Below are 230,686 nucleotides of genomic sequence, written 5' to 3' on the forward strand. Positions count from 1 at the left end.
GTATCGCCCTCCCGATTTGGCGAGGGCGACCACGCATAGGGCCCCAAGCGTCACCTAGGGGGACGCCCCACCGTGAATCTTGCGCCCTGAACGACGACTGATGCTTGGCGGCTCTCTCAGCTTCTGCCTTTGGAGAGGAAAGAGCCTGTGAGGAAGCTAGCCACGCGTTCATGGGCAGCGCGCGAGGCGCTGTCGTGCCATGAACCGTTCGACACCTACGGCGCGTTCCGTGCGGTGGACGGCTACTGCCTTCCGTTCGGCACCCGGCTTCCGCCGAGTTGGCGCGAGCGGTACAGCGCCGAAAGGGACGAGATCACGTACACCGTCCTGAGCTACCAGACGCCGATCGCGTGGGTGTTGCGATCCGGGGAGACCGTCATCCCGGACGTCTACTACTCACCGACCACTACGGGGCATCAGGGACTTCTGTACGCGCTCCCCCGGCCTGCCGGGGTGTCGTTGTGCTCTGCGCCAGTCAGCGGGGACGGCGTGATCTGCACCGCCGAGTCGGAGCACGAGGACGGCTGTTGCGGCCGAATGGGGGCGGCGTGACCATGAGCTACACGATCGAGATCACCCGCACGGTCGTGAGCTACCGCACCGCGGTGGGGCCAGGCGGCGAGTGGATGGACGGGGAGTTCCGTGTCATTGAGCCGCCCTTCACCACGTGCGAGACGTACGACGAGAGTGACGTCGGGATGTGGCCGTGCGACGTGATCGCCTGGGCCGTCGACAAGGCCGACGAGACAGGCGTGACCGAACCGTCCGCGTACCCGATCGCCGACGCTGTCCCCGAGCACGGCTGGCTCAGTGGCCGGTATGAGGATCCGCACGAAGGTGACAGCAAGGTCACCGAGACGTCCGTCCGGCTCACTGGCGACTGGTCCCCACAGCAGCGGGCTGAGGTCTTCCGCGCAGTGAGCCGCTTGTGACAGCCCAGACTCCCGCACTCCCTCGACTTCCCCCCCCAGGAGGGAGTGCGGGGCCATGTCAGAGGCGTCCGGAGTCGTGGGGCCCCTCTGCTGATTCGCGCTATTCGAGAGGAGAGGACGAGACGTGACTACCCAAGAGGCAAGCAAGGCTGAGGAATTGATCGAGACGGCGGTCGTGCTGACGGTGACTGAGGTGTTGACCCGCCGGTTCCCGGTCACAGCCGAGGTCCCCGCGGCTGTCGCGGAGAGTGGGCCGGAAGCCGTGGTCGAGTACATCGCTCTGCATCAGGGGCTACGGCTCGGTGAGCTGCCGGTTGAGGAAAGCACCAAGGTCTTCGTGAGCGTGACTGATGTGGACGGCATGATGCGTCCGTCGCAAGGTGAGGAAGCCTGACCTGGCATTTCCCGTATGCCCTGCCGCGTCCTCCGGCAGCCGCTTCCGTAGCCAGCAGTGGCCGGTACCGAGACCTGGTACCGGCCGCGCCGTCAGTGGCTGCGATCCGTAACGCCATTCGCTAGGACGCAGGAGAGAGGGGTACGGCCGTGCAGCACACCGGTCCTCTTCCGAAGCGCTCATTCATAGCTCACGTGCTCAAGTCGACGTCCGCGGAGCGAGGCCTGTTTCACCTCCTCACTGTGCTCGACTGGATAGGCGAGACCTCTTGTTTCCAGGGGGAGGACGACTGGCGCCGTTTCGACCGTTTGGTCAGTGATCTCGCCGGGGAGGCCATCGCGGATCTCTTGTCCTACGCCTATGAGGCCGGAGGTTTCTCTGCGATGCGCCGCGCCGTCGAGCAGGCGGTCGAGCAACTCACGGTCGCTCTTGACGTTCCCGATGGCCAGGGCCCGTACCGCTCAGGAGACCAGGAGCGAGACTAGGTCGTTGCCTACCTCGAACCGCTCTACGACGGTGGGCCGTTCTACCTGCTCGCCCCGTGCGCTGACCGCGGGGGCATGGTGTCGGTAGCTGAAAGTCGCGCAGTCTCGCAGACGTTGGGACTTTCTCGGTCGATGGTGCAGTGCCGCCCCTATCAAGCAACGGAGCGGTGGCGCCCGAGCTTCTGACAGTGCGGAAATCGAGCATTCAGATAGGTATTTGGCGGGTTCCTCAGTCCGTATCCAGGCGAGCGGTGCGCACACACGTCAACGTGGATCTGGGGCCGCAGGACGACTCCAAACCACTCTGGAGGGAGGTACACCGTGATTTCCGTCGACGCGTCAGAGGAGACCCGCGAACGGTACATCGCCAACATCCTCGCCGTATGGCGGTCCGCCACCGAGGAGCAACTGCTGCGCGGGCGCGGCTGGTACCGCACTGCCCACGAGGTCGCCTCAGCAATCGCCGAGGGCGATGTGCGCGCCGGAGCCGGTGTGATCGCCGCGCTGTCCGCGAACACATCATGGCCGGAGACCCTTCGGCTGGCCCGCCGGGCTTACGAGGCCGGCGAACCGTCCGGCCACCTCCCGGACGCCGTGGCCAAAGCGACAAGGATCATGGCGGGGATGGACCCCAGGGAAGTGCTGCCCTGGGAGCGAAAGACGGGCCAGTTCTTCCGCTGCATTCTCGATCCGGACGACTCGAGCGCGGTGGTGATCGACCGGCACGCTCACGACATCGCGGTAGGCGAGCCCTACGGTAGGCGTGACCGCGGGTTGGGGAGCGCCCGGCGCTACGCACTGCTGGCGCGCTGCTATCGCGAGGCTGCCTTGAGGCTCGGCGAGCTTCCGAGCACGGTGCAGGCCGTGACGTGGGTCGTTCATACCGAGCGTGCTAGGAGCACGCGAACACTTGGCCGGCGTGCAGGAGCATCCCGGCCTTTCAACCCCATCCTGGGGTCAGCGGTGAATGACGCCTCAATTTCACGGGCCGCCGCCTAACCCTGCACAGGTGCCCTGCGAATGGCGCGGTCTCAAGAAGAGGTGGGTAGTGGGGCGCTCTTTCGCGCCGTATCCCCGCTCTTTCCCGGAGCATGCGCCGCAAGTCGTAGTTCCGTTCAAGCGCCCGGGCTTCTTCGGGCCCCTCTTTGCTCTGCTCCGAAGGCGTCCGGGTTCGTTCTTCGAGGATGAGCACAGTTTGAAACGCTGCTTCGTCGCCCTTTAAATCAGCAGCTGGGCCCAGCCCCTCTGTCCGGCTGTGTCCCAGGCCGCGCTTCGCTCAGTTGGCGGATCGCGGCCCACTCATCCGGTTGTGTAGCTCAGTTGGTAGAGCGCCGGTCTTATAAGCCGTGAGGTCGCGGGTTCGAGCCCCGCCGCAACCACGCACCAGCCTGCGGCTCCTGATGAGGGGAGTTTGGTTACCACCGGGCGGCGCACGGCCCCGACGGTAACGAGGGAAATGAGAGACGCACCTGCTCCTCCAGGAAATTGAGGCTGGCTCAGGGTGTTGGGCGTGCAAGCCGCGCAAGCCATGGGGGCCATCGCCGAGGTGGGGGTTGTCCAGTTGAGGGCGGTGAGGGCTGCGGTGACGGCGGCGGCGAGGGTGATGACCGTGGTGAAGGTGGTGGCGCGGGTGAGGGCGGCGGGGTAGCTGGCTCCGCCCATGCGGGCGAGCTTGCCAGCAATCCGCTCATAGCTCCGCCCAAGATCCGCCGAACAGTCCCACTCGCACCGAGTCAGTTGCCAGTCGCCTTACGGGCATCGATAGCCCGCCCCGCAATGATCGCGCCGACCACGACGGCCAGTACGTACACGGTGATGCTCGCGGCGAAGCCTCCTGGCAGCCAGCCCAGCAGGCCGGCGTTGTCGTGGTCGACGAGCTGGCGTATTGCACCCTGGGCACCGATGACGAGCAGTGCCATGCCGAGTGCCTGGTAGAGGCCGTGCTTCATGGGGTCCCCTCGGTCTGATTGCGGTTTACCATGCACTTGCACTGTAAACCGATGGTGCCCGCCTTTACAATGCGATCGCATGGTGAAGGTGGCGAGGAAGGCGGCGATACCGTGCCGAAGATCGTGGATCACGAAGCGCGTAGGTCGCGCCTCGTCGAGGCCGTCTGGTCATTGGCCGTGCGCGGCGGCATCGAGCAGGTGTCGCTACGCAAGGTGGCCGAGGAGGCGGGCGTCTCCATGGGCCAGGTCCAGCACTACTACTCCTCGATGCAGGCCCTGATCCGCGACGCCCTCGACCGGGCCGTACAGGCCGTGAACGCCACCATCGAGAACGCGGTCACCGCCGCCGACACGACCAGCCCGGAGGGCGTCCTCCGCGCCTGCCTGTACGCCCTGATCAGCCCGGCCGAGGAGAGCACGCGGCTGATGCGCTTCGCGCTGGCGGCCGCGGGCCGGGCGGTCTCCGATCCGACGATGGCCAAGGTCTTGGCGCCGGCTGACGACGAGCTGCTCACCCTCACCGCCAGTCTCATTGCGGCAGCCCGGGAGGAGCGGGACATCGAGCCGCGAGGCGAGGAACGTACCGACGCCGACATCTGCTGGTCACTCGCCACCAGCCTCGGCGTGGACATCGCCCTCGGCTACCGCACCCCAGAAGCCGCCGAACGGATCCTCGACCACCACATCGAGCAGGTCCTTCGCTAAGCCGCTGTCCAGCGGACCTTGGCGGCCCCCTGCACCCCTGCGCTCATGGCACCGCCTTGTGCTCGCCGACAAGATCCGCCGGACAGAACCTAGACGGCCCTGGACTCCTAGCCCAGACACAGGGGAGCAAGTAACTCGCCTCGACATGCCAGGCAAGCGAGGGCAGTGGGGGCGCGGCGGCGGACCACGAGCGTGGCCCTGGTCCAGGGGGGTGGGCTTCTCTGTGGGAGATGAGATGTCCTGACCGTGGCTCTGTGAGCCTGTCTCAGGGTGTCTGTGGCGGCTGCGGAGGGCGCTGTCGGTGCAGCAGGAGGTACGCGCAGATCACGGCTGTCGCCGCGAGGGCGGCGCAGGCGGTGAAGGCAGCGCGGTGGCCCGAGGCGGGATCGCTCGCGGTCGCGTAGGAGGCGGCGACCGAGGAGGCCACGGCCACGCCGAAGGCGCCGCCGATCTGGAAGGAGGCGGTGCTCATGCCGGATGCCACACCGGAGTCCCGTTCCCCCACACCACTGAGTGCGGCGGCGGTCCCGGCCACCGCGCACGCACCGAGGCCGGGGCCGAACAGGAGAAGGCCGGGGAGCAGGTCGCGTACGAACGAACCGTTGGCCGGCACCGAACTGAGCAGGGCGCAGGCGCATTCGATGAGGGTGAGGCCGCCCATGGCCACTGCTCGTGTGCCGAGGCGGGAGACGAGGGCCTGGCCCGCGTACGCTCCGGCGGCGGCCAGGGCGGGCAGGGGCACGGTGGTCAGGCCAGAGCGCAGCGCGGACCGGCCCACAGGACCCTGCCCGTACTGGGCGATGGTGTAGGGCGCGCCGAAGGCGCAGGAGCCGAGGAGGAACATGACGGTGTTGCCTCCGGTGACCGTGCCGGTGCGGAGCAGGCGAGGCGGGACGAGGGGTGCTGTCACCCGGTGCTCGACGTAGCCGAACAGGGTGGCGAGCAGTGCGGCGGTGATGAGCAGCCCGATGGTCTGCGGGCTGAGCCAGCCGGTGCTGGGGGCCCGTTCCACGGCGTATACGCAGGCCACCATGGCCGCGGTCGCGGTGACCGCGCCGACCGTGTCGAGGGCGCGGGGCCGGCGGGACGCGTGGCTTTCCCGCAGGAGCAGCGGGCCGAGGGCCACCATCACGGCGGCGACGGGCACGTTGAGGAAGAAGACCCATGGCCAGCCGAGGAAGTCGGTCACCGGTCCGCCGACGAGCAGCGCGGCCGTGCCGCCGAAGCCGCCGCTTCCCGACCAGAAGGCGAGCGCTCTGTTGCGCTCCGGCCCCTCTGGGAAGGTGTTCATCAGGATGGAGAGCGCGGTCGGTGCGAGCACGGCTGCCGACACGCCCTGCGCGACGCGTGCCGCCACCAGGACACCGAGCGACCAGGAGAGCCCGCACAGCAGCGAGGACAGAAGGAACAGCAGGCTTCCGGCCACGAAGACGCGCCGCCGTCCCAGCAGGTCTGCGGTACGGCCGCCGAGCAGCATCAGGCCGCCGAAGCTCAGCAGGTATGCGGCCATGACCCATTCCTCACGCCCGTCCGTCACACCGAGGTCCTCGGCGATGGTCGGCAGGGCGAGGATGACGATCTGCGCGTCGAGGATCACCATGAACCCCGCGAGGCAGAGCAGGCCCAGGGCCTGCCAGCGTCTCGGATCGGGGGTAGGGGCCGGGTTGCTCTTGAGCGCGTCTGACATGGGAGTTCCTCAGGTACATGGCCTTGCCGACCGCGGTCTGCCAGGTCGTGGGTGACGGGAGATCTCGCGTAGGAGCGCGGCCGCGACGAGCTGTGCGAGCCGGTCGCCATGGAGTACACCGGCCGCAGGCGCTGGCGTGCACGGCGACACCCGCGGCAGGTATGAGCGATCACCGTCCAGCGGAATGGGCCGCCACTCTTGGAGAGGCACGGCGGATGCCATCACAGGTCACTCCTTGTGGCGGAACGTGACGGGGTTCGCGAAGTCGTGCGGCAGCCGCCTCTTTGGCGGGTGTCCAGGGTGTCCCTCACCCAGATCGTCAGTCCCGCGGCCGTGAACGCGGCGCCGACCGCCGCGACCGCGTGCCAGCCGCCTGCGCGGTAGGCGGCCGTCCCCGCGGCGGAACCCACCACGCCGCCCAGGGTGTAGCCGGTCATGTAGGCCGACGCGATCCGCGCGCGGGCGCCGTCGACAAGTCTGTAGACCACACTCAGGTTCAACAGGTGGGTTCCGTGGACGGCGATGTCCATCGCCAGGACGCCGATGACGAGCCAGGCCAGATACCGGTCGCCCGCGGCGACGGCCGCGAACGAGGCGGTGCCGAGCAGGAGCAGCGCCCCGGTCGCTCCCCGCTGACGGCCGCGGTCGGCGAACCGGCCCGCCCCGCGCGCCGCGAGCGCGCCCGCGGCACCGAGCAGGGCGAACCCTCCGATCTCCGCCTCTGTGTAGTGGTAGGGCGGTCCCGCCAGCAAGAACGCCGCCGTCGCCCAGAAGAGGCCGAAGCTCGCGAAGACACAGGCGCCGATCAGCGAGCGCCGCCGCAGCACGGGTTCGTCCGCCACCAGGCGGACGGTCGCCCGCAACTGCGCCCCGTAACCGAGCGCCGCCTCGGGCGGTGCGGGCGGCAGAGCGCGGGCGAGCGCGCCCGCCAGCACCAAGGTGACCAGGGCCGCGATCCAGAACAGGCCCCGCCAGCCCACGGCTTGAGCCGCGAGACCGGCGACCGTCCGGGACAGCAGCACGCCCGCCATGCCGCCGCTCAGTACGGTCGCGATCACCCGGCCACGCTCGTGGTCGGGCGCGAGCGTGGCCGCGTAGGGCACCAGGACATTGACCACGCCCGCGCTCGCCAGGCCGATCAGCGCGCCCGCGGCGAGCAGCACCCCCATCGTCGGCGCCACAGCGGTGGCCACCAGGGCAGCGGCCTCAGTGAGCAGCAGCACGCACACCAGGGGGCGGCGGCGGACGATGTCGCCGAGCGGCACGACCAGGAGCAGGGCCAGCAGGTAGCCGACCTGCCCGGCCGTGACCAGCTGTCCCACGGAAGAGCCCGCGCCGAGGGAGTGCCCGATGCGGGGCAACAGCGGCTGGCAGTAGTAGAGGTTGGCGATGGTCAGGCCGTACGCCGCGGCGAGCAGCCAGACCAGCCGTCGCCCAGGACCCAGTGGCGCGCCGGGAAGGCGCTGCCCGTTCGTTTCTCGGGTGCTCACGTTCATGACGCTACTTCGCCATTGGGCCACTGCTAAGGTCCACTTTCATGAAGGAATCCTGGCCCATTCCTGGTGTCGATCTTCATCTGGAGATCGACCCGGCGCTCGGCCGCCAGTCCGGTCTGGAGCAGGCCCTGCGGGCGGCCGTCCGCTCCGGCCGTCTGGCCCCGGGGACCCGGCTGCCCGCCACCCGCAGGCTCGCATCCGACCTCGGCCTGTCCCGGGGAACCGTCCGGGGGGCGTACGACCAGCTCGTCGCCGAGGGCTACCTCACCGCCAGCCAGGGCTCCGGGACGGTGGTGGCCCAATTGCCCCACCTGCCGGCCGACGCTCCCGGCGCGCCGCCCGCCCCGGCACGGGAGGAAGACCGGCACGACCTGCGGCCGGGCCGCCCGGACGTCTCCGCCTTCCCGGTATCGGCGTGGCTGCGCTCCGCCCGGCGCGCGCTCGCCGCCGCACCGGCTCGGACCTACGCCTACGGCGACCCGCGCGGCCAGTTCGAGCTGCGCACCGCCGTCGCCGCCTACCTGGGCCGCGCCCGCGGAGTGCTCGCGCATCCCGACCGAATCGTGATCACCAACGGCTACGTACAGGCCCTCGCCCTGATCACCCGCGTGTTCGCGCAGCACGGGCCGGCGGCCATCGCGATGGAGGACCCGGGCGTCGCATTCCACCGGGAAGTGGTCCGCCGGGCCGGAGCGGGCGTCGTCCCCCTGCCGGTCGACGACCACGGCGCGCGCACCGACCTCCTGGCCACCCTCCCGTCCGTCGGCGCGGTGGAAGTCACCCCGGCGCATCAGTACCCCACCGGACACACCCTGCACCCGGCACGACGGCGCGAACTGGTGGCCTGGGCCCGCTCGACGGGCGGCCTGGTCATCGAGAACGACTACGACGGCGAGTTCCGCTACGACCGCCAACCGGTCGGAGCCATCCAGGGCACCGCCCCCGAACAGGTCGCCTACGTCGGCACCGTCTCCAAGACCCTCAGCCCGGCCCTGCGCCTGGGCTGGGTGGTCCCGCCCCGCCGCCTGCTGACACCGCTCATCGAAGCCAAGCAGTACGACGACCACCACACCGAAACCCTCGGACAGCTCACCCTGGCCGACTTCATCACCAGCCACGCCTACGACCGGCACATCCGCACCAGCCGACTGCGCTACCAGCGCCGCCGCGACCAGCTCCTGGACCGGCTACGGACCCTGCCCGGCCCTTCGGCCACCCGCCCCGCCGTCCACGGCATCGCCGCCGGACTGCACATTCTGCTCAGCCTCCCGGCCCAAGGCCCCACCGAGGAGGACGTCCTGGCCGCCGCCACAGCCCACGCCCTGCGCGTAGGACAGCTCAGCGAACGCTGGCACGCACCCGGAAACCACCCCCAGGGCGTCATCATCGGCTACGGGACACCGAGCGAACACGCCTACCCAGCCGCGCTCGACGCCCTCACCAACACCATCTGCTCCGCGTACCAGGCCGGGTGAACCCCGCGCGTCGGCGGGTTCGGCCGTGCCCCCGCGGAACAGACTCCGGGCGCCTGCCGGCCCCTGAACACGAGGAGTTGCCCCATGAGCGATGTGTCCACCAACGAGGGCCTGGCCGCCACCTGCGGCCGGTCGGCGGCCAACGTCCCGTCGTGGATCTCGACAAGCGGCGCGTGACCCTCGCCCGCCGCGCCGAAGGCCAGTTCACCCGCGAGATCGTTACCGCCGTCAAGGTGTCCGTCGGCGTCGTGCGCAACACCCTCAACCCCACCCCGTAGAGCCCACTTCCTACCGGCGGGTTACTTGTTCCCCGGTGTCTGCGCTATGACTTCGAGCATGTTGGCGTCGGCGTAGGCCGCGCCGGGCATCGCCAGCAGGCCCGCCGCCGCGAGCAGGAACGCGGCGAGCAGGGCGGCCAGGCGGCTGCGCAGGCCGTGCCGGGACGGGCGTCGCCCGGCAGGGGTGAATGGGGACATGGCTGGTGCCTCCTTCACGGACGGGCGCCGTGCCGCAGCCGGTGTCGGCAGGGGGCGGGGCGCAGCGCCACGGCGGCCCGCCGTGTCCGGCGGGCTCAGCTGCTCTCCCCTGTGACGGGTCCGGTCACCGCACCACGACGGGGTCCAGGCCGCGGGGTGGCTTCGGAACGTGGTCCGCCGGTTGAGAACGGGGCCTACCGTCCCACCCTCCTCGCGGGCGGGGCTATCACCCACACGGGGCAGCGGCATAGGACACCTGCGCCTGCCGCAGGCCACTGCCCGGCCACACGGACACGGGCGCATACGCCCCGCAGTCGCGGCCACCGCCCCGTGAACGGCGTAGCGCACTTGCCGGAACACCGGCGCCTCCGCCAGAAGAGGCGCTGTGCTGACACCACTGGGGGTGTGTCCCGGCGTCTCAACATCAACTCCCCCCATGCTCGTTGAGCGCCACAGATCAAGGGGAGCAAGCACAGCAGGTCAGAGATACGCAAGACATGCCTTAACCGCCTACTTGAGCAGTTGTCGAACTGTGTAAAGGCCAGGACAATCCCGGGCTGAGGCAGCTGGACCCGTCTCGAAGATGCTCTGGGCTCTCCGATGCGGGAGACGGCCCGTCCTGGAGGTGCAAGTGGTGGAGATCGACCTGAGCAGGGCACGCGAGACCGTGCGGGAACTCGCCGAGCGGCTCGAGGCGCTCGACGGAGCGGTCCCGGACGGCGCGCCCACCCGCGCCGGGCAGCGTGAGCGTAGCGAGGTGAGCCGGAGCCTGCAGTACATGGCTCACCTCGGCAACAGGGCCTCCGTGGAGATCATGGACGTCTTCTGCGCGTACCGGGAATGGGACCAGCCAGGCCGGCGGGGCGATGAGCCGACGGGGGAGTGAGTCGGCCGGTGCGCCAGGACACCGAGGCTGATCTGCGCCGTGTGGCGGACCGACTGGAGCACGCCATTCGTGAGCGGGAGTGCCCGGCGATCGTGGCGTTGCGAGGCGATCGTTCCGTGGTGATGTCCGACTACGACTACCTGCGTGACGAGGCGACGGCCGCGGAGTTCGAACACCGCGCTGCCCAGAAGGCACTGGAGATCCGCGCAGGCCGCTTCGCCTTCGTGGTCCCGCAGGTGTGGCTCTTCGGCCCGGACGTCGTGTTCGGGCGTGCGGTTTCCAATCTGCCGTTGAGGGAGGGGGAGCAGGAGGTCGTCGCCTGGATCACCTATGACGCGGACGACGGGGTGGACTACGGCTACCTCCCTTACACCCGCCGCCCGAACGGTGAGCCCGTCTTCGGCGACCACGAGCTGATCACGGTCCCAGTGCAGCCGTACGACGCGTACCCGGGCCGGGGCCTGCTGCGCGCCCTGACTCAGGACTCTGGCGGGCCGACACCCTGACCAGGGTTCAGCCGGGCCGTGTGGCTCCGGCGTAGTGGTCGCCCGCGTAGCGGTAGGGCGAGATCTGGATGAGCGCGCCTCTACGCGGGGCATGGATCATTTGGCCCTTCCCGATGTACAGGCCGACGTGTCCGATGGCGTCGGCGCGACCGTAGAACACCAGGTCCCCGGGCTCGAGTCGTTGCTTCGTGGGTACGCGCGGCCCCGTCGTGAACTGGCGCTCGGCGGTGCGCGGCAGGGGTACGCCCGCCGCGGCGTACGCGGCCTTCGTGAGGCCCGAGCAGTCGAAGCCGGGGTCTCCGGCGGCGGGGCCATCGCCGCCCCAGGCGTAGGGGAGGCCGAGCTGCTGCCGGGCGTAGTTGATCGCCCTTGAAGCCGCGGTGCCGGGAGGAGCGGTAGGAGCAGCCCTGGACGGCCGGGTGCTGCGGTAGACCTGCGCCTGGTTCAGGACCTGCGAGACGTACCAGTCCGCGTGGTTGTAGGTGAACACCGCTCGGTGGAGGTCTCGGCCGCGCCTGGCGCCGGAGTCACAGAGGTAGGCCGCGGCCGAGTGGATCGCGTCGTGCGGGTTGTACGGCGAGGGCGGCCGTGCGCCACCTGGTGGTGGCGGGTGTCGGGCGGTGACCTGGTTGAAGGTGGGGGTGAGGAACTGCATGGGGCCGCGCGCTCCCGCGTAGTTGGAGCCGCTGCGGACGCCGGGCAGCGGGCTGCGGCCGTGATCGGTCTCGATCTTGCCGATGGCGGCCAGCACGGACCAGTCGAGACCGGGGCAGGTCGTCGCAGCCCTGCGGTAGAGCACGAGGTAGTCGGCGGGGATGTTGGAGAGCGCGATGCTGCTGGGACGACTCGCGCCTCCAGCGAGCGAGGAGAACAGGCTGCTGGCCCCCGCTGCGGCTGCCGCGAGCAGGAGGAGCAGAGCTGCGGCGGCCGCGCCGACGGCCTTGAGCATGGCGGGGTCACCTTCCTTGTGAGGCGCGGCGGGGGAGCGGTGCCTGTGGTGGTGGGGCGGCCGCCAGGGACCCGGCCGTCCGGTCGGCGGAAGCGGTGCTCACCACGGTCTCCGTGAGCGGAGGCAGATGCGGCCACGCGGCGGTCAACTCGATCAGCCGGAGCCGCCGTTGAGAATGACCGGCCCCTTCAAGGGGAAGCCAGCGCGCTTGCGCCGGATCGCTCCCGACCGATTCGGTGATGAAGTTCGCGCTGCTGGTGGCCACAGGTACGCGGAGCGGATCGTCGAGCGCGGCGCGTGCCTCGGTGAGGGCTCGGCGCACCTGGGCCTCGCGATGGGCGTTCGGCGTCCACAGGAGCACAGGCGTCGTGAGCCCCGTGGCCTCAGCGAGCTTGGCGTAGTCGGCGAGCTTGGCACCGACGCGGTCGGCTGGGCGTTCCGTGCCGCAGTCGTACTCCAGGAACCATTCGAGCTGCCCGCTCGGCTCGCGCCAGCGACCGTACGCGTCGGGGCGTACGAGGTCGCCGAAGTGACGGTGGCAGCGCGTCTCTGACCACCAGGTGGAAAGGCGGCCCTGGGTGTCGGCCCGGCGTGAGTGGGCGACGAGCGCGGTGAAGACGCCGTTGGTGCCGACCGTGTGGGCCAGGCGCAGGGAGTAGGCGATGCCCATCGCCCGTTCGTGCCGATAGCCCAAGTCGCGCGTCTCCAAGCCCTCTTCACGTGCGACGACGGCGGCGCCGGCGACATCGAGGACGTAGTGCATGGGGGCGGAGCCGTAGGTGATGAAGGGCTGGAAGCGGTCAAGTACGCGCCACCTGTACAGCTGGAGCAGACGTATGTTCGCCGCGCGCGTCGACGGCCAGGCGAGCTCGGCGAGCTGGTTCGTGGTGAGGACCTTGTGCTCGTACAGCATCCGGGCTATCCAGCGGTCGCGTGGGGTGAGGCGGTACGCGAGGCGGGCGAGGTATTCGCCCGAGGCGACGGTGCGGCCGCTCAGCCGCTTGGGGCGGTGGCCGCGCAGGGCCCGTTGTGAGGTGGGATTGGTGATCACGGGATTTTGCCTCCGTTGAGGTCGGGCGGTGCGGACGCAGGTGTCATGGCGTGCGGCGCGGGTCGACCGCTGTCGGTCCCGGCTTGTGGAGAGAAGGCCGTGCCGCTGCTGGCCGCGCGTTGTGGCGTGCGGCGCCGCGGATCCGTCGGGCGCGGCCGGGGACCGGGGGCGGGAGCTTCTCGGTGGCCACGGTGAAGGCCGGGGCTTCGGCGCCGTGCAGGACCGGGCGGACCGCCGCATGGAAGGCGCCCAGGTTGGAGAGGTCGTGTGCGGTCAGGCGCGGCTCGGTGTGCCGCGCGAGGTGGCGGGCGTCCTCCGGGGAAGCGTTGAAGAAGATCTTGGTACGGGCGTTGGCGCTGACCCCTTCTTCGAGTTCCTTGGGGAGTTGGCGCAGGTACTGGTGGGCCAGTGTCATCGACAGCCGGTAGCCGCGGGCCTCGGCGAGCATGTCCTCCAAGGCGTAGGGCAGGTTGAGGAAGTGGTGTGCCTCGTCCACGTAGAGCGAGGCGTCGTGCCGGCTGCCCTGAGGGACGCGGGCCCGGTGTGTGGTGGCCTGCCAGGTGCGCGCGACGACGACCGAGCCGACGAGGTGGGCGGTCTCGGCTCCCAGCCGGTCCCGGGCGATACGGACCAGGCAGATCCCGCCGTCGTCGAGGACCTGGTCCATGTCGACGCTCGACGCCCCACCTGCCAGCGCCTCACGCACGAACGGGCGCAGCAGGAGGCCGCGCAGCTTGTTCATCAGCGGAGCCGTCACGTGGGCGCGCGCGGTCACGGACAGGTCCTCGTACCAGGACCAGAAGCCGCGGAGCACGGGGTCGTTGATCTGGCGCACCGCGCGCTGCCGGTATGCCGGGACGGACAGCAGGGTGGGCAGGTCGGCCAGGGAGGGTGCGCTGGACAGGACGCGGAGGGTGAGCAGCCCGGCACGGAGGATGTCGTCGGTTCGCGGGCCCCAGGACGAGGCGTAGACCCGGGAGAAGATCGAGACCAGGTTGTCCACGGCCCGCGTAGCGTCCTCACCCTCCAGCGGGTTGAGGACCGGCGGGCGGTGCCTGCTGTTCGCGTCGAAGAGCACGACCTTCTCGCCCAGGTGCTCCGGCAGCCGCATGAGGACGTCCGTGACCAGGTCGCCCTTCGGGTCGATCACCACCTGCCCGCGCCCCGCCTCGGCGTCGGCGAGCACCATGCGTGCCAGCAGTTCGGACTTTCCCGAGCCGGTGGCGCCGAGAACGTGGAGGTGCTGGCGAGCGTCGGCGACTCCCAGGCCGACCGGCCGCACGCCTCCGGCCGTGGTGAGGCCGATGGGTTTGGCCTTCGGGCCAGGCGAGGCGACTCCAGGCGGCGGGGGCACCGCGCGGGCCCCGGCGCGTCGCAGGCCGGGCACGGCGTCGTCCCAGGGGAGATGAGCGAGTGCGGACAGCTCCGGCACGGAGAGGAGATCGCCCTTGCCGAGGCGTCGCTCGGCGAGCCGGGCCAAGGCGCGGCATGGCCGGGTCCGACGGAAGTAGTTGTGCTCGGTGTACGGGGCGTACGCACTCGCGACGGCATGAGCGTGGCCACGCAGCCGGTCGCGGACACGGCCGCGGTCCTTGGCGCTCGCAGATGCGGACACGTGGGCCACGACGGCGTAACGCAGACGGCTCTCGTACGAGGCACCGCGTTGCTTGGCCACGATCGCCCGGCTCTCGGCGGACGCTTCGAGTGCCGCCTGTCGGTCCGGCGACGTCGCCCGGGGACGAGGGCCGGGGAGCACCGCGTCCAGCATGCGGCTGACCGGGCGAGCCGATCCTCCGCGGTGCAGGTGCCGGGCCGCTCGGCGGGCCTTCTGCACGCGGTGTCCCGTGACGGGGCGGGCCAGGATCTGCACCACGGCCTGCTCGCCTTCGCCCAGCCCGGCCGGGGCACCCAGCAGGGCGCGCAGCGGGTCAGCTGGAAAGTCGGAGCGCACGGGCAGTGCCTCGTGGCGGGCAAGCCGCAGTTCGCCCCAGGCCGCTTCGCTGCTCGTGCCGAGCCGCAGCGGGGAACTGGTCGGGCGGGTGCGGGTGAGGGCTCCGGGCCATGCTGCCTCGACCGCCCGTTCCACCATCCCGGGCGGTATCGCCCCCGGTACCCACAGCTGGATACGGACAGCTTCCCGGTGCAGGACGTACTCCCAGGCCAGGTGCGGTTGCCCGGCGAGCAGCCTGCGCCACCTCGGCCGGAGCAGCCCGACGAGGTGGGACCACAAGGCGGCCGCCCCCGTCGGATCGACTGACGGTGGCGGCAGCAGCTCGATGACGCGCGCGCCGTCGACCAGCCTCCGGTGACGCCAGCGGCCCCACTCCCAGCGGACCGCGAGCAGTGCGGTCAGCACGGCGAAGGCCGATGGGACGGCGATCGGGCCCCACGCGATGAGCTTCTCCGAGAGCTGCGCGAGGACGGAGTGCAGGGCGCCGCCCGGGTCACGCAGGTACTCCTGCAGTGGGGCGCCGCGCGCGATCGACACCGGCGCGGTGAGGGATGGGCACATGGCTTCTGCCTCTACAACGAGTCGAGAGTGATCTGGCCGTCGGCGGTCACCTCAAGTTCGGGCGAGGCCACCGCCGGACCGAAGTCGGTATAGGGGGCCGTGGGAGAGTCCGCCGTCTCGTTCGCGGCGTACGCAGCGAGCTCGGCCGGGTCCGAGGTCACCAGATAGTGCTCCGTGGGCGAAGCGATGCTCTGGAAGGCCACTCGCTGCGGGCCCGCGCAGAGCAGCCCCTGGCCCCGGTCGGCCGTCAGGAGGAACTGCCGCTCGCCGTCGGAGAGGTCGAAGGCGTGGGCGATCTCGTCGATGGCCTGAGGCGCCTGGCGCAGCAGGACCTGGGACGCGGCGTTTGCCACCACGGCCTTGCCCAGGTCCGTGGCGAGGACATCGGCGGTGTCCTGGGTGGCCACGGTCAGCCCGGCCCAGTGCTTGCGGCTGGCCTTGGCCATCCGGAACAGGAAGTCGGCACCGGACCGCTCTCGCATCAGCAGCCACGCCTCGTCCACGGCCACCAGGCGAGGGCGGCGTAGCGCAGGGTTGGACACGTGCCGCCATACGGCGTCCAGGGTGAGCAGGGTGCCGATGGCCTTGAGCTCGTCGGCCAGGTCCCGCAGCGAGAAGACCACGAGGTGGCCTTCTGGACGGCTGGTCGACGGACCGTCGAACAGACCGGAGAAGGCGCCGCGGACGAAGGGGTCCAGCCGTACCGCTAATTGAGCCGCCCCGGTGTCCGCGGAGTGTTCGAGTACGTCGACCAAGTCGCCTAGCAAGGGGGCCGGGCAGGTCCACGTCCGAGGGTCCGCCGTGATTCCGGCTTGCTGGTACGTGGTCACGATCGCGCGGTCCAGGACTGCCCGCTCATCGGGTCCGAGCTGCCCGCCGAGCAGCACGCCGATGACGGTGTGCAGGAACAGCGAGCGTCGTACGAGCGTGTCCTTGGGTGCGGTGCGGCGGCCGTCGGGGCGGGTGTGCAGGGGCAGGTCGAAGGGGTTGAGGCGTACGTTCTCGGCACCGAGGTGGACGTAGGAGCCGCCGACGGTATCGGCAAGGCGGGCGTACTCGTCCTCGGGGTCGACCACATGGACCTCGGTGCCGCGGTACAGCGAGCGCAGCAGCTCCAGCTTGACCAGGTAGGACTTGCCCGCGCCGGAGCGGCCGAGGATGACCGAGTTGTGGTTGTCCTGGGCGAAGCGGTCCCAGTGCACGAGCCCCTGGGACCCGATGTTGTACCCGTACAGCACCCCGGACGGCGCGGCGACGGACGTCGGGTCGGCCGGCGGCAGGTCGGGGCTGGTGAAGGGGAAGGCGGCGGCGAGCGCGCTCGTGTCGAACGTGCGACGCAGTTTCAGCAGGTCCAGGCCCATCGGCAGGCAGGTGATCCAGCCCTGGAGGCTGCGGTAGCTGGCGGGCTTGGCGTCCAGCAGGAGACTGGCTGCCAGCGAGCGGACCGACGCCACTTCGTCGGCCAGTTCCTCCTGGGTGCGGGCGTGGACGGTGAGGTAGAGGCCGAGCCGGTAGAGCTTGCCCTCGCCGCGGGCGACGCGGGCGGAGAGGTCGTAGGCGTCCTCGGTGGCCGCTTCGACCTGCGGATCGAGCAGCCGTCCCTTGTCCTGGGTGTAGCGGCGGCCGGACTCCAGGCGGGCCAGCTGCCGCTTGAGCCGGTTGGCCGCGGTCACCGGGTCGATCGGCTCGACGTGCAAGGAGACGTCCACCCGTCCCGGACACGTCAGTAGCGGCTGGAGCCATCCGGGATGGACCTCCCGGGGGTAGCCGGACACGGCGAAGGAAGCTATCCATTCGCTGCCGACTTCGAGGTGCCGAGGGGCCACCACCAGTGCGTCGGGAGCGAAGGAGCCCCCGACCACTCGCGTCGCGTCGAGTCGCTCGTCGGTGGCGGCGGGCGCGGTCAGGCGGCGGTCACGGCGCTTCATACGGCTCGACTCCCTGCGCACGGGTGCCGTCTTCGGCCCAGGTGGCGTCAGCGGTCGTGGCGCTGGAGATGACCTCGTCGGCCCCGGCCAGGGCGGACGACGGCGGGACCAGGCAGTCCGGATTGCAGGCCGCGGTGAGGACGGCGGTGGACTGCCCGGCGTCCAATGCGGTCACGGTGATTCCCATGGGACCGAGTAGTTCGGCGGCCTCGCTCAGGCGACGGAGCAGACGAGCCTCGGCCATACGACGGGCGACCGGCCTCACTGCGGAGGAGCCCCGCTTGACCTTCCAGGGAAGGAGTGGCAAGGCTCTGCCCGGCCCTCCGGAACGATCCGTGGCGTGGACCGGCTCTCGCAGAACCAGCAGTACCTGGCGGCGAAGGAGATCGCTGTCCTGCCCCAACGTCTCGACGAAATCTGCGTGCTCGCGGGCGGCGCTCCCCAGGGCGGGATGCGGCAGGCCCGCGGCGTACTCACGCAACTCGCGGACCTGCGCGGACAGATCGAGGCGTTCGGCCCTGGCGAGGATCTGCACCGGCGCGGTGAGCGAGTGCAGGTAGCGGCCGAAGGCGCTGACGAGGGACTCCTGCTCGGCGGGAGTACGCAGCGCGAAGTTGATCGTGCTGCACACGGCGATCGCCGCGACACCATCCGAGCCGAGGTCGACCACCCCTGTCTCGGATACGGCTTCGGCAGGGAGGCGAAGGAGCGCCGGCGGGGCGGCCGTACGCCCCACACTCTTGCCGGACTCGTCGGTCGCGCGATCGAGGAGCCATGCTGGCGGCGCGTGGACGCCTTCAGGAGCGGAGATCAGGCGACGAGCCTCCAGCCGTTGGCGTAGGGCGGCCAGCGCGAGGCGGTCCAGGGACAGCCCGTCCCGGGTGCCGAGGGCGAGCAGCAGAGCTGTGCCGCTGACAGGAAGGGCCACGAGGAAGAAGACCGGCAGCGGCAGCAGATCCTTGGTGAGCGACCAGAAGCCGTAGAGAGCGGTGCCGGTGATGGCGAGGATGAGCAGCTGGTGGGCGTTGAGGTTCGCAAGGACGGTGTCCTCGCGCTCGACGTCCGCGGGGATGCGTACCGGTCGGGTCATCGGTGATCACCTCGTGGACGGGGTGGGGCGGTTCGCGGAGGTGTTCTGCCGCCGGGCGGGGGCGCGCGGAACGTGGTGGGTGCGGGCGGGCGAGCAGCCGGGCGAGGGCGGGAGGGCGGCGGCTGAGGCCACGGTTCCTGGAACAGCGGCACAGTCGGGGCCTGCGCGGGGCGGGACAGCGGTCGCGTGGCTGCCGTCGAGGGGGGAGCCGGAGGTCGGAATGCCGGAACCGTGGGCGCGGGAGGGGGCGGCGCAGGCGCGGGAGGCATTCCCGGCTGCCCACCTGGTGCTAGGAAGACGGGCATGGGCGGAGGGCCAGGGGCACGCCCCACGGCGGGCCCGTGCCCGGGCGCGGCCTGGCCAGGTGAAGGCTGGTTGGGTGTGAGGAACAACGGCGGTCCTGGCGGCCGCAGCGGCCCCGCTGGGACTCGACCGCCTCGCTGGGGAGCCCCCGCAGCGCCCTGTCGCGGACGTACAGCCGGTGCTGCTGGCGCTACGGCCCGCCGGTTCCGAGCGGCGCCGCCAGGCCCTCCCCGGCCACCCCGACCGGCATGGCCAGCGGCTGCCCGTCCGGGCCTGCCGCGCAGCAGCCCGAACGTCTTGTACATGACCACGGCGCGGACAACCCGCCCGGCGAACGACCTCCCGTGGCCGACCCGCACCGAACTCAGGATCCAGAAGGGGATCTTGAAAAGGATGTACATCAGCGCCAGCGAGACGAGGACACTGACCAGGTCGCTCTGCTCGCGGCCGAACGGACTGAAGTTCCCCGGCGTCAGGAACACCCGTATCCCCACCACCAGAGCCATCGACTGGGCGACCTGAATCGCCAGGAGCCCGGCGAAGGCCCGCCACCACCAGCGGGCGACGCCGTCCGTCTGCGGAAGGGCGTGGCACATCAGCGCCAGCGGGGCACCGGCGATCAGGAGAATCGTCAGGGCGACCCGCACGATGTACGACACCAGCAGCGCCACTAGGACGACGGCGATCACGCCGAGCATCAGGATGATGAAGATGCTGCTGTCGGACGCGAAGCTGCTGAGGACGAAGTCCTGCAGCGCCGTGCCCGCGGCGTCCTCGTCGAGACCGGGCCCCAGCACGGCCATGGACAGGGCGTTGGCCAGCTCCACGGCCTTGGTGGCCAGGGAGAGGGACAGCGCGGCGGCGAGGAATCCCAGCGGGATCCGAGGCCCCAACTCGCGGAGCGAATAGCGGGTCTGAACGGTTTGGTGCCCCATCAGCAGGACTCCGGCCACCATGACCAGCAGCCCGTACGAGGCGAGCGTGATCTGCCAGGAGTCTGCCCACAGATCACCGACTCGGGGCACGGAGTCTGGCGTGGGGGTGGTGAGCAGCGTGTCGCCGATGAGCTTCAAGAGAGGGTTGAGGGCGGCGCTCACGAGCCCCTTGAAGAAGGCGTTGATGGCCGCGGTGACGCCTTTCGCGACCCAGTCGACGATGCCCGTGGGCGCCTGATCCGCCACCGCCGCCGTCACCTCCTCCGGCACGGCAGCGGGCGTGAGCGGAGCGGTATCGGCCTGCGGAGCGCAGGCGTCGGGCGCACACGGCGATGGCTCGGCGACCGGCGCTGCCACGGACACCGAGGAGCTGATGGCGCTGGCCCGCTCTGACGAAGAATCGGCTCCCTGCGCGTGTAGAACCACCAGCGCGACCAGCAGGACGCAGGCGACCGCAGCCCGCCTTCGCCACGGGCGGCGCGACCGATGGGCTGTGACACTGAAGACCATGGGTCTCACGCCCCGACGATCCCTTTGAGGATTTCCACGACGAGGGGCGCGAGCGCGGCGAGCCCGTAGCCCCAACCCGCGCTCTTGAACGCGGTCTTCGCCCTTTGCACTTCACCCGGGTCGCCGCCGGCCATGAGGTAGACGACGCCCCCGATGGTCAGGAAGACGGTGGCGAGACCGGCGAGCACCCCCATGATCCAGTTGCGGATGTTGTCGAGCACCTCGTTGACGGACTTGGCCAGGGCCAGGACGCCCCCACCATCCACCGCGTGCGCCGAGGAGGCACTGAGCACGGACACTGCAGTGCACAGCGCGAGGAGCAGCGCCCACCGGGGAACGCGGCGTCCGTCCCGCCTGATGCACGGGCGGGACTGGGGAAGGTGGGTCGATGGACGGTGCCGGCGCCACTTCCGTGCTGGGCTGGAAGGCTTCTCGTGCATCTCAGGCATCTCCAACGGTGCGGGCAGGCATGGAGGTTTGTGTGGGAGTTCCTGCACCCGAAGAGACCGGCTCAGGTGGCACCTTTGGACAACCGGCCGAGGGTGGTACGGAGAGTGACGATCGAGGCGCCCGGCGACGACGCCGACTTGGAGTCGCCGAGCGAGGGAGATTCACCGGCGCTGTACGCGCTACGGGGCCCTCCGAGTCGGCAGTCCGGAATCCGTCCTGCAGGAACGCGACCAGTCGGTGTTCCGCCCGACGCCGGGTCTTGTAGACGGACGCCAGGGTGAGGCTGTGCTCCCCGGCCCAGTCGCTGACGGACTGCTCGTCCAGCCGCGTACTGCCGATCAGGTCCGCCTCGGTCCGGCTCAGGACTCCCGCGTGGACCGCGCTCGCCAGCACGAGGTCGGGATGGCCCCAGGGCGCCTGCGGCGGAGCGGACTCGTACCCATTGGGGCCCACCGGAGTGGGCGCGTCAAGTGCCTCCGCCAGCGCGGCGAACCCCCGCCGGTACGCCGCCCACTTGAGCCTGACGACGATGCGCGGCCGGCCCAAGTCGATCGTGCCCAGCGCCCCCAGAAATCCCGCGAGCACCTCGGCGTGCACGTCGGACGGATCCCCCGAGTACCGCGTCGTCAGCCGCGTGGCGACCCCTGCGAGGGCGGGCAGGGCCATCCCGACACAGGCCAAGGTCCAGGTTGCTCCGAAGGCGCGGGATCGCTCCACGAGCATGGACCAGACGACGTCCTTCACGCGCTGCGGGCAGCGGCCGTGAAGCAACCGGTCCAGCAGTTCGTCCAGGGGCACACAGCGGCAAGGCAGACCGTCGAGCCCACGACAGTCGAGGGACAGTGGATTCGGCCCGTTCACCAGCAGGACGAAACTGCTCCGGGCGACATCTAAGGGCAGCGTTCCCCCACTGGCGGGCGCGTCGGCATGGCGGTCGCGGCGCCTGGCGCATGGCATGGCGGCGCCTCCTTCGGGAGCTAGGGCTTGTCACGACGGCCCCAGGAGGCACGATCGCCGCCAAGAAGCGGCCAGCTAGCGCCTAAAGGTCTACGTCGACGCTCTGCGTAGCCCCCTCACGTCACATTGGCCGCGCCAGGCCGCGTGTGACCGGTGCGCGTGACACCGGTACCTAGGTGTGCTTTAGCGATGCCGTAGTAGCACCTGACCAGCGCTTTAGTGGTGAGTTAAGGGCTGGCCCACTGATCGCGGGCGCGGTGACGCCACAGAGCCCTGCATCACGGCCGCACCGACCGATGTCGAAAATCTCTCGGAATTCCGGCCTCTTGAAGCGACCGAGCACCTCGCACCAAAGGACAAGAGGAACCGGAAATGCCGCATCCCCACCACCCCGGAGCCGACCGGGACGACGTCGACTGGCTGACCCACGCCGTCCTCAACGTCATCGCGTACTACTGCCAGCCCCGCGAGCGTGTGCTCGTGCTCGCGGCTGAGGGAAGTGAAGCCTGCCATGCAGCAGGCGCCGCCTTGGCGGCGGCCGAGTCCGTGTCAGGACTGGTACGGACGATCACCGTACGAGTGCTTCGCTCCGTCGGTCAGCTCGAACCGCTCGGCGAGGGGCAAGGAGCGGCCGCGGAGTCCGCATCCGGACCGGAGCCGCCGCACCCTGAACAGCGATCAGTCCACTACCGGACTTCGCAGGGCGGGACGAAGCTCAGCGAGACTGTCCCTCCCTTCGACACAGTGATCGCGTGCGTTGACGTTCGGTCGGCCGACTGGGTAGGGGATGTCCCCTGGGCCGTGCTTCTCGGCCCCGTCGGCCTGCTCGCCTTCATCACCCACGGTGACAGCCTGGACGGCTGCGCGGCGACGATCCGCAGCCCCCTTGCACCGGTCGCTCGCCGCGCGGGCCTGCTCCGGCTCGACGAGCTCACCCTGTGCCAGGTCCCGGTGCAGAAGCACGCCGTCGTGACCTTGTTCATCCGCCCGCTCTCAGCGGTGGGGGCCACGGCGCAGGAGGCCCGCTGATGCCGAGAAAGCCTTCCACGCATGAGCGCTGGCTGACGGCTCAAGAGGCGGCCGACCGCCTCCGCGTCTCGCGCAAGACGCTCTACAACTGGGCGAGCACGTGGGAGGTGGAGCGGCGCGGACCCGAGCCGCTCCGCCTGGGTGGCCGGGCGTTGCGCTACCGCGAATCGGATGTCAACCGATGCGTCGCAGCGAGGCAGCGCGAGTGCTGAGAGACACCGACTTCTGAGACACCACGAGCGAGCATGAGGAGATCGCCATGTCGACAGAGGAACCGTACGACCGCTGGCACAAGGCGCGACCGCGACGAGGCGAGCCGGAGTGCCTCGAGCACCCCGGCTTGGTACCGAGGGCCGAGCACGGCTGCGCTAACCGGTGGCAGGCACGCTGGCGGGACAAGGACGGCCGACAGCGGTCCAGAAACTTCCCCGCCAACAGGAAGCAGGCCGCCCGCTCGTACCAGCGCAGCCAACGCGCTGCCGTCGAGGAGGGGAGGGACCCCTTCCCCTACCGCGGCCGTGGCTCGCCACGGAGCACGACGCCTGCCATCAGCGACTACGTGGAGACGTTTCTGTCCCGGCACGAAGGGCGCCCAGGCACGATCGACACGTACAAGCGTCGGCTGCGGGGTCGGGTCGTTCCCGCGTTGGGCAATCGGCCGGTAGGCGACGTGAAGCGCGGCGAGTACCGGGATTTCCTGGCCTCGCTAAAGAAGAATGGGATGCCGGACACGACACGTGGGGCAGTGAAGAAGGCGCTGTCCGTGATGTTGTCAATGGCTGTGGAGGACGGCTACCTCGAAGGGAACCCGGTAGCAGGGCTTCGCCTTCCCCAGGGAGTCGGCCGGGAGACGCGCCTGACATGGAAGTACGTAGTCGCTCTGTCCGAGGCAATCATCCCCCACTACGAGCTGATGACGTGGTTCGGATCGCTTCAGGCGTTGCGTTCCATGGAGGCCGCCGGCGTTCGCCGCTCGGATATGGAGGCTGTCCCTGGGAGGCAGGCAGTGGAGGAACAGCGGCAGCAGAGAAAGGCGGCGCCTTTGAAGACGGCCGCCAGTAAGGCCTCGCTCCCTGTCGGTTCGTTCCTGATGGAGAAGTATTGGGAGCACATCGCACGGTGGCGGGAACCAATGTCTGCTGCCGTGTTACGAAAGCGGGAGAGGGCGGGATCACCGCCCTTACCGCCGGATTACGACGAATTGGTGACTATCACCAAGTTCGGGAACCCTGTCCAGCAGAGTTCGCTCAATTATGCCTTCGCCGTGGCGAAAGAAAGGGCCCATGCGCGGGGCGTGGCGGTTCCGGCCGAGGCCACGTTTCGCGATCTACGGCACTTCGTCGACGCCGTGCTCATTTCCTCAGGTATGGAGCCGCGCAAGGTTCAAGCCCGCATGCGGCATGCGCACTTAGGGGAGACGCTGGACACTTACGGATATCTGGTGTGGGAGGTGGACTGGGAGAACGCGCCGGCTTCGTTCGAGGAGCTGTACGGTGTGCCTCCTCCTCCCGGGCTTCCGGAGGCCGCGCTGGTGCCTCGGGCCGAGAGGAGGAGGTGGAACCGCCATGGGTAAGCGCGCTGACGCCGTTCGACGTACCTGTGGGCAGGCGCGCCAGGAGCCCGTACCACATCAGCTAGCTGGAGGTGGGTGGCGCACACGCGTGGACGTAAGAGGTGGTGGAACACCTGGAGTCGTGCACGCCGCACCACGTCCTCCCATTGTTGTGTCCTCATGCATCAGGAGCTGCTGCCATCGGGTTCATGTGCACGCGATGTGCACCCACATGGAACGAGTCACACGTACCCGCAGCTCAAGAAGCATGTGGACGTTAACCCGCCGTGTCCCTGCGGTACTGCGCGGGTGATGCCTTCGTGGCGTCGTCCTCGTACGACCCCGCCTTGCCCCGGTCCACGTGGAACGTGGTCAGCGTGGTGACGGGGGAGCGCGGGTCGCGGCGGTCGCCGATCACCCGCATGTGGGTGCTGAAGCGCTCCGGAGTCACCTCGTACACGTCGTAGCCGTACCGGTTGCCCTCGAAGTACTTCAGGTGCGGGTTGGCCTTGCCCATCACGGGGCCGTTGGCGGCGTTCCACTCCGGGGAGTACGCGCCCGACGTCACCGAGTGCGCGGTGAACTCCGTGCCGACCAAGGGGGAGTCGGGCGCGTCGAAGTCGGTGCGGATGTCGTCGACGAACGCCGAGTGCCAGTCGCCGGTGATGACCACCAGGTCCTCGAGGCCGCTGCCGTGCACGTGCTGGAGGACCTCCTTGCGCTCGGCGAGGAAGCCGTCCCACTGGTCGGTGAACATGTACGAGCCGCCGGGCCTGCCGCGCAGCTGGCTCAGCATGATCGAGTTGGCCCACACGTGCCAGGAGTCCGGAGCCCTGTCCACGGTCTTCTTCAGCCACGCCTTCTGCTCGGCGCCGAGGATCGTGCCGTCCGGCAGGTTCTGCGCCGAGCGGTACGACCGCAAATCGAGGACGGTGAGTTCGAGCAGGTCGCCCCAGCGGCGCACCCGGTGGATCTCCGGGTCCGGCAGGGCGGACCCGCCGAAGGAGTCGCGGTGCGGCATGTGCTCGAACCACGCCTGGTACGCGGCCGCGCGGCGCCGCATGAACGCCGCGCCGCCCCCGGTGCCGCTGTAGTCGTTGACGACCTCGTGGTCGTCCCACGTCAGGAACCACGGGTGCGCGGCGTGCGCCTCGCGCAGCGACTTGTCGCCCTTGTACAGGGCGTGCCGCTTGCGGTAGTCGGCGAGCGTGAGGACCTCCGGCCCGTCGTGGTCGCGCACGTGCTTCTCCGGTACGCCGCCGACCTGGCCGTGCTCGTAGATGTAGTCGCCGAGGTGGACCACGAAGTCGACGTTCTCGCGGGCGATGCCGCGGTGCGCGGCGTAGAAGCCGTCGTGGAACGCCTGGCAGTTGGCGGCGGCGAAGGTCACCTTCTTGACCCGGCCGCGCGGCGCGGTCCGCGTCCGGCCTACCCGGCTGGTCCTGCCGAGCGCCTTGAACGCGTACCAGTAGGGGCGGCCCGGGGCGAGCCCGCTCACCGGCACGTGCACGCTGTGCCCGAGCGTCGCCGACGCCGGAGCCGTTCCCCGCGCGACGACGTGGCGCAGGCGGGCGTCCTTGGCGACGACCCACTCGACCTCGACGACCTCGGGGAGCTGCTGCTCGGCGGCCAGCGGCTCGGGCGCGAGTCTGGTCCACAGGAGCACCGAGTGCGGCTGCGGATCACCGGAGGCGACGCCGAGGGTGAACGGCGCGCGGTCGTACTCGGCGCCGAGCCGCTCGGCGGCCTCGCGGGCCTGTGCGGGGGTGAGGCCAGGGGCGAGCGGCCAGGCGAGGTTGAGCGCGCCGGCGGCCGCGGCGGCCTTGAGGAGGTCACGGCGGTTCACGGTCATCAGCGGCCTCCGGTGGGCTCGAGGGTGAGGGAGACGGCGTCGGCGTAGCCGTCGTTGGAGGTGCCGCCGCCACTGCGCGTGAACACCAGCAGGACCCGCGCGGTGCGCGCGCCGGGCGGCACCTGGGCCGCCGCCGCGCGTTCGAGCAGCGCCGTACGGCCGTCGCGTTCGGCGGCGCCCACAGGACCGAGCACGCTGAGGGCCACCGGGGTGCCCTGGGCGTCGCGGAACTCCACGGAGAGGCGGGCACCGTCCTCCTGGCCCGCGTAGCCGCCGAGCCAGGCGGTCACGGCGTAGCGCACCTCGCCCGCGTCGACGGCCCTGCGTCCGGTCGGCCCGCTCCTGGGCAGGGTGACGTCCTGCACCAGGGCGGTGCGCGGGCTGTTGCCGCCCGAGAAGAAGCGGCTGCCGCGCCGCGCGGGGCCGGGGTCCGACGGCGTCGGATAGCCGCCGCCCAGGCTGTACGGGACGAGTGCCGGGGCTCCTTGGACGACCTTCCAGCCGCGGACGGTGGTGACGGGGTCGGCGCTGCCGCCCGCCCCGCTCTCCGCGTCGCCGTTGACGACGAGATTCACGCGCGCCTCCTGTGATGGGTGATGTGGGCGCGGTCAGCCCACCAGCCCCGTGTGAACCAGGAGAAGCATCGTGGCGAATTCTGTTACCGCCGGGGACGCCGGTACGGCGGGTGCGCGGCGGTTACCGCCCCGGCTCGCGGTACGTCCGGCCGCCCCGGCGCGGCAGCGCCGCCGGTACGTCGTCGGTGGTCGCGGCCGTCTCCACGGCCAGGTGCAGCTCCGCCCGGACGGTCGCGGACGACAGGTCCAGGTCCAGGAGGCGGCCGCACTCGCTCAGCCAGGTGCTGAGGGTGGTCCGGTGCAGGGCCAGTTCGGTGGCGGCGGGCGCGGTGCGGCCGCGGTGCGCGAGCCAGCAGCGCAGCGCGATGCGCAGCCGCGGGTCGAGCGGCTGGAGCAGCCCGGACGCCCAGCGCCCCGCCCGCTCGGCGCTGAGCAGGGCGGCGGGCAACGGCGGGCTCGGCAGCAGGGGCTGCGCCGCCGCGGCCGGGACGGGGGAGGCCGGGGCGCGCAGCGCGAGCAGCGACTGCGCCTGCACGGTGGGGTGGTCGAGGTCGACCGCGAGCAGGACGCCGATGCCGCGCAGCCGCGAGCGGACCGTGCCCTCGGACACGTCGAGCGCGGGGGCTGCGGCCTGCGCGGAGCCCGAGCGCAGCCAGGCCTCCAGGGTGCGCCGCTCCCTGCCGTCGAGCGGCTGGAGCACGGCCGCGGACCAGGTGACGAGGCGGTCCGTCGGTATCACGTGGAGCAGCCCGTGCGCCCCCAGGCCGGTCACCGAGGTGAGGCGGCCGATGGAGGTGCTGTTGCGGGTGCTCCCCGCCTCGGCCCACGCGGTGACGAACATGTCCAGGGGCGCGGGGGCCGCCGCACCCCCGGTCAGCTGGTGCCGGTCGGCGACGCGCGCGACGAGGGAGAGCGTCGGGTGGCCGGCGTCGGCCCGGGGCAGGTCGCGGGCGCCGTGCAGGGCGACGACGGTCAGCTCCGCCCCGTCCAGACTGACCAGCGTGCGGGTGCCGTTCGACAGGTCGGGCTGCGTCGCCCGCCACAGCGCGTGGTGGGCGGTGTGCAGGGCCCGCCCGGTGAGGCGGTACACGGTGGCGTGCGTGGCGGTCTCCCCGCCGAGGACCTCGGCGGCGAGCCGGTGCTGGCCGCGCAGCAGCAGCCGCAGCACCGCGGTGTGCACGCGCTGCTCGGCGCCGCGCGTCTCCTCCGCGTGCCGGGCCCGCAGACGCAGCAGGTCGACGGCGCACTGCGTGACGAGCGCCGTCAGGGGCGGGGCCGCCGCCACGCCGGGGCAGACCACAAGGACGGTGCCCTGCGCCCCCGGCACCTGATGGACGGTCACGTGCGGGTGCGCCTGGGGGTGACCGGCGGCCCGCAGCGCCGTGGGCCCCGCCGAGTCCGGCGTGGCGTGCACGATGCCGGCCGCCGGGTCCACGAGCGCCGCCCAGCCCTCGGCCAGGGCGGCGACCTCGGCGACGAGGAGCGCGCCGGAACGGGCCGCCGCGCGCGTCAGCCGCCGCACCACCTGCGCGTGCTCCACGGCGGACGGGGCCGGGGACCGTGCGGGGTGCGGCTCACGGCCCGTGCCGCGCGTCGTCACGGTATCCGCGCGACGCCACCCCAGCCCGCTCGCGCGGTGAGGGTGCCGGTGGTCGCATCGGGCCGCCAGTGGGGCCAGGACACATAGCCGGGCTCGACCATCTCCAGGCCCTCGAAGAACGCGACGGTCACCTCCGGCTCACGGAAGACGTACGGAATCGCGCCCGAGTTGTTGTACTCCTCCTGCACCTCGCGGTGCCTGTCGTCCGACGCCGTGGAGTGGCTCAGGGACACATAGCTCCCCGAGGGCAGCCGGGCCACCAGGCGCCGCACCAGGCCCAGGGCCTCCTCCCAGTCCACGATGTGCCCGAGGACGTCGTTGATCACCAGGGCGACGGGCCGGGTCATGTCCAGCGTCTTGGCCGTGCCCGTGAGCACCGCATCCGTGTCGCGCATGTCCGCGAGCACGTAGTCCATGGCCCCCTCGGGGGTGCTCTTGCCCATCGCCTGGACGTGCAGGAGCACGAGCGGGTCGTGGTCGACGTACACCACCCGGCTCTCCGGGGCGATGCGCTGGGCCACCTCGTGGGTGTTGTTGGCCGTGGGCAGGCCCGCGCCCACGTCCAGGAACTGGCGGATCCCGGCCTCCTTGGCCAGCCAGGTGACGGTGCGCACCAAGAAGCCCCGTGACTCCTGGGCGAACGGCTCGATCAGGGGGTACTTGTCGCGGTAGGCGTCACCGGCGGCCCTGTCGGCCTCGTACCAGTCCTTGCCGCCCAGCCAGTAGTTCCACACGCGCGCGCTGTGGGCGACGGACTTGTCGATCTCGTCCAACCGCGGGGGGAGCCTCATCGGTTCGGTCATGACAGGTCCAGTACCTCTTTCGACTTGTCGGGGTGGAGTGCGGTCGCGCAGGAGTAGTCGAGGAGCAGACGGTAGGCCGTCACCGTGTCGGGCGCGTCCCAGACGTCGGCGGTGCCGGCCAGGCCGCCCTCCCTGACCACGTGGTCGGAGATCTCCGGCACCTCGACGCGGAACAGGGTCAGCGGCGGTTTGCCGGTCAGCGCGTGCGGGGGCCCGTCCAGCGGGTGGATCTGCAGCGTGACGTCCGGCCGCTCGGCCGTGGCGCGCAACACCTCCAGCTGCTCGGCCATCACCCCCGGCACGCCGACGCGGGTGTGCAGGGCCGCGGCCGACATCACGGCCCAGATGCGGGTCTGCTGGGTGCGCAGCCGCTCCTGGCGCTGGACCAGCAGATCGGTTCTGCGGTCCTTGGCCGCGGGGGACAGGTCCGGGCGCAGCACGTCGTCGACGGCGCGTGCGTAGGACGGCGTGCGCAGCAGAGCCGGAACGAGTGCGGGCTCCCACGTGCGCACGATTCCGGCCGCGGACTCCACGCTCATCAGGTCGAGCTGCCACGGGTCCATCACGGCGCGCCAGGGGTGCCACCACCCCGGGGCGTTGGCACTCGCCAACTTGCCCAGGAACTCCTCGGTCTCCGCCCGCGCCGCCCCGTACGCCGCGAGGAGCACGGACACCTGACCCACGTCCAGGGACGTCTGGGCCTGCTCGATCCGGCGGACCGTGGCGGGGTGCGCGCCGAGGGCCGACGCGGCTTGCTTGAGCGAAAGCCCGGCGGCCTCGCGGAGGACCTTGAGCCGGGTGGCGAGCACGAGGTGCGCGACGGTCCGACCGGATCGTTCGCGAGCCACGCGCCCCTCCTTCCGACAGTTTCCGCAACTTGTGAGTAGTGCACACCTTGTCGCTTGCAATCCCTGGACGCAACCCGTTGAGTAGGCGCTGTGGTGAAGCGGCCGGGACAACCGGGGCGGACAACACGTCGTACGCACGGGGGAATACGGGGGAGATGACGTGCTGACGCTGGGCGCACTGGTCGGCAGGGTCGAACTCGAGCTTGCCTTCGCCGGAGGCGTCGCCGCCACACCGCACGAGGCGGTCAGGGTCGCCCGACTGGCGACCCTGACCCTGCCTCAGCTCCTGGAGGGCGAGCCGCAGCGCCGCCTCGAACCCGGCTCCCTCGTCCTGCTCACCGAGGTGCCGTTCCGGCTGCGGGGGCGCGCGGAAGTCGCCCTGGAGACGCTCCTGGAACAGCTGGCCCTCGACGGGTGCGCGGGCCTCGCGGTGAGCGTCCTGTCCGGCGCCCACCAGCCGTTCTCCCTGGCGGTGCGGGAGGTGTCCGCCGCGCTCGGCGTCCCCCTGCTCACCACCACCGCGCCGCTGCGCCAGTGGGTCGGGGCGGCCCGCGACCTCACCGAGCGACGGCTCGCCGAAGCCGAGGCCCACGCCGGTCAGCTCACCACCCTCGTCCAGCAGCTGCCCACCCGGGCCGCCGACCCCGAGGCCATGCAGCGCATCGCGGACTGGCTTGCGCGGGCCCTGCGGGCACAGGTCCTCGTCAGCGAGCCGGGCGGCGTCCTCGCCGCCTCGCCCGAGACCGCGGCCGAAGCCCTGGCGGAGGCGTTCCTGCGCGGCCACCGCGAAGGCCTCGCGCACGACCGGTCACAGGGTCCGCACACCCGGCTCATCCCCCTCTCGTCGGCGGGCGACGCACAGCCCCCCGCCCCCGCCGACGACGCCTGGGGCGCCCCGGCCGGCGACCTCGCCGCGGTCGGCGCCGTCTCCGCGGCGGACGCCGGGAACACGGTACTGGCCGTCGCCCGTCGCTCGCCCCCCTTCGACGACGCCGACCTCCGGCTCATGCGGCACGCCGCGCGTCTGCTCGGCCTGCTCGACCAGGCGCGCCGCGAGCACCGCGCCGCCGCCGACGCCGCGCGGGCGGCCCGGATGGCGGCGGTGGAACTGCTCCTGGACGCCGAGGTCGACAAGGCGCGCCGGGTCCTGGCCGCCCAGGCACCGGGCCTGCTCACCCCGGACGCCGTCCGCGTCTTCGTCGTCGAGACCCCCCAGGACCGGCGCGACGCCGTCCTGCTCCGCTGCGAGGCGGGGACGGCGGGCCGGGCCCTGGTCGTCGCCGATCCGCGCGAGGACCGCCGGATCCTGGTCGTCGAGCCGATCCGGCCGCGCCGCACCGGCGACGCGGTGGCCACCGCGCTCACCCGGCTCGTCGCCGAGCTGGGCGCCGACGCCTCGCTGGGCGGCAGCGGCACGTACCCGATGGTGCTGCTCGCCGACGCCCTCCAGGAGGCCATCACCGCACAGCGGTTCGCGCTGCGCCGCCCCGACGCGGTGGCGCTGAACGCGCAGAGCACCGACCTGGTCAGCGTGTTGCCGCGGGACGCGGCGCGGCGCTGGGCCCGCGGGCTCCTCGAACCGCTCCTTCGGCCGGACGCGCAGGGGGAGCAGATGCGGGACACCCTGCCCACCGCCCTCGCCTACCCCTATGCGGTGGCCGCCCGGCGGCTGCGTGTGCACCGCAACACCGTCAGGCGCCGCGTGGCCAAGGCGGCCGAGCTCCTGGACATGGACTTCGCGACCGTGCGGGACCGGGCCACCGTCGGGCTCGCCCTGGACCTGCTCGCCGACCGGCACCGGCCCGAGCGCTCCCTCACCCTGGTCGGCGGCGCGACGCCCACCCTGGAGTCGCTCCTCGCCTCGCCCGAGGCCACAGCCTGGGCGGACAACCTGCTGTGCGGCGCGCGCGGCGACCGCAGGAACCTGCTCACCACCGCGGCGGTCTGGCTCGCGCACGACGCCCACATCGAGCCCACCGCCCGCGCCCTCGGCTTCTCCGAGTTCACCGTCCGCTCCCATCTGCGCGCCCTGGAGGGGCACATGGCCCGGGACCTCGGCTCCCTGGGCGGCCTGCGCGACCTCCAGTTCTCCCTGCACATCCTGACCGGCGAGGTCGGCGTCACGGACCCCTGCGGCGACCTGTGCTCGACACCGTGAGGCGCCGGAGCCCCGGCGTCACCACCACGCCGTCGAGAGCCCGGCGGTGACGGCCGCGGCGAGCAGCAGCGCGACGTTGAGGGCGACCGCGCGGTCGCCGCGGCGCAGATGCACCCTGATCGCGCCGAGCTGGAGGGCCACGAACCCGACGGCCGCGGCCGCGCCGAGCCGGGGCGCGACCCCGGTCAGCGGCGGGAGGACCAGCCCCAGCGCGCCCAGCACCTCGACGGCCCCGATGCCCCTGACCACCGGCATCGGAGTGTCGTCCACCCAGGCCATCATCGGCAGGAGTCGCTCACGGCTGCGGACCACCTTCAACCCGCCCCCGTAGAGGTGGAAGAGAGCGAGCAGAGCGGCGACGACTCCGTAGGCGACGGTCACGAGGCGACGTCGGTGGCCGGTTCGGTGGCGTAGCGGCTCATCGTCCGCAGGTGCTCCTGCGGGGTCAGGCCGCGGCCCTCGGAGGCCGCTTCCTGGAGGTCCCGGAAGTACTGCACGTACAGGGACGGCGTGAACGTACTGAGCATGACGGCCGGTTCGTCGGTCACGTTGGCGAAGGTGTGCGGGGCTCCGGGCGGGACCGTCACGAACGCGCCCGCGGGCACGTCGTGGTCCTGCCTGCCGACCGTGAAGCGCACCGTGCCGGAGACGACGTAGAAGCCCTCGTCGTGCAGGGCGTGGCGGTGCTGCGGCGGTCCGGGCGTGTGCGGCGCGAGGACGGACTCGGTGCAGCCGAGGCGGTTCCCGGTGGCGGTGCCGTCCTCCAGGACGCGCATGCGCGTGGTGCCCAGGACGATGACCTCGCCCTCGCCCGGACCGACCACGGTCACGGCGGGGCCGGCGTCCGGCGTACCGGTGTCGGGTGTGTCAGTGGTCTTCGGTGTGTCAGCGGTTTTCGGTGTCTCTGTCATGCGTCGATTCCACCGCCGGTGCGCCCGGGGTGTCCAAGACCCCTTCCGTGCCCTCGATACCCCACGGGTATCGTGCCACCATGGAGCTGCGCACGCTGCGCTATTTCGTGGCGGTCGCCGAGGAGTTGCACTTCGGCCGGGCCGCCGCGCGGCTGCACATGAGCCAGCCGCCGCTGAGCCGGGCGATCAAACAGCTGGAGGCCGGGTTCGGCGCCGCCCTGTTCGTCCGGTCGTCCGCCGGTGTCCGGCTCACCGGCGCGGGCTCGGTGCTCCTGGACGAGGCGCGCGCCCTGCTGGAGCGGGCCGAGCAGGTGCACGCCCGGGTGGCCGCGGCGGCCGGTGCCGCGACCCTCACCGTCGGCATCCTGGGCGACAGCGCCGACCCGGACGCGGCCCGCCTGGCCGAGGCCTTCCGCGGGCGGCACCCGCACGTCGAGGTCCGCGTCCGCGAGACCGACCTGACCGATCCCACCTGCGGGCTGCACGCCGGGCTCGTCGACGTCGCCCTGACCCGCGGGCCGTTCGACGGGACCGGCCTGAGCACCCGGGAGCTGCGGGCCGACCCGGTGGGCGCGCTGCTGCGCGCCGACGACCCGCTGGCCCGCGGCGACCGCCTGCGCCTGGCCGACCTGGCCGGGCGCCGCTGGTTCCTCTTCCCGCAGGGCACCGACCGTGTCTGGCAGACGTACTGGAACGGCGGCGAACCCCGCGAGGGCCCGGTGGTGCGCGCCGTCCAGGAGTGCCGGCAGGCCGTCCTGTGGAACGGCACGGTCGGCATGACCCCTCTGGGCCACGAGCCGGGCCGGGGTCTCACCGTGGTGCCGCTGGTCGACATGGAGCCCAGCCGCGTCCTGGTGGCCTGGAACGAGCGTGACACCAACCCGCTCATCCGCTCGTTCGTCCGGATTGCAATGGATTCGTACCGGTATTGACGCCCCTGGTGGCGGCGGTACGGACGGGGCTGCCCGGCCGGAATCGTCTCCTGAGAACCACCCGTGCCAAGATCGCGTCTCACGGGGGGGCGCATCGGTACGTTCAAGGGACAGGCAATTCGGGTGACAGGCATATCGAGGGTGGGGGCGGCGGCGATGGCCGCCGTGCTGTCCGGAGCACTGCTCACGGGGGCGGCGGCAGCCGACACCGGGACACCGCAGGACGGCACCGCGGCCGCGGCCGCCAAGAGCGGTCGGGGGGACCGGGCCGGCAAGACGGCGACGGTCACGCTGATCACCGGCGACCGCGTGGTCGTCGCGGCGGGCAGCGGCGAGGTCGTCCGCCTCATCCGCGGCAAGGGCCGCGACGAGGTCACGATCTCGGTGCGGCGCGAGGCGGGGCACGTGTTCGCCGTGCCGCAGGACGCCCAGGAGCTGATCGCCGCTGGCCGGCTCGACCGGCGGCTCTTCGACGTCACGCAGCTCGTCAAGGACCGGTACGACGACGCGCACAGCCCGTCGCTGCCGCTGATCGTCGGCTACCGGCCGGGCAGGACCAACAGCTTCCGGGCCGCCGACACGTTCAAGGGCCGCGCCCATGACCGCCGCGAGCTCTCCGCGCTCGGCGGCGAGGCGTTCAGCACGCCCAAGTCCGACACGGCGGACCTGTGGTCGGCGCTCACCCGCGGCACGGGCGGCCGTGCGAACGTCCGCGCCACCGCCGTTCCGGCCGTCGCCCACGTCTGGCTGGACGCCAAGGTCCGCCCCGCGCTCGACAAGAGCGTGCCGCTGATCGGCGCCCCCACCATGTGGCAGGCCGGCTACACCGGCAAGGGCGTCAAGGTCGCCGTCCTGGACACCGGGGTCGACCAGACGCACCCGGACCTCAAGGGCGTCGAGGTCATCGAGAAGAACTTCACCGCGGCACCCGACGCCAAGGACCGCATGGGCCACGGCACGCACGTCGCCTCGACCGTCGCGGGCTCCGGCGCCAAGTCGGGCGGCAAGTACAAGGGCGTGGCCCCCGGCGTGCGGATCCTGGACGGCAAAGTCATCTCCGAGGAGGTGGGCGCGGGCTACGACTCCGACATCATCGCGGGCATGCAGTGGGCCGTGGACAACGGCGCCAAGATCGTCAACATGAGCCTCGGCAGCCTCGACACCCAGGGCACCGACCCGATGGAGGAGGCCGTCGCCCGGCTCTCCGGCAAGGCCCTGTTCGTCGCGTCGGCGGGCAACGAGGGCCCCGGCGCGGGCACGTTGACCACCCCCGGCAGCGCCCCCGCGGCCCTCACGGTCGGCTCCGTCGACAAGCAGGGCCGGATCGCGGAGGACTCCAGCCACGGCCCCTCGGCCGACGGCGTCGCCAAGCCGGACCTCAGCGCCCCGGGCGTCGAGATCACCGCCGCCGCCTCCACCGACGGTCCCGCCGGGAGCGAGGGCAACGGCTACGTCGCCATGTCCGGCACCTCGATGGCGGCCCCGCACGTCGCCGGGTCCGCCGCCCTGCTCCTCCAGCAGCACCCCACGTGGACGGGACCGCAGCTCAAGGCCGCGCTCACCGGCTCCGCCAAGCCCAGCCCCAAGCTCAACCCGTACCAGCAGGGCGCGGGCCGGGTGGACCTGACGCGCGCCGTCACCGCCTCCGTGGTCTCCCAGCCCGGCACGCTCGCCTTCGGCACGCAGGCGTGGCCGCACACCGACGACAAGCCGGTCGCCAAGACCGTCACCTACCGCAACTACGGCACCAAGCCCGTCACCCTCAAGCTGTCCACCACCAGTGTGGACCCGGCAGGCCGCCCGGGACCGGCCGCCCTGTTCACCGCGGCGGACACCAAGCTCACCGTCCCGGCGGGCGGCACCGCGAAGACCACGGTCACCGTCAACACGAAGCTCGGCACCGCCGACGGCACCTACGGCGGCAGCCTGCTGGCCGCCGGTGACGGCCAGGCCGTGCGCACCGGTCTGGTCGTCGAGCGCGAAGTCGAGTCGTACGACGTCACGTTCCGGCACCTCGACGCCGACGGCGCGAGCGCGTCCACCTACGTCACCACGCTCACCGACCCCGCCACGCAGAAGAAGCTCCAGGTCCCCTACCGCCGCGGCGAGGCCACGCTGCGGGTGCCCAAGGGCACCTACGCGCTGGAGAGCTCCGCCTACGACCCGAGCGGGCGGCTCACGGTCTTCGTCCAGCCGAAGCTGACGGTGGGCGGCAAGAAGTCGATCACGCTGGACGCCCGCAAGGCCAAGCCGTTCGCCGTCACCACCCCGGACAGGACCGCGCGCCTGGCGGAGGCGCACATCAGCTACGAGGACCAGGCGACCGGCATCTCCGGCAGCTGGAGCCTCACCGACGCCACCGCCATCCGCACCGCCGGGCTCGGCCCGGAGTCGCCCACCTTCGAGGCCCAGTACAGCGGCCTCTGGAAGGTCCCGGGCACGACGAAGAAGGTCGACTACCGGCTCGCCTTCGGCCGCACCGGCACCTGGTTCACCGGCCTGAAGCACGCCACCGCCAAGGCCGAGCTCGCCGAGATGAAGATCGGCGCCGGCTCCTCCGCCGCCCGGCGCAAGGGCACCCTCTCCGCCCTGCCGATCGGCACGAGCGGCTACGGCCCGAACCTGCAGTCGCCGACCAAGCTGAACCTCCCGTCCTCCGGCACGAGCTACGTCACCACCAAGGGCATGCGCTGGAGCTGGTCCATGGAACAGCTCGACGACACGGGTGAGCCGAGCATCAGCTACGGCACGGACCCGGTCGCGTACAAGGCGGGCAAGCGCTACACGCTGAACTTCAACACCGGCGTGGTCGGCCCCGACCTGAAGGCCGACCCCAGTCAGGGCGCGCGCCGGGCGGGCAACTCCATGGACGCCTACGTCCAGCTGTTCAGCGACGGCGCGGGCCACTCGGGCACCTCCCCCATGAGCGGCGGCTCCACCCGCCTGGAGTCCGGCGGCCGCCTGATCGCGAAGGGCGAACCCGGAGCGGTGAACGCCGAACTCCCCGCCGCCTCCGCCCCGTACCGCCTCACCATGGAGGCGAGCCGCCCGGCCAAGGACGCCACGACGAGCACGAAGGTGGCCGTCGCCTGGACGTTCACCTCGGCGAAGACGCCCGACGAGCCGCCCACCGACCTGCCGCTGTCCACCGTCCGCCTCGCACCGAAGCTGGCGCTGAACGGCACGGCCCCCGCGGGCGGCGCGCTGACCGTGCCGCTGAAGGTGGCCGGGGCCGCCGCGGGCCGGGGCAAGATCGCCGAGCTGACCGTCAAGGTCTCCTACGACGGCGGCAGGACCTGGAAGTCCGCCCCCGTCACGACCGACGCCGCGGGCGCGCGCACGGCGAGCGTGCGGCACCCGGCGACGGCCAAGGCCGTGTCGTACCGGGTGTACCTCAAGGACACCTCGGGCAACACCATGACCGAGACGATCAGCAACGCCTACCGGCTCGCTCCCTAGGGCGAGCCCGCACCGCACGAAGGCGCCGCGCGCCGGGGGTCACCCCGGCGCGCGGGCCGGATAGCGGTGGAAACCCCGGCCGCTCTTGCGGCCCAGACGACCGTCGGCGACCAGCGCACGCAGCCCCTCGCAGGGCTGGAAGCGCTGGTCGCCGGTGCATTCGAGCAGGACGTACAGCGTGTCCACGATGGTGTCGAGGCCGATCAGGTCGCCGGTGGCCAGCGGCCCCATGGTGTGCCCGAAGCACTCCTCGAAGATCCGGTCGACGGTGGCCGGGTCCGCGGTGCCCTGCCGCACCACGGTGGCGGCTTCGTTGATCGTGAGCATGAGGACCCGGTTGGAGACGAACCCGGGGCCGTCGGCGACCACGATGCCCTTCTTGCCGATCCCCGCGAGCAGGGCGAGGGCCGTGTCCAGGGTTTCGTCGGACGTCCGCGGGCCGCGGACGACCTCCACGGCCTCCTTCATCGGCGCCGGGTTCATGAAGTGCAGGCCGAGCACCCGCTCGGGCCGCCCCGTGCGCGCGGCGAGCCGCTCGACCGGGATGGCCGAGGTCCCCGTCGCGAGGACCGCCCCGGGCGGGCACACCGCGTCGAGGTCGCCGAACAGCTTCTCCTTCAGCGGTATGCGCTCCGGCGCGCAGTCGAGCACGAACCGCGCCTCGGCCAGGTCCTCCAGGCGCGCGGTCCAGGTGACCGCCGCGAGCGCCTGGTCGGGTGGGACCGCCGCGGGCGCTCCGCGGACCATCCTGGCCAGCCGGACGCCGTCGCGGAGCCGGGCCGGGGCCGCGGCGAGGGCGGCCTCCTCGGGGTCGACGGCCACCACGCGGTGCCCGGCCTCGGCGAGGCACTGCGCGATGCCGACGCCCATCGTCCCGGCGCCGACCACGCCGATGACACCGCTGCCGACGCTGCCTTGAAGCATGGGATCCTCCTCGTTCCGGCCGGTGTCGCGGCGGGCGCCGCTCATGCGGTGACCACCCGTACCGGGTGCTTGCGGGCGGGCGGCGGGTCGTCCGGGTCGATGGCCAGGATGAGGCGGTCACCGGCGTCCGCCACCACTGCGAAGCCGCTGAAGCGCAGCGTGACCAGCATCTGCCGGTTGACGTCGGTGGGCACGAACTCCGCGACCGGGCGGCGGCCCGCGGCCAGGGACGTCGCGACGATGTGGTCGATGAGCACCGCGCCGACGCCCCGGGACATCACCCGGCAGGACATCAGGAGCAGTTCGAGCACGGTCGCGCCGTCCCGGAGCGCGGTGACCGCGAGCCCGATGGTGCCGTAGGAGCCGAACCGGTCGGTGAGCCCGGCCACCAGCACCTCGTGCCCGGGGTCCGCGCACAGTCCGCGCAGCTCGTCCAGGCCGAAGGTGCGCCCGGTGGTGTTGAGCTGGTGCGTGCGCACGGTCAGCTCGTGCGCGCGGGCGAGGTCGGCTTCGGTGGCCCGCCGGACCGTCAGGACCAGGCCGAGCGAGGCCAGGAACCGCGCGGGCGGCCCGGTGTGCTCGGCCTCGGCGGCCTTGCGCCGCCTCTCGGTGCGGTAGAGGTCGCGCCGCAGCGCCGACTCGTCCGTGAGGAACCGCGGCGTGAACTCCGGGTAGGAGGTGAGGAGTTCCGCCTCGTGCGCGGCGTAGCAGCGCACGTCCGGCAGCGCGGCGGCCACCTCGGCCCGCTCCACCGCGTCGTTGTCGATGAACGCGACCGTGTCGAGGCCGATGTTCAGCTCGGCCGCGATCCGCTCGACGGCCCGGGACTTGGCGCCCCAGCCCACCTCCAGGACGGTGAACAGGGGGTCGAGCCCGTGCGCGGCCAGATGCGCCGCGGCCACGTCGTGCTCGCCGCGGCTCGCCACCGCGTGCAGGACGCCCCGCCGGTCGAGGGCGCGTACCGTCCCTACGGCGGCCGCGAACGGCACGGGCGCGTCGCCTTCCAGGACGACGCCGTCCCACAGGGTGTCGTCGAGGTCCCACACCAGGCACTTCACCGCCGGTTCCGGGGGCCGCGCGGGCTCCGTCCCGGACCCGGCCTCCGTCGTGTCGTCCGGTCCGCGGGGCGGTGCGCTCATCGGCCCTCTCCCTCGTCCTCGGGCCGCCGCCGGGCCGGCCCGTGTCCGTGGGCGCGCAGCAGGTGGTCGGCGATGGTCAGCTCGGACACCTGCGCCGAACCCTCGATGATCTCCATGACCTTGGCGTCCCGGTAGCAGCGGCCCACCAGGCTGTCGGGGGCGCAGCCGGACGCGCCCAGGATCTGCACCGCGCTCCCCGCCACCGAGGTGGCCGCGCGCGCCGCCGCGTACTTGGCGGCGACGGTCTCCGCGACGGCGTCCGGGGCGCGGGCCGCCCGCAGCCGGGCGGCCCGCAGGCACAGCTCCCGGGCGGCGCGGCCGTCCACCACCGCGCGCCCCAACAGCGCGCGCACCTGCTGGTGCTCGGCCAGGACCACCCCGCCCTGCGCGCGCCGCACCGCGTGCGCGGCGGCCGCGTCCAGACACGCCTCGGCCATCCCGACACAGCCCCAGGCCACCGTGAACCGCCCGTGGTCAAGGGCGGTGCCCACCACGTGCGACAGGCCGAACCCGGGCGGGGCGACCACGTTCTCGGGCGGTACGCGCACGTCGTCGAACCGCACGTGGGCGAGCTGGGCGGCGCGCAGACCGAGCTGGCCGCGCACCGGCTCCCGCCGCACGCCGCGCCGGTCGGCCTCGACGAGGACCGCGGCGGGGCGCCCGCCCGTACGGCCCAGGACCAGATACACGTCCGCGATCTCGCCGAAGGTGATCCAGCGCTTCTCGCCGCTCACCGCGTACGCGTCGCCGTGCCGCTCGACCGTGGTGGCGACGGCGGCCAGGTCGCTGCCCGCCTCCGTCTCCGTCGCGGCGAAGGCCGCGATCAGCTCGCCCCGGGCGAGCGCGGGCAGCCACCGCTCGCGCTGCCCGGCGGTGCCCCAGCGCAGCAGGGCCGCGCCCACCATGCCCTGCACGGTGACCAGGCCGCGCAGCGAGCCGCACACCCCGCCGAGCCGGGCACACACCTCGCCGAGCTCGGCGGGCGTGGCGCCGAGCCCGCCGTGGCGGCGCGGCAGATCGGCGCCGAGCAGCCCGCCCTGCGCGAGGGCGCGGCGCACCTCGGCGGGCAGTTCACCGCGCGCGTCCCAGGCGGCGGCGTCCTGGCGCACCGCGTCGGCGAACCGCGCCCCCACGGCCGCGGGGTCGGCCACGGCGGTGCCGCTCACGCCGCCGCGCCCCGGCCCGCGGCCTTCGCGAGGACGAACTCCCGCAGCCGTCCGAGGGTGCGGAAGTGGTCCAGATCGAGGTCGTCGACGGTGACCTCGATGCCGTACCGCTGCTCGACGAAGTTCACCAGCTCGATCGCGAACAGGGAGGTCACCAGGCCGAGGGCGAAGTAGTCCTCGTCCGGGCCCGGTTCCCGCCCCAGGGCGCCGGACAGATACGCGCGCAGCTCCTCGGTCACCGACGCCGCGTCGGCGGCGTCCGTCCCGTTCGGTGTGTCCATGGGTGGCCCTCTTTCTCACAGGTAGTGGGTCGTGGCGCCGTCGCCGATCTCCACGAGCAGCAGGCTCCACGCGGCGACCGGGCTCGCGCTGAGCAGCACCGCGCGCTGCCCCTCCGCCAGGCCGCCGCGGTCGAGCTCGGTGCGCAGGTTCAGCAGGACGTCGTTCGGGCCGAGGTGCCCGTACCGGCGGAGGTTGTCGAAGCACGTCGTACTGATCTTGATGCCGAGGGCCTCCTCGGTGAACCGGAAGGTGCCTTCGGAGAGGTTGTGGCTCAGGTAGCGGGAGATGTCCCCGGGCACCAGGTTGTTGCGGTCGAGGAGGCGCTGGTGCAGCGCGCGCAGCCGGATGCGGGACTCCACGGCGAGCCGGAACGAGTACTGCGGGATGTCGCGGCACTCCTCGCGCCACCGCGCGGTGGGGCGGTCCCGGTAGTCGACGCGGAACAGGTCCCAGTGGGCGCCGTTGGTCTCCTGGACGACGTCGAGGACGCGCACCGGGCCGCGGCGCGAGATCACCGCGGCGGCGCCGCCGTCGCCGCTGACCGTCACCGGGTGGCGGTAGCGCAGGGGCGTGGGCGGCTTGCTGCCGTGCACGACCAGGACGTGGTCCAGGTCCCCGTCGGCGGCGAGCAGGCCCCGGGCCGTGAGCAGCGCCGGGGTGAGGGAGACGCAGCCGAGGCCGCCCACCGAGAAGGTCAGGGCGCGCTCCGCCCCGAGCAGCGCCTGGAGCCGGGTGGCCGCCGAACTCATCAGCGTGTCGGGGACGCGCGCGTCGATGAGGACGAGCGCGCCCAGTTCCGCCGCGTCGAGCCGCGCCTCCGACAGGGTCTGCCGGGCCGCGCGCACGGCCAGGTCGAACGCGCTGAGCGTCTCGTCCGCGCGGACCTCGTCGATGCCGAGGCGCGCACAGGTCTCGCGCTCGCCGTCGCCGAGTTCCGCGAGCCCCGGCAGCTCCGCGACCGGGACGACCCGGTCGGGGTGGTAGCAGGCGGCCGCCTTGATGGCCGTCACCGGGGGCACTCAGCGGCCCTCGTCGGCGGCGAGCTCGGCGAACGCCTCGACCAGGTGGTCGGCGAAGTCCTCCATGTCGGCGGCGGCGACGGACCCCCGGTGGATCACGCCGAGTTCGAGCGCACCGGCCAGGACGTGGGTCTCCACGACGATCGGCACCTGGGTGAGCAGCGCGTGGGGCACGGTGACCAGGGTCATCGGCCGGGGCCGCACATGGGGCCCGCCCAGTTTGGTCAGGCCGTCGTTGGCGTTGGCCACGTGCTCGACCAGGACCTGCGGTTCGGGCAGCGCGCGGACGCCCGCCACCGCCGGGGTCGCCGGGCTGAGGTGGCGCAGGACGCCGTAGCCGATGCCGTCGTTGGGCACGGAGCGCAGGGCCGTGGCGACGCCCGGCAGGGCATCGGCGACCCGGGCGCCGGCCGCGACGCGCAGATGGGCCGGGAACAGATGCGTGAACCAGCCGACCGAATCGCTCCGGTCGCCGTTCCACAGCGCGTTCGGCGAGCTGCCCATGCCGACGGTGCTCAGGAACGCGTCGGGCTCCCCGCGCCACCGGGACCAGGCCGTGGCGACCGCGGCGAGCGCGGCGCCCTGGCCGGTGGGCCCGCTCTCGGTGAGCCGCGCCGCGACCCGGTCCGGCGCGACCCGGCGGCGCACCAGGCCGGAGGGCGCCCCGTCGGCGCCCTTCTCGGGCACGGGCCGCGCCGCGGCGCCCGCGCTCAAAATGCCCTTCCAGTAAGGGAGTTCACCGGCGACCTCGTCGGAGGCGGCCATGGCGCGCAGCAGATGCGTCCACGCGCGCCAGGCGGCCCGGCGCGGCGCCGCCGGGACGTCGTCCGCGAAGGCGGCGTTGAGGTCCTCGATGAGCGGCACGAACGACGTGGAGTCGAAGACGAAGTGGTGGACCGCGAGGACGATCACGCCGGGCCGGTCGGCGCCCCGGTCGTAGAACCTGGCCCGGAGCACCGGTCCGCGCCCCGGGTCGACGTCCGCGAGCAGCTCGTCCAGGTCGGCCTCCAGATACGCCTGGAGCTGCTCCTCGTCCAGCGGCGGCAGCACCCGGCGGTCGACGATCCGGGCGTCCTCGCGCTCGGCGCACTCGATGCGCCAGCCCAGGCTGTTGTGGAGGAAGCGGTAGCGCAGCGGCTCCTGGACCTCGACGAGGCGGTCGAAGGCCGCGCGCACCGCGTCCGCGCCGATGCCCGCGGCCGTCTCCAGGAGGACGGGCGTGATGAAGTCCCTGGCCCCGTCGGGCGCCGCGGTGAGCAGGGCCTGCACCAGGGGCGCGGGCGGTACCGGCTCGCGCGGTGCGGGCACGGCGGCGGCAGGGCGGGGCGTGGCGCCGGGACCCGCGCCCTTCGCGGCGACCGCGGCGAGGTCGCGCAGCGTCGGATGGCTCAGCACGTCGTGCGGGGTCAGGGGCAGCCCGGCCCGGGTGGCCCGCGCGGCGATGCCCACGCTGAGCAGCGAGTCGCCGCCGATGCGGAAGAAGTTGTCGTCCGGCGCCACCCGCGCGACGCCGAGCAGCTCGGTCCAGATCGTGGCGAGGATCCGCTCGGCCTCGCGTCCGGCGTCGTCGAGGACCGCACCCGGGGTCACCGCCGTGACCACCGCCGTCAGTTCGTTCGTCGTGTCGCGCTCGGACATGTCCCTCTTCCTCATCGTCTGGCGGTCGAGTTTCCCGTTGCCCGTCCTGGGCAGCGCGGCATGGCGCAGGACCCGGCCGGGGACCATGTACTCCGGCAGCGCGCGGGCCGCCCACCGCGTCAGCTCGGCCTCGTCCGGTACGTCGTCGCCCGCGACGTGCGCCACCAGGAGCGGGGCGCCGGAGGGCTGTTCGGCGGCGTGGACGAGCGCTTCGCGCACCCGCGGGTGGGCGAGCAGCGCGCGCTCGACCTCGGCCGGTTCCACGCGGTGGCCGCGCAGTTCGAGCTGGTCGTCGGCGCGGCCGTGGAACTCCAGGGTGCCGTCGGCGCGGACCCGGGCCAGGTCGCCGGTGCGGTACATCCGGGCGCCCGGCTCGTCCGCGTAGGGGTCGGCGACGAACCGGGCCGCGGTCGCGCCCGGCCTGCCGTGGTAGCCGCGGCCGACGTGCGCGCCCCCGGCGTAGACCTCGCCGAGCCCGCCCCGCGGCACGGGCTTGAGCCGGGGGTCCAGGACGTGGACGCGGACGTTGGGCAGGGGCCTGCCGATGTCCGGGACGACGTCCGGGGCGGCCTCGGCGTCGGCCACCCGGCTCGCGGTCACGCAGACGGTACACTCGGTCGGCCCGTAGACGTTGACCAGGCCGAACGGCGCCCGCCGCGGGGGGCGCACCCGCAGCCGGTCGCCGCCCGCGAGCACCAGGCGCAGCGCCGGATCCGGCGCGTCGGGCAGCTCGGCGAGGACCGTCTCGGCGAGCGGCGTCGGCATGCAGGCCATCGTGACGCCGTGCTCGGCCAGTTCCCCCAGGAGCTTGTCCGGGGTCTGGAGCGGGTCCGTGACGAAGTACAGGGACGCGCCGTGGTGCAGGGCCGCCATGACCTCGAACACCGCCAGGTCGAAGCCGGTGGCGGCCAGTTGCGCGAGCCGGTCGCCGGGCCGGGGGCGGGCCTCGTCGGCGTACCACGCCAGGGCGTTGAGCAGCCCGCCGTGCTCGACCTCGCAGCCCTGCGGCAGTCCGGTGGAGCCCGAGGTGTGGACGACGTAGGCCAGATTGCGGACGCCTGCTCGCTGCGGGGGCGCGGCGGCCTCGTCCGGGGCCGGGTCCCCGGCGGCGTCCGTGATCCTGACGAGCGGGACGCCCTCGGTGGCCGGGACGGTCATGCCCTCGCCCAGGACCACGGCGGCGGCGTCCACCCCGGCGAGGACGGACCGCACGCGCCGCGCGGGAACGGCCGGGTCGAGGGAGGCGAAGGCCGCCCCCGCCTTGTGGACGCCGAGCCAGCCGACGACCAGGGCCGCCCCGCGCGCGGCGAGCACCGGGACGGTGCTCTCGGGGCCGACGCCGTGGGCGATGAGCTGCCGGGCCAGGCGGTTCGCGCGCCGGTCGATCTCCTTGAAGGTGTGCTCACCGGCGGCGTCGATCACCGCGACCTCGTCCGGGCGCCGCGCGGCGTGCTCCTGGAAGGCCTCGCTGACCAGGCGTACGTCCGGTAGTGCGCGGCGCTCGCCGACCAGCAGGGAGGGCTCGGCGCGGTCGGAGCCTCCGGGCGCGCCGAGGAGCCGGGAGAGGTCCGCGAGCGGCCGGTCCGGCTCGCTCACCACGGCCTCCGCGATGCCCTGGAAGAGGCCGACCAGACGGTGCGCGGTGGCCGCGTCGAACAGGTCGACCGCGTACTCCAGGTACCCGTCCATGGGGCTGTCGTCCTGGTCGTACAGGCCGAAGGTGAGGTCGAACTTCGAGGTGCCCGGGGCGACTCCGGAGACCCCGGCGAGGTCGCCCCGCAGGGCCACGGGGCGCAGGCCCTCCAGGCCGAGGGTGGCGGCGACGGTGTTCTGGTGGGTGTAGCAGACCGTGAACACCGGGTGCCGTGACGGGTCGCGGTGGTCGGCGTCGGCGACGATCTTCGCGAACGGGATCTCCTCGTGGTCGAGGACCCCGGTGGCGGTGGCCGCGCACCGGCCGACCAGCTCGCGGAAGCCGATCCCCGGGTCGACCTTCGTGCGGAACGGCAGCAGGTTGTTGAAGTAGCCGATCAGGTCGTGCGTCAGGGGGTTGAACCGGCCGGTCGTCGCGGCGCCCACGACCACGTCCCGGTGGCCCGCCCAGACGTGCAGGAGCGCGTCGACCACGGCCAGCATGGTGACGAAGCTCGTCGTGCTCTCACCGACGCTGAACGCCCGCAGCCGCCGGGCGAGGTCCTCGTCGAGCGTGAACGTCACGGAGCCGCCGCGGTACGACTGCCGGGGCGGGCGCGGGCGGTCCAGCGGCAGCTCGGGGGAGTCCAGGTCGCGCAGCTGCCTGCGCCAGTACGTCAGGCCGCGCTCGACGCGCTCCGCGTCGAGCCAGCGCCGCTGCCACGCCGCGAAGTCCGCGTACTGGACGGGCAGTTCGGGCAGGTCGGCCCTGCGTCCGGTGAGCCGGGCGGTGTAGCAGGCCGACAGCTCGCGGAAGAACACCGCGGGGGCCCAGCCGTCGAAGGCGATGTGGTGCACGGTGTGCAGGACCACGTGGTCCCGCTCGGCGGCCTTGACCACCACGGTCCGAAGGAGCGGGCCCCGCCCGAGGTCGAAGGGCGCCGTCGCCTCCGCCGTGATCGCGCGGGCCAGCTCCTCGGTGCGCTCGCCCTCCGGCAGCGCGGTGAGGTCGACGAACTCCACCTGCGGCTCGGGCAGGTCGGCCACGGCGTACGGCTTGCCGTCCTCGTCCGGGAGGCGGGTGCGCAGCACCTCGTGCCGGCCCACGACGTCGCGCAGGGCGCCGCGGAACGCGCCGAGGTCGAAGTCGCCGACGTAGCGCGTGTTGGCGGGGATGTTGTACAGCGGGCTGCCCGGGTTGAGCCGGTCCAGGTACCACAGCTGTTCCTGGTTGAAGGAGAGCGGGAGGCGGCCGGGGCGCGGCAGCGGGGTGATCGTCCAGTCGTCGCTGCCGGAACCCGCCGCGCGCACGGCGTCGATGCGTGCGGCGAGGGCGCGCAGGGTGGGGTTGCGGTGCAGGTCGGCGAAGGTCAGCCGGGCGCCGAAGCGCTCCTCGGCGGTCCGCAGCACGGTGATGCCCGCGATGGACGTGCCGCCGAGCTCGAAGTAGTTGGAGTCGGGGCCGACCCCGTCGGCCTTGAGGACGTGCGTCCACAGGGCGGCCAACGCGGCCTCGGTGTCGCCCGGTTCGGCCTGCCGCCCGGGCGCCGGTGCCGGGGCGTGGGCGGGCGCCGGCGCGCGATCCTGCGGCGGACCGCCCGGCGGCAGGCACCAGCAGGACACCGCGTCGGCGTCGAACGGGTAGGTCGGCGCCTCGATGCGGCGGATCCGGGTCCCGGCGTAGTACGCGTTCCAGTCGATGTCCGCGCCGAGTGCGTAGAGCCTGCCGAGCGCGGCGAGCACGCCCTCCCGCGTGGGGTCGGCGTAGAGGCGGACGACGGGCAGCTCGGGGGCGACCCGGGCGAGTTCCCGCGCCAGGGTGCCGTCCGCGGCCAGCTCGACCACCACGGCGCCCTCGTCGGCGAGGCCGCGGGCCGCGCGCCGCAGCCCGGCCTCGTCGACCTGGCTCGTGATCGGCGTGTCCGTCGCCTTCTGCCGGGCCTCGTCCGCCGTCGCCGGGCTCTGCACGCACCGTACGGCGAGATTGCCGACGCCGGAGCCGACCAGGCGCGCCCCGGCCAGGCCGAGGGCGCCCGCGAGGCGGTGGGCCGCGAGCTGCCGGGCGAACAGGCGGGCCCCGGGGGAGCCGTCGTCCGCGCCGGTGCCGGTGTCGGCGAGCCGGGGGAAGGCCGCGCCCAGGGCCGCCCAGGTGGCGTCGCCGAGTTCCGCGTCGCCGGAGAAGAGCAGGACCAGGGGGGCCGCCGGGGACGGCTCCCGCTCGGCGTGGCGGGCCGAGCGCAGCGCGGCGGCCAGTTCGCGGCGGTCGCGTGCGGTGCCCGCCCAGCGGTACGGGTGGTCGTCGCGGCCCCGGTTCAGGGCGTGGGCGATGTCGGGCAGCCGGTGCCCGGTGCCGTCGAGGAAGTCGGCGACGCGCCGCGCGTAGGCGGCGAGCGCCCGGGGGGACTTCGCGGAGAGGGTGACCAGCTCGGTGCCCGGCTCCGGCGCGGCGGGCGCCCCGGGCACGGGCGGCGGCTCCTCGACGACGGCGTGCACGTTGGTGCCCGTCAGGCCGAAGGAGCTGACGCCCGCCCGGCGCGGCGAGCCCGGCGCGGGCTCCCAGGCCTTCACCCCGGTGTCGACGCGGACCGGGCCGCTGAAGTCGATCAGCGGGTTGGGCGTGCTGAAGTTCGGGTTCGGGTACCGCGTGCCGTGCCGGAGCCCCGCGAGGACCTTGAGGAGCCCGGCGACTCCCGCGGCGTGGTTGATGTGGCCGATGTTGCCCTTGATGCTGCTGATCCCACAGGGCTCGCCGCCCCCGGGCCCGCTTCCGTGCCCGCCCCCGGTTCCGCCACCGGCTCCGGCGCCGCCGTCGACTCCGGCCTCGGCGAAGGCCTGTCGCAGCCCCTCGGCCTCGATGACGTCGCCGAGCCGGGTGCCCGAGCCGTGGCACTCCACGTAGTCGGGCGGCGCCCCGCCCGCCTGCCGCCAGGCCTCGACGATCGCGTCGGACTGGCCGCGGGCGCTGGGCGCGCTCATGCTCGTGGCGCGGAAGCCGTTCTGGTTGACGGCGACGCCGCGCACCACGGCGTGGACGTGGTCGCCGTCGGCGAGCGCGTCGGAGAGGCGCTTGAGCACGACGAGCCCGCCGCCCTCGCCCGCGGTGGAGCCGTCCGCGGCGGCGTCGAAGGGACGGCACACCCCGTCGGCGGACACGATGCCGAGCATCGGCACGTAGTCGCGCTCGCGGATCAGCACCGGGTACAGGCTGACCCCGCCCGCGACCGCCAGGTCCGCCCGCCCCTCGCGCAGCTGGTCCACGGCGAGGGCGAGCGCGGTCAGGCTGCTGCTGCACGCGGTGTCCACGACGAGCGCGGGCCCGGCGAAGTCGAAGAGGTAGGAGATCCGCGCGGCTGTGGCCGACGGGTGCGAGCCGAGGAGCTGCTGCGGGTCGTCGTCCGGGTACAGGCCCGCGTAGTGCGGCTCCGGCGCGCTGAGGACGACCGCGGTCCGCGAGCCCTTCAGATCGCCGGGCGCGTAGCAGGCGTTCTCGATCGCCTGGTGGGCGAGCTGGGCGGTCACGCGCTGGTGCGGGTCCATCAACTCGGCCTCGCGCAGCGACAGATCGAAGAACCGGTGGTCGAAGAGGTCGATCCGGTCCAGATAGGCCAGCGGGAGGTAGGAGTCGTCTGCGGCCGCGCCCGCGTAGTGGACCCGGTCCCGGCCCGGCGCCCGGACGCTGACCCGGCCCTCGACGAGGTTGTGGTGCAGGGCGTCCAGGCCGTCGGCGTCGGGCAGGGCGAGGGCCACGCCGATGACCGCCACGGCCTCCGGGCCGGGCGGGCTCGGATGCGTCATAGCTCGTACCTCGTTTCGTCGGAGGGTTCGCCGAGGGGGCGGCCGTCGACCAGGCGGGCCATCGCCTCGACCGTGGTGTGCTCGAACAGCGCGCTCAACGGCACCGCGCGCGGGCCGAGTCCGGCCAGGCGGCGGCTCAGCGCGAGGAGGGACAGGGAGGTCCCGCCCGCCTCGAAGAACTTCTCGTGCACGCCGACCTCGTCCCGGTCGAGCAGCTGCGCCCAGATCGCGGCGACCGCCCGCTCGGTGGCCGTGCGCGGCCGCACCGGGGCGGCCCCGGGGTCCGGCGGTTCGGGCAGGGCACGGCGGTCCACCTTGCCGTGCGGGGTGAGCGGGAGGGCGTCGAGCGTGCCGAACACGGCAGGCACCAGGTACGGCGGCAGCCGCCGGGCCAGGTGGTCCCGCAGCCCCTCGACGCCGAGCGCCGCGCCAGCCGTACCACCCGCGCCAGCCGTGTCACCCGCGCCCAGGGCCGCCGGAACCACGTGCGCCACCAGCCGCTTCCCGCCGCCCCCGGGGCTCTCCCGGGCGACCACGACGGCCGCGCCCACCCCCGGATGCGTCATGAGGGCCGCCTCCACCTCGGCGGGCTCGACGCGGTGGCCGCGGATCTGGACCTGGTCGTCGGCGCGGCCGCGGAAGAGGAGTTCGCCGTCCCGCGTGCACACCACCACGTCCCCGGTCCGGTACATGCGCTCGCCGGGCCCGCCGAACGGGCAGGCCACGAACCGCTCCGCGGTGAGGGCGGGGCGGTGCACATAGCCGCGTGCCAGGCCGGAGCCCGCGAGGTACAGCTCGCCCTCGACGCCTCTCGGCACGGGGCGCAGCAGGTCGTCGAGGACGTACACGCGCGTGTTGTCCATGGGCCGTCCGATGGGGACCGCGGGGCCGAGCCGGTCGGCGGCGGTGACGCGGCGGCGGGTGGCGAACACCGTGGCCTCCGTCGGCCCGTACGCGTTGACGACGACGGTCTGCGGACACGCGCGCAGCAGCCGCGCCACCGTCTCCGGGGGCACCGCCTCGCCGCCGGCCCACACCTCGCGCAGTCCGGCGAGGGCGTCCGGGCGGGCGTCGGTGAGCAGGGGCAGGAGCCCCGGGGTGATCAGGAGCGCGGTCACCCGCCGCTCGGTGAGCAGCGTCGCGTACGCGTCGACGTCCAGCCTGCCGGGCGGGGCGAGGACGACGGTGCCGCCGCCCAGGAGCGGCACCCACAGCTCGTAGACGGACATGTCGAACGTCGGCGTGTTGTGCAGCAGCACCCGCTCGTGGGCGCCGCCCGGCCAGATCCGGTCCGCCGCCATGTCCACCACGCCGCGGTGGCTGATCCCGGAGCCCTTGGGCGCGCCCGTGGACCCGGAGGTGTAGATGACGTAGGCGAGCCGGTCCGGCAGCCCGCGGTCAGGCAGTTCGTCGTCCCGTTCGTCCGCCAGGGCCGCGAGCGTGTCGGGAGCGTCGACGACGAGGCGCGGCCACGGCCCGTCGGGCAGGCCGGCCGCCACGTCGCGCGTGCTCACGAGGAGCGCCGGGCGGGCGTCGCGCAGCAGCCACTCCAGACGCTCCGGCGGATGGTCGTGCGCGAGCGGTACGTACGCGCCCCCGGCCTTCAGGACGGCCAGCACCGTCACCACGTACTCCGGCGACCTCGGCACGGCGACGGCCACGGCCGCGTCCGGGCGCACGCCGCGCCGCACCAGGACACGGGCGAGGCGGTTGGCGCGCGCGTTCAGTTCCCGATAGGTCAGGGAGCCGTCGTCGTGCACCACCGCGACGGCGTCCGGCGCGGCGGCGACCCGCTGCTCGAAGAGCGCGGGCACCGTCACCGGCGGGGTCGCCGCGGCGGTGTCGTTCAGGTCGCGCAGCAGCTCCCGCTCGGCGGACGTCAGCGCGTCCAGGGCGTCGAGGCGCACCCGGGGGTCCGCCGCCAGCCGGCCCACGAGGCGGGTGAACCGGTCGGCCAGCTCCTCGGCGGTGCTCCGGTCGAACAGATCGGTGGCGTACTCGACCAGCCCGCAGAGGCCATGCCCGGCCTGCCGGTCGCCCGGCGACGGCTCGTCCACCTGGAAGAGCAGGTCGAACTTGGCGGTCCCCGTCACGACCGGCTCGGGGGTGGTCTTCAGCTCGGCGAGTTCGAGGTCGCCCATGCCCCGCTGCCAGGAGAACATCACCTGGAACAGCGGGTGGTGGGCGGTGGAGCGCTCGGGGTTGAGGGCCTCGACGAGCCGCTCGAAGGGCACGTCCTGGTGGTCGTACGCGGACACGGCCTTGTCCCGCACCTGCCGCACGACGTCGGCGAACGTCGGGTCGCCGGACAGATCGGCCCGCAGCACCCAGGTGTTGACGAAGAACCCCACCAGCTCCGCCAGGCCTTCGTCCGTGCGCCCGGCGATGGAGGAGCCCACGGCCAGATCGTCGCCGCCGCCCAGCAGGTGCAGCAGGACGGCCAGGCCGGACTGGAGCACCATCGGCACGGTCGCCCCGTGCGTCCGGGCCACGTCCTCCAGCGCGGAGCGCACCTCGGGAGCGAGCCGGAAGGCGACGGTGTCGCCCCGGTGACCGGCCACCGGCGGCCGCGGCCGGTCGACGGGAAGCCGCAGCGGCTGCCTCATGCCGTGCAACGCGTGGCGCCAGTAGGCGAGTTGGTTCGACATGAGGCTGTCGGGGTCGTCCTCGTCGCCGAGGAGGTGGCGCTGCCACAGGGTGTAGTCCGCGTACTGCACGGGGAGTTCGGGCCACCCGGGTGCGTCGCCGCGGCGGCGGGCGGCGTAGGCGGTGGCCAGGTCGCGGGTGAGGGGGCGCATGGACTCGCCGTCGGCGGCGATGTGGTGCAGGAGCAGGACCAGCACGTGCTCGTCCGGGGCGCAGCGCAGCACGCTGGCCCGTACCGGGAGCTCCGCCGACAGGTCGAAGGCGCGGCCCACTTCCGCGGACACCGTCGCGGTCACGTCCTCCGGCACGACCTCCCGTACGGGTACGTCGAGTGCGACGTCGGCGCCTGGCACGACGACCTGTTCCGCGAGGCCCCGGTCGTCGGTGACGTACAGCGTGCGCAGGCTCTCGTGCCGCACGACCACGTCCCGCACCGCTGCCGCCAGGGCGGGCACGTCCAGGTCCCCGCGGAGCCGGACCACGAGCGGCAGATGGTACGTCGGCAGGGGCTCAAGGGCGTCGAGGAACCGCAGGCGGTGCTGGGCGAACGACAGGGGCACGCGGGCGGGGCGCGGGTCGGCCCGGCGTAGCGCGGGGCGGGACGAGCGCGCCGCCGCGCCCACGCGCTCCGCGAGGCCCGCCACGGTCGCCGACTCGAACACCGCCCGGATCGGCACGTCCACGCCGAGGGACGCGCGCATCCGGTTGGCCAGGCGGGTGGCGAGCAGGGAGTGCCCGCCGAGGTCGAAGAAGCTGTCGTCGATGCCCACGGGCGCGGCCCCGACGTTCTCCGGCCCGAGCACCTCGGCGAACAGCGCGCACAGCACCTGCTCCCGGGGCGTGCGCGGCGCGCGGTAGGCCGTGCCGCGGGCGGACTCGGGGCGGGGCAGCGCCGTGCGGTCCAGCTTGCCGTGCGGGGACAGGGGGAGCCGGTCGAGGACGACGAAGGCGGCGGGGACCATGAAGTCGGGCAGCAGCCCGGCGAGGAACGCGCGCAGCCCGGCGGGCGGCGGCCCCTCGCCCCCGTCGGCGGGGACGACGTAGGCGACCAGGCGGCGTGCCGCGGCGGCGCCCTGGTCGACCACGGCCGCCCGGCCCACCCGGGGGTGGGTGGCGAGGGCGGCCTCGATCTCGCCCGGTTCGACGCGGTGGCCGCGGATCTTGACCTGGTCGTCGGCGCGCCCCGCGTACTCCAGCTCGTCCCGGTCGTTGAAGCGGGCCAGGTCGCCCGTGCGGTACATGCGGGTGCCCGGAGCGCCGAACGGGTCGGCGACGAACCGCTCGGCGGTGCGGGCGGGGCGCCGGTGGTAGCCCCGGCCGACGCCCGCGCCCGCCAGGTACAGCTCGCCGGTGGCGCCGGGGGCGACCGGTGTCAGGCCGGGGCCCAGGACGTAGGCGCGCACGTTGGCCAGCGGGCGGCCGACCGGCACCGCCCGGGCGTAGTCGCGGCCGGGTTCCAGGACGTGGGAGGTGGCGTAGAACGCCTCGCTGGGGCCGTAGCCGTTGACGATCCGGATCCGGGGCCAGCGGGCGCGGACGCGGGCGACCAGGGCGGGGGGCAGCGCCTCGCCGCCGAGCGCGAGCGTCGCGGGGCGGACGCGGTCGCCGATCCGGTCGACGAGCTCCGCGAAGGCCGACGGCACGGAGCTGATGACGTCGACGTCCCAGCTGTCGCGCTCGGCGAGGGCGAGCACGTCGCGGACGATCTCGACGCAGCCGCCGTGGGTGAGGGTGCAGAAGATCTCGAAGGCGGCCATGTCGAAGCCGATGGAGGTGCCGGTCAGCATCCGCCCGCCGGCCACGCCGACCTGCTCGGCCAGGCGGGCGAAGGGGTTGACGAGGTGGGCGTGGGCGAGGGCCACGCCCTTGGGCCGCCCCGTCGAGCCGGACGTGGCGATGACGTACGCCAGGTGCTCGGGGCGCGGGCGGCGCGGCATCCCGGGCCCGCCGCCGGGCGGTGCGGGGCTGTCGACGCCGGTGTCGTGGAGGAGGACGGTACGGGTGTCGGTCGCGGGCAGCCCGCCGGCCGTGGCGGCGTCGGTGAGGATCAGCTCCGGGCCCACGTCGGTGAGGATGTGGCCGAGGCGGGTGCCGGGGTGCCCGGGGTCGAGCGGCAGATACGCGCCGCCCGCCTTGAGGATGCCCAGCATGCCGGTGACCAGGTCCGCGCCGCGCGGCAGCGCGAGCGCCACGACTGTCTCCGGGCCCACGCCGAGTCCGGCGAGGGCCCGCGCGAGCCGGTCGGCGCGGGCGTCGAGCTCGGCGTACGTGCGGGACACCGCGCCGCAGACCACCGCGCACGCGTCGGGCCGCAGCCGCGCCTGCTCCTCGAAGAGGTCGACGACGGTCCGCTCCGGCACCCCGACGGCCGTGTCGTTGAGCGTGTGCAGCAGCCGCTCCCGCTCCGCCGCCGTCAGCACCTCCAGGCGGCCGACCAACGCGTCGGGTCGTGCGGCCAGTTGGGCCAGCACGTGCCGGAAGCGGTCCGCGAGGTCTCGGGCCGCGTCGTGGCCGACCACGTTCCGCTGGTGCTGGAGCGTCAGCCGCAGCTGCGGGTCGGCGGCGGCCAGCACGGTCAGCGGGTAGTGCGAGCCGGACAGCGGGCGGATGCCGGTGACCTCGATGCCCGCCGCCGCGTTCGCCTCGCCGAAGCCGACCCGGTCCACGGGGTACGACTCGAAGGCGAGGAGGGTGTCGAAGAGGACGCTCGTGCCGGTGGCCCGGTGGATCTCGGTGAGGCCGCAGTGGTGGTGGTCGAGCAGCGCCGCCTGCCGGTCCTGGAGGCCCGTGAGGACCTCGGCGACGCTGTCGGCGGGCCCGCACCGCACCCGTACCGGCAGCGTGTTGATGAACATCCCGGCCATCGCGTCGGCGCCGGGCACCGCGCCGGGGCGGCCGGACACCGTCGCGCCGAACACGACGTCGTCCCGGCCCGTCAGACCGCCGACCAGCAGCGCCCAGGCGCCCTGCACCACGGTGTTCAGGGTGACGCCCAGGTCGGCCGCGCGGGCCGCGAGGTCCCGCGCGAGGTCCACGGGGACGGGCACTTCGACCTGCCCGAACCCTGCGGGCCGCGCCGGGTGCGGCGGGGCCCCGGCCCCGTGTGCGGCGACCGGCGCGAGCAGCGTCGGCTCCGTCACTCCCGCGAGCTCCTCGGCCCACGCCCGGGTTGCCGCCTCCCGGTCCTGCCCGGCCAGCCACGTCAGGAAGTCCTGGTACCGGGGCGCGGGCGGCAGCGCGGAGGTGTCGCCCCCCGCACCGTAGAGCCGCAGCAGGTCCTGGGTGAGGATCGGCAACGACCAGCCGTCGAACAGCAGGTGGTGCGCGGTCAGCACCAGCTCGAACCGCTCCGGGGCGAGCCGGACCAACGCCATCCGCAGCAGCGGGGGCACCGCCACGTCGAAGGGCTCCCGCACGTCGTCGGCCAGCAGCGCGTCGAGGACCGCGCCCTGCCCGGCCCGCGCCGCGTCGCCGTCCCCCGCCAGGTCCAGCTCGCGCCACGGCAGCTCCACCGCGTCCACCACGACCTGTACGGCGTCCCCGTCGGCCCCCGCGACGAAGGCGGTCCGCAGGGGCGCGTGCCGGTCGAGGAGCGCCTGCCCGGCGGCCCGCATCCGGGCGGCATCGACGGGCCCGCGCAGATGCAGGACGAACTGCACGTGGTACGCGTCCGGCTCGCCGTCGGCGTACAGCGTGTGGAACAGCAGGCCCGACTGGAGCGGGGTGAGCGGCCACACCTCTGCGAGCCCCGGATACCGGCGCTCCCAGGCCTCGATGTCGCGCTGGCGCACCCGCACCAGCGGCACGTCCGAGGGCGTGAGCCCGCCCGCGTCGGGCCCTGCGGCGTGCCGGGCGAGACCGTCGAGGGCGGCGGCCCACAGCTCGGCGAGCTCCCGCACCCGGGCGCGGGACACCGCGCCCGTGGCGTACTCGAACTCCGCGTCGAGGCACGGGCCGTGCGGGGTCTCGACGACCATCGAGTTGATCTGCACCGCGGCGAGCGCGGGCATGTCGCCGCCCGTCTCGGCGGTCGGCTCGCCCAGGCCCGCGACCTGGGTGAAGCCGCGGCCGCGCAGCCGCTCCGGCATGTCGGCGGGGGAGAACCGGCCCAGGTAGTTGAAGCCGATCTGCCCGGTGCCGTGCGGGGCGAGCACGGCGGCGGTGCGGGGGTTCAGCTCGCGCAGGAGCCCGTAGCCGATGCCGCCGTCGGGCACGGCGAGGAGCTGCTCCTTGACGGCCTTGACCGCACCGCCCGCCGCGGCCCCGCCCGCGAAGGCCTCGTCGACGTCGCAGCCGGACACGTCGAGGCGGACGGGGAACAGGCTGGTGAACCAGCCGACCGTGCGCGACAGATCGGCGCCGGGGACCGCCGCCTCCTCGCGCCCGTGGCCCTCAAGGGCCAGCAGGAGCGACCGCTCGTCGACGCCTCGTGCCCGGCGAAGGCGGGCGACCGCGAGGGCGAGGCCCGCGAGCAGCCCGTCGTTGATCCCGCAGCGGAAGGCCGCGGGCAACGTGGTCAGGAGTGCTCCGGTGACCCCGGCGGGCAGCCGCAGGCGCACCGTGTCCACCGTGGACCGCACGTCCACGGCGGGGTCGAACCGCCGGGTGCCGAGGGCCGGATCGGGGCCCTCCACCACGGCCAGCCAGCGGGGCAGTTCGGCCGCCCGGCGGTCGCTGCCCGCCTCCGCGACGAGGGCGTGCGCCCACCGCCGGAACGACGTGCCCACCCCGGGCAGCGCGGGCGTCCGGCCCGCGCGCACGTCCGCCCAGGCCGCCGCGAGGTCCGGCAGCAGGACGCGCCACGACACGCCGTCCATCACCAGGTGGTGCAGCACGACGAGGAGCCGCCCCGCGCCCGCCGCCGGGCCCGGGTCGAACCACACGAACCGCGCCATCGCCCCGGCCGCCGGATCGAGGAGGTCCGCCGCCGCGGCCCGCTCCGCCGCGACCGCGCGCCGCCACCGGGCGTCGTCCGCCGCGCCCCCGGGCCCGGCACGGTCCACGCGGCGCAGCAGCGCGCCGGTGTCCACCGAGCCCGGCGGTCCGACCAGCAGGCCCGCGCCCGCGTCGCCGTCGGCCACCAGGCGCGAGCGCAGCACGTCGTGACGGTCGACGACCGCGTTCAGGGTGGCGACGAGCCCGGCCCGGTCGATGCCCTCGGGCAGGTCGAGGAGGACCGCCATGGCGAACCGTTCGATGCCGCCGCCGCGCCTGCGGACGTACCGCGCGATGGGCGGCAGCGGCAGGAACCCCGTGCCGCCGCCGTCGAGTTCGGCGAGCCCCGCGCGGGGCCGTGGCCCCGCGTCGGCGTGGGGGCCGACGGGCGCGAGCCGGGCGAGAGCGGCCACCGTCCGGTGCTGGAAGATCTGGCGCGGGGTGACCTCCACGCCGTGCGCCCGGGCGCGGGAGACCACCTGGATCGAGCGGATGCTGTCCCCGCCAACGGCGAAGAAGTCGTCGTCGACGCCGACCCGGCCCAGGCCGAGCACGTCGGCGTACACGTCCGCGAGCACCTGCTCGCGCCGGGAGCGGGGCGCCCGGTACGCGCCGGTGGTGAACTCCGGCTCGGGCAGCGCCGCCCGGTCCAGCTTGCCGTGCGGCGTCAGCGGCAGCCGGTCGAGGAGGACGTACGCCGCCGGGGCCATGAACTCCGGCAGCAGGTCCGCCACGAACCGGCGCAGTTCCGCCGTGGTCACGCCGACGTGGAAGTCGATGTCCCCGACGCCCGCGATGCCGCCCTCGCCGACCCGGACGACGTACGCCGTGAGCCGTGCGCCGCCGCCCGTCCCGGCCCGGGCGACCACGACGGCCTGCGCCACGCCGGGGTGCGCGGTCAGCGCGGCCTCGACCTCGCCCGGCTCGATCCGGAACCCGCGCACCTTCACCTGGGCGTCGGTGCGGCCCTGGTAGACGAGACGGCCCTCGGGAGTCCACGCCACGCGGTCCCCGGTGCGGTACATGCGTGCGCCGGGCCCGTCGAACGGGCAGGCCACGAAGCGCTCCGCGGTCAGGGCGGGACGGCCCGGATAGCCGCGGGCGAGGCGGTCGCCCGCGATGTACAGCTCGCCCGGCACACCCGCGGGGACCGGGCGGAGAGCCGCGTCCAGGACGTACAGACGGGTGTGGTCGAGCGGCCGTCCGATGGGGACGACGGCCCCGATGCCGGCGGCCTCGCGCATCGGGTGCGCCGACGCGGCCATGGTGGCCTCCGTCGGCCCGTAGGCGTCGACGACCGTGGTGCCCGGGCAGGCGGCCAGGACCCGCCGGACGGCGTCCGGGGGCACCACGTCACCGCCCGCCCACACCTCGCGCACGCCCGCGAACGCCTCGGGCTGCTCCTCGGCCACCAGCCGGAAGAGACCCGCCGTCACCAGGAGCCCGGTCACCCGGTGCTCGGCGATCACCGCGGCGAGGGCCGCCGGGTCGAGGGACCCGTCGGGGGCCACCACGATCGTGCCGCCGTTCAGGAGCGGCACCCACAGCTCGTACGTGGCGGCGTCGAAGGCCTGCGTCGAGTGCATCAGGACGCGCTCGTGACCGGTGCCCGCGTACGCGCGGTCGAGGGCGAGGCGCACCACGCCCCGATGGGTGATGCCGACGCCCTTCGGGGTGCCGGTGGAGCCGGAGGTGTGCATCACATAGACGAGGTGTTGCGGCGACAGCGCGACCCTGCCGGGGCCGGCGTGCCCGTCCGGATACGTCAACTCCTCCAGGAACAGCACCCCTTCGGCTTCGGGGGGCAGGGCGTGCCGGGTCGCCGCGTCGGTGAGGACGAGCCGCGGGTCCGCGTCCGCGAGGACCTGGCCGAGGCGGGCGCTCGCGTGCCCGGGGTCGACGGGCACGTAGCCCGCCCCGGCCTGCACGACCCCCAGGAGCGCCACGACGAGCTCCGCCGAGCGCGGCAGCGCGACCGCCACCAGGGCGTCGGGGCCGACCCCGCGCCGCACCAGCTCGCGGGCGATCCGGCCGGCCCGCGCGTCCAGCTCCCGGTACGTCAGCGAGGTCGCGCCGCACACCACCGCGACGGCATCCGGCGCGGCGGCGACCCGCTGCGCGAAGAGCGCGGGGACCGTGAGGTCGGGCGTGCTCACGTCCGTGTCGTTGAACGCGCGCAGCAGCCGCTCCCGCTCCCCGGGGACCAGCGCGTCCACGGAGCCGAGCCGCGCCCCCGGATCGACCGCCAACCGCCGTACGACCTGCGTGAAGCGCGCCGCCAGCGCCTCGGCGGTGCTCCGGTCGAACAGGTCGGTGGCGTACTCCAGACCGCCCACGACCCCGCGCCCAGGGGTGTCGGCGAGCGCGAACACGAGGTCGAACTTCGCGGTCCGGGTGGGAACCAGCTCGAAGGCCGACCGCAGCCCCGGCACCTCGAAGGCCTCGTGGTCCGTCGTGCGCCAGCCGAACATCACCTGGAACAGCGGGTGGTGGGCGGTGGAGCGCTCGGGGTTGAGGGCCTCGACGAGCCGCTCGAAGGGCACGTCCTGGTGGTCGTACGCGGCCACGGCCTTGTCCCGCACCTGCCGCACCACCTCGGCGAACGTCGGGTCGCCCGACAGGTCCGCCCGCAGCACCCAGGTGTTGACGAGGAACCCGACCAGCTCCCCGAGCCCCTCGTCGGTCCGCCCCGCGATCGGCACTCCGAGGGTCAGGTCGTCGCCGCCGCCCATCAGGTGCAGCAGCACGACGAGGGCGGACTGGAGCACCATCGGCACGGTGGCGCCCTGCGCCCGCGCCACGTCCTCGACGGCGGCCAGGACGTCGGGGGCCAGGGCGAACGCGACGGTGTCGCCCCGGTGACCGGCCACCGGCGGCCGCGGCCGGTCGACGGGAAGCCGCAGCGGCTGCGGGACGCCCGCCAACTCCGCCCGCCAGTAGGCGAGCTGGGTCGAGAGCAGGCTTTCGGGGTCGTCCTCGTCGCCGAGGAGGTGGCGCTGCCACAGGGTGTAGTCCGCGTACTGCACGGGGAGTTCGGGCCACCCGGGTGCGTCGCCCCGGCGCCGGGCGGCGTAGGCGGTGGCCAGGTCGCGGGAGAGCGGCCCCATGGACTCGCCGTCGGCGGCGATGTGGTGCAGCAGCAGGACCAGCACGTGCGCGTCCGGGGCGCGGCGCAGCAGGCTCGCCCGCACCGGGAGCTCCGCCGCCAGGTCGAAGCGGTACGCGACCTCCTCCGCCACGGCCGCGTCCACCGCCTCCGGCGCGACGTCCCGTACGGGTACGTCGAGTGCGACCTCGGCCCCGGGCACGACGACCTGCGCCGCGACGCCCCGGTCGTCCGTGACGAACAGCGTGCGCAGGCTCTCGTGCCGCACCACCACGTCCCGCACCGCCGCCGCCAGGGCGGGCACGTCCAGGTCCCCGTTCAGGGGCAGGACGTACGACAGGTTGTACGTCGCCGACGGGCCTTCGTAGCGGTGCAGGAACCACAGGCGGTGCTGGGCGAACGACAGCGGAACCCGGGCGGGGCGCGCGTCGGCCCGGCGCAGGGCCGGGCGGGACGAGCGCGCCGCCGCGCCCACGCGCTCCGCGAGGCCCGCCACGGTCGCCGACTCGAACACCGCCCGGATCGGCAGGTCCACGCCCAGGGCGGCCCGCACCCGGTTGACCAGGCGGGTGGCGAGCAGGGAGTGCCCGCCGAGGTCGAAGAAGCTGTCGTCGACGCCCACGTGCCCGACGCCGAGGACCTCGCAGAACAGCGCGCACAGGGCCCGCTCCCGCGTGGTGCGCGGCGCCCGCCCCCGCGCCGCGCCGCCGCCGGGCTCCGGCGCGGGCAGCGCGCGCCGGTCCAGCTTCCCGTTGGGGCTCAGCGGCACGGCGGCCAGGGGCACGACCACCGACGGCACCATGTACGCGGGCAGCCGCTCGGCCACGAAGGCCCGCAGCTCCCCGGAGGCAGGACCGGCGGTGCCCACCGCCGGCACCACATAGGCCACGAGGCGCCGGTCGCCGTCCCGCTCGTCGGCGACGACCACCGCCCGCGCCACGCCCGGGTGCTCGCTCAACGCGGCCTGCACCTCGCCGGGTTCGACGCGGAAGCCACGGATCTGGACCTGGTCGTCGGCCCGCCCGTGGAAGACGAGCTGGCCGTCGTGGCGCCGGGTGACCACGTCCCCGGTGCGGTACATGCGGCGGCCGGGCACGCCGTACGGACAGGCGACGAAGCGTCCCGACGTCAGTCCCGGGCGGCCGAGATAGCCGCGGGCCAGGGAGTCGCCCGCCACGTACAGCTCGCCCGCCACGCCCGGGGGCACGGGGCGCAGCGCGTCGTCCAGGACGTACAGCTCGGTGCGGGCGACGGGGCGGCCGATGGGCGGGGTGCGGCCGTCGGGGACGAGCGGGTCGCTGAAGGTCACGATGGCCGTGGTCTCGGTCGGACCGTAGGCGTTGACCAGGTCCCGGCCCTCGGCCCACGCGGTCACCAGCTCGGGCGTCGCCGCGTCGCCGCCGACCGCCAGGGAGGTGACGGTGGGCAGCGATCCCGCCGGGAGCGCGCCGAGCACGGCGGGCGGCAGGAAGACGTGCGTGACGCGCCGCGCGGCGATCGTCCCGGCCAGCGGGGTGCCGGGCGCCAGCCCGTCCTGCGGGGCGAGGACCAGCGTGGCGTCCGTGAGCAGCGCCATGCACACCTCGTACACCGAGACGTCGAAGCTCGGCGACGCGAACTGCAGCACCCGCGCGGCGGCCGAGAGCCCGAGCCGCCGCCGCTGCGACGCGACGAGCGCGGCCACGCCGGAGTGCGTGACGACCACGCCCTTCGGCCGCCCCGTCGAGCCCGACGTGTAGATGACATACGCGGTGCGGGCGACGGACAGCGGCCCGCCGCGCTCGTCGTCGGTGACCGGCCGGTCGTCGAGCCGCGCCACGGATGCGACGGCCTCCGGATCGTCCAGGCGCAGGACGGGCGCGGCCCCTTCGGGAAGGCGTCGCGCGGTCGCGCCGTCCGCCACGACGAGCAGCGCGCCGGAGTCCGCCAGCAGATAGGCGATCCGGTCCGGGGGGTACGCGGCGTCCACGGGCAGATAGGTCCCGCCCGCCGTGAGCACGGCGAGCAGCGTCACCACCAGGTCGGGTGAGCGCGGCAGCGCCACCGCCACCACCGTCTCCGCCGTCACACCGCGCCGGAGCAGCTCGCGCGCGAGGCGGTTGGCGCGCGCTGCCAGCTCCGCGTACGTCAGCGACTCGGTGCCGTACTCCAGCGTCACCGCGTCGGGGGTGGCGGCGGCGCGCCGCGCGAAGAGCCCGGGGACCGTGTCCGCCGCGACCGGGGGAGCGGTGTCGTCGGGCCCGGCCAGCAGGTCCGCGCGCTCGGCGGGCGTGAGCAGGTCGAGTCGGGCGACGGCGGTGGCGGGGTCGGCGGCGATCTGCCGGAGCACGCGCGCGAGACGGTCGGCGACGGCCCGCGCGGTGCCGCCGCCGACGAGGGGGCGCCGGTACTGGAGCGCCAGGCGCAGGCGCGGCTCGGTGGCGACGGTCACCGTCAGCGGATAGTGGGTCCCGGCGCACGCGCGGACACCGGTGACCGCGAAACCGCCGCCGTCGTTGCCGTCGTTGCCGTCCTTGATGTCCCGGCCGCCGCGCTCCACGGTGTACGGCTCGGACGTCACCAGGGTGTCGAACAGCAGGCTCGTGCCGGTGGCCCGGTGGATGTCGGCGAGGCCGCAGGTGTGGCCGGGGAGCGTCTCCTGTCGCTCTTCGAGGCCGCGCAGCACGTCCGCCACGGTGTCCGTGGGCGCGAGGCGCACCCGCACCGGCAGGGTGTTGACGAACAGCCCGGCCATCGCGGTCGCTCCGGGCACCGCGTCGGGCCGCCCGGGGACGGTCGTGCCGAAGACGACGTCCCGCCGCCCGGTCAGGCCGCTCAGGAGCAGCGCCCAGGCGCCCCGCACGAGGGTGTCCACGGTGACGCCCAGCTCGTCGGCGCGCAGGGCCAGGGCCCGCACGGTCGTGCCGGTGAGGGCGACTTCGGCCTCGGCGGTGCCTTCGGCGCCCGGGGTTTCCGGGGGACGCGCGGCTTCTGGGGCGCTCACGGCTCCTTCGACCGCGAGCTCGCCCGCCCGGGCTTCCCCCGCCACGCCTCCCGCACCGCCCGGCCCGGGAGCACCCGTACCGCCAGTTCCGGGAGCACTCGCCCCCACGACCGGCGCCAGCAGCGTCGGCTCCGTCACCCCGGCGAGCTCCTCGGCCCACACCCGCGCGGCGGCGTCCCGGTCCTGCTCGGACAACCACAGCAGGAAATCCCGGTATTCGGGCCCTCGCGGCACCGCGGAGCCGTCCCCGCCCGCCTCGTAAAGCCGTTGGACGTCCCTGACCAGATGCGGCAGGGAAAGCCCGTCGAAAAGGACATGATGAGCCGTCAGAACCAGCTCGTACCGCTCTTCTCCGGTCCGCGCCAACGCCATGCGCAGCAAAGGCGGAACGCGCACGTCGAAAGGTGCCTGCGATTCCTCGGCCAATAACGCGGCAAAGGGCCTGCCAGCAGGCGAACCCGTGCTGCTTTCGCGTAAGTCCACGGCACGCCAGGGCAGTCGCACTCCCTCCACCACGACTTGTACGGGGTCCCCGTCGGAACCTGCCACGAAAGCCACGCGCAGATTCGCGTGCCGGTCGAGCAGGGCCTGTCCGGCCGCCCGCATCCGCTCGCTTTCCACCCGTCCCCGCAGCCCGATGACGAACTGCATCCGATAGGCGTCCTGGGAGGAGTCGCCGAGCTGCGCGTGGAAGAGGAGCCCCGACTGCACGGGGGTGAGCGGCCACACCTCCGCGAGCCCCGGATACCGCCGCTCCCACGGGTCGAGGTCCCCCGGATCCACCGGCGCCAGGCACACGCCCACCGCCGTGACGCGCCGCCGGGGCCCGGCCGCGACCTGGCGCACGACCCGCACGAACTGCCGCGCGAGCGCCACCGCCGCCTCCCGGTCGCTCCGGGCGGTGTCGTACGGGAGCACGCCGACCAGCCCGCTCCCGCCGGGGCCGTGGAGGGGGTGGTGCAGCGCGAGCGGAAGGGCCGCACCGCCGTCGGCCGCCGCCTCCCGGTCGCGCAGCCGCCGTGCCAGGACGGCGAACGGCGGGTCGTCCTGCCACAGGTCCGCGGGGAGCGCCGGGGCCTCGGTGACGCGCCATACGAGCTCCGCCGGGCCCTCCCCTGGAAGCGCGGATTCCGAAGGGTCCCCAGATCCAGCGGGTTCCCCGGCCCCGGCGGGTTCCCCGGACTCGTCGGGCTCCGCGGACCCGGCGGGCTCCCCGGGCCCGCTGTGGCACCCCGCGACCGGCAGGCCCAGGCCCAGCACCGGGCCCGAGCCGTCGCCGAGCCGCCGCAGCAGCACCGCGAACGCCGCCCGCAGCAGCACGGGAGCCGTGACGTCGCACGCGCGGGCCGCGGCCTCGGCCGCGCGCAGCAGGTCGTGGTCGAGGCGGAACTCCACCGTGGCGACGGCGGTGCGCGACGGCCCCTCCGGCTCGGCCGCGACAGGCCGCCCGGACGCCGTGCCGCCCCGCCGCCGGGCGGCGTACGCGGCCTCCAGATCCCGTACGAGCGGGGCGAGCCGCCCGTCGCCGCGCGGCGGCACGGCAAGGGTGACCACGTGGCCGTCGGCCACGCGCCGGACCGTGCCGGTACCCCCGGCGGCCGTGACGTCCCGGACCGCCGACGCCAGTGCCTCCGCGTCCGGTTCGCCGTGCAGGCGCAGCTCAAGGGTCCGCCCGTGGCGGGCCCGGCCGTCGCCGCGCCGCTCCGTGAACCACGTCCCGCCCCGCACCGAAAACAAAGGGATCACTTGCGTCCGCTCCTGTTCGTCGCATGCCGGACCGGCCCCGCTGGATCCGATCCGCCCCGCTGCTGATGCGCGAATTCCTGCAACGTGCCGTGATTTCCACCTGCTCCAGGAGTGAAGGAGCGGCAACTCACCTATACCGGCAATGGTTTTGCTTACCCCGGCGGTTCTCGGTCGATTCCGGAGAGGCGCCCCGCAAGGCCTTGGCGCACGCTCGGGGAGATGAAGAAGAGGCAGTGCAATCGCTGTGACCCCTGTGCTGCGTGAGGCACCGCACTCGGCCGGTATTCCGGACGGCCGCTGCGATGTGGCGTCCAGAGTGGCGTAAGTCCCGTCGACATGACAACGGCACCTCAGCCGCATCATTGGCCGGATTTCCCTTTGCCAGCGGGAGGTTTAGCGCCTTCGGCTGCGCCTCGGGCTGCTCGTGCGCCCGCAAGGCGGGCCACAGCGCGGCGACGGCCCGGTCGGCGAGATCGGCCGGGGTGCTCCGCCCCGTGCGCAGGTTGTCGCCGAAGTAGCTGCCGAAGCAGGGTCACCGCGGTGTCGAGATCGGCGTCCGCGCGTACGGCCCACGTCCTGAAGATGGCGCGGCATGCGCGTCAGCTCCGCGCAGCGTGGCTCGTTCCCGCGCTCGCGCAGCTGCGTGAACAGCTCCGGCTCGCGCTCGGCCTCGCCCATGAAGTTGCCGTGCAGGGCCATGGCCCGCTCGTTGTGGTAGCGCAGGTCGAGGCGCCGTACGGCCTCGGTGGACGCCTCCAGCGGAGTCATCCGCTCCACGTCCGTGGGCGGATGGGCCTCGTGCTGATTGCGCAGGCCGTAGTGGAGGGCGTCCGCGACGAGTTCGCGCTTGTTCGCCCAGCACCGGTACAGCGTCGGACGCGTGACTCCGGCGTCGGCGACGACGTAGCCGATCGTCAGGCGCGAGTAGCCGTCGGTCGTCAGGCGCGAGCAGCCGTCGGTGGCGATCCGCGCCCGGGCGACCTTGAGGATCGCCTCCTCGATCGCCGGATCCCGGGGTCTGCCGCCGGGGCGCGGTGCGGGCGCTCCCGCGTCCTTGCTGCTCATGACGTGCTCCTCCTGTCCGGAATCACCCTGACCGGAGCCCCTCGCACACCCCATGGGGAAGTTTCAGTCATTGACCGTAACGAAACCTGTACGGCAGGGTGGCCCGCGTCAGACAGCGCGCCACTGCGGCCCGAAGCCTCCGAGTCCGGGGGCCGTCGGTCCGAAGTCCCTTCGTGAGCGGCGACTTGAGCCCCGGGGCGCACCGCACCTGGTCAGGGAGGAACGCCCCCATGAGCACCAGCGTCCCGCGCCTCACGGTCGTACAGCCGGGGGAGGGCCACCACGCGCCCATCCCCGGCTTCGGCGCCGACTTCAAGCTGAGCAGTGCCGCCTCCGGAGGTCCGCTGTCCATCGTCGAACACCCCTTCGGCGTGGGCGTGATCACCCCGGCCCACCTGCACACCAGGGAGGACGAGTACTCCATCGTCCTGGAGGGCGAGATCGGCTTCCGCTCCGACGACGCCGAGACCGTGATCGGCCCGGGCGGCTACATCATCAAACCCCGGGGCCAGATGCACGCCATGTGGAACGCGGGCGACACCCCCGGCCGCATCATCGAGATCATCACCCCGGGTGGCTTCGAGCGCTACTTTCAGGAACTCGCCGACCTGGTGGCCGCCAGCACGAGCGACCGCGGCGCCTTCGACGAACTCGCCGAGAAGTACGGGCTGACCTACGGCCACCCCGACTGGTTCGACGACGTCGTACGGCGCTACGGCCTCACCCCGCCCCAGCGCTGACGGCCGCGCCCCGCCGCTCCTTCCTCGCGAAGACCGGCCGGAGGGGGAATCAAACGGGCTTTCGGCGGGGTAGGGATGTCGCGGCACGCCCGAGGCCCCGCCGTCCGGGGCGCCGGCCGCACGGTCCTGACGTACGTACGAAGGAGACACAGATGGCCCTCACACCCGAGGAGCGCGAGGAGTTCCTGGCGCAGGCGCACATCGCGGCGCTGTCCGTGGACGCGGGAGAGGAGGGGCGGGCGCCGGTCGCCGTCCCGATCTGGTACCAGTACGAGCCCGGCGGCGAGATCTGGATCATGACGGGCAAGGAGTCGCGCAAGGCGCAACTGATCGCCGCGGCGGGGCGGTTCACGCTCATGGTCGAGCGCGTGGAGCCGTCCGTCCGGTACGTGTCGGTGGAGGGCCCCGTCGTGGCCACGGAGCCCGCGACCCGCGAGCAGCTGCACGAGATCTCCGCCCGCTACCTCCCGGCCGACAAGGTCGACGGCTATGTGGAGGAGGCCTGGAAGGGGCACGGCGAGCAGATCGTCGTCCGGCTGCGCCCGCAGCGGTGGATCTCCTCGGACCTCGGGTCCATCTGACGGCCGCCGCGGGGGATGTCCGGTTGGCCGCTGTCGGGGACGCCCGACGGCCACCCGGGGATTCCCGGTGCCTGATATCAGCCTTTTGGTCCGGCTGTCGGCCGAAGTAAGTGCACGTGTGACCCCCGATGTCCTCCGGTTCCGGGCAACCGGCCGCCCCCGCGCGGACTCTTCTCCAGCAGTGGCCCTCGCCCACCGACCAACCGACCAGAGGGCCCTGACAAGGAGAGGGGAACTGTGCACACGCACAGCTGGAGAAAGATGGCCCTGGCGGCCGGCGCGGCCGGGGTCCTCGTGGCGACGGGGGCCACGGCCATGGCCGACGCCGCGACCCCGGCCCCGGCGAACAAGCCCGACCTGCGCGCGGACGTCAACCGCGACGGGCGCGTGGACGTCGAGGGCGACAGCGACAGCCGCGGCGAGAACACCTGGACGCGGGAGCGCGGCGCGATCGTCCTGCCGAACATAGACGACGACGCCAAGCGCTGCCCCGTCAAGGACAGCAACGGACGGCCGCTGTCGAGCGCCAAGCTCGCCCGGTGCAACGACGCGTCCGACACCAAGGTCAACGGCGCCAAGGACGCCCTCGACCTGGCCCGGCTGCGGACGGTGCCGCTGCCCGACGCCGCCGCGGGCAGCCACGGCACCGTGAAGGTGGTGGGCACGGGCGCGAAGAAGGCCCGTCTGTTCATCCACCGCGACGGCCGCTGGTCCCTGCTGAAGCCCACCGACAAGCTCACCGCTGCGGAGCTGCGCTCCGGCGTCGAGCTGGGCATCGAGGCGACCGACGTGGTGCGCGACGCCGCGCAGTGGAACGGCGACATCACCGTCCGGTTCACCGTCGGCGGCGACGGCCCGTCCCGCTCCGACGACGTCGTGCTGCGCACCGCGCCGGTGCTCACCCAGCACCACCTGCAGAAGGCCCAGGAAGTCCTGGTCACCAAGGTGCCGGGCCGCGACGCGTACAGCAAGGCCCAGCAGAAGTTCGTCAAGGCCCTGGCGAAGCAGGTCAAGGACGCCGGGATCAGCAAGCCGCTGACCACCTTCACCAAGTACGGCGACATCTGGGCGCAGGACTTCGTGGAGCCCGGCTACGCCAGCATGCCGGGCCCGGACGGCAAGCCGCGCACGATGCGCGTGCTGATCCGCTCCGCGCAGCTCGACCGCCCGGCGGGCCGCGAGCTGTTCGAGAAGCTGCGCGGCCCCGACGTCGGCGTGGTGCAGGTCGCCAAGGCCGGAGCCAACGAGGAGTGGACGCTCAACTCCATGGGCAACCTGGAGACCATTCCGCCGTACAAGCTCGGGAACAAGGACTACCCCGCCGGACGCATCATCCAGGGCTACCGCAAGGACAACGGCTCCAAGCCCGCCAAGTCCATGCGCACCTTCCTGAAGTCGCAGGGCGCCCAGGACCCGCTGCTGCTCGACACCTCCTGGCTGTCGGTCGGGCACGTGGACGAGTTCGTCCAGTTCCTGCCCGCCGACACCGAGCGCGGCTGGCGCATCGGCGTGGCCGACCCGAAGGCCGGTGTGGAGATCCTGCGCAAGGCCCAGCGCGAGGGCCACGGCGCGAAGAAGATGTTCTCGGTGCCGCGCGGCTCCGACGTCCCCGCGCCCAAGGAGACCATCGACAAGGTCCTCGGCTCCGCCAAGTTCAAGGCGGACAACAAGCTGGCCGCCGAGCGCATCGAGGCCAACCTGGCGACCCTCAAGCGCGAGACCGGCGTCACCGACGCCGAGATCGTGCGGGTGCCGGGCCTGTACGTGCGCGACGGCCAGGGAGGCGGCGGCCTGAGCAACAGCCGCAAGCTGCGCCGCCTCGGCCCGGACTCGCTGCGCAAGTTCAACCAGCTGCGCGGCGACGACAGCCGCGCCGACGCGGGCGCCAAGGGCCGCACCCGGGCCGCCGCGGCCTGGCAGAACAGCGCCTACATCCCCGGCGCGGTCAACGGCGTCCTGCTCAGCCCGACCCGCTACCTCGCGCCGCAGCAGTGGGGCCCGGTCATCGGCGGCAAGGACATCTTCACCGAGGCCGTGAACTCCGTGTACGCCAAGGCCGGATTCACCACGACCTACATCGATGACTGGTACACGTACCACATCGGCATGGGCGAGGTGCACTGCGGCACCAACACGCTGCGGGACACCACCGCCCCGTGGTGGCCCAAGGCGTAACCCTTCACCGGGCCCGTGGGGGCCCGCGTCCCGACGACGGACGCGGGCCCCCACGGGCCCTCGCGCGTCAGGCGGCAAGCCGCAGCAGGCCCTGGTGCGGGCCACCCCTCCCGAGCCGCGCCACGGAAGCCTGCGTTACGGACGCCTGCGTTACGGAGGTCCGCGCCACGGACGCCTGCGCCACAGTGGTGCGCGACACCACGGCCCGCGGCGCCCGGGTGCCCGCGGCCCCCGGCCCGCGCAGTCCGCCGCGCGCCCGCCGCGCGGCGGCCGTCAGCTCGTGGTGCGCGAGCCCCAGCAGATCGCCGAGGCCGAGGCCGAGCGCGTGCGCCGCCGCCGCGAGGACCTCCGACGACGCCTCCTTGCGGCCCCGCTCGACCTCCGAGAGATACGGCACCGAGATCCGCGCCGCGTCCGCGACGTCCTTCAACGTGCGCTCCTGGGCCAGGCGTTCCCGTCGCAGCACGGTCCCGACGACGTCACGCCACAGGGGCTCCTTGGCGGCGGGGGCGGGCGCGGCCGGGCGCAGGGGAATGACGCGGGCGTCCCGGTCCGGCCGCGGCGGAGGGGGCGAGGCGTTCGTCGCATGGCTGGTCACGGCCTCAGCGTAGGAGCGCGGCGGGCCCGCGGGGCGATGTTCTGCCATGGGCGAAGTACGTTCTGCCGCGGGCGAAGCGGGGGCGGGGGCCGCTCGGGGCGGACGTCCTGGGCTGGGGTCGCGTGGGGCTGAGGTGATGCGGGGGGGGGCGAGGCTGTCCAGGGCTGGGGCTGCTCGGGGCGGACGTCCTGGGCTGGGGCCGCGTGGCCCGAGCCCGTGCGCCCCACGAGGCCAGGACCATTGAGCCGCCGAGCCGCCGAGCCGCCGAGCCGCCGAGCCGCCGAGCCGCCGAGTCGCCGAGTCGCCGAGCCGCCGAGCCGCCGAGCCGCCGAGCCGCCGAGCTCCCGCGTCGCCGAGCTCCCGCGTCGCCGAGCCCCCGCGCCCCCCCGGGCGGGAACCTGCCCGCCCTCCTCCGCGTTGAGCGATTGGCACCCCGAACGCGGCCGCCCCGGCCGCGGGCTCCCGACGACCGCCGACCCGGCCAGGAGGCCCGCGTGCAGCACCGCGCCCGGTCCGCCCGGCTTGCCGCCTCGGTCCTCTCGGTGGTCGTCGCGGTGCTGGCGTTCGCCGTGCCGTCGCGCGCCCCGGGGACCGGCCCCGCGGTCCCCACGGCGATGGCCGCCCCGGACCGCTCCCACAGCGACAGCGTGGGCCCCCGCGCCCCGGACCTCCCGCGCGTCGTCCACGCGACGGTCGCGCACCCGCACCACGCGCACCTCCCGCACCCGCCGTACCCGGCCACCACGGCTGCCGACCGCGCGCCGCACCGGCCCGTCGGCGGGCCCGCCGCACCCGCGCGCGGCACGGCCCCGGACCGGCGGCACCCCGACGCCGGGCCCCGGCCGCGCGGCCCACCGCCACGGATGAGCAACGACACCGTTCAGGACGCCGCCTGACGGGCACTTCGCGCGCCCGGCCGCCGCGCCGTCCCCCTCCGTCATGCCCTCATCGTGGATGTGGAGTACACCCATGCCCCGCGCACCTCTGTGGCGGGCGATCGTCGCGCTAGTCGCCGTCGCCGCCTCGCTGTTCCTCGCCCTCACCCAGTCACCCCGCCTCGGCCTCGATCTGCGGGGCGGCACCCAGATCGTCCTGGAGACCAAGGACTCACCCACCGTCAAGGCCGACGAGGCCGCGACCCGCAGGGCCGTCGAGGTGCTGCGCCAGCGCGTCGACGCCCTCGGCGTGTCCGAGCCGAGCCTCGCCCAGGCGGGTGCCAAGCGGATCGTCGTCGAGCTGCCCGGCGTACGCGACCCGCGCGAGGCCGCCGAAGTCATCGGCCGCACCGCGCAGCTCACCGTGCACCCCGTGACGGGCGCGACCAACCGGCCCGGCAAGGCCGCGCCCGCCGCCGACGGCTCCCGCACCCTGCCCGACCCCGACCGGCCCGGCGGCCAGCTGAGGCTCGGCCCGACCGCGCTGACCGGCGACGGCGTGAAGGACGCCGCCGCGGCCCTGGACCAGCAGACCCTCAACGGCTGGTACGTCACCCTCGACTTCCGCAAGAAGGCCGCGGGCGACTGGGCCCGCGTCACCGGCGAGGCGGCCTGCGCGCCGCAGGACGCCCCGCAGCGGCGCGTCGCCATCGTCCTCGACGGCAAGGTCGTCTCCGCGCCGGGCGTCAACGCCGACGTGCGCTGCGGGACCGGCATCACCGGCGGCAGCACCCAGATCACCGGGGGCTTCGACGAGGGCGAGGCCCGCGACCTGGCCGCCCTCGTCAAGGGCGGCGCCCTGCCGGTCCCCGTCGACGTGGTGGAACAGCGCACCGTCGGCCCGACGCTCGGCGCCGCCGCCATCGAAGCGAGCACCCAGGCCGCGCTCATCGGCCTCGTCCTGACCGGCCTGTTCATCATCGTCGTCTACCGGCTGCTCGGCGCCCTCGCCACCGTCGCGCTCGCCCTGTACGGACTCATGTCGTACGCCGCGCTCCTCGCGGTGGGGGCCACCCTCACCCTGCCCGGCCTCGCCGGGTTCGTGCTGGCCATCGGCATGGCGGTGGACGCCAACGTCCTCGTCTTCGAACGTGCGCGGGAGGAGTACCTGGGCCCCCGCGCCCTCCGCCCCGACGGAGCGTCCCGCACCGCCGGGGCCCCGCGCAGCATGGCCAAGGCGCTGCACACCGGCTTCACCAAGGCCTGGAGCGCCGTCGTCGACTCGAACGTCACGACGCTGCTCGCCGCGGGACTGCTGTTCTTCTTCGCCACCGGCCCGGTCAAGGGCTTCGGCGTGACCCTGTCGATCGGCGTCCTCGTGTCGATGGTCGCGTCCTTCGTCGTCACGAGGGCGCTCGCCGAGGCAGCCGTGCGGCGCCGCTCCGTCCGTACCCGGCCGCGGCTCACGGGCCTGGCCACCACCGGCCGCGTCCGCACCCTGCTGGCCCGGCGCAACCCCCGCCTGGTGCGCCACGGGGGCCGCTGGCTCGGCGCCGGCGCGCTCCTGGTGGCCGTGGCGGTCGCGGGGATCGTGGTGCGCGGGCTCGACCTGGGCGTCGAGTTCACGGGCGGCCGCCTCGTCGAGTACAGCACCAGCCAGCGCGTGGACGCCGACAGCGCCCGCGAGGCCGTCGCGGACGCGGGCTTCCCGCGCGCCGTGGTGCAGGAGTCGGGCGAGGACGACATCACGGTCCGCACCGGGGACCTCAGCGACGGCGAACAGGAGCGCATCAAGAAGGCCCTGGCGGGCCCCGGCGGCGAGGTGACCGTCGAACGCGACGAACGCGTCGGCCCGAGCCTCGGCGCCGAGCTGCGCCAGAAGGCGCTGGTGGCGCTCGGCATCGCCGTCGCCGCCCAGCTGATCTATCTGAGCGTACGGTTCCGGTGGACGTTCGCGACGGCCGCCGTCACCGCGATGGTGCACGACGTGCTCCTAGTGGTCGGCCTGTTCGCCTGGCTGGGCAAGACCGTCGACAGCGTCTTCCTCGCGGCTGTGCTCACGGTCATCGGCTACTCCGTCAACGACACGGTGGTCGTCTTCGACCGGGTGCGCGAGGCGCGGCGCCGCGACCCCCGCACCGATCTGGCGGACCTCGCCAACAAGGCCGTCGTCCGGACCCTGCCGCGCACCGTGAACACCGGCATGGGCGCGCTGTTCGTCCTGGCCGCCCTCGCCGTCCTCGGCGGCGACTCGCTCGCGGACTTCTCCCTCGCGCTGATCGCCGGTGTCGTCCTCGGCATGGCTTCGACGGTGTCCGTCGCGGTGCCCGCGGCGGTCCTCCTGGAGCGGCGGAGCCCGGCGCCCCGGCGCCCGGCACGCCCTTCGGAGGGCCCCCGTCCGCGCAGCCCCCTGGAGGCGAGGCGCCGCGGGAGCGGTGACGGCGCGGTGGTCTGAGGCCCGCCGCCCGGGCCGTCCGCGCGGTCAGTCGCCCAGGAAGCGCAGGGCGACGGCCGCGTGGACGGCGCTGCCCACGGCCATGGCGTCCTCGTCGAACACGACCCGGTTGCAGTGGATGTCGGGCGCGTCGTCGGGCGACGCCCCCGGCGGGCAGGCGCCGAGGAACGCCATGGCGCCGGGGACCCGTTCGAGGACGTAGGAGAAGTCCTCGGCGCCCATGACGGGCTCGGCGAGCTCGTGGACCCGGTCGGGCCCGAGCAGCGCGGTCGCGGCGGCGCGCGCGGCCGCGGTCCGGTCCGGGTCGTTGACGACGGGCGGATAGCCCTCCGGCAGCTCCACCTCGGCCGTGGCGCCGTGCGCGGCCGCGACGTGGTGCGCGACGCGGGCCACGTTCTCCCGCAGCAGCTGCCGCGTGGCGGGGGTCAACGTACGGAGGGTGCCGTGGAGTTCGGCGGTCTCCGGGATGATGTTGGTGGTGGTGCCCGCCTCGATCCTGCCGATGGTCACCACGGCGGGGTCGAAGACGTGGACCGTGCGCGTCACCATCGTCTGGAGGGCCTGCACGATCTCGCAGGCGACCGGTACGGGGTCCAGGGCCCGGTGCGGCGCCGAGGCGTGGCCGCCGCGGCCGCGGACCGTCACGTGCAGGGTGTCGTGGGCGGCGAGCGCGGGCCCCGGACGCAGGTGCACGGTGCCGGAGTCGAGCCGGGTCGACACGTGCAGGGCGAAGGCCGCGTCCACGCCGCCCTCCCCGCGGGTCCCGAGGACCCCTTCGTCGATCATGTGCCGGGCGCCGCCGTCGCCCTCCTCGCCCGGCTGGAACATGAACACGACGCGGCCGCGCAGGTCCTCCCGGCGCGCGGCGAGCAGCCGGGCGGCGCCGATCAGCATCGCCGTGTGCAGGTCGTGGCCGCAGGCGTGCATGGCGTCCGGCACCTCGGAGGCGAACTCCAGGCCGGTGTCCTCGTGTTGCGGCAGCGCGTCCATGTCGCCGCGCAGCAACACCGTCCGGCCCGGGTGCGCGCCGTCGAGGGTGGCCACGACGGAGCTGAGAGACCGCCCCGTGGCGACCGTCAGGGGCAGGCCCTCCAGGGCGGCCAGGACCGTGGCCTGCGTACGCGGCAGTCGCAGGCCGAGCTCCGGCGCGCGGTGCAGGGCGCGCCGCGTGGCCACGAGGCCGGGCAGCAGCTCACGGGCCTGCGTGAGCAGGGGACGCGGGTCGTCGGCGGTCATGGTGTGCCACCTCCGGTGAACGGGGCGGGGCGGCGGTGGGCCGCCCCGGGCGGGCCAGAAGGCTGCCCCGCCCGGGGGGCCGTCATGCGGGTTCCGCGGGTCAGCGGATGACGTGCCAGGTCAGCTCGCTCGTCAGGAGCTTGCGCAGGGCGGGGTCACGGACCGCCTTCGTGGTGTCCTTGGCGCGCACGGAGATCGTGTGCGCGCGGCCGTCGGCGGGCACGCCGAGGGAGCGCGGCGTGACGGACCGCGCGTCGTTGCCCTTCTTGGCCGGGCGGCCGTCGACGTACCAGCGCAGGCGGACGCCCTCGCCCGTCTCGACGGCGACGCGCTGCTTGCGGCGCACCTCGCTGCCGGTGGGCGTCGCGCTGGTCGCCACCGAGGCGTGCCGGTGGAAGCCCGCGATCATCGCCTCGCGCCCGGGCAGGTTGAACTGCCGCCCCAGCGTGCGCATGATCGAGTTGTCGGTGGGCCGGTACAGGCCGCGCGGGTAGTAGTTCCCGCCCTCGTACGCGCCGACGGTGCCGCCGTCGGGGGACGCCTGGCCGATCCAGCGGTACCACTTCTTCTTCTGCGCGGTCAGCTGGGCGGCCGTGAGCTTGCTGCTGTTCAGCCAGGAGGGCTCGGCGCCCGTGTAGGTGCCGTACTCGTCGTACCAGTACTCGTCCGCGAGCTTGCCCAGGGAGTGGCCCAGCTCGTGCACGACGACCTGCGAGGACTGGGCGTTGTCGGAGGAGCCGGTGGCGATGCCGTCGTAGCCGGAGGGCGAGGTGATGTCGTTGTAGCCCGCGCCGCCGTACTTCGTGGAGTTCGCGAGCACGATCACCACGTCGGGGTCCGCGGCCTTGCGGGCGTACGCCTCGACCTTGTTGGTGTCGACGCACAGCAGGCGCTCGATGTTGTCGCAGTAGAAGGACGAGCCGAGCGCGGTGTCCTTGCGGACGTTGCTCGTCGGGTCACCCGAGACGCCCGACTGCCGCGAGTGGGCGTCCACCGCCCACACGTTGAAGAGGTTCTTGTACGAGGCGTACGGCTCGACCTTGGAGACCTCCGCCCACTTGGTGCGGACGTCGGCGTGGAAGTCCTCCTGCTGGGCGGCGGTGTAGCCGTCGCCGATGAAGACGACGTCGGCCTTGGTGCCGACGGGGCCGTTCTGCACGATCGGCACGACGTCGCCGTCGGCGCCGCCCGCGATCTCCGAGCGCTCCTCGCGCGTGAGCGGCGCGGGCGCGGGCACCTCGGTGTGGCGGGGGTGGCCGTCCTTGCCGAAGTACTCGACGCTCCGGGAGGGTTCGGCGGCGGAGGGCTCCGGGTGGGCGACCGCCCCGCCCGTGGCGGAGAGGGTCGCCGCGAGCGTGACGCCCGCCGCGAGGGCGACCCGGAGACGCTTCCGTCTGGTGCGGGTCGGTATGCCTGATATGTCGCTGGTCATGTGGGGGCCTCCTCAAGGCCGCGCATTAAGCGGCGAGTTAAGTAGGATTAACGCGCCGCTCAACGTAGGGGGCCGCGACGGAAGAGGCAATGAGTACGTGAAGTTTCACTTGAGGCACATGAGTTGAGGGTGACTTCACGCCACCGGGCAAACCCGTCCGGCCCCTATCCAACCCCGCGCCCATCGACTTAGCTCAGGTCACGGACCCACGGAGGGTCCACGGAGGGGGAGAGGTGGCGGAAAACAGCCCCGAGGGGGCGCGGCTCGACGACCCGGCCGAGATCGGCCGCCGCGTGCTGCGGCTGCGCACCGAACGGGGGCTCACCCAGCGGCAGCTGGCCGAACCGGCCTACACGCCCGCGTACGTCTCCACCCTGGAGTCCGGCAAGGTGCGGCCCTCCGAAGCGGCCCTCAGACACCTCGCGGGCCGCCTCGGCGTCGGCTACGAGGAGCTGGCCACCGGGCGGCCCGCCCGCCTGGCCACCGATCTGCGGCTGCGGCTCACCGACGCCCGGCGCGCCCTCGCCACCGGCGCACCCGAGGACGCCGCCGCCGTCTTCCGCGCCCTGCACGAGGAAGCCGTCGCCCACGCCCTGCCGTCCGAGCAGGCCGCCGCCCTCCAGGGCCTCGGCGACTGCCTCCTGGAGTCCGGCGAGCTGACCGACGCCCGCGACTGCTTCGCCGCCGTGGAGCGCCTGCTCGCCGACGAGCCGCTGCCGCGCCGCGTGCCCGCCATCCGCGGCCGTGCCACCGCGCACCTGCTCACCGGCGAACTGCGCTACGCCTGCTACCTCCTGGAGAGCACCCTCGACGAGCTCAACGCCGCGGGCCTGCACGACCCCGACGCGCTGCTGCTCCTGTACACGGCGTCCATCGCGCCGTACATGGACATGGGCGCGCACGCCCGCGCCGCCCACGCCGCCGAGCTGGCCCTCGCCCTCGCCCCGAGCGTCAGCGACCCCGCGCTCGTCGCCCACATGCACCGCGGCGTCGCCCGTACGCTCATCGCCGAGGGCCGCACCGCCGAGGCCGACGCGTCCCTCGCCAAGGCGCAGGAGCTCTACCGCCAGCTGCACATCCGCACCGAACTCGCCCACTGCCACTGGATGCGCGGCTACGTCCACGCCCAGGACGGCGATCTCGAACGCGCCGAGAGCGAGCTGCGCACGGCCCGCGACATGCTCGCCTCCAAGCGGGCCGCCCTCTTCACCGAGCAGGTCGAGGTCGAGCTCGCCGACGTGCTGCGGCGGCGCGGCCGGGCGGACGAGGCGGAGGCCCTGCTGCGGCCGCTGCTCGTCTCCGGCGCGGACGGCTCCGACCCCGGGCCGCTGGGCGCCGAGCGCGGCGCCGTGCACGCGGGCGGCGCGCACCGCCTGCTCGGCCTGATCGCGGAGGAGCGCGGCGACACCGAGTCCGCCGAAGAGCACTACTGCGCGGCCCTGTCCCTCCTGGAGCGCTCCAGCGCGGCCGGTGACCTGGCCGACCTGTGCCGGCTGCTCGGCGACCTGCTGCGGCGCACCGGGCGCGTCGAGGCCGCCCTCGACGCCTACCGCACGGGCCTCGGCCACCGGGCCGCACCCGGGACGACCACGCTCGGCCCGGCCCCGGCGACACCGCCCCTGTGAACCACGATCTTGCCTCTGCTTCGATGGGCCCATGACATCCGATGGGGGCACGACAGCGGAACGACCCACAGCACCGGAGGAGGCCCCGGAGCGCCCGGTGCTCGACTGGCCGACGACGCTCGCGACCGAGCGCCTGACCCTGCGCCCGGTCGCGGAGCCGGACGTGCCGCACGCCGTCAGGCTGTGGACGGACCCGCAGGTCCGGCGGCACCTCGGCGGGCCCGTGACCGCCGACGTCGTCCGCGCCCGCGAGCAGCACTGCGTGGGCGTGCCCGGGGCGTTCGCCGTCGAGCGGCACGACGGCGCGGTGCTCGGCCTGGTCGTGGCCGAGCCCGACGGCCACGACGGCCGCACCGAGGTCTCCTACCAGCTCCTGCCCGAGCACTGGGGCCAGGGCTACGCCCGCGAGGCGGTCCACGCGGTCGTCGGCTGGGCCCGGCAGGCGATACGTTCCGCCATCCCCGGCGTGGTCGCCGTCACCCAGCGCGCCAACACCCGCTCCCGCCACCTTCTGGACAGCCTGGGCGCCACCCCCGCCGACCACTTCGTGGCCTGGGGTGAACCCCAGGTCCTCTACGTATTCCCTGACTGATTCTTGTCGCCGCAATTCCGCCGGGGATAGCCTGGGCCGGATCGTCGGCCGCCCGTTCCCGGGACACCGGCGCACGCCCGAAACCGAAAGGGTCCGGTTCATGGGTCAAGGAAATCCCGCCGTTCTCCCGCTGGTCAGCACCGTGGTGGCCGAGGCGTTCGACCGCTGGAGTCCGCCGCTGCACGAGGACTTCGAAAAGAACGCCCACAACGGCCGCGTCGGCTCCTCGCTCCTGGCCGAGACCGCATCCGTACGCATCTGGGAGACCCGCCTCGGCCCCGGCGAGCGGATCCCCGTCCACCGGCACGTCCTCGACTACGTCTGGATAGCCCTGACCAGCGGCCGGGCCCGTCAGCACCTGGGCGACGGGTCCAGCCGCGAGATCACGTACGAACGCGGCCACACCCAGCGTTTCCGTATCGCCGAAGGCGCGTTCCACCTCCACGACATGAGGAATATCGGCGAGGAAGTCCTCTCCTTCCTGGTGATAGAGGAAAAGGACGGCCCCAACGCACCCCTGGAATTCACCGGGGCCCCGCGGGACTGATTCACACAGCGGCGGTGAGCGCGGCGAGCAGGGAATGGTTCGCACGCCGTTCGCCGATGGAGACGCGACAGGTATCGGGAATGACGCGCCCGGTGTCCGCGACGAGAATTCCCGCGTCGCGCAGCCGGTCCATGACGCGCTCGTGCTTGTGCAGCCGGACCAGCAGGAAGTTGGTCTCCGAAGGGAAGACGCGCTCCACCGCGGGATGGCCGGCCAGGGCGGCCGCCATCCACTCCCGCTCGGCGCGCACGCGCCGGACGCTGCGGAGCACGCGCGGCGCGTCCGTCAGCCGGTCCCGCACCGCCCGCTGCGACGCGTCGGTGAACCCGAAGGGCACCTGCACCCGCCGCAGTGCGTCGACGACGCCCGGCCGGGCCAGGACGACGCCGCAGCGCGCACTGGCGAGACCCCACGCCTTCGACAGCGTCCTGAGCACGACGAGGTTGTCGTAGCGCGCGACGAGTCCGGCGTACGAGGGCCTCTCGCTGAACTCGACGTACGCCTCGTCGATCACCACGAGCCCTCGGCCGGCCGCCACCAGGGCGTGCACCCGCGCCGGGTCGAGCCTGGTCCCGACCGGGTTGTTCGGGTCGCACAGGAGGGTCACCCGCGGCTCCGCCGCCAGGATCCGCTCGACGTCCAGGTCGTCCAGATCCCCGCCGCGCAACGGCACGTCGACGACCGGCAGCCGCAGCACGCGCGCGAAGTGGTCGTAGAGCGGGAACGTCGGCGACGTGACGCAGACGCGCTCGCCGGGCGAGGCGAGCGCGGAGAGGAGCAGCAGGGCGCCGTCGACCGCCCCGCTGGTGAACAGCACGTGGTCCGCGGTGAGCGCGCCGACCCCCGCGTGGCCGGGCAGCCGCGCCACCGTCGACAGATACGTCCGGGCCAGCTCCGCCGTGTCGAGCTCGGGGTAGTGGCTCGCGGCCCCCAGGAACGGATTGGTGTTGCTCGACAGGTCGACCACGTCGAACCGCGGCTGACGCCGGAACCGGGCCGGGCCCGGCACCGGCACCGCGGCGACCGGCGGCGCCGCGAAGGCCGAAAGGACCGCTTCGCCCGGGTCCGCCTCGGCGGGGGCGAGGCCGGGGGCCCGCAGCCAGTGGTCGACGGGCACGAACAGATCGGCCCCGAGACCGCGCCCGCGGCCGGCGTCGCCCCGGCCGAGGTGCACCCAGGCCAGGCCGGACCGCTGGGCGTCGAGGTACACCCCGTACAGGCCCGCCTCCTGGAGGTCGCGGGCCGCACCGGGACCGTCGTCGCGCGTGGCCAGGGCCAGGCAGTAGACGCCCCGGCCGTTGTGGGACCGCGTCAGGAGACCGGCCTGGACGACCGCGCTCCCGCGGCGGGCCACGAGCATCTCGGTGCGCTCCGCCAACGGGCCGCGGGCCAGCGCGTCGAGGGCGTCGGCGGTGTACAGGGCGGAGTCCTCGTGCAGCGCCACGAAGGCCTCGCGCACCCCGGCACGCCCGTCGAGCTCCCGCAGCGGCACCCGCTCCCAGCGGACCTCGCGGGCCGCCTCGGCGTGGCGGCGGCGCAGCTCGGCGAGCCGGTCGGCGCCGACGCGGGTCCGCAGCGCCTCGTCCACGTCCCCGGCGAGGCGGAACACGCACTCGGGGTCCACGGCGACGGGGACGAAACCGGCCCGGCGCAGCACGCCCGTGTCGTCGCTGCGGCGCACCTGGGGCACGAGGACCTGGGGCACGCCCAGCGCCTCGGCCCGCCCGAGCAGCTCGTCGAGCGCGGCAGGCGCGGGCACCGGGCCGGTCGGGGCGTACGGCACCCCGCCGCTGATCAGGGTGGGGCGCTCCACGACCGCCGGGTCCAGGGTGGCGAACGCGGCGGTGTCCTGGGCGAGATGCCCCAGCGAACACACGGGCTCGCGGGAGCCGAGGGCGGCGCACAGCACGTCCTGAAGCGCGTCGATGTCTGCGGTCCTGCGCACGCTAGGCACTCCTCTTCGTCACAGGGGACACGTGGTTCTCCCGCCCGCCCCGGCGTCCCGGCTGCCGGGGCGCCCCGGATCCGTTCACCGGGCCGCGCCCGGGCCGACGTACGCGTCGATGCGGTCGCGGTACTCCCCGAACAGCTCGGCCAGGGTGCGCGCGATGCCCGCCTTCCAGCCGACCGCGCAGTCGCCGATGAGACTGCGGCGCAGCGTGTGGTCGAAGACCGCCGTGCCCCGGCTGCGGTCGCCGCGCTCCAGCGTGACCGGCACGCCGGTGAGCGCGGACATGTACTCCAGGAGGTCGGTCATGCCGACCTCCTCGTCGCCGCCCCAGTTGACGACCCGCGCGCGTGTCCGCGCCGTCTCCCACAGCAGCGGGACCTGGCGCACGACGTCGTCGGTGTGCACCGGGTTGCAGTAGTTCTGGCCCTCGCGCGGCACCGCGCACGGCAGGCCCCGCAGCATCTCCCGGAACATGATCATGGGTACGCCGCCGTGCCCGTACGGGCCGTAGGCGATGTTGAGCCGGGCGATGACCGTGGGCAGCGCGAGCGCCTCGGCCAGGCCGCGCACCACGCCTTCGGTGGCGAGCTTGGCGACGGGGTAGGTCGGCAGCCACGGCGCGCCCACGCCGAGGGGGTCGTCCTCGCGGTAGCGGTGGGCGGGGTCCGCCCGGTCGTAGACCACTCCGGACGACACGTACAGGAACGCCGCCGCGGCCGAGCAGTGCGTCATCAGGCGCGCGGTGCCGACGGAGTTGACGCGCACCGCCGCGTCGAAGTCGCCGCTGTCGCCGCGGTGCACCGCCGAGTGCAGGACGTGGGTGAAGTCGCGCGGCAGGCCGTCCAGGCCACCGGAGTCCATGTCCCAGGTGAAGGTGCGGGCGCCCCGCTCCTCCAGCGCCGCGCGGGCGGCCCGGTCGCCGAAGCGGCCCAGGCACCACACCTCGTTGTCGGGGGCGAGCGCCTCGGCGACGGGCCGGGCGACCTGCCCGGTCCCGCCGGTGATGAGGATCTTTTTGCCTCGCATGGTCAGCGGCTCCTGCTCGTGTCGGCGGTGGCGGGGGTCGGGGCCGGGCTCATCGGCCGAGCGCGCGGGTCAGTTCCTGCCGCAAGGTCGCCTGGAAGGTCCGCACGTGCTGCGGGCCCATCAGGGTGTAGTGCTCCCCGGCGACCTCGACGTACCGGTTGGGGCCGCGGGTGAACGCGTCCCAGTGGCGCAGCTGGCCGTCGAGCCACTCCTGGGTGGTGCCGCGCAGCGGGGTGCAGTAGAAGACCCGCACCTGTCCGACCGACCCCGACGGCTCGTAGGTACGGCCGAGGCGCACCATGCTCTGGGCGAGGTGCACCCACGCCGTGAACCGCTCGACGGTGAGGTCGAGTTCGGTCAGCCGGCGCCGCGGCGCGTGCGCGACGAGGTAGGCGAGCTGGTCGGCCTCGGGCAGGGGGCGGAGGGTCGCGGTGAGCCGCTCCACGTCGGCGGCGCCGATCAGTTCGAGGAAGAGCGCCAGGTTGATCGCGCCGTCGGTGAAGGTGATCTCGTTCATGCGGGCGGAGATGCGCGGCGGCAGATTGAAGACGCCCACGAAGCCGACCTCGTCGCCCTCGGCCTCGAGGCGCTTGGCGATCTCGAAGGCGACCGCGCCGCCGTAGGAGTAGCCCGCGACGGCGTACGGCCCGCGCGGCTGGGCCCGCCGGATCGCCGCCACATAGGCGGAGACCATCTCGGCGAACGACGCGAAGTGGGTCTCGCCCTGCCCGAACCCGCGCGCCCGCAGCGCGTAGAAGGGCCGCTCGCCTGTGAAGTACTTGGCGAGGTTGACGAACACCAGGACCTCGCCGAGGCCGGGGTGCACACAGAACAGCGGGGTGCCGTCCCCGGTCACCTGGAGCGGCACCAGCGGGTCGTAGGCCGCGTCGCCGCCGCCCCGCCCAGCGGCCAGGCGCGCGGCGAGGGCCCGTACGGTCGGGGCCTGGAGGAGCGTCGCCATCGGTACGTCGTCGATGCCGAACGCGGTCTGGATCTCCAGCTTGAGGCGCAGCACGTCGAGGGAGGTGCCGCCCAGGTCGAAGAAGCTCGCGGTCACGGACACCTCGCGGGTGTTGAGGACGCGGGCGTAGAGGGCGGCGAGCGTCGACTCGGCCGCTCCCTTCGGGGCCGCGTGGGCGCCGAGGAAGCGGGTGCTGACCTCCTCGGCCCGGCGGGCCGCGCCGTCCAGGTCCCCGGCCTCGACGGCCGCGCGCAGCCGTGAGCGCTGGACCTTGCCGAGGTTGCCGCGCGGGAGGTCGGCCGCGGTGACGGGGAGGATCAGCTGGGGGCGGAACCCCCAGTGCAGCACGGTGGAGCTGCGGATCGCCACGATCGCCCGGTACAGGGCGGCGTCGGCCGCCTCGTCGACGGGGGCCCCGGCCGGTACGAACGCGACGGCCAGCTGCTCGGAGTCCGCCCCCTCGGGCCGTACCGGGAAGGCGGCGACCTGGCCGCGCCGCACCTCGCCGAGCTCGTCCAGGACCGCTTCCAGGTCGTGGCTGTAGTAGTTGACGCCGTTGACGATGATGGAGTCCTTGGCGCGGCCGACCAGCGTCAGCCGTCCTTCGGCGTCGAGGTACCCCAGGTCGCCGGTGCGGAACCAGCCGTCGGTGGTGAACGCCCGCGCGGTGGCCTGCTCGTTGCCGAAGTAGCCCGAGGTGACCATGGTGCCGCGCAGCTGCACTTCACCGGGTTCGGAGGCTTCTCCGGCGGTGGCTTCCTGGACGGTGGCTTCGTCGGCGGTGGCTTCCTCGGCGGTGGCTTCCTCGGCGGTGGCGGCGAGCACCGTGCCGTCACCGTCCACGATCCGTATGCGCAGCCCCCGTACCGGACGGCCGAGCGGAGGGAACTCCGGCTCCCCGTCGCGGGCGGCGAAGCCACGGTTGAACACGCTGCCCGCGCAGGTCTCCGTCATGCCGAACGCGGGCACGACGACGTCCTCGCGCAGCCCGTGCCGGGCGAGGGCGTCCAGGAAGGTCCGCACGGTGGCGGTCACCGTCGCCTCGCCGCCGGAAATGATGTGCCGCACCTGTGACAGGTCGATGTCCCGCAGCCCGGCGGGCCCCTGGGCGAGCGCCTGATTGATCTGCCCGAACAGGAAGTTGGGAGTGAAGGCCACGCGCACCCGGTGTGCCGTGAGCAGCCTGAGGAACTCCACCGGGTCGGCGAGGACCGTCTCCGGTGGCGCGATGACCTGCTCCGCGCCCTGGGACATCGGCAGCAGGTGCGCCTCGACCGCGGCGATGTGGTCGGCCGAGATCCAGTTCATCATCGTGTCGTCGGGCCCGAGGCCGAGCGCCCCGGCCTTGCCCGCCACCGCAGCGAGGAGGTTGGCGTGGGTGAGCTCGACCGCCTTGCTCGCGCCGGTGGACCCGGAGGTGAGCATCAGCAGGGCGAGGTCGTCGGGGGCGGGGGCGTGCATGTGGTCGTCCTCGGGGGAGGCCTGGCTCAGCTCCTCCACGGTGACGGTCCGCAGGCCGGTCTCGGGCAGGTCCCCGTGCGCGGCCTTGGGCACGAGGAACAGCGGGTCGCCCAGGAGCGCGCGCAGCTGCGCCAGGCGCGCGTGCCGGAGTGCGGGGTCGGCGGGCGGCGCGACCGGGCACGGCACGACACCGCTGAGCACGCACCCCCAGAAGGCGCGGACGAAGCCCTCCGGGTCCTGGGCGGCGATCAGCGCCCGGTCGCCCGGGGCGGCGCCGAAGCCGCGCAGCCCCCGCGCGATCCGGCGTCCTGACTCCCACAGTTCGGCGTAGGAGAGGAAGGAGCCGCCGACGAAGGTGACACCACGAGTCGTGTCATGAGCCGCACGCTCGAGCACATGAGCAACAGTCACATACGGAGCAGTCAAAGAAGAACGGTGATCCGGCATCGGAACGAACCTCCAGCCAAAAACAGCGCGGAAGAGCCGTGAGCGCCTGCGATGAGACGGAAAGGTGAGAAGGAAAAGAGGGGAGGGCGAAGCCGCGACTGCCCCGCACGTGGGACGTGGCCGGGGTGCGCTGGGGTGCCCACAGAAGAGCCCGTGATGCCGAGGCCGCGGAGCGGGACGGTGTCAGTCGCCCTCGTTGAAGTGGACGATTTCCTCGATCGTCTGCCGCAGTTTCAGCTCATCGTGGTCGGACACGATCGCATGGCCCACTTTGCCGTACGGTCCGAGTGGCGTATCGGGCGCGGAAGAGTACTCGATCTCGTCGAAGAGGAAGCTCCGCTCGAAGTCCTCGCGGGTGAGTCTTCCCCGCTTCGGGCGGCGCAGCAGCAGATAGCCGTGAAAGCGATCCGGCGTACGGTCGTCGAGGGTCTGCGTGACTCCTTCCCCGAGCGCGAGGCTGATTTCGACGTCGAAGAGGTCGACGCCGTAGGTCAATTGGTTGATCTGCGGGGAGAGCGCCCCCGGGAGGCGGATGGCGCACTCGCCGAACGTCAGCCCCGAATCCTGGACGAACGCCTCCAGATGGAACACGCAGGAAGGCGCGTCGAGGTGGCCGAGCACCTGCCGGGCGAGCGTCTCGGCCTGGGAGAACAGCGTTTCGTGCCGCCTCTTGTCCAGGAGGTGCGCGGCCAGGACGCCGCCTTGCGCGGCGCGCAGCGGCGAGTCGTGATAGCGCGTCATCGACGACCACCGAAGGTCGCCGTTCTCCCAGATGCCGTCGATATAGACTTCCGGCGCCGTGATGAACGATTCGGCGACGACGGCGACGTCCGAGTCTCCGGGAAGCGGTTCCAGGGCGCGTGCGTACTCCTCGGGAGAGCGGACGACGCTGGTGCGCAGGGACCCGGCTCCGGTCGCGGGTTTGACGACGAAGGTGCCGCCCAGATCGTCGACGAGATCGGCGAACGTGGTGTCCGGGGTGGCGTATCGACAGCGCGCCCGCGCGATGCCCGCGGGCAGCCTGCTCTTCTGCAGGTACTTGTCCCGGAAGTAGGGGACCGTCCTCAAGTCCGTGTTTCCGGGAAGGTTCAACTGCTGCCGCAGAAAGGCGGCTCCGAAGACGCCCATTTCATGGACGGTGAGCACTCCCGCGGCATCACGGATGCGCGCGGAGAGCACCGCCCGCAGGATTTCCTGGGCGTTCTCGATATCGGTGACACGAGTGAAGTCGACGCCGCGGAGCGCATGCGTCGGCTGCTGCACGATGTAGAAGGGATCGAGGCCCCGGCGCCGCAACGCCCGATGGAGGTCGTCCCGATACCCGATAACGATCATGGTCGGCATTCTCGTCCCCCGTATGACGGCCAGCCGAACGTTCAAGAAGTCATCAGTGGAGTCGCCACTGATTCAGTGGCGATTTCCTGAGTGGTCGAGCAACACGGTGGCATCGTGGCACACGGGATCCCGCCATGTGGATACGCGGAACAAGATCCTTTGCTCATCCTGAGTGGTGTGAGTCACAAGTTGAGGGGCGCGATGGGGGTGAGTGGGGCGTTTAGGGACGCTTTCACCTCTTCAAGTCTTGTGAGTATTTTTGCCCTACTTTCGCTCCAGCTGGAGCGCGGGGCCCGCCCGAAGTCCAGACGGCACGCCGGGGAAGGGTGGGTGACGAAGGGGTGGAGGGTCGTGCCGCACACGCCGTCCGCGCGGCCAAACGTGCTGAATTGAGCCGACCCCGGCCCGCAATTCCGGACACTGGGTGCCAAGAAGCAGGCCGCGGACCGGAATTGAAAACGGTCACCGATGCAGCCTTTGCGGTGCTGACGGAATTGCGCTTGACTCCCCAGCGGCAGCCTTCGTCGGCACACGTGGGGGGAAACTCCGTGGGGCACGCTCATACGGATCAGCACACACACGCCCACGAGGGCGGAGGTCACGCCGGGCACAGTCATGGCGTCTCCGCCGACGCCGACCGGCGATGGCTTTCGCTCGCCCTCGTATTGATTGGCGTTTTCATTGCCGCCGAGACGGTCATCGCTTTCATGGCCGGTTCCCTCGCGCTGATATCCGACGCCGTCCACATGCTCACGGACGCCTTCTCCATCGTGCTCGCGCTCGTCGCGATGCGGCTCGCCGCGCGGCCCGCCAAGGGCACGTACACCTTCGGCCTGAAGCGGGCGGAGATACTCTCCGCCCAGGCCAACGGGCTCACGCTGCTGCTCGCCGCCGCCTGGCTCGGCTTCGAGGCCGTGCAGCGGCTGCTGCACCCGCCGGAGGTCACCGGCTGGATGGTGCTCGCCACCGCGCTCTCCGGCGTGGCCGTCAACCTCGCCGCGACCTGGTGCCTGTCCAAGGCCAACCGCTCCTCGCTGAACGTCGAGGGCGCCTACCAGCACATCCTCAACGACCTGTACGCCTTCATCGGCACGGCCGTCGCGGGCGTCATCGTCATGACCACGGGCTTCGCCCGCGCCGACACCATCGCCACGCTCTTCGTCGTCGCCCTCATGGTCAAGGCGGGCTGCGGGCTGCTCCGCGACTCCGGCCGCATCCTTTTGGAAGCGGCGCCCGCGGGCCTCGACCCGGACGCGATCGGGGGCGAACTCGCCGGGATGCCCTCCGTCGCTGAGGTCCACGACCTGCACATCTGGACCATCACGTCCGGTGAACCCGCCCTGTCGGCCCACGTGCTCGTCCACCCCGGCGGCGACTGCCACGCCGTGCGGCGCGAGCTGGACAAGCGCCTCGCCGACGCGTACGGGCTCACGCACACCACGCTCCAGATCGACCACGAGGACCCGGCCGCAGCCGCGACGCCGCCCGCCTCCGTCGCCCCGCACTGCCCGAGCGGCCACGGCCCGACGCACCGGGGCGCCGGTCGCGTCCACTGACCCGGCGCCACCCGGGGCGGCCCCGCCCCGCGCGCCCCGTCTCCGTACGGGCTTTCCCGCCCGCCGAGCGCAGCCAGAGGGAGGCCGCCGTCAGCGTGTACGTCGACGCGGTGGTGGAGCGGCGGGCCGCTCATGCGCGTGGGGAAGGCCGAGCAGGCCGTCGCCCGGCGCCGGGCCCGGCTCGCCCAGTCCCACCAGGAACTGCCCCCGCTGCTCCAGGTGTTGGTGTACGGCGGCGCGTCGGCGCGGTTCTGGTGAGGCGGGGTGCCCCGGGGCTACTCGGCCGGGGCGTACTGGGCTTCGCCGTGGCCGAGCGACCAGTCGGCCGACCCGTTCTCCAGCACGGTGATGAACACGTTCCGCGGCTCGGTGCCCGCGTACTCCTCGGCGAGTTCGGCGATCCGCCGGTACAGGGCGCGCTTCTGGTCGGGCGTACGTCCGGCCCGCATGGTGATCACGACGTAGACGATCCCGTCGTCACGACGCACACCCAGATACGTCCCGTGCCGCAGCGTGCTGTCGGTGCCGTCGTGGCTGGTCAGGATCTGGAAGTGGTCGTCGCGCGGAATGCCGATGGTTTCCACCAGCGCGTCGTGGACGGCCCGCCCGAGCGCGTCGAGGCGCGCCCCGTCGGCACGCAGGGCGTCTATGCGGACGAGGGGCATGGCGGGACTCCTTCTGGAGGTGCGGTGCGCCCCGGGCGGGGCCGGATCGCGTACATACTAGTAGGTACACGATCCGGCCCCGCCCGGCCGTGACGGGCCTCGAGCCCGCGGGCGGGCGGACGACTCAACTCGCCACCACCAGACGCACCGCCAACGCCGTGATCACCGCGCTGGACGTCAGCGCCGTGACGAGGCGGCCCCGGCGGCCCGTCAGGGCGCGGCCCAGGAGCGCCCCACCCCCGGCGAGCAGCAGTTGCCAGCTCGCGGACGCCGCGAAGGCGGCGAGCGTGAACACCGCCTGCCCGGGGCGATCCGTGTCCGCGCCGGACCCGCTGCCCACCACGAGCGCTGCGAAGTACACGACGGTGGTGGGGTTGAGCAGGGTGATCCCGAGGAAGACGGCGTACGCGCGAGCCGGGCTCGGCGGGCCGTCGTCGCGGGGCGCGGCCATGCGCGGGGCGCGGTGCTGTCGGACGGCCGTCGCGGCCGCGCGCGCCGCGAGGGCGACCAGGACGCAGGCGGAGATCCAGCGCAGCGGGCCCATCACCGGTGCGACGACAGGGGCCGCGGCGGCCCCCGCGAGGGTGGCGACCAGGGCGTACAGTCCGTCGGCCGTCGCCACCCCTAGGGCGGCGCACGCCCCCACCCGCCACGACGTCCGGGCGGTGAGCCCCACCAGATACAACGCGACCGCCCCCACCGGCATGGCGATGCCGTACCCGGCGACGAGCCCCGCGACCAGGTGCCCGCTCACCGGAGCGGCGGCGCGGACCTCCACGGACAGCCGGGCTGCTGCTGACCACGCGCCGGACGGTCGGCGGGGGCGGGCGGCAACGTGGGTGTGGATGCGAAGGACATGCGCCGAGCTTGCGGCCCCGGCGGGGGGCCGGGCAACCGGTTTTCGCCCCCCCAGCCGTACGGCCGTCCACCCGCCGCCCGGCCGTCTAGCAGACCGATTGCGACAGCCTGTTGGCCGAGCGCACAAACCGCGCGCGGAATCCCTGGACGGCCGCCGCATGCCCCCGGCAGGGCCGGGCCCGACGCTGGGCGTGACCGGTTGCACCACAAGTAACCGCGCGGAAGGGAGGGAGACTTCATGCGACGTGGGACAGGGCGTGGGACAGAACGTGGCACAGGGCGTGGGGCGACACGGCGAGCGAGGCGCGGGACATGGCGGAGGACGAGCGGTGCTGCCGCCCGGCGGTCCCGGACACCCCGCCGCGCGCACCGGGCGCGGGCAGCAGCGCGTACACCGCCCCGTCCAGGAGCACGCACGCGTGCTGCCCGTAGCGGGCCTCGCACTGCAGGCGTACGACGTCGAGGAGGCGGAGCGAGGTCCGCTCGGCGTCCGGCACGCTCGCCGCGGCATCCAGGACGAACGCGGCCACGCGGAGCGCGTCCCACCCCCGGCGGCGCGCCGCCGTCGCCGCGTCCGGCGCACCGTCGAGCAGACGGCGCGCCAGCTCGGTGTGCCGGTCGCGGGCCTGTTCCCGGGCCACGCGGGCGCGCAGCAGCAACAGCGCGGCCGTGGCCGCCCCCTGGGCCAGGGTCGCCTCCGCGTCCTCGGCGAGGGAGCCGCTGTCGACCACCCAGATCGCGCCGAGGGACTCGCCCCCGGCCCGCACCGCCACCGCGAGCCGCGGCAGGGCGCCAGCGGCGAGCGGGGGGAGCCGCACCGGCCCGGCCGAGCCGTACACGAGGCGGACCTGCTCCGCGTTGGCCACGCCGTCCGGGACCTGACGGCCGAGGATGCTCTGCCTGCGGTCCTCGTCGACCGGCTGACCGGGCACGGTGGAGTGGGCGAGGACCCGCTGGCGCGGGTCCTCCACGGCCGTCGCCCCGCCGGTCGCCGCCGCGATCGCGGCGGCGAGGGCGAACAGGTCGCCCGTGCCGCCGTCGGAGGCGGGCCGTGCGCCGATCGCCGAGGCCAGGGCCAGATGCACCCGGTGCCAGGACGCCCCCTCGTCGACCGCGAGCAAGGCCACGCCGTGCGCCTCGGCCTCCTCGACCGGCCCGCCCCCGCCCCGCACCACGACCCCGGCCGGACCGGCCTCGGCCGCGGCCCGCACCAGTGGCCCGGCCGCGGCCGCCCGCACGCCGACCGCGAGCAGGAGCGCCCCGGGTGTGTGCGGGAGCGGCGCGTGCGCGTCGTGCAGCAGCACCTCGGTGACGAAGGCGGCCGGTGCCGCGGGCACGGCGTGCAGCCGCAGGGGAGAGCCGCCGGCCTCCGCCAGGGCGGCGAGCGTACGGACGTCCACACGTGCTCCTCACCCACATCAAGTGCCGTCCCGTCTGGCAGACGGGGCACGGAGGGCCGAGGTTCAGCGACGGACCGGACGTGGCGCGGTTCACGCCCCGGCGCGGCCCCTCGGGCCGGCGTGCCGACGGCCTCCGCATGGCCTGAACGGTGCGCGGGGCCTTGACATCCGCCCCGGCCGCCGCGACGCTCCAACTCGCTCGTGTTAACGCTAACACCGGGCCGGGGCACGCCCCGGGCGCACCCGGTGCCGCTCGGTACACGCCGGTACGACCCGGGCGACGACCCGGGACGCACGGGACCCACCTGGGGGCCGCCCATGTCAGGCACCACGCCCACCGCGCCACCCGCTCCGGCACGTCGCACGCTGATCACCGGCGCCGCCGCGGCCGCCGCCGGAGCCCTCGCCACGGCCTGCGGCACCGCGACGGGCCAACCCCGGGGCAAGGTGGGCGTGTTCGGGGACAGCGCCGCCTGGGCCGCTCCGATGACGGCCGCTGGCAAGGCCATGCAGGACGTCGCGGGGCTGCGGCTCGTCCCCGAGGTCAACCCGCTCCTCGAATCCTTCGAGCAGGTCGTCAAGTCCTCGCTGCGCACCCGCAAGACCCCGGACCTGCTCAAGTACTGGTCCGGCTACCGCCTCAAGGACCTGGCCCGCACCGGCGGCGTCGTCGACCTCTCCGCGGCGTGGGACCGCGCCGAGCGCAAGGGTTGGGCCGAGCCCTCGCTGCGCTCCGCGTTCACCGAGCGGGGGCGCGTCTACGGCCTGCCGATGAACCTCGCGTACTGGGTGGTGTTCCACAACCCCGAGGTGTTCGCCGAGCACGGCCTGAAGCCGCCGCGCACCTGGGACGACTTCCTCGCCGCCTGCGCCCGGCTCAAGCGCAACGAGGTGACGCCGCTGCACGGCACCGCCGACGGCCGCTGGCCCGCCTTCATCTGGTTCCAGGAGGTCCTCAGCCGCCAGGACCCGCGCTTCTACGACGACTTGATGAACGGCCGCGCGCGCTACACCGACCCGCGCGCCGAGCGCGCCCTGCGCACCCTGGTCTCCTTCTTCGACCGGGACTGGTTCACGCCGATGGACATGAACCACGTCGACGCCGCCGCGGCGCTCGTGCACGGCAGGGTCGGCATGGTGCCCTGCGGCACCTGGCTCGGCTCCACGCTCGTGGCCGCGGGCGCCGAGCCCGGCAGGAACATGAGCGCCTTCGTCCTGCCCATGGCCGAGCCCGGGGCCCGCCCCAGCGTCGTCTTCGAGTCCAGCGCCCTCGTCGCCACCGTCAAGGGGCCCGACCACGACGAGGCCGTGCGGGCGACCGGCGCCTGGCTGCACCCGGCCGTGATGAGGGCCTTCTCGCACACCCTCCAGGACGGCTGCCCCAACCCCCGGGTCACGCCCGCCAACCCGGTGATCGCCGCGCTCCAGAAGAAGGTGCGCGGCGACCGCCTGTGGCTGCTCAACCGCTTCTGGGAGCAGGGCCCGCCCGAACTCGTCGAGGCCACCGTCGACGACCTCGCCGGGTTCCTGCTCGACCCCTCCTCGTACCGGAAGGTCCTGCGCACCATGCAAGGCCGCGCCGACGAGGCCTGGAAGGTGTGGCGGCAGGCGGGCGAGACATGACCGGGACCGTGACCTCCACCGGGACGCCCGCGTCCGGCGCCCGCGGGCGCCGCGTCCGGCGCCGCGTGCCCCTGCGCACCCCGCACCGCGCCGCGCGCCCCGGCGCCCGGCTCGGCGGGCCGCTGACCGCGCTGCCCTGGGCCCTGCCCGCCTTCGCGTTCGTGGGCGTGCTGCTCGTCTACCCGTTCCTGCGCAGCGTGTACGGGAGCTTCTTCGAGGACAACGGCTTCACGAGCAGCTACACCGGGCTCGACAACTACACCCGGCTCGCCGACGACCCCGTCTTCGGCCGCTCCCTGCTCAACACCCTGATGTGGGTGGCCGGGACGCTGCTCCTGCCGGTGCTCGCCGGGCTCGTCATCGCCCTGGCCACGCACCGCCTCCGCTGGGGCGGCGTCGCCCAGCTGGTGATCGTGCTGCCCTTCGCGATCTCCGGGACCGCCACCGCGGCCCTGTGGTACTTCATGCTGACCTCCGACGGCGCCGTCAACCAGGCCCTGCGCGCCGTCGGCCTCGACGCGTGGGCGCAGACCTGGCTCCTGGAGTGGCCGCAGAACACCCTGGCGCTGATCGTCGCGAGCACCTGGCAGGCGACCGGCCTCAACGTGGTGCTCTTCGCCATCGGCCTGCGCGCCATCCCCCGGGACACCGTCGAGGCGGCCCAGCTGGACGGCGCGAGCGGCTGGCGCATGTTCCGGTACATCACCGTGCCGCAGCTGCGCGCCGTGACCGTCGTCGTGGTCGGCATGGCCATCGTCAACAGTCTGAAGGCCTTCGACATGATCTGGATCCTCACCCAGGGCGGCCCGTCCCGCTCCTCCGAGACGCTCGCCCTGACCATGTACCGCGAGACGTTCCGCCTCTTCCACGTCGGCTACGGCTCGGCGATCGCCCTGGTGCTCTCCGTGGTCGTCGTCGCCTCGTCCTGGCTCTATCTGAGCCGCCAGATGCCCGACACGGGTTGGTCGAGGGCCTGAGGGAGGGATTTTTCATGGCGGATGCGCCGCAACCATCAATTGAGGAACCACGATGGCGGGAGTGGGGTCCGCGAGAGCGGCGGCGGTTTAGCCGCATAGGACTGCACGCCTTCGTCGCCGGGTGCGTCGCGCTCTGGCTGCTCCCGCTGTACCTGCTCGTCGTCAACGCGCTGACCCCCGTGGCCGCGTACGAGGGCAAGCCCGACTGGACCTTCCAGGGCTTCGCGCTCGCGGACAACGTGAAGACCGCCTGGGACGAGGCGGGCATCGGCGACAGCTTCCAGGCCTCGCTCCTGTACGCCGTCGTGTGCGGCCTCCTCGCCGTGCTCGTCGCGGCCATGGCGGCGTTCGCGGTGGTCGTCCTGCCGATCCCGCGGCCCGCCTTCTGGTTCTGGCTGATCTACTCCGGGACGCTGTTCCCGTTGCAAATCTTCCTCGCGCCGTTGTTCGGCCTGTACGCGGACGCCGATCTGTACGACACCCGGCTCGGCCTGATGCTCGTGTACGTCGCGTGGGCGGTGCCGTTCGCCTTCTTCCTGATCCGCAATCAGATGACCACTATGCCGCCCGAGTTGACGGAGGCGGCCCTCATCGACGGGGCCTCCTTCACCCGCGTCTTCTGGCGCATCCACGTGCCGCTGATGCGGTCCGGGCTCGGCGCCGCCTTCCTCTTCCAGTTCACCGCCGTCTGGAACGACCTGCTGCTCGGGCTCACCCTCAGCCGCAGCCGCGACGTGCAGCCGGTCATGGCGTCGCTCGCCACCCTCCGCGCCACCTACGCCGCCAGCGGGCCGCCCGTGATCCTCGCGGGCGCCCTCCTCGTGTCCGTGCCCACGCTGCTGCTGTTCCTCGTGTTCCGCGGCCTGTTCCTGCGCGGCATGGCCGCGTCCGTCCGCTGACCGCCCGCCACCCGGGGAGATCCGCATGACCACACGGGCCCTGGTCCGCACCGCCGACTGGGACAACGACCGCGTCCGCGCCAGCCTGCGCTCCGGCGTGGTCGGCGCCGAGGGCACCCTCGACGGCGCCGCGCTGCGGCTCAGCGAGGAACCCCTGCTGCGGGAGGCGGCCGACGGCACCCTGCTCCAGTCGCTGCGGATCGACCCCGTGGGCGGCTCCCGGGTCCCCGCCGAACTGGCCGTGCGCACCGCCTCGGACACGGCGGTGCGGGCGGCGCGCGTGGCCGGGCCCGGCGGCGGCGCCCGGCTCCTGGTGCCCGCCGTGGACACGGCGACGCGCCTCACGGTGGGGCTGCCGCAGGAGGCCGACGGCATCACCGTCCAGCTGACCCCGCAGCGCCGCTGGACCATCCACCTGGTGCACCACTCGCACCTCGACATCGGCTACACCGACCCCCAGGGCCAGGTCCTGAACGAACACCTGTCGTTCCTCGACTCCTGTCTGGAGCTGACCCGGGCGACCGACGACTGGCCCTCCGAATCCCGCTTCCGCTGGTGCGTGGAGTCCCTGTGGTCGCTGGGGCAGTGGGCCGGTGCCCGGCCCGCCGAGCAGGTCGAGGAGCTGATGCGCCGCGTGCGGGAGGGCCGCATCGAGCTGACGGCGATGCCGTTCAACCTGCACACCGAGACCTGCTCCACGGACGAGCTGCACGAACTGCTGCGCCCCGCCCACGAGCTGCGCGAGCGCCACGGCGTCACCCTCACCTCCGCGATGCAGACCGACGTGCCGGGCGCGGTCGTCGGCCTCGTCGACGCCCTGGCCCAGGCGGGCGTCCGCTATCTGTCCGTCGCGCACAACTGGGCGGGCCGCTCCGTGCCGCACCTCGTCGGCGGCGAGCTGTTGCCCCGCCTCTTCCGCTGGCGCGCCCCGAGCGGCGCGAGCGTCCTGGTGTGGGTCACCGACACCCCGCACGGCCTCGCCTACATGGAGGGCCCGCTGCTCGGCTTCGACACCGCGTACGCGGACGTCGACGACCTGCTGCCCGCCTACCTCACCTCGCTGGCGACCCACCCCTACCCCTACCGGGGCGGCATCTTCGGCTGGGCCATGGACCACGTGGACGTCAAGCGCGAACCGTACCCGTGGGACGTGCTCCACCTGCGCGTGCAGGGCAAGTTCGGCGACAACGCGCCGCCGCGCCGCGTCATCGCCGACACCGTGCGCCGCTGGAACGAGACCTGGGCGTACCCGCGCCTCAGGCTCTCCCGCAACGAGGACTTCTTCCGTGACGCCGAGGCCAGGATCGGCGACGGGATCCGCACCTTCGAGGGCGACTGGACCGACTGGTGGGTGGACGGCGTGGGCGCAGGCGCGCGCCCGCTGTCGCTCGCCCGCACCGCCCAGTCCACGGTCGCCGACGCCCAGACCATCGGCACGTTCGCCTCCCTCCTCGACGCCACGGGGGCCGAGGACGACACGCGTGACGCCGCCGGGGTGTACGAGGCGGTGTCGCTCTTCGACGAGCACACCTGGGGCGCCGGCGACCCGTGGACGCACGGCGACGAGGGCGGCCACTCCGGCGAGCACCAGTGGCACTGGAAGTACGGACAGGCCCTGCGCGCCCACGACGACGGCGCCTCGCTGCTGCGCCGGGCCGCGGCCCGGCTCGGCCAGCGGCTCGCCGCTGAGCCCGGCGCCCTGGCCTCGTACCACGTGGTGAACACCTGCTCCTGGCCGCGCACCGACGTCGTACGGATCTTCCTGCCGGAGAGCACGGTGCCGCTCGACCAGCGGGTCACCGTCCACGACGCCCGCGACGGCCGCACCCTGACGCACGAGGAGCGGCCCCAGACCAACGACGACCACCGCGACGCGGGCCGCTTCCTGCTGGTCCGCGTGGACGAGGTGCCGTCCGCCGGTTCGGTGCGCCTCGACGTGCGGGCCGACGCCGGACGGGCCGGGCGAGGCGACGCGCCCCCCGTCGTGAAGGCCGCCACCGGCTGGAACCCCACCGGCGGCACCGAGCGCGAGGACCCCGCCGAGAGCGCCGCACGCGCCGCGGCCCACCCCGACCCGACGCTCCTGGAGAACGAGTACCTGGCCGTCCGCGTCGACCTGGCCCGGGCCTGCGTGGCCTCCGTCATCGACAAGTCGACCGGCCGCGAGCTGGTGCGCGCCGACGCGATCGTCGGCTTCAACGGATACGTCCACGACAGCTACACCACCGCCGGGGCCTTCAACCACAACTCCAGCCGCACCACGGCGTCCGAGCGCCTGGAGCACCTGGGGCGGCGCGCCGTCGCCCCGCCCGCCGCGCTCGTCGGCCGCACCTCCACGGCGACCGCGGAGTCGATCACGTACGAGACCCGTCCCGCGGGCGCGAACCGCCTGCGGGTCACGCTCACGCTGCCGCGCGGCGTGCCCCGGCTCGACGTCGAGAACCGCCTCGACAAGGACCGGACCCTCAGCAAGGAGAGCGCCTACTTCGCCTTCCCCTTCGCCTTCGACCACCCCGTCGTCCGCATGGAGGCCTCCGGCGGCGCCACCGGCACCGGCCTGCCGGTGGTGCCGGGCTCGGCGCGGCACATGCGGGCCGTGCGCCGCTGGGTGACCCTCGCCGACGACGGGCTCGCGGTCGCCTGGTCCACGCAGGACGCGCCGCTGGTGCAGTTCGGCAACATCGCGCTGCCGTACGCGCCGTTCCCCAAGACGCTCGGGCACGACGAGCCCGCCACCGTCTTCTCCTGGATCCACAACAACCTGTGGGACACCAACTTCCCCAGCGAGCAGGGCTTCGCGTTCACCTTCCGCTACAGCGTCGCCTGCGGTCCGACGGCGACCGGGCTCGGGACCCGGACGGCGGCGGCGTGGAGCAGGCCGCTGCGGGCGGTGCGGGCCCGGGGCGCGACGGGGGACGCCCCGGCCACGCACTGCTTCGCCGCCCTGGACGACCCGCGGGTGCGCCTGGTCGGCGCCACCACGCCCCGGGCGGGCGAGACGCTGCTGCGGCTGCAGTCCTTCGCCGAGGAGCCGGTGGCGTGCCGGGTGCGGATCGGCTTCGCCGCGCGCGCCGCCCACCGGGCGGGCTACCTGGGCGGCAGAGGAGCCGAACTCCCCCTGGAGGACGGGGAGGTGAGCGTCGACGTGCCCGCCCTCGGCACGGCGGCGGTCCTGTTCGTGCGCCGGTGAGAGCCGGCCCGTCGCTGCCTCGGCGGTAAGGAGATGGTGTGTACCGGCTCGACCCGCGTTACGGCCCCGCGCCCGGGGCCGTCCTGGCCACCGGCTGGCCCGCCGTGGCCGCACGACTGCCCGGCGGTCCGCGGACGGTGGCCGTGGAGGGGCCCCCGTCCGTGGACTTCGACCGCCTCGCCGCCCGGCTCGCCGCGCACCTCGCCGCGCCCGTGCGGACCCTGGACGTGCGCGCGCACTACGCGCCGCCGTCCTCGGTGCGCGAGCGCACCGAGGACGGCACCGGCGACCCGTACTACTGCAAGCTCGCCGCCAACCCCCTCAGCGACCTCTTCGACGAACTGCCGCGCGCGGCCGGGGCGCCGGACGCCCTGTGCCTCGTCCTTGGCCCCGGCGCGTCCCTCGTCCCGCACGACGTCCTGTGGTACGCCGACGTGCCCAAGCGGTACGCGGAGGCCGCCGTCGCCGCGGGCACCGGCCGCAACCTGGGCCTGCCGCACGAACCGGGCGACCTGCGGCGGCTCTTCTACGTCGACTGGCCCATGCTCGACCGGCACCGCGACGCGCTCGCCCCGCGCGTCGACGCCTGGCTCGACGTCCAGGATCCCGACCGGCCCGTCCACCTCGACGGCGACGGCCTGCGCGCCACCCTGGCCCGCCTCGCGCGCGGTCCTGTGCGCACCCGCCCGTACTTCAACTCCACGCCCTGGGGCGGACAGTGGGCGCGGCGGCTCGGCTTCGCCGGGGGCGGCCGCAACACGGCGCTGGGCTACGAACTCATCGCCCCCGAATCCGGCGTCCTCATCGGGACCGGCCCCGACCGCCAGGCCGAGGTGCCCTTCCAGCTGCTGTGCGTCCTGCACCCGGAAGAGATGCTCGGCGCCGACGCGCACGCCCGCTTCGGCACCTCCTTCCCGATCCGCTTCGACTACCTGGACACCGTCGGCGGCGGCAACCTGTCCGTGCACTGCCACCCGCGCGAGCGGTACATGCGGGAGCGGTTCGGCTGGCCCTACACCCAGCACGAGTCGTACTACCTGACGCTCGGCGGCCCCGACCGGCGCGTCTTCCTCGGCCTGCGCGAGGACGCCGACCTCGACCTGTTCCGCAAGGAGGTCGAGGAGTCCGCCGCGGACGGCGTGCCCATGGACCCCGAGGACCACGTCCTCACCTTCCCCGCCGAGCAGGGCCGGCTCTTCCTCATCCCCGCGGGCACCCCGCACGCCAGCGGCGCGGGCAACCTCGTCCTGGAGATCAGCGCCACCCCGTACCTGTACAGCCTGCGCTTCTACGACTGGCTGCGCCCCGACGCCGACGGCAGGCCGCGCGCGCTGCCCTACGCACACGGCCTGGCGAACCTGGACACCGACCGGCGCGGCGAGGCCGTCGCCCGCGACCTCGTCCAGGAGCCGCGCGCCCTGCGCACGGGCCCGGGCTGGCGCGAGGACCTCATCGGCGCCCTCGACGAGATGTTCTACGAGGTGCGGCGCTTCACCCTGGACGCCGGCGCCGAGGCCACCGACGACACCGCGGGGCGCTTCCACGTCCTCAACGTCGTGGAGGGCGAAGGCGTGGAGCTCCACACGGCGGCGGGCGCCTCGCATCCGCTGGCGTACGCGGAGACCCTGACGGTGCCCGCCGCCGTCGGCCCGTACCGCATCGCCGCGCGCGGCGGCCCCGTGCGGGTCGTCAAGGCGCTGGTCCGCGCGCCCGCCGCGGGCCGCTCATGAGAGCCGTCCTGGAGCTGGGCGGCACCCATGTGACGGCAGCCCTCGTGGAGGCCGCCCGCGTCGTGCGCCGGGTGCGCCGCGGCGTCGAGGCGCGCGGCAGCGCCGAGCACGTCCTCGGCGCCGTGGTGCGCTGCGCCACCGCCCTCGACGCGCCCCCGGGCGAGGTGTGGGGCGTCGCCCTGCCGGGCCCCTTCGACTACGACAAGGGCGTGGCCCGCTACGAGGGCGTCGGCAAGTTCGACGACCTGTACGGGATCGACGTGGGCTCCGTCCTGCTCGACGGCGTCTGGCCCCGGCCCGCGGGCGTGGCGTTCCTCAACGACGCGCACGCCTTCGCGCTCGGCGAGTGGCACGCGGGCGCCGCGCGCGGCCACCGCAGATGCGTCGGCGTCACCCTCGGCACGGGCGTCGGCTCGGCCTTCCTCGCCGACGGCGCCGTGTGCCGCGACGGCCCCGGCGTGCCGCCGCTGGGCCGCGTCGACCTGACCCGGGCCGAGGGCCGCCCGCTGGAGGACACCGTCTCGCGCCGGGCCGTCGTCGCCCGCTACGGCGACCGCGCCGCGGACGTGCGGGACATCGCCGCCCGCGCCCGCGCGGGCGAAGGCCACGCCGCCCGCGTCCTGTACGAGTCCCTGCGCCCCCTCGGCGCCGTCCTCGCACCGTACGTGCGGGACTTCGGGGCCACGGCGCTTATCGTGGGCGGCGGCATGGCCGCGTCCTGGGACCTCGTCGGCCCCGCGCTGCGCGACGGCCTGGGGGACACCCCGGTCGCGCTGCGCGCGGCCGCGCTCGGCGGGGACGCGGCGCTGGTGGGAGCGGCGCTGTACGCGCGGCCGCGCTAGGCGAGCCGGCGGGGGAAGCCCCGCCGCGACGGGCACACCGCGCGGCGGCAGGAGACACCGTGCGGCACAGGGGACACCGTGCGGCGGGGAAACGGAAAGGAAGGCCCGGATGCCCGGAACTCCGCATGAGCCCGAGCCCGAGGGCGGGCCGGGAGCGCCCGCGCGCGGCCCCGCCCCGCGCGAGTCCAGGAGCGGCAAGGCCACCCTCCGGGACGTCGCCGAGCGCGCCGAGGTGAGCGCGATGACCGCGTCGCGGGTGCTGCGCGACGACCCCCGGGTCCACCCGGCCACCCGCGACCGGGTCCGCGCGGCCGCCGTCGCGCTCGGCTACCGGCCCAACGAACTGGCCCGCCGACTGCGCCTCGGCCGGGGCACGGGCCTCGTCGGCCTGGTGGTCACCAACCTCGCCAACCCCTTCTACTCCCGGCTCGCCCTCGGCGTCGACTCCGTGCTCGCCGCCGACGGCCTCAAGACGGTGATAGGCAACACCGGGCAGGACCTGGACGCCGAACGGGACCTGGTCGAGGACCTGGTGGGCCGCCGCGTGGACGGCATCATCGCCGTGCCCGCGGGGGACGACCAGCGCCACCTCGCCGCCGCGGCCGCCGAGGGCGTCCCCGTGGTCCTCGCCAGCCGCCCGCCCGAGGGCTTCGCCGCGGACTGCGTCCTGGTCGACGACTTCGGCGGTGCCCGCGCCGCCACCGCGCGCCTGATCGCCCGCGGCCACCGCCGCATCGGCTTCCTCGGCTCGCCGCCGACCGTCTACACCGGCACCGAGCGGCTGCGCGGCTACCGCGCCGCCCTCGCGGACGCGGGCCTGCCCGCCGACGAGCGCTACGTCCGCCAGGGCCAGACCCGCCCCGGCCAGGCCGAGCGCGCGGCCACCGCACTCCTGGGCCTGCCCGACCCGCCCACGGCCCTGTTCTGCTCCAACAACCGCAACACCATAGGGGCGTTCCGGGCCCTTCGCGCGAGCCGCACCGACACCGCCCTCGCGGGCTTCGACGACTTCGAACTCGCCGACGCCCTCGGCCTGCCCCTCACCCTGGTCACCTACGACAGCGACGAACTGGGCCGCGAGGCGGGCCGGTTGCTGCGCGCCCGCACGCGAGACCACGCTCCGACGACAGGCCCGCCCCCGGCCCCGCGCCGAGTGGTACTCGCGACCGAACTGGTCGAGTACGGCGGCTGACCGGGGGGCGTCGGGCCGAGGCGTGTCCGACTGTCCGCCTGCCCGACACCCGCGGGACACCCGGCACTTGCGGGCCTGCCATCCGCGTGGCCCCGGGCCCTGTCGGCCCACCCCGGGCGACCACCGGGAACTGGCCAAGCTTGCGGACGCACACAGATCGGGGAAACGCATCTCCCATGGATTCACCGGCCCGCCCGGCGCGCTCTCGCCACGGTCGTACACGCCTGGCCGCCGTGTGTGCATGCCATCCATGAGGGCCTTCGGTGCGGCGGGAGCCACCGAACGATCTCGGCCGAAAGTACGCCTACCGACGGGTAGTCCCTACCGGACGGGGTTGATCCACATCCCCGTTCACCCGATAAGCTCCGTCGCAGCGTGGCGTGTTGACGCGATCGCTTTCCGTCGCGTCGGGCCGTGCTGGCGCGCCGTTGCATGGGGGGATCTCGCAGATGGCCTGGAGGTTGTCGCGCCGCGGCGCGCTTCCGGCGACGAGCGCGGCCATCCGGATGGTTGTCCCCTGTTCGACCGCGTTGGTTTGAGGATGCAGATGGAACTTGCCACTCCGCCACCGGCGGAGGCCCGAGGATCAAAGGGCTTGTACGCCTGGTGGCTCCTGCCGTTCGGCACGGGGGCGGGCACGGTCGCCGCCGCGGTGGCCGCATCGGACCCGGCGCGCATCCCCGCGGCCCTGGTGGGAGCCGGCGTGACGCTGACCGCCTCGCTGTGCGTACGGCTGCTGCTGCGTTCGCGAGCGGAACTGGGCCGGGCCACCGCCGAGGTGCACACCGCGAGGATCGAGCAGACCCAGCAGTGGCAGCAGCACGTGGCCGCGATGGAGCAGCGGCACGCCGCCGAGCGGACCGCCCTGGAGGCCCGTCTCGCCGACGAGGTCAAGGCCTGGCAGTGGCGCCTCAACCGCCAGCAGGAGCTGGTCGCCGAGCTCGGCGACGACTTCCTGCCCACCGCCCTGCGTGGACTGCGGGCGGGCGAGGCCATCGACGACGTGCTGCCGTCCCTGGCTCAGGAGACCGATGTGTCGCCGGAGTTCAGGAAGGAGCTGCGCAAGGTCCTGCGGACCGGCCTGATCGCCGTCGAGGAGGAGCTCGACCGCAGCACCTCCGCGGAGCAGGCCGTCATCAGCATCGGCAGCCGCTTGCACGTCCTCACCGGCAAGATCCGTGGCCGACTGCACGAGATGCAAGGCGAGCACGGCCGACTGCCCGCCGTCGCCCAGGGCCTCATGGAGCTCGACCAGGCGATCGGCCCCGCCGACTGTCTCGCCGCCAGCATCGGCGTCCTCGGCGGCTCCGACAGGCCCGGACGCCAGTGGCAGGAGCCGCAGCGCCTGCTCAGCGTGGTGCGCGGAGGCATCGGCCGCATCAAGGACTACGACCGCGTCCAGGTGCGCCAGCTTCCCGAACTCGGCGTCGACGGAGGTCTGGTGGACCACCTCACGCTGATCTGCGCCCACCTCCTGGACAACGCGGCCCGCTACTCGCCGCCCACCGAGCCGGTGATCGTCACCGGCAAGGAGGTGCCCAACGGCGTGGGCATCGAGATCCAGGACGCGGGCAAGGGCCTGAGCGACGAGAAGAAGCAGCAGGCCCTCGCCTCGCTCGACGGCGTCGCCGCGGGCCCCGGCCTCGGTGGCCTGTCCGAGGACGCCCACCTCGGCCTGCGGGTGGTGGGCACTCTCAGCCGCAAGTACGGCATCCGCGTGACCTTCGCGGACTCTCCGTGGCTCGGCACCTCGGTCGTCGTGGTCGTCCCGCACAAGTACTTCAGCGCGCTGCCGGCCGCGCCCGTCGCCGAGCCGCGCCCGGCCGCCGTCGTGCCCGCCGCCGGGCAGGCGACCGCGCCGCCCGTCGCGCGCGCCGCCACCACGCCGGAGCCGGACACCACGGCGGGCGGTCTTCCCAAGCGGCGCCGGAGCGGGGCGCGCGGCTCCCGGGAAACCGAGGCGGCCGGGGCCGTCGCCGTGCGCCCGGTCGATGAGGTGGCCCCCGCGCGGCCCGTCGTACCGCCGGACGCGTCCTTCACCGGCCTCGCGGCCTTCGCGACCGCCGGGCGCGAGACCGATGAGCCCCGCGGCACCGACCGCACGGAAGAGAGGGACTAGCCGCATGACGCAGCACGAGACCGATGTGAGCTGGGCCCTGCGCGACCTGACGGAGAGCATCCAGGAGATCCGCTTCGCCCTGGTGGCCTCCAGCGACGGCAAGGCCATCACCTCCTACGGGGCCGAGGACCCGGACGACGTCGACCGCTTCGCCGCGGTGGTCGCCGGGCTCCAGGCCCTCGCCCAGCCCGTGGCCGAGCAGTTCCCCAAGTACGGGGGCCAACTGCGCCTCGCCATGATCGAGGTGGACGGCGGGCACCTCTTCGTGGTGCGCGCCGGGGTGGAGACGTATCTCGGCGTCCTGGCCAAGGAGGGGCTCGACCAAGGGCTGCTCGGCCACCAGATGCGGGACCTGTCCCGCCGGATGGGAGAGCTCCTCGGCACGACGCCGCGCCGGGAGGAGCAGCCTGGATGAGCCGTCCCCACCGGCCCACGGACCCGTCCGGTCTCGAGCGCTACTACGTCCTCACCGGCGGCCGCAGCGGGCCGGGTGGACCGGCGGCAGGGCTCGACGTGGCGACGCTCATCGTTTCCCGGACCGAATCGCGCACCGTGCCCGCGCCCGGCTCGCAGGCCGAGCACGAGGAGATCGTGCGCCGGTGCCGCGACCCGCTGGCGGTGGCCGAGCTCGGCGCCCACCTCGGGCTGCCGTTCAACATCCTCGCGGTGCTGGTGACCGACCTGCTGGAGGCGGGCCGGGTGGAGGCCCGTGACCCCATCCCGGTTTCTTCCGCGGCCGGCCGAGGGCCGGACATCGCGCTCCTCGAGGAGGTACTCAGTGGACTCGAAAGGCTTTGACCGGCCGTACCAGGCGGCGGCCGAGGGTGTGCTGCCCGCGGGCACCCGCTCAGTCAAAGTGATGATCGCCGGAGGCTTCGGCACCGGCAAGACCACGATGGTGCGTTCCGTGAGCGACATCAGACCGCTCACCACCGAGGAGACCCTCACCCAGGCCAGCGCCGACGTCGACCACCTCATCGGCGTCGCGGACAAGCAAGAGACCACGGTCAGCCTCGACTTCGGCCGCATCGGCCTCAACGACCGCCTGGTCCTCTACCTCTTCGGCACACCGGGCCAGGAGCGGTTCTGGTTCCTGTGGAACGGCCTGTTCAAGGGCGCCCTGGGAGCGGTGGTCCTGGTCGACACGCGCCGCCTCGCGTCCAGCTTCCGGGCCATCGAGGAGATGGAGCGGCAGAACGTGCCGTTCGTCATCGCCCTGAACGTCTTCCCCGACTCCAAGGAACACCCCGTCGAAGAAGTGCGGGAAGCGCTCGACGTTCCCCCGCACACCCCGATCGTCAGCTGCGACGCCCGCGACCGCGCGTCCAGCCGCGACGTCCTCATCGCCCTGATCCGCCACCTCAAGGAACGCTCGGCCGCCGCCGTGGAGCCCCGATGAACGCCCCGACTCCGTCCGATGCCCACGTCGCGGGGGAGGCCGTCTCCGGCTGCCCCGTCGCGCACGGCGGGCCCGACAGCGTGACGCGCCTGTACGGCGAGAGCGCGGCGAGCGATCCGTACGCCATCTACGCCCGCCTGCGCGAGCGGTACGGTGCGGTGGCGCCCGTCCTCCTCGAAGGCGACGTGCCCGCCTGGCTGGTCCTCGGCTACCGCGAGAACCGCCGGGTCCTGGAGAACCCGCGGCAGTTCACCCGCGACTCCCGCATCTGGCGGAGCTGGAAGGAGGGCCGCGTAGACGAAACGTCACCGCTGATCCAGATGGTGGGCTGGCGTCCCGACTGCGTCTCCCAGGAGGGCCAGCCGCACCGACGGCTGCGTGCCGCGGTCACCGACAGCATCCAGGCCATCGCGGGCCGCGGCATCCGCCGCCACGTCACGCACTTCGCCACCAAGCAGATCGACGCGTTCGCGCCGGACGGCCACGCCGACCTCGTGAGCCAGTTCGCCGAGTACCTGCCGATGCTCGTGCTGACCCGGGTGTTCGGCCTCGCGGAGAGCGAAGGGCGGCAACTGGCGGTCTCCTGCGCCCAGGTCATCAAGGGCGGCGAGGAGGCCCTCGCGCACAACGACCGCATCATGAAGATCCTCGGCGAGCTCGCCGAGCGCAAGCGTGACGAGCCGGGCGCGGACTTCACCACCGGCCTCCTGGAGCACCGGGCGGACCTGGACGACGGCGAGGTGCTCAGCCACCTGCGGCTCGTCCTGATCGCCGCGCATACCACCACCAGCAACCTGCTGGCCCGGGTTCTCCAGCTGGTGCTCACCCATCCTCCGCACCTGGCGGGCCTCGTCAGCGGGCAGTTGAACGTCTCGGCGGTGGTGGAAGAGGTGATGTGGGACAAGCCGCCGCTCGCCGTCCTGCCGGGCCGGTTCGCCACGGCGGACGTGGAGCTCGGCGGGCACCAGGTGAAGACGGGCGACCTGCTGCTCCTGGGCCTGGCAGCCGGCAACCGCGACCCGGGCGTGCGGCCGGGCGCCACGGCGGCGCTGCACGGCAACAAGGCGCACCTCGCCTTCAGCGGAGGCTCCCACGAGTGTCCCGGCCAGGACGTGGGCCAAGCCATCATCGAGACGGCTGTCGGCGTCCTGTTGCACCGCCTGCACGGCCTGCGCCTCGCCGTCGCTCCCGAGGAACTCACCTCCACGGCCTCCAGCTGGGAGGTACGCCTGGACAGGCTGCCGGTGGAGTTCACCCCGCACCACACCTGAGGGCCCTCGGGCCGTGTGCGCCCACCCGGACCGTGACAGCCGGCACCCGCGAGCCGTGTATCGTTCGGGTACAACTTCGGTGCACAGTACGGGAGTCGCGCGTCTGTGGTCCAAGGAAAGACGTCCATCATCCGATGGGAAATGCAGGTGCAAGGCCTGCCGGGCGCTCCACGGAGAGAAGGCCCCTCACCACCAGGGTGAGGGGCCTTCGCCGTGTGCGACGGCCTCCGCCGCCGTGCCTCTCACACCGTCAGCAGGTCGTCCACCGATCCGTGCCCGCGCTTCTCCGCCCGGGCTGCCGGACCGTCCTTCGCCGCCGTGTAGCGGCCCGAGGTGAGCGCCCACTGGTAGTTGCCGCTGATCCAGTGCCGGATGGCGTCCACGCCCATGTGCACGCGGGCGCGCTCGTCGTCGCCGAGGCGGAGCTCGTGGCACATCTGCGGCACGTGCGACTCGAGGCGCAGATAGTCCGTGAGACGGTCCTGGGTCCGCCGGATCGCCTCGGCAGTCGCGTCCTCCCGGCTGCACCCGTGCGCCCGTTGGAGCACGGTGATGAGGTTGTGGCCGTCGCCGCGCCGCGCCTCGCGCTCGAAGGAGTGAATGTCGTTCATGAACCCGATGGTGTCCGCCGCCGCGTCCCGCAGCCGGATCATCACCGGGTGTGCCTGGGCCTGCGCGGGCACCTCGAAGCGGCGGCTGCGCTCGCCCGCGTCGATGCTGTGGTGGATGCCCACCGTGCGGCGGCGGAACGCCGTGTACTCGTCGAGACCGAGGACCACGCCCCGGGCGGCGACGTCGATCTCCTCGGAGTGCGCGACCAGGAATCTCCCCCAGGACGCCGAGAACCGCGTGCGCCAGGGGAGCGACATGCCGTCCGCGAGGTGCTCCCAGACCTGTGCCCACGCCAGGGTGATGGGGCAGACGACCCGGGGGCGGCTGCCCGCGGGGCGCAACGTGGTGACGACGAGCTCCCGGGCGACCTCCGCGATGCGGTCGGCGCGGCCGGGCTTTCCGGTGTCGAACTGGTCGTCGAAGAGGAAGGCCAGCGAGAACCAGTTCATGAGCATGACCATGTCCTCGGCCGAGGCGTACGGATAGGTGCGTATCGCGGCCTGGGGCAGGTCCCAGGTCACGTATTCGTCGAAACCCTCCTGGCTGCGGACGAGCTCCATGTCCCGCACCCAGCGCAGGTGCCGGTCCTCGGCATAGGCGAGATGCTCACTGACGGGGGTGGCGAAGGGGATGTCGAACCGGACGTCCTGCGGCATTTCCGAACTCCTAGGGGTGTGCTCGTACGGCTCCCCCGGCGCCCCACGAGCGGACGCATGGCATGCCCATGTATCGAGCTGCGCTGCCAGGCTGCCCGGTCCGGAATCGATCCATGCTGTGATCTCGCCAACTCTCACAGTGTGCACAACAGGTGACGGATTGCGGCTCCAGTCCCATGGGAAGCGTGAGCGGAACTGCCCCTACCGCCCCGCAGGAGCGCTGAGTTCACGTGACGACCGTTGCGACACCCCCCATCCCCACCGCACAAGGAGCACTGCCGCTCCTCGGCCACGCGATACCTCTGTTGCGCGACAACTTGTCCTTCATCGCATCGCTGCGTGCCTATGGGCCGTTGGTGAGGATCCACCTCCAGCCCCGTAGGCCGACGGTCGTCGTGAACGAGCCGGCCCTGATCCGGACCATGCTGGTGGACCTCGCCCCCGGGCTCGACAAGGGGCGGTTCTTCGAGAAGATGGGCCAGGTCCTCGGCGGGGACAGCGTGGTGACCGCCGCGGGCACCGACCACGTGCGCAAGCGGCGCCAACTGCAGCCTGCCTTCCGGCACGACGAGATCGCCCGGTACGTGGACCTGATGCGTGAGGAAGCCGTCCGTGCGGCCTCGTCCTGGCAGCCGGGGCAGACCCTGGACGTGCGCGAGACCATGGTCAAGCTCGCGCTGGACATGCTTGCCGCCACCGTGTTCGCCTCCAGCCTCGACGAGCAGGCCTTCCGTCGGCTGCGTCGCGATCTGTCGGTCGTGATGAACGGCGTCGGCGCACGCGTCATGCTGCCGGACTGGGTGGAGCGGCTGCCGCTGCCCTCCAACTGGCGATTCAACGCCTCCCGGGCGGCGGTGCGGAACGTCATCGGCGGGGCTGTGGACTCCTTGCGCGCCGGTGGCCACGACACGGGCGACATGCTCTCCCTGTTCCTGCGGGCCGAGGACGAGGAGACCGGCCGTCCCATGAGCGGCCACCAGATCTGCTCGGAAGTCCTCACCCTGGCCGTGGCCGGTACGGAGACCACGGCCTCGGTCCTGTCCTGGGTGCTCTACGAACTCGCCCGCAACCCCGAGGTCGACGAGCGGCTGCGCGCCGAACTCGGCGAGGTCCTCGGGGACCGCCCCGTCACCTTCGAGGACCTCCCCGAGCTCACCTACCTCCACGACGTGATCACCGAGGCTCTGCGCCTGCACCACACGGGGTGGCTCGTCACCCGGCGCACCCTCGGCACCGTCCGCCTCGGCGGCTGGGAGATCCCGGCCGGTACGGAGCTGGCGTACTGCCAGCACGCCCTGCACCGGGACGCCGCCCTCTTCCCGGACCCGCTGCGCTTCGACCCCGACCGGTGGCGCGCCACCGCCTGGCGCGAGGGCCTGCCGCACGGGGCCTTCCTGCCCTTCGGCGCGGGCAAGCACAAGTGCATCGGCGACCACTTCGCGATGACCGAGATGGCCACCGCCCTCGCCACGCTGACACGGATGTGGCGCCTGCGCCTCGTCCCCGGCCAACACGTGCGCCCCGAGGCACGCGCCACCGTGCGGCCGAGCACGCTGTTGATGACGGCGGAGGCCGCTCTGTGAAAGGGGCGGTGCTCCAGGTCGGTGGCGGCGAGCGTCGCCGCACCGGGGCCACGGTGGGGTTCAGCAGGTGAACCCGGGAGCCTCCCGCGTCAGCACCCCCGTCGTCGGCTCGACCGACCACACCGTGCGCAGTTCGTCGGCGAGCGAGGAGACCAGCTTCGGCACGTCCTGGGGAGCGGTGTCGTGCAGGGCCTCCGCGATGATCAGGACGTCGGACGTGGTGGCCCGCACGGCCGAGTGGCCGCTCTGGCGGTTGGTCCAGCGGCGGGCGTGGGCCCGGCCCCGGTCGTCGGCGAAGACGACCTCGCCCGCGTCGGGCCGCTCCACGCCGCCGGAGAACGTCTCGTAGGCCTCGTCCCCCGTGGCGTACCGGACTTCGAGGTCCCCGCCGATACGGGAGAGGTCGAAGACGCCGACCGGGATGCCGTACGCGAGGGACACGGCGTTGCACAGGTCGATGAGCGGGTGGATGCGCGGCAGCGAGCCGTCCTTGCGGAAGCGCCGCAGCAGGGACTCCGAAGCGGAGCGGTACTGGGTGGGCTTGATCCCGAGCGTGGAGAACGCCCGCCGCCAGGCCTGAACTTCGGGGAACCGGCTCTCCGGAGCGGCGGCGAGCCGTTCGGCCGCCGCTGCCGCGTACCGGGCGACCGGCGCGTCGACCGGGGCGTCCGGCGTGATGCCACGGACGTGGAGGACGCCGGGGACCAGGGCCGGGAAGTCCCGCCACAGGGCGGGCTCATGCTGGAAGTGCACGGGGGATTCCCATCGGTAGAGGGGGAGGGGGGCGAGGGCGGAGCCTGTGAGGGGCCGTTACGAGAGCGCGAGCTTCGCGCCCAGCGCGGCGAAGGCGCCCGCGAAGACGCGCCGCAGCCACGTCACCACCGCGGGCCGCGCGATCACGTGGTCGCGCATGGCCGCCGCGAACCGCCCGTACGCGGCGAACACGACGAACGTCAGGAGCATGAAGTAGCCGCTGAGTTCGAGCATGCGGAGCACCGCGTGCGGATGGTCGTCGGGCACGAACTGCGGCAGGAACGCGAAGAAGAACAGGGTGAGCTTGGGGTTCAGGAGGTTGAGCAGCACGGCGTCGACGATCACCCGGGCCGAGGAGCGCGGCGCGACGTCGAGGTCCGCGGTGAGCGCGCTCCGGTCGCGGAGCGTCTTCCAGGCCATGTGGAGGAGGTAGGCGACACCGAGGTACTTGAGCGTCTGGAACGCGAGGGCGCTGGTGTGCAGGAGCGCGGCCAGGCCCGTGATCGCCGCCAGCACGTGCGGAACGATGCCCAGGGTGCAGCCGACGGCTGCGACGACACTGGCGCGCGGGCCGCGCGAGAGGCCCGCCGAGACGGTGTAGAGGACCCCGGTGCCCGGCGTCACCGTCATCACGAGCGTGGTGAGCAGAAATTCCATGGCTTGACTCTGTCGTCACAATGGTTCGGTGAACAGGTCCAAAGGATCTCCTTCCAACAGGTCCAAAGCGGTCGGCGGGCCCGCGCTCCCCGCCGCCTCCGACTTCCTCCAGCTGAACACCGCCGAGGCCCCGCGGGGCGGCATGGCCGACTGGCTGGCCCGCCAGGTCCGGCGCGCGGTCGCCGACGGCCTGCTGCCGGTCGGCAGCAGGCTGCCCGCGACCCGGGTGCTCGCCGCGGAGCTCGGCGTCTCCCGCGGCGTGATCACGGAGGCGTACCGCAGGCTGACGGAGGACGGGCACGTGGCCGGGCGGGGGAGGGGCGGCACCGTGGTCGTGTCCGCGCCGCCGGCCCCGCCGCCGGCCCCGCCGCCGGCCCCGCCGCCGGCCCCGCCGCCGGCCCCGCCGCCGGCCCCGCCGCCGACCCCGCCGACGGCCCCCGGCGCCACGGTGCCTGACGTGCCGTCAGGCAGCTCCCCGCTGTTCCGGACGCCGCCCGGAACCGACGTCTTCGACGCGCTGCGCGCCGCGCCCGCCCGGGTCGACCTGTCACCCGGCCTGCCGGACCTCGCCGCGTTCCCGCGCGCCGCCTGGCTGCGCGCCGAGCGGTCCGTGCTCGCCGGGCTCGTGCCCTCGGACTTCGGCTACGGCGACCCCCGCGGCACCCCGGCCCTGCGCCGCGCCGTGGCCCGCTGGCTGGCCCGCAACCGGGGCATCGCGGCCGACCCGGACGAGGTGCTCGTCGTCGCGGGCACCGCCCAGGCGCTCGGCCTGCTCGCCACCGTGCTCCAGGGCGTGGGGATCTCCCGCGTCGCGGTGGAGGACCCCTGCTCGCTCGGGCTGCGCCAGCACCTGCGCGTCTCCGGCCTCCAGGCGCCGCCGGTGCCTGTGGACGCCGACGGCATCCGCGTGGACGCGCTGCGGGACACCGGCGCCCCGGCCGTCCTGCTGACCCCGGCCCACCAGTTCCCCACCGGCGTGGTCCTCGACGGCGTACGGCGGCGTGAACTCGCGCGGTGGACCCGCGACGGCGGGCTGATCATCGAGGACGACTACGACGCCGAGCACCGCTACGACCGCCCGCCCGTCCCGGCCCTGCGGGCCACGCTCCCCGACCGCGTCGCGTACGCGGGCAGCGTGTCCAAGCTCCTCGCGCCCGCCCTGCGCGTGGGCTGGCTGCTCGCGCCCCGGGCGCACCACGCCGCGCTCGTGGACGCCAAGCGCTTCGCGGACCTCGGCAACGCGGCGCTGCCGCAGCTGGTCCTCGCCCGGCTGATGGAGTCCGGGGACCTGGAGCGCCATCTGCGGCTGCTGCGCAGACGGCACCGCGCCCGCCGCGACGCCATGATCGAGGCCATCCGCACGCATCTGCCGGGCGCCGTCGTGCACGGCGCCGCCGCGGGCCTGCACCTGATGGTGACCTTCGCGCACGGGGCCGCGGAGCGCTCCGACACCGAGCTCGCCGCGGCGGCCCTGGAGCGGGGCGTGAAGGTGCAGCCCCTGTCCTGGCACGCCCAGCGCCCGCAGCCGCCGGGCCTCGTCCTCGGCTACGCGGCGAGCACGCCGACGGACATCCGCGAGGGCGTGGCGGTCCTGGGCACCCTGGTCCGCTGACGGCGCGTCCGCGCAGCCGCGCTCCCACGGGTCCCGGCCTTGATCCGGTGATCCACGGGGCGCATGATGAGGGCATGTTCACGCACCGCGCCCACGCGTTCGGGACGGCCACCGTGCCGGACCGATGTGGCTGCGCGCGCGGCGGCTTGTAGCGGACCCCGGGTCCCTCGCCGCTCGTCCCCGTGCGCCGTCCGCCGTGCGGCCCGGGCCGCACCGCGTCCTACGCCTGCCCCCTGTGCTCCGGAGGTGCCCCATGTCCGTCGCGGAAGCCCCGCACCCCGCCGACCCCGGTCCGCTGCGCCCCGCGCGGATTCCCGCCGACGGCCTGTACGAGGGGCCGCGCGTGCTGCGCCGCACCCCGCAGGGCTGGCAGGACCGGCCCTACGAGCTGTTCGAGGTCGTCCCCCGGGCCGCCACCATCGGCGCCGAGGTCCGCGGTGTCGACCTCGCCCGGCCGCTGTCGCCCGCCCTGCGCGAGGAGGTGGACCGGGCCCTGCTCGAATGGAAGGTGCTGTTCTTCCGGGGGCAGCACCTGAGCGGCGAGCGGCAGCGCGCGTTCGCCCGCCACTGGGGCGAGTTGGAGACCAATCCGCTGCTGGAGCGCGGCGACAGCGACGAGGTGGCGCGGTTCGACAAGGGCGCCTCGTCCGTGCCCACCTTCGAGAACGTCTGGCACGCGGACGTGACCTTCCGGGAACGTCCCGCACTGGGCGCGGTGCTCCAGCTGCGCGAGGTCCCGCCGTCCGGCGGCGACACCCTGTGGGCCGACATGGCCGCCGCGTACGACAACCTCGCGGACGAGGTGAAGGAGCGCGTCGAGGGCGCCGTCGCCGAGCACGACTTCCTGCCCGGCTTCCGGCGGTTCTACGGGCCCGAGCGGCTCGCCCGGTGGCAGGAGGCCTTCCCGCCCGTGCGCCACCCGGTCGTGCGCAGGCACCCGGGGACGGGCCGGCGCACGCTGTTCGTGAACGCCTCCTTCACCACCCGGATCCTCGGTGTGGAGCGGGCGGAGAGCGACCGGCTGCTGCGGCTGCTGTGCCAGCAGGCCCATGTGCCCGAGTACCAGGTGCGGTTCCGCTGGCAGGCGGGCGACGTCGCGTTCTGGGACAACCGCGCCACCCAGCACTACGCCGTCGCCGACTACGGGGCCGCCCGCCGGGTCGCCGAGCGCGTGGCGATCGCGGGCGACCGGCCGTACTGATCCCGCGGCGCGCTCAGGAACCGGAGGCGGGCGGCACGTAGAAGTCCGTGGTGGCCGACGTCATCGCCGCGACGGTCGCGGCGGGCGTGCCGTAGGCCGCGTTCGCCCTGCCCCAGGCCTCGCTGCTGGCCGTCAGGAACGTGCGCGCCTCGTCGGACTCGCTCCAGGCCTGCGTCGCCTCGCGGTCGAAGGCCTCGCCCTCGGCGAGGTACAGCCCGAGGCCGACCAGGCCGAGGTCCCAGCCGACGCCGGTGGCGCCGGGGCCGTAGGTGCCCCAGAACGCGGGGTCGACGACGGCCACGTGCTCCAGCTCGAAGCGGGTGCGCTCCTGGCCCTCGGGCGCCAGGCGCACCTCGACCTCGCTGAAACCGCCCTCCTGCGGCTCGCCGAAGATCCAGCTGACCCGCAGCAGGCGGGGCGGTTCGCAGCGCAGCACCTCGCCGCCCGCGTTGCCCTCCAGCTGGTAGTGCCCGCCGGGCTTCAGCTCGCCCGTGACGGGCAGGAACCAGCGCCCCAGGCGCTCCGCGTCGGTGCACGCCTCCCACACGTCGTGGACGGGGGCGTCGTACGTGCGGCGCATGACGACGCTGCGGCCGGTCCCCTGGGGGGTCTCGGTGTCGCGCACCTGGCGGTGCATGGCGTTGATCAGGTCGGCGATGTCAGCCATCGGAGGTCTCCTCGTTCTCTTCCGTGGCGGTACGAGGTCGCGTACCGCGCTCACCACCCCCTGGTGTGCTGTCGTGCGAGCGCCGGGCCCGCTTGCCCCGGGCCAGTTCCGTGCCGAGCGCGTCCAGGCGCTGTTCCCAGAAGCCGCGGAAGCGCCCGAGCCAGGCGTCCACCTCGCGCAGCGGCGCCGCGTCCACGGCGTAGAGCCGGCGGGCGCCGTCGGCGCGCACCGTGGCGAACCCGCTCTCGCGCAGGACGCGCAGATGCTGGGACACGGCGGGCTGGGAGATCGAGAACTCCTCCCGGATCGCGGCGGTCACCGCGCCGGAGCTCCGCTCGCCCTCGGCGAGCAGTTCCAGGATGCGGCGCCGGACCGGATCGCCCAGCACGTCGAATGCGTGCACGGCCCCAGCATGCCACCCCTGCCTTATATAAGGCAACTCTTATACGTTCAGGACGCGGCCCGGCGCCGGTCCGGGAGCGGTACGGCCGCGACTTGCTCGGGCCGTGCCTCGTGCCCGGTCCGTGCCTCGGTCCCGGTCCGGGCTTCGATGGCGCGCAGGACGGCCACCATGTCGGCGCCCCCGTGGCCCAGCGCCACGGTGTCCGCGTACAGCTCGTGGCAGACGTCGAGGAGCGGCGAGGCCACGCCGGTCGCGCGGGCGGCGGCCGCGACGAGCTGGTTGTTCTTCAGGACGTCGAGCGCCGCCGCCTGGACGCCGAAGTCCCGGGCGAGCAGCTTGGGCGCCTTCATCCGCGAGACGCCGCTGGCCATCGGCCCGGCGTCGAGGACCTCCAGGAACTGCCGGGTGTCCAGACCGTGCCGCTCGGCGAAGTGGAAGGACTCGGCCAGCCCGGTGACCGTGGTGATCAGGAAGAGGTTCACCGACAGCTTCATCACCAGCGCGTTCGGGACGGGGCCGCACGCGAACGCCTCGTGGCACAGGGGCGCAAGCAGCGGACGCACCCGCTCCACGTCGGTCGGTTCGCCCGCGAGCATCGCCACGAGCCGCCCGGCCTCGGCGGGCTCGCGGGAGCCGGACACCGGGGCCTCCACGTAGCGCCCGCCCGCAGCACGGATGTCGGCTGCCAGGCCCTGGGAGTACTCGGGCGACGTCGTGCCCATGTGGACGACGGTCCGGTCCGCGACGCGCGCGGCGAAGTCCGGAGCGCCCCGCCCGAGGACGGCGTCGATCGCGTCGCCGTTCGCGAGCATCAGGATCACGACGGGCGCCTTCCGGAAGACCTCGTCGGGGTCCGCCGCGACGTGCGCCCCGGCGGCGCGCAGCGGCTCGCACTTCGCGGCGGTGCGGCTCCACACGATCAGCTCGGCGCCGGAACCGGCGAGGCGGAGGGCCATGGGCTGCCCCATGACGCCGAGTCCCACGAATCCCACGTCCACGCGCGCACCCCCGTACTCCGGCCTCGCGGCCGCGGTTATGACAGCCGTCATAGCTATGACGGCTGTCATAGTAGTCCCGCGCGGGGGCGGTCGGCAGGCGGCACGGGAAGAAGGGAGCGGCGATGGGGTCCGAGCGGGGGCCGCGCGAGCGGATGGTGTTCGGCGCGGCCCAACTGATGCGCTGCGGTGGCGTCGCCGCCGCCGGGATGCGGGACGTCGCCGCGCGCGCGAACGCGCCGCGCGGCTCGCTCCAGCACTACTTCCCCGGCGGCAAGGAGCAGTTGGTCAACGAGGCCGTCGCCTGGGGCGGGGGCTATGCGGCGGGGCGCGTGCGGCGGTTCGTCGCCGGACTCGCCGAACCCTCGCCCAGCGGCCTGTTCGCCGCGATGGTCCGCCAGTGGACCGATGAGCTGGAGTCCGCCCCGGAGGCCACCGGCTGCCCGGTCGCCGCGGCCGTCGTCGACCGCGGGGGCTCCACGGAGTCCACCCGGGCCGCCGCCGCGGCCGCGTTCGGCCGCTGGAGCGGGGCGGTGGCCGGGGCGCTCGTGGACATGGGCGTACCCGCGGCGCGCGCCGAGCCCCTTGCGACCCTCATGATCAGCACCCTGGAGGGCGCCCTGCTCATCGCCCGCGCCGAACGGGACGCGCGGGCCCTGACAGCGGCGGTCGCCGAACTCGGCCCGCTCCTCGACGCGGCGGTCGCCGAAGGGACGTGAGACGGCCGTCTACGCGTGCCCGCTCTCGCACATCGCCCGGGGCCGACGGCACGGCAGCGTCAGGGCCTCCTGGACGATCGGATGGTCGAGGTACCGGGCGACCAGGACGAGATGGGCGCGCTCCCCGGCGGCCGGGACGTCCTCGCCCGGCAGCCCGGGGAAGCCGGAGTCGGCCGGGGCGGGCGGCCTGCCCGCGCCGCGCCGCCCGGCGGCGTGCAGGAGCGTGGCGGCCGCCTGCGCCGCGACGACGTCGACGCCGGGGTGGGCGCCCCCGCGGGCCAGCTGGGCCACGGCGTGGGCGGGCGCCGCGGTCATCCACGGCCGGAGGCCGCGGGCGCCGTCCCGGATCTCGACGAGCCTGCGGGACAGGGCGATGCGCGTGTCCCAGCGGTCCCACGCGAGGCCGGGGGTGAGCACGAGACGGGGATCGCCGCACACCACGGTCTGCCACAGCGGCCGCAGCGCGAAGTAGTCGCGCCGCTCCTGGCGGCGGGCGTGCACCGAGAGGCGTACGAGGCTGTGGGTGGCGACGAGCGCGCTGGCCGCCGTGGTCAGCCAGGCGCCCTCGGCGAGCGCGTCGAGACCGCGGCCGTGCGCGGCGCCCGCCATGGCCACGAGGAGACAGACGGCGTGCACCAGGTCCAGGGCGACGGCCACCGCGAAGCCCCGTACGGACCGGTCGAGTTCGGGCGTGAGCCCGGGGGCGGCGAGGGCCAGCAGTGAGCGGCACTTGAGCACGGTGGCGGTCACGGCCGTCGACAGGGCGAGGAAGTACAGCACGTGCAGTGCCACGATCTGGGGCACGCGCGCGTGGTCGGTGGCTAACAGCAAGGGGCGGGCGGGCCCGTCGAAGTCCGTCAGGGCGAACAGGGCCGCGAGGACGACGAGCGTGCCGCCGTACAGCGGCGCCCAGGCCCGCACCGTGCGCCGCAGCGGTACGCCGCCATGGTCCGGCGGATGCCACAGGTGCGCCAGGAGATGGGCGTGGCCGACGCGCAGCAGGGCCGCGCAGTCGATGAGCAGGGCGGCCAGATGGGGCACGCCGGTGAGCTCGCCGACCGCGTGGTAGACGGCGGGCGTGACGAGCAGGAAGAGCACCGCCGAATGGAACAGGGACGACGCGGTGAGCTTGAGGACCAGGGCCGGTTCGCGCCGGGCCGCGAGCGCCTTGACGGTGCCGAGGGCCAGGCTGACGGCGGCGACGGTGAGGCTGACCGAGGCCAGCAGCGCGTGCCACATCAGACGTCGGCGCGCCGGTGGGCGAAGGACGAGGTCAGGGCGCCGGTGTAGCTGACCGCGGGGTCGAGGCAGAGCATCAACAGGCCCACGGTGGCGAAGACTTCGGCGGCCCACTCCTCGTCCTCCCCCTGCTCCGCGGGCACCGCGGCGTCCGCGCGCGCCGGGGCCCCGGCGCGCGGCCGGGCGGGCCGGAGGAGCACCTCCTCGACCACGGCGGGAGGCAGGGAGGGCATCTGCGCGCTCACGGCGCCCAGATCGGGCGGGTCGCAGGCCGCGACGGCGTACGGGCTCGGGGCGGGTGGCCGGCCGCACAGCAGGTGGTAGAGCTCGTGGAGCAGGACGTGCAGCCCTTGCCGCTCACTGGTGTGGGCGGTGACGACGATGGTGTCCTCCACGTCGCCGCGCACGCAGAAGCCGCTGACGTGCGGGGGCAGGGGCACCCGCAGGACGGTGAGGGGTCTGCGGCGCCGCCGGACGACGGCCTGAAGGAGCTCCTGCAGGCCCTGGCCGGGCCGCAGTCCGAGGTCGTCGTGGATGATGCGGACGGCCCGCCGCCGTGCGCGGCCCCAGGCGCGGCGCCTGCGGACGGCGTCGAGGATGCGGGCCGGGGCGTCGGTGACGCGGGCCTCGCCGGTGTGGCGCCAGGATGCGGAGGCGCCCGCGAACAGCACGGGTCAGCTCTCCCGGGTCGGCCGTGAGGGGAGCGGCACGGCGCCGGTTCCCGGCCCCGGCACGGTTCTTCGTGAGTGCGTCGCGAGACCCGGGCGCGGCGCCCGTGCACTGGCGGTTCTCATCGGCCCTTCACACTCCCCGTTCCGCCCCTGTGACAGACGTGTGCCCGCTGACCTGCGCTGGGACATTATCAGGCTGAATTCGTACGGCGGCGTCGGCTCGCGTTGTGACCGTGCGAGTGTGGTGTTTTCCCTTGGTGCGCAGGTGAGTTGAGTAGCGAGTGCGCTGGTGGGTATCGGCCGCGCGGCGACGCGTGCCGGGCGCCCGTTTGTACGGCCGGCAGGACACGGCGGAGAGCATGAAACGGAAGCCGCTGCCGCTCGACCGCCAGTTTTGACCGAAAGTCGAACGCTTTACGGCCGGTTATGGTGTCAACAATTGAAGACAGTGCTGGCCGGGGATGGTTCGGACGGATACTCTCAGGGCGCCCAACGAGTTCCGTGGCCCATGGAGACCTTCAGGTGAACGCAGCCGACCACCAAGCGGCGCCCGGACACGTGATCGCCCGTCTCCTCGATGACGTCGACGCCTATGCCGCGCGCCTGGGGACCACGCGCGGGCGGCTGCTGGACCTCACGCTCATCTCCCGCGCCACGGGGATCGAACCCGAGCGGGTGCGGGCCCTGTTGAACGGCGAGCCCCCCGAGGACGAGCCGCGCGAGAAGTACGCGCGCGAGACGTTCCGCAAGGCGCTCTTCCAGCAGCGGCTGCGGTTCCTCCAGCGCACCCGGCTCAAGGAGACCCCGGCGGGCAAGGAGCCGTACGGCCTCAGGGAGATCTCGCGCGCGACCGGCATCTCCGCCCAGCACGTGTCCAACCTCCTGAACGGCGAGCGCGGCGCGAACCACGACCACGCCGCCCGCCTCGAACTGTTCTTCCAGGTCCCGGAGGGCTTCTGCTCCCGCACCGAAGGCGCCGCCCTGGTCGCCTACTTAAGGCGCATGGTGCACGAGGACCTGCCCAAGCTGGCGACGCACGCGGTGCTCCAGGAGCTCGGTGCCCGCTCGGTCGCCCTGCGCAGCACCGCGGACGGGGCGCAGATCGACACGCTGCGGGACCTGCTGCCCGCCCTGGACGAACTGGTCAGGGCGGTTCAGGAGCGGAAGCCCGGCGAGGGCGTCGGCCCGGACGACGGATCCGTGTAGGTCCACTCGACGGGCTCGCCCGGGTCCATGCGACGGGCTCGCCCGGGCCGGGGCGGAGTTCGCCGGGCGGGACGCTACGCGCGTTGCCGTGCGGCACCGTACACCGTGCGGTGCTCCGCACCGAACACTGTGCGGTGCTCTGTACCGACTTGCCGCAGTCGCCGGCGCCATGACATGCGTCGTTCTCAATCGTTGACACCGCCTGTGATAGTGCATCAGGATCTGTCTACGCCAGAGCCGGGGGCAGGTTGGCTCTGACGGGGAAGGAAACCTGCCCGGATGTTCCATTCGTCCGTATGGTCGTTGTCGTGACTTCTCCCGTGGGGGCGGGAGTGCTCGGCGAGCGGCCGACGGTCCTGCTCATGCCCCGGAAGGCAGCGATGCCGCCCCGCGGTGGCCACGGGTTGCCCGCCCGGCGCCGCGGAGTCGATCCCCGGGGACTGGTTGGCCCCTGCGAATGGAACGAGCGTTCTATCAGGTGATGCCAGGGGCTGTCGCGGCCCGAACCGGACCGCGGCGGTGCAGGGGAGGAGCGATGGACTGGTGGCGACACCGCTTACCGCCGGCGCGCTCCTTGGCAGTACGGCCTTGGATACGGCCGCGGTCATGGTTCCCTCCGGGGCGCGGGGGCGCCTTGGCCCGGAGAGCCGAGCCGCTGCCGGGGGGTGCACGCGACGACTGTGCGCGTACCCGTCGGGGGGAGTTGGGGACTCCGCTCGCCGAGCTGCCCGTTCCTGATGAGCCGGTGCTCAGATCATGACGGGGCTAATTCAGGAAGATGCCATGGATGCTACTGCTACGACCCTGGCCGCATCGGCCGGGGCCATCATCACCGATGAGCACGGTGATGTGCTGATGGTGAAGCCGCTCTACACGGCGTACTGGAATCTGCCCGGGGGGCATGTCGAGGGAGGGGAGGATCCGAGCGCCGCGTGCGCTCGTGAGATCCGCGCGGAGCTGGGCCTGGACGTGACGATGGGGGACCTGCTCGTGGTCGCCTGGGTCGACTCCGGCGGTCCCATGCCCCGTGTCTGCTACATCTTCGACGCGGGCGAGGTGGACGCCGAACAACGGCGCGCCCTCACCCCGTGCGAGGACGGGGACGTCTGCTACCGCTTCGCCCCGCCCCAGCGCGTCGACGCGTCGCTGGTCTCGCCGTTCGTCAAACCCATGTGGGAGGCCGCACTGACCGCCCGCAGGGAGAAGCGACTGGTCTGCCTCGAAGTCGAGGTGTGAGCCACCGTCGCACGGCCGCCTGTTGAGCGGCGCGCACGGGGGTGCCACCCCGTGCCAGGGAGAGGCCCGAGCCGACCGGATCCTGTCCCGCCATCGAATCCGACACCTGGAGCGCACCGCACCCGACCCCCGGGGGTCGGGGCGGCGCCCGGCACTCCGGTCAGTGGTGCGGCCCGCGACGGGCCGGTGAACCAGCGCGCGGCCTGACAGCCCGTCCCCCTCTCCCGCGGGAGAGGGGGACGGGCACGTGCCGGTACGCACGAATGCCGCCGCCGGGGGATCGGCGACGGCATTCTCACGCAGGGCCGACGGCGTCCCGCCGCCCCTGCGCACACCGAACGTGGGGGAGAACCGTTGCCCGGTGTGCCGGTCGGCGCCCGCTGGAACCTGTAGCGGCCTGCCGACAGGCTCACCCCATCCCGCATCGCGCCGCCGCGCAACACTCCGGCCCCGCCGGAGACCCGCGCGTTTCACGTGGCGAAAGGGAGGGCCCCTGGATTCCGGCAGCCGGAATCCAGGGGCCCTCCCGCGGCGCGTCCGCCGCCGTACGACGTCAGCCCGCCGGGGCGGCGGACAGGGCCTGCTCGCCGCTGTGCCGCTGCCAGGCGATCCGTGAGCAGTCGGTCATCAGGGCCAGGATGTCGGGCTCCGCGTCGGCCCGGTCCAGATGCCGGAACTCCGAGGCCAGGGTGATCACCAGGCGCTCGGGCAGATGCAGATCCGGATAGCGGTCCTCCGCGATGAGGTGCCGCGCGGCCTCGGTCGGCGTGAGGCCGCGCGCGTGCAGGGACCGCGCCTGCTCGGCCAGGTCCCGCAGATAGGCGACGTGCCCCCGCAGGCCTTCCTGGTCGAGTACCGGACCGTGGCCCGGGACGACGAGCTCGGGGTTCCAGCCGAGCACGCGCTCACAGGCCAGGACGACCCGCTCCAGCGGACCGGCCCAGTGGCACGCGTGGTCACCGGCGAACACCACGTCACCGGCGAAGACGATGCGCTCCTCGGGCAGGTGCACGACCATGTCGCCGACGGTGTGCGCCGGGCCCACGTCGTGCAGCTCCACCGGCATGTCACCGACGCGGAGGTCGAGGCGCCCCTCGAAGGTCCGCGTGGGCTCCTGGACGGTGATGCCCCGGAAGTCGAACCGGCCGAAGTGGCGCCGGAAGTACCAGCCGAGCGGCTCGCCCGGATCCGTGTCCTCCACCAGGAAGCGCAGCTGCTCGGGCGTCGGCTCGAAGCACTGGTGCTCCAGGGTGCGCCGGGTGGAGACGATCTCCGCGCCGGTCACCCGCTGGTTGCCCCAGCCGTGGTCGCCGTTGCCGTGCGTGGTGAACACGGTGGAGATCCGGGTGCCCGGCCCGGTGGCCTCGCGCGCCGCGGCGAGGAAGTCGTCGGTGCGGTCCAGGGTGTACGGCGTGTCCACCAGGGCCGCTTCTCCGGCGGCCGTGAGCAGGCCGCAGTTGGCGAGCCCCCAGGCGCCGGCCGCGTCGGGCGACCACACGTGGACGCCGGTGGCCAGGGGGACGAGGCGCGGATCGGATTCCATGGTCATGCATTCTCACCCGGCAGCGTGGGCGCGAAGACCAGGAAGAAGAAGCGGGACCCGGGCGACTTCAACGGCTGGGCGGTGCACATCGTCACCGAGCCGAGGACCGACGGCTCGTGCCGGGCGCAGCACCGGCTGGCGTCGCCCCGGTCGACGCCGAGCGACGCTATGCCCGCGTGCCGCATGGGGCGCGCGTCCCCGTCGGGGTGGACGTAGGCCACGTCGTGCCGACGGTAGATGGGACCCGCGACGGGGTCGTCGTTGACCTCCTCGTCGATCTGCTGGAGGTCCTTGTTGTGCGGGTGCGCGGCGATCGCGGTGCGCAGCTGGGCCGACACCTTGACCGCCCAGTTCTCCTCCCAGTCGACGAGGTGACACTCCCGTGCCGCCTCGCACAGCAGCATCCACCGCATCAGATTGCGCTCGGGCAGCTGGGGCGTCGTCCCGGGAACCTGGGGGAACATGCGGATGAAGTCGTCGTTGCACGCCAGGACGTTCCAGGCCACGTCGTTGATGTAACACGGCTGGCCCTTGACCCGATTCACCGCCGTCAGCCACGCGGGGCCCACGTGCGTGCCCGCCAACGGGTCCATCGGGAAGGGCGGCTCATATCCGAGCGCGTAGACATACAGCGCCGTGCGTTCGGGCTCTTCCATCCGCAGCACCGTGGCCACGTTGTCGAGGAACTCGGCCGACGGCTGCGCCATCTCTCCGCGCTCCAGGAGCGCGTACGTCCGCTCGGAGACGAACAGCTCCTGCGCCACCCTGGCCTGCGAGAGTCCGTGCGAGCGCCGGCCGCGCCCGGTGCGCCGCGGCGAGCCCAGCTCGGTGGGGCTGATCTGGCTGCGCTTGAACTGCAGCAATTGCTGCAGCGCCTCCTTGTTGTTCAATTTCCAACCTTTCTCCGCGCTGTGCGGGGTGGTCGCTCGCACCGTTCCGTAGGAAACATTTTCATCGGAAGTTGAACTTCCTGAAAAATGCGGACCGGAAAAATCACGGCCTGGTGATCCTCCCGGTCCTGCCACGAGAATGGCGTCAGGACCTGAACAGGCGGGGCGTGGCGACGAGCCGTGCCAGTGAGGAGGACGGCGCGGTGCTGCGACCGGTGGCCACCACGGCGGTGCGGGAACCCGCCGGCAGTGCGGTGGCCCGCACGCTTGCCGTGCTCCGCGCACTGCGGGAACTGGGCCCGGGAGCGCATCCGTTGGCGGTCGTCGCCGCGCGCGCGGAGCTGCCCGCGCCCACCGCCCACCGCTATGTGCGGGCCCTCGCCAGGGAAGGGGCCGTCGAGCAGCGCGGTCCTCGGGGCCACTACGCGCTGACGGAGACACCGCACCGATCCACCCACCTCGTCGATGAGGTCACGGATACTAAAGTCGGTCAGACCTCGCCTGCGTTGCGTGCTGAACTCGTCACTCTACAGTCACGCACCGGGCAAGTATCGCTCCTGTACGCTCCGTTGCTGGTGGGCGCCGCACTGCGGTTCTGCATCGACCGGGCGGTCGGTGCGCACGCCGCGGCGCTGGAGGCGGCGCCCCGGTCGGCGCTGCGGCGCCTGTGGAGCGCGCCCCTGGACGCCGATGCCGCGGGCCTGGCCATCCTGGCCTGTCTCGACGGCACCTCGTCGCCGGGTGTGCCGCTCGACCGCATCCGTGAGCAAGGTCACGCGGTGGGCCCTTCGCCGCTCCCGGAGTGGGAGTCGATAGCCGCCCCCGTGTGGCGCGGCTCCGTGCTCGCCGGGGCCGTGGCCCTGGTCGCACCGCGGCGGCAGCTGCGCGGCGCGGTCACCCGCACCCGCTGTGTCCATGCGGTGATGGACACGGCGGCCTCCATGAGCGGCCTGCTCACCCGGACCCGGGTCCGGCACGCGGGCTGATCCGCGGCCGGTGTCCGCCCCACGTGACGCCGTCGCCCACCGCACGTCCCCCCACCACGACCAGAGAGGTACTCCGTGTCCCGCTCCGTACTGATCACCGGCGGCAGCCGCGGCATCGGCCTGGCCATCGCCCGCGCGATGCAGGCCGCCGGTGACCGCGTCGCCGTCACCTACCGTTCGGGCGAGCCCCCCGAGGGCCTGCTCGCGGTGCGCTGCGACGTCACGGACGCCGACCAGGTCGACCTGGCGTTCCAGCGGGTCGAGGAGGAGCAGGGTCCTGTCGAGGTCCTGGTGGCCTGCGCGGGCGTGGCCAACGACAAGCTCCTCATGCGGATGACGGAGGAGGACTTCACCTCCGTCCTCGACACGAACCTCACCGGGGTCTTCCGCGTCGCGAAGCGGGCCACCCGCGGCATGCTGCGCGCCCGCAGCGGCCGCATCGTGGTGATCTCCTCGGCCGTGGGCCTGCGCGGCGAGGCGGGCCAGGCCAACTACGCCGCGTCCAAGGCGGGCCTCGTCGGCTTCGCCCGCTCCCTGGCCCGGGAGCTGGGCTCGCGCTCCATCACGGTGAACGTGGTGGCGCCGGGGCTCACCGAGACCGCCATGAGCGAGGCCCTGACCCAGGAGCAGCGCGAGGCCCTGGTGCGGCAGATCCCGCTGGGCCGCCTCGCCCGCCCCGAGGAGGTCGCGGCCGCCGTGGCGTTCGTGGCCTCGCCGGACGCCGCGTACATCACCGGGGCCGTCATCCCGGTGGACGGCGGCGCGGGCATGGGGCACTGAGACCCCGCGCGGTCCCCGCGACGGCACTGATTCCGTCGCGCCGACCGCGCGGACACGGGCGGCTGCTTGCGGCCACGACCGGTACGGGGGTACGGCCGTGGCCGCGGCAGTCAAGCTCGTTGAACCGCAAATTGGCCTGAGATGCGTGGGAGACGCTCCGTCCCGCGTGTCATCGTGGACCCATCGATTGGTCTGGACCTGACAAGGGTCGTGTGATCGCGACGGGCCGCGTCAGGGTGAGGAGCGTACGCATGCGCGGGACCACCATCTTGCCCGGCGGGCGGGCGAACGGCAGCGAACCGGAGAGGGGAGGGCTGCCGATCCACCGGCTCGAGGTGCCGAGACCGAACGCACTGCCCTTCGCGATCGGCACCTTCGACACCATCGGCCCCATGTCGCGCGCCTCCTTCCCGCACCGGCACACCTTCCACGAGATCGTGTACGTCACCGGCGGCACCGGCAGCCACGTCGTCGACCTGGCCCGGTTCACGCTGCGCCCGCCCCACCTGTGCTTCATCACCCCGGGCCAGGTGCACTACTGGGACGGCGTCCGGGACCTCGAAGGCTGTCTGATCCTGTTCACCGACGACTTCCTCCTGGAGAACCCGGGGGACCAGGAGACCCTGCGCAGACTCGGCCGCCGCTCCTGGCTCGAACTCTCCGACACGGAGGCCGCCTGGGCGCACCACCTCGTGGGCGACCTCGACCACGAGTACCGGACGGGGGCCGAGGACTTCCCCAGCGTGTTGCAGGCGCTGCTGCACGTCCTCGTCGTACGCGCCGCCCGGCTCCTCACCCCCGAACGGGCCGCCCGCCAGGCGGCGCCCGCCCGCCCCGCCTCCGTCGCCGCCGACTTCGTCACGCTCGTGGACATGGCCGAAACGCCGCTGTGGTCGGTGCGCGAATGCGCCACCCGGCTGGGCGTCTCCGTGAGCTACCTCAACGAGGCGGTGAAGACGGCCATGGGCCGCACCCCGGGCGAACTCCTGCGGCAGGCCCGCGCCCACGAGGCCAAGCGGCTCCTCGCCCGCACCGAGCTGACGGTGCGGCAGGTCGCGCACCGGGTGGGGTTCACCGACCCCGCCTACTTCTGCCGGTTCTTCCGCCGCGAGACCGGGACGAGCCCCGGCGACTTCCGCCGCGGTGGTGGTGATATTCACCACGACCACCGACTTCCGTCCATCGCCCGGGCCCGGTCCTCCGCATAGCTTCATAGCCGATCCGATCCCCCCACCCCCAGGAGGAGCGATGGCCGGCGAGACCCACGTGAACGGGCACGACGCGGACGAGCCCAGGGACGGCGAAGGCTTCGGCACCGCCGCGGACACCCCCCGCCCGGGCCCGAGCCGCAAGACGGTGCTGCGCGCGGCCCTGGCCGCGGGCATCGCGGTACCGGTGGCGATGGGGGCGGCCCCCGCCCTCGCCCGCTCCAAGGCGGGCACCAGCGCGCCCCTGGAGCTGACCCCGCCCTGTGACGACGGCGACGACCCGACCCCGCCGCAGACCGAGGGGCCGTACTTCAAGCCCAACTCCCCGCTGCGGACGAACCTCATCGAGCCCGGCACCCAGGGCATACGCCTGACCGTCACCGGCTATGTCTTCGGCCGCAGGTGCAAGCCGATCGGGAACGTGCTCCTCGACTTCTGGCAGGCCGACAGCAGGGGCGCGTACGACAACAGGGGCTTCAAGTTCCGCGGGCACCAGTTCACCAACGCGCAGGGAGCCTTCACCCTCACCACGGTGTTCCCCGGCCTGTACCCGGGGCGCACCCGCCACATCCACGTGAAGCTCCAGGCCCCCGGCCGCCCCGTGCTCACGACCCAGCTCTACTTCCCCAACGAACCCCGCAACAACACCGACCCCATCTTCGACTCCCGTCTGCTCATGAACGTACGGGACGTCGGCAACACGAAGGAGGCCGAGTTCGACTTCGTCCTCAACGTGCCGCAGTAGTCACCCGGAGCGCCCCTGATCCCCCGTCAGGGTGGACCGGCGCGCGGGAGCGCCGGTCGGGCCCGCCGTCACTGCCAAGATCGTCACGCCTTTTCGACATGGCTGACGACTCCAGAGAGGTGGCACGTGAACGGAATGGGTGCGAAGGCGCGGTGGCTGGTACGGACGGTGACGACGTTCGTCTGCCTGGGGGTGGCTGTGACAGCCACCGCGCCGTCGGCGTTCGCCGGGGCTTCGGGGTGCAACCAGCGGACCTGCATCAGCGTGGACGGCAGCGGCCTGCGTGTGGAGACGGTGCAGGCGGCGACCACGTGGAACGGTGACTTCACCGGGCACTTCCACATCTGGGGCGGTGGCATCGACCAGAACAGCGCCACCGGCTTCTGGGGCCACCACCAGAAGTTCACGGTGCCCGTCCACCGTGATCTGCCCAACGGCGCCGTGCTGTGCGCCGAGGGCTGGGAGCACGTGGGCGACCGCATGGAGTCCCGCGGCCGCGCCTGTGTCGAGGTCCACTTCTGATGACGACTCCGGTGACGGGACCCGGGCGCCCCGGGTCCCGCCACCGGTCAAGCGCGTCAGCCCGCCTGCGTACTCAGGCGGGCTGACGCGCGCCACGCGTGCACAGCTCTCCTATGAGCTCGAAGGAGCGGATCCGGGCGGCCGGGTCGAAGACCGGGGTGACCAGCATCAGCTCGTCGGCGCCCGTGGCCGCGGCGATCCGGGTGAGCTGCGGGGCGATCGACTCCTTGGTGCCGCGGGCCTGCTGCGCGACGAACCCCGCCACGGCCTCGCGGTCCCGCTCGCCGAGCTCGTGGCGGGCCGCGGCGGCGGGCGTCGGGAAGGGCGTCTCGGCGAGCCCGTTGAGCAGCCCCGCCTTGATGACGTCCATGGGCCGCGCGAGCTCGGCGGCCCGCTCCTCGGTGTCGGCGCACACGGCCTCGACGCACACGAGGACCCGCGGCCCGGCGCTCCAGCGGGACGGGCGGAAGCCGGACCGGTAACGCTCCAGCGCCCGCAGGGTGTTGTCGGGGCGGATGTGGTGGGCGAAGGCGACCGGCAGCCCCAGGTCCGCCGCGAGCTCGGCCCCGGCGTCGCTGGAGGCGAGGAGCCACGGCTCGGGCAGCTCGCCGAAGTTCTCCTCGCCGAGGAAGCCGAGGATCGCCTCGACGTCCGCGCGGTACTCCGCGTCGGTGGCGGGCTCGGCGCCCCGGCGCAGCGCGCGGGCCGTCGGCTCGTGGAAGGTGCCGGGGCCCCGGCCGATGCCGAGGTCGACCCGGCCCGGGTGCAGCGCCGCGAGGGTGGCGAACTGCTCGGCGACGGTGAGCGGGGCGTGGTTGGGGGCGAGCACGCCGCCCGAGCCGACCCGCATCGCGGCGGTGGTCGCGGCGGTGTCCGCGGCGAGCAGCACGGGCGGGAACGCGCCGATGGCGGGGGAGTGGTGGTGCTCGGCGAACCACAGCCGGTGATAGCCGAGCCGCGCCAACTCCCCGGCGACGGACTGACAGTTGCGCAGCGCGTCGGCGGGCGTGGCGCCTTCCTCGACGATGGAGACCTCGAGGGCGGAGAGGGGCAGATCGATCATGCGTTCACGATAGGTGAGTGCGGCGGACGGCCCGGGCGGGGCCCGCGTCCACGGGCCCCGCCCGGGCCGTCCGCCCGCCGTACCGTGCCCGGCACGGCGGGCGGACGGCCCGGTGCTCAGGCGGTGTCGTCCCCGGCGGCGCGGCGGGCCTCGCGCCGGCCCGCGCGGCGTTCCTTGCGGCGGTCGGCCCTGGCCTCCCGCCGGCGCTCCGTGACGCAGCCGCGCCGGGCGCACCCCGAGCAGCAGGTGTGGCCGAACAGCAGCGCGCCGGGGTGCTCCCACCGGCAACGGGTGTCCGCGCCCTCAGGGTCCTCGCGCGTGGGTCGCGGCGGGAGGTCGCAGGGGCCGTGGCGGTGGTCGTGGACCGGCCGGGGGCGGTGCTCCTCGTGGCGCACCCAGAGGGGTTTGGTCTTGTCCGTGCGGGACATCGTGTTCCCATCGGAACCGCCGCCCGGGCTCCCGGGCCTTCCGGGCGGGCGGCTAGGTTCGCCGCTTCACGGCGACACCTCCTCCTCTGTGCGCACGGGGCGGCCGCACGGCGTCGGGCGCCCCTGGTACGGGTGGCTCCGGGAGCCGACGCGCCGTACCGGCACGGTTGTTCCCGCAGCGCCGTGAGTGTAGGTTCCGCGCCCGCGCCCGGTCCACCCGATGTGTGTGGTCTCCTCAGCCGTCGGCCAGCGGGCGGACGGTGAGGATCTGCTCGGCGTGGCCGACGGGCCCGTGGAGGTCGTGCAGGACGCTGCTGGTGAGCCCCTGCCCCGACGGGCCGAACGTGACGGTCGTGTCCAGGCCGGTCCACGGCCCCCGCGGCTGCCGGTGCAGATGGATCGTCAGGTCGAGGTTCGGGAACATCCACGCGGCGGGGTCCTGCTGCACGGCGATCCCGTTCGCCGTGTCCACGAGCGCGAGGTACGCGGCCAGGGTGCTGCTCGGCTCGTCCGCGACCAGGTCGAGGCGCGAGGACACCCAGGCGGCCGCGCGGCCCCTGCGGGACGGAGGCGTCCGGCGGACGTCGACGGACGAGATGTAGCCGCCGTGCCACTTCTCCTCCATCGCCCACGGAGCGAGCGCCTCCGGTGCGGGCATCCGGTCGTGCGGGCTGTCGGCCACGGCCGAGGTGTCCAGGGACGCGAGGAGCCAGGCGCGGGCCCGGACGACCGGGCGGTCGCCGATGACCACGGTCGCTTCGAGGAGTTCGACGGTCCGGCCGGGGCGCACGGTCTCCACGGTCACCCGGCACTCGTCGAGGGCGATGCGGCCGAGGATGTCGTAGCTGATCCGCGCGAGGGCCGGCGGCGCGGGCCGCGCCGCGGCCGCCGTGTCCCGCGCGATGTGCCGGTCGATCGCGTGCGCGATGAGCCCCGCGAGCGGGCTGAAGTGCTGTTCGCCGGCACTCCACGCGCCGCCCGCGTGAGCGGTGGGCTTGTAGAGGTCCTCGCCCGTCCGCTCGTAGTAGCTCTCGCGTGCGACGTCGCCGGTGGTCACGGGATGCATCTCCTTGGCGGGGCGGGAGGGCGCGGGGATAGGTGCCTTGGCCACGCATCGTAGGAGCGGGCGTCCCGCAGGTCACCGTGATCTGACCCACAGGCGGCCACGGCGTGCGGGTCCTCGCCTCCCCGGCCGGGCGATTGTCAGTGCGGGATGCGAGGCTCGGGGCATGGACGAGGTGATACGCCGTCGCCGCGTGTACGGCACGGACCACGATGCACCGGACCCCGGCCCGCAGCCGGGCCACGACTACCGCGAGCTCGTCGGCGGCCCGCTCGACGGCCTGCTCCTCGACGTCACCGGATGGACCGCGGGGCGGCTCGCCGAGGGCGCGCTGCTCGACACCGAGATCGGCCGGTACGGTCCGGGCGGACGCGCCGAGTACGGACCGCGCGCCGGTTCGCAGCACCTGTGGGACTGGCGCGGGGACACACCGTGAAGGAAGGCGGCGCGCGTCGGCGGTGACGACCACGACGGGTACGCCGTCGACGGGACCGGCGGACGGCGGCGGGGGAGGCCGGGGACCGGTGGCCCGGTGCGGACGAGGCCGGGCGCGGCGCGGGGACCGGGCTACGCCGACGGTGTCGACGGCGGCTGTACGCCCTGCGTACGGGCAGCGGCCCGCCGCGCCGGACGGTGTCTCGCAGGCGGGTCCGCCGGGTGCCCCCGCGGTGGTGGAAGAGCTGGTGCATGGGGGCGCCGACGACCACGAGTTGGCCGCGGTCGCGGCCCGGCACCCGTGTCCGCACCCGAGTGACGCGTGTATCCCGCACCTGAAATGGGCGGCGGCACAAGGCGTGAAATGAGCCGTCTCGGGGGATGGCGCTCTCCCTCCCGTCCGGCGAAGATGCCCTTCTCCCCGGCGCACCACCGACACCACCGCGCCGGAGCCGCATCCCGTGCCCGGGAGGAAGCGCACTGTCATGGGGACACACGCAGCACCGCACCGGCGCCGCAGGCCCGCGCTGTTCGCGGCCGCGGGCGTCGCCCTGCTGGCCGGACTGCTCGGCCTCCCGCGCGCGGACGGGGCGCCCCGGTCCGCCGACGCCTGCCGCACGGCAGGTGCCACCATGCCGCGCGGCGACTGCGGCCCGTACTGGCAGGTCCTGGCGGAGGACTTCAACGGCGACCGGGTGCCGCTCGGCGCGTTCAGCGACTGCGCCCACCACGTCGACACCTCGGCCGCCTATTGCGGCGGGCTGCGGGGCGCGTACCGGAACAACTGGTGGGCGTACCCGACCGGTTGGCGTGACACGGCCAACGAGCGGCAGCGGGGCCGGAGCGTGGCGGGGGTCTACCACCCGGAGGACACCGTGAGCGTCGGCCCCGCCGCGGACGGGGACGGCCGCATGCGCATCCGGATGTGGCGGCCCGCCGACGGCGGGCCCGTGCACGCCGCGGCGGTGGTCCCGCGCGCCGTGATGCAGATGAAGTACGGCAAGTACAGCGCCCGCATCAAGGTGACCAAGCCCGCCCCCGGGTACAAGTCGGCGTGGCTGCACTACGGCGGCGGCTGCGAGATGGACCATCCCGAGGGCGAGTGGACGGGCTCCCTGACCGCCTTCCACCACCCCTGCGGCGGCGGTGAACAGGGCACGTACCACGGGGCCGACGACTGGACGCGGTGGCACACCGTGTCGACGGAGTGGACGCCCGGCCAGGTCCGCTTCTTCGTCGACGGCCGCCAAGTGGGCCGCGACACCCGGAACGTGCCGGACCGCCCGCTGTCCTGGGTGCTCCAGAACGAGAGCGCCCTGGAGGGCCCGCCGGCGGCCCCCGGCAGCAGCGCCCAGCTGGAGATCACCTGGGTCGCCGCGTACGCGTACGGCTGGAAGGGAGCGCGGTAGCGTCCCGCCGGGGGCCCGGGCGGCGCGCGCCTAGCCGATCGACGCCCACTGCTTCCAGTACGGCTTGTCGCCGATCCGGGTGCGGTTGGCGAAGGAACCCCTGCCGTTGCCCGCGTTCAGCCACAGGCGGTGGGACGTGTCGCGGGAGACCAGGTCGTGCTTGCCGTCGCCGTTGACGTCACCGGCGCCGATGACGTCCTTGTAGGAGGCGCCCCAGTCCTTGAAGACCCGGACGCGGTCCTCGAGGCGGCCGGTGCGGGTGCCGTCGTAGCGCCACAGCGCACCGGACCCGTCGAGGGCGAGGACGTCGCCGATGCCGTCGCCGCCCAGGTCGCCCGCGCCGATGAGGCGCCGGTAGCCGGTCCACGACGAGCGGATCTTCACCCGCGGCGCGAAGCCGTCCCGGCCGTCGTGCGCGTACAGGTAGACGTGCCCGGTGGCCTTGTCGCGGGCCAGCAGGTCCGGGCGCCCGTCACCGGTCTGGTCGCCGGAGGCGAGGAGCGTGTCGTACGTGCTCCAGTCGCGCGCGAGCTTCTTGTACGGCGACTCGGGCAGCGGCATGCCGCCGCAGACCGGGGTGTAGAGCCGGGTCTCGCCGTCGGGCATCCGGGCGACCACGTCGTTGCAGCGGTCGCCGTCGAAGTCGCCGAAGGGCACGAGGCGGGTCTTCTCCGGCCAGGTCCGCAGCTGGAAGGGGCGCGGCGAGCCGTCCTGAGTGAACAGGTTGAGCGCGCCGGTGGTGGACAGGCCGATCAGGTCCGCCTTGGCGTCGTCGGCGTAGTCGTGCCACAGGGGCCGGGCGCGCTCGCCCGTGGTGGCGGTGAACGTCTGCCGGCCGTCGCGGCCCTGGGCCTCGGTCCACACGGCCACGGGGCGGCCCTGGCCGTCGGCGGTCACGCGCCCGCTGCTGGAGCGGCCGTCGGCGGTCCCGCTCAGGATCCGCGGCTTGGAGACGCCGTGGTCGCCGAAGGTCTGCGCGACGAAGTCCACACGGGCCACGGAGCCGGAGGCGTACCGCTTGCGCGCGTACGTGATGACGAGCGCGCCGGTCGCGGTCCGGGCGCTGCTCACCGAGTCGTCGGCCACGTTGCTGTCGAGCAGGCGTGGTTCGGTCCACCGGCCCGTGGCGGCGCGCAGCGTCGCCACGCGGGGACCGCCGCCGACGACGGTGACGTCACCGTTCGGGGCCGTGTACGCCTCGGCCGGGCGAGTGGGGTCCCCGCCGACCCCGGTGGCCTGGGTGGTGCCCCAGTCCGCTCCGGCGGGCTTGCGGGCGTACGCGCCGTGGGACAACAGGTGGAAGCCGCCCTTGGGGTGGGCGGCGAACGTGACCTGGTCGGGGTGCTCGCCGAGCTGCGGCAGATCGCGCGGCGCGCTCCAGGAGCCGGACCCCGCGGGCTTCTCCAGGTACTTGTAGTGCCACTTGTGCGCGGTCGGGTCGTGGTCGACGCCGTCGCCGTCGTAGAAGCTGTTGCCGCCCCAGACCACCCCGACGGCACCGTCGTCGGCCACGGCGAGGCGCAGGTCGCGCACCCGGTAGTCGTAGGAGTTGTCCGGCCGCTCGATCGGCTCGGGCAGCTGGTCGAGGGTGACCGGAGCGGTCCACTGTCCGCCCGGGCCCGACCGCTCCACGACCGTCAGGCGGCGGTCGCCGTCCATCCACGCGACGGCCGCGCGGCCCGCCGCGTTGGCGGCCGCGACGGGGGAGTGCGCCGGGCCGCCGGTCGGCACGGTCTCGGCCGGGCCGAAGGCGGTGGCGTCCGGGCCGAGCCGGGAGACGCGCAGCCCGCCGGGGCCGTCGGCACCGGGCTCCTCCCACGTCAGGAGCGAGATCGCGCCATCGTCGGTGCGGTGCAGTGAGCCCTTCTCCGCGGGCCGGGCGGGCTGCCAGACCGTGCTGCCCGCGGGTCTGAGGGCGACCACGCGCTTGCCGTCCTGGGTGAACAGGCCGACGACGGTGCCGCCGCGGTTCGTCTTGAGGTCGTGGACCTGGGAGACGCCGGGCAGGGCCACGGGCGCCGTCCAGGGGCCCACGAGCCCGCGCGGAGCGGCCTCGGCGGCCTTGGGTGCCGCCTGCGGCGGCGCCGCGTGCGCGCTCGGCGCGGCGACGGCGAGGGCGAGTACGGGTGCGAGCGCGCTCCCCAGAAGCGCGCGGGACTGCAGAGTCATGGAAAAGTTCCCCCCCGGGATGGCTGCCATGAAAGTAGCGGCAGCGTATATCAGCCAAGATCGTGCCGCTTACGGGGATTCGCCGGACCCGGCCGGACCGTGCGCGGGCCGGTGGGGAGCCCGCGCGGCGTCGCGGTCGCGGACGGTCGCGGCGGCGCGGCGCAGCGCGGCGAGCACCGTGCGCACGGCACCGCGCGCCGCGCGTTCGGGCCGGTGGAGCACGTCGATGTGGCGCCGGGCATGGACGCCGCTGAGCGGTTTGAGGGTCAGCGTCGGGTGCGGGCGCGTGGTCCAGCGGGGCATCAGGGCCAGGCCGCCGCCCGCGGCGACGGCCTCGGCGACCACCGTGAACTCGTTGACCCGGTGCACGATGTCGAGGCGCCGGTTGGCGGCCGTGGCGATGGCGTCGATGGTGGCGAGCAGCGGGAAGCCGTCGTGCACCGTGATCCAGGGCTGGTCCGCCACGTCGTGCGGCGTGAGGCGGCGCTTGGCGGCCAGCGGATGGTCCACCGGCAGGGCCACGTCCAGGGGTTCGCGCAGCAGCGTGGTGGCGGTGACCGAGCGCGGCCACGGCGGTGCGGGGTCGAGGCGGTGGGCGAGGACGAGGTCGTAGTCCCGGGTGAGCAGCGGGAAGCGGTCCTGCGCCACGTCCTCGTCGGCGAGGGCGAGCCGGGGGCTGCCGGGGCCCGCCAGATCGCGCAGCAGCAGCGGGAAGAGCGCCCCGGCCGCGCTGTGGAAGGCGGCCACGGACACCGGCCCGTCCGGCTCGTTGAGGAACGCGTCGATGGTGTGCCGGGCGTGGGCGAGCGCGCTCTCCACGCCGGCCGCCGCGTCGGCCAGGGCCTGCCCGGCGTCGGTGAGGACGAGGCGCCGCCCGGCGCGTTCGGTGAGGGGCACGGGGATCGCGCGCTGGAGCAGACGCAGTTGCTGGGACACCGCCGAGGGCGTCATCAGGAGCGCCTCGGCGGCCGCGGTGACGCTGCCGAGCTCGCCGAGTTCCCGCAGGATCCGTAGCTGCCGCTCGTTCATCGGCCCATCGTAGGCAACGATGTAGCGATGCTTCACTGTTGCTGAAGAAGCACGCTCTTGGCTTCAACATCACGAGCGGGCAGCGTGTGCGGGGTGTCCCAGAACCCCGGTTTCCCGGCCCGTCGCGCCGACGCCGTCCTGCTGCTCGTCGCCCTCGTGTGGGGCTCCAGCTACCTCGCCGCCAAGACGGCCGTCGACGTGCTGCCCGTCCTGGTGGTGCTGTGCGCGCGGTACGCGCTGTCCGCGACCGTCTGCCTGACGCTGGTCGCCGTGCGGCGCCGGGACCGGCGCTTCACCCGGGACGAGTGGACGGCCGGCGGGCTCCTCGGGCTCACCCAGGCGGCCGTCCTGCTCCTGGAGACGTACGGCGTCGCGCACACCAGCGCGGCCAACGCGGGCCTGATCATCAGCCTCACCATCGTGCTCACGCCGTTCCTCGACCGCGCGTCGGGCGCGGGGCGGCTGCCGCCGCGCTTCTTCGCCGCAGCCGGGGTGTGCCTGGTGGCCGTCGGGCTTCTGATGTCCGGCAGCGGCTTCCACGGGCTGCGCGGCGGCGACCTGTTGATGCTGGCGGCCGCGGTGGTGCGGGCGGCGCACGTGGCTCTGGTGGGGCGGTTGACGGCGGGCCGCGCGGTGCGGCCGCTGCACCTCACCGCGGTCCAGACCGTCGTCGGCTCCGCGGTGTTCGCGGTGCCCGCCGTGCCCGGGCTGCCCGCGCTGGGCTCGGCGGACGCCGCCGTGTGGGGGCAGCTGGTGTATCTCGCCCTGTTCTGCAGCGTGTTCGCGTTCCTCGCGCAGACGTGGGCGGTGCAGCACAGCTCGGCGAGCCGGGCCAGTCTGCTGCTCGGCACCGAGCCGGTGTGGGCCGTCGCGGTCGGCATCGGCCTCGGGGGCGAGCGCTTCACTCCGTTCGCCGCGCTCGGCGCGGGGCTGATGGTCGTGGGCACGTACTGGGGGCAGGCGGTGGAGCGGGCCCACCGGACGGCGCCGACGACGGGGCGGGCCGCCCGTGACGCCGCCGGGGAACGCGGAGGCCGGACGGCGTTGCCGTCCGGCCCTGACGCGCAGCGCGTCACCTAGGCGCTTCGCTGGATCCGCCGCACCGTGCTGCCGGGCGTCCGCGGGCCCGTCGTGGCCGGTCGCGCGGTTCCCCGCGCCCCTGCGGGGCGCTGCTCGTGAGGCGTCAGTCCCACCTGTAGCCGTCCCCGAAGTTCAGGGTGTGCTCCAGGACGTCCTCCATCGGGTCGTCGATCTGACCGGTGTTGACCAGTGCCACCACCGGCGCGTTGTGCGAGTCGCGGTGCGTCTCGTCGGCGTGCGCCGCACCGGCCGACACGATGACCGGCCCGACGGCGACCGCGGCCACCAGCGTCCAGCGGGACAGTTTCCTCACGCGACTGCCGTTCACAACCTGCTCCTTGCCTCGTCCGGCCGAGGGGACCCAACCGACCCGGCGGACCGGCTGCTCCGGCCCCCTCGTCGTACCCAACAGCCGGACGGATCAAGGAGTCACCGACGATCATACGAACGGGTTGTGTGGACGGAGGCCTGCGGGGAAGGGGGCGAGCCTTTCCCGGTTCGAGCGCTACCAGGGGTGCGAGCCGCACGAGCAGCGGACACGTGGCGTGGCCGGAAATATCTCCCCGCCCCCTCCGGTTCAGTCGATCATGAACGCAGAGAGACCGGCACCGCACACCCCCCGATCCACGGCACACACGCCCGCCCCGCTCGCCCCGTCCGCCTCGCAGACGGCCTGGACCGCCGCCTTCCGCTCCGCGGTCCTCAGCCCCTACGAGTCCATCGAGCTCTTCGAACGCCGTGGTTTCGCCGACCAGACCGTCCGTCAGGTCATCCGTGTCGCCGGTGGCGGCAGCGCCCTGCGCATACGCCTGAGCAACCAGTACGGCACGACCCCGCTGCGCGTCGCGGGCGCCCGCCTCGCGCGGCGCACCCGGCACAGCGCCGTCGACACCGCGACCGACACCCCCGTGCTGTTCGACGGCGCCACCGAGGTCGTCGTCGCGCCGGGCGCGGAAGTGATCAGCGACGCCGTCGAGCGCGCGGTGCACGCGGGCGAAGAGTGGGCACTGAGCCTGTATCTGCCCGAGGAGACCGGCCCGAGCACCTACGCGGCCGTCCCCAACACCACCGGCTACGCCGTCCCCGGGAACGCCCTGGCCACCGCGTCCCTCGACAGCGCCGAGGGCCTGGAACTCCTGGTGACCCGGCACTACCTCACCGGCGTCGACGTCCTCGCCCCGGCCGGGACGCCCGTCACCGTGGCGTTCGGCGACTCCTGGATCGAGGGCTTCGGCAGCACGCCCGACACCGACCGCCGCCTCACCGACCTGCTGAACGCGCGGCTCCCGGAGGGCGCGGGCTGGGTGGTCAACCAAGGCCTGTCCGCCAACCGCCTGCTCACCGACGAGGTCGGCGACAGCGCCCTGAACCGCCTCGAGCGCGACGTGCTCTCCGTGCCCGGGGTCACCCGCGTCCTGGTCCACCTCGGCGTGAACGACCTGGGCACGCCCGGCCAGCTCGCCCACCCCGAGCCCGCGGCCCCGCCCACCGCCGACGAACTCATCGCGGGCCTGACGACCCTCGCCGACCGGCTGCACGCGGCGGGGCTCACCGCGATCGCCACCACCATCGGCCCCTACAAGGGCACGATCTTCGACGGCTACGACAGCCCGGCGGGCCAGGCCGTCGCCCGCGAGGTCAACGCCTGGATCCGCGGCGCGGACAGCCCCTACGACGCCTACGTCGACACCGCGGCCGCGGTCGCCGACCCGCGGGACCCGGAGCGCATCCACCCGGACCTGGGCAGCGGCGACGGCCTGCACGTCAACGACGCGGGCTTCGAGGCCATCGCGGACGCGCTGGACCTCTCGCTCCTCACCACCGGAGGCAGAAGATGACGATGTACGCGATATCCCTGGGCGACGACGGCGCGGAGCTGCGCCCGCTGGAGCCTTGGCAGGCCGAGGAGTTCCTGGCGCACGTGGACCGGGGACGGGAGTTCATCGGGCGGCACAACGGCCTGCCGGACATCATCACCGACCTCGCGTCGAGCCGTGCCTACCTCCAGGCGTACGCGGACAAGGCCGCCGCCGACGCCGGGCGGATCTGCGGCATCCACTGGGACGGCAGGCTCGTCGGCGCCGTCATCCTGCGCCGGATGGACGTCGGGCAGGGCACCGCGGAGGCGGGCTGCTGGCTGGAGCCGTCGGCGGCGGGCAAGGGCCTGGTGACCCGCGCCGCGCGCGTCCTCATCGACTGGGCCGTGGAGGAGCGCGGCATCCACCGCGTGGAGTGGTGGGTCTCGTCCGGCAACGCGCCGAGCATCGCCGTGGCACGGCGGCTCGGCATGACGCGCGACGGCGTGCTCAAGGAGAGCTATCTGTACCGGGGCGTGCGGCACGACGAGGAGATCTGGTCGGTGCTCGCGCCCGCGTGGCGGGCACGGAAGGAGAAGAAGGAGAAGAAGGAGAACGCGTAGGGCGACGCCGCGCGGCTCAGTGGCCGTGCGGGATGAGCCGCCCGACCGCCCGCCACGTCGCGCGCAGGCCGCGGCGGCTCTCGACGGGCGGCGGGGCCGCCACCGGCGCGAGCGGGGCGTGGGCCACGGGCTGGGCGCGGGCCTCCCAGTCGCACGGGGGAGAGGGGCAGTCGGCCGACCGGCCCCGCTGCTCCTGTCCCCGGAGCACGGCCAGCGCGTCGTCGTGCGCCTTGAGCCCGACGCTGACCAGCGTGAGCAGGAGCGCGATGTCCATGTCGCAGTCGAGCAGCACCGTGATCCACGACGCCCCGGGCCGCACCCGGATCGCGGAGCTGTGTCTCAGCTGTGGCCGCAGCCGGTCGACGGCGGCGCGGGTGAGGCAGACGTCCGCGGCGTCGTCGCAGTGGAAGTGGACCAGTTCGTAGCCCGCTCGCGCGGGTGTGCCCGGTGTGCCGAAGGAACGTCCCACCGCGCACCGAGGGGAGCCGCTCACGAGGTTCGGCCATGACTCCAGCTGGGTCATGGCACGTTGCGCCGCCGTCATGCGCCCCATCGTCGCGCGGATTTCACCCTGCGAACCACCCCTGTTCACAAGCTGATTCCCTGCGGAGGGCCGGGCCCGCGCTCGCGCCTGAGGTCAGCAAGGGTATGGGCGCCTCCCGGTCGAGCGGAAGGGGAGGGACCGTGTCACCCGCCCGTGCCGATGACGTGCGGTGTTGTCGTACCGCAGAACCGCACGGGAGTGTCATAGATCACATAGGCATCCGGGAACTCGCCCTGCACGCCGCTCGACCCATGGACCGGTCCGGTCAGCACCGGAGCACCTCGTACCACCGACCGGCACCAGGAGAGCACGACATGTCCGCCCGACCCCCTGCCCCCGCACCGCCCGACGGGCGGCCCGCCGCCACGGCGGCGCCCGCCCCGCGGCCGTCCGTGTGGTCCACGCTGCGCCCGCTGGTCCTGCGGCTGCACTTCTACGCCGGGGTGCTCATCGCCCCCTTCCTGCTCGTGGCCGCCGCGACGGGATTCCTGTACGCCGCCTCGTACACGGCGGAGAAGGTCGTGTACGCCGATCAGCTGACGGTGCCCGTGGGGGACCGGGAGCTGCCCATCGAGCGGCAGGTCGCCGCGGCCCGCAAGGCCCACCCCGAGGGGACGGTCGCCGCGGTGCGGCCCTCGGCGGAGGACGGCGCGACGACCCGCGTGCTGCTCTCCGGGGTGCCGGGCGTCGCCGAGGACCGCACCCTCGCCGTGTTCGTCAACCCGTACAACGGCGAGGTGCGCGGCGCCGAGGAGAGCTACGGCTCCAGCGGCTCGCTGCCGCTGCGCACCTGGATCTCCGGTCTCCACCGCGATCTGCACCTGGGCGAGACCGGCCGGCTGTACAGCGAACTCGCCGCGAGCTGGCTGTGGGTGATCGCGGGCGGCGGCGTCGTGCTGTGGTTCGGGCGCCGCCGGGCCCGGCGCGGGCTGCGGGGCACGACGGGCCGTCGGCGCCTGCTCTCGCTGCACGGCTCGGTGGGCGTGTGGGCGGCCGGAGGCCTCTTCTTCCTGTCCGCCACGGGCCTGACCTGGTCGACGTACGCGGGTGAGAGCATCGGTGACCTGCGCGAGGCCCTCGGCCAGACGACGCCCGCGGTGTCGGCGAGCGCGGCCGGGGCGGGAGCCGGCGAGCACGCCGGACACGGCGGCGGCAGCGGCGCGACCGGCGGGTCCGGCGGCGCCGGCGACATCGGGCTCGACACCGTCCTGAAGGCCGCCCGTGCCGAGGGCCTCACCGACCCGGTGGAGATCGTCCCGCCCGCCGACGCCTCCTCCGGCTACGTCGTCAAGCAGATCCAGCGCAGCTGGCCCGAGAAGCAGGACTCCGTCGCCGTCGACGCGAAGACCGGTGAGGTCACCGACGTGCTGCGGTTCGACGACTTCCCGGTCCTCGCCAAGCTGACCCGCTGGGGCATCGACGCGCACTCCGGCACCCTCTTCGGCCTCGCGAACCAGATCGCCCTCGCCGTCCTCGCCCTCGCCCTGGTCCTGCTGATCGTGTGGGGCTACCGGATGTGGTGGCTGCGCGGCAGCGGCCATGCGTTCGGCCGCCCGCTGCCGCGCGGCGCCTGGCAGCACGTCCCGGCGTACGTCCTGGTCCCGCTGATGGCGGCGATCGCGGTGCTCGGCTACTTCGTGCCGCTGCTCGGCATCCCGCTGGCCGCGTTCATCGCGGTCGACGTCCTCCTGGGCGAGATCGCCCACCGGCGCGGCAGGCGCGACCACGGCCCCCGGGCCGCGGCGGACCGCGCGTAGCCGCCCCGGGCGGGCGGTGGTTCAGGCCCGCATGCCGCCGTCGACCCGCAGGACCGTGCCGGTGACGTAGGAGGAGCGGTCGCTGAGGAGCCAGGCGGCGGCCTCGGCGATCTCCTCCGGGGCGGCGGCACGGCCCAGCGGGGTCGCGGCGTTGAGCTGCTCGATGGTGCCGGGGGACTCCGCGTCCCACTCCAGGAGCATCTCGGTGAGCGTGGTGCCGGGCGCGATGGCGTTGACGCGGATGCCCTCGGGGCCGTACGTGGCGGCCGCCGACGCGGTCAGGCTGTTGAGGGCGCCCTTCGTCGCGGCGTACACGGGCAGCGCGGGGTTGGCCATCAGGCTGCCGACGCTGGAGGTGTTGACGACGGCGCCGCGCCCCGCGGTGGCGCGGATGGCGGCGATCTCGGCGTTCATGGCCAGCCACGGGCCCTTGAGGTTCACGGCGCAGACGTGGTCGAAGTCGGCCTGAGGGAGCTGGTCCATCGGGCCGGGCCGCTGCCCCGCCGCGCCGTTGTTGAAGGCCGCGTCGAGCCGGCCGTACAGCTCCACGCACCGGTCGACGGCGGCGCGGACGCTCGCCGGGTCCACCAGGTCGCACACCACGTGCGCCGCGGTGCCGCCGGCCGCCACGATCTCCTCGGTCACCGCCTTCAGCTCGGTCTCCGTGCGGGCCGCGAGGACCACCCGGGCGCCCTCCCGGGCGAAGAGACGGGCCGCCGCGGCGCCGATGCCGCGCCCGGCGCCGGTGACGAGGGCGACCTTGCCGGTGAGCAGGCCCGCGGTGGTGGTGGAGGTCATCGATGTGTCGTTCATGCCGACGAGCCTGCTGCCGCCCGTCCCGCTCATCCAGGCACTGACAGTGCCTGGATGAGCACCTGGCCGACCGTCCACACTGGACGTGTGGATCAACGTGAACGACGAGAGCTCGCCGACTTCCTGCGCAGCAGGCGGGAGCGCATCACCCCCGCCGACGTGGGGCTGCCCGCGGGGCCGCGCCGCCGCACCCCGGGGCTGCGCCGCGAGGAGGTGGCGCAGCTCGCGTTCATCTCGGCCGAGTACTACGCGCGCCTCGAACAGGGCCGCGCCCCGCACCCGTCGCGGGAGGTCCTCGCCCAACTCACCCGCGCGCTGCGGCTGACGGAGGCCGAGCGCGACCACCTGCTGCGGCTCGCCGGGGCCCCGCCGGAGCCGCCGGGGCCGTCGCGGGAGGTGCGGCCGAGCATCGTCGACCTGCTGCGGCGGATGCCGGACGCGGCGGCGGTCGTCCTGTCGGCGACGTACGAGGTCCTCGCCTGGAACGACCTCGCGGCCGCCCTGATGGAGGACTTCTCCGCGCTCCCGCGCCGGGACCGGAACCTCGTCCGGCGCGCCTACCTCGGCCCGCACCGGCACGGCCGCAGGCTGTACGGCCTCTCGGACGCGGACGACTTCGCCCGGACCGCGGCCCGGCACCTGCGCGCCGCCGCGGCCCGCTACCCCGACGACGCCGAGGTGCGGGGCCTGGTCGACGAACTCCTCGCGGGCAGCGAGGAGTTCGCCCGCCTGTGGGCCGCGCACGACGTGGCCGACCGGCCCACGTTCTGCGGGACCTTCGCACACCCCCTCGTCGGGCCCGTCCCCGTACGCGGCGACGTCCTGGACCTCACCGACCGGGACCAGCGGGTCCTCGTCTACAGTGCCGTCCCCGGCTCGCCGTCGGAGGAGGCGCTGCGGCTGCTCTCGGTGATCGGCACGCAGCGCATGGGCGTGCCCGGCTGACGCGCGGAGCCACCGCCTTCGTGCCGGGGCCTGCGGGGCCCCGTTGCCGCCCACGGCGCGGACGATCTAACCTCCCGGGGATCTATGACGCCGAGTCAGGTGGGGTGCGCGGTGGACTACGAGGACTACAAGCAGTACGACGCGGTCGGGCTCGCCGAGGTGGTGGCGCGGGGCGACGCGTCACCGGCCGAGCTCCTCGACGCGGCACTCGCGCGCGCCGAGGCCGTCAACGGGAAGATCAACGCCATCGTCCGCCCGATGCTGAGCATCGCGCGCGAGCGCGCCGCGGGCGAGCTCACGGGCCCCTTCGCCGGAGTCCCGTTCCTGATCAAGGACTTGATGCAGGACTACGAAGGGCGGCCCACGGGGCGCGGCTCCCGCGCGGCCGCGGGGCTCGTCGCGGCGCGCCACAGCGAGGCCGTGCGGCGGTGGCTCGACGCCGGGCTCGTCGTGTTCGGGCAGACGAACACCCCCGAGTTCGGCATCAAGAGCATCACCGAACCCGAGGCGGGCGGCGCGACCCGCAACCCGTGGAACCTCGGCCACACCCCGGGCGGCTCGTCCGGCGGCTCCGCGGCCGCCGTCGCCGCGGGCATCGTCCCGGCCGCGGGCGCCAACGACGGCGGCGGCTCGATCCGCATACCCGCAGCGTGCTGCGGCCTCTTCGGCCTCAAGCCGGGGCGTGGCCTGGTGCCCGCAGGTCCCGCGCACGGGGAGCTGCTCGCGGGCGCGGCCAGCGACGGCGTCGTCTCCCGCACGGTGCGCGACAGCGCGGCCCTGCTCGACGTGCTCACCGCCCTCCCCGACCCGGGCGGCCCCTATCTCGCGGCCCGCCCCGAGGCGCCGTACGCCGAACTGGCCCGGCGCACACCGCCGAAGCTGCGCGTCGGTGTGAGCACCCGCTCGCCGATCGGGACCCCCGTGGCGCGCGAGGCGGTCGAAGCCGTCGACGTGGCGGTCAAGCTCCTGACCGCACTCGGCCACGACGTGGAGGAGGCGGAGCCCGCCGTCGACGGCCTGCGCATGGCCGACGACTTCATGACCATGTACGCGGTGGAGAACGCCGCGACGCTGGCGGAGCTGAAGCACCACACCGGCGCGGGCGACGACCGGTTCGAGCTCGACACCCACCTCCTCGCGGCCGCGGGCCGCGCGGTCGGCGCCGTCGAGCACTCGGTGCGGCACGCCCGCTGGAACACCTACGCCCGTCAACTGACCGCGTTCCACGAGACGTACGACGTGCTGCTCACGCCGACGCTCGCCCGGCCGCCGGTGCGGATCGGCGAGCTCGACACGCCCTGGCTGACCCGGCAGGTCGGCAAGGCGCTGCTCAAGGCGGGGGTGGCGGGCAGGCTCAGCAAGACCAGGCTGTGGAAGCAGGCCGTCGTCCAGAACCTCGCGCCCAACCCCTTCACCCAGCTCGCCAACGTCACGGGCCGCCCCGCCATGTCGGTCCCGCTGTACCGCACGCCCGAGGGCCTGCCCCTGGGGGTGCAGTTCGGCGGGCCGCTCGGCAGCGAGGGGCTGCTGCTCGCGCTCGCCGGACAACTGGAATCGGCCGCTCCGTGGGCTCAGGAGCGGCCGACCCTGTGAAACGGCGCGGCGGGCGCGCGGCGTGCCCCGCGCGCCCGCCGCTCACCCCGTGCTCAGGGCACGGCGATCACGGCGAAGTGATCAGCGCACGTCGACGTAGTCACCGGCGGCCGCGACGGAGCCGGCGGTGGAGGTCCCCGCGAAGCTGTAGCGGTAGTAGCCGTCGGCCGAGGCCTTGACCGTGGTCTTCAGGTTGCCCTTGTTGTCGGTCTTGACGGTCTTCACCGCGGAGTAGGCGCTGGCGCCCTTCTTCTTGTACTCCAGGGTCACCGACTGGCCGCTGTAGCCGGAGTACTTGTGGGTCTCCCAGTTGGCGCGGGTCAGGGCGCCGGTCACGGTCAGCGTCTTGCCCTTCTTGATCGGCTCGGGCGAGGCGTCGACCGTCAGCTTCGACTCGCGCTGGAGCTTGAACTTCCCGGCCTTCTCCGCGTAGATGCTGTCGGTGTCGGAGACCAGCAGCGGGTTGACGTACCACGTGCCCGCGGGCGTGTTGTCGTAGAAGTCGACGTCGGGGTCGATCGTGAACGTCCCCGTGCAGGTCGCCTTCGTGCCCTCGGTGGTGCACTTGGGGGTGGTCTGCGGCTGCGCCACGTTCGAGTTCGGGCCGAACAGGGTGATGTCGGACTCGGTGATCGCGGAGTCGGTGCTCGCCGTCACCGAGACCTTGAAGGTCTTGCCGGCGGTGGTGCCGAGCACGACCGGCTTGCCGTCGTTCACCGTGACGTTCGTGATCGAGATGCCCTCGGGGGCGGCGGCGAGGGCCCCGGGGGCGGTGAAGCCCACGGCGGCCGCGGCGAGCACGGAGCCGAACACGGCGATGCGAGTGCGGTGTTGCATGACAAGTCCCCCACGGATGGTGCCGGGACGCGAGCGCTGCCCGGCGATAGATGTGAACGAAGTGACCTTACGGTCTTCACCGCATCTTCATCACCGTGGTGATCGCCACGTGCGTCGCGTACAACCTTTCGCCGGGACGGCGTGCGAGCGGCCCGGACTCCGGGCGAGGGCCGTCAGGCGGGCGGGCCCGGAATCCCGCGCGGTTCGAGGGGGCGGGTGGCGGGGCCGTGCAGGACCGAGCCGTCCGTCGCGAAGCGGGAGCCGTGGCAGGGGCATTCCCAGGCCTGTTCCGCGTTGTTGAAGTGCACCAGGCAGCCGAGGTGGGTGCAGCGCGCGGAGACCGCGCTGACCTGTCCGCTCGCGTCGCGGTGGACGGCGCACCGGTGGCCGTCCAGGCGTACGACGGCTCCGCTGCCGGGCGGGATGTCCGCGATCGAGTCGACGTGTGCGGTGTGCAGCCGGTCCCCGACGAAGTGCTTGGCCACGGCCGCCTGCTGGGCGGCGAGCCTGCCCGTGTCGCGGACCGCCGGCAGCCGGCGCGGGTCGTACAGGTCGGTCCAGGCGGGGCGGGGCCCGCCGGTGATGTGGGCCGTGAGCAGCCCGCCCGCCATGACGCCGTTGCTCATGCCCCAGCCGCCGAAGCCGGTGGCCACGTAGACGTGCTGGGTGCCGGGATGGGCGTGGCCGACGTAGGGCAGGTGGTCCAGCGAGTCGTTGTCCTGCGCCGCCCAGCGGTAGCCGGTGTCCGCCCGGGCGAAGTGCGGCACGTGGGCGCGGGCCCAGGCGTCGAGCCGGGCGTACCGCTCCCGCACGTCGCCCGTTCCCGGCGTGAAGGACTCCCCGGTGACGATGGCCAGGCGCCGCTCCTGGTCGTACGGCGCGCTGCGCAGTGAGCGGACCCCGTCCTCCGGCGTGAGGTACATGCCCGTGGGGGCCGCGGCCGACGGCACGGGTGCGGCGAGCACCAGCTCCCGGCGGGGGGTGAGCCGGGTGAAGAGCAGGGTGCGGTCGAAGACCGGGTAGTGCGTGGCGATGACCACGTCGCGCGCCCGCACGGTGCCGCCGGCCTCGGTGGTCAGGCGGCACCGGTGGCCGTCGTGGAGGCCGGTGACCCGGGCGCGCTCGAAGACGCGGCCGCCGGCCCCGGTGAGGTGCTCGGCCAGGGCGAGGAGGAACTTCCGCGGATGGAACTGGAGTTGGCCCTCGACGCGGACCGCGCCCGCGATGGCGAAGGGCAGTTCGGTGTCGGTCACGAAGGAGGCGTCGAGCCCGGCCCGCCGCGCCGCGGCGGCCTCCTCGCGGAGCTCGTGGACGCGCTCGGGGTCGCGCAGATAGGTGAAGGCGGGGGCGCCTTCCAGGTCCGCGTCGATGCCGAGGTCCGCGCACAGGGCGGCGGTCCGCTCGACGGCTTCCTGCTGGGAGAGGGCGTAGAGGCGGGCGTCGTCGGCGCTGTGCTCGGCCTCCAGGCGCGCGTAGCGCAGGCCGTGCGCGGCGCTGAGCTTGGCGGTCGTGTGCCCGCTCACGCCCGCGGCGATGCGGTCCGCCTCCAGGAGGACCACGTCGAGGCCGGAGCGGGTGAGCTCCCACGCCGTGCAGAGCCCGGCGATGCCGCCGCCGACGACCGCGACGTCCGCCGTCAGATCGGTGTCGGGGGCCGGGTAGCGGGTCTCGGGTGTCGTGGTCAGCCAGTACGACTCGTCGACGACTGCGGTGCGCTGCATGACGGTTCCCTCGGGGGCCGGGGCGGGCGCCGCCGCGGCCCGGGGGAGCGCGCGGCGGCCGTGCGGTGCGCTGCTACCAGTAGTGACGTCGTCCGCCCACCGCGTGTCCGACGGCGCCGAGGAGCCAGAGAACGGCGCCTACGGCGACGAGGACGACGCCGAGCGTCCAGAGGATCGAGACGCCGGTCACCAGGCCGATGACGAGCAGAACGAGGCCGATCGCGATCATTGGGTCCTCCAATGTGCGGATATGTCCCAGTATGCGCCCGTCGGTGTGGTGCCGTACCGGCTGGTCCGGGGGCGGCGTACTGGCTGTGTCGTCGGGGAAGGGCGTCCGGCGGCGCGGGCCGCCGGACGTGGAGCCGCCTTGCTCGACGCGACCGCGGTTTCGTCGTCGAGACGGCGTGAGAACCCCAGTACCCCGCTTCCCCGGCTCGACACGCGGTCGCGTCACGCCACGCGGTGGAGCGCTTGCGGCGTGAGGTCGCCGAGCGTCGGATAGCCGTCGACGGCCATGATCAGATCGGTCTCGGCGAGGAGCGAGCGGAGCACGTGGACGATGCCGTCGGTGCCGCCGAGGGCGAGCCCGTAGGCGTAGGGGCGGCCGATGCCGACGGCGGTGGCGCCCAGGGCGAGCGCCTTGACGATGTCCGCGCCGCTGCGGACGCCGGAGTCGAAGAGCACCGGCAGTCCGTCGGCGGCCTCCACCACGCCGGGCAGCGCGTCCAGGGCGGGCAGCCCGCCGTTGGCCTGGCGGCCGCCGTGGTTGGAACAGTAGACGGCGTCCGCCCCGCCGTCCTTGGCCCGGCGCACGTCGTCGGGGTGGCAGAGGCCCTTGAGGATCAGCGGCAGCTCGGTCAGCGAACGCAGCCACGGCAGGTCCGCCCAGGTGAGCGGATGGGGGAAGACGCGCACCCAGTTGAGGACGGCCTCCTGCGGGGCCTCCTCCGGCGGCCGCTTCAGCTGCGCGCGGAAGACCGGGTCCGAGAAGTAGTTGGCGAGGCAGTGGCCGCGCAGCTGGGGGAAGTTGCTGACGCTCAGGTCGCGCGGACGCCAGCCCGTCACCCAGGTGTCGAGGGTGACCACGATGCCCTGGAACCCGGCCGACTCCGCGCGGCGGACCAGGCTCTCCGCCAGGTCCCGGTCGCTCGGCGTGTAGAGCTGGAAGAAGCCGGGCGTGTCCCCGAGCGCGGCGGCCACGTCCTCCATGGGGTCGACGGACAGCGTCGAGGCGATCATCGGCACGCCGGTGCGGGCGGACGCCCGTGCGGTGGCCACGTCACCGTGCCCGTCCTGCGCGCACAGACCGAGCACGCCTATGGGCGCCATGAGCGCGGGCGAGGGCAGCGTCGTCCCGAACAACTCGACGGACAGATCGCGCTCCGCGGCGCCGACGAGCATGCGCGGGACGAGCCCCCAGCCGTCGAACGCGGTGACGTTGACGCGCTGGGTGCGCTCGTCCCCCGCCCCACCCGCGACGTACGACCACACGGAAGGCGGCAGCGCCGCCCGGGCCCTGGCCTCCCACCCGGCGAAGTCCATCGGGAAGCGCGGGACGACCCCGCCGAGCCCCTCGAGGTAGATCTCGTTCTGGTAGGAACCGAATGCCTGCCCCATGTGCCTGCCTCTCCGCCTGCCGCCGTCCCGGTGCGGCGATCCAGCGACCAGGGTGCAGGGCGGTGGGCCCGCCCCACCACAGCCGTTCACCGGTTTTGTGCGGCGTGGCCGCGAGGGTCGCGCCACGACCGGCGGAAACTCGGATGAACCGGAGCGCCGCCCTTGCTACCGTGATCGACATGGCACGAGGCATCTGGTCGCAGAAGGTCCGCTCCGCCCGCTGACGGCGGCGCCTTCCTCCTGCTGAATCCGCGCTCGCCGTCCCGGTTCCCGCCGGGCGGCCGCTGTGCGCTGCCCGGCTCCCTGCGAGCTGCGGAGCACCCCGTGAACCTCACGCCCACCCCCGAAACCCCGTCCCTGCCCGTCGAGGCGGGCGGCAGCGCACACGTCCGCGCCGAAGGCGTCACCGTCACGCGCGGCTCCCGGCGCGTCCTGCACGGCGTCTCGGTCACCGTCCCCGCCCGTGCGCGGCTCGCCGTCGTCGGCGAGAACGGCCGCGGCAAGACGACGCTCCTCCACGTCCTCGCCGGACTGATCGCGCCCGACGAGGGCACCGTGCACCGGGCCGGCACCATCGGCCTGGCCCGCCAGGAGCTCGCCGTACCCGACGGCGCGACCGTGGGCACCCTGACGTCCGAGGCGCTCGCCGCCTCGCTCGCGGCCCTCGCCGCCCTGGACGGGGCGACCCATGCCCTGGCCGAGGGCCGCCCCGGCGCCGACGACCGCTACGCCGCCGCGCTCGACGCCGCCACCCGGCTCGACGCCTGGGACGCCGAACGCCGCGTCGACGTCGCCCTGGAGGCCCTCGGCGCCCCCGCCGACCGCGAGCGCCCCCTGGCGACCCTCTCCGTCGGGCAGCGCCACCGGGTCCGGCTGGCCTGTCTGCTCGGCGCACACCACGACGTCCTGCTCCTCGACGAGCCGACCAACCACCTCGACGCCGACGGCCTGGACTTCCTGACCCGCAGGCTGCGCGAGCACGCCGGGGGCCTCGCCGTCGTCAGCCACGACCGGGCGCTGCTGCGCGACGTCGCCGACCGCTTCCTCGACCTCGACGCGACCCGGGACGCGAGGCCGCGCCTGTACGCCGGTGGCTACGACGCCTGGCAGGGCGCACGGCGCCGGGAGCGCGAGAGCTGGGAGCAGGACCACCAGGAGCAGCAGGCCGAGCACCGGCGCCTGAAGGACGCGGTGTCGAGGGCCCGCGACCGGCTCTCCACCGGCTGGCGGCCGGAGAAGGGGACCGGCAAGCACCAGCGCCAGTCCCGCGCGCCGGGCGTCGTCCAGGCCCTGAAGCGGCAGCAGGACGCCCTGGAGGCGCACCGGATCGACGTACCGGAGCCGCCCGCGGCGCTGCGCTGGCCCGACCCGGGCGTCCGGCCGGGGGCGCCGCAGCTGCGGGCGCACGGCGTCGCGGTCGAAGGACGGCTCGCGGGCCCGGTCGGCCTCAGCGTCGACGGCGGCGACCGGCTGCTCGTCACCGGGCCGAACGGCGCAGGGAAGTCCACGCTGCTCGCGGTGCTCGCCGGTGCGCTCGCGCCCACGGAGGGGTACGTCCGGACGGCCCGGGGCGCGCGGGTCGTGCGGCTCACCCAGGAGACGGCGGGGCGGGACCCCGCGCTCACCGCCCACGAGGCGTACGCCCGGCACATGGGGCGGCTCGTGGCGGGCGGGACGCTGCGCGACGCCGACGCCGTCCCGCTCCAGGCGCTCGGCCTGCTGGACGCCGAGGCGCTGCGCACCCCGGTCGGGCGGATGTCGCAGGGGCAGCGGCGGCGCCTCGACCTGGCCCTCGCGCTGGCCGCGCGGCCGGGTCTGCTGCTGTTCGACGAGCCGACCAACCATCTGTCGGCGGCGCTGGTCGACGAGTTGACCGACGCCGTCCGGGGGACGAGCGCGGCCGTCGTCGTCGCCACGCACGACCGCCGGCTCCTGCGGGACCTCGCGGACTGGCCGCGCCTGGAGATCGCCGAACGCCGGGCATGACATGACGAAGGCCGGGCCGCGACGGTGCATACCGTCGCGGCCCGGCCGTGGGTGGGGTGGGTATCAGGCCGGCGCGGGCTCCGGCGCGGGCTCGGTGGCCTTGGCGGGCTCGGCGGGCACCCGGTGCAGGCCCTTGCGGTCGTACAGGCGGGTCACGCCGAAGCCGAAGAGCAGGGAGACGACCAGGGCGACGCCCATGGAGATCCAGGCCCGGGTCAGTCCGGCGTCGCCCTGGGCGCCGAAGTACAGGATGGCGCGCAGGCCCCCGGTGAGCTGGCGCAGCGGCTCGAACTCGGCGAGCGCGCGGAAGAACCCGGGCAGCGCCTCCAGCGGCACCGTGGCGCCGGAGGACGGGACGGCCATGGCGACGAAGACGATGGTCGAGAGCAGCATGCCGGGGGTGCCGAAGACGGCGAGCAGCGCCAGGGCGCTGAGGCCGACGACGGCGATGGTGCCCACGGAGTAGAGCCAGAGCAGGCCGAGGTGGTCCGCGTCCATGCCGAGGACGCCGACCGTGGCGAGCTCCACGAGGGAGCCCATGACCACGGAGAGGCCCAGCATCAGGGCCGAGTTGATGGCCAGGGTGCGCACGCGGCTGGTGCGGCGCAGGGGGTTGCGCTGGCGGAACGGGCCGAAGTCGGAGTGCAGATAGCCGAGCGCCGTGTCGACCTGGGAGTGGATCACGTTGGCGGCGAGCATGCCGGAGACCAGCAGGACCAGGGCGTAGTAGAAGGCGCTCAGGCCCATGGCGCTGTGCGTCTCCAGCGGGTGGCCGTCGGCGACCTGGACGGTCACGGGGTCGGTGAGCATCAGCCGGGCGGCGGGGGCGAGCGGCGCCTTCTGCTCGCTCGCGCGGCTAAGGAGCTCCTTGCCGAGCTGCGCGGACGCGGCGTGGGCGGCCTTCTGCGTGGCCTGGCTCGCCATGGAGGAGCCGAAGCTTCCGGCCGCCTGGTTGGTCAGGACGGTCAGGGTCGGCGCGGCGGGGTCCTTCTGCTGCGCGCTGCTGAGCCCGCCGACCGTGGCGGTGAAGTCCTTGGGCACGACGAGCGCGCCGTAGACCTTGCCCTGACCGAGGCGCTTGTCGGCCTCGGCCTGGCTGAGGACCTGCCAGTCGATGCTGTCGTTGTCCGCGGCGGCCTTCTTGATGCCGGAGACGACCTGGTCGCCGATGTTGAGGTGCTGCTTGCCCGTGCCCGCGCCGCGGTCGTTGTTGACCAGCGCGACGGGCAGGTCGCGCAGGTTGCCCTTGGGGTTCACGTTGCCGCCCACATAGAGCAGGGCGAACAAGGTGGAGACCACCGCGACGATGATGCCCGTGCCGATCCACAGCCGGGGGCTGCGGAGCGCGGACGAGGGCTGAGGGGAAGGCATGGACGCTCCAGTGCACTGACGCTACGTAACTAGATACTTGAGGTATCCAGCTCTAGATAGTGACAGTATCGAGTTGGTGGTGTCCAATTGCCGTGAGGGGCTGCCGGGACGCGTCCCCCGTCGTCGAGGAAGCCGCGTGAAAATCTCCGAGCTCAGCCAGAGGACCGGCGTACCGGTCGCCAGCATCAAGTACTTCCGGCGCCAGGGGCTGCTGCCCGCGGGCCGTGCGACGGCCGCGACGCTGGCCGAGTACGGCGAGGAGCACGTCCAGCGGCTGCGCCTGATCAAGGCGCTCACCACGCTCGGCGGCCTGTCCATCGCCGCCACCGGCGACGTCCTCGCGGCGGTCGACCGGGCCGACAGCACCGACGGCACGCTCAAGGCGATCAGCTACGCCCTCCCGGTGCCCGTCGCGCAGGCCCCGGCCGGGGACGAGGAGCGGGAGGCGGCGGCCGAGGCCGCCGCGGAGGCGGACGCCGCGGAGCTGATCGCCGCCATGGACTGGCAGGTCCCCGACGACTCCCCGCACGTCCAGGGGCTGACGACGGTCCTGCGGGAGCTCAGACGCCTCGACGCCAACTACCGCCTGGACCGGCTCGCCGCCTATGGGGAGCTGGCCCGGTCGATCGCCCGCCTCGACCTCGAACGCGCGGCGGACTTCGACGACTCGCCCGCCCTCGCCGAGCAGGCCGTGGTCGTCCTCGCCCTCTCCGGTCCCGTACTCGAACTCCTGCGGCGCCTGGCCCAGGAGGACCAGGTGCGCCGCCGGATGGAGGCGGCGGGGGGCTCCGGCGACGCGTGACCGCCCGGAGCTCCGGCGGCGAGTGACCGCCCGGGTGGAGCTGGTCGCTCCGCCCGAAACGCGGTGGAGCGCCTCCGTCCCCGCTGGTTAGGGTCGCCGGATGAGTACTCGTACCTTTCGCATCACCGTGCGTGGTGTCTTCGACGGACTGACGCCCGGCCAGCGGGCCGAGCTGCTGGCCCGGGCCGCGGAGCACGACGTGCTGCGCGCCGCCTTCACGCCCGAGGGGCACCTCAGCTACGACATCGCCGCCCGGCCCGCCTTCACCTTCCGCTTCCAGGCCGAGGGGGAGGAAGAGGAAGACATCCTGGAGGCGGCGGACCAGGCCGAGGCGGCCGCGAAGGTGTGGCTCGCGCGGCGCGGCTACGGCTACAAGAACCTCCGGTCCCAGGCCGAGGACCTCTCTCAGGCACCGCTCGGCAAGCGGCAGCGCCGGGCCGCCGCCCAGAAGCGCACCTGACCCGGCTCCGATCCTTGACTGCTCAAGCTTTGCCTTAAGCTTGAGCAGTCAAGGAGGAAGCAATGACTGATGCCCTCGACGCGTCGCTGCGTCTCGTACGGGCCCAGACCGCCCTGGTGAAGCGGTTCGACGCGGCCCTGGGCGGCCTGCACGGCGTGAGCCTGGCCGACTTCACCCTGCTCCTGCGCCTGGGGCAGGCGCCCGGCGACCGCATGCGCCGGGTGGACCTGGCCGAGGCGCTCGGCCTGACCGCGTCCGGAGTGACCCGGGGCCTCGCCCCGCTGGAGCGCATCGGCCTCGTCACCCGCGAGGCGAACGCCCGCGACGCCCGGGTGGCGTACGCCGCGCTGACCGACACGGGCCGCGAACGCCTGGCGGAGATGCTCGCCACGGCCGAGCGGGTCGCCGCCGACGTCTTCGCCCCGCCCGCGTGGGCGACGGAGGACGTCGCCTCCCTGTCCGCCGCGCTGACCCGCCTCGGCGGCACCGGCCTCGACGGACGGGGCGCCGTCCCGACCGCGTGACCTGGGGGACCTGGGTGCGGCCTTCACTCGGGGCGGCACCGAGAGGGAGCGCGCGCGGAGTCCTCGCCGGAGCCGGGCCGCTCGTCGGTGACGGCGCGCGTGCGTGTCCGGCCGCCGTCGCGCCGCCCCGCGCGTGCGGGCCTGCCGAGGACGACGCCCACCAGCACCAGGGCCAGCCCGCCCAGTTGCCGCGCGGTCAGGACCTCCGCGGCGACCGCCGTGCCGAGCAGCACGCCCGTGAAGGGGTTGAGCAGTCCGATCAGGCCCACCGTCCCCGCGGGCAGATGGCGCAGCCCCGTGAACCAGGCGACGAAGGCCAGGGCCGTGGCGATCAGGCCGACGTAGGCGAACGCGAGGACCTCCGAAAGGGAGAGCGCGGCGGGCGGGCCCTCCGCGACGGCGGCCGCCGGGAGCAGGAAGAGGCCTCCGGCGGTGAGCTGCCAGGCGGTCGAGGCGAGCACGTCGGCGTCGGCGCTCCAGCGCTTGGCCAGGACATAGCCGAAGGACGACATCAGCATGGCGGCGGCCGAGGTGAGGACGCCCGGCACGCTCACCCCTTCCACCCCCGTGAGCAGCATGAGGCAGACCCCGGCGAGGCCGACGGCCGCGCCCGACAGATGGGTGGCGCTGGGGCGCTCGGACACCAGGAGCCAGGCGATCAGCATCATCGTCAGCGGGGACACCGCCATGACCGTGGCGGCGACGCTCGTCGGCAGCAGCTGCGAGGCGACGTAGACGAGGACGAAGAACACGCTCACGTTGAGCAGGCCGAGCACGGCGGAGCGCCACCACCACGCGCCGCGCGGCCGCTGCCCGCGCACGGCGAGGAGCAGGAGGCCCGCGGGCAGCGCGCGCAGCGCGGCCCCCGAGAGCGGGCGGTCCGCGGGGAGGTACTCGTGCGTGACGAAGTAGTTCGTGCCCCAGGCCACCGGAGCGACCGCGGTCAGTGCCACCCATCGCGCATTGGCTTCCATGGAAGCCAATATAGCTTCCTGGGAAGCTAGTATGTGCGGATGGACGACGTGCGCAGGGAAGACCAGCAGCCACGGGACCGCGTGGCCCGCATCCAGGCCGACTGGCGCCGCGAGCGCCCCGATGTCGACGTCACCCCGCAGGGGGTGATCGGCCGGCTGCACCGCCTGGCCGACCGGCTCACCGAGCAGCTCTGCCTCGTCTATGGGCAGTACGGTCTCGGCGAGGGCGAGTTCGACGTGCTGTGCGCGCTGCGCCGGGCCGGAGCGCCCTACGAGCGGGCGCCCGGCGAACTGGCCGCGCACACCATGGTCACCACCGGGGCGATGACGAAGCGGATCGACCGCCTTGAGCGGGCCGGACTCGTCACCCGGCGCCGCTCCGGCGACGACCAGCGCGGCCGCATCGTCGCGCTCACCGGTCCCGGACGCGAACTGATCGACGAGGCGTTCACCGACCACATGCGCAACGAACGCCAGTTGGTGGGCCTCCTGACCCCCGAGGAAGCGGCGTCGCTCGAAGCACTGCTCACGACCTGGCTCTCCCGCATGGAACCGCCGCACACGCGTGACGGTGGGTGAGGGAATGCGGCCGGCCCCGGCGGTGCCTGGGCGGGCCCCGCTGCGGGCGCGCCGGACCGGCCGACGGGGCGGGCGAGGCGCAGGGGCGGTCTGCTGAGGCCGGGCGGAGGGCGTGGCCGGTGAGGCGGGCGCGGTCGTGAGCGCGTGGGCGCCGCCCGTGCCGAGGAGGCGACCGCCGCCCGAACGTGCATGACCTTCCCGACCTTCGGGCACCGCGTGCTGCACCGGGCGGCCGGGGTGCGTGCCCTCCGGGGCGCTTCGGCCTCACGCCTGTGACCTGCGGAAACGCGGTGCCGGTGAAGGTCGGGTCCGGCTTCATCGCGTGGACGGTTGCCATCGGCCCACCGTTCACCTGGACCGCGCGGCCCGGGTGAACGGCCCGGTGGCGGGCCCGGTCGTGACGGTGGCTCCGGCGAGGCGCCCGCGCCCCTGCCGCCCGTCGCCGGGCAGCGCGGAGAGTGTGAGGTGGGCCACGGAGGGTGGGTGTGGAGGCCCGAAACGGGCGGGAAACGGAGCCCGATGGTGGCCGAACGGGCAGGGGTGTCGTGCGGTGGCGCGGCCCTCGGGAGCCGAGCAGGGCGGTGCGCATATGCCAGAGTCATCTATCGCGGTCGCAAAATTACGCAGAGTAACACCAGGTGGAGTGGGTGCTGATGATTCGCTGCCGCATATTTGTCAGCGCGTAAACGACTTCCGGTGCCACCCCCGAAGGGTGGCGGGGGAGTGTTGTTTTCGCTCGCCACAGCCACAAAAAGAGAGGCTGGTGCGGGCAGCGCCCGCGGGGATATGGTTGGTTCCAGCACGAGAGTTCGGATAACGTAATCCTCTGACCTCGCACGATCCGGCTGCGGATCCCATTGGACTTCCCGGTGGATCGCCTTGCCGGAACATCTCTCTTAAGGCCGGTGCTCACACAGGGGCATGCGAAAAAGACGCCCGAGCCCGGCAGTCGACCGTATAAGTGTTGGCCTTCCCCTATGTGCCGTCCCGGTTGCCCTTGAAGGGCGGGGCGGATTGAGCGCGCCTCTATGAAATGCGGCTCCCATATCACCGCCATTCCCCGGCCTGTCTTTGGTCGGGGCTAATGGTGGTTTGCTTGCCGCTCTTTTGCTTGGTGCGCGCTAATCGGGCCAACTTCCCTCTCTTTTTCCTGCCGCTGTGACGCATGGGGCCGCCCGGCCGCCCCGGCCGACCGTCCCGCGGTGGCGCGAAGTGCTCTCCCGGAGGGCGGCGCGGGCCACCGGCCTGCCCCGAGCCCGCCGTGCGCCCCGCGCTCGGCAGCCCCGCGATGGCCCTTGGACGTGCGGGTTCTCGGAGGCGTGAGCGTCGCGGCCCGAGGCGCTCCCCGCGTGGCCGCGCTCCGTCCCGGCCGACAGGGCAACGAGTACCCGGGAACATCACCGCCGCGCAAGCGCCGCGGTCCCGCCCATCGTCCACGCCCCGGGCCAGTAATGATTTAGGGGTTGGCGCGATAATGTGACCTTGCTGGCCTGAATGGGGTGCTGCGCGGTCGACGGGCTCCGAAACACGCCGCTGACGTGGGCTTTCCAGCCATCCGGAACACCAGTCGCTTTCTGCCCGAAAGGGCAAGCCTTGCTGCGCCATGGGGCACGGGAGGGGGTCGCCCATCTCCTCTGCGACCGCTGCGGCCGCGCGCGGATTACGGAAGTCCGCACCGTGAATTCCGCAAGTCCGCGAGGCTACGGCCATTCCCGCCCGGGCGCCGCTCGTAAACGCCTTGTAAGGAGGGTGTAAACGGCGGCGTTCACGCCCCAGGCCGAAAATGTTCGGCGGTTGACATTTTTCGAAGCGCTGGTTTTGACTTGCACTCGTTGTCGCGGAGGATTGGCTGAGAAAGGCTCGATCCAATCCGGGCCGAGCAACCATCAGTTCAGTACTAATGGATGACTCACGGGGGCGAGACCGCCATGTGCGAATCGGTACGAGTGGACACCAGCACTGTCGCCGTCATCGGTGCCGCACCCGCGGCACCGGGGCGGACGCAGCAGGATCCCGGGGTACTGGCCGAGCTGACCGGTGTGCCGTTGCCCGCGGACCGGGCGGCCGAAGCGGAATCGGCGTGGACGGCCTGTGAGGACGCGGGCCTCGGCACCCGCGACCGTACCGACATCGATGTCTTCCTCGCGGCCGACGACGCGGCCGTGACCGAAGCGGGCGCGACCGGCGCGGCCGTGGAGGAGACGGGCGCGGCTGTGGAGGAGACGGGCGCGGAGGACGCGGGCAAGGACGGCGCCAGCGAGTTGGCGCGGATCCTCGGCCTCCCCGCCCCGGCGAACCCCCGCCGCACCGGCCACGCCCCCCTCGCCCGAGCGGTCGCCGCCCTCCTGTCCGGCGCGTGCGACACGGCCCTGGTCGGGGCCGACGGCGCCTTCGTCGTGCTCCGCCGCAGGGACGACGCCCGGACCGCGGCCTTCGCCTACCGGCTCGACGCCGACCAGGCGTGGCCCGACTCGGTCCCCGCCCTCGTCGAGGCCGCCCTGCGCGCGGGCCGCCCCGGGGCAGGGCGCACCGCCCCCGACGGACCCGCCGTCCCGCTCGCCCTGTCGGCGCACAGCCCGGCCGCCCTGCGCGCACGGGCCGCCGATCTGCACGCGCTGCTCACCGCCGAGCCCGACCTGCCCGTCGTCGACCTCGCCTACTCCCTCGCCACGACCCGGCCCGCGCTCGCCCGCCGCGCCGCGCTCACCGGCGGCGACCGCGCACGGCTCACCGACGAGCTGCTCGCCCTCAGCGAGGGCCGCTTAGCCGTGCCGGGCCCCGCGTTAACGGCGTCGGCACTCCCGGCCGCCGACCCCACCGACAGCATCGCCTTCGTCTTCCCCGGGCACGGCCCGCAGTGGCTGGGCATGGCCGACGAACTCCTCGCCACCCACCCGGTGTTCGCCGAGCAGCTGCACGCCTGCGCGGACGCCCTCACGCCGTACGTGGACTGGCCCGTCCTCGACGTCCTGCGCGGCACCACGGACACACCCTCCCTCGACCGGCCGGACGTGGGGCAGCCCGCGCTCTGGGCGATGATGGTGTCCCTGTCCGCGCTGTGGCGGTCCTGGGGCGTGCGGCCCGGCGCCGTCATCGGCTCCAGCGTCGGCGAGATCCCGGCCGCGACGGTCGCGGGCGCGCTGTCCCTGGAGGACGGCGCACGGGCCGTGGCCCTGTTCAGCCAGGCCCAGGTGCACCTCCTCGAACGCGGCGTGATGGTCTCGGTCCTCGCCTCCGCCGACGAGGTGCGCGAGCGCCTCACCTGCTACGAGGGCCTCGACCTGGCCGCCGTGCACGCCCCCGGCTCGGTCCTGGTCTCCGGCGCCGAGGACGCGGCCACCGCCCTCCTCGCCGAACTCGCCGCCGACGGCATCAGGGCCAGGAGCATCGACATCCGCCTCGCGGCCCACGGCCGCCAGGTCGACGCGGTCCTCGACCTGGTGGGCACCGACCTGGCCCCCCTCACCCCCCGCCCGACGGACGTGCCGATCTACACGGCCACCACGGGCGCCCGGGTCGACCCGCTCACGCTCACCGCGGACCACTGGTGCCGCAACCTGCGCGGCACCGCCGACTTCCAGAGCGCCACCCGCGCCGCGCTCGCCGCCGGACACCGGCTGCTCCTGGAGTCGAGCCCCCACCCCGTCCTGACCCGGGCCGTGCAGGAGACCATCGAGGACGCCGCCGTCGAGGCCGCCGTCGTCGGCACGCTGCGCCGGGGCAAGGGCAGCGCCGACCACCTGGCCGCCGCGCTCGCCGCGCTGCACGCGCACGGCGTACACCCCGACTGGGAGGCGGTGTTCGCGGGCCGGGACGCCCGCGCCGTGCCCCTGCCCGCCTACCCCCTGCACACGGTGCCCGAGGCCGCCCCCGCGCCCTCGCTCGCCGACCGGCTCGCGGACGCCCCCGACCGCCCGGAACTCCTGCTCGACCTGGTCCGCACCCAGTTGGCCGCCGTCGTCGGGCCCCTCGGCACCGCCGCCGACGTGGACGCGCCGCTGCTGGAACTCGGCCTCGACTCGGCCGGCGCGGTGACCCTGCGCAACCTGCTCAACGCGGCCACCGGCCTGCACCTGCCCGTCTCCGCGGTCTTCGACCACCCCACGTGCCGCGGCCTCGCCGAGCACATCCGCCAGGTCGTCCTCGGCGCCCCCACCGAGGACGACGAGCCGCTGGCCCTCGCGGCGGTCGAGGACGACGAGCCGATCGCCGTCGTGGCGATGAGCTGCCGCCTCCCCGGCGGCGTACGCAGCCCCGAGGACCTGTGGACGCTGCTGTCGGAGGGCGGCGACGGCCTCACCGCCTTCCCCGCGGACCGTGGCTGGGACCTCGACGGACGCTACGACGAGGACGCCGAACGGGCGGGCGGCTACTACCAGCGCGAGGCCGGATTCCTGCACGAGGCCCCCCAGTTCGACCCGGAGTTCTTCGGCATCTCGCCGCGCGAGGCCCTGGCGATGGACCCCCAGCAGCGGCTGCTCCTGGAGATCTCCTGGGAGGCCCTGGAGCGGGCGGGCATCGACGCGGCCCAGGTCCGGGGCAGCCGGACGGGCGTGTTCGTGGGCGCCATGACGATGGACTACGGCCCCCGCCTGCACGAGGCGCCCGCCGACCTGGAGGGCTACCTCCTCACCGGCAACACCGCGAGCGTCGCGTCCGGCAGGCTCTCCTACACCTTCGGGTTCGCGGGACCGGCCGTCACCGTGGACACGGCGTGCTCGTCGTCGCTGACCGCCCTGCACGTCGCCGTGCAGTCGCTGCGGCGCGGCGAGTGCCCCCTCGCTCTCGCGGGCGGCGTCACGGTCATGCCGTCGCAGGGCATGTTCGTGGAGTTCAGCAGGCAGCGCGCGCTGGCCCCGGACGGCCGGTGCAAGGCGTTCTCGGCGAGCGCGGACGGCTTCGGCCTCGCCGAGGGCGCCACGATGGTGCTCCTGGAGCGGCTCTCCGACGCACGGCGCAACGGCCACCCCGTCCTCGCCCTGATCAAGGGCACCGCCATCAACCAGGACGGCGCGTCCAACGGCCTCACCGCCCCCAGCGGCCCCGCGCAGCGCCGGGTGATCCGGCAGGCGCTCGCCGCCGCGGGCGTGTCCGCCGCCGAGGTCGACGCCGTGGAGGCGCACGGCACCGGCACCCGCCTCGGCGACCCCATCGAGGCGGACGCGCTGCTCGCCACGTACGGCCAGGAGCACCCGGCGGACCGCCCGCTCCTGCTCGGCTCGGTGAAGTCCAACATCGGCCACACCCAGGCGGCCTCCGGCGTCGCGGGCCTGATCAAGATGGTCCTCGCGCTGCGCCACGGCGTACTGCCCAGGAGCCTGCACATCACCGAGCCCACACCGCACGTCGACTGGTCGTCGGGCGCGGTGTCGCTGGTCACCGAGACCACGCCGTGGCCGGAGGTCGCGCGGCCCCGGCGGGCCGCCGTGTCCTCGTTCGGCATCAGCGGCACCAACGCCCACGCCGTCCTCGAGCAGGCGCCCGACGACGTCCCGGCCGCCCCGGAGACTCCGGCCGACCCGCCGTCGGCGTCCACACCGGTGCCCTTCGTGCTCTCCGCGCGCACCGAGGACGCCCTGCGCGCGCACGCCGCCCAACTCGCCGTCGCCGCCGAGGAGTACGCGCCCGTCGACGTGGCGGACACCCTGCTCTCCCGGTCGGTGTTCGAGCACCGGGCCGTCGTCGTCGGGGGCGGCGCCGACGCGCTGGCGGCGGTGGCTCAGGGGGTGGAGTCCGCTCGGGTGGCGGTCGGTGTCGCGCGGCCGGTGGGCAAGGTGGCGTTCGTGTTTCCCGGTCAGGGGTCGCAGTGGCTGGGCATGGGGGCGGAACTGGCGGAGTCCTCGCCGGTGTTCCGTGCTTCGCTCGACGCGTGTGCTCAGGCGTTGGCGCCGTATGTGGACTGGTCGTTGTACGACGTCCTGAACGACGCGGCCGCACTGGAGCGCGTGGACGTCGTGCAGCCCGCGCTGTGGGCCGTGATGGTGTCGCTGGCCGCGCTGTGGCGTTCGTACGGCGTGGAGCCGGACGCGGTCGTCGGGCACAGCCAGGGGGAGATCGCCGCCGCGCACGTGGCGGGCGCGCTGTCCCTCACGGACGCGGCCAAGGTCGTGGCGCTGCGCAGCAAGGCGATCCTGGCGCTCTCCGGGCAGGGCGGCATGGTGTCGCTCGCGGTGCCGGTCGAGGCCGCGCGTGAGCGGATCGCGCGCTGGGACGGCCGGATCTCCGTCGCCGCGGTCAACGGCCCCGGCTCGGTGGTCGTGGCGGGCGACGCGGACGCCCTCGACGAGCTGATGGAGGCGTGCGCCGCCGACGACGTACGGGCCCGCCGGGTCCCGGTCGACTACGCCTCGCACTCGCCGCACGTCGAGCGCATCCAGGAGGAACTGGCAGGGGCGCTGGCCGGGTTGGAGCCCGTGCCCGCGGGGGTGCCGATGCTGTCCACGGTCACGGGGGAGTGGCTGACCGGGACCGAGGTCGGGGCCGAGTACTGGTACCAGAACCTGCGCAACACCGTGCGCTTCGAGGAGGGCACCCGCGGTCTGCTCGACCGGGGCGTGAGTGTGTTCGTGGAGTGCAGCCCACACCCCGTGCTCACCTTCGGCGTGCGCGAGACCCTGGAAGCGGCCGATACCGAGGCGGTCGTGGTGGGCACGCTGCGCCGCACCGACGGTGACCTCGACCGGTTCCTGCTGTCGGCGGCCGAAGCGTACGTGGAGGGCCTGCCCTTCGACTGGCGGGCCGCGGTGCCCGCCGGGCAGCACGTGGACCTGCCGACCTACCCCTTCCAGCGCAGGCGGTTCTGGCTGGAGGAGACCGCTCGTACGACGGCGGGCGACGACCCCGCCGTCGCCGAGTTCTGGTCCGCGGTGGAGCGCGGCGACCTCGCCGCGACCCTCGACGTGCCCGCCGACGCCCCCCTGACCGACGTCCTGCCCAGCCTGGCCGACTGGCGGCGGCGCAGCCAGGAGCGGTCCGCCGCCGACGCGTGGCGCCACCGGATCACCTGGCGCCCCCTCGCCGCCGCCCCCGCGCCCGCCCTCACCGGCACCTGGCTCGTGGTCGGCTCGCGGGCCGAGGCGGAACACCCCTGGCACACGGCGGCCGTCGAGGCGCTGCGCGCCCACGGCGCCGATGTCCTGGAGGTCGACGGCTCGCCCGAGTCGCTGCGCGCCGTGGACGCCGTACCCAGCGGCGTCCTGTCGCTGCTGGCCCTCGACGAACGGCCCGACCCGGCGGCGCCCGTCGTCCCGAGCGGCCTCTCCGGCACGCTGGCGCTCGTACGGGCGCTCGGCGACGCCGGGATCGGCGCGCCGCTGTGGCTGGCCACGACGGGCGCGGTGTCCGTCGGCCGGTCCGACCCGCTGACCCACCCGGCGCAGAGCCAGGTGTGGGGCCTCGGCCTCACCGTCGGCCTCGAACACCCCGACCGCTGGGGCGGACTCGTCGACCTGCCCGTGACCCCCGACGCCCGGACCACGACGCGGCTCGCCGCCGCCCTGGCCGGTCGGGCGGACGAGGACCAGCTGGCGATCCGCGCCTCCGGCGTGTCCGTACGACGCCTCACACCGGCCCCCGCGCCGGCGGCGGCACCCGCCTGGCGGGCCGCGGGCACCGTACTCATCACCGGCGGCACCGGCGCCATCGGCGGCCACGTCGCCCGCTGGCTCGCGGGCAACGGCGCCGAGCACCTCGTGCTGACCAGCCGCCGCGGCGCCGACGCACCCGGCGCACCCGAGCTGGCGGCCGAGCTGACCGCGCTCGGGGTCCGGACCACCGTCGCCGCCTGCGACGCCGCCGACCGCACCGCCCTGGCCGAGCTGTTCGCCCGGCTCGACGCCGACGGCACACCCGTCCGCTCGGTCTTCCACGCGGCGGGCACCGTCCCGTCCCTGCCGCTGGCCGACACCGAGACCTCCGACCTCGCGTACGCCCTCGCGGCGAAGGCCGCGGGCGCGACCCACCTCGACGAGCTGTGCGCCGGGCGCGACCTCGACGCGTTCGTCCTGTTCTCCTCCGGCTCCGCCGTGTGGGGCAGCGGCGAACTGGGCGCGTACGGAGCGGCCAACGCCTTCCTCGACGGACTCGCGCAGCGCCGCCGCGCCGACGGCCTGCCCGCCACCTCGGTCTCCTGGGGCATGTGGGCGGGCGGCGGCATGGTGACCGGCGACCTGGACGACCAGCTGCGCCGCAGGGGCATGCGCCCCATGCGGCCGGAGCTCGCCGTCGGCGCGCTCGCCACCGCCCTCGCGGCGGGCGAGACGACCCTCACGGTCGCGGACGTCGACTGGGCCCGCTTCGCCCCCGGCTTCACCGCGGCCCGCTCGCGCCCGCTCATCGGCGAGATACCCGACGTCGTCGCGCTGGCCGCGCAGGACGCGGCGGAACAGCCCGCCGCCGGAGGGGCCCTCGCCGACCGGCTCGCCGGGCTCACCGAAGCCGAGAGCGACCGGCTCCTGCTCGACCTGGTGCGCGGCCACGCGGCCGCCGTCCTCGGCCACGACGGCGCCGACACCGTCACCCCCGACCGGGCGTTCCGCGAGCTGGGCTTCGACTCCCTCACCGCCATCGAGCTCCGCAAGCGCCTCACCACGGCCACCGGCGTACGGCTGCCCACGACCGTCGTGTTCGACCACCCCACGCCCACGGCCCTCGCCCAGCACCTGCACACCGTGGTGCTCGGCGAGCGGCACACCGCCGCGACGGTCCTGACCGCCGCCCGCGACGCGGACGAGCCGATCGCGGTGGTGGCGATGAGCTGCCGCTTCCCCGGCGGCGTCGGCGGACCCGAGGACCTGTGGGACCTCGTCCTCGCCGGGCGCGACGCCGTCGGGCCCTTCCCGGACGACCGGGGCTGGGACACCGACCGGCTGTACCCGGCCGACGCGGAGGCCCACGGCCGCAGCCGCACCCTGGAGGGCGCCTTCGTCTACGACGCGGGCGGCTTCGACGCAGGCTTCTTCGGCATCGCCCCGCGCGAGGCCCTGGCCATGGACCCCCAGCAGCGGCAGGTGCTCGAACTGGCCTGGGAGGCCTTCGAACGGGCGGGCATCGACCCGTCCTCGGTGCGCGACAGCCTCACCGGCGTGTTCGTCGGCGCCTCACCGCAGAGCTACGCGGGCACCCTGGAGCAGGCGGCCCCCGAGATGGACGGCTACCGGCTGACCGGCGACGCGCTGAGCGTCGTGTCGGGCCGCGTCGCCTACGCCCTCGGCCTGCGCGGGCCCGCCGTCACCGTGGACACCGCGTGCTCGTCGGCGCTGGTCGCCCTGCACCTCGCGGTGCAGTCACTGCGGTCCGGGGAGTGCTCGATGGCCCTGGCGGGCGGCGCCGCCGTCATGGTGACCCCGACGGCCTTCGCCGAGTTCAGCCTCCAGGGCGGCCTCGCCCCCGACGGCCGGTGCAAGCCGTTCGCCGACGCGGCCGACGGCGTCGGCTGGGGCGAGGGCGCGGGCCTGATCCTGCTGGAGCGGCTCTCCGACGCCCGCGCCAACGGCCACGAGGTCCTCGCCGTCGTCCGGGGCTCCGCCACCAACCAGGACGGCGCGTCGAACGGCCTCTCCGCACCCAACGGCCCCGCCCAGCAGCGCGTCATCCGCGCGGCGCTCGCCAACGCGGGCCTGACGACCGCCGACGTGGACGCCGTCGAAGGCCACGGCACGGGCACCCGCCTCGGCGACCCCATCGAGGCCCAGGCGCTCCTCGCCACCTACGGCCAGGACCGCCCCGCGCAGCGCCCGCTGCTGCTCGGCGCCCTGAAGTCGAACATCGGCCACACGCAGGCCGCCTCCGGCATCGCGGGCGTCATCAAGATGGTGCAGGCGCTCCGGCACGGCGTGCTGCCGCGCACCCTGCACCTCGACCGCCCCTCCCAGCACGTCGACTGGACGACCGGCGCCGTGGAACTCCTCGCGGAGCAGCGGCCGTGGCCGGAGTCCGGCAGGCCGAGGCGGGCCGCCGTCTCCGCGTTCGGCGTCAGCGGCACCAACGGCCACGTCATCCTCGAACAGGCCGAACCCGCAGCCCCGGCCCCGGCGGCCGAGCCCGACGGCCGACTCCTTGCCTGGCCGCTGTCCGCCCGCGACACCGCCGCGCTGCGCGAGCAGGCCGTCCGCCTCGCGGCCGCCGTGGACGAGCGGCCCGGCCTGTCGCCGGTGGACGTCGCCGCGACGCTCGCGGCCGGACGGGCCGCGCTCGACCGGCGCGCGGTCGTCCTCGGCACCGACGCGCCCGCGCTCCAGGCCGGTCTGGACGCGCTTGCCGAAGGCGCCGACCACCCGGCGGTGGTACGCGGCGCCCCCGACGGCGGCACGTTCGCCGTGCTCTTCTCCGGCCAGGGGTCCCAGCGCGTCGGCATGGGCCGCGGCCTGTACGAGGCGCACCCCGTGTTCGCCGACGCCCTCGACGAGGTGTTCGCCCACCTCGACCCGCTGCTCGACCTGCCGCTGCGCGACGTGGTGTTCGGCGACGACCAGGCCGTCCTCGACCGCACCGAGTACGCCCAGCCCGCGCTGTTCGCCGTCGAGGTCGCCCTGTACCGGCTGTGGACGTCCTGGGGCCTGCGGCCCGACGCGCTGGCCGGGCACTCCATCGGCGAACTGGCCGCCGCGCACGTCGCGGGCGTGTTCTCGCTGGCCGACGCCTGCGCGATCGTCGCCGCGCGCGGCGCGCTCATGCAGGCGCTGCCCACCGGTGGCGTCATGGTCGCCGTACAGGCCACCGAGGACGAGATCGCCCCGGAGTGCTCCGAGCACGTCGGCATCGCCGCCATCAACGGCCCCAACTCCCTCGTCCTGTCCGGCAGCGACCTCGAAGTGCTCGCCCTCGCCGACCGCCTCAAGGCCCAGGGACGCAAGGTGACGGGCCTGCGGGTCAGCCACGCCTTCCACTCGCCGCTGATGGAGCCGATGCTCGACGCGTTCCGCCGGGTCCTGGAGGGCGTGTCGTTCGCGGCGCCCCAGGTGCCGATCGTGTCCACGCTCACCGGCACGCCCGTCGACGCCGAGGAACTGGCGTCCCCGGACCACTGGGTGCGGCACGTGCGCCGGCCCGTACGGTTCGCCGACGGCATCACGGCGCTCGTCGCGCAGGGCGTGACGACGATGCTGGAGTGCGGGCCCGGCGGCGCCCTCGCCACGATGGGCCAGGACAGCGCCCCCGACACCGTGTTCGTCCCGACGCTGCGCTCCGACAGGCCCGAAGCGGACGCCCTCACCCGCGCCGCCGCGCACCTCCACGCCCGCGGCGCCCGCTTCGACCTGGCCGCCGCCCTCGGCGGCCGCGGCGCCCGCGTCGACCTGCCCACCTACGCGTTCCAGCACGAGCGGTACTGGCTCACCGCGGCCGTGGCGCCCGCGGGCGACGGAGCGACGGCGGCCCTCGGCGTCGCCACGGGCGACCACCCGCTGCTCCGTGCCGCGGTCGCCCTGCCCGACTCCGACGGCGTGGTGTTCACCGGCAGGCTGTCCACGCGGACCCAGCCGTGGCTCGCCGACCACGGCGTCGGTGACCGCGTCCTGTTCCCCGGCACGGGCTTCCTCGACCTCGCCCTGCACGCCGCGGGTCACTGCGGCCTCGACACCGTCGAGGAACTGACCCTGCACGTCCCCCTCGTCCTGCCCCAACGCGGCGGCGTCGCCCTGCGGGTCGCCGTCGGCGCGCAGACCGACGACGGCCGGAGCATCCGGGTGCACGCCCGCGCCGAGGACGCCGACCGGGACGCGCCGTGGACCGAGCACGCCTCCGGCAGGCTCACCACGGGCGACGCCCCGGCCACCGACCTCGCGGCCTGGCCCCCGGAGGGCGCGACGCCCATGGACGTCGACGACGTCTACGACCGCCTCACCGCACTCGGCTACGACTACGGGCCCGTGTTCCGCGCCCTGCGCGCCGCCTGGCGCCTCGGCGGCGACGTGTACGTCGAGGTGGCCCTGGAGGACCCGGCGGGCGGCGAGGGCTTCAGCGTGCACCCCGCCCTGCTCGACGCCGCGCTGCACGCACCCGTCCTGCGCGCCCTGGACGAGACCGGCAGCGGCCCCCGCCTGCCCTTCGGCTTCACGGGCGTACGCCTGCACGCCGTCGGCGCCTCGACGCTGCGGGTGCGCTGGACGCCCACCGGGCAGGACACGATGGCGCTGGCCGTCGCGGACCCGGCGGGCCGGCCGGTGGCGACCGTCGAGTCGCTGGTGATGCGCCCCGCGGACCTCCGCAAGGCCGCGTCCCCGGCCTCGGACGCCCTGCTCGCCCTGGAGTGGGTGCCCGTCGAGGCCTCCGGCGCCAGCCCGGCCGGGCTGGCCGTCCTCGGCACCGACGACCTCGGCGCCTACGCGCCGACCGTGGCCGACTTCGGCGCCCTCGACGGCGTGACCGACCTGCTCGCGCCCTGCCCCCGGCCGTCCGCCGCGGACGCGCTTACGGTGCGGGAAACGGTGGCGTGGGCGCTGGCCCTCGCCCAGGAGTGGCTCGCCGACGAGCGGACCGCCCACACCCGCCTGGTGTTCGTGACCCGCGGCGCCGTCGCCACCACCTCGCCCGACCCCGCGCAGGCCGCCGTGTGGGGCCTGGTGCGCTCGGCGCAGACCGAGAACCCCGGCCGCTTCGCCCTGGTCGACCTCGACGACACCGACGACTCCGCGCTCGCCCTGCCCGCCGCGCTGGCCTCCGACGAGCCCCAGACGGTCGTACGGGCGGGACGCGTCGACGCACCCAGGCTCACCCGTGCCACCACCGACGGCCTGCTCACCCCGCCCGCCGACGGCCCCTGGCGGCTCGGCGCCACGACCGGCGGCTCCCCCGACGACCTCGCCCTGGTGCCGCACCCCGACGCCGCCGCGCCCCTCGCGCCCGGCGAGGTCCGCGTCGCCGTCCGCGCGGCGGGCCTGAACCCCGGTGACGTACGCACCGCCCTCGGTACCGAGGCCGACGCGGCACTCGGCAGCGAGGTCGCGGGCGTGGTGACCGAGGTCGGCACGGACGTCACCGACCTGGCGGTCGGCGACCGCGTGCTCGGCGCCGCCACCCACGCCTTCGGGCCGCTCGCGGTCACCGACCGCAGGCTTCTCGCCCCGATGCCCGCGGCCTTGACCTTCGCACGCGCCGCCGCCCTGCCGCAGACCTTCGTGACCGCCTACCATGCCCTGCACGACCTGGCGGGGCTGCGCCGGGGACAGCCCGTCCTCGTGCCCGCGGCGGCCGGTGACATCGGCACGGCGGCCGTGCAGCTCGCCCGGCACTGGGGCGCGCGGGTGCACACCACCGGCACCGGCGGCCACGCCGCCGACGTCGTGCTCACCCCGCCGACGGCGGCAGCCGAAGCCCCCCTGGATCCGCTGGAGTTCGCCTACGACGGCGCCCGGCCGGACCCCGACCGCTTCCAGGAGATCCTGACCGAGGTCCTCGCCCTCTTCGAGGCGGGAGCCCTGAGCCCCCTGCCCGTCCGCACCTGGGACGTGCGCCGCGCACCCGAGGCGTTCCGCCTGCTCGGCCAGGACCCGGCCGCGGCGAAGGCCGTGCTGACCGTGCCCGCTCCGCTCGACCCGGACCGCCCGGTCCTGGTCACCGGCGGCCTCGGCACGCTCGGCGCCCTCGTGGCCCGGCACCTGGTCACCGACCGGGGCGTCCGCAGGCTCGTCCTCGCGGGACGCAAGGGGCTCGCGACCGACGGCGCGCCCGAGCTGCGGGACGACCTCGCCGCGCTCGGCGCCGAGGTGACCGTGGCGGCGTGCGACGTGGCCGACCGCGCGTCCCTGGCGGCGCTCCTCGCCTCCCTCGACCGGCCGCTCGGCGCGGTCGTGCACGCGGCGGGCGTCGTCGACGACGGCGTACTGGAGTCCCTGACGCCCGAGCGGATCCACCGCGTGTTCGGCCCGAAGGTCGACGGGCTGCTGCACCTGGACGAACTGACCAGGGACGCCGACCTGTCCGCGTTCGTCGTCTTCTCCTCGGCCGCCGGGATCCTCGGCAGCGCGGGCCAGGCGAGCTACGCGGCCGCGAACGCGGCGCTCGACGCCCTCGTGCGCCGCCGCCACGCGCTCGGCCTGCCCGGCGTCTCCCTCGCGTGGGGCATGTGGGCCGCCGCCAGCGGCATGACGGCGGGGCTCGACGGGGGCGACCGGGCCCGGCTCGGCCGCTCCGGCATCCTCGAACTGCCCACCGAGGACGCGCTCGCGCTGCTCGACGCCGGGACGCGGGACGACCGCGCCGAACTGGTGCCGGTCCTCCTCGACACCGCGGCCCTGCGCGGCCGGGCGGCCGACGGCACCCTGCCCCCGATGCTGCGGGGCCTGGTCCGCACTCCCGCGCGCCGCGCCACGACGGCTCCCGCCGCCGCGACCACGGCGTTCGCCGACGTCATCGCGGGCCAGTCCGCGGCGGAGCGCGAGCAGACCGTGCTCGACCTCGTCTGCGCGCAGGTCGCGGCGGTGCTCGGCCACTCCGCGGCCACCCACATCGATCCCGGCCGCGGACTGCAGGACCTCGGCTTCGACTCGCTGACCTCGGTCGAGCTGCGCAACCGGCTCACCACGGCAACCGGCCTGCGACTGCCCTCGACGCTCGTGTTCGACCACCGGTCGGCCGCCGCGATCACCCGGCACGTCCTCACCCTGCTCCCGCGCACCGAGCCCGAGCCGGAGACCGGTGTGCTCGACCAGCTCGACCGCCTGGAGAGCGCGCTGCTCGCCCTCGCCGACGACGGCACCGCCACGAAGGTCGACCTGCGGCTGCGGGCCCTGCTCGCCAAGTGGAGCGACGCGCGGGCCGGTGACGCGGACGACGACGCGGACATCGAGTCCGACGTCTCCACCGCCACCGACGACGAACTCTTCGGCTACCTCGACAACGAACTCGAGACCTCGTGACCAGGTCGGACCGCGTCGATCCCGTCCGCACCGCTGTAAGGAGCACACGCCAGATGGAGAACGAGGACAAGCTCCGCGACTACCTCAAGCGGGCCACCACCGACCTGCGCAGCGCACGCCGGCGCCTGCGCGAGGTCGAGGAGCGCGACAACGAGCCGATCGCCATCATCGGCATGAGCTGCCGCTACCCCGGCGGCGTCGAGTCGCCCGAGGACCTGTGGCGGCTGCTCGCCGACGACGGGGACGCCGTGGTGGAGTTCCCGGCCGACCGCGGCTGGGACGTCGAGGCGCTCTACGACCCCGACCCCGACCACGCGGGCACCTCGATCACCCGGCACGGCGGCTTCCTCCAGGGCGCCACCGGCTTCGACCCGGCGTTCTTCGGGATCAGCCCGCGCGAGGCCCTGGCGATGGACCCGCAGCAGCGCCTCCTCCTCGAAACCTCCTGGGAGGCCTTCGAACGCGCGGGCATCGACCCCGAGCAGGCCAGGGACACCCGGACCGGCGTGTTCGCGGGCGTGATGTACAACGACTACGCGGCGCGGCTCCCGCAGGCACCCGAAGGGTTCGAGGGCTTCCTCGCCAACGGCAGCGCGGGCAGCATCGCCTCCGGCCGCATCGCCTACACCCTCGGCCTCGTCGGGCCCGCGGTGACGGTCGACACGGCGTGCTCGTCGTCCCTCGTGGCCCTGCACCTGGCGATGGTGGCCCTGCGCCGCGAGGAGTGCTCCCTCGCGCTCGCGGGCGGCGCCACGTTCATGTCCACGCCGCGCACGTTCGTCGACTTCAGCCGCCAGCGCGGCCTCGCACAGGACGGCCGGTGCAAGGCGTTCTCCGACAGCGCCGACGGCACAGGATGGGGCGAGGGCGTCGGCATGCTCCTCGTCGAGCGCCTCTCCGACGCCCGCCGCAACGGCCACCCCGTCCTCGCGGTGGTCCGCGGCTCCGCGGTGAACCAGGACGGCGCCTCCCACGGCCTGACGGCCCCCAACGGCCCCTCCCAGCAGGCGGTCATCACCCAGGCCCTGGCGAACGCGCGGCTCACCCCGGAGCAGGTCGACGCGGTCGAGGCCCACGGCACCGGCACCACCCTCGGGGACCCCATCGAAGCCCAGGCCCTCATCGCCACGTACGGCCAGGACCGGCCCGAGGACCGGCCCCTGTGGCTGGGCTCGCTGAAGTCGAACATCGGCCACGCCCAGGCGGCCGCCGGTGTCGGCGGCATCATCAAGATGGTCCTCGCGATGCGGCACGGCGTGCTCCCGCGCACCCTGCACATCGACGAGCCGAGCAGCCACGTCGACTGGTCCGCGGGCACCGTGGCGCTCCTCACCGAGCGGCAGCCGTGGCCGGAGGCCGACGAACCGCGCCGCGCCGGCGTGTCCTCGTTCGGCGTCAGCGGCACGAACGCCCACGTCATCCTGGAGGAGGCACCCGCCGCCGAGCCGGTGCCCCCGGCCGCCGCCGACCTGCCCGCCGCGCCCGTCGTGCCGTGGGCGCTGTCCGGCCGCACCCCCGACGCCCTGCGCGCACAGGCCCGGCGCCTGCTGTCCACCGTGACGGGAGCCGCCGGATTCGACCCGGCGGACGTCGGCTTCTCGCTGGCCACGACCCGGACGGCGTTCGAACACCGCGCCGTGGTGCTGGCCGAGGACCGGACCACCACCACGGACCGGCTGACCGCGCTCGCCGAGGGCCGCGGCGCCCCCGGCCTCGTGCTCGGCGAGGCGGAGCCGCACCGACTGGCCTTCCTGTTCTCGGGTCAGGGTTCGCAGCGGCTCGGCATGGGCCGTGAACTGGCCCAGCGGTTCCCGGTGTTCGCGGAGGCGCTGGATGCCGTGCTGGGTGAGTTCGACGCGTCGGTGCGTGAGGTGCTGTTCGGGGACGACGTCGAGGCGTTGAACCAGACCGGGGTGACCCAGCCCGCGTTGTTCGCGGTCGAGGTGGCGTTGTTCCGTCTTCTGGAGTCGTGGGGTGTACGCGCTGACGTGCTGGCGGGTCACTCCATCGGTGAGCTGGCTGCCGCGTACGTTGCGGGTGTGTGGTCGTTGGCGGATGCGGTGAGGGTGGTGTCGGCGCGTGCGGGGTTGATGCAGGCGCTGCCGTCTGGTGGCGCGATGGTGGCGATCCAGGCGACGGAGGAAGAGGTCGCTGCGGACTTGCCGGAGACCGTGGGCATAGCGGCGGTCAACGGGCCCACGTCGGTGGTGATTTCGGGTGTCGCCGCCGATGCGGAGGCGGTGGGTGAGCGCTGGCGTGCGGCGGGCCGCAAGGTGACCCGGCTCAAGGTCAGTCACGCGTTCCACTCGCCGTTGATGGACCCGATGCTGGATGACTTCCGCCGGGTGCTGGAGAGCGTGTCGTACGCCGCTCCGGAGATCCCCATCGTCTCGACGCTGACCGGTGTGCGGGCCAGTGCTGAGGAGTTGGCGTCGCCGGAGTACTGGGTCCGGCACGTACGGGAGTCCGTACGGTTCCACGGCGCGGTCACGGCGCTGCGGGAGCAGGGCGTGGACGTCTTCCTGGAGGTCGGCCCCGGTGGTGTGCTGTCCGGTCTCGGACAGTCCGCCGCCCCGGAGGCCGCCTTCGTGCCCGCCCTGCGCGGCGACCGCCCCGAACTCGTCGCGCTGACCACCGCCGTGGGCCAGCTGCACGTGCGCGGTGCCGCGGTGAACCTGGCCGCCTGCTTCGACGGCAGCGGCGCCCGGCGGGTGGACCTGCCGACGTACGCGTTCCAGCGTGAGCACTACTGGCTGGACGCCCCGGCCGCCGGCGAGGCAGTCGAGCGGACGTCCCCGGCCGAGGCGAAGTTCTGGGAGGCCGTGGAGGAAGGCGACCCCGCCGATCTCGCCCGGACGCTGGGCGTGTCGTCCGACGACCCGCTGAGCGCGGTCCTTCCCCGCCTCTCCGCCTGGCGCAGCAAGCAGCGGAACCGCTCCACCGCCGACGCCTGGCGGTACCGGATCGACTGGCGGCCGGTCGCCGCCGGACCCCGGCGAATCGACGGCACCTGGCTGGTCGTGGCACCGGCCGGGGAGAGCCGCGCCGAGTGGGTCGGCGACGCGCTGACCCGGAACGGCGCCGCGGCGCACGTCCTGTACGTGGACCCGGCGGCGGCCGACTGGGCGGAGCGGCTCGGTGGCGTGCCCGCCCCCGACGGAGTGGTCTCGCTGCTGGGGCTCGCCGCAGCGGACGGGCCGACCGTGCCCGCGGGTGTCGCGGCCACCATCGGCCTGTTGCGGGCGCTCGGTGACGCGGACGTGCCCGCGCCGCTGTGGTGCGTGACCTCGGGCGCGGTGGCGGCGGCCGACGGCGACGAGGTGACCGGGTTCGCCCAGTCGACGCTGTGGGGCCTGGGCCGGGTGGCCGCGCTGGAGCACCCCGGACGCTGGGGCGGCCTGATCGACCTGCCCGAGGCGCGGGACGAGACGACCGGGGACCTCCTCGCATCGGCCCTCGCAGGGACGACCGGAGAGGACCAGCTCGCCCTGCGCGGCGAGCGGATCCTCGGCCGCAGGCTGCTGCCCGCACCCCTGGGCGACGCTCCCGGCGGCGGCTGGTCGCCGCGCGGCACCGTCCTGGTCACCGGCGGCACCGGTGCCCTGGGCGGCCGCGTGGCGCGCTGGCTGGCGGAGCGCGGAGCCGAGCACCTCGTCCTGGTGAGCCGCCGCGGCGCCGCGGCCGAGGGCGCGGCCGAGCTGGAGGCCGAACTCGTCGGTCTCGGCGCGCGCGTCACCATCGCCGCCTGCGACGCGGCGGACAGGGACGCCGTCGCGGCGCTCCTGGAACGCGTCCCCTCGCTCACCGCCGTCGTCCACACGGCGGGCGTCGAGCGCCCGGCCGCGCTCGCCGACCTCGACCCGGACGACCTCACCGCGTTCGCCGACGTACTGGCGGCCAAGGCCGACAGCGCGAGGATCCTGCACGAACTCCTGGCCGACGAGCCGCTGGACGCGTTCGTGCTGTTCTCGTCCATCGCCGGAGTGTGGGGCAGCGGCGGCCAGGCCGCCTACGGCGCGGCCAACGCCTATCTGGACGCCCTCGCCGCCCACCGCAGGGCGGCGGGCCTGCCCGCCACCGCCGTCGCGTGGGGGCCGTGGGACGGCGGCGGCATGGTCGCGGACTCGGGGCAGGCCGGACACCTCCGGCGCGCGGGACTCGCCGTCATGGCCCCCGACGCGGCCCTCGCCGGTCTCGGAACCGCCCTGGACCACGGCGACGGGCAGATCACCATCGCCGACGTCGACTGGGCCCGGTTCGTGGACACCTTCACGGCACAGCGGCCCAGCCCGCTCCTGCGCGAACTGCCGCAGGCCCGCGCCGAGTTCGACGCGTCCCCCGCGGAGCAGGACGGCACCTCGGCGCTCGCGCGGCGCCTGGCAGGTCTGACCGAGGCCGAGCAGGAGCGGCAGCTGACCGAGCTGGTCCGCTACGAGGCCGCCACCGTGCTCGGGCACGTCTCCGGCGACGCCTTCTCCCCGACGCGTGCCTTCAGGGAGCTGGGCTTCGACTCCCTCACGGCGGTGGAGCTGCGCGCCCGGCTCAGCGAGGCGACCGGTCTCACTCTGCCCGCGTCCGTGGTCTTCGACTATCCGACGGCCGCCGCCCTGGCCGCCCATCTGCGGACCGGACTGTCCGGTGCGGCCCCCGCGGCCGCCGCGCCCCTCGCCGTCTCCGTCTCCGGAGCGACCGACGAGCCGATCGCGATCGTAGCGATGGCCTGCCGGTTCCCCGGCGGCGTGACCAGCCCGGAAGGCCTGTGGGACGCACTCCTGGCGGGCGAGGACGCGGTCACGGAGTTCCCGGCCGACCGCGGCTGGGACCTGGAGGGGCTCTACGCCCCCGACCCGGACACCGCCGGTGTCGGTACGTCGTACTCCCGCAGGGGCGCCTTCCTCGACCGCGTCGCTGACTTCGACGCGGACTTCTTCGGGATCAGTCCGCGTGAGGCCCTGGCGATGGACCCGCAGCAGCGCCTCCTCCTCGAAACCTCCTGGGAGGCCTTCGAGCGCGCGGGCATCGACCCGAACGCACTGCGGGGCAGCCGGTCCGGCGTCTTCGTCGGCACCAACGGCCAGGACTACACGACACTGATGATGGCCGCGCCGGAGACCGTCGAGGGCTACCTGGGCACCGGCAGCGCGGCGAGCGTGATCTCCGGCCGTCTGTCGTACACGTTCGGTTTCGAGGGTCCGGCCGTCACGGTGGACACGGCGTGCTCGTCGTCCCTGGTGGCCCTGCACCTGGCGGTGCAGGCGCTGCGTTCGGGCGAGTGTGAACTCGCGCTCGCGGGTGGTGTGACGGTGATGTCCACGCCCGCCGCGTTCGTGGAGTTCAGCCGCCAGCGCGGGCTTTCGGTGGACGGCCGGTGCAAGGCGTTCTCCGACGACGCGGACGGCACCGGCTGGGGCGAGGGCGTCGGCATGCTCCTGGTCGAGCGCCTGTCGGACGCGCAGCGCAACGGGCACCAGGTCCTCGCCGTCGTTCGTGGTTCTGCGGTGAACCAGGATGGTGCGTCCAATGGTCTGACGGCTCCGAATGGTCCCTCCCAGCAGCGGGTGATTCGTCAGGCGCTGGTGAGTGCGGGTCTGTCGCCCTCGGATGTGGATGCGGTGGAGGCGCACGGTACGGGTACGAAACTGGGTGACCCGATCGAGGCGCAGGCGCTGCTTGCCACCTACGGCCAGGGCAGGCCTGAGGGCCAGCCGCTGCTGCTCGGCTCGATCAAGTCGAACATCGGTCACACGCAGGCCGCGGCCGGTGTGGCGGGCGTGATCAAGATGGTCATGGCGATGCGCCATGGTGTGCTGCCGCGCACGCTGCACGTGGATGAGCCGTCTTCGCACGTGGACTGGTCGGCGGGTGCGGTGGAGTTGTTGACGGGTGAGCGTGCGTGGCCTGTGGTGGGTCGGCCGTGGCGGGCCGGCGTCTCGTCGTTCGGGTTCAGCGGTACGAACGCGCACGCCGTCATCGAGCAGGCCCCCGTCATCGAGCGGGAGGAAGCTCCGGAGCCGCTGCCTGCCGGTGCGGTGGTGCCGTGGGTCCTGTCTGCGCGCTCCGGCGAGGCACTGCGGGAGCAGGCCGCACGGCTGAAGACCTTTGTGGAGAACTCTTCGGACCTGTCGGTGGCGGACGTGGGCCGCGCGCTGGTGTTCTCGCGGGCGGCGCTGGAGCACCGCGCGGTGGTGGTCGGCGCCGACTCGTCCGAGCTGCTTGCTGCCCTGGAGGCTGTGGCTGTGGCTGAGGGGCGGGCCAGCGGGGCGGCGGCCGCCGGCGTGGCCGACGAGTCCGGCCGACTGGCCTTCCTGTTCTCGGGCCAGGGTTCGCAGCGGCTCAGTATGGGGCGCGAGTTGGCTGAGCGGTTCCCGGTGTTCGTGGAGGCGCTGGATCCCGTGCTGGGTGAGTTCGACGCGTCGGTGCGTGAGGTGCTGTTCGGGGATGACGTCGAGGCGTTGAACGAGACGGGGGTGACGCAGCCTGCGTTGTTCGCGGTCGAGGTGGCGCTGTTCCGTCTCCTTGAGTCGTGGGGGGTGCACCCCGACTTCCTGGCGGGTCACTCGATCGGCGAGCTGGCTGCCGCGCACGTCGCGGGTGTGTGGTCGCTCGTGGACGCGGTGAAGGTGGTGTCGGCGCGTGCGGGGTTGATGCAGGCGCTGCCGTCGGGCGGCGCGATGGTGGCGATCCAGGCGACGGAGGAAGAGGTCGCTGCGGACCTGCCGGAGACGGTGGACATCGCGGCGGTGAACGGCCCGTCGGCGGTGGTGATTTCGGGCGCCGACGCTGATGTTGAGGTAGTGGCGGGGCGGTGGCGTGCGGCGGGGCGGAAGGTGACTCGGCTGCGGGTGAGCCATGCGTTCCACTCGCCGCTGATGGACCCGATGCTGGACGGCTTCCGACAGGTGCTGGAGGCGGTGTCGTTCGGCGAGCCCGAGATTCCGATCGTGTCGACGCTGACCGGTGTGCGGGCGAGTGCCGAGGAGTTGGCGTCGCCGGAGTACTGGGTGCGCCACGTACGCGAGTCGGTGCGGTTCGCCGATGCCGTGAGTGCGCTGGTGGGCGAGGGTGTGGGCACGTTCGTCGAGGTCGGTCCGGGTGGAACGCTGTCCGCGCTCGGTGGCGGCAGCGCGCCCGACGCGGTGTTCCTGCCCGCGCTGCGGAGCGACCGGCCGGAGGAGGTCGCCCTCGTCACCACGGTCGGTGCGCTGCACGCGTGGGGCGTGGCGATCGACTGGAGCGCCTACTTCGCGGGCAGCGGGGCGCCGCTGGTGGACCTGCCGACATACGCGTTCCAGCGGGAGCGCTTCTGGCTGGACGTGGTGTCGTCGGTGGGGGATGTGTCGGCGGCCGGGCTGGGTGCTGCGGAGCATCCGCTGCTGGGCGCGAGTGTGACGCTGGCCGGTACGGATGGTGTGTTGCTGACGGGCCGGTTGTCGGTGCAGTCGCATCCGTGGCTGGCTGATCACGAGGTCATGGGGTCGGTGGTGCTGCCGGGCTCGGCCTTCGTGGAGCTGGCGGTGCGCGCGGGGGACCAGGTCGGGTGTGACCTGGTGGAGGAGCTGACGCTGGAGGCACCTCTCCTGCTGCCCGAGAGCGGTGCGGTGCGGGTGCAGGTGTCGGTCGGCGCCCAGGACGCCTCGGGCGGGCGTGAGGTGACCTTCTACTCCAGCACCGGCGAGGTGGAGGAGGCGTCTTCCTGGACCCGGCACGCCGTGGGTGTGCTGCGCGAAGGCGGCCGCTCGGCCGGGACCGCCCTGGTCGCATGGCCGCCCGCCGACGCGGAGGCCGTGGATGTCGACGGGTTCTACGACCGCGTGGCCGACCCCGACTTCGCTTATGGGCCGGTGTTCCGGGGGCTGCGGGCCGCGTGGCGCGCGGGCGACGAGGTGTTCGCCGAGGTCGTACTGCCGGAAGACGTGGACACAGGGGGGTTTGGCCTGCATCCGGCGCTCCTCGATGCGGCGCTGCATGCCATTGGGCTGATGGGTGAGGCCGATGGGGCGGGCAGGCTGCCGTTCTCGTGGTCGGGCGTGCGCTTGCACGCTGCCGGGGCGGCTGTGCTGCGGGTGAGGCTGGCGCCCCACGGCGCAGACGGGGTGTCTCTGGTGGTCGCTGATGGGGCGGGTGCTCCCGTCGCCACGGTTGACTCGCTGGTCCTGCGCCCGGTGTCGCTGGACCAGTTCGCCGGGGACGATCGCGGTGACTCGCTCTTCGGTGTCGACTGGGCGCCGGTTGCCCTGCCCGACGGCGATGTTCCGACGGCTCAGTGGTCCGATCTGGAGGCGTTGGCGGGGGCGCGGGACGGGGAGCTGGCGGACTTCGTCGTGCTGTCCTGCCCGGTGGACTCCGCGTCCGATCCGGTGGTGGGTGCGCGTGAGGTCGCGTACTGGGCGCTGAACGCTGTCCAGGCGTGGCTCGCGGATGCGCGGTTCTCAGCGGCGCGCCTGGTGGTTGTGACCAACGGCGCTGTGAGCAGCACTCCCGATGAGGGTGTGCGGGATCTCGCGCAGGCTGCGGTGTGGGGTCTGGTGCGGTCGGCGCAGTCGGAGAACCCCGACCGGATCGTGCTGGCCGACCTGGACGACGAGGCTGCTTCGCTGGAGGCGTTGCCTTCCGTGCTGGCCACGGGGGAGCCGCAGCTCGCGGTGCGTTCCGGCGAAGCCCGAATACCCCGGCTGGCCCGCGTCACGCAGCCCGTTGCGGACGACCCCGGCTTCGGTGAGGGGACGGTCCTGGTCACCGGCGCGACGGGCACGCTGGGCGGCCTGGTCGCCCGCCACCTGGTCGCCGAGCGCGGCGTACGGAGCCTGCTCCTGGTGAGCCGTCGTGGCGCGGCGGCCGAGGGCGCCGAGGACCTGCGGAACGAACTCGCCGCGCAGGGCGCGGAGGTCGTACTCGCCGCCTGCGACGTCGCGGATCGGGACGCGGTGGTGGCCCTGCTGGCCGAGCACCCGGTCTCTGCCGTGGTGCACACAGCGGGCGTGCTGGACGACGCCACGATCGCTTCGCTGACGCCGGAGCGGATCGACGCGGTGTTCCGGCCGAAGGTCGACGCGGCCTGGCACCTGCACGAGCTGACCGCCGAACTGGACCTCTCCGCGTTCGTCCTCTTCTCCTCGGCCTCGGGTGTCTTCGGAACCCCCGGCCAAGGCAACTACGCGGCGGCGAACACCTTCCTGGACGCCCTCGCCGAGCACCGGCGTGCCCAGGGGCTGCCCGCGACCTCCCTGGCCTGGGGCCTGTGGGAGACGGCCGAGGGCATGGCGGGCAGCCTCGATGAGAACGACGTACGCCGCATCACCAGCGGCGGCGCTCTCCCGATCGGCCCGGCGGAGGGCCTGGCGCTGTTCGACGCGGCGGGCTCCACGGGGCGGGCCACGGTCGCGCCGATGCCACTGGACCTGTCGGCCCTGCGCCGCCAGGCCCGTACCCAGCCGGTGCCACACCTCCTGCGCGGTCTCGTACGCGGTACGGCACGCAGGACCGCCGCACCCGAGGCCGCCCGCTCCGCGCTCGCGCAGTCCCTCGCGGGCCTCACCGAAGCCGAGCGCGACAAGGCACTCCTTGACCTGGTGCTCGGCCACGTGGCCGCAGTGCTCGGGCACAGCTCCGCCCAGTCGATCGCGCCCGAACGCGCTTTCAAGGAGCTCGGCTTCGACTCGCTCAGCTCCGTCGAGCTGCGAAACCACCTCAATGCGGCCACCGAGTTGGCCCTGCCCTCCACACTGGTCTTCGACTTCCCGACGCCTGCCGCCCTCGCGGCACACCTGCGTGCCGAGCTGCTGGGCGGGGCCCTCGACGTCACGGCCGGCGGACCCGTCGTGGCCGCGACCGACGACCCGATCGCGATCGTCGCGATGAGCTGCCGTTTCCCCGGTGGGGTCGAGTCGCCTGAGGACCTGTGGCGCCTGGTGACCGAGGGCGGCGACGCCGTGTCGGAGTTCCCGACCGACCGTGGCTGGGACGTGGAGGCGCTCTACGACCCGGATCCGGACGCGGTGGGGACCACGTACCTGCGATCGGGCGCCTTCCTGTCGGACGTCTCCGGGTTCGACGCGGGCTTCTTCGGGATCTCGCCGCGCGAGGCCCTCGCCATGGACCCGCAGCAGCGCCTCCTCCTCGAAACCTCCTGGGAACTCCTGGAGCGGGCCGGGGTCGACTCGGCGTCGCTGCGCGGCGAGCGCGTCGGCGTCTTCGTGGGCTCGAACGCGCAGGACTACGGGCTCGTGGTGGGCGGCGCCGCCGAGGACGTGGGCGGTTACATGGCGACCGGCAACGCGGCCAGCGTGGCCTCGGGCCGCCTGTCGTACACGTTCGGTTTCGAGGGTCCGGCCGTCACGGTGGACACGGCGTGCTCGTCGTCCCTGGTCGCGCTGCACCTGGCGGTGCAGGCGCTGCGTTCGGGCGAGTGTGAACTCGCGCTCGCGGGTGGTGTGACGGTGATGTCGACACCCGGTGCCTTCATCGAGTTCAGCCGCCAGCGGGGCCTTGCTCCCGACGGCCGGTGCAAGGCGTTCTCCGACAGCGCCGACGGCACCAGCTGGGGCGAAGGCGTCGGCATGCTCCTGGTCGAACGACTGTCGGACGCGCAGCGCAACGGCCACCAGATCCTCGCCGTCGTCCGCGGTTCTGCGGTGAACCAGGATGGTGCGTCCAATGGTCTGACGGCTCCGAATGGTCCCTCCCAGCAGCGGGTGATTCGTCAGGCCCTGGCGAGTGCGGGTCTGTCGCCCTCGGATGTGGATGCGGTGGAGGCCCACGGCACGGGCACGAAACTGGGTGACCCGATCGAGGCGCAGGCGCTGCTTGCCACCTACGGCCAGGGCAGGCCTGAGGGCCAGCCGCTGCTGCTTGGTTCGATCAAGTCGAACATCGGTCACACGCAGGCCGCGGCCGGTGTGGCGGGCGTGATCAAGATGGTCATGGCGATGCGCCATGGTGTGCTGCCGCGCACGCTGCACGTGGACGAGCCGTCCTCGCAGGTGGACTGGTCGGCGGGTGCGGTGGAACTGCTCACGGGTGAGCGTGCGTGGCCTGAGGTGGGTCGGCCGTGGCGGGCTGGTGTCTCGTCGTTCGGGTTCAGCGGTACGAACGCGCACACCGTCATCGAGCAGGCCCCGGTGCAGGCCTCTGAGCAGGAACCGGCAACGGAACCTGCGTACGAGGGCCTTGTTCCGTGGGTGCTGTCGGCGGGCGACGTGGCCGCGCTGCGCGGCCAGGCCCAGCGGCTGTTGTCCGTGGTGGACGAGCACGCGCCCGTTGACGTCGGCTACTCGCTCGCGACGTCACGGTCGGCTCTGGAGCGCCGCGCGGTGGTGGTCGGCGCCGACCGGTCCGAGCTGGTTGCCGCTCTGACGGCTGTGGCCGAGGGCCAGGCCAGCGGCGCTGTGGTCACGGGTGCGGGGGATGCGTCCGGCCGGGTGGGCTTCTTGTTCTCGGGTCAGGGCTCGCAGCGGCTCGGCATGGGGCGCGAGTTGGCTGAGCGGTTCCCGGTGTTCGCGGAGGCGCTGGATGCCGTGCTGGGTGAGTTCGACGCGTCGGTGCGTGAGGTGCTGTTCGGGGACGACGTCGAGGCGTTGAACCAGACGGGGGTGACCCAGCCCGCGTTGTTCGCGGTCGAGGTGGCGCTGTTCCGTCTCCTTGAGGCGTGGGGCATCCGTGCCGATGCGCTGGCCGGTCACTCCATCGGTGAACTTGCCGCCGCGCACGTCGCGGGTGTGTGGTCGCTCGCGGACGCGGTGAAGGTGGTGTCGGCGCGTGCGGGGTTGATGCAGGCGCTGCCGTCGGGTGGCGCGATGGTGGCGATCCAGGCGACGGAGGCCGAGATCACGGAGGACCTGCCGGAGACCGTGGGCATAGCGGCGGTCAACGGGCCCACCTCGGTGGTGATTTCGGGTGTCGCTGCTGACGCGGAGGCGGTGGGTGAGCGTTGGCGTGCGGCGGGCCGTAAGGTGACCCGGCTCAAGGTCAGTCACGCGTTCCACTCGCCGCTGATGGACCCGATGCTGGACGAGTTCCGTACGGTCCTGGAAGGCGTCTCGTACGGAGCGCCCGCGATCCCGATCGTCTCGACGCTCACGGGTGTGCGGGCGAGTGCCGAGGAGTTGGCGTCGCCGGAGTACTGGGTGCGCCACGTACGCGAGTCCGTACGGTTCGCCGACGCTGTGAGCACGCTCGCGGACGAGGGTGTGGGTACGTTCGTCGAGGTCGGCCCTGGCGGGACGCTGTCGGCGCTCGGTCAGGAGTCCGCGCCGGACGCGGCCTTCGTGCCGGTGCTGCGGAGCGACCGGCCGGAGGAGGCCGCCCTCGTCACCACGGTCGGTGCGCTGCACGCCCGGGGCGTGGCCGTCGACTGGAGCGCCTACTTCACGGGCAGCGGCGCACGGCGCGTGGACCTGCCGACGTACGCCTTCCAGCACCAGCGCTACTGGCTGGATGCCCGGCCCGGCGCGGGCGAGGCCGTCCTCGACGAGGACGAGGCGCGGTTCTGGGCCGCGGTGGACAGCGAGGAGGCGACCGCCCTCGCGTCGTCCCTGGGCATCACCGACGACGGCGCGAGCGACTCGCTGCGCGCCGTACTGCCGCTGCTGTCGTCGTGGCGGCGCCAGAGCCGCGAGAAGTCCGCTGTGGACAAGTGGCGTTACACCGTCGGCTGGAAGGCCCTCGGCCACCCGGCGACCACACCTCCCTCGGGCACGTGGCTGGTCGTGACGCCCCAGGGTGACGAGCGTGCCGACGCGCTCGGCGAGCTCCTCGAAGCCTGTGGCCTGACGCTCGTCACGGTCGCGACCGGTGCGACGGACCGCGCGGAACTGGCCGACGCACTGCGCGCCGCCCTCGCGCGAGGACAGGTACGAGAGGAGATCAGCGGAGTCCTGTCGCTGCTGGCGTTCGACGAGTCGGCGCACCCCGGCCACCCCGCCGTACCGAACGGTGTCGCGGCCACCCTCGCGCTGGCCCAGGCCCTCGGTGACGCGGACGTGTCCGCGCCCCTGTGGTGCGTGACCTCGGGCGCGGTCTCGGCCGTCGCCGACGACACGGTCGCGGGCTTCGGGCAGTCCATGGTGTGGGGCCTCGGCAGGACCGTGGCGCTGGAGCACCCCGGCCGCTGGGGCGGCCTCGTCGACCTGCCGGAGACCGTGGACGACCGGGCGGCCGCACGGCTGTGCGCTCTGCTGGGCGGAGCGGAGGACCAGGTCGCCGTGCGCGAGACCGGAGTGTTCGCGCGCAGGCTCCGGCGGGCCGAACGGGCCGCCGCGGGCTCCGGCTGGACGCCGGGCGGCACGGTCCTGGTGACCGGCGGGCTCGGTCCCCTGGGCGCCCGGGCCGCGCGGTGGCTGGCGGCGAACGGTGCCGAACACGTCGTCCTGGCGAGCCGCCGGGGCGAAACGGCCGAAGGCGCCGCGGAGGTGCGGGCCGAACTCGTCGAGCTGGGCGCGCGCGTCACCGTCGCGGCCGTCGACATCGCCGACCGGGACGGGCTCGCCGCCCTGCTCGACGGCCTGGCGGCCGCCGGTGACCCGGTCCGTGCCGTCGTCCACACCGCCGGTGCCAACGACAGCGTTCCCGTCGCGGAGACCGACCTCGCGGGCTTCGCGGACGTGGTCGCCGCCAAGGTGGCGGGCGCCGCGCACCTGCACGAACTCCTCGCCGACACGCCCCTCGACGCATTCCTGTCGTACTCCTCGATCGCCGGTACGTGGGGCAGCGGCGGCCAGGTGGCCTACAGCGCCGCGAACGCCTACCTCGACGCGCTCGCCGAGCACCGCACCGCGCACGGCCTGCCGGGGACCGCGGTGGCCTGGGGCCCCTGGGCCGGAGGCGGCATGGCCGACGGCGAGGCGCAGCGGCAGCTGTCCCGGCGCGGACTCCAGGCGCTGCCGCCCGAGCTCGCGGTGGGCGCCATCGCCGACGCGGTCGGCAGCGGCACGGCGAGCACGGTCGTGGCGAACGTCGACTGGGAGCGGTTCGCCCCCGCGTTCACGATCGGCAGGCCCAGCCCGCTGCTCGACGGCGTGGCCGAGGCGCGCGCCGCGGTCGCGGACCGGACCGCCGGGTCCCAGGAGCAGGACGAGGAGGGCGCTGAGCTGCGCCGCCGCCTCACCGGCCTGGACGCGGCGAAGCAGCGGGAGCTGGTGCGTGCCCTCGTGGTGGCGCAGGCCGCCGCCGTCCTGGGGCACGCCTCGGCCGGCGCGGTCGAACCCGACCGGGCCTTCCGCGAGCTGGGCTTCGACTCGCTGACCGCCATCGAGCTGCGCAACCGGCTGACGGCCGCCTCCGGTCTGGCCCTGCCCGCGACCGTGGTCTTCGACTACCCCAGCCCCGCGGCACTGGCCGAGCACCTCCTGACGGAGGTCGTGGAACCGCAGGGCGGCCCGCACCCGGTGCGGGACACCGTCGTGACGGGCAAGACCGACGAGCCGATCGCGATCGTGTCGATGGCCTGCCGGTTCCCCGGCGGCGTGACCAGCCCGGAGGAACTGTGGGACGTACTCCTCGCGGGCGGGGACGCGGTGACGGAGTTCCCGGCCGACCGGGGCTGGGACCTGGAGGCGCTCTACGACCCCGACCCCGAGGGCGTCGGCACGACGTACTCGCGCAGGGGTGCCTTCCTCGACCGCGTGGCGGAGTTCGACGCGGGCTTCTTCGGGATCAGTCCGCGTGAGGCCCTGGCGATGGACCCGCAGCAGCGCCTCCTCCTCGAAACCTCCTGGGAGGTGATCGAGCGGGCGGGCATCGACCCGAACACCATCCGCGGCGAGCGCGTGGGCGTTTTCGTCGGCTCGAACGTCCAGGACTACGGAATGGTCCTCGACGGGGCCGCCGAGGACGTGGGCGGACACGTGGCGACGGGCAGCGCGGCAAGCGTCATGTCCGGCCGCCTGGCCTACAACTTCGGTTTCGAGGGTCCGGCCGTCACGGTGGACACGGCGTGCTCGTCGTCCCTGGTGGCCCTGCACCTGGCGGTGCAGGCGCTGCGGTCGGGCGAGTGCGAGTTGGCACTCGCGGGCGGTGTGACGGTGATGTCGACGCCGGGTGCCTTCATCGAGTTCAGCCGTCAGCGGGGGCTTTCGGTGGATGGCCGGTGCAAGGCGTTCTCCGATGGTGCGGATGGCACTGGCTGGGGTGAGGGCGTCGGGATGCTGGTGGTGGAGCGCCTGTCGGATGCCCGGCGCAATGGGCATGAGGTTTTGGCGGTCGTTCGTGGTTCGGCGGTGAACCAGGATGGTGCGTCCAATGGTCTGACGGCTCCGAATGGTCCCTCTCAGCAGCGGGTGATTCGTCAGGCGCTGGCGAGTGCGGGTCTGAACCCGTCCGACGTGGACGCGGTGGAGGCGCACGGCACGGGGACGAAGTTGGGTGACCCGATCGAGGCGCAGGCGCTGCTTGCGACGTACGGCCAGGATCGTCCTGCTGACCGGCCGTTGTGGTTGGGGTCGGTGAAGTCGAACATCGGTCACACGCAGGCCGCCGCTGGTGTGGCGGGTGTGATCAAGATGGTGCTGGCGATGCGCCATGGTGTGCTGCCGCGCACGCTGCACGTGGATGAGCCGTCTTCGCACGTGGACTGGTCGGCGGGTGCGGTGGAGTTGTTGACGGGTGAGCGTGCGTGGCCTGTGGTGGATCGGCCGTGGCGGGCTGGTGTGTCGTCGTTCGGGTTCAGTGGTACGAACGCGCACGCCGTCATCGAGCAGGCCCCCGAGGTGACGTCCGTCGACGCCGAACCGGTGGAGCACGGTGTCGTGCCGTGGCTGCTGTCGGCCCGCTCCGGCGAGGCACTGCGGGAGCAGGCGAACCGGCTGCGGGAGCGGATCGAGCAGGAGAAGGACGTCTCGGTCGCCGACGTCGCGCACTCGCTGCGCGCCCGGTCCACGTTCGACCACCGGGCCGTCCTGGTGGGCCTGGACCGGGAGGAGTTCCTCTCCGGCCTCAGCGCCCTTGCCGACGGCCGCGAGGCACCGAACGTCGTGACCGGTGTGGCGGGGGACCGCGGTTCCGGTGTGGTGTTCGTGTTCCCCGGCCACGGCTCTCAGTGGGTCGGCATGGCGCTGGAACTGCTCGCGTCCTCACCGGTGTTCCGCGCGCGGATGGAGGAGTGCGCGCGGGCGCTGGAAGAGCACGTCGACTGGTCGCTGCTCGCCGCGATCCGGGACCCCGAGCTGATGGAGCGGCTTGACGTCGTCCAGCCCGCCCTGTTCGCGGTCATGGTGTCCCTCGCCGCCACCTGGCGGTCGTGGGGCGTCGAACCGAGCGCCGTCCTCGGACACTCCCAGGGCGAGATCGCGGCGGCGTGCGTCGCGGGCGCCCTGTCCCTGGAGGACGCGGCGCGCCTCGCCGTCGTGCGGAGCAAGGCGCTGACCGTCCTCGCCGGTCGCGGCGGCATGGTGTCGGTCGCGCTCGGCGTCGACGCCGTACGGGAACTCCTGGAACCCTGGGAGGGGCGGCTCGCCGTGGGCGTCGTCAACGGCCCCGCCTCGGTGGTCGTGTCCGGCGACGCCGACGCCCTCGACGAACTCGTGCAGGCCTGCGCCGACCAGGGCGTGTGGGCGCGGCGGGTCCTGGCGGACTACGCCCCGCACTCCCACCACGTCGAGCGGGTCGAGGCGGAACTCCTCGCGGGCCTCGCGGACGTGGCCCCGCGCTCCGCCGACGTGCCGTACTTCTCCCCGCTCACCGGCGGCTGGCTGGACACCCGGGACATGGACGCCGCGTACTGGTACCGGAGCCTGCGGCGGACGGTGGAGTTCGCGGACTCCGTCTCCGCCCTGGTGGCGGAGGGCTACACGACCTTCGTCGAGGCGAGCCCGCACCCGGTGCTCGCGGCCGGCCTGGGCGAACTGGTCGGCCCCGACGGCGTGGTGGTCGGATCGCTGCGGCGCGGCGACGGCGGCCCGGCCCGCCTGCTGACCTCGGCGAGCGGCCTGTTCGTGCGCGGCAGCCGGGTCGACTGGCCACTGCCCGGCGCGCGAAGCGTCGACCTGCCCACGTACCCGTTCCAGCGCGAGCGGTTCTGGCCCACCGCCTCGCACGCCGGCTCCGGTGACGTGACCTCGGCGGGCCTGGGGCGCGTGGACCACCCCGTCCTCGTGGCCGTCACCGAACTCGCGGACTCCGAAGGCCTCGTCTTCAGCGGCAGGCTGTCCCTGCGCACCCACCCGTGGCTCGCCGACCACCGCGTCCTGGGCACCGCGCTGCTGCCCGGTGCGGCCTACGTGGACCTCGCGCTGCGCGCCGGTGACCACGTCGGCTGCGCGTCCCTGGACGACCTGGTCCTCGAAGCGCCCCTGGTGCTGCCCGAGCGGGACGGCGTCCAGGTGCGGCTGAGCCTCGACGGGCCGGACGCGTCGGGCAGGCGGGCGTTCACCGTGGACTCGCGCGGGGACGGAGGCGGGGACTGGACCCGCCACGCCACCGGAGCCCTCGCGGCCGGGGCGGAGCCCGTCACCGACGACCTCGTCGCCTGGCCGCCGAGCGAGGCCGAACCGGTCGACCTCGACGACCACTACGCCACCGTCGCCGCCGCCTCCGGCGTCGACCACGGTCCTGCCTTCCAGGGCCTGCGCACGGCCTGGCGCAAGGGCGACGAGGTGTTCGCCGAGGTGGCGCTGCCCGACGGCGTCGCCGCCGACGGCTACGGCCTGCACCCGGCCCTCCTCGACGGCGCGCTGCACGCCGTCGGCCTCGGAGTGAGCGCGCACGGCCTGCCGTTCTCGTGGGCCGGAACACGGCTCCTCGCCACCGGCGCGACGACGCTGCGGGTCCGGCTGACGCCGGTCGGCGTGGACGCCGTGGCGGTCCTCGTCGCCGACGGCACCGGCGAGCCGGTCGCCGCCGTCGACGAGCTGAGCCTGCGGCCCCTCTCGGCCGACCAGCTCAACCTCGCCCGGTCCGCCCACCGCGACTCGCTGTTCGAGGTCACGTGGGTCCCCATGCCGGACGCCGCTCCCGAAAGCGGCACCTGGGCCGTGCTCGGCGGCGACACCGCCGGGCCCGCCCACGCGCTCACCGCGGCCGGGGAACCCGTCGACGAGTACGGCGACCTGGCCGAGCTCATCGCCGCGGTCGACACCGGTGCGCCCGTGCCCCGGTGCGTGGCCGTGCGGCCCGGCGAGGGCGCGACGACCCCCCGCGAGGCGACGAGCCTCACCCTCGGCCTGCTCCAGCAGTGGCTCGCGGACGACCGGTTCGGCGAGTCCCGGCTCGTGCTGCTGACCAGCGGCGCGGTCGCGGCCGGACCGGACGAGGACGTCCCGGACCTGGTGCGCGCCCCGGTGTGGGGCCTGGTGCGGGCGGCCCAGTCCGAGCACCCCGGGCGCTTCGTGCTCGTCGACGTCGACGCGCACGAGAGGTCGCTGACCAGGCTGCCCGCAGCCGTGGCGACCGGGGAGCCCCAGATCGCCGTCAGGAACGGCACCGCCACGGTGGCCAGGCTCGCCCGGCTCGCCGTGCCCGCCGACGCGCCCGAGCCGGTGGCGTTCGCCTCCGACGGCGCGGTGCTGATCACCGGTGGTCTCGGCGTGCTCGGCGGCGTGACCGCGCGGCACCTCGTGACCCGCCACGGCGTCCGTGACCTGGTCCTCACCGGCAGGCGCGGCGCGGCCACGCCGGGCGCCGATGAGCTGCGCCGGGAGCTGGAGGAACTCGGCGCGCGGGTCGCGGTCGTGGCGTGCGACGTGAGCGACCGCACCGCGGTCGCCGCCCTCCTCGCCGAGCACCCCGTGAGCGCCGTCGTGCACACCGCGGGCGTACTGGACGACGGCGTGATCGGGTCCCTGACCCCGGAGCACGTCGACACGGTGCTGCGCCCCAAGGCCGACGCCGCGCACCACCTGCACGAGCTGACCCTCGGGACGGACCTCACGGCGTTCGTCCTGTTCTCCGCCGTCGCCGGGGTGTTCGGCGGACCCGGCCAGGGCAACTACGCGGCCGCCAACGCCTACCTCGACGCGCTCGCCCAGCACCGCAGGGCCCAGGGCCTGCCCGCGACCTCGCTGGCCTGGGGCCTGTGGGCCGAGGCCAGCGGCATCACCGGGCACCTCGACGACGCCGACGTCCAGCGGATGGCGAGGGGCGGCATGGTCCCCCTGTCCTCCGAGGACGGCATGGCCCTGTTCGACGCGGCCCGCGCGAGCGGCGCCGCGACCGCGGTGCCCGCCGCGATCGACCTGGCCGCGCTGCGGGCCCACCCCGAGCGGGTGGGGCCGCTGCTGCGCGGTCTGGTGCCCACCCCCGCGCGCCGGGCCGCGCGGTCCGGCTCCGGCTCCGGCACGGTGCCGCTGGCCCAGCGGCTCGCCGGGCTCACCGAGGCGGAGCAGGACCGGGCGCTCGTGCACCTCGTACGCACCCACACCGCGGCCGTGCTCGGCTTCGCGGGACCGGACGCCGTCGAGGCCGACCGGGCGTTCAAGGAACTCGGCTTCGACTCGCTGACCGGAGTGGAGCTGCGCAACCGGCTCGACGCCGAGGTGGACGCGCGACTGCCCGCCACCCTGGTGTTCGACCACCCGAACCCGGCGGCGCTCGCCGCCCACCTGCGGACGGCGGTGCTCGTCGGCGGCGGCACGGCCGCCGCCGGAGTGCTCAGCGAACTCAACAAACTGTCGGTCACCATCTCCAAGCTCGACCCGGACGACGAACTCGCCGGAGACATCCGGCTCCGGCTCCGGTCGCTCCTGTCCACCTGGGACGACAAGGAGCCCGAGGCCGAGGCGGACGATCTGACCTCGGCGACCCTCGACGACGTCTTCGACATCATCGACGAGGAGCTCGGAAAGGCCTGACCAGCCGGTTCTCGGACTGTCAGCAAGATCATCCGGCACGGACCCTCATCAGCACGGGTACGGACACTCACCCAAAGGGGCAGCAAGCACATGTCGACCGACGACAAAGTCCTCGACTACCTGAAGCGCCTGACCGCGGACCTGAGGCAGACCAAGCAACGGCTCCGCGAGGCCGAGGAGAAGGACAGCGAGCCGATCGCGATCGTCGGCATGAGCTGCCGCTTCCCCGGCGGGATCGAGTCGCCGGACGACCTGTGGCGCCTCGTCGAGTCCGGGGCGGACGCGGTGTCCGGGTTCCCGGCCGACCGGGGCTGGGACCTGGAGTCGCTGTACGACGCCGACCCCGACCGCTCGGGCACCACCTACGCACGCGAGGGGGGATTCCTGCACGAGGCGATGCGGTTCGACGCGGGCTTCTTCGGCATCTCCCCGCGCGAGGCCCTCGCCATGGACCCGCAGCAGCGCCTCCTCCTCGAAACCTCCTGGGAGGTCTTCGAGCGGGCGGGCATCGACCCGAACGCGTTACGGGGCAGCCGCTCGGGCGTGTTCGTCGGTACGAACGGCCAGGACTACGCGGCCTTGCTGATGGCCGCACAGGAGACCGTCGAGGGCTACGCCGGAACGGGCATCTCGGCGAGCGTCATCTCCGGCCGCCTGTCGTACACGTTCGGTTTCGAGGGTCCGGCCGTCACGGTGGACACGGCGTGCTCGTCGTCCCTGGTCGCGCTGCACCTGGCGGTGCAGGCGCTGCGTTCGGGTGAGTGTGAACTCGCGCTCGCGGGTGGTGTGACGGTGATGTCGACGCCCGGTGCCTTCATCGAGTTCAGCCGCCAGCGGGGCCTTGCTCCCGACGGCCGGTGCAAGGCGTTCTCCGAGAGCGCCGACGGCACCGGCTGGGGCGAGGGCGTCGGCATGCTCCTGGTCGAACGTCTGTCGGACGCGCAGCGCAACGGCCACCAGGTCCTCGCCGTCGTCCGCGGTTCAGCGGTGAACCAGGACGGCGCGTCCAACGGCCTGACCGCGCCCAACGGCCCCTCCCAGCAGCGCGTCATCCGCCAGGCCCTGGCGAGCGGAGGCCTGACCGCCACCGATGTCGACGCGGTCGAGGCCCACGGCACCGGCACCACCCTCGGCGACCCCATCGAGGCCCAGGCGCTCCTGGCCACCTACGGTCAGGACCGGACCGAACACCCGCTGTGGCTCGGCTCCGTGAAGTCCAACCTCGGTCACACCCAGGCCGCCGCCGGTGTCGCCGGTGTCATCAAGATGGTCATGGCGATGCGGCACGGCGTGCTTCCGCGCACCCTGCACGTGAGTGAGCCGTCCTCGCACGTGGACTGGTCCGCGGGTGCCGTGGAGCTCCTGACGGAGGCCAAGGCGTGGCCGCAGACGGGCCGTCCGCGGCGCGCGGGCGTGTCGTCGTTCGGCGTGAGCGGCACGAACGCGCACACCATCATCGAGCAGGCCCCCGCCATCGAGGAGCCCGCTCCCGATGGGGCGCCCGGTCCGGCGGCCGGCGTGGTGCCGTGGGTGCTCTCGGCCCGGAGCGCCGAGGCGTTGCGGGAGCAGGCCGAGCGGCTCCGCTCGGGTGTGACCGGCCTGAACCCCGTGGACGTCGGTCTCTCCCTCGCCACGACGCGAGCGTCCTTCGACCACCGCGCGGTCGTCATCGCGGACGACCCGGGAACCCGGCTGACCGCTCTGACCGCTCTGGCCGAGGGCACACGGACGGCGGGCGCCATCACGGGCACCGTCGCCACAGGCCTGCTGGCCTTCCTGTTCTCAGGCCAGGGCTCGCAACGCCTGGGCATGGGGCGGGAGTTGGCCGCTCGGTTCCCGGTGTTCGCCGAGACGCTGGACCAGGTGCTCGCGGAGTTCGCACCGCAGGTCCGCGAGGTCCTGTTCGGCGAGGACGCGGACGCGCTGCACGCGACGGGGGTGACGCAGCCCGCGTTGTTCGCGGTCGAGGTGGCGCTGTTCCGTCTCCTTGAGTCGTGGGGGGTGCACCCCGACTTCCTGGCGGGTCACTCGATCGGCGAGCTTGCTGCCGCGCATGTGTCGGGTGTGTGGTCGCTGGCGGACGCGGTGAAGGTGGTGTCGGCGCGTGCGGGGTTGATGCAGGCGCTGCCGTCGGGTGGCGCGATGGTGGCAATTCAGGCGACGGAGGAAGAGGTCGCTGCGGACCTGCCGGAGACGGTGGGCATCGCGGCGGTGAACGGCCCGTCCTCGGTGGTCATTTCGGGTGTCGCCGCTGACGCGGAGGCGGTGGGTGAGCGCTGGCGTGCGGCGGGCCGCAAGGTCACCAAGCTCCGCGTCAGCCATGCGTTCCACTCGCCGCTGATGGACCCGATGCTGGATGACTTCCGCCGGGTCCTGGAGAGCGTGTCGTACGCGGCGCCCGCGATCCCGATCGTGTCGACCCTCACCGGCAGGGTGGCGAGCACCGAGGACCTCGCCTCACCGGAGTACTGGGTTCGGCACGTACGCGAGTCCGTACGGTTCGCCGATGCCGTAGCCACGTTGGTGGACGAGGGTGTGGGTGCGTTCGTCGAGGTCGGCCCCGGCGGGACGCTGTCGGCCCTCGGTCAGGACTCCGCGCCGGAGGCCGGGTTCGTACCGGTGCTGCGGGCCGACCGGGCCGAGGAACCCGCGCTGGTGTCGGCCGTGGCACAGCTGTACACGCGGGGCGTACGACTCGACTGGGAAGCCTTCTTCGCCGGTCGGGGCGGGCGGCGCGTGGACCTGCCGACGTACGCGTTCCAGCGGGAGCGCTTCTGGCTGGACGTGCTGCCGTCGGCGGGGGATGTGTCGGCGGCCGGGCTGGGTGCCGCGGAGCATCCGCTGCTGGGCGCGAGTGTCGCCCTGGCCGGTACGGATGGTGTGCTCCTCACGGGCCGGTTGTCGCTCCAGAGCCACCCCTGGCTGGCCGACCACCAGGTCATGGGGTCGGCGGTCCTGCCGGGCTCGGCCTTTGTGGAGCTGGCGGTGCGCGCGGGGGACCAGGTCGGGTGTGACCTGGTGGAGGAGCTGACGCTGGAGGCACCTCTCCTGCTGCCCGAGAGCGGTGCGGTGCGGGTGCAGGTGTGGGTCGGCGCTCAGGACACCTCGGGCAGGCGCGAGCTCACTCTCCACTCCAGCACGGGCGAGCTGGACGAGGGGCGTTCGTGGACCCGGCATGCCGGGGGCGTGCTGAGGGAGGGCGGGCGCTCCGCTGGGGCTTCCCTGGTCGCGTGGCCGCCTGCCGGGGCGGAGGCCGTGGACCTGGACGGGTTCTACGACCGCATGGCCGACGGAGGTTTCGGCTATGGGCCGGTCTTCCAGGGGCTGCGGGCCGCGTGGCGCACGGGCGACGAGGTGTTCGCCGAGGTCGCACTGCCGGAGGGCGCGAAGACCGAGGGCTACGGTCTGCACCCGGCGCTCCTCGACGCGGCACTGCACGCGGTAGGCGTGGCGGACGGCGACGGTGACACGGCCCGGTCGCCGGTCTCGTGGTCGGGTGTGCGGCTGCACGCGGCGGGGGCGACAGCCCTGCGAGTGCGGTTGGCGCCCGCAGGGCCGGACGCGATGTCGCTGACGGTCGCCGACGGGGCGGGCGCTCCGGTCGCCGAAGTCGAATCGCTGGTACTGGGCCCGGTGCCGGAGACGCTGACGCGGCAGGACCGGGACGCGCTGTTCGGCGTCGACTGGGTGTCGGTCCCCGTGTCTGACGGTGATGCTCCGAGGGTTGAGTGGTCGGAGCTGGAGGCGTTGGCGGGGCCGCGAGATGGCGAGTTGGCGGACTTCGTCGTGCTGTCCTGCCCGGTGGACTCCGCGTCCGATCCGGTGTCGGGTGCGCGTGAGGCGGCGTACTGGGCGCTGAACGCGGTGCAGACGTGGCTCACCGACGAGCGGTTCGCAGCGGCGCGTCTGGTCCTCGTCACCAAGGGGGCTGTCAGCGGCACACCTGATGAGGGCGTGGGGGATCTGGCGCAGGCTGCGGTGTGGGGTCTGGTGCGGTCGGCACAGTCGGAGAATCCGGGCCGGATCGTGCTGGTCGACCTGGACGACAAGGCTGCTTCGCTGGAGGTGTTGCCTTCCGTGCTGGCCACGGGGGAGCCGCAGCTCGCGGTGCGTTCCGGCGAGGCTCGTGCACCTCGCCTGGTCAGGGCGGCGCAGTCGGCGGTGGACGACCCCGGCTTCGGCGCGGGCACGGTTCTGGTCACCGGGGCGACGGGCACGCTGGGCGGCCTGGTGGCCCGCCACCTGGTCGCGGAGCGCGGTGTACGGAGCCTGCTCCTGGTGAGCCGTCGTGGCGCGGCGGCCGAGGGCGCCGAGGACCTGCGGAACGAACTCGCCGCGCAGGGCGCGGAGGTCGTACTCGCCGCCTGCGACATGGCCGACCGGCACGCGGTGGCGGCTCTGCTCGCTGAGCACGAGGTGACCGCCGTGGTGCACACGGCAGGCGTGCTGGACGACGCCACGATCACTTCGCTGACGCCGGAGCGGATCGACGCGGTGTTCCGGCCGAAGGTCGACGCGGCCTGGCACCTGCACGAGCTGACCTCCGGCCTGGACCTCTCCGCGTTCGTCCTCTTCTCCTCCGCGGCCGGGGTGTTCGGCGGCCCCGGTCAGGGCAACTACGCGGCCGCCAACTCCTTCCTGGACGCCCTCGCCGAGCACCGGCGTGCCCAGGGACTGCCCGCGACCTCCCTGGCCTGGGGCCTGTGGGAGACGGCCGACGGCATGGCGGGCAGCGTCGGCGACGCCGACGTGCGACGCATGGCCAGGGGCGGAGTGCTTCCGCTCGGCGTGGCCGACGGCCTGGCGCTGTTCGATGCGGCGGGCTCCACGGGGCGGCCTCTGCTCGCGCCGGTGCCGCTGGACCTGCCGGTGCTGCACCGCCAGGCGCGTACCCAGCCGGTGCCGCACCTCCTGCGCGGTCTCGTACGCGGTACGGCACGCAGGACCGCCGCTCCCGCCGCCGCCCGGTCCGCGCTGGCCCAGTCCCTGGTGGGCCTGAGCGCCGCCGAGCGGGAGAAGACACTCCTCGACCTCGTCAGCGGGCATGTGGCCATGGTGCTCGGGCACAGCTCCGCCCAGTCGATCGCGCCCGAACGCGCCTTCAAGGAGCTCGGCTTCGACTCGCTCAGCTCCGTCGAGCTGCGCAACCGCCTCGGCGCGGCGACGGAGCTCGCGCTGCCCGCCACACTGGTCTTCGACCACCCGACGCCTGCCGCCCTCGCGGCACACCTGGGCGCCGAGCTGCTTGGCGGAGTCGTCGACGTCGTGTCCGGCGGACCGGCGGCGCAGGGCGTGACCGATGAGCCGATCGCGATCGTCGCGATGAGCTGCCGTTTCCCCGGCGGGGTCGAGTCCCCGGAGGACCTGTGGCGCCTGATCGCCGAGGGCGGCGACGCCGTGTCGGAGTTCCCGGCCGACCGGGGCTGGGACCTGGAGGCGCTCTACGACCCCGACCCCGACGGCACGGGCACGTCGTACTCCCGCAGGGGTGCCTTCCTCGACCGCGTGGCGGACTTCGACCCGGCGTTCTTCGGGATCTCACCGCGTGAGGCCCTGGCGATGGACCCCCAGCAGCGACTGCTCCTGGAGACGTCGTGGGAGGCCTTCGAGCGGGCCGGGATCGACCCGAACGCACTGCGGGGCAGTCGCTCGGGCGTGTTCGTCGGTACGAACGGCCAGGACTACGCGGCGTTGTTGATGGCCGCGCGGGAGACCGTCGAGGGGTACGCAGGTACCGGCATCTCGGCGAGCGTGATCTCCGGCCGCCTGGCCTACAACTTCGGTTTCGAGGGTCCGGCCGTCACGGTGGACACGGCGTGCTCGTCGTCCCTGGTGGCCCTGCACCTGGCGGTGCAGGCGCTGCGGTCGGGCGAGTGCGAGTTGGCACTCGCGGGCGGTGTGACGGTGATGTCGACGCCGGGTGCCTTCATCGAGTTCAGCCGTCAGCGGGGGCTTTCGGTGGATGGCCGGTGCAAGGCGTTCTCCGATGGTGCGGATGGCACCGGCTGGGGTGAGGGCGTCGGGATGCTGGTGGTGGAGCGCCTGTCGGATGCTCAGCGCAATGGGCATGAGGTTCTGGCAGTCGTTCGTGGTTCGGCGGTGAACCAGGATGGTGCGTCCAATGGTCTGACGGCTCCGAATGGTCCCTCTCAGCAGCGGGTGATTCGTCAGGCGCTGGCGAGTGCGGGTCTGAACCCGTCCGACGTGGACGCGGTGGAGGCGCACGGCACGGGGACGAAGTTGGGTGACCCGATCGAGGCGCAGGCGCTGCTTGCGACGTACGGCCAGGATCGTCCTGCTGACCGGCCGTTGTGGTTGGGGTCGGTGAAGTCGAACATCGGTCACACGCAGGCCGCCGCTGGTGTGGCGGGTGTGATCAAGATGGTGCTGGCGATGCGCCATGGTGTGCTGCCGCGCACGCTGCACGTGGATGAGCCGTCTTCGCACGTGGACTGGTCGGCGGGTGCGGTGGAGTTGTTGACGGGTGAGCGTGCGTGGCCTGTGGTGGGTCGGCCGTGGCGGGCTGGTGTGTCGTCGTTCGGGTTCAGTGGTACGAACGCGCACGCCGTCATCGAGCAGGCCCCCGTCATCGAGCGGGAGGAGGCCCCGGAGCCGCTGCCCGATGGCGCGATGGTGCCGTGGGTGCTGTCGGCGAAGAGCCCGGTGGCACTGAGGGAGCAGGCGGCACGGCTGAAGTCCTTTGTGGAGGACTCTTCGGACCTGCCGGTGGCGGGCGTGGGCCGCGCGCTGGTGTTCTCGCGCGCCCTGCTGGAGCACCGTGCGGTGGTGGTCGCTGCGGACCGGTCGGAGTTCCTGGCTGCGCTGGAGGCCGTGGCCGAGGGGCGGACGACCGGTGCTGCGGTTGCGGGCGTCGGCGACGAGCCCGGCCGGGTGGGCTTCCTGTTCTCGGGCCAGGGTTCGCAGCGTCTGGGCATGGGCCGCGAACTGGCAAGCCGCTTCCCGGTGTTCGCCGAGGCCCTCGACGAGGTCCTGGCTCTCCTGGCTCCCGAGGTCCGCGAGGTTCTGTTCGGTGAGGACGCGGACGCGTTGAACGAGACGGGGGTGACGCAGCCTGCGTTGTTCGCGGTCGAGGTGGCGTTGTTCCGTCTTCTGGAGTCGTGGGGTGTGTGCCCTGACATGCTGGCGGGTCACTCCATCGGTGAGTTGGCTGCCGCGCATGTGTCGGGTGTGTGGTCGTTGGCGGATGCGGTGAGGGTGGTGTCGGCGCGTGCGGGGTTGATGCAGGCGCTGCCGTCGGGTGGCGCGATGGTGGCAATTCAGGCGACGGAGGAAGAGGTCGCTGCGGACTTGCCGGAGACGGTGGGCATCGCGGCGGTGAACGGCCCGTCCTCGGTGGTCATTTCGGGTGTCGGCGCTGACGCGGAGGCGGTGGGTGAGCGCTGGCGTGCGGCGGGCCGCAAGGTCACCCGGCTCAAGGTCTCTCACGCGTTCCACTCGCCGTTGATGGACCCGATGCTGGACGGCTTCCGACAGGTGCTGGAAGCGGTGTCGTTCGGCGAGCCCGCGATCCCCATCGTCTCGACGCTGACCGGTGTGCGGGCGAGTGCCGAGGAGTTGGCGTCGCCGGAGTACTGGGTGCGGCACGTACGCGAGTCAGTGCGGTTCGCCGATGCCGTGAGCGCACTGGTGGGCGAGGACGTGGGCACCTTCGTCGAGGTCGGCCCCGGCGGGACGCTGTCGGCTCTGGGGCGGGAGTCCGCGCCGGAGGCCGGGTTCGTACCGGTGTTGCGTGGCGATCGTCCTGAGGAGTCCGCGCTGGTGTCGGCGGTGGCGCAGCTGTGCGCTCGGGGCGTACGGGTGGACTGGGAGGTGTTCTTCGCCGGTCGTGGTGGCCGGAGGGTGAACCTGCCGACGTATGCGTTCGAGCGGGAGCGCTTCTGGCTGGACGTGGTGTCGTCGGCGGGGGATGTGTCGGCGGCCGGGCTGGGTGCTGCGGAGCATCCGCTGCTGGGTGCGAGTGTGACGCTGGCTGGTACGGATGGTGTGTTGCTGACGGGCCGGTTGTCGGTGCAGTCGCATCCGTGGCTGGCTGATCACGAGGTCATGGGGTCGGTGGTGCTGCCGGGTTCGGCCTTCGTGGAGCTGGCGGTGCGTGCGGGGGACCAGGTCGGGTGTGACCTGGTGGAGGAGCTGACGCTGGAGGCACCTCTCCTGCTGCCCGAGAGCGGTGCGGTGCGGGTGCAGGTGTGGGTGGGCGCCCAGGATGAGTCGGGCAGGCGCGAGTTGACCCTCTACTCCAGCACCGGCGAGGTGGACGAGGCGCGCGCGTGGACCCGGCATGCCAGCGGCGTGCTGCGTGAGGGTCGGCCTGCCGGTGGGGTCTCCCTGGTCGCGTGGCCGCCCGCCGGGGCGGAGGCCGTGGATCTGGACGGGTTCTACGACCGCATGGCCGACGGAGGTTTCGGCTACGGGCCGGTGTTCCAGGGGCTGCGGGCCGCCTGGCGCGCCGGGGACGAGGTGTTCGCCGAAGTCGCGCTGCCGGAAGAGGGCGTGAAGACGGAGGGCTACGGCCTGCATCCGGCGCTCCTCGACGCGGCGCTGCATGCCATTGGGCTGATGGGTGAGGCCGATGGGGCGGGCAGGCTGCCGTTCTCATGGTCGGGTGTGCGCCTGCACGCTGCCGGGGCGACGGTCCTGCGGGTACGGCTGGCGTCCACCGGGGCGGATGCGGTGTCGCTGGCGGTCGCTGATGGGGCGGGTGTTCCCGTCGCCACGGTCGACTCGCTCGTCCTGCGCCCGGCCGCGCCCGACCAGGCCGTGGGCAACGAGCCGAGCGACGCGCTGTTCGGTGTCGACTGGGCGCCTGTCGCTCTGCCCGACGGAGACGTACCGACGGCTCAGTGGTCCGATCTGGAGGCGTTGGCGGGGGCGCGGGACGGGGAGCTGGCGGACTTCGTCGTGCTGTCCTGCCCGGTGGACTCCGCGTCCGATCCGGTGGTGGGTGCGCGTGAGGTCGCGTACTGGGCGCTGAACGCTGTCCAGGCGTGGCTCGCGGATGCGCGGTTCTCAGCGGCGCGCCTGGTGGTTGTGACCAACGGCGCTGTGAGCAGCACTCCCGATGAGGGTGTGCGGGATCTCGCGCAGGCTGCGGTGTGGGGTCTGGTGCGGTCGGCGCAGTCGGAGAACCCCGACCGGATCGTGCTGGCCGACCTGGACGACGAGGCTGCTTCGCTGGAGGCGTTGCCTTCCGTGCTGGCCACGGGGGAGCCGCAGCTCGCGGTGCGTTCCGGCGAAGCCCGAATACCCCGGCTGGCCCGCGTCACGCAGCCCGTCGTGGACGACCCCGGCTTCGGTGAGGGGACGGTCCTGGTCACCGGGGCGACGGGCACGCTGGGCGGCCTGGTCGCCCGCCACCTGGTCGCCGAGCGCGGCGTGCGAAGCCTGCTCCTGGTGGGCGGCCACGGCACGGCCGCCGAGGACCTGCGGAACGAACTCACCGCGCAGGGCGCCGAAGTCGTGCTCGCCGCCTGCGACATGGCCGACCGGCACGCGGTGGCGGCTCTGCTCGCTGAGCACGAGGTGACCGCCGTGGTGCACACGGCGGGCGTGCTGGACGACGCCACGATCGCTTCGCTGACGCCGGAGCGGATCGACGCGGTGTTCCGGCCGAAGGTCGACGCAGCCTGGCACCTGCACGAGCTGACCTCCGGCCTGGATCTCTCCGCGTTCGTCCTCTTCTCCCCGGCCTCGGGTGTCTTCGGAACCCCCGGCCAGGGCGACCGCGCGGCGGCCAGCACCTTCCTCGACGCGCTCGCCGAGCACCGGCGTGCCCAGGGGCTGCCCGCGACCTCCCTTGCCTGGGGCCCGTGGGCCGCCCAGGACGGTACGGGCGAGAGCCCCGAAGGCACCGACGTACGACCGACGGTCAACGGTGCCCTCCCGATCGGCCCGGCGGAGGGCCTGGCGCTGTTCGACGCGGCGGGCTCCACGGGGCGGGCCACGGTCGCGCCGCTGCCGCTGGACCTGTCGGCCCTGCGCCGCCAGGCGCGTACCCAGCCGGTGCCGCACCTCCTGCGCGGTCTCGTACGCGGTACGGCACGCAGGACCGCCGCACCCGAGGCCGCCCGCTCCGCGCTCGCGCAGTCCCTCGCGGGCCTCACCGAAGCCGAGCGCGACAAGGCACTCCTCGACCTGGTGCTCGGCCACGTGGCCGCCGTGCTGGGCCACAGCTCCGCCCAAGTCATCTCGCCCGAGCGGGCGTTCAAGGAGCTGGGCTTCGACTCGCTGACCGCCGTCGAGTTCCGGGACCGGCTCAACGCGGCCACCGAGCTGCGGCTGCCCGCCACGCTCGTCTTCGACTACCCGACCCCCGACGCGCTCGTGGCGTACATCGGCGCCGAGCTGGCGGGCGCGCCCGTCGCGGCAGCGCCCACCCACGCCGTCGCGCACGTGACGGACGAGCCGATCGCGATCGTCGGCATGAGCTGCCGCTACCCCGGCGGGGTCGACTCGCCCGAGGACCTGTGGCGGCTCGTCCTGGACGGCACCGACGCCATCAGCGAGTTCCCCGGCAACCGCGGCTGGGACCTGGACGCGCTGTACGACCCGGACCCCGACCACCTGGGCACCACGTACACCCGCGAGGGCGGGTTCCTGCACGACGTCGACCAGTTCGACGCGGCGTTCTTCGGGATCTCGCCGCGCGAGGCCCTCGCCATGGACCCCCAGCAGCGACTGCTCCTGGAGACGTCGTGGGAGGCCTTCGAGCGGGCCGGAATCGACCCGAACTCGGTGCGGGGGCGCGACATCGGCGTCTTCGCGGGCACCAGCATCCAGGACTACGTCACGGCGCTGGTGGCGAGCGGGGAGAGCGTCGAGGGATACATCGGCACGGGCAACGCGGCGAGCGTCATGGCCGGCCGGCTGTCCTACACCTTCGGCCTGGAGGGCCCGGCGGTGACGGTGGACACCGCGTGCTCGTCGTCGCTCGTGGCCCTGCACCTGGCCGCGCAGGCGCTGCGCCGGGGGGAGTGCGCGATGGCCCTCGCGGGCGGCGTGGCGGTGATGTCGACGCCGGGCGCGTTCCTGGACTTCAGCCGCCAGCGCGGCCTGTCCGCCGACGGCCGGTGCAAGCCGTTCTCGTCGGACGCGGACGGCACCGGCTGGGGCGAGGGCGTCGGCATGCTCGTCCTGGAGCGGCTCTCCGACGCGCGGCGCAACGGCCACCAGGTACTGGCGGTGGTGCGCGGCTCCGCGGTGAACCAGGACGGCGCGTCCAACGGCCTGACCGCGCCCAACGGCCCCTCGCAGCAGCGCGTGATCCGGCAGGCCCTGGCGGGCGCTGGCCTGACCGCGTCCGACGTGGACGCCATGGAGGCCCACGGCACCGGCACGATGCTGGGCGACCCCATCGAGGCGCAGGCGATCCTCGCCACCTACGGCCAGGACCGGCCCGAGGACCGGCCGCTGTGGCTGGGCTCACTGAAGTCGAACATCGGTCACACCCAGGCCGCGGCCGGTGTCGGCGGCATCATCAAAATGGTCATGGCGATGCGCCACGGCGTCCTGCCGAAGACGCTGCACGTCGCCGAGCCGACCCCGCAGGTCGACTGGTCGACCGGAGACGTGGAGCTCCTCACCGAGGCCCGCCCCTGGCCGGACGCCGCGAGGCCGCGCCGGTTCGGCGTGTCCTCCTTCGGGTTCAGCGGCACCAACGCGCACGCCGTGATCGAGCAGGCGCCCGGCACGGAGGCCGCCGCGCCCGGCACGCCGGCGAGCGGGCCCGCGCCGGACACGTCCGCGCTGCCGGTGCTCCTCTCCGGGCGCGGCGACGACGCGCTGCGGGCGCAGGCCGAGCGGCTGCGCGCCCACCTCGTGGCGCACCCGGAGCTGGACCTGCCCGACGTGGCCACCACGCTCGCGGGGTCCCGGGCCGCCCTCGACCACCGGGCGGTCGTCGTCGGACAGGACCGCGAAGGCCTGCTCACGGCACTCAAGGCGCTCGCCGAGGGGCGGGCCGCGAACGGCCTGGTCTCCGGCGTCGCGGCGGGGCACCGCCTGGCGTTCCTGTTCGCCGGGCAGGGCGCGCAGCGCCTGGGCATGGGGCGCGAACTGTACGGGCGCTTCCCGGTGTTCGCCGACGCGCTCGACGAGGCCCGCCGCCACCTCGACGCGCACTCCGAACAGCCGCTCCTGGACGTGCTGTTCGGCGACGACGCCGACGCGCTGAACGAGACCGGGGTGACGCAGCCCGCGCTGTTCGCGGTCGAAGTGGCGCTGTTCCGCCTCCTGGAGTCCTGGGGGGTGCGCCCCGACCTGCTTGCGGGGCACTCGATCGGTGAGCTGGCCGCCGCCCACGTGGCCGGCGTGTGGTCACTGGCGGACGCCGCCGCGGTGGTGTCGGCCCGGGGCCGCCTGATGCAGGCGCTGCCCGAGGGCGGCGCGATGGTCGCGGTCCAGGCGACGGAGGAGGAGGTCGCTGCGGACCTGCCGGAGACGGTGGGCATCGCGGCGGTCAACGGCCCGTCCTCGGTGGTGATTTCGGGTGTCGCTGCTGACGTGGAGGCGGTGGGTGAGCGCTGGCGCGAGGCGGGCCGCAAGGTGACCCGGCTCAAGGTCAGTCACGCGTTCCACTCGCCGCTCATGGAGCCGATGCTCGACGACTTCCGGTGCGTACTGGAAGGCGTGGACTTCCAGGCGCCGACGATCCCGATCGTGTCCACGCTGACGGGCGGCCAGGCCTCCGCGGCGGAACTGGGATCCGTGGAGTACTGGGTGCGGCACGTACGGGAGTCCGTGCGGTTCGCCGACGCCGTCGGCACGCTGCGGGCACAGGGCGCGGACGTGTTCCTGGAGGTCGGTCCTGGCGGGGTGCTCACCGCCCTCGGCCAGGAGACCGCGGCCGACGCCGTGTTCGTGCCCGCGCTGCGCAGCGACCGGCCCGAGGCGACCGAACTGGTGACGGCGGCAGGCAGGCTGCACGTCCTCGGCACCCCCGTCGACTGGGCCGAACTCACCGCCGGCGGCACGCACGTCGACCTGCCCACCTACGCCTTCCGGCGCCGGCGGTTCTGGCCCGCCCCGGCCGCCGCCCCCTCGGGGGACGTCACCGGTACCGTCGACGCGCGGTTCTGGGCCGCCGTGGCGGACGGAGACCTCGGTGAGCTCGCCGACGAGCTGGCCGTATCCCCCGACGACCCGATCGGGGACGTGCTGCCCCGGCTCTCGTCGTGGCGGCGCGAGCAGGCCGCGAACTCCGCGGTCGACCGGATGCGCTACCGCGTCGCCTGGCGGCCGGTGAGCGAACCCACCGCGGCCCTCACGGGCACCTGGCTCCTGGTCAGCCGGGAAGGCGCCGGTGAGGAACCCGTCGCCGCCGCGCTGAGCAGGCACGGCGCGAAGGTCGTACCGGTCAGGACCGGCGAGGCCGTCGACCGGGACTCCCTCGCGGCCCGGACGGCGACCGGCGAGCCCGTCGCGGGCGTCCTGTCGCTGTTCGCGCTCGACCCCGCGCTGCCCTCCGGCGGCCTCGCCGCGACCCTCGCCCTGGTCCAGGCCCTCGGCGACACCGGCCTCGCCGCACCCCTGTGGTGCGCGACGCGGGGCGGCGCCGCCACCAGTGCCTCCGACACGACCGTCCACCCCGACCAGGCGATGGTGTGGGGCCTCGGCCGGGTCGTCGGCCTGGAACACCCCGAGCGCTGGGGCGGCCTGGTCGACCTGCCCGACACCCTGGACGAGCGCGCCGGGGCCCGCCTCGCGGGCGTCCTGTCCGGCGACACCGGAGAGGACCAGGTCGCGCTGCGCGCGAGCGGAGTGGTGGCCCGGAGGATCGTGCGGGCGCCCGCAGGGCGCGCCAAGGACTGGGCGCCCACCGGCACCGTCCTGATCACCGGCGGCACCGGCGCCCTCGGCGCGCACATCGCCAAGTGGCTGATCGCGCACGGCGCCGAGCACCTGCTCCTCACCAGCAGGCGCGGGCCGAAGGCCGACGGAGCCGAGGAGCTGCGCGCGGAACTGACCGCGCTGGGCGCCCGCGTCACGATCGCCGCGTGCGACGTGGCCGACCGCGACGCGCTGGCGGACCTGCTGGCCTCGGTGCCCGCCGAGTACCCGCTCACCGGGGTCGTGCACGCGGCGGGCGTCCTGGACGACGGCGTCCTGTCCGCGCTCACCGAGGACCGCCTGCACGCCGTACTGCGACCGAAGGTCGACGCCGCGGTGAACCTGGACGAACTGACCCGGGCGCACGACCTGTCGACGTTCGTCATGTTCTCCTCGACGTCCGGCGCGCTCGGCGGCCCCGGGCAGGCCAACTACGCGGCCGCCAACACCTTCCTGGAGGCGCTCGCGGACCGGCGCGCGGCAGCGGGCTTGCCCGCCACCGCCGTCGCGTGGGGGCCCTGGGGCGGCGGCGGCATGGCCGAGGGGCCGCTCGGCGACCAGCTGCGCCGCCGCGGCATGCCCCCCATGGAGCCCGGGCAGGCCATCGCCGCCCTCGACCGGGCCGTCCGCCAGGGCGACCCGACGGCGATGGTGGCGGACATCGACTGGGACGTCTTCGCCGCGGGCTTCACGTCGGTGCGGCCGAGCCCGCTCCTGGCGGAACTGTCCGCGGGGCAGCGCGCCCAGGCCGCCGCAGAGACGGCCGCGCCCGTCGACACGGCGGCCCGGCTCACCTCCCTGCCCGGACCCGAGCGCGAGCGCGCCGTCCTCGACCTGGTGCGGGAGCAGGCCGCCGCCGTCCTCGGCCACGACGGCACCAAACTGGTGGAGCCAGGCCGGGCCTTCCAGGAGCTGGGCTTCGACTCGCTCACCGCGGTCGAGTTCCGCAACCTCCTCAACTCCCACACCGGTCTGAGCCTGCCCGCGACGCTCATCTTCGATCACCCCACGCCGTCCGCGCTCGCCGCACACGTCCTCGACGAACTCCCGGGCGGCGGGGCGCCGACCATCGACGCCGAGCTGGACCGCCTGGAGTCCGCACTGTCCCTCCTGACGCCGGACGACGAACAGAGCGCCGCCGTCAGTGCCCGCCTCCGTGCGCTGCTGTCCCTGTGGGACGAGGCGCACACCCGCACGGAACCCGCCGAGTCCGCCACGGACGCGCGCACGGCCACGGCGGACGAGCTGCTCTCGCTGCTCGACGAACAACTCGGTAGGTCCTGAGCTGATGAACACACCTGAAGGGTCCGAACACATGTCCAACGAGGAGAAGTACCTCGACTACCTCCGGCGGGCCTCCGTGGACCTCCAGGAGGTGCGCGGCAAGCTGCGCGAGGCCGAGGAGCGCGAGGTCGAGCCGATCGCGATCGTCGGCATGAGCTGCCGGTTCCCCGGCGGCGTGCGGTCGCCGGAGGACCTGTGGCGCCTCCTCCTCGACGGCCGCGACGCCGTCTCCGCGTTCCCCACCGACCGCGGCTGGGACCTGGAGTCCCTCTTCGACGACGACCCCGACCGGCAGGGGACCTGCTACACCCGCGAGGGCGCGTTCCTCCACGACGCGGCGGACTTCGACCCCGGCTTCTTCGGCATCTCGCCGCGCGAGGCCGCGGCGATGGACCCGCAGCAGCGCCTCCTCCTCGAAACCTCCTGGGAGGCCTTCGAGCGGGCCGGGATCGACCCGAACGCGCTGCGGGGCAGCCGCTCGGGCGTGTTCGTCGGCACCAACGGCCAGGACTACCTGGCCCGCATGGCGACCGGCGCCCCGGAGGGCTACGAGGGCTACCTCGGCACGGGCAACGCGGCGAGCGTCCTGTCGGGCCGCGTCGCCTACAGCTTCGGCTTCGAAGGCCCCGCGCTGACCATCGACACCGCCTGCTCGTCGTCCCTGGTCGCCCTGCACCTCGCCGTGCACGCCCTGCGGCACGGCGAGTGCCCCCTCGCCCTCGCGGGCGGCGTCACCGTGATGTCGACGCCGGGCGTGTTCATCGACTTCAGCCGCCAGCGGGGCCTGGCCGCGGACGGCCGCGTCAAGGCGTTCGCCGACGGCGCCGACGGCACAGGATGGGGCGAAGGCGTCGGCCTGCTGCTCCTGGAGCGCCTCTCCGACGCCCAGCGCAACGGCCACCAGGTGCTCGCCGTGATCCGGGGCTCGGCCGTGAACCAGGACGGCGCGTCCAACGGCCTGACCGCCCCCAACGGCCCCTCCCAGCAGCGCGTCATCCGTCAGGCGCTCGCCGGCGCGCGGCTCTCCGCGGCCCAGGTGGACGCGGTCGAGGCGCACGGCACCGGCACGAAGCTCGGCGACCCCATCGAGGCCCAGGCCCTCCTGGCCACCTACGGCCAGGGCCGCCCCGCGGGGCGCCCCCTGTGGCTCGGCTCGATCAAGTCGAACATCGGCCACACCCAGGCCGCCGCCGGCGTCGCCGGTGTCATCAAGATGGTCATGGCCATGCGCCACGGCGTGCTGCCGCGCACCCTGCACGTCGACGCGCCCTCCTCGCACGTGAACTGGTCCGCCGGTGCGGTGGAACTCCTCACGGAGTCCCGGCCGTGGCCGCAGACCGATCAGCCGTGGCGCGCCGGTGTGTCCTCGTTCGGCGTGAGCGGCACGAACGCGCACGTCATCGTGGAGCAGGCCCCCGAGGCGGCGCAGGGGACCGCCTCGGAGCCCGCGTACGACGGCGGGTTGGTCCCGTGGGTGTTGTCGGCCCGGAGCGCGGAGGCGCTCCGGGCGCAGGCCGCACTGCTCCGCTCCTTCGCGGAGGGGGCCGCGGATCTGTCGGCGGCGGACGTGGGGCGTTCGCTGGTGTCCTCCCGTGCGGTGTTGGAGCACCGCGCGGTGGTGGTCGGCGCCGGGCGGGACGAGCTGCTCGCCGCGCTGGAGGCACTGGCCGAGGGCCGGACGCCTGGCGGCGTGGTCTCGGGCGTGGCGGACGAGCCCGGCCGGGTGGGTTTCCTGTTCTCCGGGCAGGGTTCGCAGCGCCTGGGCATGGGCCGTGAACTGGCGGCCCGGTACCCGGTGTTCGCCGAGGCCCTGGACCAGGTGCTCGCGGAGTTCGACCCGTCCGTGCGCGAGGTGTTACTCGGGGACGACGTCGAGGCGTTGAACCAGACGGGGGTGACCCAGCCCGCGCTGTTCGCGGTCGAGGTCGCGCTGGTCCGCCTCCTTGAGTCGTGGGGGATCCGCCCCGACGTCTTGGCCGGTCACTCCATCGGTGAGCTGGCTGCCGCGCACGTCGCGGGTGTGTGGTCGCTCGTGGACGCGGAGAAGGTGGTGTCGGCGCGTGCGGGGTTGATGCAGGCGTTGCCCGCAGGCGGTGCCATGGTGGCGATCCAGGCGACGGAGACCGAGGTCGCTGCGGACCTGCCGGAGACCGTGGGCATTGCGGCGGTCAACGGGCCCACCTCGGTGGTCATTTCAGGTGCCGCCGCCGACGCGGAGGCGGTGGGCGAGCGCTGGCGTGCGGCGGGCCGTAAGGTGACCCGGCTCAAGGTCAGTCACGCGTTCCACTCGCCGCTGATGGACCCGATGCTGGATGACTTCCGTACGGTCCTGGAGAGCGTGTCGTACGCGGCGCCCGCGATCCCCATCGTCTCGACGCTGACCGGTGCGCGGGCCAGTGCCGAGGAGTTGGCGTCGCCGGAGTACTGGGTGAGGCACGTACGCGAGTCCGTGCGGTTCGCCGACGCCGTGAGCACGCTCGCGGGTGAGGGTGTGGGTACGTTCGTCGAGGTCGGCCCCGGCGGGACGCTGTCGGCTCTGGGGCGGGAGTCCGCGCCGGAGGCCGTCTTCGTGCCGGTGCTGCGCGGCGACCGGCCCGAAGCCGTGGCCGTCACGACGGCCGCCGGGCAGCTCCACGTGCGTGGCGTCCGGGTGGACTGGGAGGTCTTCTTCACCGGTCGGGGCACACGGCCCGTGGACCTGCCGACGTACCCCTTCCAGCGCGAGCGGTACTGGCTGGACGCCGTGCCCGCCGACGCGGCCGTGGAGGCCCTGTCCCCGGTGGAGGCGCGGTTCTGGGGCGTCGTCGAGGACGGAGACATCGCCGACCTCGCCCGTACGTTGGACGTGTCGTCCGAGGCTCCACTGAGCGCGGTCCTTCCCCGGCTCTCCGCGTGGCGCAGGGAGCAGCAAGGGCGGACCGCCGTGGAGGGCTGGCGGTACCGCGTCGAGTGGCGGCCGGTGGCCGTCGGCTCCCGGCGCCTCGACGGCACGTGGCTGGTCGTGGCGCCGACGGGCGAGGACCGGGCCGAGTGGGTGCGGGACGCGCTGACGCGCAACGGCGCCGAGGCGCGGATCCTGCGAGTGGACCCGGAGGCCGTCGACTGGGCGGAGTGCCTCGCCGAGGCGCCCGCGCCGAGCGGCGTGGTCTCGCTCCTCGCGCTCGCGGACGCGGGCGCGTCGGTGGTGCCCGCGGGGGTCGGCGCCACGGTCGGACTGCTGCGGGCGCTCGGTGCCTACGACGCCCCGGCTCCGCTGTGGTGCGTCACGTCGGGCGCGGTGGCGGCGGGCCCGGCCGACGCCGTGGCCGGGTTCGAGCAGTCGATGGTGTGGGGCCTGGGCCGGGCGGCAGCGTTGGAGCAGCCCGGACGCTGGGGCGGTCTCGTCGACGTACCGGAGGCAACCGACGAGACCGACGAGACGACCGGTGACCTGCTGGCCTCGGTGCTCGCCGGCACGGGCGGTGAGGACCAGGTCGCCGTGCGGGGCGAGCGGATCCTCGGCCGCAGGCTGGTGCCCGCGCCGCTGGGCCGGGCGTCCGGGGCGGGCTGGACGCCGCGCGGGACGGTCCTCGTCACCGGCGGCCTCGGCGCCCTGGGCGGGCACGTGGCGCGCTGGCTGGCGGCCCACGGCGCCGAGCACCTGGTGCTCGCGAGCCGCCGCGGCACCGAAGCCGAGGGCGCCGCGGAACTGGAAGCCGCACTCGTGGAGTCGGGCGCCCGGGTGACGTTCGCCGCCTGCGACATGACGGACCGCGCGTCGGTGGCGGCGCTGCTGGACGGTGTTCCCGCGCTCGACGCGGTCGTGCACGCGGCGGGCATCGAGCGTTCCGCCCTCCTCGCGGACGTCGACCCGGCCGATCTGGACGGGTTCGCCGACGTGCTGGCGGCCAAGGCCGTCGGCGCCAGGCACCTGCACGAACTGCTCGCGGACACACCGCTGGACGCGTTCGTGCTGTTCTCGTCGATCTCCGGCGTGTGGGGCAGCGGCGCCCAGGCCGCCTACGGCGCGGCGAACGCCTACCTGGACGCGCTGGCCGAGCACCGCAGGGCCACGGGTCTGCCCGCCACGGCGGTGGCCTGGGGCCCGTGGGCCGACGGCGGCATGGTCGCCGACGCGGGCCGGGACGCCGCCGCACAGCTGCGGCGCCGGGGCCTGCCCTCGATGGCTCCGGCCGTCGCGATCGCGGGCCTGGCCACGGCCCTCGAAAACGGCGACGGCAACGTGGCCGTCGCCGACGTGGACTGGGAGCGGTTCGCGGGCACGTTCATGGCGCAGCGCCCGAGCCCCCTGCTGAGCGAACTGCCGCAGGTGCGGGCCGCGTTCGAGACCGCCGCGGTGGAGCAGGGCTCGTCGGCCCTGGCGCAGCGGCTCGCCGGTCTCGACGAGGCCGAGCAGGAGCGGCAGCTCACCGACCTCGTCCGCTTCGAGGCGGCCGCCGTCCTCGGACACGCCTCCGGCGACGCGCTCCCGGCGACGCGCGCCTTCAGGGAGCTGGGCTTCGACTCGCTCACGGCGGTGGAGCTGCGCGCCCGGCTCAACGAGGCCACCGGGGCGGCCCTGCCCACGACCCTCGTCTTCGACTACCCGAACGCGGCTGCGCTGGCTGCCCATCTGCGGGACGAGCTCTGCGGCGCCGCCCCGGCCGCGCCCGCCGCGCCCGCCGTGGCGGGCGTGTCCGACGAGCCGATCGCGATCGTCGGGATGGCGTGCCGGTTCCCCGGCGGCGTGACGAGCCCGGAGGACCTGTGGCGGGTGCTCCTGGCGGGCGGGGACGCGGTGTCGGACTTCCCGACCGACCGCGGCTGGGACCTGGAGGGCCTCTACGACCCCGACCCGGACTCCGTGGGCACCTCCTACTCCCGGTCGGGCGCGTTCCTCTCCGGCGTGAGCGCCTTCGACGCGGGCTTCTTCGGCATCTCGCCGCGTGAGGCCCTGGCGATGGACCCGCAGCAGCGCCTCCTCCTCGAAACCTCCTGGGAGGCCTTCGAGCGGGCGGGCATCGCCCCGGACTCCCTGCGCGGCGAGCGGGTCGGCGTGTTCGTCGGCTCGAACATGCAGGACTACGGGTGGGTCCTCGCCGGTGCCACCGAGGACGTGGGCGGCTACGCGGCGACCGGCAACGCGGCCAGCGTCGCCTCGGGTCGCCTGTCGTACACCTTCGGCCTCGAAGGTCCCGCCGTCACGGTGGACACGGCGTGCTCGTCGTCCCTCGTGGCGCTGCACCTGGCGGTGCAGGCGCTGCACAAGGGCGAGTGCGCGATGGCCCTCGCGGGCGGCGTCACCGTGATGTCGACGCCCAGCTCGTTCATCGAGTTCAGCCGCCAGCGCGGCCTCGCCGAGGACGGACGCTGCAAGGCCTTCGGCGCGGGCGCGGACGGCACCGGTTGGGGCGAGGGCGTCGGCATGCTGTTCGTGGAGCGCCTGTCGGACGCCCGGCGCAACGGCCACGAGGTGCTCGCCGTGATCCGTGGTTCGGCGGTGAACCAGGACGGCGCGTCCAACGGTCTGACCGCGCCCAACGGCCCCTCCCAGCAGCGGGTGATCCGCCAGGCCCTGGCGAGCGCGGGCCTCACCCCCTCCGACGTGGACGCGGTCGAGGCGCACGGCACCGGCACGAAGCTCGGCGACCCCATCGAGGCCCAGGCCCTCCTGGCCACCTACGGCCAGGGCCGCCCCGAGGACCGCCCGCTGTGGCTGGGCTCGGTGAAGTCGAACATCGGCCACACCCAGGCCGCCGCCGGTGTCGCCGGTGTCATGAAGATGGTCCTGGCGATGCGCCACGGCGTGCTGCCGCGCACCCTGCACGTGGACGAGCCGTCGCCGCACGTGGACTGGTCGGCGGGCGCGGTGGAACTGCTCACCGACGACCGGCGGTGGCCCGCCGTCGACCGGCCGTGGCGCGCGGGCGTGTCCTCGTTCGGATTCAGCGGTACGAACGCGCACGTCATCGTGGAGCAGGCCCCCGAGGCGGAGCAGGAGACCGCCCCGGAACCCGCCTACGACGACGGCGGGTTGGTGCCGTGGCTCCTCTCGGCACGGAGCGTGGAGGCGCTGCGGGACCAGGCGGCGCGCCTCCGGTCCTTCGTGGAGGCGTCGGCCGAGCTGTCCCTGACGGATGTGGGGCGTTCACTGGTGTCCTCGCGCGCGCTGTTGGAGCACCGCGCGGTGGTGGTCGGCGCCGAGCGGGACGAACTGCTGGCCGCGCTGGAGGCACTGGCCGAGGGCCGCGCATCGGGCGGCGTGGTCTCCGGCACGGCCGACGAGCCCGGCCGGGTGGGCTTCCTGTTCTCCGGACAGGGCTCGCAGCGCCTGGGCATGGGCCGTGAACTGGCCGACCAGTACCCGGTGTTCGCCGAAGCCCTCGACGAGGTCCTGGCTCTCCTGGCTCCCGAGGTCCGCGAGGTGCTGTTCGGGGATGACGCGGATGCCCTGAACCAGACGGGGGTGACCCAGCCCGCGTTGTTCGCGGTCGAGGTGGCGCTGTTCCGTCTTCTGGAGTCGTGGGGTGTACGTCCGGACGTGCTGGCCGGTCACTCGATCGGCGAGTTGGCCGCCGCGCACGTTGCGGGTGTGTGGTCGCTGGCGGATGCGGTGAAGGTCGTGTCGGCGCGTGCGGGGTTGATGCAGGCGTTGCCCGCAGGCGGTGCCATGGTGGCGATCCAGGCGACGGAGGAGGAGGTCGCTGCGGATCTGCCGGAGACGGTGGGTATCGCGGCGGTGAACGGCCCGTCCTCGGTGGTGATTTCGAGTGTCGCTGCTGACGCTGAGGCGGTGGGTGAGCGCTGGCGTGCGGCGGGCTGCAAGGTGACCCGGCTCAAGGTCAGTCACGCGTTCCACTCGCCGTTGATGGACCCGATGCTGGACGGCTTCCGACAGGTCCTGGAGGCAGTGTCGTTCGGCGAGCCCGAGATCCCGATCGTCTCGACGCTGACAGGTGTGCGGGCCAGCGCTGAGGAGTTGGCGTCGCCGGAGTACTGGGTGAGGCACGTACGCGAGTCCGTGCGGTTCGCCGACGCCGTGAGCACGCTGGTGGGCGAGGGTGTGGGTACGTTCGTCGAGGTCGGCCCCGGCGGGACGCTGTCGGCGCTCGGTCAGGAGTCCGCGCCGGACGCGGTCTTCGTGCCGGTGCTGCGCGGCGACCGGCCCGAAGCCGTGGCCATCACGACGGCCGCCGGGCAGCTGCACCTTCGCGGTGTGCGCGTCGACTGGGAGGTCTTCTTCTCCGGCCGGGGCACGCGCCGCGTGGACCTGCCGACGTACGCGTTCCAGCGCGAGCGGTACTGGCCCGACGTGCTGCCGCTGTTCGGTGACGTATCGGCGGCCGGGCTCGGGGCGGCCGAGCATCCGCTCCTGGGGGCGAGCGTCGCCCTCGCCGGTACCGACGGGGCGCTCCTGACGGGCCGGTTGTCGGTCCAGACGCACCCGTGGCTGGCCGACCACGCGGTCATGGGCTCGGTGCTGCTGCCCGGCACGGCGTTCCTCGACCTGGCGATCCGCGCGGGTGACCAGGTCGGCTGCGACCTGGTGGAGGAGCTGACGCTGGAGGCTCCGCTCGTGCTCCCCGAGAGCGGTGCGGTACGGGTCCAGGTGTGGGTCGGCGCCGAGGACGTGTCCGGCAGGCGCGAGCTGACCTTCCACTCCAGCACCGGTGACATGGACGAAAGGCAAGCGTGGACCCGGCACGCCACCGGTGTGCTGCGCGCGGGCGGCCGGTCCGAGGGCGACGCGCTGGTCGCGTGGCCGCCCGCCGGGGCCGAGGCCGTGGACCTGGACGGGTTCTACGAGGCCATGGCCGACGGCGGCTTCGGCTACGGCCCCGTGTTCCAGGGGCTGCGGGCCGCGTGGCGCGCGGGCGGCGAGGTGTGCGCCGAGGTCGCGCTGCCCGAGGGCGTCAAGGCGGACGGCTTCGGCCTGCACCCGGCGCTCCTCGACGCGGCGCTGCACGCCACCGGGCTCACGGGCGCGGCCGATGCCACCGGCAAGCTGCCGTTCTCCTGGTCCGGTGTGCGCCTGCACGCCGCCGGCGCCACGGCACTGCGGGTGCGCCTCGCGCCCACGGGCCCCGACGGGGTGTCCCTGACGGTCGCGGACGGCTCCGGCGCCCCGGTGGCCACCGTCGACTCCCTGGTGCTGCGCCCGGCCGCCCCGGCCCGGGCCGCCGCCGACGACCGCGACGACGCGCTGTTCGGCGTCGACTGGGTGCCGGTGCCGCTGTCCGACGACGGGGCCCCGGCCGTGGAGTGGACCACCGGCCTGGCGGGCCTGGCGCGGTCGGCCGCCGCCGACCTGTCCGGCTTCGTCGCCCTGGCGTGCCCGGTCGCAGCTACCGAGGACCCGGCCGCGGGCGCCCACCAGGCCGCTGCCTGGGCCCTGGCCGCGGTGCAGACCTGGTTGGCCGACGAGCGGTTCGGCACGGCACGCCTGGCCGTCGTGACGCGGCGCGCGGTCGCCCCCGCCGACGGCGAGGACGTGCCGAACCTCGCGCACGCCGCCGTCTGGGGCCTGGTGCGGTCCGCCCAGTCCGAGAACCCCGACCGGATCGTCCTGGTCGACCTCGACGAGGAGGCGGCCTCGGCCGACGCGCTGCCGTCTGCCCTCGCGACGGGCGAGCCGCAGCTCGCCGTGCGCTCGGGGGCCGCGAGCGCCCCGCGCCTGGCCAGGGCGCGGCGATCCGTGGTGGACGACCCCGGCTTCGGCTCGGACGCGGTGCTCGTCACCGGCGCGACGGGCACCCTCGGCGGTCTGGTCGCCCGGCACCTGGTCGCGGAGCGCGGCGTGCGCAGCCTGCTCCTGGTCAGCAGGCGCGGCGCCGCCGCCCAGGGCGCCGAGGCGCTGCGCGAGGAACTCACCGCGCAGGGCGCCGACGTCGTCCTCGCGGCGTGTGACGTGGCCGACCGCGAGGCGCTGGCCGCGCTCCTGGCCCGGCACCGGGTGTCCGCCGTCGTCCACACCGCCGGTGTGCTCGACGACGCCACGATCGGCTCGCTGACGCCCGAACGGATCGACGCGGTGTTCCGGCCGAAGGTCGACGCGGCCTGGCACCTGCACGACCTGACCCGGGACGCGGGCCTGTCGGCCTTCGTGGTGTTCTCCTCCGCAGCCGGTGTCTTCGGCGGCCCCGGCCAGGGCAACTACGCGGCGGCCAACACCTTTCTCGACGCGCTCGCCCAGCACCGGCGCGCCCAGGGCCTGCCCGCGACCTCCCTCGCCTGGGGCCTGTGGGAGACGGCGGGCGGCATGGCGGGCAGCCTCGACGACACCGACGTACGCCGCATCACCAGCGGCGGCGCCATCCCCATCGGCCCGGCCGAGGGCCTGGCCCTGTTCGACGCCGCGGGCTCCACGGGGCGGGCGCTGCTCGCGCCCGTGCCGATGGACTTCGCCGTGCTGCGGCGGCAGGCGCGCACCCAGCCCGTGTTCCACCTCCTGCGCGGCCTGGTGCGCAACACCGCGCGCAGGACCGCCGACCCCGCGAGCCGGTCCGCGCTCGCGCAGTCCCTCGCGGGCCTGGCCGAGAGCGAGCGGGAGAAGGCGCTGCTCGACCTCGTCCGCACCCACGCGGCGGCGGTGCTCGGCCACAGCTCGGCTCACGCCGTCGAACCCGACCGGGCCTTCCGGGAGCTGGGCTTCGACTCGCTCAGCTCCGTCGAGCTGCGCAACCACCTCAACGCGGCCACCGAGCTGCGGCTGCCCGCCACGCTCGTCTTCGACCACCCGAACCCCGCCGCGCTCGCCGCGTTCATCGGCGCCGAGCTCGCGGGCGCCCCGGCCGTGGCCGCGCCCGCGCCCACGGCGGTGGCGGTGACCGACGAGCCGATCGCGATCGTCGGCATGAGCTGCCGGTTCCCCGGCGGGGTCGCGTCCCCCGAGGACCTGTGGCGGCTCGTCCTTGACGGCACCGACGCCATCAGCGAGTTCCCCGCCAACCGGGGCTGGGACGTGGACGCCCTGTACGACCCGGATCCCGAGCGCACCGGCACCTCGTACACCCGCGAGGGGGGCTTCCTGCACGACGCCGACCTGTTCGACCCGGCGTTCTTCGGGATCAGCCCGCGCGAGGCCCTGGCCATGGACCCGCAGCAGCGCCTCCTGCTCGAAACCTCCTGGGAGGCCTTCGAACGCGCGGGCATCGACCCGAACTCGGCCCGGGGCAAGGCCGTGGGCGTGTTCGCGGGCGTCATGTACCACGACTACGTGTCGCGGCTCCGCTCCGTCCCGGAGGACGTCGAGGGCTACCTCGGCACCGGCGGGTCCGGCAGCGTCGCCTCCGGCCGCGTCGCCTACGCGCTGGGCCTGGAAGGGCCCGCCGTCACCGTCGACACCGCGTGCTCCTCGTCGCTCGTCGCCCTGCACTGGGCGATCCAGGCGCTGCACAAGGGGGAGTGCACGATGGCGCTGGCCGGTGGTGTCGCCGTGATGGCCACCCCCAGCACGTTCGTCGACTTCAGCCGCCAGCGCGGCCTCTCCTCCGACGGCCGGTGCAAGTCGTTCTCCGACAGCGCCGACGGCACCGGATGGGGCGAGGGCGTCGGCATGCTCCTCGTCGAGCGCCTCTCCGACGCCCGGCGCAACGGCCACCGGGTCCTCGCCGTCGTCCGTGGCTCGGCGGTGAACCAGGACGGCGCGTCCAACGGCCTGACCGCGCCCAACGGCCCCTCCCAGCAGCGGGTGATCCGCCAGGCCCTGGCGAGCGCGGGCCTCACCACGTCCGACGTGGACGCGGTCGAGGCCCACGGCACCGGCACCACCCTCGGCGACCCCATCGAGGCCCAGGCCGTCCTCGCCACCTACGGCCAGGACCGCCCCGCCGGACAGCCGCTGTGGCTCGGCTCGATCAAGTCGAACCTCGGCCACACCCAGGCCGCCGCCGGTGTCGCCGGTGTCATCAAGATGGTCATGGCGATGCGCCACGGCACCCTCCCGCGCACCCTGCACGTCGACGAGCCCTCGTCGAAGGTCGACTGGTCCGCGGGCGAGGTGGAACTCCTCACGGAGCCCCGGCCGTGGCCGGAGACCGGCCGACTGCGGCGGGCGGGCGTGTCGTCGTTCGGCGTGAGCGGCACGAACGCGCACACCATCATCGAGTACGCGCCGGACGACGACCACGCCCCGGCCCCGGCCGACGGCGTGGTGCCCTGGGTCCTCTCGGCCCGGAGCGAGGAGGCGCTGCGGGAGCAGGCGGCCCGGCTGCGCGAGCGCGTCGCCGCCGAGCCGCGGCTCGGCCTGCCGGACGTTGGCTACTCGCTGGCGACCACGCGCTCGGCCTTCGAACACCGGGCTGTCGCCGTGGGCGACGACCACGCGGCGCTCCTCGACGGCCTGACCGCGCTGGCCGAGGGGCGGCAGTCACCCGGCCTGGTCGCGGGCTCCGTCGCCGTCGGCGGGGTGGGCTTCCTGTTCTCGGGCCAGGGCTCGCAGCGCCTGGGCATGGGGCGTGCACTGGCGGACCGTTACGCGGTGTTCGCCGACGCCCTGGACCAGGTCCTTGAGCAGTTCGATCCCCAGGTCCGCGAGGTCCTGTTCGGCGAGGACGCCGACGCCCTGAACCAGACGGGGGTGACCCAGCCCGCGCTGTTCGCGGTCGAGGTCGCGCTGTTCCGCCTCCTTGAGTTCTGGGGGATCCGCCCCGACGCCCTGGCCGGTCATTCGATCGGCGAGCTGGCCGCCGCGCACGTCGCGGGGGTGTGGTCGCTCGCGGACGCCGCGAAGGTCGTGTCGGCGCGTGCCGGACTCATGCAGGCGCTGCCGCCGGGCGGCGCGATGGTCGCGATCCGGGCCACGGAGGCCGAGGTCGCGCCCGAGCTGCCGCAGACCGTCGGAGTCGCGGCGGTCAACGGGCCGTCGTCCGTGGTCGTCTCCGGCGTCGCCGCCGACGTCGAGGCGGTGGCCGGACGCTGGCGTGAAGTGGGCCGCAAGGTCACCGAGCTACGGGTGAGCCATGCGTTCCACTCGCCGCTGATGGACCCGATGCTCGATGAGTTCCGTACGGCCTTGGACGGCGTGTCGTACGCGGCGCCCGCGATCCCGATCGTGTCGACGCTCACGGGCGTGCGGGCGACCGCCGAGGAACTGGCCTCGCCGGAGTACTGGGTGAGCCACGTACGCGAGTCCGTGCGCTTCGCCGACGCCGTCGGCGCGCTCGTCGACGAGGGCCTGACCACGTTCGTCGAGATCGGCCCGGGCGGCACGCTGGCGGCCCTGGGGCAGGAGTCCGCGCCGGAGGCCGGGTTCGTACCGGTGCTGCGGGCCGACAGGACCGAGGAGTCCGCGCTGACGTCCGCGCTGGCACAGCTGTGGACGCGCGGCGTACGGCCGGACTGGGAGGCCTTCTTCGCCGGCCGCGGCGCGCGCCGCGTGGACCTGCCCACGTACGCCTTCCAGCACCGGCGCTACTGGCTGGACGCCGGGACGGGCGCGGGCGACCTGAACGCCGCCGGGCTCGGCCCGGCAGGCCACCCGCTGCTCGGCGCGCTCATCGACACGGCCGACTCCGACGAGGAGCTCTTCACCGGCCGGCTGTCCCTGGAGTCCCACCCGTGGCTGGCCGAGCACGTGATCCAGGGCTCGATCCTGCTGCCCGGCACGGCCTTCATCGACCTTGCGGTCCACGCCGGTGACCAGGTCGGCTGCGCCGCGGTGGAGGAACTGACGCTGGAGGCGCCCCTGGTGGTGCCCGAACGCGGCGGCGTACGCGTCCAGGTGCGGGTCGGCGGCGCGGACGACTCCGGCCGCCGCACGGTGACGGTGCACGCGCGCGGCGACGACGAGGACGTGTGGGTCCGGCACGCGAGCGGCGCGCTCGTGGCCGCCCCTGACGCGCCGTCGGCCGACTCCGCCGCCTGGCCGCCCGCGGCCGCGGAGGCCGTGGACCTCGACGGGCTCTACGACCGCATGGCCGACGGCGGGTTCGGCTACGGGCCGCTGTTCCAGGGCCTGAGGTCGGCCTGGCGCGCGGGCGACGCCGTGTTCGCCGAGGTCGCTCTGCCGGACGGCGTGGACGCGGACGGCTTCGGTCTGCACCCGGCGCTCCTCGACGCGGCGCTGCACGCCATCGGCCTGATGGGCGACGCCGACGGGCCCGGCAGGCTGCCGTTCTCGTGGTCGGGCGTGCGGTTGCACGCCTCGGGCGCGACGGTCCTGCGGGTGCGTCTGGCGCCCACGGGCTCGGACGCCGTGTCCCTGACCATCGCCGACGGCACGGGCGCGCCCGTGGCCACGATCGACTCGCTGGTCCTGCGCCCGGTGTCGGGAACGGTGTCGCGGCAGGCCTGGGAGTCGCTGTTCCGACTCGACTGGGTGTCGGCCGCGGCGCCGTCCGGAAGCGCCCGGTCGGTCGCGGAGTTCGCGGACTGGGCCGCGCTGCGCTCGGCCCTGGAAGCAGGGGAGGCCCTGCCGGAGAACGCCGTGGTCCACTGCGCGGAGTCCCGCGGCACGGACGCGGTGCGGCAGCAGGTGCACGCCGCTCTGGAGCTGGTGCGGGGCTGGCTGGCCGACGAGCGGTGCGCGGCGTCGCGCCTCGTCCTGGTGACCCGCGGCGCGGTGGCCGTCGCGGCCGAGGACGACGTACCGGACCTGGCGGCGGCCGCCGTGTGGGGCCTGGTGCGCACGGCACGGGCGGAGAACCCGGACCGCGTCGTCCTCGTGGACGTCGACGACGCGGACGGCTGGAAGGCGGCCGTCGGAAGCCCGGAGCCCGAACTGGCCGTGCGTGCGGGCGACGTGTTCGCGCCGCGGCTCGTCCGCGCCCGCCCGGCCGAGACGGCCGAGACAGCTGAGTCGGAGGGGTCGGGCTTCGGTGAGGGCGCGGTGCTGGTGACCGGCGCCGGCGGGATGCTCGGCGGTCTGGTCGCGCGGCACTTGGTGGTGCGCCATGGGGTGCGGCGGTTGGTGCTGGCGAGTCGGCGCGGCCAAGTGGGCTCGCTGTACGGTGAGTTGACCGGGCTCGGTGCCGAGGTCGCTGTCGTGGCGTGTGATGTGGCCGAGCGGGACGCGGTGGCGGCGCTGCTTGCCGAGCACCCGGTGACCGCCGTGGTGCACACGGCGGGCGTCCTGGACGACGGTGTGATCGGGGCACTGACCGAGGAGCGCTTCGACACGGTCTTCCGCCCGAAGGTGGACGGCGCCCGGCATCTGCACGAGCTGACCCGCGATCTCGACCTGTCCGCGTTCGTCCTGTTCTCCTCGGTGACGGGCACCCTGGGCTCGCCCGGCCAGGCCAACTACGCGGCGGCCAACGCGTTCCTCGACGCCCTCGCCCGGCACCGCCGGGCCCAGGGCCTGCCCGCGACCTCGCTCGCGTGGGGCCTGTGGGCCACGGAGGACGGCATGGGCGCGCGGATGGCCCGGACCGGAGCCGCGGGCCTGAGTGCCGAACAGGGCCTTGAGCTGTTCGACGCGGTGGCCCTCGGGGCCGACCCGGTCGTCGTGCCGATGCGCCTCGACCTGCGGGCCGTACGGGAACTCCCCGTGGTGCCGCCCGTCCTCAGCGGCCTCGTGCGCACGACGTCCCGCAGGGCGGCCCGGGCCGGAGGCGACCCCGCCGCCGCGCTGCGGGAACGCCTGGCCGCGCTGACGCCGGGCGAGCGGACGTCCGCCCTGACGGACCTGGTGTGCGCGCAGGTCGCGGCCGTGCTCGCGTTCTCCGGCCCCGAGGCGGTCGACGAGCGGCGCGCGTTCACCGAGCTCGGCTTCGACTCGCTGACCGCCGTCGACCTGCGCAACCGGCTCAACGCGGCCACCGGGCTCCGCCTGCCCGCCACGCTCGTCTTCGACTATCCGACCCTGCTCGACCTGGTGGGTCACCTCACCGAAGCGCTCGCCGCCGACGAACCGGGCGGGGTGGCGCCGCTGCTCGCCGAGCTGAGCCGCATCGAGGCGAGCCTCGCCGCGGTCAAGCCCGGCGACGACGAGGACGACCGGGTCGGCGCCCGGCTGTCGGCCCTCCTGACCGCGTGGCGCGACAGCCGCGCCGACGCCGCCCCGCGGACGGCCGACGACCTCGACGCCGCCACGGACGACGAGGTGTTCGACCTGCTCGGCAAAGAGTTCGGCATCTCCTGACCCGTCCGGTCACCCCACTCGCTCGACGTTCCCTGGAGTAGAGACAGCATGGAAAACGAGGACAAGCTCCGCTATTTCCTCAAGCGGGTCACCGGCGATCTGCGCGAGACGCGGCGGCGGCTGCGCGAGGTCGAGGCCGGTGAGCAGGAACCGATCGCCATCATCGGCATGAGCTGCCGCTACCCGGGAGACGTGCGCTCCCCGGAGGACCTGTGGCAGCTCGTCGCCGAAGGCCGCGACGGCGTGACGCCCTTCCCCGCCGACCGGGGCTGGGGGGACGTCGAGCTGTCCGACCCCGAGGACCCCGACCGGGTGTTCCGCACCGAGGGCGGATTCCTGCACGACGCGGGCGACTTCGACCCCGGCGTGTTCGGGATCTCGCCCCGCGAGGCGCTCGCCATGGACCCGCAGCAGCGGCTGCTGCTCGAAACGTCCTGGGAGGCGTTCGAGCGGGCCGGGATCGACGCGTCGTCACTGCGCGGCAGCAGGACGGGCGTGTTCGCGGGCGTGATGTACCACGACTACACCGCACGGCTGCGGTCGGTGCCCGAGGGCCTGGAGGGCTTCCTGGGCACCGGCGGGCTCGGCAGCGTCGCCTCCGGGCGCGTGTCGTACACGTTCGCGCTGGAGGGGCCCGCCGTCACGGTGGACACCGCCTGCTCGTCGTCCCTGGTCACACTGCACCTGGCGGCGCAGGCGCTGCGCTCCGGCGAGTGCACCCTCGCGCTCGCGGGCGGCGTCACGGTGATGACGACCCCGCACACGTTCGTCGGCTTCAGCAAGCAGCGCGGCCTCGCCGCGGACGGCCGGTGCAAGTCGTTCTCCGACGACGCCGACGGCACCGGATGGGGCGAGGGCGCCGGCATGCTGCTCCTGGAGCGGCTGTCCGACGCGCGGCGCAACGGCCACCAAGTCCTGGCCGTCGTGCGCGGCTCGGCGGTGAACCAGGACGGCGCGTCCAACGGCCTGACCGCGCCCAACGGCCCCTCCCAGCAGCGCGTCATCCGCCAGGCCCTGGACAGCGCGGGGCTGACCGCGGCCCAGGTCGACGCCGTCGAGGCGCACGGCACCGGCACCACCCTCGGCGACCCCATCGAGGCCCAGGCGCTCCTCGCCACCTACGGCCAGGAGCGCCCCGCGGGACAGCCGCTGTGGCTGGGGTCCGTGAAGTCCAACATCGGCCACACCCAGGCGGCCGCCGGCGTGGCGGGCGTGATCAAGATGGTCATGGCCCTGCGCCACGGCGTCCTGCCGCCCACCCTGCACGTCGGCGAGCGCTCCCGGCACGTCGACTGGTCGGAAGGTGCCGTCGAGCTGCTGACCGACGCGCGGCCGTGGCCGCGGACCGGGCAGCCGCGCCGGACGGCGGTGTCGTCGTTCGGGATCAGCGGCACCAACGCCCACGTCGTCCTCGAACAGGCCCCGGCCGAGGACGCCGACGACGTCGTGGAAGAGCCCGTCGAGCCGGTCCTGACCGAGGCGGTGCCGTGGGTCCTCTCCGGCAACGACCCCGTCGCGCTGCGCGAGCGCGCCGCCGCCCTGCTGCGCCACCTGGACGGCCGCGACGCCCGGGCGGTGGACGTCGGCCACGCCCTCGCCCTGAGCCGGACCGCCCTGGAGCACCGGGCCGCCGTCGTCGGCACGGACCGCGCGGAACTCCTGCGCGGCGTCGAGGCCCTGGCCACCGGCGGCGAAGCGCCCCACCTCGTGCGCGGCACCGTGGGCACCCGCGGCAGGCTCGCCTTCCTGTTCAGCGGCCAGGGCAGCCAGCGGGCGGGCATGGGCCGCGCGCTGTACGGCGAGTTCCCCGTGTTCGCGCGGGCCCTCGACGAGGTCTGCGCCGGCCTGGACCCGCATCTGGACCGGCCTTTGCGGGAGGTGCTCTTCGCGGAGCCCGACACCGAGGCCGCCGCCCTGCTGGACCTGACCACGTACACGCAGCCCGCGCTGTTCGCGATCGAGGTGGCGCTGTTCCGCCTCGTCACGGCGTGGGGCCTCGCCCCGCAGTTCCTCGCGGGCCACTCCATCGGCGAGCTCGCGGCGGCCCACGTGTCGGGCGTGTTCTCCCTCACCGGCGCGTGCGCGCTGGTCGCGGCCCGCGGCAGGCTGATGGGGGCGCTGCCCGAGGGCGGGGCGATGCTGTCGCTGCGCGCCGACGAGCCCACCGTCCGGCGCCTGCTCGCCGAGCACGGCCGCGGCGCGGTGGACGTCGCCGCGGTCAACGGCCCCGAGTCCACCGTGGTCGCGGGCGACGCCGACGCCGTGGCCGCCATCGACCGGGCCTGGCGGGAGCGCGGCGGGAAGACCCGGTACCTGCGGGTCAGCCACGCGTTCCACTCGCCGCACGTGGACGCCGTCCTCGACGACTTCCGCGCCGTCGCCCGCGACGTCAGCTACGGGACGCCGACCATCCCGATCGTGTCCACCCTGACCGGCGCCGTCCTGACCCCGGAGCAGGCGCGCGACCCCGAGCACTGGGTGCGGCACGCCCGCGAGGCCGTGCGCTTCCTCGACGCCATGCGGTGCCTGCGCGAGCAGGGCGCGGCGAACTTCCTGGAGCTCGGCCCCGACGCGGTCCTGGCCGCGGCGGGACGCGACTGCGTCGACGAGGGCGCGCTCCTCGTGGCCGCCGCGCGGGCGAACAGGCCCGAGGGCACCGCGCTGACGTCGGCGGTCGCGGCCCTGCACGTGCGGGGCGTCGCCCTGGACTGGCACGCCGTGTTCGCGGGCCGCGACGCCCGGCGTGTCGACCTGCCCACCTACCCCTTCCAGCGCACCAGGTTCTGGCTGGACACGGGCGTGCCCGCCGGCGACATGGCGTCGGTGGGCCTGCGGCCCGCCGACCACCCGCTGCTCGGCGCCGCGGTCACCCTCGCGGACGAGGAAGGCGCCCTGCTCACCGGCAGGCTCTCCCTGGCCACCCACCCGTGGCTCGCCGACCACACCGTCGGCGGCGTGGTCCTCGTGCCCGGCGCCGCCCTCGTGGAGCTGGCGATCAGGGCCGGCGACCAGGTCGGACTCGACCTCGTCGAGGAGCTGACCCTCGCCGCGCCCCTGGTCCTGCCGGAGGACGGCGCGGTGCGGCTCCAGGTGTCCGTCGGCGCGCCGGACGCCACCGGGCGCCGCGCCCTGAGCGCGTACGCACGGGCCGACGACGCGCCCGACGACCACCCCTGGACGCGGCACGCCTTCGGCACGCTCGCGGCCGGTGACCGGGCCCCGGCCGCCCTCGGGGAGGCCTGGCCGCCCGAGGGCGCCGAGCCGCTCGACATCGCGGGCCGCTACGACGACCTCGCCGCGGCGGGGCTCGGCTACGGGCCCGCGTTCCGCGGCCTGCGCACGGCCTGGCGGCGGGGCGCCGAGGTGTTCGTCGAGGTGGAGCTCGCCGACGAGGACGCCGCGGGCTCCTTCGGCCTGCACCCGGCGCTGCTCGACTCCGCGCTGCACGCCATCGGGCTCGGCGACTTCGTCGCCGACGCGGAACGGCTGCACCTGCCGTACTCCTGGCGCGGGGTGCGGCTGCACAGCAGCGGCGCGTCCGTGCTGCGCGGGCGGCTGTCCCCGGCGGGCGCCGCGGGCGTCGCGATCGCCCTGGCCGACGGCACGGGCGCCCCCGTCGCCTCGGTCGAGGCGCTGTCGCTGCGGCCCCTGACGGCGGACGGCCTGGCCGGGGACCGGCTCGACTCGCTGTTCCGGGTGGACTGGACGCGGGTGCGGCCCGACGCCTCCGCCCCGGCCCGCCGGGCGGTGCTCGGCGACGGCCTCGCGCTCTCCGGAGAGGCCCGCACGTACCCGGACCTGGCCGCCCTCGCGGACGACGAGGTGCCCGACCTCGTGTTCGCCCCTGTACCCGCGGCCGCAGGCCCCGCGGAGGTGACGCACTGGGCGCTGTCCCTCGCGCAGGCCTGGCTCGCCGACGACCGGTTCGACGCGGCACGGCTGGTGTTCGTCACCACCGGCGCGGTGGCGGCGGTCCCCGACGAGGACGTCCCTGACCTGAACGGCGCGCCGGTGTGGGGCTTCGTACGCGCGGCACAGACCGAGCACCCGGGCCGGTTCGCGCTCGTGGACGCCGACGACCGGTCGGCCGCGGTGCTTCAGGACCTGCCGGACGAGCCCCAACTCGCCCTGCGGGACGGCGACTGGTTCGCGCCCAGGCTCGTCCGCGCCCGCCCCGCGGAGTCCGAGGGGTCGGGCTTCGGTGAGGGCGCGGTGCTGGTGACCGGCGCCGGCGGGATGCTCGGCGGTCTGGTCGCGCGGCACTTGGTGGTGCGCCATGGGGTGCGGCGGTTGGTGCTGGCGAGTCGGCGCGGCCAAGTGGGCTCGCTGTACGGTGAGTTGACCGGGCTCGGTGCCGAGGTCGCTGTCGTGGCGTGTGATGTGGCCGAGCGGGACGCGGTGGCGGCGCTGCTTGCCGAGCACCCGGTGACCGCCGTGGTGCACACGGCGGGCGTCCTGGACGACGGCACGATCGGCTCGCTCACTCCGGAGCGGATCGACACGGTCTTCCGCCCGAAGGTGGACGGTGCCCGGCATCTGCACGAGCTGACCCGCGGCCTCGACCTGTCCGCGTTCGTCCTGTTCTCCTCCGCCGCCGGTACGTTCGGCAACCCCGGCCAGGGCAACTACGCGGCCGCCAACGCGTTCCTCGACGCCCTGGCCCAGCACCGCCGCGCCACAGGCCTGCCCGCGACCTCGCTCGCGTGGGGCCTGTGGACCGGTGAGGACGGCATGGGCGCGCGGATGGCCCGGACCGGGGCCGCGGGCCTCACCCCGCAGGAGGGGCTGCGCCTGTTCGACGCCGCCCTCGCGCTGCCGTCGGCCGTGGCCGTGCCCACGCGCCTCGACCTGGCGCCGCTGCGGGCGCACCCCGAGGCCGTCCCGGCGCTGCTGCGCGCCCTGGTGCGCACGGCGCGCCCCGAGGCCGCCAAGGCCACCGGGAGCCTCGCGGCACGGATCTCCGCACTGCCGGAGGTCGAGCAGCGCCTGCCGGCGCTGCTCGACCTCGTGCGCACGTCCGTCGCCGCCGTGCTCGGCCACGCCTCCGCCGCCGGGGTGGAGCCCGAGCGGGCCTTCGAGGAGCTCGGCTTCGACTCGCTCACGGCGGTCGAGCTGCGCAACCGGCTCGACGCGGCCACCGGCCTGCGCCTGCCCGCGACCCTCGTCTTCGACTACCCGACGCCCCTGGTGCTCGCGGGCCATCTGCGCGCCGAACTGCTCGGCGGCGAAGCGGCGGGGACAGCGACCCTCCGCACGGCCGCCGCCGACGACGAGCCGATCGCCATCGTCGGCATGAGCTGCCGCTACCCCGGCGGCGTCCGCTCGCCCGAAGACCTGTGGCGCCTGGTCGCCGAGGGCCGCGACGCCGTCTCCGACTTCCCGGACGACCGGGGCTGGGACGTGGCCGCGCTCTACGACCCCGACCCCGACCACACCGGCACCAGCAGCGTCCGCAGCGGCGGCTTCCTCCACGACGCCGCCGAGTTCGACCCCGTGTTCTTCGGCATGTCGCCGCGCGAGGCCCTCGCGGTCGACCCCCAGCAGCGACTGCTCCTCGAAACGTCGTGGGAGGCGATGGAGAGCGCGGGCCTCGACCCGAAGGCGCTGCGCGGCAGCCCCACCGGCGTGTTCGCGGGCGTGATGTACAACGACTACGCCTCCCGGCTCCGCCGCGCTCCCGAAGGCTTCGAGGGCCAGCTCGGCGTCGGCAGCTCCGGCAGCGTCGCCTCCGGCCGGATCTCGTACGTGTTCGGCCTCGAAGGCCCCGCGATGACCGTGGACACCGCGTGCTCGTCGTCCCTCGTGGCGCTGCACCTCGCCGCGCAGGCGCTGCGCTCCGGCGAGTGCACCCTCGCGCTCGCGGGCGGCGTCACCGTGATGGCGAGCCCGGCGACGTTCGTGGAGTTCAGCCGTCAGCGGGGGCTCGCCCCGGACGGCCGCTGCAAGGCCTTCTCCGCCGACGCGGACGGCACGGGATGGGGCGAGGGCGTCGGCATGCTCGTCCTGGAGCGGCTGTCCGACGCCCGGCGCAACGGCCACCGGGTCCTCGCCGTCGTACGCGGCTCGGCGGTCAACCAGGACGGCGCGTCCAACGGCCTGACCGCGCCCAACGGCCCCTCCCAGCAGCGCGTCATCCGCCAGGCCCTCGCCAACGCGGGCCTGACCACGTCCGACGTGGACGCGGTCGAGGCCCACGGCACCGGCACCACCCTCGGCGACCCCATCGAGGCCCAGGCGCTCCTCGCCACCTACGGCCAGGACCGCGCCGAGGACCGGCCCCTGTGGCTGGGCTCGCTGAAGTCCAACATCGGCCACACCCAGGCCGCCGCCGGTGTCGGCGGCGTCATCAAGATGGTCATGGCGATGCGCCACGGCACGCTCCCGCGCACCCTGCACGTCTCCGAGCGCTCCCCGCACGTCGACTGGTCCGCGGGCGCCGTGGACCTCCTGACGGAGGCCCGGTCGTGGCCCGAGACGGGCCGCCCGTCCCGCGCGGGCGTGTCGTCGTTCGGCGTGAGCGGCACCAACGCGCACGTCGTCCTGGAGCAGGCGCCCGACGAGACCCCGGCCCACGAGCCGTCGGCCCCGGACCACGCCCCGCTGGTCCTCTCCGCCCGCACGCACGACGCCCTGCGCGCCCACGCCGCCCAACTCGCGCCCCTCGTAGGGGAGACAGGCGCATCGGACGTGGCGGCCGCCCTCCTTACACGGTCGGTGTTCGAGCACCGGGCCGTCGTCGTCGGGGGCGGCGCCGACGCGCTGGCGGCGGTGGCTCAGGGGGTGGAGTCCGCTCGGGTGGCGGTCGGTGTCGCGCGGCCGGTGGGCAAGGTGGCGTTCGTGTTTCCCGGTCAGGGGTCGCAGTGGCTGGGCATGGGGGCGGAACTGGCGCAGTCGTCGCCGGTGTTCCGTGCTTCGCTCGACGCGTGTGCTCAGGCGTTGGCGCCGTATGTGGACTGGTCGTTGTACGACGTCCTGAACGATGCCGCCGCGCTGGAGCGTTCCGATGTCGTCCAGCCCGCGCTGTTCGCGGTGATGGTGTCGCTGGCCGCGCTGTGGCGTTCGTACGGCGTGGAGCCGGACGCGGTCGTCGGCCACAGCCAGGGGGAGATCGCCGCCGCGCACGTGGCGGGCGCGCTGTCCCTCGCCGACGCCGCCAAGGTGGTGGCGCTGCGCAGCAAGGCGGCACTGGTGCTTTCGGGACAGAGCGGGCTGGTGTCCCTGGCGGCGACGCTCGACGCGGCACGTGAGCGGATCGCCCGCTGGCAGGGGCGGATCACCGTCGCCGCCGTCAACGGCCCCCGTTCGGTCGTGGTGGCGGGTGACGTCGACGCGCTGGACGAGTTGCTGGAGGCGTGCGCCGCCGACGACGTGTGGGCCCGCCGGGTCCTCATCGACTACGCCTCGCACTCGCCGCACGTAGAGCCCGTCCGGGAGGAGCTCACGACCCTGCTGGCCGGGGTCGAGGGCAAGCCCGCGGGGGTGCCGATGCTGTCCACGGTCACGGGGGAGTGGCTGACCGGGACCGAGGTCGGGGCCGAGTACTGGTACCAGAACCTGCGCAACACCGTGCGCTTCGAGGAAGGCACGCGTGGCCTCCTCGACCGGGGCGTGGGCGTCTTCGTGGAGTGCAGCCCGCACCCCGTGCTCACCTTCGGTGTGCGCGAGACCCTGGAGGCAGTCGACGCCGAGGCGGTCGTGGTGGGCACGCTGCGCCGCACCGACGGTGACCTCGACCGGTTCCTGCTGTCGGCGGCCGAGGCGTACGTGGAGGGCCTGCCCTTCGACTGGCGGGCCGCGGTGCCCGCCGGGCAGCACGTGGACCTGCCGACCTACCCCTTCCAGCACCAGCGCTACTGGCTGGACGCGCCCCGCGACCTGAGCGTCGAGGAAGCGGCCGGGGGGCTGGGCCTCGCGGGCACGGGCCATCCGCTGCTCGGCGCCGCCGTCGAACTCGCCGACGGGCAGGGCCTGGTGTGCACCGGAAGGCTCGGCACGGACACCCACCCGTGGCTCGCCGACCACGCCGTCGCGCAGACGGTCCTGCTGCCCGGCACGGCCTTCGCGGACATCGCCCTCGCCGCGGGCGGCAGGCTCGGCCTGGACGAGGTGGAGGGGCTGACCCTCGCCGCACCGCTGGTGCTGCCCGAACGCGGCGGCGTACGCCTGCGGGTGACGGTCGGCGCCGACGACGGCTCCGGCCGCCGGGCGCTGCACGTCGACTCCTGCCCGGAAGAACCGGACGCCGCCGACTGGACCCGGCACGCCACCGGCTTCCTCACCGCGGGAGCGCCCGCCGCCCCCGCGGCGCTCACCCAGTGGCCGCCCGCCGACGCCGCGCGCGTCGACCTCGACGGCCTCTACGACGGCCTGGAAGAAGCCGGGTTCGGCTACGGACCCGCCTTCCAGGGCCTGCGGTCGGCGTGGCGCGGCGACGGCGCCGTGTACGCCGAGATCGCGCTCGACGAGGACCAGCACCGGGACGCCGCGGCGTTCGGGCTCCACCCGGCGCTGCTCGACGCCGCGCTGCACGCCTGCACGCTCGGCGGCCTCGTCGAGGACGCCGGCCGGCCCCGGCTGCCGTTCACCTGGAACGGAGTCCGGTGGCACGCGACCGGCGCCACCACGGCGCGGGTCCGGCTCGCACCGGCCGGACCCGACGCCGTCTCCCTGGAGCTGGCCGACGCACAGGGGCTACCCCTGGCGACGGTCGCATCCCTCGTCCTGCGGCCGATCGCCGCGGAGCACTGGGGTGCGCGCCACCGCGACGCGCTGTTCCGGCTGGAGTGGGTGGCCGCACCGACCCGTGCGGCCGCCCCCGCTCCCGCCCGCGGTTGCGCTGTGATCGGCCCGGACGGCCTGAAGGCCCGCGCGGGCCTCGCCGCGTCCGGGATCGCCGTCGAGGAGCACCACGACCTCGCGGCCCTCGCCGCGGCCGGGGTGCCCGGCCTCGTCGTCGCCCCCTTCGCCGAGGACGGCCCGGAGCCGGTCGCCGCCGCCCGCGCCGCCGCGTTCCGCGCGCTGCGCCTGGCCCAGGAGTGGCTGGCCGACGACCGGTTCCTCGACTCCCGCCTCGTCTTCGTGACCCGCGGGGCCGTCGCGGCCGGTCCCGGCGAGGACGTGCCCGACGTCGCCGACGCGGCGGTGTGGGGCCTGATCCGGGCGGCCCAGTCCGAGAACCCCGGCCGGTTCGTCCTCGTCGACGTGGACGGGCACGACGCGTCCTGGGCGGCCCTGCCCGGTGTCCTCGCCGGTGCCGAGCCGCAGGTGGCGGTGCGCGCCGGTGACCCGAGGGCGCCGCGCCTCGCCCGGTTCGGACCGTCCGCGCCGCAGTCCCCGATCGCCTTCGCGCCCGGCGGCACCGTCCTGATGACCGGGGCCACCGGCCTGATCGGCGGCCTCGTCACCCGCCGCCTCGTCACGGAGCACGGGGTCCGGCACCTCGTCCTCGCCAGCCGCAGGGGCCCCGCCGCGCCCGGCGCCGACGCGCTCCGCGCGGAGCTGGCCGCACTCGGCGCGCGGGTCACCCTCGCCGCCTGCGACGTCACGGACCCCGCCGCGCTGGGCAAGCTCCTGGCCGAGGTGTCCGCGGACCACCCGCTGACCGGCGTGGTGCACTCGGCGGGCGTCCTCGACGACGGCGTGCTCGCCTCGCTGACGCCCGAGCGGATCGACACGGTGTTCCGGCCCAAGGTCGACGCGGCCTGGCACCTGCACGAGCTGACCCGCGATCTCGACCTGTCGGCGTTCGTCCTGTTCTCCTCCGCCGCCGGTACGTTCGGCAACCCCGGCCAGGGCAACTACGCGGCCGCCAACGCGTTCCTCGACGCGCTCGCCCACCACCGCAGGGCGGCGGGCCTGCCCGCCACGTCGCTGGCGTGGGGCCTGTGGGAGGCGGCCGGCACGATGACCGGCGCCATGGCCGACAGCGACGTGGCGCGGATGTCCCGCGCCGGCGTCACGGGCCTGACCGAGGAGGAGGGTCTCGCCCTGTTCGACCTCGGCTGCGCGGCGGGCGACGCGGTCGTCGTGCCGATGCGGCTCGACACGGGCAGCCTGCGCGGCGGACCCGACCAGGTGCACGCGCTGCTGCGCGGCCTGGTGCGCCCCCGGACCGCCCGGGCGGCGGGCGCCGCCGAGGAGCCGCTGGCCCGGCGCCTCGCCGGGCTGACGCAGGAGGAGCAGGAGAGCGCACTCCTTAACCTGGTCCGGGACCGCACGGCGGCCGTACTCGGCTACGCGCCGGACGAGCTCGACGTCTCCGGCGCCCTGACCCAGCTCGGCCTCGACTCCCTGACCTCGCTGCAACTGCGCAACGAGCTCGCGGGCGCCACCGGTCTGCGCCTGCCCACCACCGTCGTGTTCGACCAGCGGACGGGCCCGGCGCTCGCCGGATACCTGCGGCGCGAACTCGCCGCGACAGCCGGGGACACGCCCGCCGCGCCCGCCGCCCTCGCCGTCGAGGACACCCTCGTCGGCCTGGTCCGCCAGTCCTACGACCTCGGCCTCGCCAAGGAGGGCTGGCTGATGGTGGACGCGGCCGCACGGCTGCGGCCGGTGTTCGAGAAGGCCGACGAGGTGGCCGCGCTGCCGCCGGTCCCGCTGGCCACCGGCCCGGGCATCCCGCTGCTGTGCTTCCCGCCGACCATGGCACCCTCGGGGCCGCACTACTTCTCCCGCTTCGCCCCTGTCTTCGCGGGGCACCGGGACGTGACCCTGCTGCCCCACCCCGGCTTCGGCGCGGGGGAGCCGCTGCCCGCGACCCGGGAGGCGGTGGTCCGCTTCCAGGCCGAGGCCGTCGAGCGGCAGGCGGGCGACCGGCCGTTCGTGCTCCTCGGCTACTCCTCGGGCGGCTGGATGGCCAACGCGGTCGCCGCGCTCCTGGAGCGGCAGGGCCGCGCACCGGCAGCGGTGGTGCTCCTCGACACGTACATCGCGACCAACTCGTTCGAGAAGCGGCTCGAAGCGGCCCTGTCGGAGCGCATGTCCACCAGCCAGGCGTTCGACCTGCTGACCGGCGCGCAGATGACCGGACAGAGCGGCTACGTGCGCGTGTTCGACGACTGGAAGCCTGAACCGGTCGGGGCCCCCACGCTGTTCGTGCACGCCACGTTCCCGCCCGGGGAGACGGAGGCGCTGGAGACCGAGGACGCCTGGCAGCCCCAGTGGCCGCACCGCCACGAGGACGCCGACGTCCCCGGCGACCACTTCACGATCATGGACGTGCACTCCGAGTCGACGGCGCTGGCCGTGCGGGCCTGGCTGGACGACGCCCGGTTCGACACCCCCAGCTGAACCGTCGGCGCCCGCACACCCGGCGAACCCGGCCCGAGCCGCGTCGGACGCGACCGAACCGGCCCGCGTCCGACGCGGCCCCGAGCACGACAGCAGTTCGCAGCCCCGAGCACGACAGCAGTTCGCAGCCCTGAGCACGACAGCAGTACGCAGCCCCGACCACGACAGCAGTACGCAGCCCCGCCCACGACGGCAGCTCGACTCGACCACGGCAGCAGTACGCGACTCCGAGCACGACGGCAGCACTCGACTCCGACCACCACGGCAGAACGGACGACGCACATGACACCCACCGACGGCAGCGACCTCTGGCTCCGCCGGTTCCACCCCGCACCGGACGCCCCGGCCCGGCTCGTCTGCTTCCCGCACGCGGGCGGCTCGGCGAGCTTCTACCACCCCGTCTCGGCCGCGCTCGCGAGCGGCGGCGACGTGGTGGCCCTCCAGTACCCGGGCCGCCAGGACCGGCGCAACGAACCGAACGTGGACGACATCGGCGTACTGGCGGACCGGATGGCGCCCGTGGTGGCACCGCTGTTCGACCGGCCCGTGGTGTTCTTCGGCCACAGCATGGGCGCGATCCTCGCGTTCGAGGTCGCCCGCAGGCTGGAGGAGGACGGGCACACGCTCGCGATGCTGTTCGCCTCCGGCCGGCGGGCACCGTCGACGCGGCGCGTGGAGAACGTCCACCAGCGGGACGACGACGGGCTCCTGGCCGATGTGAAGGCCCTGAGCGGCACCGACGTGAAGGTGCTCGGCGACGAGGAACTGCTGCGCATGGTGCTGCCCGCCATCCGCAGCGACTACCGGGCCATCGAGACGTACGGCCCGGTGGACGCGGTG

Annotated in this window: 128 protein-coding genes, 1 tRNA gene and 1 pseudogene (1 of these 130 running past the window's edge); 69 read left to right on the forward strand and 61 right to left on the reverse strand. The window is 74.0% G+C overall.

Annotated features, from left to right (window positions below):
* The first annotated feature begins 147 nt into the window (after positions 1-147).
* The 6 genes from AC5WAM_RS37540 (at position 148) to AC5WAM_RS37565 (ending at position 3,190) form a co-directional block, all read left to right on the forward strand.
* The gene (locus AC5WAM_RS37540; protein ID WP_495520322.1) at positions 148-552 is read left to right on the forward strand and encodes a DUF8033 domain-containing protein; all 405 of its coding nucleotides are present in this window, start codon (positions 148-150) and stop codon (positions 550-552) included.
* Positions 553-554: 2 nt separating this feature from the next.
* On the forward strand, positions 555-932 hold the full coding sequence (locus tag AC5WAM_RS37545; RefSeq protein WP_495520323.1) for a hypothetical protein: 378 nt from the start codon (positions 555-557) through the stop codon (positions 930-932).
* 124 nt (positions 933-1,056) lie between these two features.
* Positions 1,057-1,326, forward strand: a complete 270-nt coding sequence (locus AC5WAM_RS37550; protein ID WP_495520324.1) for a hypothetical protein — start codon at positions 1,057-1,059, stop codon at positions 1,324-1,326.
* 194 nt (positions 1,327-1,520) lie between these two features.
* The gene (locus tag AC5WAM_RS37555) at positions 1,521-1,811 is read left to right on the forward strand and encodes a hypothetical protein (protein WP_495520325.1); all 291 of its coding nucleotides are present in this window, start codon (positions 1,521-1,523) and stop codon (positions 1,809-1,811) included.
* A 321-nt stretch (positions 1,812-2,132) separates the two neighbouring features.
* Positions 2,133-2,810 (forward strand): DUF7178 family protein, encoded by a 678-nt coding sequence (locus AC5WAM_RS37560; RefSeq protein WP_495520326.1) that lies wholly within the window; start codon positions 2,133-2,135, stop codon positions 2,808-2,810.
* A gap of 306 nt (positions 2,811-3,116) precedes the next feature.
* Positions 3,117-3,190, forward strand: a tRNA-Ile gene (locus tag AC5WAM_RS37565).
* A 354-nt stretch (positions 3,191-3,544) separates the two neighbouring features.
* Here the strand turns inward: AC5WAM_RS37565 and AC5WAM_RS37570 are convergent.
* Complete coding sequence (locus AC5WAM_RS37570; protein WP_495520327.1) at positions 3,545-3,760, reverse strand: hypothetical protein; 216 nt, start codon at positions 3,758-3,760, stop codon at positions 3,545-3,547.
* 123 nt (positions 3,761-3,883) lie between these two features.
* On the opposite strand from AC5WAM_RS37570, the gene AC5WAM_RS37575 reads away from it, so the two are divergent.
* The gene (locus AC5WAM_RS37575; RefSeq protein WP_495520328.1) at positions 3,884-4,465 is read left to right on the forward strand and encodes a TetR/AcrR family transcriptional regulator; all 582 of its coding nucleotides are present in this window, start codon (positions 3,884-3,886) and stop codon (positions 4,463-4,465) included.
* A gap of 265 nt (positions 4,466-4,730) precedes the next feature.
* Here the strand turns inward: AC5WAM_RS37575 and AC5WAM_RS37580 are convergent, their stop codons facing one another.
* Both AC5WAM_RS37580 and AC5WAM_RS37585 read right to left on the reverse strand, forming a co-directional pair.
* Positions 4,731-6,152 (reverse strand): MFS transporter, encoded by a 1,422-nt coding sequence (locus AC5WAM_RS37580; RefSeq protein ID WP_495520329.1) that lies wholly within the window; start codon positions 6,150-6,152, stop codon positions 4,731-4,733.
* 221 nt (positions 6,153-6,373) lie between these two features.
* Positions 6,374-7,642: an MFS transporter gene (locus AC5WAM_RS37585; protein WP_495520330.1), complete on the reverse strand. Its 1,269-nt coding sequence runs from the start codon at positions 7,640-7,642 to the stop codon at positions 6,374-6,376.
* A gap of 47 nt (positions 7,643-7,689) precedes the next feature.
* Here AC5WAM_RS37585 and pdxR (AC5WAM_RS37590) point away from each other — a divergent pair, with 47 nt between their 5' ends.
* Entirely contained in the window at positions 7,690-9,123 is a 1,434-nt protein-coding gene (pdxR, locus tag AC5WAM_RS37590) for a MocR-like pyridoxine biosynthesis transcription factor PdxR (RefSeq protein WP_495520331.1), read from the forward strand.
* A 152-nt stretch (positions 9,124-9,275) separates the two neighbouring features.
* The gene (locus AC5WAM_RS37595; RefSeq protein WP_495520332.1) at positions 9,276-9,401 is read left to right on the forward strand and encodes a hypothetical protein; all 126 of its coding nucleotides are present in this window, start codon (positions 9,276-9,278) and stop codon (positions 9,399-9,401) included.
* A gap of 21 nt (positions 9,402-9,422) precedes the next feature.
* On the opposite strand, the gene AC5WAM_RS37600 is transcribed toward AC5WAM_RS37595, so the two are convergent.
* On the reverse strand, positions 9,423-9,599 hold the full coding sequence (locus AC5WAM_RS37600) for a hypothetical protein (protein ID WP_495520333.1): 177 nt from the start codon (positions 9,597-9,599) through the stop codon (positions 9,423-9,425).
* A 634-nt stretch (positions 9,600-10,233) separates the two neighbouring features.
* On the opposite strand from AC5WAM_RS37600, the gene AC5WAM_RS37605 reads away from it, so the two are divergent.
* Together AC5WAM_RS37605 and AC5WAM_RS37610 are read left to right on the forward strand one after the other, a co-directional pair.
* Positions 10,234-10,485 (forward strand): hypothetical protein, encoded by a 252-nt coding sequence (locus AC5WAM_RS37605; RefSeq protein WP_495520334.1) that lies wholly within the window; start codon positions 10,234-10,236, stop codon positions 10,483-10,485.
* 8 nt (positions 10,486-10,493) lie between these two features.
* Positions 10,494-10,991, forward strand: coding sequence for a hypothetical protein (locus AC5WAM_RS37610; protein ID WP_495520335.1), 498 nt, complete (start codon positions 10,494-10,496; stop codon positions 10,989-10,991).
* Positions 10,992-10,998: 7 nt separating this feature from the next.
* On the opposite strand, the gene AC5WAM_RS37615 is transcribed toward AC5WAM_RS37610, so the two are convergent.
* The 7 genes from AC5WAM_RS37615 to AC5WAM_RS37645 all read right to left on the reverse strand — a co-directional run bounded on the left by AC5WAM_RS37615 (position 10,999) and on the right by AC5WAM_RS37645 (position 20,562).
* A complete protein-coding gene (locus tag AC5WAM_RS37615) occupies positions 10,999-11,940 on the reverse strand; it encodes a C40 family peptidase (RefSeq protein WP_495520336.1) in 942 nt (313 codons plus the stop codon).
* 7 nt (positions 11,941-11,947) lie between these two features.
* Positions 11,948-12,991 (reverse strand): replication-relaxation family protein, encoded by a 1,044-nt coding sequence (locus tag AC5WAM_RS37620; RefSeq protein ID WP_495520337.1) that lies wholly within the window; start codon positions 12,989-12,991, stop codon positions 11,948-11,950.
* Between the two features lie 43 nt (positions 12,992-13,034).
* A complete protein-coding gene (locus tag AC5WAM_RS37625; RefSeq protein ID WP_495520338.1) occupies positions 13,035-15,503 on the reverse strand; it encodes a type IV secretory system conjugative DNA transfer family protein in 2,469 nt (822 codons plus the stop codon).
* Between the two features lie 11 nt (positions 15,504-15,514).
* Positions 15,515-17,431 (reverse strand): VirB4 family type IV secretion system protein, encoded by a 1,917-nt coding sequence (locus AC5WAM_RS37630; RefSeq protein WP_495520339.1) that lies wholly within the window; start codon positions 17,429-17,431, stop codon positions 15,515-15,517.
* The gene (locus AC5WAM_RS37635) at positions 17,418-18,521 is read right to left on the reverse strand and encodes a PrgI family protein (protein WP_495520340.1); all 1,104 of its coding nucleotides are present in this window, start codon (positions 18,519-18,521) and stop codon (positions 17,418-17,420) included. Before AC5WAM_RS37635 ends, AC5WAM_RS37630 begins: the two co-directional genes overlap by 14 nt.
* On the reverse strand, positions 18,518-20,029 hold the full coding sequence (locus AC5WAM_RS37640) for a TrbL/VirB6 family protein (RefSeq protein WP_495520341.1): 1,512 nt from the start codon (positions 20,027-20,029) through the stop codon (positions 18,518-18,520). Before AC5WAM_RS37640 ends, AC5WAM_RS37635 begins: the two co-directional genes overlap by 4 nt.
* Positions 20,030-20,274: 245 nt before the next feature.
* On the reverse strand, positions 20,275-20,562 hold the full coding sequence (locus AC5WAM_RS37645; protein WP_495520342.1) for a pilin: 288 nt from the start codon (positions 20,560-20,562) through the stop codon (positions 20,275-20,277).
* 1,486 nt (positions 20,563-22,048) lie between these two features.
* On the opposite strand from AC5WAM_RS37645, the gene AC5WAM_RS37650 reads away from it, so the two are divergent.
* From AC5WAM_RS37650 to AC5WAM_RS37660, 3 genes are read left to right on the forward strand one after another with little or no spacing between them, the layout of a single operon-like run.
* Entirely contained in the window at positions 22,049-22,705 is a 657-nt protein-coding gene (locus AC5WAM_RS37650; RefSeq protein WP_495520343.1) for a hypothetical protein, read from the forward strand.
* The gene (locus AC5WAM_RS37655; RefSeq protein ID WP_495520344.1) at positions 22,705-22,917 is read left to right on the forward strand and encodes a helix-turn-helix transcriptional regulator; all 213 of its coding nucleotides are present in this window, start codon (positions 22,705-22,707) and stop codon (positions 22,915-22,917) included. Before AC5WAM_RS37650 ends, AC5WAM_RS37655 begins: the two co-directional genes overlap by 1 nt.
* Positions 22,918-22,964: 47 nt before the next feature.
* On the forward strand, positions 22,965-24,278 hold the full coding sequence (locus AC5WAM_RS37660) for a site-specific integrase (protein ID WP_495520345.1): 1,314 nt from the start codon (positions 22,965-22,967) through the stop codon (positions 24,276-24,278).
* A 256-nt stretch (positions 24,279-24,534) separates the two neighbouring features.
* Here the strand turns inward: AC5WAM_RS37660 and AC5WAM_RS37665 are convergent, their stop codons facing one another.
* The 5 genes from AC5WAM_RS37665 to AC5WAM_RS37685 all read right to left on the reverse strand — a co-directional run bounded on the left by AC5WAM_RS37665 (position 24,535) and on the right by AC5WAM_RS37685 (position 29,935).
* Positions 24,535-26,109, reverse strand: coding sequence for an alkaline phosphatase D family protein (locus AC5WAM_RS37665; RefSeq protein ID WP_495520346.1), 1,575 nt, complete (start codon positions 26,107-26,109; stop codon positions 24,535-24,537).
* Entirely contained in the window at positions 26,109-26,684 is a 576-nt protein-coding gene (locus AC5WAM_RS37670; RefSeq protein WP_495520347.1) for a phosphoesterase, read from the reverse strand. The genes AC5WAM_RS37665 and AC5WAM_RS37670 overlap by 1 nt, the downstream gene beginning before the upstream one ends.
* A gap of 121 nt (positions 26,685-26,805) precedes the next feature.
* A complete protein-coding gene (locus tag AC5WAM_RS37675; protein ID WP_366792779.1) occupies positions 26,806-28,284 on the reverse strand; it encodes a helix-turn-helix domain-containing protein in 1,479 nt (492 codons plus the stop codon).
* Positions 28,281-29,087 (reverse strand): SAM-dependent methyltransferase, encoded by an 807-nt coding sequence (locus AC5WAM_RS37680; protein WP_495520348.1) that lies wholly within the window; start codon positions 29,085-29,087, stop codon positions 28,281-28,283. The genes AC5WAM_RS37675 and AC5WAM_RS37680 overlap by 4 nt, the downstream gene beginning before the upstream one ends.
* Positions 29,084-29,935 carry a helix-turn-helix domain-containing protein gene (locus AC5WAM_RS37685; RefSeq protein ID WP_366792781.1) on the reverse strand — a complete coding sequence of 284 codons (852 nt, stop codon included), beginning with the start codon at positions 29,933-29,935 and terminating at the stop codon, positions 29,084-29,086. Before AC5WAM_RS37685 ends, AC5WAM_RS37680 begins: the two co-directional genes overlap by 4 nt.
* Positions 29,936-30,095: 160 nt before the next feature.
* Here AC5WAM_RS37685 and AC5WAM_RS37690 point away from each other — a divergent pair, with 160 nt between their 5' ends.
* Positions 30,096-32,093: a PucR family transcriptional regulator gene (locus AC5WAM_RS37690; RefSeq protein WP_495520349.1), complete on the forward strand. Its 1,998-nt coding sequence runs from the start codon at positions 30,096-30,098 to the stop codon at positions 32,091-32,093.
* Between the two features lie 18 nt (positions 32,094-32,111).
* Here the strand turns inward: AC5WAM_RS37690 and AC5WAM_RS37695 are convergent, their stop codons facing one another.
* Positions 32,112-32,474 carry a DoxX family protein gene (locus AC5WAM_RS37695; RefSeq protein WP_366792783.1) on the reverse strand — a complete coding sequence of 121 codons (363 nt, stop codon included), beginning with the start codon at positions 32,472-32,474 and terminating at the stop codon, positions 32,112-32,114.
* A complete protein-coding gene (locus AC5WAM_RS37700; RefSeq protein WP_495520350.1) occupies positions 32,471-33,004 on the reverse strand; it encodes a cupin domain-containing protein in 534 nt (177 codons plus the stop codon). The genes AC5WAM_RS37695 and AC5WAM_RS37700 overlap by 4 nt, the downstream gene beginning before the upstream one ends.
* An 80-nt stretch (positions 33,005-33,084) precedes the next feature.
* Between AC5WAM_RS37700 and AC5WAM_RS37705 the strand changes: the two genes are divergently transcribed.
* Together AC5WAM_RS37705 and AC5WAM_RS37710 are read left to right on the forward strand one after the other, a co-directional pair.
* On the forward strand, positions 33,085-33,936 hold the full coding sequence (locus tag AC5WAM_RS37705; RefSeq protein ID WP_495520351.1) for a LysR family transcriptional regulator: 852 nt from the start codon (positions 33,085-33,087) through the stop codon (positions 33,934-33,936).
* Between the two features lie 123 nt (positions 33,937-34,059).
* Positions 34,060-37,395, forward strand: a complete 3,336-nt coding sequence (locus AC5WAM_RS37710) for a S8 family peptidase (RefSeq protein ID WP_495520352.1) — start codon at positions 34,060-34,062, stop codon at positions 37,393-37,395.
* A 39-nt stretch (positions 37,396-37,434) separates the two neighbouring features.
* Here the strand turns inward: AC5WAM_RS37710 and AC5WAM_RS37715 are convergent, their stop codons facing one another.
* From AC5WAM_RS37715 to AC5WAM_RS37750, 8 genes are all read right to left on the reverse strand, one after another.
* Complete coding sequence (locus AC5WAM_RS37715) at positions 37,435-38,319, reverse strand: 3-hydroxyacyl-CoA dehydrogenase family protein (RefSeq protein ID WP_495520353.1); 885 nt, start codon at positions 38,317-38,319, stop codon at positions 37,435-37,437.
* Positions 38,320-38,360: 41 nt separating this feature from the next.
* Entirely contained in the window at positions 38,361-39,458 is a 1,098-nt protein-coding gene (locus tag AC5WAM_RS37720; RefSeq protein WP_495520354.1) for an HAD-IIIC family phosphatase, read from the reverse strand.
* On the reverse strand, positions 39,455-40,624 hold the full coding sequence (locus AC5WAM_RS37725; RefSeq protein ID WP_495520355.1) for an acyl-CoA dehydrogenase family protein: 1,170 nt from the start codon (positions 40,622-40,624) through the stop codon (positions 39,455-39,457). Before AC5WAM_RS37725 ends, AC5WAM_RS37720 begins: the two co-directional genes overlap by 4 nt.
* Positions 40,621-40,905, reverse strand: a complete 285-nt coding sequence (locus AC5WAM_RS37730; protein WP_138958033.1) for an acyl carrier protein — start codon at positions 40,903-40,905, stop codon at positions 40,621-40,623. The genes AC5WAM_RS37725 and AC5WAM_RS37730 overlap by 4 nt, the downstream gene beginning before the upstream one ends.
* 15 nt (positions 40,906-40,920) lie before the next feature.
* On the reverse strand, positions 40,921-41,916 hold the full coding sequence (locus AC5WAM_RS37735; RefSeq protein ID WP_495520356.1) for a 3-oxoacyl-ACP synthase III family protein: 996 nt from the start codon (positions 41,914-41,916) through the stop codon (positions 40,921-40,923).
* A gap of 9 nt (positions 41,917-41,925) precedes the next feature.
* Positions 41,926-48,990, reverse strand: a complete 7,065-nt coding sequence (locus AC5WAM_RS37740) for an amino acid adenylation domain-containing protein (RefSeq protein ID WP_495520357.1) — start codon at positions 48,988-48,990, stop codon at positions 41,926-41,928.
* Positions 48,987-64,406, reverse strand: coding sequence for an amino acid adenylation domain-containing protein (locus AC5WAM_RS37745; RefSeq protein ID WP_495520358.1), 15,420 nt, complete (start codon positions 64,404-64,406; stop codon positions 48,987-48,989). The genes AC5WAM_RS37740 and AC5WAM_RS37745 overlap by 4 nt, the downstream gene beginning before the upstream one ends.
* Before the next feature lie 393 nt (positions 64,407-64,799).
* The gene (locus tag AC5WAM_RS37750; protein WP_495520359.1) at positions 64,800-65,471 is read right to left on the reverse strand and encodes a TetR/AcrR family transcriptional regulator; all 672 of its coding nucleotides are present in this window, start codon (positions 65,469-65,471) and stop codon (positions 64,800-64,802) included.
* A gap of 230 nt (positions 65,472-65,701) precedes the next feature.
* On the opposite strand from AC5WAM_RS37750, the gene AC5WAM_RS37755 reads away from it, so the two are divergent.
* The 3 genes from AC5WAM_RS37755 (at position 65,702) to AC5WAM_RS37765 (ending at position 68,967) form a co-directional block, all read left to right on the forward strand.
* A complete protein-coding gene (locus AC5WAM_RS37755; protein WP_495520360.1) occupies positions 65,702-66,211 on the forward strand; it encodes a cupin domain-containing protein in 510 nt (169 codons plus the stop codon).
* 152 nt (positions 66,212-66,363) lie between these two features.
* A complete protein-coding gene (locus tag AC5WAM_RS37760) occupies positions 66,364-66,792 on the forward strand; it encodes a pyridoxamine 5'-phosphate oxidase family protein (RefSeq protein ID WP_495520361.1) in 429 nt (142 codons plus the stop codon).
* Positions 66,793-67,053: 261 nt separating this feature from the next.
* On the forward strand, positions 67,054-68,967 hold the full coding sequence (locus AC5WAM_RS37765; protein ID WP_495523735.1) for a protein-arginine deiminase domain-containing protein: 1,914 nt from the start codon (positions 67,054-67,056) through the stop codon (positions 68,965-68,967).
* Between the two features lie 67 nt (positions 68,968-69,034).
* Here the strand turns inward: AC5WAM_RS37765 and AC5WAM_RS37770 are convergent, their stop codons facing one another.
* Complete coding sequence (locus AC5WAM_RS37770) at positions 69,035-69,613, reverse strand: helix-turn-helix domain-containing protein (protein WP_495520362.1); 579 nt, start codon at positions 69,611-69,613, stop codon at positions 69,035-69,037.
* A gap of 446 nt (positions 69,614-70,059) precedes the next feature.
* On the opposite strand from AC5WAM_RS37770, the gene AC5WAM_RS37775 reads away from it, so the two are divergent.
* On the forward strand, positions 70,060-70,461 hold the full coding sequence (locus tag AC5WAM_RS37775; protein WP_495520363.1) for a hypothetical protein: 402 nt from the start codon (positions 70,060-70,062) through the stop codon (positions 70,459-70,461).
* Between the two features lie 73 nt (positions 70,462-70,534).
* Complete coding sequence (gene secD / locus AC5WAM_RS37780) at positions 70,535-72,895, forward strand: protein translocase subunit SecD (RefSeq protein WP_495520364.1); 2,361 nt, start codon at positions 70,535-70,537, stop codon at positions 72,893-72,895.
* 27 nt (positions 72,896-72,922) lie between these two features.
* Here the strand turns inward: secD and AC5WAM_RS37785 are convergent, their stop codons facing one another.
* Together AC5WAM_RS37785 and AC5WAM_RS37790 are read right to left on the reverse strand one after the other, a co-directional pair.
* Entirely contained in the window at positions 72,923-74,131 is a 1,209-nt protein-coding gene (locus AC5WAM_RS37785) for a M20 metallopeptidase family protein (protein WP_495520365.1), read from the reverse strand.
* Between the two features lie 100 nt (positions 74,132-74,231).
* Complete coding sequence (locus AC5WAM_RS37790; RefSeq protein WP_366792799.1) at positions 74,232-75,563, reverse strand: M64 family metallopeptidase; 1,332 nt, start codon at positions 75,561-75,563, stop codon at positions 74,232-74,234.
* Between the two features lie 233 nt (positions 75,564-75,796).
* Here AC5WAM_RS37790 and AC5WAM_RS37795 point away from each other — a divergent pair, with 233 nt between their 5' ends.
* From AC5WAM_RS37795 to AC5WAM_RS37805, 3 genes are all read left to right on the forward strand, one after another.
* Positions 75,797-77,188, forward strand: a complete 1,392-nt coding sequence (locus tag AC5WAM_RS37795; protein ID WP_495520366.1) for a helix-turn-helix domain-containing protein — start codon at positions 75,797-75,799, stop codon at positions 77,186-77,188.
* A 31-nt stretch (positions 77,189-77,219) separates the two neighbouring features.
* Positions 77,220-77,780 carry a GNAT family N-acetyltransferase gene (locus tag AC5WAM_RS37800; RefSeq protein ID WP_495520367.1) on the forward strand — a complete coding sequence of 187 codons (561 nt, stop codon included), beginning with the start codon at positions 77,220-77,222 and terminating at the stop codon, positions 77,778-77,780.
* A gap of 100 nt (positions 77,781-77,880) precedes the next feature.
* On the forward strand, positions 77,881-78,327 hold the full coding sequence (locus AC5WAM_RS37805; RefSeq protein ID WP_366792802.1) for a cupin domain-containing protein: 447 nt from the start codon (positions 77,881-77,883) through the stop codon (positions 78,325-78,327).
* A 1-nt stretch (position 78,328) separates the two neighbouring features.
* Here the strand turns inward: AC5WAM_RS37805 and AC5WAM_RS37810 are convergent, their stop codons facing one another.
* From AC5WAM_RS37810 to AC5WAM_RS37825, 4 genes are all read right to left on the reverse strand, one after another.
* Entirely contained in the window at positions 78,329-80,272 is a 1,944-nt protein-coding gene (locus AC5WAM_RS37810) for an aminotransferase class I/II-fold pyridoxal phosphate-dependent enzyme (RefSeq protein ID WP_495520368.1), read from the reverse strand.
* 84 nt (positions 80,273-80,356) lie between these two features.
* Complete coding sequence (locus AC5WAM_RS37815) at positions 80,357-81,304, reverse strand: NAD-dependent epimerase/dehydratase family protein (RefSeq protein ID WP_495520369.1); 948 nt, start codon at positions 81,302-81,304, stop codon at positions 80,357-80,359.
* A 49-nt stretch (positions 81,305-81,353) separates the two neighbouring features.
* A complete protein-coding gene (locus AC5WAM_RS37820; protein ID WP_495520370.1) occupies positions 81,354-84,173 on the reverse strand; it encodes an alpha/beta fold hydrolase in 2,820 nt (939 codons plus the stop codon).
* A gap of 183 nt (positions 84,174-84,356) precedes the next feature.
* The gene (locus AC5WAM_RS37825; RefSeq protein ID WP_495520371.1) at positions 84,357-85,517 is read right to left on the reverse strand and encodes an ATP-grasp domain-containing protein; all 1,161 of its coding nucleotides are present in this window, start codon (positions 85,515-85,517) and stop codon (positions 84,357-84,359) included.
* A gap of 524 nt (positions 85,518-86,041) precedes the next feature.
* Between AC5WAM_RS37825 and AC5WAM_RS37830 the strand changes: the two genes are divergently transcribed.
* Both AC5WAM_RS37830 and AC5WAM_RS37835 read left to right on the forward strand, forming a co-directional pair.
* Positions 86,042-87,064, forward strand: coding sequence for a cation diffusion facilitator family transporter (locus AC5WAM_RS37830; RefSeq protein ID WP_495520372.1), 1,023 nt, complete (start codon positions 86,042-86,044; stop codon positions 87,062-87,064).
* Between the two features lie 132 nt (positions 87,065-87,196).
* Positions 87,197-87,322, forward strand: a complete 126-nt coding sequence (locus tag AC5WAM_RS37835; protein ID WP_495520373.1) for a hypothetical protein — start codon at positions 87,197-87,199, stop codon at positions 87,320-87,322.
* Positions 87,323-87,339: 17 nt separating this feature from the next.
* On the opposite strand, the gene AC5WAM_RS37840 is transcribed toward AC5WAM_RS37835, so the two are convergent.
* From AC5WAM_RS37840 to AC5WAM_RS37850, 3 genes are all read right to left on the reverse strand, one after another.
* Positions 87,340-87,729 (reverse strand): tautomerase family protein, encoded by a 390-nt coding sequence (locus AC5WAM_RS37840; protein WP_495520374.1) that lies wholly within the window; start codon positions 87,727-87,729, stop codon positions 87,340-87,342.
* A 124-nt stretch (positions 87,730-87,853) separates the two neighbouring features.
* Positions 87,854-88,483: a LysE family transporter gene (locus AC5WAM_RS37845; protein ID WP_495523736.1), complete on the reverse strand. Its 630-nt coding sequence runs from the start codon at positions 88,481-88,483 to the stop codon at positions 87,854-87,856.
* Between the two features lie 340 nt (positions 88,484-88,823).
* Positions 88,824-89,987 carry a hypothetical protein gene (locus tag AC5WAM_RS37850; protein ID WP_495520375.1) on the reverse strand — a complete coding sequence of 388 codons (1,164 nt, stop codon included), beginning with the start codon at positions 89,985-89,987 and terminating at the stop codon, positions 88,824-88,826.
* A 318-nt stretch (positions 89,988-90,305) separates the two neighbouring features.
* On the opposite strand from AC5WAM_RS37850, the gene AC5WAM_RS37855 reads away from it, so the two are divergent.
* The 12 genes from AC5WAM_RS37855 (at position 90,306) to AC5WAM_RS37910 (ending at position 105,229) form a co-directional block, all read left to right on the forward strand.
* Positions 90,306-91,610, forward strand: coding sequence for an ABC transporter substrate-binding protein (locus tag AC5WAM_RS37855; protein WP_495520376.1), 1,305 nt, complete (start codon positions 90,306-90,308; stop codon positions 91,608-91,610).
* Positions 91,607-92,587, forward strand: coding sequence for a carbohydrate ABC transporter permease (locus AC5WAM_RS37860; protein WP_495520377.1), 981 nt, complete (start codon positions 91,607-91,609; stop codon positions 92,585-92,587). The genes AC5WAM_RS37855 and AC5WAM_RS37860 overlap by 4 nt, the downstream gene beginning before the upstream one ends.
* 14 nt (positions 92,588-92,601) lie before the next feature.
* On the forward strand, positions 92,602-93,486 hold the full coding sequence (locus tag AC5WAM_RS37865; RefSeq protein ID WP_366792813.1) for a carbohydrate ABC transporter permease: 885 nt from the start codon (positions 92,602-92,604) through the stop codon (positions 93,484-93,486).
* Between the two features lie 25 nt (positions 93,487-93,511).
* Entirely contained in the window at positions 93,512-96,676 is a 3,165-nt protein-coding gene (locus AC5WAM_RS37870) for a glycoside hydrolase family 38 N-terminal domain-containing protein (protein WP_495520378.1), read from the forward strand.
* A gap of 38 nt (positions 96,677-96,714) precedes the next feature.
* Positions 96,715-98,406, forward strand: coding sequence for a class I mannose-6-phosphate isomerase (locus tag AC5WAM_RS37875; RefSeq protein ID WP_495520379.1), 1,692 nt, complete (start codon positions 96,715-96,717; stop codon positions 98,404-98,406).
* The gene (locus AC5WAM_RS37880) at positions 98,403-99,248 is read left to right on the forward strand and encodes an ROK family protein (protein ID WP_495520380.1); all 846 of its coding nucleotides are present in this window, start codon (positions 98,403-98,405) and stop codon (positions 99,246-99,248) included. Before AC5WAM_RS37875 ends, AC5WAM_RS37880 begins: the two co-directional genes overlap by 4 nt.
* A gap of 109 nt (positions 99,249-99,357) precedes the next feature.
* The gene (locus tag AC5WAM_RS37885; protein WP_495520381.1) at positions 99,358-100,440 is read left to right on the forward strand and encodes a LacI family DNA-binding transcriptional regulator; all 1,083 of its coding nucleotides are present in this window, start codon (positions 99,358-99,360) and stop codon (positions 100,438-100,440) included.
* A gap of 547 nt (positions 100,441-100,987) precedes the next feature.
* Positions 100,988-102,559 carry a sensor histidine kinase gene (locus tag AC5WAM_RS37890; protein WP_495520382.1) on the forward strand — a complete coding sequence of 524 codons (1,572 nt, stop codon included), beginning with the start codon at positions 100,988-100,990 and terminating at the stop codon, positions 102,557-102,559.
* Positions 102,560-102,563: 4 nt separating this feature from the next.
* Positions 102,564-102,974, forward strand: coding sequence for a roadblock/LC7 domain-containing protein (locus AC5WAM_RS37895; RefSeq protein ID WP_150509313.1), 411 nt, complete (start codon positions 102,564-102,566; stop codon positions 102,972-102,974).
* Positions 102,971-103,357 (forward strand): DUF742 domain-containing protein, encoded by a 387-nt coding sequence (locus tag AC5WAM_RS37900; RefSeq protein ID WP_366792819.1) that lies wholly within the window; start codon positions 102,971-102,973, stop codon positions 103,355-103,357. Before AC5WAM_RS37895 ends, AC5WAM_RS37900 begins: the two co-directional genes overlap by 4 nt.
* Complete coding sequence (locus AC5WAM_RS37905; RefSeq protein ID WP_495520383.1) at positions 103,338-103,958, forward strand: GTP-binding protein; 621 nt, start codon at positions 103,338-103,340, stop codon at positions 103,956-103,958. Before AC5WAM_RS37900 ends, AC5WAM_RS37905 begins: the two co-directional genes overlap by 20 nt.
* Positions 103,955-105,229 carry a cytochrome P450 family protein gene (locus tag AC5WAM_RS37910; protein WP_495520384.1) on the forward strand — a complete coding sequence of 425 codons (1,275 nt, stop codon included), beginning with the start codon at positions 103,955-103,957 and terminating at the stop codon, positions 105,227-105,229. The genes AC5WAM_RS37905 and AC5WAM_RS37910 overlap by 4 nt, the downstream gene beginning before the upstream one ends.
* Positions 105,230-105,471: 242 nt before the next feature.
* On the opposite strand, the gene AC5WAM_RS37915 is transcribed toward AC5WAM_RS37910, so the two are convergent.
* The gene (locus AC5WAM_RS37915; RefSeq protein WP_495520385.1) at positions 105,472-106,497 is read right to left on the reverse strand and encodes a 7-epi-alpha-eudesmol synthase; all 1,026 of its coding nucleotides are present in this window, start codon (positions 106,495-106,497) and stop codon (positions 105,472-105,474) included.
* Between the two features lie 230 nt (positions 106,498-106,727).
* Between AC5WAM_RS37915 and AC5WAM_RS37920 the strand changes: the two genes are divergently transcribed.
* Complete coding sequence (locus AC5WAM_RS37920; protein ID WP_495520386.1) at positions 106,728-108,080, forward strand: cytochrome P450; 1,353 nt, start codon at positions 106,728-106,730, stop codon at positions 108,078-108,080.
* A gap of 60 nt (positions 108,081-108,140) precedes the next feature.
* Here the strand turns inward: AC5WAM_RS37920 and AC5WAM_RS37925 are convergent, their stop codons facing one another.
* Both AC5WAM_RS37925 and AC5WAM_RS37930 read right to left on the reverse strand, forming a co-directional pair.
* The gene (locus AC5WAM_RS37925) at positions 108,141-108,833 is read right to left on the reverse strand and encodes a B3/B4 domain-containing protein (protein WP_495520387.1); all 693 of its coding nucleotides are present in this window, start codon (positions 108,831-108,833) and stop codon (positions 108,141-108,143) included.
* 57 nt (positions 108,834-108,890) lie between these two features.
* Positions 108,891-109,490, reverse strand: a complete 600-nt coding sequence (locus tag AC5WAM_RS37930; RefSeq protein ID WP_495520388.1) for a LysE family translocator — start codon at positions 109,488-109,490, stop codon at positions 108,891-108,893.
* Positions 109,491-109,518: 28 nt separating this feature from the next.
* Here AC5WAM_RS37930 and pdxR (AC5WAM_RS37935) point away from each other — a divergent pair, with 28 nt between their 5' ends.
* Entirely contained in the window at positions 109,519-111,102 is a 1,584-nt protein-coding gene (pdxR, locus tag AC5WAM_RS37935; RefSeq protein ID WP_495520389.1) for a MocR-like pyridoxine biosynthesis transcription factor PdxR, read from the forward strand.
* 253 nt (positions 111,103-111,355) lie between these two features.
* Entirely contained in the window at positions 111,356-112,303 is a 948-nt protein-coding gene (locus AC5WAM_RS37940) for a TauD/TfdA dioxygenase family protein (protein WP_495520390.1), read from the forward strand.
* 13 nt (positions 112,304-112,316) lie between these two features.
* Here AC5WAM_RS37940 and AC5WAM_RS37945 read toward each other — a convergent pair whose 3' ends face one another.
* Genes AC5WAM_RS37945 through AC5WAM_RS37955 form a run of 3 tightly spaced genes read right to left on the reverse strand, consistent with a single transcriptional unit; the run spans position 112,317 to position 114,422 of the window.
* A complete protein-coding gene (locus AC5WAM_RS37945; protein WP_366792828.1) occupies positions 112,317-112,970 on the reverse strand; it encodes an SRPBCC family protein in 654 nt (217 codons plus the stop codon).
* Entirely contained in the window at positions 112,963-113,373 is a 411-nt protein-coding gene (locus AC5WAM_RS37950; RefSeq protein ID WP_172381974.1) for an ArsR/SmtB family transcription factor, read from the reverse strand. The genes AC5WAM_RS37945 and AC5WAM_RS37950 overlap by 8 nt, the downstream gene beginning before the upstream one ends.
* A 47-nt stretch (positions 113,374-113,420) precedes the next feature.
* A complete protein-coding gene (locus AC5WAM_RS37955) occupies positions 113,421-114,422 on the reverse strand; it encodes an NAD(P)-dependent oxidoreductase (protein WP_495520391.1) in 1,002 nt (333 codons plus the stop codon).
* A gap of 71 nt (positions 114,423-114,493) precedes the next feature.
* Here AC5WAM_RS37955 and AC5WAM_RS37960 point away from each other — a divergent pair, with 71 nt between their 5' ends.
* A complete protein-coding gene (locus AC5WAM_RS37960; RefSeq protein WP_495520392.1) occupies positions 114,494-115,087 on the forward strand; it encodes a TetR/AcrR family transcriptional regulator in 594 nt (197 codons plus the stop codon).
* Between the two features lie 9 nt (positions 115,088-115,096).
* On the opposite strand, the gene AC5WAM_RS37965 is transcribed toward AC5WAM_RS37960, so the two are convergent.
* Together AC5WAM_RS37965 and AC5WAM_RS37970 are read right to left on the reverse strand one after the other, a co-directional pair.
* Positions 115,097-116,326, reverse strand: a complete 1,230-nt coding sequence (locus AC5WAM_RS37965; RefSeq protein WP_495520393.1) for an MAB_1171c family putative transporter — start codon at positions 116,324-116,326, stop codon at positions 115,097-115,099.
* Complete coding sequence (locus tag AC5WAM_RS37970; RefSeq protein WP_495520394.1) at positions 116,326-116,997, reverse strand: hypothetical protein; 672 nt, start codon at positions 116,995-116,997, stop codon at positions 116,326-116,328. Before AC5WAM_RS37970 ends, AC5WAM_RS37965 begins: the two co-directional genes overlap by 1 nt.
* 522 nt (positions 116,998-117,519) lie before the next feature.
* On the opposite strand from AC5WAM_RS37970, the gene AC5WAM_RS37975 reads away from it, so the two are divergent.
* Entirely contained in the window at positions 117,520-118,203 is a 684-nt protein-coding gene (locus AC5WAM_RS37975; protein ID WP_495520395.1) for a helix-turn-helix transcriptional regulator, read from the forward strand.
* 783 nt (positions 118,204-118,986) lie between these two features.
* Positions 118,987-119,439, forward strand: coding sequence for an NUDIX domain-containing protein (locus tag AC5WAM_RS37980; protein ID WP_171075630.1), 453 nt, complete (start codon positions 118,987-118,989; stop codon positions 119,437-119,439).
* Positions 119,440-119,992: 553 nt separating this feature from the next.
* On the opposite strand, the gene AC5WAM_RS37985 is transcribed toward AC5WAM_RS37980, so the two are convergent.
* Together AC5WAM_RS37985 and AC5WAM_RS37990 are read right to left on the reverse strand one after the other, a co-directional pair.
* On the reverse strand, positions 119,993-120,988 hold the full coding sequence (locus AC5WAM_RS37985; protein WP_366792834.1) for an MBL fold metallo-hydrolase: 996 nt from the start codon (positions 120,986-120,988) through the stop codon (positions 119,993-119,995).
* Entirely contained in the window at positions 120,985-121,872 is an 888-nt protein-coding gene (locus AC5WAM_RS37990; RefSeq protein WP_172381980.1) for a helix-turn-helix domain-containing protein, read from the reverse strand. The genes AC5WAM_RS37985 and AC5WAM_RS37990 overlap by 4 nt, the downstream gene beginning before the upstream one ends.
* 167 nt (positions 121,873-122,039) lie before the next feature.
* Between AC5WAM_RS37990 and AC5WAM_RS37995 the strand changes: the two genes are divergently transcribed.
* The 5 genes and pseudogenes from AC5WAM_RS37995 to AC5WAM_RS38015 all read left to right on the forward strand — a co-directional run bounded on the left by AC5WAM_RS37995 (position 122,040) and on the right by AC5WAM_RS38015 (position 126,113).
* Positions 122,040-122,858, forward strand: a complete 819-nt coding sequence (locus tag AC5WAM_RS37995) for a helix-turn-helix domain-containing protein (RefSeq protein WP_366792835.1) — start codon at positions 122,040-122,042, stop codon at positions 122,856-122,858.
* A gap of 75 nt (positions 122,859-122,933) precedes the next feature.
* Entirely contained in the window at positions 122,934-123,638 is a 705-nt protein-coding gene (gene fabG, locus AC5WAM_RS38000; protein ID WP_495520396.1) for a 3-oxoacyl-ACP reductase FabG, read from the forward strand.
* 251 nt (positions 123,639-123,889) lie between these two features.
* A complete protein-coding gene (locus AC5WAM_RS38005; protein WP_495520397.1) occupies positions 123,890-124,846 on the forward strand; it encodes a helix-turn-helix transcriptional regulator in 957 nt (318 codons plus the stop codon).
* A 193-nt stretch (positions 124,847-125,039) separates the two neighbouring features.
* A pseudogene (locus AC5WAM_RS38010) lies at positions 125,040-125,588 on the forward strand (dioxygenase family protein); the annotation flags it as partial.
* A 129-nt stretch (positions 125,589-125,717) separates the two neighbouring features.
* A complete protein-coding gene (locus tag AC5WAM_RS38015) occupies positions 125,718-126,113 on the forward strand; it encodes a hypothetical protein (RefSeq protein ID WP_495520398.1) in 396 nt (131 codons plus the stop codon).
* 73 nt (positions 126,114-126,186) lie between these two features.
* Here AC5WAM_RS38015 and AC5WAM_RS38020 read toward each other — a convergent pair whose 3' ends face one another.
* The 3 genes from AC5WAM_RS38020 to AC5WAM_RS38030 form a co-directional block, all read right to left on the reverse strand.
* Positions 126,187-127,176, reverse strand: coding sequence for an MsnO8 family LLM class oxidoreductase (locus tag AC5WAM_RS38020; RefSeq protein ID WP_495520399.1), 990 nt, complete (start codon positions 127,174-127,176; stop codon positions 126,187-126,189).
* 116 nt (positions 127,177-127,292) lie between these two features.
* Positions 127,293-127,604 carry a hypothetical protein gene (locus tag AC5WAM_RS38025; RefSeq protein WP_495520400.1) on the reverse strand — a complete coding sequence of 104 codons (312 nt, stop codon included), beginning with the start codon at positions 127,602-127,604 and terminating at the stop codon, positions 127,293-127,295.
* A gap of 235 nt (positions 127,605-127,839) precedes the next feature.
* Positions 127,840-128,661, reverse strand: a complete 822-nt coding sequence (locus AC5WAM_RS38030) for a thioesterase family protein (protein ID WP_495520401.1) — start codon at positions 128,659-128,661, stop codon at positions 127,840-127,842.
* 172 nt (positions 128,662-128,833) lie between these two features.
* On the opposite strand from AC5WAM_RS38030, the gene AC5WAM_RS38035 reads away from it, so the two are divergent.
* Positions 128,834-129,103: a hypothetical protein gene (locus tag AC5WAM_RS38035; protein ID WP_366792435.1), complete on the forward strand. Its 270-nt coding sequence runs from the start codon at positions 128,834-128,836 to the stop codon at positions 129,101-129,103.
* A gap of 484 nt (positions 129,104-129,587) precedes the next feature.
* A complete protein-coding gene (locus AC5WAM_RS38040; protein ID WP_366792436.1) occupies positions 129,588-130,511 on the forward strand; it encodes a glycoside hydrolase family 16 protein in 924 nt (307 codons plus the stop codon).
* Between the two features lie 30 nt (positions 130,512-130,541).
* On the opposite strand, the gene AC5WAM_RS38045 is transcribed toward AC5WAM_RS38040, so the two are convergent.
* Positions 130,542-132,680, reverse strand: coding sequence for an FG-GAP repeat domain-containing protein (locus AC5WAM_RS38045; RefSeq protein WP_495520402.1), 2,139 nt, complete (start codon positions 132,678-132,680; stop codon positions 130,542-130,544).
* Positions 132,681-132,749: 69 nt separating this feature from the next.
* Complete coding sequence (locus AC5WAM_RS38050) at positions 132,750-133,709, reverse strand: LysR family transcriptional regulator (protein ID WP_495520403.1); 960 nt, start codon at positions 133,707-133,709, stop codon at positions 132,750-132,752.
* 93 nt (positions 133,710-133,802) lie between these two features.
* Between AC5WAM_RS38050 and AC5WAM_RS38055 the strand changes: the two genes are divergently transcribed.
* A complete protein-coding gene (locus tag AC5WAM_RS38055) occupies positions 133,803-134,789 on the forward strand; it encodes a DMT family transporter (protein ID WP_495520404.1) in 987 nt (328 codons plus the stop codon).
* A 103-nt stretch (positions 134,790-134,892) separates the two neighbouring features.
* Here AC5WAM_RS38055 and AC5WAM_RS38060 read toward each other — a convergent pair whose 3' ends face one another.
* The gene (locus tag AC5WAM_RS38060; protein WP_495523737.1) at positions 134,893-135,102 is read right to left on the reverse strand and encodes a hypothetical protein; all 210 of its coding nucleotides are present in this window, start codon (positions 135,100-135,102) and stop codon (positions 134,893-134,895) included.
* Between the two features lie 274 nt (positions 135,103-135,376).
* On the opposite strand from AC5WAM_RS38060, the gene AC5WAM_RS38065 reads away from it, so the two are divergent.
* Entirely contained in the window at positions 135,377-136,627 is a 1,251-nt protein-coding gene (locus AC5WAM_RS38065) for a GDSL-type esterase/lipase family protein (RefSeq protein WP_495520405.1), read from the forward strand.
* A 2-nt stretch (positions 136,628-136,629) separates the two neighbouring features.
* Positions 136,630-137,208 (forward strand): GNAT family N-acetyltransferase, encoded by a 579-nt coding sequence (locus tag AC5WAM_RS38070; protein WP_495523738.1) that lies wholly within the window; start codon positions 136,630-136,632, stop codon positions 137,206-137,208.
* A 16-nt stretch (positions 137,209-137,224) separates the two neighbouring features.
* On the opposite strand, the gene AC5WAM_RS38075 is transcribed toward AC5WAM_RS38070, so the two are convergent.
* Positions 137,225-137,752 carry a luciferase domain-containing protein gene (locus AC5WAM_RS38075; RefSeq protein WP_366792441.1) on the reverse strand — a complete coding sequence of 176 codons (528 nt, stop codon included), beginning with the start codon at positions 137,750-137,752 and terminating at the stop codon, positions 137,225-137,227.
* Positions 137,753-138,066: 314 nt separating this feature from the next.
* On the opposite strand from AC5WAM_RS38075, the gene AC5WAM_RS38080 reads away from it, so the two are divergent.
* The gene (locus tag AC5WAM_RS38080) at positions 138,067-139,509 is read left to right on the forward strand and encodes a PepSY-associated TM helix domain-containing protein (protein WP_366792442.1); all 1,443 of its coding nucleotides are present in this window, start codon (positions 138,067-138,069) and stop codon (positions 139,507-139,509) included.
* A 21-nt stretch (positions 139,510-139,530) separates the two neighbouring features.
* On the opposite strand, the gene AC5WAM_RS38085 is transcribed toward AC5WAM_RS38080, so the two are convergent.
* Positions 139,531-140,322, reverse strand: a complete 792-nt coding sequence (locus tag AC5WAM_RS38085) for an SDR family NAD(P)-dependent oxidoreductase (protein WP_495520406.1) — start codon at positions 140,320-140,322, stop codon at positions 139,531-139,533.
* 87 nt (positions 140,323-140,409) lie between these two features.
* Between AC5WAM_RS38085 and AC5WAM_RS38090 the strand changes: the two genes are divergently transcribed.
* Positions 140,410-141,267: a helix-turn-helix transcriptional regulator gene (locus AC5WAM_RS38090; RefSeq protein WP_366792444.1), complete on the forward strand. Its 858-nt coding sequence runs from the start codon at positions 140,410-140,412 to the stop codon at positions 141,265-141,267.
* Between the two features lie 84 nt (positions 141,268-141,351).
* Positions 141,352-142,860 carry an amidase gene (locus tag AC5WAM_RS38095; RefSeq protein WP_495520407.1) on the forward strand — a complete coding sequence of 503 codons (1,509 nt, stop codon included), beginning with the start codon at positions 141,352-141,354 and terminating at the stop codon, positions 142,858-142,860.
* An 81-nt stretch (positions 142,861-142,941) separates the two neighbouring features.
* Here AC5WAM_RS38095 and AC5WAM_RS38100 read toward each other — a convergent pair whose 3' ends face one another.
* From AC5WAM_RS38100 to AC5WAM_RS38115, 4 genes are all read right to left on the reverse strand, one after another.
* Positions 142,942-143,697, reverse strand: coding sequence for a calcium-binding protein (locus AC5WAM_RS38100; protein WP_366792446.1), 756 nt, complete (start codon positions 143,695-143,697; stop codon positions 142,942-142,944).
* 173 nt (positions 143,698-143,870) lie between these two features.
* Positions 143,871-145,418: an FAD-dependent oxidoreductase gene (locus AC5WAM_RS38105; RefSeq protein WP_495520408.1), complete on the reverse strand. Its 1,548-nt coding sequence runs from the start codon at positions 145,416-145,418 to the stop codon at positions 143,871-143,873.
* A gap of 73 nt (positions 145,419-145,491) precedes the next feature.
* Positions 145,492-145,647: a DUF6131 family protein gene (locus AC5WAM_RS38110; protein ID WP_366792449.1), complete on the reverse strand. Its 156-nt coding sequence runs from the start codon at positions 145,645-145,647 to the stop codon at positions 145,492-145,494.
* Between the two features lie 221 nt (positions 145,648-145,868).
* Positions 145,869-147,035, reverse strand: a complete 1,167-nt coding sequence (locus AC5WAM_RS38115) for a lactate 2-monooxygenase (RefSeq protein WP_495520409.1) — start codon at positions 147,033-147,035, stop codon at positions 145,869-145,871.
* Positions 147,036-147,359: 324 nt separating this feature from the next.
* Between AC5WAM_RS38115 and AC5WAM_RS38120 the strand changes: the two genes are divergently transcribed.
* On the forward strand, positions 147,360-149,021 hold the full coding sequence (locus AC5WAM_RS38120) for an ATP-binding cassette domain-containing protein (RefSeq protein WP_495520410.1): 1,662 nt from the start codon (positions 147,360-147,362) through the stop codon (positions 149,019-149,021).
* Positions 149,022-149,084: 63 nt separating this feature from the next.
* On the opposite strand, the gene AC5WAM_RS38125 is transcribed toward AC5WAM_RS38120, so the two are convergent.
* Positions 149,085-150,392: a YhgE/Pip domain-containing protein gene (locus AC5WAM_RS38125; protein ID WP_495520411.1), complete on the reverse strand. Its 1,308-nt coding sequence runs from the start codon at positions 150,390-150,392 to the stop codon at positions 149,085-149,087.
* A gap of 136 nt (positions 150,393-150,528) precedes the next feature.
* On the opposite strand from AC5WAM_RS38125, the gene AC5WAM_RS38130 reads away from it, so the two are divergent.
* The 3 genes from AC5WAM_RS38130 to AC5WAM_RS38140 all read left to right on the forward strand — a co-directional run bounded on the left by AC5WAM_RS38130 (position 150,529) and on the right by AC5WAM_RS38140 (position 152,178).
* Positions 150,529-151,194: a MerR family transcriptional regulator gene (locus AC5WAM_RS38130; protein WP_366792453.1), complete on the forward strand. Its 666-nt coding sequence runs from the start codon at positions 150,529-150,531 to the stop codon at positions 151,192-151,194.
* 100 nt (positions 151,195-151,294) lie between these two features.
* A complete protein-coding gene (locus AC5WAM_RS38135; protein WP_495520412.1) occupies positions 151,295-151,654 on the forward strand; it encodes a DUF6204 family protein in 360 nt (119 codons plus the stop codon).
* 62 nt (positions 151,655-151,716) lie between these two features.
* The gene (locus AC5WAM_RS38140; RefSeq protein WP_495520413.1) at positions 151,717-152,178 is read left to right on the forward strand and encodes a MarR family winged helix-turn-helix transcriptional regulator; all 462 of its coding nucleotides are present in this window, start codon (positions 151,717-151,719) and stop codon (positions 152,176-152,178) included.
* Positions 152,179-152,201: 23 nt separating this feature from the next.
* On the opposite strand, the gene AC5WAM_RS38145 is transcribed toward AC5WAM_RS38140, so the two are convergent.
* A complete protein-coding gene (locus AC5WAM_RS38145; RefSeq protein WP_495520414.1) occupies positions 152,202-153,152 on the reverse strand; it encodes an EamA family transporter in 951 nt (316 codons plus the stop codon).
* A 39-nt stretch (positions 153,153-153,191) separates the two neighbouring features.
* Here AC5WAM_RS38145 and AC5WAM_RS38150 point away from each other — a divergent pair, with 39 nt between their 5' ends.
* A complete protein-coding gene (locus tag AC5WAM_RS38150; protein WP_366792457.1) occupies positions 153,192-153,731 on the forward strand; it encodes a MarR family winged helix-turn-helix transcriptional regulator in 540 nt (179 codons plus the stop codon).
* 348 nt (positions 153,732-154,079) lie between these two features.
* Here the strand turns inward: AC5WAM_RS38150 and AC5WAM_RS38155 are convergent, their stop codons facing one another.
* Positions 154,080-154,205: a hypothetical protein gene (locus AC5WAM_RS38155; RefSeq protein ID WP_495520415.1), complete on the reverse strand. Its 126-nt coding sequence runs from the start codon at positions 154,203-154,205 to the stop codon at positions 154,080-154,082.
* Between the two features lie 1,472 nt (positions 154,206-155,677).
* Here AC5WAM_RS38155 and AC5WAM_RS38160 point away from each other — a divergent pair.
* The 6 genes from AC5WAM_RS38160 to AC5WAM_RS38185 form a co-directional block, all read left to right on the forward strand.
* Positions 155,678-168,586, forward strand: coding sequence for a type I polyketide synthase (locus AC5WAM_RS38160; RefSeq protein ID WP_495520416.1), 12,909 nt, complete (start codon positions 155,678-155,680; stop codon positions 168,584-168,586).
* Between the two features lie 53 nt (positions 168,587-168,639).
* The gene (locus tag AC5WAM_RS38165) at positions 168,640-188,364 is read left to right on the forward strand and encodes a type I polyketide synthase (protein ID WP_495520417.1); all 19,725 of its coding nucleotides are present in this window, start codon (positions 168,640-168,642) and stop codon (positions 188,362-188,364) included.
* 90 nt (positions 188,365-188,454) lie between these two features.
* Complete coding sequence (locus AC5WAM_RS38170; protein ID WP_495520418.1) at positions 188,455-203,493, forward strand: type I polyketide synthase; 15,039 nt, start codon at positions 188,455-188,457, stop codon at positions 203,491-203,493.
* Positions 203,494-203,497: 4 nt separating this feature from the next.
* Positions 203,498-218,554: a type I polyketide synthase gene (locus tag AC5WAM_RS38175; RefSeq protein ID WP_495520419.1), complete on the forward strand. Its 15,057-nt coding sequence runs from the start codon at positions 203,498-203,500 to the stop codon at positions 218,552-218,554.
* A 48-nt stretch (positions 218,555-218,602) separates the two neighbouring features.
* A complete protein-coding gene (locus tag AC5WAM_RS38180) occupies positions 218,603-229,846 on the forward strand; it encodes an SDR family NAD(P)-dependent oxidoreductase (protein ID WP_495520420.1) in 11,244 nt (3,747 codons plus the stop codon).
* 282 nt (positions 229,847-230,128) lie between these two features.
* Positions 230,129-230,686 carry the 5' portion of a thioesterase II family protein gene (locus AC5WAM_RS38185; protein ID WP_495520421.1) on the forward strand. It continues 201 nt past the right edge of the window, so only the first 558 of its 759 coding nucleotides appear in the window; its start codon is at positions 230,129-230,131; the stop codon falls past the right edge of the window.

It is taken from the genome of Streptomyces sp. JLYT201 (assembly GCF_059448825.1).

Excerpts from the sequence above, each read along its gene's own strand:
- AC5WAM_RS38085 (WP_495520406.1), bottom strand. The coding sequence starts at position 140,322 with ATGAACGACACATCGATGACCTCCACCACCACCGCGGGCCTGCTCACC.
- AC5WAM_RS37770 (WP_495520362.1), bottom strand. The coding sequence starts at position 69,613 with ATGGCAGAACATCGCCCCGCGGGCCCGCCGCGCTCCTACGCTGAGGCC.
- AC5WAM_RS37715 (WP_495520353.1), bottom strand. The coding sequence starts at position 38,319 with ATGCTTCAAGGCAGCGTCGGCAGCGGTGTCATCGGCGTGGTCGGCGCC.
- AC5WAM_RS37880 (WP_495520380.1), top strand. The coding sequence starts at position 98,403 with ATGAGAGCCGTCCTGGAGCTGGGCGGCACCCATGTGACGGCAGCCCTC.
- AC5WAM_RS37570 (WP_495520327.1), bottom strand. The coding sequence starts at position 3,760 with ATGAAGCACGGCCTCTACCAGGCACTCGGCATGGCACTGCTCGTCATC.
- AC5WAM_RS37625 (WP_495520338.1), bottom strand. The coding sequence starts at position 15,503 with ATGTGCCCATCCCTCACCGCGCCGGTGTCGATCGCGCGCGGCGCCCCA.
- AC5WAM_RS37825 (WP_495520371.1), bottom strand. The coding sequence starts at position 85,517 with ATGCCGACCATGATCGTTATCGGGTATCGGGACGACCTCCATCGGGCG.
- AC5WAM_RS37895 (WP_150509313.1), top strand. The coding sequence starts at position 102,564 with ATGACGCAGCACGAGACCGATGTGAGCTGGGCCCTGCGCGACCTGACG.
- AC5WAM_RS37835 (WP_495520373.1), top strand. The coding sequence starts at position 87,197 with ATGCGCGTGGGGAAGGCCGAGCAGGCCGTCGCCCGGCGCCGGGCCCGG.
- AC5WAM_RS37700 (WP_495520350.1), bottom strand. The coding sequence starts at position 33,004 with ATGACAGAGACACCGAAAACCGCTGACACACCGAAGACCACTGACACA.
- AC5WAM_RS37855 (WP_495520376.1), top strand. The coding sequence starts at position 90,306 with ATGTCAGGCACCACGCCCACCGCGCCACCCGCTCCGGCACGTCGCACG.
- AC5WAM_RS38075 (WP_366792441.1), bottom strand. The coding sequence starts at position 137,752 with ATGACGGCGGCGCAACGTGCCATGACCCAGCTGGAGTCATGGCCGAAC.
- AC5WAM_RS37965 (WP_495520393.1), bottom strand. The coding sequence starts at position 116,326 with ATGTGGCACGCGCTGCTGGCCTCGGTCAGCCTCACCGTCGCCGCCGTC.
- AC5WAM_RS37955 (WP_495520391.1), bottom strand. The coding sequence starts at position 114,422 with ATGACGGCTGTCATAACCGCGGCCGCGAGGCCGGAGTACGGGGGTGCG.
- AC5WAM_RS37980 (WP_171075630.1), top strand. The coding sequence starts at position 118,987 with ATGGATGCTACTGCTACGACCCTGGCCGCATCGGCCGGGGCCATCATC.
- AC5WAM_RS37805 (WP_366792802.1), top strand. The coding sequence starts at position 77,881 with ATGGGTCAAGGAAATCCCGCCGTTCTCCCGCTGGTCAGCACCGTGGTG.
- AC5WAM_RS38070 (WP_495523738.1), top strand. The coding sequence starts at position 136,630 with ATGTACGCGATATCCCTGGGCGACGACGGCGCGGAGCTGCGCCCGCTG.
- AC5WAM_RS37720 (WP_495520354.1), bottom strand. The coding sequence starts at position 39,458 with ATGAGCGCACCGCCCCGCGGACCGGACGACACGACGGAGGCCGGGTCC.
- AC5WAM_RS38080 (WP_366792442.1), top strand. The coding sequence starts at position 138,067 with ATGTCCGCCCGACCCCCTGCCCCCGCACCGCCCGACGGGCGGCCCGCC.
- AC5WAM_RS38115 (WP_495520409.1), bottom strand. The coding sequence starts at position 147,035 with ATGGGGCAGGCATTCGGTTCCTACCAGAACGAGATCTACCTCGAGGGG.
- AC5WAM_RS38165 (WP_495520417.1), top strand. The coding sequence starts at position 168,640 with ATGGAGAACGAGGACAAGCTCCGCGACTACCTCAAGCGGGCCACCACC.
- AC5WAM_RS37860 (WP_495520377.1), top strand. The coding sequence starts at position 91,607 with ATGACCGGGACCGTGACCTCCACCGGGACGCCCGCGTCCGGCGCCCGC.
- AC5WAM_RS38020 (WP_495520399.1), bottom strand. The coding sequence starts at position 127,176 with ATGATCGATCTGCCCCTCTCCGCCCTCGAGGTCTCCATCGTCGAGGAA.
- AC5WAM_RS38045 (WP_495520402.1), bottom strand. The coding sequence starts at position 132,680 with ATGACTCTGCAGTCCCGCGCGCTTCTGGGGAGCGCGCTCGCACCCGTA.
- AC5WAM_RS37615 (WP_495520336.1), bottom strand. The coding sequence starts at position 11,940 with ATGCTCAAGGCCGTCGGCGCGGCCGCCGCAGCTCTGCTCCTCCTGCTC.
- AC5WAM_RS37740 (WP_495520357.1), bottom strand. The coding sequence starts at position 48,990 with ATGACGCATCCGAGCCCGCCCGGCCCGGAGGCCGTGGCGGTCATCGGC.
- AC5WAM_RS38065 (WP_495520405.1), top strand. The coding sequence starts at position 135,377 with ATGAACGCAGAGAGACCGGCACCGCACACCCCCCGATCCACGGCACAC.
- AC5WAM_RS37960 (WP_495520392.1), top strand. The coding sequence starts at position 114,494 with ATGGGGTCCGAGCGGGGGCCGCGCGAGCGGATGGTGTTCGGCGCGGCC.
- AC5WAM_RS37865 (WP_366792813.1), top strand. The coding sequence starts at position 92,602 with ATGGCGGATGCGCCGCAACCATCAATTGAGGAACCACGATGGCGGGAG.
- AC5WAM_RS37580 (WP_495520329.1), bottom strand. The coding sequence starts at position 6,152 with ATGTCAGACGCGCTCAAGAGCAACCCGGCCCCTACCCCCGATCCGAGA.
- AC5WAM_RS38035 (WP_366792435.1), top strand. The coding sequence starts at position 128,834 with ATGGACGAGGTGATACGCCGTCGCCGCGTGTACGGCACGGACCACGAT.
- AC5WAM_RS37885 (WP_495520381.1), top strand. The coding sequence starts at position 99,358 with ATGCCCGGAACTCCGCATGAGCCCGAGCCCGAGGGCGGGCCGGGAGCG.
- AC5WAM_RS37945 (WP_366792828.1), bottom strand. The coding sequence starts at position 112,970 with ATGGCTGACATCGCCGACCTGATCAACGCCATGCACCGCCAGGTGCGC.
- AC5WAM_RS38125 (WP_495520411.1), bottom strand. The coding sequence starts at position 150,392 with ATGCCTTCCCCTCAGCCCTCGTCCGCGCTCCGCAGCCCCCGGCTGTGG.
- AC5WAM_RS38150 (WP_366792457.1), top strand. The coding sequence starts at position 153,192 with ATGGACGACGTGCGCAGGGAAGACCAGCAGCCACGGGACCGCGTGGCC.
- AC5WAM_RS37650 (WP_495520343.1), top strand. The coding sequence starts at position 22,049 with ATGCCGCATCCCCACCACCCCGGAGCCGACCGGGACGACGTCGACTGG.
- AC5WAM_RS37840 (WP_495520374.1), bottom strand. The coding sequence starts at position 87,729 with ATGCCCCTCGTCCGCATAGACGCCCTGCGTGCCGACGGGGCGCGCCTC.
- AC5WAM_RS38095 (WP_495520407.1), top strand. The coding sequence starts at position 141,352 with ATGACGCCGAGTCAGGTGGGGTGCGCGGTGGACTACGAGGACTACAAG.
- AC5WAM_RS38040 (WP_366792436.1), top strand. The coding sequence starts at position 129,588 with ATGGGGACACACGCAGCACCGCACCGGCGCCGCAGGCCCGCGCTGTTC.
- pdxR (WP_495520331.1), top strand. The coding sequence starts at position 7,690 with ATGAAGGAATCCTGGCCCATTCCTGGTGTCGATCTTCATCTGGAGATC.
- AC5WAM_RS37600 (WP_495520333.1), bottom strand. The coding sequence starts at position 9,599 with ATGTCCCCATTCACCCCTGCCGGGCGACGCCCGTCCCGGCACGGCCTG.
- AC5WAM_RS37705 (WP_495520351.1), top strand. The coding sequence starts at position 33,085 with ATGGAGCTGCGCACGCTGCGCTATTTCGTGGCGGTCGCCGAGGAGTTG.
- AC5WAM_RS38105 (WP_495520408.1), bottom strand. The coding sequence starts at position 145,418 with ATGCAGCGCACCGCAGTCGTCGACGAGTCGTACTGGCTGACCACGACA.
- AC5WAM_RS38175 (WP_495520419.1), top strand. The coding sequence starts at position 203,498 with ATGAACACACCTGAAGGGTCCGAACACATGTCCAACGAGGAGAAGTAC.
- AC5WAM_RS37760 (WP_495520361.1), top strand. The coding sequence starts at position 66,364 with ATGGCCCTCACACCCGAGGAGCGCGAGGAGTTCCTGGCGCAGGCGCAC.
- AC5WAM_RS38110 (WP_366792449.1), bottom strand. The coding sequence starts at position 145,647 with ATGATCGCGATCGGCCTCGTTCTGCTCGTCATCGGCCTGGTGACCGGC.
- AC5WAM_RS38025 (WP_495520400.1), bottom strand. The coding sequence starts at position 127,604 with ATGTCCCGCACGGACAAGACCAAACCCCTCTGGGTGCGCCACGAGGAG.
- AC5WAM_RS37820 (WP_495520370.1), bottom strand. The coding sequence starts at position 84,173 with ATGCCGGATCACCGTTCTTCTTTGACTGCTCCGTATGTGACTGTTGCT.
- AC5WAM_RS37815 (WP_495520369.1), bottom strand. The coding sequence starts at position 81,304 with ATGCGAGGCAAAAAGATCCTCATCACCGGCGGGACCGGGCAGGTCGCC.
- AC5WAM_RS38005 (WP_495520397.1), top strand. The coding sequence starts at position 123,890 with ATGCGCGGGACCACCATCTTGCCCGGCGGGCGGGCGAACGGCAGCGAA.
- AC5WAM_RS37890 (WP_495520382.1), top strand. The coding sequence starts at position 100,988 with ATGGAACTTGCCACTCCGCCACCGGCGGAGGCCCGAGGATCAAAGGGC.
- AC5WAM_RS37800 (WP_495520367.1), top strand. The coding sequence starts at position 77,220 with ATGACATCCGATGGGGGCACGACAGCGGAACGACCCACAGCACCGGAG.
- AC5WAM_RS37900 (WP_366792819.1), top strand. The coding sequence starts at position 102,971 with ATGAGCCGTCCCCACCGGCCCACGGACCCGTCCGGTCTCGAGCGCTAC.
- AC5WAM_RS37755 (WP_495520360.1), top strand. The coding sequence starts at position 65,702 with ATGAGCACCAGCGTCCCGCGCCTCACGGTCGTACAGCCGGGGGAGGGC.
- AC5WAM_RS37785 (WP_495520365.1), bottom strand. The coding sequence starts at position 74,131 with ATGACCGCCGACGACCCGCGTCCCCTGCTCACGCAGGCCCGTGAGCTG.
- AC5WAM_RS38135 (WP_495520412.1), top strand. The coding sequence starts at position 151,295 with ATGAGTACTCGTACCTTTCGCATCACCGTGCGTGGTGTCTTCGACGGA.
- AC5WAM_RS38140 (WP_495520413.1), top strand. The coding sequence starts at position 151,717 with ATGACTGATGCCCTCGACGCGTCGCTGCGTCTCGTACGGGCCCAGACC.
- AC5WAM_RS38100 (WP_366792446.1), bottom strand. The coding sequence starts at position 143,697 with ATGCAACACCGCACTCGCATCGCCGTGTTCGGCTCCGTGCTCGCCGCG.
- AC5WAM_RS37870 (WP_495520378.1), top strand. The coding sequence starts at position 93,512 with ATGACCACACGGGCCCTGGTCCGCACCGCCGACTGGGACAACGACCGC.
- AC5WAM_RS37635 (WP_495520340.1), bottom strand. The coding sequence starts at position 18,521 with ATGACCCGACCGGTACGCATCCCCGCGGACGTCGAGCGCGAGGACACC.
- AC5WAM_RS37915 (WP_495520385.1), bottom strand. The coding sequence starts at position 106,497 with ATGCCGCAGGACGTCCGGTTCGACATCCCCTTCGCCACCCCCGTCAGT.
- AC5WAM_RS38050 (WP_495520403.1), bottom strand. The coding sequence starts at position 133,709 with ATGAACGAGCGGCAGCTACGGATCCTGCGGGAACTCGGCGAGCTCGGC.
- AC5WAM_RS37680 (WP_495520348.1), bottom strand. The coding sequence starts at position 29,087 with ATGACCGAACCGATGAGGCTCCCCCCGCGGTTGGACGAGATCGACAAG.
- AC5WAM_RS37930 (WP_495520388.1), bottom strand. The coding sequence starts at position 109,490 with ATGGAATTTCTGCTCACCACGCTCGTGATGACGGTGACGCCGGGCACC.
- AC5WAM_RS37985 (WP_366792834.1), bottom strand. The coding sequence starts at position 120,988 with ATGACCATGGAATCCGATCCGCGCCTCGTCCCCCTGGCCACCGGCGTC.
- AC5WAM_RS37730 (WP_138958033.1), bottom strand. The coding sequence starts at position 40,905 with ATGGACACACCGAACGGGACGGACGCCGCCGACGCGGCGTCGGTGACC.
- AC5WAM_RS37660 (WP_495520345.1), top strand. The coding sequence starts at position 22,965 with ATGTCGACAGAGGAACCGTACGACCGCTGGCACAAGGCGCGACCGCGA.
- AC5WAM_RS37765 (WP_495523735.1), top strand. The coding sequence starts at position 67,054 with ATGGCCCTGGCGGCCGGCGCGGCCGGGGTCCTCGTGGCGACGGGGGCC.
- AC5WAM_RS37665 (WP_495520346.1), bottom strand. The coding sequence starts at position 26,109 with ATGACCGTGAACCGCCGTGACCTCCTCAAGGCCGCCGCGGCCGCCGGC.
- AC5WAM_RS37630 (WP_495520339.1), bottom strand. The coding sequence starts at position 17,431 with ATGAAGCGCCGTGACCGCCGCCTGACCGCGCCCGCCGCCACCGACGAG.
- AC5WAM_RS38145 (WP_495520414.1), bottom strand. The coding sequence starts at position 153,152 with ATGGAAGCCAATGCGCGATGGGTGGCACTGACCGCGGTCGCTCCGGTG.
- AC5WAM_RS37940 (WP_495520390.1), top strand. The coding sequence starts at position 111,356 with ATGTCCGTCGCGGAAGCCCCGCACCCCGCCGACCCCGGTCCGCTGCGC.
- AC5WAM_RS37750 (WP_495520359.1), bottom strand. The coding sequence starts at position 65,471 with ATGAGCAGCAAGGACGCGGGAGCGCCCGCACCGCGCCCCGGCGGCAGA.
- AC5WAM_RS37545 (WP_495520323.1), top strand. The coding sequence starts at position 555 with ATGAGCTACACGATCGAGATCACCCGCACGGTCGTGAGCTACCGCACC.
- AC5WAM_RS37655 (WP_495520344.1), top strand. The coding sequence starts at position 22,705 with ATGCCGAGAAAGCCTTCCACGCATGAGCGCTGGCTGACGGCTCAAGAG.
- AC5WAM_RS37910 (WP_495520384.1), top strand. The coding sequence starts at position 103,955 with ATGAACGCCCCGACTCCGTCCGATGCCCACGTCGCGGGGGAGGCCGTC.
- AC5WAM_RS38180 (WP_495520420.1), top strand. The coding sequence starts at position 218,603 with ATGGAAAACGAGGACAAGCTCCGCTATTTCCTCAAGCGGGTCACCGGC.
- AC5WAM_RS38170 (WP_495520418.1), top strand. The coding sequence starts at position 188,455 with ATGTCGACCGACGACAAAGTCCTCGACTACCTGAAGCGCCTGACCGCG.
- secD (WP_495520364.1), top strand. The coding sequence starts at position 70,535 with ATGCCCCGCGCACCTCTGTGGCGGGCGATCGTCGCGCTAGTCGCCGTC.
- AC5WAM_RS37790 (WP_366792799.1), bottom strand. The coding sequence starts at position 75,563 with ATGACCAGCGACATATCAGGCATACCGACCCGCACCAGACGGAAGCGT.